Source organism: Coprococcus sp. AF19-8AC (assembly GCF_003603115.1).
Taxonomy (GTDB): Bacteria; Bacillota; Clostridia; order Lachnospirales; family Lachnospiraceae; genus Coprococcus; species Coprococcus aceti.
On sequence record NZ_QTMI01000001.1, the window covers coordinates 461,371 to 692,056 of the forward strand.

194 protein-coding genes, 3 tRNA genes, 1 other RNA gene and 1 pseudogene (2 of these 199 running past the window's edge) are annotated in these 230,686 nt (G+C 43.0%); 178 read left to right on the forward strand and 21 right to left on the reverse strand.

Going from position 1 to position 230,686, the window contains the following annotated elements:
• From DWX57_RS02105 to yihA, 18 genes are all read left to right on the forward strand, one after another.
• Positions 1 to 948, forward strand: the 3' portion of a protein-coding gene (locus tag DWX57_RS02105; RefSeq protein ID WP_117548808.1) for a Y-family DNA polymerase. The gene continues 588 nt to the left of window position 1, outside the view; 948 of the gene's 1,536 nt are visible here — the last part of the coding sequence; its start codon lies off the left edge, out of view; its stop codon occupies positions 946 to 948.
• 9 nt (positions 949 to 957) lie between these two features.
• On the forward strand, positions 958 to 1,386 hold the full coding sequence (locus DWX57_RS02110) for a hypothetical protein (RefSeq protein ID WP_117548809.1): 429 nt from the start codon (positions 958 to 960) through the stop codon (positions 1,384 to 1,386).
• Positions 1,379 to 2,071, forward strand: coding sequence for a glycerophosphodiester phosphodiesterase (locus DWX57_RS02115; RefSeq protein WP_117548810.1), 693 nt, complete (start codon positions 1,379 to 1,381; stop codon positions 2,069 to 2,071). The genes DWX57_RS02110 and DWX57_RS02115 overlap by 8 nt, the downstream gene beginning before the upstream one ends.
• Before the next feature lie 62 nt (positions 2,072 to 2,133).
• A complete protein-coding gene (locus DWX57_RS02120) occupies positions 2,134 to 4,062 on the forward strand; it encodes an EAL domain-containing protein (protein ID WP_120122950.1) in 1,929 nt (642 codons plus the stop codon).
• A gap of 15 nt (positions 4,063 to 4,077) precedes the next feature.
• On the forward strand, positions 4,078 to 5,004 hold the full coding sequence (locus DWX57_RS02125) for an AAA family ATPase (RefSeq protein WP_120122951.1): 927 nt from the start codon (positions 4,078 to 4,080) through the stop codon (positions 5,002 to 5,004).
• A gap of 41 nt (positions 5,005 to 5,045) precedes the next feature.
• Positions 5,046 to 6,107, forward strand: coding sequence for a DUF58 domain-containing protein (locus DWX57_RS02130; RefSeq protein ID WP_120122952.1), 1,062 nt, complete (start codon positions 5,046 to 5,048; stop codon positions 6,105 to 6,107).
• Complete coding sequence (locus DWX57_RS02135) at positions 6,100 to 8,460, forward strand: transglutaminase-like domain-containing protein (RefSeq protein WP_120122953.1); 2,361 nt, start codon at positions 6,100 to 6,102, stop codon at positions 8,458 to 8,460. The genes DWX57_RS02130 and DWX57_RS02135 overlap by 8 nt, the downstream gene beginning before the upstream one ends.
• A gap of 40 nt (positions 8,461 to 8,500) precedes the next feature.
• On the forward strand, positions 8,501 to 9,202 hold the full coding sequence (locus DWX57_RS02140) for a 5'-methylthioadenosine/adenosylhomocysteine nucleosidase (protein ID WP_022216034.1): 702 nt from the start codon (positions 8,501 to 8,503) through the stop codon (positions 9,200 to 9,202).
• 2 nt (positions 9,203 to 9,204) lie between these two features.
• A complete protein-coding gene (locus DWX57_RS02145; protein WP_015534167.1) occupies positions 9,205 to 9,687 on the forward strand; it encodes an S-ribosylhomocysteine lyase in 483 nt (160 codons plus the stop codon).
• A 235-nt stretch (positions 9,688 to 9,922) separates the two neighbouring features.
• Positions 9,923 to 13,162 carry a SpaA isopeptide-forming pilin-related protein gene (locus tag DWX57_RS02150; RefSeq protein ID WP_120122954.1) on the forward strand — a complete coding sequence of 1,080 codons (3,240 nt, stop codon included), beginning with the start codon at positions 9,923 to 9,925 and terminating at the stop codon, positions 13,160 to 13,162.
• A 103-nt stretch (positions 13,163 to 13,265) separates the two neighbouring features.
• Positions 13,266 to 14,186: a phosphate butyryltransferase gene (ptb, locus tag DWX57_RS02155; protein WP_022216032.1), complete on the forward strand. Its 921-nt coding sequence runs from the start codon at positions 13,266 to 13,268 to the stop codon at positions 14,184 to 14,186.
• 33 nt (positions 14,187 to 14,219) lie between these two features.
• Entirely contained in the window at positions 14,220 to 15,287 is a 1,068-nt protein-coding gene (gene buk / locus DWX57_RS02160; RefSeq protein WP_015534166.1) for a butyrate kinase, read from the forward strand.
• A gap of 132 nt (positions 15,288 to 15,419) precedes the next feature.
• Positions 15,420 to 15,626, forward strand: a complete 207-nt coding sequence (locus DWX57_RS02165; RefSeq protein ID WP_015534165.1) for an alpha/beta-type small acid-soluble spore protein — start codon at positions 15,420 to 15,422, stop codon at positions 15,624 to 15,626.
• A gap of 267 nt (positions 15,627 to 15,893) precedes the next feature.
• The gene (tig, locus tag DWX57_RS02170) at positions 15,894 to 17,180 is read left to right on the forward strand and encodes a trigger factor (RefSeq protein WP_015534164.1); all 1,287 of its coding nucleotides are present in this window, start codon (positions 15,894 to 15,896) and stop codon (positions 17,178 to 17,180) included.
• A gap of 46 nt (positions 17,181 to 17,226) precedes the next feature.
• Positions 17,227 to 17,808 (forward strand): ATP-dependent Clp endopeptidase proteolytic subunit ClpP, encoded by a 582-nt coding sequence (clpP, locus tag DWX57_RS02175; protein WP_015534163.1) that lies wholly within the window; start codon positions 17,227 to 17,229, stop codon positions 17,806 to 17,808.
• A 136-nt stretch (positions 17,809 to 17,944) separates the two neighbouring features.
• Positions 17,945 to 19,255 (forward strand): ATP-dependent Clp protease ATP-binding subunit ClpX, encoded by a 1,311-nt coding sequence (clpX, locus tag DWX57_RS02180; protein WP_022216030.1) that lies wholly within the window; start codon positions 17,945 to 17,947, stop codon positions 19,253 to 19,255.
• 118 nt (positions 19,256 to 19,373) lie between these two features.
• On the forward strand, positions 19,374 to 21,677 hold the full coding sequence (gene lon, locus DWX57_RS02185) for an endopeptidase La (protein ID WP_120122955.1): 2,304 nt from the start codon (positions 19,374 to 19,376) through the stop codon (positions 21,675 to 21,677).
• Positions 21,678 to 21,687: 10 nt separating this feature from the next.
• On the forward strand, positions 21,688 to 22,284 hold the full coding sequence (gene yihA / locus DWX57_RS02190; protein WP_015534161.1) for a ribosome biogenesis GTP-binding protein YihA/YsxC: 597 nt from the start codon (positions 21,688 to 21,690) through the stop codon (positions 22,282 to 22,284).
• A gap of 101 nt (positions 22,285 to 22,385) precedes the next feature.
• Here yihA and DWX57_RS02195 read toward each other — a convergent pair whose 3' ends face one another.
• Positions 22,386 to 22,919 (reverse strand): DUF4364 family protein, encoded by a 534-nt coding sequence (locus tag DWX57_RS02195; RefSeq protein ID WP_015534160.1) that lies wholly within the window; start codon positions 22,917 to 22,919, stop codon positions 22,386 to 22,388.
• A 277-nt stretch (positions 22,920 to 23,196) separates the two neighbouring features.
• Between DWX57_RS02195 and rho the strand changes: the two genes are divergently transcribed.
• From rho to DWX57_RS02260, 13 genes are all read left to right on the forward strand, one after another.
• Positions 23,197 to 24,771: a transcription termination factor Rho gene (gene rho / locus DWX57_RS02200; RefSeq protein WP_120122956.1), complete on the forward strand. Its 1,575-nt coding sequence runs from the start codon at positions 23,197 to 23,199 to the stop codon at positions 24,769 to 24,771.
• A 153-nt stretch (positions 24,772 to 24,924) separates the two neighbouring features.
• Positions 24,925 to 25,131, forward strand: a complete 207-nt coding sequence (gene rpmE / locus DWX57_RS02205; RefSeq protein WP_004853176.1) for a 50S ribosomal protein L31 — start codon at positions 24,925 to 24,927, stop codon at positions 25,129 to 25,131.
• 87 nt (positions 25,132 to 25,218) lie between these two features.
• Positions 25,219 to 26,175, forward strand: a complete 957-nt coding sequence (locus DWX57_RS02210) for a DUF1385 domain-containing protein (protein WP_207666504.1) — start codon at positions 25,219 to 25,221, stop codon at positions 26,173 to 26,175.
• Between the two features lie 15 nt (positions 26,176 to 26,190).
• Positions 26,191 to 27,054: a peptide chain release factor N(5)-glutamine methyltransferase gene (prmC, locus tag DWX57_RS02215; RefSeq protein ID WP_015534159.1), complete on the forward strand. Its 864-nt coding sequence runs from the start codon at positions 26,191 to 26,193 to the stop codon at positions 27,052 to 27,054.
• A gap of 52 nt (positions 27,055 to 27,106) precedes the next feature.
• The gene (prfA, locus tag DWX57_RS02220) at positions 27,107 to 28,183 is read left to right on the forward strand and encodes a peptide chain release factor 1 (protein WP_015534158.1); all 1,077 of its coding nucleotides are present in this window, start codon (positions 27,107 to 27,109) and stop codon (positions 28,181 to 28,183) included.
• Between the two features lies 1 nt (position 28,184).
• A complete protein-coding gene (gene hisC, locus DWX57_RS02225; RefSeq protein ID WP_015534157.1) occupies positions 28,185 to 29,240 on the forward strand; it encodes a histidinol-phosphate transaminase in 1,056 nt (351 codons plus the stop codon).
• Between the two features lie 213 nt (positions 29,241 to 29,453).
• A complete protein-coding gene (locus DWX57_RS02230) occupies positions 29,454 to 30,353 on the forward strand; it encodes a DUF5688 family protein (RefSeq protein WP_120122957.1) in 900 nt (299 codons plus the stop codon).
• An 83-nt stretch (positions 30,354 to 30,436) separates the two neighbouring features.
• A complete protein-coding gene (locus tag DWX57_RS02235) occupies positions 30,437 to 31,024 on the forward strand; it encodes a TetR/AcrR family transcriptional regulator (protein WP_117548821.1) in 588 nt (195 codons plus the stop codon).
• A gap of 18 nt (positions 31,025 to 31,042) precedes the next feature.
• Positions 31,043 to 31,438: a response regulator gene (locus tag DWX57_RS02240; RefSeq protein ID WP_015534155.1), complete on the forward strand. Its 396-nt coding sequence runs from the start codon at positions 31,043 to 31,045 to the stop codon at positions 31,436 to 31,438.
• Positions 31,439 to 31,534: 96 nt separating this feature from the next.
• On the forward strand, positions 31,535 to 32,851 hold the full coding sequence (locus DWX57_RS02245; protein WP_117874158.1) for a replication-associated recombination protein A: 1,317 nt from the start codon (positions 31,535 to 31,537) through the stop codon (positions 32,849 to 32,851).
• Position 32,852: 1 nt separating this feature from the next.
• The gene (locus tag DWX57_RS02250; RefSeq protein WP_015534154.1) at positions 32,853 to 33,065 is read left to right on the forward strand and encodes a hypothetical protein; all 213 of its coding nucleotides are present in this window, start codon (positions 32,853 to 32,855) and stop codon (positions 33,063 to 33,065) included.
• Positions 33,066 to 33,145: 80 nt separating this feature from the next.
• Entirely contained in the window at positions 33,146 to 33,649 is a 504-nt protein-coding gene (locus DWX57_RS02255) for an SEC-C metal-binding domain-containing protein (protein ID WP_055144187.1), read from the forward strand.
• A 96-nt stretch (positions 33,650 to 33,745) separates the two neighbouring features.
• On the forward strand, positions 33,746 to 35,743 hold the full coding sequence (locus DWX57_RS02260) for an ATP-dependent helicase (protein WP_120122958.1): 1,998 nt from the start codon (positions 33,746 to 33,748) through the stop codon (positions 35,741 to 35,743).
• 11 nt (positions 35,744 to 35,754) lie between these two features.
• Here DWX57_RS02260 and DWX57_RS02265 read toward each other — a convergent pair whose 3' ends face one another.
• Positions 35,755 to 36,057, reverse strand: a complete 303-nt coding sequence (locus DWX57_RS02265) for a DUF1292 domain-containing protein (protein WP_015534151.1) — start codon at positions 36,055 to 36,057, stop codon at positions 35,755 to 35,757.
• Positions 36,058 to 36,333: 276 nt separating this feature from the next.
• On the opposite strand from DWX57_RS02265, the gene cysS reads away from it, so the two are divergent.
• Genes cysS through DWX57_RS02285 form a run of 4 tightly spaced genes read left to right on the forward strand, consistent with a single transcriptional unit; the run spans position 36,334 to position 39,641 of the window.
• Positions 36,334 to 37,725: a cysteine--tRNA ligase gene (cysS, locus tag DWX57_RS02270; RefSeq protein WP_120122959.1), complete on the forward strand. Its 1,392-nt coding sequence runs from the start codon at positions 36,334 to 36,336 to the stop codon at positions 37,723 to 37,725.
• On the forward strand, positions 37,710 to 38,267 hold the full coding sequence (locus tag DWX57_RS02275) for a Mini-ribonuclease 3 (RefSeq protein WP_015534149.1): 558 nt from the start codon (positions 37,710 to 37,712) through the stop codon (positions 38,265 to 38,267). Before cysS ends, DWX57_RS02275 begins: the two co-directional genes overlap by 16 nt.
• Complete coding sequence (gene rlmB / locus DWX57_RS02280) at positions 38,257 to 39,039, forward strand: 23S rRNA (guanosine(2251)-2'-O)-methyltransferase RlmB (protein ID WP_015534148.1); 783 nt, start codon at positions 38,257 to 38,259, stop codon at positions 39,037 to 39,039. Before DWX57_RS02275 ends, rlmB begins: the two co-directional genes overlap by 11 nt.
• A gap of 11 nt (positions 39,040 to 39,050) precedes the next feature.
• Positions 39,051 to 39,641 (forward strand): sigma-70 family RNA polymerase sigma factor, encoded by a 591-nt coding sequence (locus DWX57_RS02285; RefSeq protein ID WP_117548824.1) that lies wholly within the window; start codon positions 39,051 to 39,053, stop codon positions 39,639 to 39,641.
• Between the two features lie 279 nt (positions 39,642 to 39,920).
• Here DWX57_RS02285 and DWX57_RS02290 read toward each other — a convergent pair.
• A tRNA-Thr gene (locus DWX57_RS02290) sits at positions 39,921 to 39,993 on the reverse strand.
• A 201-nt stretch (positions 39,994 to 40,194) separates the two neighbouring features.
• Here DWX57_RS02290 and DWX57_RS02295 point away from each other — a divergent pair.
• Positions 40,195 to 41,871 (forward strand): glutamine--tRNA ligase/YqeY domain fusion protein, encoded by a 1,677-nt coding sequence (locus DWX57_RS02295; RefSeq protein ID WP_055144198.1) that lies wholly within the window; start codon positions 40,195 to 40,197, stop codon positions 41,869 to 41,871.
• A 96-nt stretch (positions 41,872 to 41,967) separates the two neighbouring features.
• The gene (locus tag DWX57_RS02300) at positions 41,968 to 42,615 is read left to right on the forward strand and encodes a hypothetical protein (RefSeq protein ID WP_120122960.1); all 648 of its coding nucleotides are present in this window, start codon (positions 41,968 to 41,970) and stop codon (positions 42,613 to 42,615) included.
• Between the two features lie 54 nt (positions 42,616 to 42,669).
• Here the strand turns inward: DWX57_RS02300 and DWX57_RS02305 are convergent, their stop codons facing one another.
• Positions 42,670 to 43,389: a DUF6062 family protein gene (locus DWX57_RS02305; protein ID WP_117548826.1), complete on the reverse strand. Its 720-nt coding sequence runs from the start codon at positions 43,387 to 43,389 to the stop codon at positions 42,670 to 42,672.
• A gap of 147 nt (positions 43,390 to 43,536) precedes the next feature.
• Between DWX57_RS02305 and DWX57_RS02310 the strand changes: the two genes are divergently transcribed.
• From DWX57_RS02310 to recO, 8 genes are all read left to right on the forward strand, one after another.
• Positions 43,537 to 44,412, forward strand: a complete 876-nt coding sequence (locus DWX57_RS02310) for a DNA-3-methyladenine glycosylase family protein (RefSeq protein ID WP_118016620.1) — start codon at positions 43,537 to 43,539, stop codon at positions 44,410 to 44,412.
• A gap of 168 nt (positions 44,413 to 44,580) precedes the next feature.
• On the forward strand, positions 44,581 to 44,868 hold the full coding sequence (locus DWX57_RS02315; protein ID WP_015534141.1) for a co-chaperone GroES: 288 nt from the start codon (positions 44,581 to 44,583) through the stop codon (positions 44,866 to 44,868).
• An 89-nt stretch (positions 44,869 to 44,957) separates the two neighbouring features.
• On the forward strand, positions 44,958 to 46,589 hold the full coding sequence (groL, locus tag DWX57_RS02320) for a chaperonin GroEL (RefSeq protein ID WP_117548828.1): 1,632 nt from the start codon (positions 44,958 to 44,960) through the stop codon (positions 46,587 to 46,589).
• 164 nt (positions 46,590 to 46,753) lie between these two features.
• Entirely contained in the window at positions 46,754 to 47,431 is a 678-nt protein-coding gene (locus DWX57_RS14510; protein ID WP_270227137.1) for a DUF4190 domain-containing protein, read from the forward strand.
• 185 nt (positions 47,432 to 47,616) lie between these two features.
• Positions 47,617 to 48,120, forward strand: coding sequence for a cytidine deaminase (locus DWX57_RS02330; protein WP_118016618.1), 504 nt, complete (start codon positions 47,617 to 47,619; stop codon positions 48,118 to 48,120).
• 108 nt (positions 48,121 to 48,228) lie between these two features.
• On the forward strand, positions 48,229 to 51,138 hold the full coding sequence (locus tag DWX57_RS02335; protein WP_120122961.1) for an insulinase family protein: 2,910 nt from the start codon (positions 48,229 to 48,231) through the stop codon (positions 51,136 to 51,138).
• A gap of 140 nt (positions 51,139 to 51,278) precedes the next feature.
• Positions 51,279 to 52,178: a GTPase Era gene (gene era, locus DWX57_RS02340; RefSeq protein WP_015534137.1), complete on the forward strand. Its 900-nt coding sequence runs from the start codon at positions 51,279 to 51,281 to the stop codon at positions 52,176 to 52,178.
• Between the two features lie 97 nt (positions 52,179 to 52,275).
• Positions 52,276 to 53,019 carry a DNA repair protein RecO gene (gene recO, locus DWX57_RS02345; protein WP_117548832.1) on the forward strand — a complete coding sequence of 248 codons (744 nt, stop codon included), beginning with the start codon at positions 52,276 to 52,278 and terminating at the stop codon, positions 53,017 to 53,019.
• A 90-nt stretch (positions 53,020 to 53,109) separates the two neighbouring features.
• On the opposite strand, the gene pdxR is transcribed toward recO, so the two are convergent.
• Positions 53,110 to 54,516, reverse strand: a complete 1,407-nt coding sequence (pdxR, locus tag DWX57_RS02350; RefSeq protein WP_120122962.1) for a MocR-like pyridoxine biosynthesis transcription factor PdxR — start codon at positions 54,514 to 54,516, stop codon at positions 53,110 to 53,112.
• Positions 54,517 to 54,857: 341 nt separating this feature from the next.
• Here pdxR and DWX57_RS02355 point away from each other — a divergent pair, with 341 nt between their 5' ends.
• From DWX57_RS02355 to DWX57_RS02380, 6 genes are all read left to right on the forward strand, one after another.
• Entirely contained in the window at positions 54,858 to 56,255 is a 1,398-nt protein-coding gene (locus DWX57_RS02355; RefSeq protein WP_118016614.1) for a glycine--tRNA ligase, read from the forward strand.
• Positions 56,256 to 56,308: 53 nt separating this feature from the next.
• Positions 56,309 to 57,553, forward strand: coding sequence for an aspartate aminotransferase family protein (locus DWX57_RS02360; protein ID WP_117548834.1), 1,245 nt, complete (start codon positions 56,309 to 56,311; stop codon positions 57,551 to 57,553).
• 436 nt (positions 57,554 to 57,989) lie between these two features.
• Positions 57,990 to 60,626, forward strand: a complete 2,637-nt coding sequence (gene ppdK, locus DWX57_RS02365; protein ID WP_015534133.1) for a pyruvate, phosphate dikinase — start codon at positions 57,990 to 57,992, stop codon at positions 60,624 to 60,626.
• A gap of 199 nt (positions 60,627 to 60,825) precedes the next feature.
• Positions 60,826 to 61,773, forward strand: a complete 948-nt coding sequence (locus DWX57_RS02370) for a cation diffusion facilitator family transporter (RefSeq protein ID WP_119202640.1) — start codon at positions 60,826 to 60,828, stop codon at positions 61,771 to 61,773.
• A 48-nt stretch (positions 61,774 to 61,821) separates the two neighbouring features.
• Complete coding sequence (locus DWX57_RS02375; protein ID WP_120122963.1) at positions 61,822 to 62,589, forward strand: alpha/beta fold hydrolase; 768 nt, start codon at positions 61,822 to 61,824, stop codon at positions 62,587 to 62,589.
• Between the two features lie 75 nt (positions 62,590 to 62,664).
• Positions 62,665 to 63,222: an HD domain-containing protein gene (locus DWX57_RS02380; protein WP_120122964.1), complete on the forward strand. Its 558-nt coding sequence runs from the start codon at positions 62,665 to 62,667 to the stop codon at positions 63,220 to 63,222.
• 109 nt (positions 63,223 to 63,331) lie between these two features.
• Here DWX57_RS02380 and DWX57_RS14515 read toward each other — a convergent pair whose 3' ends face one another.
• The gene (locus DWX57_RS14515; RefSeq protein ID WP_279230020.1) at positions 63,332 to 63,457 is read right to left on the reverse strand and encodes a hypothetical protein; all 126 of its coding nucleotides are present in this window, start codon (positions 63,455 to 63,457) and stop codon (positions 63,332 to 63,334) included.
• 125 nt (positions 63,458 to 63,582) lie between these two features.
• Between DWX57_RS14515 and DWX57_RS02385 the strand changes: the two genes are divergently transcribed.
• The 5 genes from DWX57_RS02385 to ftsH all read left to right on the forward strand — a co-directional run bounded on the left by DWX57_RS02385 (position 63,583) and on the right by ftsH (position 68,761).
• On the forward strand, positions 63,583 to 64,437 hold the full coding sequence (locus DWX57_RS02385) for a hypothetical protein (RefSeq protein WP_120122965.1): 855 nt from the start codon (positions 63,583 to 63,585) through the stop codon (positions 64,435 to 64,437).
• A 21-nt stretch (positions 64,438 to 64,458) separates the two neighbouring features.
• Positions 64,459 to 64,680: a helix-turn-helix domain-containing protein gene (locus DWX57_RS02390; RefSeq protein ID WP_055222763.1), complete on the forward strand. Its 222-nt coding sequence runs from the start codon at positions 64,459 to 64,461 to the stop codon at positions 64,678 to 64,680.
• A gap of 16 nt (positions 64,681 to 64,696) precedes the next feature.
• Positions 64,697 to 65,653, forward strand: a complete 957-nt coding sequence (locus DWX57_RS02395) for a hypothetical protein (protein WP_120122966.1) — start codon at positions 64,697 to 64,699, stop codon at positions 65,651 to 65,653.
• A 167-nt stretch (positions 65,654 to 65,820) separates the two neighbouring features.
• Positions 65,821 to 66,666: a TIGR02452 family protein gene (locus DWX57_RS02400; RefSeq protein ID WP_117548840.1), complete on the forward strand. Its 846-nt coding sequence runs from the start codon at positions 65,821 to 65,823 to the stop codon at positions 66,664 to 66,666.
• A gap of 274 nt (positions 66,667 to 66,940) precedes the next feature.
• Complete coding sequence (gene ftsH / locus DWX57_RS02405; RefSeq protein ID WP_120122967.1) at positions 66,941 to 68,761, forward strand: ATP-dependent zinc metalloprotease FtsH; 1,821 nt, start codon at positions 66,941 to 66,943, stop codon at positions 68,759 to 68,761.
• A gap of 110 nt (positions 68,762 to 68,871) precedes the next feature.
• On the opposite strand, the gene DWX57_RS02410 is transcribed toward ftsH, so the two are convergent.
• A complete protein-coding gene (locus tag DWX57_RS02410) occupies positions 68,872 to 69,567 on the reverse strand; it encodes a Crp/Fnr family transcriptional regulator (RefSeq protein WP_055222757.1) in 696 nt (231 codons plus the stop codon).
• Positions 69,568 to 69,969: 402 nt separating this feature from the next.
• Here DWX57_RS02410 and pflB point away from each other — a divergent pair, with 402 nt between their 5' ends.
• The 27 genes and pseudogenes from pflB (at position 69,970) to DWX57_RS02525 (ending at position 94,369) form a co-directional block, all read left to right on the forward strand.
• Positions 69,970 to 72,246 carry a formate C-acetyltransferase gene (gene pflB / locus DWX57_RS02415; RefSeq protein ID WP_117548842.1) on the forward strand — a complete coding sequence of 759 codons (2,277 nt, stop codon included), beginning with the start codon at positions 69,970 to 69,972 and terminating at the stop codon, positions 72,244 to 72,246.
• 212 nt (positions 72,247 to 72,458) lie between these two features.
• Complete coding sequence (locus tag DWX57_RS02420) at positions 72,459 to 73,307, forward strand: radical SAM protein (protein ID WP_120122968.1); 849 nt, start codon at positions 72,459 to 72,461, stop codon at positions 73,305 to 73,307.
• A 353-nt stretch (positions 73,308 to 73,660) separates the two neighbouring features.
• Positions 73,661 to 74,803 (forward strand): helix-turn-helix domain-containing protein, encoded by a 1,143-nt coding sequence (locus tag DWX57_RS02425; protein ID WP_120122969.1) that lies wholly within the window; start codon positions 73,661 to 73,663, stop codon positions 74,801 to 74,803.
• Positions 74,804 to 74,805: 2 nt separating this feature from the next.
• Entirely contained in the window at positions 74,806 to 74,991 is a 186-nt protein-coding gene (locus DWX57_RS14670) for an ATP-binding cassette domain-containing protein (RefSeq protein WP_334295117.1), read from the forward strand.
• A complete protein-coding gene (locus tag DWX57_RS02435; protein WP_120122971.1) occupies positions 74,984 to 75,631 on the forward strand; it encodes a DUF6796 family protein in 648 nt (215 codons plus the stop codon). The genes DWX57_RS14670 and DWX57_RS02435 overlap by 8 nt, the downstream gene beginning before the upstream one ends.
• A gap of 419 nt (positions 75,632 to 76,050) precedes the next feature.
• Positions 76,051 to 76,749, forward strand: a complete 699-nt coding sequence (locus tag DWX57_RS02440; protein ID WP_118016604.1) for an ABC transporter ATP-binding protein — start codon at positions 76,051 to 76,053, stop codon at positions 76,747 to 76,749.
• Position 76,750: 1 nt separating this feature from the next.
• Positions 76,751 to 78,988 (forward strand): ABC transporter permease, encoded by a 2,238-nt coding sequence (locus DWX57_RS02445; protein ID WP_120122972.1) that lies wholly within the window; start codon positions 76,751 to 76,753, stop codon positions 78,986 to 78,988.
• Positions 78,989 to 79,011: 23 nt separating this feature from the next.
• Entirely contained in the window at positions 79,012 to 79,611 is a 600-nt protein-coding gene (locus DWX57_RS02450) for a TetR/AcrR family transcriptional regulator (protein ID WP_118016602.1), read from the forward strand.
• Between the two features lie 304 nt (positions 79,612 to 79,915).
• Positions 79,916 to 80,536 carry a DUF6796 family protein gene (locus DWX57_RS02455; protein ID WP_133300865.1) on the forward strand — a complete coding sequence of 207 codons (621 nt, stop codon included), beginning with the start codon at positions 79,916 to 79,918 and terminating at the stop codon, positions 80,534 to 80,536.
• A gap of 298 nt (positions 80,537 to 80,834) precedes the next feature.
• On the forward strand, positions 80,835 to 81,092 hold the full coding sequence (locus DWX57_RS14295) for a hypothetical protein (RefSeq protein ID WP_243106149.1): 258 nt from the start codon (positions 80,835 to 80,837) through the stop codon (positions 81,090 to 81,092).
• Positions 81,093 to 81,146: 54 nt separating this feature from the next.
• Positions 81,147 to 81,299, forward strand: a pseudogene (locus DWX57_RS14675) (hypothetical protein); the annotation flags it as partial.
• Positions 81,238 to 81,447, forward strand: a complete 210-nt coding sequence (locus tag DWX57_RS14305) for a hypothetical protein (protein ID WP_243106169.1) — start codon at positions 81,238 to 81,240, stop codon at positions 81,445 to 81,447. The pseudogene DWX57_RS14675 and the gene DWX57_RS14305, both read left to right, overlap by 62 nt.
• Positions 81,448 to 81,451: 4 nt before the next feature.
• Positions 81,452 to 81,847: a hypothetical protein gene (locus DWX57_RS02465; protein ID WP_118016600.1), complete on the forward strand. Its 396-nt coding sequence runs from the start codon at positions 81,452 to 81,454 to the stop codon at positions 81,845 to 81,847.
• Positions 81,848 to 81,910: 63 nt separating this feature from the next.
• The gene (locus DWX57_RS02470) at positions 81,911 to 82,363 is read left to right on the forward strand and encodes a GNAT family N-acetyltransferase (RefSeq protein ID WP_120122974.1); all 453 of its coding nucleotides are present in this window, start codon (positions 81,911 to 81,913) and stop codon (positions 82,361 to 82,363) included.
• Between the two features lie 184 nt (positions 82,364 to 82,547).
• Positions 82,548 to 83,459 (forward strand): hypothetical protein, encoded by a 912-nt coding sequence (locus tag DWX57_RS02475; protein ID WP_118016598.1) that lies wholly within the window; start codon positions 82,548 to 82,550, stop codon positions 83,457 to 83,459.
• Between the two features lie 141 nt (positions 83,460 to 83,600).
• Positions 83,601 to 84,818 (forward strand): 2-hydroxyacyl-CoA dehydratase, encoded by a 1,218-nt coding sequence (locus DWX57_RS02480; protein WP_118016597.1) that lies wholly within the window; start codon positions 83,601 to 83,603, stop codon positions 84,816 to 84,818.
• A 17-nt stretch (positions 84,819 to 84,835) separates the two neighbouring features.
• Entirely contained in the window at positions 84,836 to 85,498 is a 663-nt protein-coding gene (locus DWX57_RS02485) for a response regulator transcription factor (protein WP_120122975.1), read from the forward strand.
• A 58-nt stretch (positions 85,499 to 85,556) separates the two neighbouring features.
• Positions 85,557 to 86,573 (forward strand): sensor histidine kinase, encoded by a 1,017-nt coding sequence (locus tag DWX57_RS02490; protein ID WP_120122976.1) that lies wholly within the window; start codon positions 85,557 to 85,559, stop codon positions 86,571 to 86,573.
• A gap of 69 nt (positions 86,574 to 86,642) precedes the next feature.
• Complete coding sequence (locus DWX57_RS13965) at positions 86,643 to 86,843, forward strand: hypothetical protein (protein ID WP_133300866.1); 201 nt, start codon at positions 86,643 to 86,645, stop codon at positions 86,841 to 86,843.
• A complete protein-coding gene (locus DWX57_RS02495) occupies positions 86,821 to 87,588 on the forward strand; it encodes an ABC transporter ATP-binding protein (RefSeq protein WP_055144940.1) in 768 nt (255 codons plus the stop codon). Before DWX57_RS13965 ends, DWX57_RS02495 begins: the two co-directional genes overlap by 23 nt.
• Positions 87,575 to 89,665, forward strand: a complete 2,091-nt coding sequence (locus DWX57_RS02500) for an ABC transporter permease (RefSeq protein WP_120122977.1) — start codon at positions 87,575 to 87,577, stop codon at positions 89,663 to 89,665. The genes DWX57_RS02495 and DWX57_RS02500 overlap by 14 nt, the downstream gene beginning before the upstream one ends.
• Before the next feature lie 260 nt (positions 89,666 to 89,925).
• A complete protein-coding gene (locus DWX57_RS02505; RefSeq protein ID WP_118757699.1) occupies positions 89,926 to 90,327 on the forward strand; it encodes a C-GCAxxG-C-C family protein in 402 nt (133 codons plus the stop codon).
• A gap of 23 nt (positions 90,328 to 90,350) precedes the next feature.
• Complete coding sequence (locus tag DWX57_RS02510; RefSeq protein ID WP_118016592.1) at positions 90,351 to 90,767, forward strand: arsenate reductase ArsC; 417 nt, start codon at positions 90,351 to 90,353, stop codon at positions 90,765 to 90,767.
• A 44-nt stretch (positions 90,768 to 90,811) separates the two neighbouring features.
• Complete coding sequence (locus DWX57_RS02515; protein WP_004851287.1) at positions 90,812 to 91,369, forward strand: DUF5714 domain-containing protein; 558 nt, start codon at positions 90,812 to 90,814, stop codon at positions 91,367 to 91,369.
• Positions 91,370 to 91,412: 43 nt separating this feature from the next.
• On the forward strand, positions 91,413 to 91,625 hold the full coding sequence (locus tag DWX57_RS02520; RefSeq protein WP_207666505.1) for a hypothetical protein: 213 nt from the start codon (positions 91,413 to 91,415) through the stop codon (positions 91,623 to 91,625).
• A 236-nt stretch (positions 91,626 to 91,861) separates the two neighbouring features.
• Positions 91,862 to 92,038 carry a C-GCAxxG-C-C family protein gene (locus tag DWX57_RS14035; RefSeq protein WP_158579416.1) on the forward strand — a complete coding sequence of 59 codons (177 nt, stop codon included), beginning with the start codon at positions 91,862 to 91,864 and terminating at the stop codon, positions 92,036 to 92,038.
• Between the two features lie 141 nt (positions 92,039 to 92,179).
• Positions 92,180 to 94,369 carry a DUF6070 family protein gene (locus tag DWX57_RS02525; RefSeq protein WP_133300867.1) on the forward strand — a complete coding sequence of 730 codons (2,190 nt, stop codon included), beginning with the start codon at positions 92,180 to 92,182 and terminating at the stop codon, positions 94,367 to 94,369.
• Here the strand turns inward: DWX57_RS02525 and DWX57_RS02530 are convergent.
• The gene (locus DWX57_RS02530) at positions 94,357 to 96,195 is read right to left on the reverse strand and encodes a BlaR1 family beta-lactam sensor/signal transducer (RefSeq protein ID WP_120122979.1); all 1,839 of its coding nucleotides are present in this window, start codon (positions 96,193 to 96,195) and stop codon (positions 94,357 to 94,359) included. The genes DWX57_RS02525 and DWX57_RS02530 overlap by 13 nt on opposite strands.
• A 3-nt stretch (positions 96,196 to 96,198) precedes the next feature.
• The gene (locus DWX57_RS02535; protein WP_120122980.1) at positions 96,199 to 96,582 is read right to left on the reverse strand and encodes a BlaI/MecI/CopY family transcriptional regulator; all 384 of its coding nucleotides are present in this window, start codon (positions 96,580 to 96,582) and stop codon (positions 96,199 to 96,201) included.
• Positions 96,583 to 96,755: 173 nt separating this feature from the next.
• Here DWX57_RS02535 and DWX57_RS02540 point away from each other — a divergent pair, with 173 nt between their 5' ends.
• From DWX57_RS02540 to DWX57_RS02570, 8 genes are all read left to right on the forward strand, one after another.
• Positions 96,756 to 97,190, forward strand: a complete 435-nt coding sequence (locus tag DWX57_RS02540; protein ID WP_120122981.1) for a hypothetical protein — start codon at positions 96,756 to 96,758, stop codon at positions 97,188 to 97,190.
• Positions 97,191 to 97,328: 138 nt separating this feature from the next.
• On the forward strand, positions 97,329 to 98,999 hold the full coding sequence (locus DWX57_RS02545; RefSeq protein ID WP_120122982.1) for a family 43 glycosylhydrolase: 1,671 nt from the start codon (positions 97,329 to 97,331) through the stop codon (positions 98,997 to 98,999).
• A 24-nt stretch (positions 99,000 to 99,023) separates the two neighbouring features.
• Entirely contained in the window at positions 99,024 to 100,352 is a 1,329-nt protein-coding gene (locus DWX57_RS02550) for a Na+/H+ antiporter NhaC family protein (protein ID WP_117548858.1), read from the forward strand.
• A gap of 166 nt (positions 100,353 to 100,518) precedes the next feature.
• A complete protein-coding gene (locus DWX57_RS02555) occupies positions 100,519 to 101,934 on the forward strand; it encodes an alanine/glycine:cation symporter family protein (RefSeq protein ID WP_120122983.1) in 1,416 nt (471 codons plus the stop codon).
• Positions 101,935 to 102,122: 188 nt separating this feature from the next.
• On the forward strand, positions 102,123 to 102,392 hold the full coding sequence (locus DWX57_RS02560; protein ID WP_117548860.1) for a hypothetical protein: 270 nt from the start codon (positions 102,123 to 102,125) through the stop codon (positions 102,390 to 102,392).
• 448 nt (positions 102,393 to 102,840) lie between these two features.
• Complete coding sequence (locus DWX57_RS14040; RefSeq protein WP_165852746.1) at positions 102,841 to 102,990, forward strand: hypothetical protein; 150 nt, start codon at positions 102,841 to 102,843, stop codon at positions 102,988 to 102,990.
• Positions 102,987 to 103,916, forward strand: a complete 930-nt coding sequence (locus DWX57_RS02565; protein ID WP_330514318.1) for an acyl-CoA thioester hydrolase/BAAT C-terminal domain-containing protein — start codon at positions 102,987 to 102,989, stop codon at positions 103,914 to 103,916. The genes DWX57_RS14040 and DWX57_RS02565 overlap by 4 nt, the downstream gene beginning before the upstream one ends.
• 118 nt (positions 103,917 to 104,034) lie before the next feature.
• Positions 104,035 to 104,907, forward strand: coding sequence for an acyl-CoA thioester hydrolase/BAAT C-terminal domain-containing protein (locus DWX57_RS02570; RefSeq protein ID WP_120122985.1), 873 nt, complete (start codon positions 104,035 to 104,037; stop codon positions 104,905 to 104,907).
• A gap of 294 nt (positions 104,908 to 105,201) precedes the next feature.
• Here the strand turns inward: DWX57_RS02570 and carB (DWX57_RS02580) are convergent, their stop codons facing one another.
• The 4 genes from carB (DWX57_RS02580) to DWX57_RS02595 form a co-directional block, all read right to left on the reverse strand.
• A complete protein-coding gene (carB, locus tag DWX57_RS02580; RefSeq protein ID WP_120122987.1) occupies positions 105,202 to 108,429 on the reverse strand; it encodes a carbamoyl-phosphate synthase large subunit in 3,228 nt (1,075 codons plus the stop codon).
• 377 nt (positions 108,430 to 108,806) lie between these two features.
• Positions 108,807 to 109,631 carry an amino acid ABC transporter ATP-binding protein gene (locus tag DWX57_RS02585; RefSeq protein ID WP_120122988.1) on the reverse strand — a complete coding sequence of 275 codons (825 nt, stop codon included), beginning with the start codon at positions 109,629 to 109,631 and terminating at the stop codon, positions 108,807 to 108,809.
• Positions 109,615 to 110,325, reverse strand: coding sequence for an amino acid ABC transporter permease (locus DWX57_RS02590; RefSeq protein ID WP_004853031.1), 711 nt, complete (start codon positions 110,323 to 110,325; stop codon positions 109,615 to 109,617). The genes DWX57_RS02585 and DWX57_RS02590 overlap by 17 nt, the downstream gene beginning before the upstream one ends.
• 60 nt (positions 110,326 to 110,385) lie before the next feature.
• Positions 110,386 to 111,273: a transporter substrate-binding domain-containing protein gene (locus tag DWX57_RS02595; protein ID WP_120122989.1), complete on the reverse strand. Its 888-nt coding sequence runs from the start codon at positions 111,271 to 111,273 to the stop codon at positions 110,386 to 110,388.
• 247 nt (positions 111,274 to 111,520) lie between these two features.
• Between DWX57_RS02595 and DWX57_RS02600 the strand changes: the two genes are divergently transcribed.
• From DWX57_RS02600 to sigG, 18 genes are all read left to right on the forward strand, one after another.
• Entirely contained in the window at positions 111,521 to 112,198 is a 678-nt protein-coding gene (locus tag DWX57_RS02600) for a TIGR00266 family protein (protein WP_120122990.1), read from the forward strand.
• A 312-nt stretch (positions 112,199 to 112,510) separates the two neighbouring features.
• Positions 112,511 to 113,794, forward strand: a complete 1,284-nt coding sequence (locus DWX57_RS02605) for an aminotransferase class I/II-fold pyridoxal phosphate-dependent enzyme (RefSeq protein ID WP_117548867.1) — start codon at positions 112,511 to 112,513, stop codon at positions 113,792 to 113,794.
• 366 nt (positions 113,795 to 114,160) lie between these two features.
• Positions 114,161 to 114,622 carry a 6-carboxytetrahydropterin synthase gene (locus DWX57_RS02610; protein ID WP_117548868.1) on the forward strand — a complete coding sequence of 154 codons (462 nt, stop codon included), beginning with the start codon at positions 114,161 to 114,163 and terminating at the stop codon, positions 114,620 to 114,622.
• Positions 114,623 to 114,650: 28 nt separating this feature from the next.
• Entirely contained in the window at positions 114,651 to 115,982 is a 1,332-nt protein-coding gene (locus tag DWX57_RS02615; RefSeq protein ID WP_120122991.1) for a Firmicu-CTERM sorting domain-containing protein, read from the forward strand.
• A gap of 53 nt (positions 115,983 to 116,035) precedes the next feature.
• Entirely contained in the window at positions 116,036 to 116,644 is a 609-nt protein-coding gene (gene xrtG, locus DWX57_RS02620) for an exosortase family protein XrtG (RefSeq protein ID WP_120122992.1), read from the forward strand.
• Complete coding sequence (locus DWX57_RS02625) at positions 116,616 to 118,001, forward strand: TIGR03111 family XrtG-associated glycosyltransferase (protein ID WP_117548871.1); 1,386 nt, start codon at positions 116,616 to 116,618, stop codon at positions 117,999 to 118,001. Before xrtG ends, DWX57_RS02625 begins: the two co-directional genes overlap by 29 nt.
• The gene (locus DWX57_RS02630) at positions 117,985 to 119,055 is read left to right on the forward strand and encodes a hypothetical protein (RefSeq protein WP_120122993.1); all 1,071 of its coding nucleotides are present in this window, start codon (positions 117,985 to 117,987) and stop codon (positions 119,053 to 119,055) included. Before DWX57_RS02625 ends, DWX57_RS02630 begins: the two co-directional genes overlap by 17 nt.
• Positions 119,052 to 119,534, forward strand: coding sequence for a 6-carboxytetrahydropterin synthase (locus tag DWX57_RS02635; protein WP_120122994.1), 483 nt, complete (start codon positions 119,052 to 119,054; stop codon positions 119,532 to 119,534). The genes DWX57_RS02630 and DWX57_RS02635 overlap by 4 nt, the downstream gene beginning before the upstream one ends.
• 97 nt (positions 119,535 to 119,631) lie before the next feature.
• Positions 119,632 to 120,273 carry a TetR/AcrR family transcriptional regulator gene (locus DWX57_RS02640; RefSeq protein WP_165852747.1) on the forward strand — a complete coding sequence of 214 codons (642 nt, stop codon included), beginning with the start codon at positions 119,632 to 119,634 and terminating at the stop codon, positions 120,271 to 120,273.
• 245 nt (positions 120,274 to 120,518) lie between these two features.
• Positions 120,519 to 121,220 (forward strand): ABC transporter ATP-binding protein, encoded by a 702-nt coding sequence (locus DWX57_RS02645; RefSeq protein ID WP_120122996.1) that lies wholly within the window; start codon positions 120,519 to 120,521, stop codon positions 121,218 to 121,220.
• 1 nt (position 121,221) lies between these two features.
• On the forward strand, positions 121,222 to 123,945 hold the full coding sequence (locus DWX57_RS02650) for an ABC transporter permease (protein ID WP_120122997.1): 2,724 nt from the start codon (positions 121,222 to 121,224) through the stop codon (positions 123,943 to 123,945).
• Between the two features lie 235 nt (positions 123,946 to 124,180).
• On the forward strand, positions 124,181 to 125,611 hold the full coding sequence (locus DWX57_RS02655; protein WP_117548885.1) for an alanine/glycine:cation symporter family protein: 1,431 nt from the start codon (positions 124,181 to 124,183) through the stop codon (positions 125,609 to 125,611).
• A gap of 20 nt (positions 125,612 to 125,631) precedes the next feature.
• Entirely contained in the window at positions 125,632 to 126,594 is a 963-nt protein-coding gene (locus DWX57_RS02660; RefSeq protein WP_022216373.1) for an NYN domain-containing protein, read from the forward strand.
• Between the two features lie 171 nt (positions 126,595 to 126,765).
• Positions 126,766 to 129,336 carry a tubulin-like doman-containing protein gene (locus DWX57_RS02665; protein ID WP_118016571.1) on the forward strand — a complete coding sequence of 857 codons (2,571 nt, stop codon included), beginning with the start codon at positions 126,766 to 126,768 and terminating at the stop codon, positions 129,334 to 129,336.
• 93 nt (positions 129,337 to 129,429) lie between these two features.
• Positions 129,430 to 130,176, forward strand: a complete 747-nt coding sequence (locus tag DWX57_RS02670) for a 4'-phosphopantetheinyl transferase family protein (RefSeq protein WP_165852748.1) — start codon at positions 129,430 to 129,432, stop codon at positions 130,174 to 130,176.
• A 37-nt stretch (positions 130,177 to 130,213) separates the two neighbouring features.
• Positions 130,214 to 130,714 carry a helix-turn-helix transcriptional regulator gene (locus DWX57_RS02675; protein WP_015535018.1) on the forward strand — a complete coding sequence of 167 codons (501 nt, stop codon included), beginning with the start codon at positions 130,214 to 130,216 and terminating at the stop codon, positions 130,712 to 130,714.
• A 21-nt stretch (positions 130,715 to 130,735) separates the two neighbouring features.
• Positions 130,736 to 132,331, forward strand: coding sequence for a peptide chain release factor 3 (locus tag DWX57_RS02680; protein ID WP_120122999.1), 1,596 nt, complete (start codon positions 130,736 to 130,738; stop codon positions 132,329 to 132,331).
• A 168-nt stretch (positions 132,332 to 132,499) separates the two neighbouring features.
• Positions 132,500 to 133,282: an RNA polymerase sporulation sigma factor SigG gene (gene sigG, locus DWX57_RS02685; protein ID WP_022216377.1), complete on the forward strand. Its 783-nt coding sequence runs from the start codon at positions 132,500 to 132,502 to the stop codon at positions 133,280 to 133,282.
• Between the two features lie 91 nt (positions 133,283 to 133,373).
• Here sigG and DWX57_RS02690 read toward each other — a convergent pair whose 3' ends face one another.
• Both DWX57_RS02690 and argH read right to left on the reverse strand, forming a co-directional pair.
• On the reverse strand, positions 133,374 to 133,571 hold the full coding sequence (locus DWX57_RS02690; protein ID WP_022216378.1) for a hypothetical protein: 198 nt from the start codon (positions 133,569 to 133,571) through the stop codon (positions 133,374 to 133,376).
• A gap of 5 nt (positions 133,572 to 133,576) precedes the next feature.
• On the reverse strand, positions 133,577 to 134,986 hold the full coding sequence (argH, locus tag DWX57_RS02695) for an argininosuccinate lyase (RefSeq protein WP_118016569.1): 1,410 nt from the start codon (positions 134,984 to 134,986) through the stop codon (positions 133,577 to 133,579).
• A 233-nt stretch (positions 134,987 to 135,219) separates the two neighbouring features.
• On the opposite strand from argH, the gene DWX57_RS02700 reads away from it, so the two are divergent.
• The 7 genes from DWX57_RS02700 (at position 135,220) to DWX57_RS02730 (ending at position 138,783) form a co-directional block, all read left to right on the forward strand.
• Positions 135,220 to 136,287: a transglutaminase domain-containing protein gene (locus DWX57_RS02700; RefSeq protein ID WP_242859624.1), complete on the forward strand. Its 1,068-nt coding sequence runs from the start codon at positions 135,220 to 135,222 to the stop codon at positions 136,285 to 136,287.
• A gap of 37 nt (positions 136,288 to 136,324) precedes the next feature.
• Positions 136,325 to 136,858 carry a DUF1700 domain-containing protein gene (locus DWX57_RS02705; protein ID WP_118016568.1) on the forward strand — a complete coding sequence of 178 codons (534 nt, stop codon included), beginning with the start codon at positions 136,325 to 136,327 and terminating at the stop codon, positions 136,856 to 136,858.
• Between the two features lie 91 nt (positions 136,859 to 136,949).
• Positions 136,950 to 137,022: transfer RNA gene (locus DWX57_RS02710), tRNA-Val, on the forward strand.
• 12 nt (positions 137,023 to 137,034) lie between these two features.
• A tRNA-Met gene (locus DWX57_RS02715) sits at positions 137,035 to 137,108 on the forward strand.
• 59 nt (positions 137,109 to 137,167) lie between these two features.
• Positions 137,168 to 137,722 (forward strand): 2-C-methyl-D-erythritol 2,4-cyclodiphosphate synthase, encoded by a 555-nt coding sequence (ispF, locus tag DWX57_RS02720; protein ID WP_022216382.1) that lies wholly within the window; start codon positions 137,168 to 137,170, stop codon positions 137,720 to 137,722.
• 67 nt (positions 137,723 to 137,789) lie between these two features.
• Positions 137,790 to 138,311 carry a DUF6106 family protein gene (locus DWX57_RS02725; RefSeq protein ID WP_022216383.1) on the forward strand — a complete coding sequence of 174 codons (522 nt, stop codon included), beginning with the start codon at positions 137,790 to 137,792 and terminating at the stop codon, positions 138,309 to 138,311.
• 55 nt (positions 138,312 to 138,366) lie between these two features.
• Entirely contained in the window at positions 138,367 to 138,783 is a 417-nt protein-coding gene (locus tag DWX57_RS02730) for a putative ABC transporter permease (RefSeq protein WP_022216384.1), read from the forward strand.
• A gap of 98 nt (positions 138,784 to 138,881) precedes the next feature.
• Here the strand turns inward: DWX57_RS02730 and DWX57_RS02735 are convergent, their stop codons facing one another.
• On the reverse strand, positions 138,882 to 139,112 hold the full coding sequence (locus DWX57_RS02735) for a hypothetical protein (protein ID WP_022216385.1): 231 nt from the start codon (positions 139,110 to 139,112) through the stop codon (positions 138,882 to 138,884).
• A gap of 163 nt (positions 139,113 to 139,275) precedes the next feature.
• On the opposite strand from DWX57_RS02735, the gene DWX57_RS02740 reads away from it, so the two are divergent.
• The 5 genes from DWX57_RS02740 to DWX57_RS02760 all read left to right on the forward strand — a co-directional run bounded on the left by DWX57_RS02740 (position 139,276) and on the right by DWX57_RS02760 (position 147,130).
• A complete protein-coding gene (locus tag DWX57_RS02740) occupies positions 139,276 to 139,935 on the forward strand; it encodes an epoxyqueuosine reductase QueH (RefSeq protein WP_082418038.1) in 660 nt (219 codons plus the stop codon).
• A 192-nt stretch (positions 139,936 to 140,127) separates the two neighbouring features.
• Positions 140,128 to 141,201 carry a carbamoyl phosphate synthase small subunit gene (locus tag DWX57_RS02745; RefSeq protein WP_120123000.1) on the forward strand — a complete coding sequence of 358 codons (1,074 nt, stop codon included), beginning with the start codon at positions 140,128 to 140,130 and terminating at the stop codon, positions 141,199 to 141,201.
• Entirely contained in the window at positions 141,201 to 144,407 is a 3,207-nt protein-coding gene (gene carB / locus DWX57_RS02750; RefSeq protein WP_117548893.1) for a carbamoyl-phosphate synthase large subunit, read from the forward strand. The genes DWX57_RS02745 and carB (DWX57_RS02750) overlap by 1 nt, the downstream gene beginning before the upstream one ends.
• 170 nt (positions 144,408 to 144,577) lie before the next feature.
• Positions 144,578 to 146,224 carry a putative manganese-dependent inorganic diphosphatase gene (locus tag DWX57_RS02755; RefSeq protein WP_120123001.1) on the forward strand — a complete coding sequence of 549 codons (1,647 nt, stop codon included), beginning with the start codon at positions 144,578 to 144,580 and terminating at the stop codon, positions 146,222 to 146,224.
• Positions 146,225 to 146,251: 27 nt separating this feature from the next.
• Positions 146,252 to 147,130 carry a TIGR01212 family radical SAM protein gene (locus tag DWX57_RS02760; RefSeq protein ID WP_120123002.1) on the forward strand — a complete coding sequence of 293 codons (879 nt, stop codon included), beginning with the start codon at positions 146,252 to 146,254 and terminating at the stop codon, positions 147,128 to 147,130.
• Positions 147,131 to 147,135: 5 nt separating this feature from the next.
• Here DWX57_RS02760 and DWX57_RS02765 read toward each other — a convergent pair whose 3' ends face one another.
• Complete coding sequence (locus DWX57_RS02765) at positions 147,136 to 147,579, reverse strand: helix-turn-helix domain-containing protein (RefSeq protein WP_117548896.1); 444 nt, start codon at positions 147,577 to 147,579, stop codon at positions 147,136 to 147,138.
• 60 nt (positions 147,580 to 147,639) lie between these two features.
• Positions 147,640 to 148,041, reverse strand: a complete 402-nt coding sequence (locus DWX57_RS02770; RefSeq protein WP_117548897.1) for a helix-turn-helix domain-containing protein — start codon at positions 148,039 to 148,041, stop codon at positions 147,640 to 147,642.
• 156 nt (positions 148,042 to 148,197) lie between these two features.
• On the opposite strand from DWX57_RS02770, the gene thyA reads away from it, so the two are divergent.
• The 18 genes from thyA to DWX57_RS02860 all read left to right on the forward strand — a co-directional run bounded on the left by thyA (position 148,198) and on the right by DWX57_RS02860 (position 171,884).
• Entirely contained in the window at positions 148,198 to 149,028 is an 831-nt protein-coding gene (thyA, locus tag DWX57_RS02775) for a thymidylate synthase (RefSeq protein WP_118016565.1), read from the forward strand.
• A gap of 42 nt (positions 149,029 to 149,070) precedes the next feature.
• Positions 149,071 to 149,571, forward strand: coding sequence for a dihydrofolate reductase (locus tag DWX57_RS02780; protein ID WP_117548899.1), 501 nt, complete (start codon positions 149,071 to 149,073; stop codon positions 149,569 to 149,571).
• A 121-nt stretch (positions 149,572 to 149,692) separates the two neighbouring features.
• Positions 149,693 to 150,802, forward strand: coding sequence for a heavy metal-binding domain-containing protein (locus tag DWX57_RS02785; RefSeq protein ID WP_117548900.1), 1,110 nt, complete (start codon positions 149,693 to 149,695; stop codon positions 150,800 to 150,802).
• Between the two features lie 15 nt (positions 150,803 to 150,817).
• Positions 150,818 to 151,819, forward strand: coding sequence for a rhomboid family intramembrane serine protease (locus tag DWX57_RS02790; protein ID WP_120123003.1), 1,002 nt, complete (start codon positions 150,818 to 150,820; stop codon positions 151,817 to 151,819).
• A gap of 37 nt (positions 151,820 to 151,856) precedes the next feature.
• Positions 151,857 to 154,193, forward strand: a complete 2,337-nt coding sequence (locus DWX57_RS02795; RefSeq protein ID WP_120123004.1) for a tetratricopeptide repeat protein — start codon at positions 151,857 to 151,859, stop codon at positions 154,191 to 154,193.
• 80 nt (positions 154,194 to 154,273) lie between these two features.
• Entirely contained in the window at positions 154,274 to 157,813 is a 3,540-nt protein-coding gene (locus DWX57_RS02800) for a hypothetical protein (protein WP_243106151.1), read from the forward strand.
• A gap of 112 nt (positions 157,814 to 157,925) precedes the next feature.
• Positions 157,926 to 158,918, forward strand: a complete 993-nt coding sequence (locus DWX57_RS02805; RefSeq protein WP_117548903.1) for a rod shape-determining protein — start codon at positions 157,926 to 157,928, stop codon at positions 158,916 to 158,918.
• 4 nt (positions 158,919 to 158,922) lie between these two features.
• The gene (locus tag DWX57_RS02810) at positions 158,923 to 160,902 is read left to right on the forward strand and encodes a YgiQ family radical SAM protein (protein WP_117548904.1); all 1,980 of its coding nucleotides are present in this window, start codon (positions 158,923 to 158,925) and stop codon (positions 160,900 to 160,902) included.
• Between the two features lie 140 nt (positions 160,903 to 161,042).
• Positions 161,043 to 162,227 (forward strand): acetyl-CoA C-acetyltransferase, encoded by a 1,185-nt coding sequence (locus DWX57_RS02815; RefSeq protein WP_055279930.1) that lies wholly within the window; start codon positions 161,043 to 161,045, stop codon positions 162,225 to 162,227.
• Between the two features lie 25 nt (positions 162,228 to 162,252).
• The gene (locus DWX57_RS02820) at positions 162,253 to 163,044 is read left to right on the forward strand and encodes an enoyl-CoA hydratase-related protein (RefSeq protein WP_004852940.1); all 792 of its coding nucleotides are present in this window, start codon (positions 162,253 to 162,255) and stop codon (positions 163,042 to 163,044) included.
• 240 nt (positions 163,045 to 163,284) lie between these two features.
• The gene (locus DWX57_RS02825; RefSeq protein ID WP_055279931.1) at positions 163,285 to 164,157 is read left to right on the forward strand and encodes a 3-hydroxyacyl-CoA dehydrogenase family protein; all 873 of its coding nucleotides are present in this window, start codon (positions 163,285 to 163,287) and stop codon (positions 164,155 to 164,157) included.
• A 42-nt stretch (positions 164,158 to 164,199) separates the two neighbouring features.
• Positions 164,200 to 165,366 carry an acyl-CoA dehydrogenase gene (locus tag DWX57_RS02830; protein WP_004852934.1) on the forward strand — a complete coding sequence of 389 codons (1,167 nt, stop codon included), beginning with the start codon at positions 164,200 to 164,202 and terminating at the stop codon, positions 165,364 to 165,366.
• A 17-nt stretch (positions 165,367 to 165,383) separates the two neighbouring features.
• Positions 165,384 to 166,169 carry an electron transfer flavoprotein subunit beta/FixA family protein gene (locus tag DWX57_RS02835; protein ID WP_022058361.1) on the forward strand — a complete coding sequence of 262 codons (786 nt, stop codon included), beginning with the start codon at positions 165,384 to 165,386 and terminating at the stop codon, positions 166,167 to 166,169.
• 27 nt (positions 166,170 to 166,196) lie between these two features.
• Positions 166,197 to 167,258 carry an electron transfer flavoprotein subunit alpha/FixB family protein gene (locus DWX57_RS02840; RefSeq protein WP_015535002.1) on the forward strand — a complete coding sequence of 354 codons (1,062 nt, stop codon included), beginning with the start codon at positions 166,197 to 166,199 and terminating at the stop codon, positions 167,256 to 167,258.
• A 443-nt stretch (positions 167,259 to 167,701) separates the two neighbouring features.
• Complete coding sequence (locus DWX57_RS02845; protein WP_120123005.1) at positions 167,702 to 169,189, forward strand: MATE family efflux transporter; 1,488 nt, start codon at positions 167,702 to 167,704, stop codon at positions 169,187 to 169,189.
• A gap of 164 nt (positions 169,190 to 169,353) precedes the next feature.
• A complete protein-coding gene (gene nifS / locus DWX57_RS02850; RefSeq protein ID WP_118757723.1) occupies positions 169,354 to 170,535 on the forward strand; it encodes a cysteine desulfurase NifS in 1,182 nt (393 codons plus the stop codon).
• Between the two features lie 18 nt (positions 170,536 to 170,553).
• On the forward strand, positions 170,554 to 171,660 hold the full coding sequence (mnmA, locus tag DWX57_RS02855; RefSeq protein WP_120123006.1) for a tRNA 2-thiouridine(34) synthase MnmA: 1,107 nt from the start codon (positions 170,554 to 170,556) through the stop codon (positions 171,658 to 171,660).
• 44 nt (positions 171,661 to 171,704) lie between these two features.
• Complete coding sequence (locus DWX57_RS02860; protein WP_119999557.1) at positions 171,705 to 171,884, forward strand: hypothetical protein; 180 nt, start codon at positions 171,705 to 171,707, stop codon at positions 171,882 to 171,884.
• A gap of 313 nt (positions 171,885 to 172,197) precedes the next feature.
• On the opposite strand, the gene DWX57_RS02865 is transcribed toward DWX57_RS02860, so the two are convergent.
• Positions 172,198 to 173,019 (reverse strand): histidinol-phosphatase HisJ family protein, encoded by an 822-nt coding sequence (locus DWX57_RS02865; protein ID WP_243106153.1) that lies wholly within the window; start codon positions 173,017 to 173,019, stop codon positions 172,198 to 172,200.
• Positions 173,020 to 173,353: 334 nt separating this feature from the next.
• On the opposite strand from DWX57_RS02865, the gene gap reads away from it, so the two are divergent.
• The 3 genes from gap to tpiA all read left to right on the forward strand — a co-directional run bounded on the left by gap (position 173,354) and on the right by tpiA (position 176,665).
• Positions 173,354 to 174,391: a type I glyceraldehyde-3-phosphate dehydrogenase gene (gap, locus tag DWX57_RS02870; RefSeq protein WP_004852921.1), complete on the forward strand. Its 1,038-nt coding sequence runs from the start codon at positions 173,354 to 173,356 to the stop codon at positions 174,389 to 174,391.
• A 214-nt stretch (positions 174,392 to 174,605) separates the two neighbouring features.
• Positions 174,606 to 175,820, forward strand: a complete 1,215-nt coding sequence (locus DWX57_RS02875) for a phosphoglycerate kinase (RefSeq protein ID WP_022216404.1) — start codon at positions 174,606 to 174,608, stop codon at positions 175,818 to 175,820.
• Between the two features lie 92 nt (positions 175,821 to 175,912).
• Positions 175,913 to 176,665, forward strand: a complete 753-nt coding sequence (tpiA, locus tag DWX57_RS02880; RefSeq protein WP_004852916.1) for a triose-phosphate isomerase — start codon at positions 175,913 to 175,915, stop codon at positions 176,663 to 176,665.
• A gap of 133 nt (positions 176,666 to 176,798) precedes the next feature.
• On the opposite strand, the gene DWX57_RS02885 is transcribed toward tpiA, so the two are convergent.
• The gene (locus DWX57_RS02885) at positions 176,799 to 177,557 is read right to left on the reverse strand and encodes a helix-turn-helix domain-containing protein (protein WP_022216405.1); all 759 of its coding nucleotides are present in this window, start codon (positions 177,555 to 177,557) and stop codon (positions 176,799 to 176,801) included.
• 224 nt (positions 177,558 to 177,781) lie between these two features.
• On the opposite strand from DWX57_RS02885, the gene DWX57_RS02890 reads away from it, so the two are divergent.
• The 36 genes from DWX57_RS02890 to DWX57_RS03065 all read left to right on the forward strand — a co-directional run bounded on the left by DWX57_RS02890 (position 177,782) and on the right by DWX57_RS03065 (position 229,379).
• A complete protein-coding gene (locus DWX57_RS02890) occupies positions 177,782 to 181,417 on the forward strand; it encodes a carbohydrate binding domain-containing protein (RefSeq protein WP_165852749.1) in 3,636 nt (1,211 codons plus the stop codon).
• Positions 181,418 to 181,609: 192 nt separating this feature from the next.
• The gene (locus tag DWX57_RS02895; RefSeq protein WP_120123145.1) at positions 181,610 to 182,368 is read left to right on the forward strand and encodes an exodeoxyribonuclease III; all 759 of its coding nucleotides are present in this window, start codon (positions 181,610 to 181,612) and stop codon (positions 182,366 to 182,368) included.
• Between the two features lie 109 nt (positions 182,369 to 182,477).
• Positions 182,478 to 184,022, forward strand: a complete 1,545-nt coding sequence (gene gpmI / locus DWX57_RS02900) for a 2,3-bisphosphoglycerate-independent phosphoglycerate mutase (protein ID WP_015534994.1) — start codon at positions 182,478 to 182,480, stop codon at positions 184,020 to 184,022.
• 145 nt (positions 184,023 to 184,167) lie between these two features.
• Positions 184,168 to 184,587 (forward strand): large conductance mechanosensitive channel protein MscL, encoded by a 420-nt coding sequence (mscL, locus tag DWX57_RS02905; RefSeq protein WP_015534993.1) that lies wholly within the window; start codon positions 184,168 to 184,170, stop codon positions 184,585 to 184,587.
• Between the two features lie 140 nt (positions 184,588 to 184,727).
• Positions 184,728 to 185,549 (forward strand): hydroxyethylthiazole kinase, encoded by an 822-nt coding sequence (gene thiM / locus DWX57_RS02910; protein WP_120123009.1) that lies wholly within the window; start codon positions 184,728 to 184,730, stop codon positions 185,547 to 185,549.
• Positions 185,550 to 185,620: 71 nt separating this feature from the next.
• Positions 185,621 to 186,265, forward strand: a complete 645-nt coding sequence (thiE, locus tag DWX57_RS02915) for a thiamine phosphate synthase (protein WP_330514338.1) — start codon at positions 185,621 to 185,623, stop codon at positions 186,263 to 186,265.
• A gap of 25 nt (positions 186,266 to 186,290) precedes the next feature.
• On the forward strand, positions 186,291 to 187,772 hold the full coding sequence (gene thiD / locus DWX57_RS14570) for a bifunctional hydroxymethylpyrimidine kinase/phosphomethylpyrimidine kinase (protein WP_117874200.1): 1,482 nt from the start codon (positions 186,291 to 186,293) through the stop codon (positions 187,770 to 187,772).
• 116 nt (positions 187,773 to 187,888) lie between these two features.
• The gene (locus DWX57_RS02925; RefSeq protein WP_120123010.1) at positions 187,889 to 190,549 is read left to right on the forward strand and encodes a YfhO family protein; all 2,661 of its coding nucleotides are present in this window, start codon (positions 187,889 to 187,891) and stop codon (positions 190,547 to 190,549) included.
• Between the two features lie 91 nt (positions 190,550 to 190,640).
• Complete coding sequence (gene secG / locus DWX57_RS02930; protein WP_015534991.1) at positions 190,641 to 190,892, forward strand: preprotein translocase subunit SecG; 252 nt, start codon at positions 190,641 to 190,643, stop codon at positions 190,890 to 190,892.
• A gap of 116 nt (positions 190,893 to 191,008) precedes the next feature.
• On the forward strand, positions 191,009 to 193,192 hold the full coding sequence (rnr, locus tag DWX57_RS02935; protein ID WP_120123011.1) for a ribonuclease R: 2,184 nt from the start codon (positions 191,009 to 191,011) through the stop codon (positions 193,190 to 193,192).
• Positions 193,155 to 193,628, forward strand: a complete 474-nt coding sequence (gene smpB / locus DWX57_RS02940; protein WP_022216414.1) for an SsrA-binding protein SmpB — start codon at positions 193,155 to 193,157, stop codon at positions 193,626 to 193,628. Before rnr ends, smpB begins: the two co-directional genes overlap by 38 nt.
• A gap of 154 nt (positions 193,629 to 193,782) precedes the next feature.
• Complete coding sequence (locus DWX57_RS02945; RefSeq protein WP_117548918.1) at positions 193,783 to 194,130, forward strand: hypothetical protein; 348 nt, start codon at positions 193,783 to 193,785, stop codon at positions 194,128 to 194,130.
• 94 nt (positions 194,131 to 194,224) lie between these two features.
• Positions 194,225 to 194,566: a transfer-messenger RNA gene (gene ssrA, locus DWX57_RS02950) on the forward strand.
• 220 nt (positions 194,567 to 194,786) lie between these two features.
• Positions 194,787 to 195,134 (forward strand): 50S ribosomal protein L19, encoded by a 348-nt coding sequence (gene rplS / locus DWX57_RS02955; RefSeq protein ID WP_055272925.1) that lies wholly within the window; start codon positions 194,787 to 194,789, stop codon positions 195,132 to 195,134.
• 110 nt (positions 195,135 to 195,244) lie between these two features.
• Positions 195,245 to 195,817, forward strand: a complete 573-nt coding sequence (gene lepB / locus DWX57_RS02960) for a signal peptidase I (protein ID WP_117548919.1) — start codon at positions 195,245 to 195,247, stop codon at positions 195,815 to 195,817.
• A 10-nt stretch (positions 195,818 to 195,827) separates the two neighbouring features.
• A complete protein-coding gene (ylqF, locus tag DWX57_RS02965) occupies positions 195,828 to 196,676 on the forward strand; it encodes a ribosome biogenesis GTPase YlqF (protein ID WP_015534986.1) in 849 nt (282 codons plus the stop codon).
• Positions 196,677 to 197,702 carry a signal peptidase I gene (lepB, locus tag DWX57_RS14575; RefSeq protein ID WP_120123012.1) on the forward strand — a complete coding sequence of 342 codons (1,026 nt, stop codon included), beginning with the start codon at positions 196,677 to 196,679 and terminating at the stop codon, positions 197,700 to 197,702. It begins immediately after the preceding gene.
• Positions 197,703 to 197,766: 64 nt separating this feature from the next.
• Positions 197,767 to 198,522, forward strand: a complete 756-nt coding sequence (locus DWX57_RS02975; protein ID WP_015534984.1) for a ribonuclease HII — start codon at positions 197,767 to 197,769, stop codon at positions 198,520 to 198,522.
• Positions 198,523 to 198,562: 40 nt separating this feature from the next.
• On the forward strand, positions 198,563 to 198,922 hold the full coding sequence (locus tag DWX57_RS02980; RefSeq protein WP_015534983.1) for a YraN family protein: 360 nt from the start codon (positions 198,563 to 198,565) through the stop codon (positions 198,920 to 198,922).
• Positions 198,923 to 198,935: 13 nt separating this feature from the next.
• Positions 198,936 to 199,781 carry a peptidoglycan editing factor PgeF gene (gene pgeF, locus DWX57_RS02985; RefSeq protein ID WP_165852750.1) on the forward strand — a complete coding sequence of 282 codons (846 nt, stop codon included), beginning with the start codon at positions 198,936 to 198,938 and terminating at the stop codon, positions 199,779 to 199,781.
• Between the two features lie 62 nt (positions 199,782 to 199,843).
• Positions 199,844 to 201,154 (forward strand): DUF512 domain-containing protein, encoded by a 1,311-nt coding sequence (locus DWX57_RS02990; RefSeq protein ID WP_117548924.1) that lies wholly within the window; start codon positions 199,844 to 199,846, stop codon positions 201,152 to 201,154.
• A 25-nt stretch (positions 201,155 to 201,179) separates the two neighbouring features.
• Entirely contained in the window at positions 201,180 to 202,502 is a 1,323-nt protein-coding gene (gene der, locus DWX57_RS02995) for a ribosome biogenesis GTPase Der (RefSeq protein WP_119999576.1), read from the forward strand.
• A 2-nt stretch (positions 202,503 to 202,504) separates the two neighbouring features.
• Positions 202,505 to 203,164: a glycerol-3-phosphate 1-O-acyltransferase PlsY gene (gene plsY, locus DWX57_RS03000; RefSeq protein WP_118757734.1), complete on the forward strand. Its 660-nt coding sequence runs from the start codon at positions 202,505 to 202,507 to the stop codon at positions 203,162 to 203,164.
• Between the two features lie 375 nt (positions 203,165 to 203,539).
• Positions 203,540 to 204,529 carry an NAD(P)H-dependent glycerol-3-phosphate dehydrogenase gene (locus tag DWX57_RS03005; protein ID WP_117548926.1) on the forward strand — a complete coding sequence of 330 codons (990 nt, stop codon included), beginning with the start codon at positions 203,540 to 203,542 and terminating at the stop codon, positions 204,527 to 204,529.
• Positions 204,530 to 204,746: 217 nt separating this feature from the next.
• Positions 204,747 to 215,429 (forward strand): Cna B-type domain-containing protein, encoded by a 10,683-nt coding sequence (locus DWX57_RS14520; RefSeq protein ID WP_120123014.1) that lies wholly within the window; start codon positions 204,747 to 204,749, stop codon positions 215,427 to 215,429.
• Between the two features lie 174 nt (positions 215,430 to 215,603).
• Entirely contained in the window at positions 215,604 to 217,070 is a 1,467-nt protein-coding gene (gene spoIVA, locus DWX57_RS03015) for a stage IV sporulation protein A (protein WP_120123015.1), read from the forward strand.
• 122 nt (positions 217,071 to 217,192) lie between these two features.
• Positions 217,193 to 217,951 carry a segregation and condensation protein A gene (locus DWX57_RS03020; RefSeq protein WP_022216424.1) on the forward strand — a complete coding sequence of 253 codons (759 nt, stop codon included), beginning with the start codon at positions 217,193 to 217,195 and terminating at the stop codon, positions 217,949 to 217,951.
• A 13-nt stretch (positions 217,952 to 217,964) separates the two neighbouring features.
• Positions 217,965 to 218,639: an SMC-Scp complex subunit ScpB gene (gene scpB / locus DWX57_RS03025; protein WP_015534975.1), complete on the forward strand. Its 675-nt coding sequence runs from the start codon at positions 217,965 to 217,967 to the stop codon at positions 218,637 to 218,639.
• 101 nt (positions 218,640 to 218,740) lie between these two features.
• A complete protein-coding gene (locus tag DWX57_RS03030) occupies positions 218,741 to 219,928 on the forward strand; it encodes a D-alanyl-D-alanine carboxypeptidase family protein (protein ID WP_055144391.1) in 1,188 nt (395 codons plus the stop codon).
• Between the two features lie 66 nt (positions 219,929 to 219,994).
• A complete protein-coding gene (locus DWX57_RS03035; protein ID WP_165852751.1) occupies positions 219,995 to 220,906 on the forward strand; it encodes a dipicolinate synthase subunit DpsA in 912 nt (303 codons plus the stop codon).
• Positions 220,907 to 220,953: 47 nt separating this feature from the next.
• On the forward strand, positions 220,954 to 221,535 hold the full coding sequence (locus tag DWX57_RS03040) for a dipicolinate synthase subunit B (RefSeq protein ID WP_118757737.1): 582 nt from the start codon (positions 220,954 to 220,956) through the stop codon (positions 221,533 to 221,535).
• A gap of 200 nt (positions 221,536 to 221,735) precedes the next feature.
• Positions 221,736 to 221,936 carry a type II toxin-antitoxin system Y4mF family antitoxin gene (locus DWX57_RS03045; protein ID WP_015534972.1) on the forward strand — a complete coding sequence of 67 codons (201 nt, stop codon included), beginning with the start codon at positions 221,736 to 221,738 and terminating at the stop codon, positions 221,934 to 221,936.
• Positions 221,936 to 222,271, forward strand: a complete 336-nt coding sequence (locus tag DWX57_RS03050) for a HipA N-terminal domain-containing protein (RefSeq protein WP_082418041.1) — start codon at positions 221,936 to 221,938, stop codon at positions 222,269 to 222,271. Before DWX57_RS03045 ends, DWX57_RS03050 begins: the two co-directional genes overlap by 1 nt.
• Complete coding sequence (locus DWX57_RS03055) at positions 222,268 to 223,218, forward strand: HipA domain-containing protein (protein ID WP_118016545.1); 951 nt, start codon at positions 222,268 to 222,270, stop codon at positions 223,216 to 223,218. The genes DWX57_RS03050 and DWX57_RS03055 overlap by 4 nt, the downstream gene beginning before the upstream one ends.
• A 163-nt stretch (positions 223,219 to 223,381) precedes the next feature.
• Positions 223,382 to 224,035, forward strand: a complete 654-nt coding sequence (locus tag DWX57_RS03060) for a TetR/AcrR family transcriptional regulator (protein WP_120123016.1) — start codon at positions 223,382 to 223,384, stop codon at positions 224,033 to 224,035.
• A gap of 28 nt (positions 224,036 to 224,063) precedes the next feature.
• Positions 224,064 to 229,379: a GLUG motif-containing protein gene (locus DWX57_RS03065; RefSeq protein ID WP_120123017.1), complete on the forward strand. Its 5,316-nt coding sequence runs from the start codon at positions 224,064 to 224,066 to the stop codon at positions 229,377 to 229,379.
• Between the two features lie 106 nt (positions 229,380 to 229,485).
• Here DWX57_RS03065 and asnB read toward each other — a convergent pair whose 3' ends face one another.
• Positions 229,486 to 230,686, reverse strand: the 3' portion of a protein-coding gene (gene asnB / locus DWX57_RS03070) for an asparagine synthase (glutamine-hydrolyzing) (protein ID WP_120123018.1). The gene runs 656 nt beyond the window's last position; the window shows 1,201 of its 1,857 coding nt (coding positions 657–1,857); the start codon falls outside the window, past its right edge; its stop codon occupies positions 229,486 to 229,488.

Consider the following 230,686-nt stretch of genomic DNA (forward strand, 5'->3'; position numbering starts at 1 on the left):
ATGGATGTTGAGGCAAAGCATATAGCCCCGGATAAGGATGGAGTCAGGATAGCAAGTCTTGATGAAATGTCGTACAGACAGAAGCTGTGGAATCACAGACCGCTCACAGATTTCTGGAGAGTGGGAAAAGGATATGCGAGAAAACTTGAGAGTCATGGACTTTATACAATGGGAGATATCGCCAGATGCTCACTGGGACATGACGATGAGTATTACAACGAAGATCTGCTGTACAGATTATTTGGTATAAATGCAGAGCTGCTCATAGATCATGCATGGGGCTGGGAGCCTTGTACCATTGCTGATATCAAGGCTTACAAGCCGGAGAGGAACAGCATAGGTTCAGGACAGGTGTTGTCATGCCCATACGAATATGAAAAAGCCAGACTTATTATCCGTGAGATGACGGATCTGCTCGTGCTGGATCTTGTGGATAAAAATGTCAAGACAGATCAGATGGTCATAACAGTGGGGTATGATATAGATAATCTCAAAAAGAACGCCGCGGGAGCAAAATTTTCCGGAGAGATACAGACAGATATGTATGGGAGGAAGATACCGAAAAGTGCCCATGGAACGGTGAATCTTGGAGAGTATACATCATCTACACAGGTCATCATGGATGCGGTGACCGGATTGTTTGAAGAGATCGTAGATCCTTTATTGTATGTCAGAAGGATATATGTCACGGCGAACAATATCATATCGAATACTGCGGCACATGAGAAACAGTCATCAAGGCAGCTCAGTCTGTTTGATGATTTTGGAGACGGGGCAGCAGAGACGGAGAAAAAGCAGCAGGATATGAAGCGGGAGCAGAGCATGCAGAAAGCGATGATAGAGCTCAAGAAGAAATTTGGCAAAAATGCAGTCCTTAAGGGAATGAATCTTGAGGAGGGCGGTACGACGATAGAGAGGAACGGACAGATAGGCGGTCACAAGGCTTAGGAGGGGCTTATGGAAGATAATTACGATGACATAATACAGCTTCCACATCACGTGTCCTCTGTTCATCCGCACATGTCTATCCATGACAGAGCAGCACAGTTTGCCCCATTTGCCGCACTCACAGGACATGGAGCAGCCATAGCGGAGACTGCAAGGCTCACCGATGAGAAGTTGGAGCTGGATGAGAGTCAGAAAATGGTTCTTGATCAGAAACTGTTGAATATAATGCATAATGCAGACAAAAAATGTGTGAGTATAGAGTATTTTGTAAAGGATGACAGAAAAGCCGGTGGAAGATACGAACATGTGTCGGGATATATACGCAATGTTGACGTATATGGGAAAAAGATAGTTATGGAAGACAGAACCGAGATACCGATAGATGATATATATGATTTAGATATTGATCAGAATGGAGATGTATATTTGCATGAATAGAGAGACTATGGTGATAGCACACAGAGGAGCGAGTGCCCTTGCGCCTCATGAGAATACACTTGAAGCGTTTCAGATAGCTATAGATCTGAAGGCGGATATGGCGGAGTTCGATGTGAGGAAAACCAGTGATAATATACTCATAGTATTTCATGATGGAACTATAGACGGCAGAAAGATAGGAGATATGACATACAACAGAATCAATGATATTGCATCAAAAGAAGGCTACAGAGTGCCTACGCTTGACGAAGTCCTGGAACTCTGCAGCGGAAAGATATGTCTTGATATAGAATTAAAGGAGAGCGGATACGAGAGGCGTGTCATAGATCTTGTCAAGGGGAGATTTGGATACGGTGAGTTCTCGATAAAATCCTTCAAGGACAAAGTGTCGTACAATGTGAAGGCCATAGACCCGAGGATAAAGACCGGACTGCTTGTCGGTAAGAAAAAGGCTAAGCTCGGTGTCAGATTGAATGAGTATTTTCCTGAGAGAAGAATGAGACGGTGTAAAGCGGATTTTATATCGCCGAATTATCTTCTATGCACGAAGGAATTTGTGAAGAGAATGAAGCGCAAGCACATACCGGTATATGTGTGGACTGTGAATGATCCACACTGGATGAGACGTATGTGCAGACTGGGCGTAGATGCAGTGATAACAGACCGCCCGGATATAATGCGTTGAAAGACCTAGAAATATTTGTTATATTATTCTATAGGTGGAGGAGTTGTACATAGGAGGATAATATGAGCAAAGTACTATACTTTGATTACGCGGCATTCTGCGTGTTTACTCTTATCATGGTCTCAGTCATCATGAAGAAGATGACCAGAGGCAAATTAAACAGGCAGTTTCAATTTGTTCTGACCATTGCAATGGTTGCCACAGCGTTTGATATAGGCGCCATCGCATTTGACAATATGGGTGAAAGGCATGTAGTCACCCAATACATATTCCATACGGGATATCTCTTTTTCCATGTCGTTTCATCGGCTATGTATGCCACTTATGTGATGAACATAGTGGATGCCATACACATATTCAGAGGTAAAGTGAAGAGTTTCATACTGGTACTTCCAACGTTGCTGTGCATAATCATGCTCGGAGTTAATTTTTTCACCCCGTGTGTATTCAGTATAGGCGGACAGGGAGAGTACAGAAGAGAGTTTTTCATGACATTTCTGTATGTTGCCGGAATATTTTATATGATTCTGGGCTTCATGGTTGTTACGAGATACCACAGGAGACTTACAAGAGGAAGATTTGTATCAACCATAGCGATATTCCCATTGGTTGTTGTTGCGGCCGTATTTCAGATGTTTAACCCGGATATTCCGATTGAGATGTTTGCAAATGCGATTGGGTTACTGTTCGTTGCGTTGCTGATACAGAGTCCGGAGCAGTTTATAAGCAGTGCCACGGGCCTGAACAAGATCACAAGATACATGGACGACGTGAGAAATTCTCTGGATAATGGCCTTGATATAACGGTAGTTATGATAACTATGGAGAATGACAAGACTCTTCGCGGGATTCTGGGAGTTGAGGAATATCATAAGCTGCTCAGGGAGATCTCTGAAGACTTTTTAGAGTGGAGCAGACCATACGGATATGATGTTGAGTGGTATTATCTGGGAAACGGAATGTTCAGATGTGTCATGAACCAGCGTATCAAGGATCAGGCTGAGGATTTTGCGGAGTGGATAAATGAGAAGCTGAAGAAGGGATATAAGTATAATGATATGTTTATAAATCTATTGCCGATAATATGTATCACCAGATGTCCTCAGGATATAGAGGATGTTGACAGTGTGATGCGGTTTGGCGATGAGCTTGCTGAGCACGAGTATACAGGCCGTGTTCTCTATGCCAGAGATATCTATAACAAGGAAAGATATGATCTGATGCGGGACATGGACATGATACTTGAGAAGGCATTTGCCGAGAACAGGTTTGAGGTTTACTATCAGCCTATATACAGCATAGATTCTGGAAAATATAACAGTGCTGAGGCACTTCTGAGATTAAATGATGATATGTATGGATACATTTCGCCGGAGATATTTATCCCTGCTGCGGAGGAGAATGGAATGATCCATAAGATAGGTAAGTTCGTTCTTGAAGAGGTGTGCCGTTTCATAGCTGGAGAGAAATTCAAGAATCTCGGACTGGAATATGTTGAGGTGAATCTGTCGGTCATCCAGTGCATGAGCAGTGAGTTATCAGAAGACGTGCGGGCAGTGATGGAGCGTTACGGAGTCAGCAATGAGCAGATAAATCTTGAGATTACTGAGACTGCGGCTGCCTATGCTCAGACGACAATGATGGACAATATCAACAGTCTCACAGATGATGGTATTGCATTCTCACTTGACGATTTTGGAACGGGTTATTCCAATATGAAGAGGATAGCATCCATGCCGTTTTCGATAGTTAAGCTGGACAAGACATTTGCGGATATAGACACAGATGACAAGATGATTAAGGTTGTCAAGAACACCATAAGCATGGTTAAGGATATGAATATGAAGATCGTAGTGGAAGGCGTGGAGACGGAGGAATCCCTCAGGAAGTTCAGCAATCTTGGAGTGGATTACATTCAGGGCTATTATTTCTCAAGACCATTGCCACAGGATAAGTTCATATCAGAGGTGAAGAGAGTTAACCAAGGCTAAGAGAAAGGACGGCGTATGACAGATATAGAGAACCGGGTCGTTGATGAGGTAGAGAAGGCCGTAAAGGGAAAAAGAGATATAATAATCAAGGTCTATGCTGCCATACTTGCGGGTGGACATATACTGCTTGAGGATATCCCGGGTGTGGGCAAGACCACTCTTGCAACGGCATTTGCCAGAACTCTGGATATGAAATATAACAGAGTCCAGTTTACACCGGATGTTATGCCGAGTGACATAATGGGATTTTCCATGTACAATGCAAAAAGTGGTGAGTTTGAGTACAGAGAGGGTTCAGCGTTCTGTAATCTGTTCCTTGCGGATGAGATAAACCGAACATCGCCTAAGACTCAGTCGGCACTCCTTGAGATCATGGAGGAAAAACATGTGACAGTCGATGCTGTTACAAGGGAACTTCCACAGCCTTTCACGGTCATGGCAACCCAGAATCCGGTTGGTTCGTCGGGAACGCAGATGCTTCCGGAGTCCCAGCTTGACAGATTCATGGTGAGACTTTCCATGGGATACCCATCCCACGAGGCTGCGGTGCAGATACTTAAAGGTCAGGAATTTGTACCTATGGACAGTGTAGAGAGAATAGTGACGAGAGATGAACTGATAGGTCTTCAGGATAAGGCGAGAACTTTGAGTGTGCATGATTCAATATTTGATTACATAGTGACTCTGGTTGAGGCTACCAGGGAGAGTGAGCTCTTCTCGATGGGAGCAAGTCCGCGAGGCGCAAATGCACTTCTGCGGATGAGCAGAGCAATGGCGGTGCTCTATGGAAGAGAATATGTTGTGCCGGGAGATATAGCAGAGGTGTTCAACGACGTGCTTGGGCACAGGGTAAAGCTTGCAGCCCGTGCCAGAGCTAATGGAATGACTGTCGCAGAGGCTCTGGATGAAGTGAGAAGTCAGGTTAAGGTTCCAAGGACTTAGAACGGAGAACATAAGAGATATAAGTAAAGGAGGATCAGCGGGTGAAGTACGCATGGCATGTATTCAAATACATTCTCGTGTTTGTTATAAATCTGTTGATCCTTCTTTTTGTGCATTCATATTTTAATTTCATAGTTACGATACTGATGATAGTTCTGCCGGTCGTGTCAATAGTATGCGCCTTTGTGCTTTCAAGGCATTTGACTGTAAAGTTTGGCGGCGGGGAGCAGAACCTTACGGTGGACTCGCCATTTCTCGTATCGGTTGTGCTCGACAACAGCAGCATTATTCCGAATATGAACACAGAGATAGAGATAAGCATGGAGAATGATCTTTTCCATACAAATGGCAGGCATACGCTGTGCATACCTGCATATTCGCGCAGTGCGAATGTGGTGGACTACCAGATAGCCCAGTCGTATGTAGGTGCACTGGAGGTGAAAGCGGACAGAATATGTGTTACTGACTGGCTTGGATTTGTGAGGATAAAGAGCAAATGCAACTCGGTAAAAGAGTACAAGGTTTTCCCTTCCGGAAAGGTTGATGTGGAGGCGGACATGACCGCGGTTTCACAGGGGATGAACGAGGCTGAGGAGAGCCGGAAAAAAGGTCATGATTTCTCCGAGGTTGTGGATGTGAGAGAATACCAGCCGGGGGATAAGCTTCAGAATATACATTGGAAGCTGTCAGCAAAAAAAGACGTGCTGATGGTAAAGGACAGAGAGAGCATGTCGTCAAGCCAGCTCATGATATTGGTAGAGCTTGCCGATGATGAGACACATATATTGAATGATGTACTGAAATCCGCCTACGGCATGGCTGTAAGTCTGTTGGATGAACAACTGCCGTTTACATTCTATTACTGGAGCGGCGCGCAGGGCGATATAGTCAGGACTTCGATAGACAGCAGGGATGATCTCGCTGAATGGATGGAGAAGATCTTTTATGAGCAGGCGTATGCAGATTTTGGCTATGGGTTATCGATGCTTGAGAAGAATCTGGATTCTGACAGAAGGATCATAGTTGTTTCCGGCGATATGAGAGCGGATGGCAATGTAGTGTTTACATATGGAGATCGTGTGAAAGGATACATAATTGGGTAGAATCTTTGGTAGAAAAAAGAAAACTGAAGACAGGAAAACGGTAGAATTCTGTGAAGGTGTAAGGCTGCTCAACGATCCGGAGATCACAGATGGAGGCAGAGAAGGCGCGGATTACAGAAAAAGAAAGCTGCGCAGAAGAAAATCGGACAGCAGAGGTATTGCTGCAAAATGCCTGCTGGAGATATTTATCATAGGCGGTTCAATGTGCGGCTTTTTGTCGTGTATAGATATGGCGTACGGTGTTCCCGTTATATTTCTGGCGTATGCGCTGCTGGCCATGTACTTCTGTGGTCTGTTCAAATCAGGCAAGGTGTGGGTGAGAGATGTTGGATATATCATATTTCTTGTCGCTTTTGTCCTGTTCATCATGCTCCTCAGACGTTATATAAACAGTGGATTTTATGCTATCGTAAATGAGTTTCTGGATCATGTGACTGATTATTATGGAGCCCAGGAGGTTAAGGTATTCTCCGAGACTTTGTCCAACAGGACGCTCACTGTTCCTGTGGCAGCCATCGCTATAGGCTGTGTAGAGATAATAATCCTCAACATTTTCCTTAATACGAATATGAGTGTGTTCTGGGCAGTGTGGTTTTCACTTCCTGTGTTTATATTACCATTGTTTTTCAGGCTTGAGCCGGATGTTATTTACATGTTCATGGTATCCACAGGACTTTTGGGAGTTATCTGCCTTAAGGGAAATGGTCACTTCCGTATAACTGACAAGGACAGTACGTTTGAATATGATGAGAAGAAGCGAAGATTCAGTTACAGGCATAGTGACAGGGCGTCTCTGCAGCTTGCGGCCGGTGTGGCGGCTGTATGTATATTGGTGGGAAGTGCGGTTATCCTTGTCAAGCCGCAGCAGACTTATCTGTACAGGTATCGTGATAGCTCGGCGAAGAACAAGATCGAAGGCCCGCTTGGAAACCTCATCATGTATGGATTTGAATCCCTAAGGAATTCGGCGAATACCGGAGGACTGGCAAATGGAAAGCTTGGAGGCGTGTCGGATGTCACACTTGATGGACAGACGGATCTGGTAATCACATTTGCACCATATAGCACAAACAGGATCTATCTGAAAGCGTTCGTTGGTGATGAGTATAGATGGGATCATTGGGACAGAGATAAGGATGGCGACTATCCGTCACCGGTCAATTCTGAAGGACATGCCAGAGGACGAATGGATATACAGATCATAGATGGCGCCGGAGATCTAAAATATTACCCTTACTACACTGATATAGAAGCCATGAATACTTACAAAGAGGGCGATTCATTGTACAGTGTGGAGTACAGTCCATCCGCTCTGGCTGAGCCGGTTATGTCGTCGGTGGATGACAAGTATCTTGAGATTCCAGAGGAGAATATGGATTCAATACGAAGATTCTGTGAGAGCGCAGGAATCACGGAAAAAGACAGTGTGGATAATGTGCTGCAGAAGGTGTATATATACTTCCTGGAGAATTATCCGTACACACTGCATCCGGGAGCCACGCCGAGGGATGAGGATTATGTCAATTATTTCCTTGATACTACGAAGAAGGGCCTGTGTGCCAATTATGCCACTGCGGGGGCGCTGATCCTGAGATACATGGGGATACCCACAAGATATGTGGAGGGGTATGCCGTGGATTACATCGAGATCCTTGACGGAACAATGCTCGATGAAGAACAGTTCAGTTACGATGATTATTATTCAGGCTCATCAGAGCTTGGAAGAACGGCTGTTGTTCAGGTGGATGTGGACGATGGCGGAGCTCATGCGTGGATAGAGGCGTTCATACGTGGCAGATGGCAGGTCGTGGAGCTGACACCTCCGTCGAGTGAAGATGAGGATGAGACCCAGGATGATTTCTGGTCCAGATTTGGAAGATGGCTAGTAGGTGATGACAGCGGAGATACCGGAACAGATACGACCGGCACAGCATTTTCACTTGGAAATGCCGTGTGGATAATATATGTTCTGGCGGGATGTATAGCATTTGCAGTGCTCTTGTTTGTGGGGCGTACAGCAGTCAGGAAGATAGTTCGTTTTGTGGGTTATCACAGGAGAGATAAGACTGGAAATGTGATAGCTTACTATAGGTATATGTGTGATTATGCAAGACTTGCGTCGGATGATTTTTCGAGGGCGGGAAATCACAGGCAGCAGCTTGAATATTTCTGTAAGGGCGCAGATCCGGCGGAGACTGAGGACCTTGCGGCATATATGGAAGGCATAAGCTATGGCGGCGAGGTGTCCGGGGACGAATATGTACAGCGTATGGGAGAACTTCGGGTGCTGTTCAGGAGCTTTAGGAGACAGGTTCCTTTTATGAAGAGGATATACATATTCCGAATGTTGTAGTATAGTTGACAGGTAGCAATGGATAATGGAGGTATAAGAGATGCTTGGAATCATAGGTGCGATGGACGAGGAAGTCGCAAGACTGAAAGAGATGATAGATGGGCTCCAGGTCACAGACAAGTGTGGCATGAGCTTCTACAAAGGACAGATAGAAGGAACGGATGTCGTGGTCGTAAAGTGCGGTGTCGGCAAGGTCAATGCGGCCATGTGTACCCAGTCGCTGATCGACATGTATGGAGTGTCAGCTATCATCAACACCGGAATAGCCGGATCACTGGATGCTGACATAGATATAGGAGACATCGTTCTGGCTACGGATACCGTGGAGCACGATATGGATGTATCCGCCCTTGGATATGAGCCGGGTGTGATCCCTGATACAGAGCTGAGCGTGTTCAAGACCAGCGATGAGCTGCTTAAGATAGCACAGGACTCAGTGGATGCAGCAAATATAGGAGTCAAGGTGTTCACTGGAAGAGTGGTGAGCGGCGATCAGTTTATCTGGAGCAAGGACAAGAAGAAATGGCTTGTGGAGACATTTGGTGGAAGATGTGCAGAGATGGAGGGCGCGGCCATAGGACATGTTGCAGTGCTGAATAAGGTTCCGTACCTTGTTGTCCGGGCCATATCGGACAAGGCTGATGACAGTGCAGAGATGGATTATCCTACATTTGCGGCAAAGGCTATAGAGAACAGTGTAAACATGATGACAGAGATAATAAAGAGATATGAGGTGAAGTAGACATGGATAAGATAGCAAGTTTTCAGATAAATCATCTTCTCCTGAATCCGGGCATTTATGTGTCGAGAAAGGATAAGGCTGGGGATCAGATCCTCACAACATTTGACATAAGGATGACAAAGCCGAATTATGAGCCGGTTATGAACACTGCGGAGGTTCATACTATAGAGCATCTCGGTGCGACATTCTTGAGAAATAATGAAGAGTATAAGGATAGGGTCATATACTTTGGACCTATGGGCTGCAGGACGGGATTTTATCTCATACTCGCAGGTGATTATGAGTCGAAGGATATAGTGGAGCTTATGATATCAATGTTCGAATTCATAAGACATTATCACGATCCGATCCCTGGAGCAAATCCAAGAGAGTGCGGCAATTACCTGGATATGAATCTCGGTATGGCGAACTATCTTGCAGAGAAATTCCTGTCACAGGTTCTGTATGATATAGATGACAGCAGACTTAATTATCCAGAGGGTTAAATTCCAATTTACAAATGGGATCAAAATATACAGACCATGTAAAAAACGGGTGATTTTCAGTGGAAATTCGCTTTGTTGAGGAATGTTTGCCATTCTATTGACAATGAAGCTTGCGTGCTTTTTAATGCACGTAAGCTTTTTTTGTGCACATAAAACAGCTAAACAGATTCATGAAGACGGCTCTTACCGGATACGGTTATGAATGGGCTGAAACTCAAACAGAAAGGAAGAGATTATGAAAAGATTGTATGTATATAAGATTCTGCTGGCTGTTCTTCTGGCCGTATGTGTGGCCGGTGTGGTTTTTTATCATAGGTTCAGTACAAGGTCAAGTGCTGACGAACTGTATGCCGGGGAGAAAAGCAGGCATACTGATGTTATGGCCACCTCAACGGATGGAATTGCGGATATGGCCGGATATGAGATAAGTTATGAAGATGTGGACTGCATCCTAAGCGGCGATGTGGTGTTTTACAATGGGATGCCATACACGAGGCATTACACGGTGCATAAGGACGGTGTAGAGTACAGGGCATACTGCGGCGATCATAAGAAAAATGAAGTTAAGAGCACGGACAAGGTGGCATTTTCCGTGACAAATGACAGACTGCTTCAGAAAGCGTTTCTGTATGGACCGGGAAGTGAATATGCGTGGTCTGGTTTTAAGGGGGTGTCCGCAGATCACAGACAGCTCATCATGACACTGACTTTGAATTATATAAGACATGGACAGTATTTTGACGTTATAGACGAATTCTATAAATACATATCGGAGACAAAGCGAGATGAGATCATCCTTCAGGGAGATCAGGCAGATATAGAGATAATAGATGATGGAAGCAAAGAGAATTACGGTAATTATGTAAGTCTTAAGGATTATACCGGTTATGTGGACAAGAAGACTGGTGAGAAGAGAAGAAGAACCAGGATAATGAGGTGTAAGGCAGATGCTGAGAATGAAGTGAGGATCTCGGTACCGGCGGATACATGGCTCCATATCAGGAAAAGCGGAGAAAAGGAGTTCACCATCCACAAGACAGGTAAGGTAACTATAATGGGAGGCGACAGATTCTTTTTCAGTGCTGAGAAGGCTCATAAGGGAACGGGCACAGTAAAGTCTGGTAAAGGGATCCCCGGAGTTACAGTGTATACTGTAGATTCCACTCAGGTAGATGATGACCAGCAGTTGTTATTTGGAACGGTAGCTTCAAGCAGTATTTCTATGGATATTGAATGGACGGGAGAGAAGCCTGTTCTTGGAAAGTTCAGTCTGCACAAGACCGACAGAGATTCCGGCGCCGGTGTGGGAGAAGCTCTGTACAATATTGAGATGGAAGTGAAAAACGGCACACAGAGTCTGCGCACTCTGGTGGCTCAGATAGAGACTGATGAGAATGGACATGGTATAGTTGTGATGTCAGAATATGGCGGACTTGGAACCTATGAGATCACAGATATGCCGTTCGGAACATACAGGATATATGAGGAAAGGGCTCCGTACAACTATGAGAGAAACAGTGCTGTGGCACAGCTCGTTATAAACGAAGAAGGAGAATTTCTGTCCGTGGATGGCAAGGAGGTCAGTACATCCACGGAGCTTGAAATAAGCTGGGAGACTTGGGACAAGGTGATCTCAGGCAAGATTGATCTGAGCATATACAAACAGGATGCGGAGACGGGAGATAAATCTCAGGGAGATGCTGTCTTGTCAGGGGCTGAGTTTACAGTCAATTATTACAGGAATTTTTATAATTCCGTGGACGAGCTTCCAGAGAAGCCGGATCAGAGCTGGACGCTTAAGACGGATGACAGCGGTAAGTGCGGCCTTGAGGATGTGGTTTTGCAGACGGGAACAATCACGGTTCAGGAGACAAAAGCCCCAGAAGGGTACACGCTTGTGAATTCAATATTTAAAAGCGCAAAGGATGGCAATATTATAAAGGATAGTTCAGATGGAATATATCTGGACAGAATAGAACAGGATGGCGACACTGTTCGTCTGGTAAATGGCTACGAGCTTGTGGTCGGGAACCATGTCGTAAGAGGTGACTTCAAATTCAAAAAAGTGGATGCCGAGGATGGGACAGCGATCGCAAATGTGAGATTCATCGTCGAGAACTCCGATGGCACCCAGTCTGCGGAGATAACAACTGATGCCAATGGCGAATACTCCAGTTCTGCGGATGATATCTGGTTTGGGGATGGAAAGCCGGACAAGACCAAAGGGTCACTGCCGTACGGAGAGTACACATTGACAGAGCTTCGTTGTGATGCAAATAAGGGAAAGTATAAGAGCATTGCTCCGATAAAATTCAAAATAGATTCAGATGAGTGCGTGTTTGATCTTGGGGACATAGTTGATGAGAGGATGCCGGAGATAGAATCTGTGGCGAAGAACAGTGAAGACGGATCGAAGTTCATTGATCCGGATGCGGAAACTGCAGATATCACGGACACGGTGAGTATGAAAGGGCTGGATATCGGTCACAGATACAAACTGAGCGGAAGCGTTGTCTCACAGGAGTCGGGCAGACCGCTTGGGGCAGATGGATCAACGTCAGAGAAATGTTTTACCGCAGATGCAGAGGAGATGACTGTGGATGTGAATTTCAGGTTTTCGACTGACAGCATAAGTGGTTCGGCTCTTGTCTGCTATGAGGTGCTTACGGATGAGGATTATGAGGGAGAGGTCGTAGCTTCACATGAGGATGTGAACCTTGCTTCACAGACAGTTTATACAAAAGAAAAAGAGAAGATCAGAGGGAGCATAAGTGTCCACAAGACGGATGATATTCTGGAGACACCTCTTGCGGATGCGGAGTTCACATTGTACAGGGCATCTGATCATGAAAAGCTCATGACAAAAAAGACTGACAAAGCCGGCAGTGTAGAATTCACCGGACTCGAGCCGGGAGAGTATTATATAAAGGAGACCAGAACTCCCAAGGGTTATATTGCCGACCCGGGGGTAAATTCCATACCGGTGAGCGTGCCGGAGAGTGCAGATGAGCCACCGGTGATAAATGTCAAAAATCACTATGGCATGGTGCATATACTCAAGACGGATCAGGAGGATGGCAGTCCGCTTGCCGGGGCTGTGTTTGGCATATATGATGACCGGGGTGCTCTGATCGCAAAAGCTGAATCGGAAGAAAATGGACAGGCTGTATTTTACGGACTTGCCAGAGGCACGTATAGCATAGAGGAGTTAGCTGCCCCGGAGGGTTACGAAAAAGCAGACAAAAAAATTCAGATAGACACATCAAAAAATGAATATACCATGGATGATCCGGTGATCATAACAAATCAGAAAATAAAAGAACATCCATCACCCGACACGCCAAACACTCCTGATACGCCGGACACCGGAGATCGGGATCCTGTTTCGAAGGTCATACTGCTTATGTGCTTTGCCGTAGTTTCGGTTGCGGGAATCGTATTTTACAGGAAAAAATTTACCGGAGAATCAAAATGACAGTAATAATAACATGGGACAATGTGGTTGACCTTTAGATTTATAAGTGATAACATACAAAATGGACTTGTATAAATAATAAATATCACGTGAGGTGCGAAAGATGAGTAAAAGTTTTGATGATTTATTGGCAAAGGTTTCACAGTGCAGCAGAAAGACAGTTTCAGTTGCAGTAGCACAGGATGCGCCTATTCTTGAGGCTGTAAAGGCAGCAAAGGAGAAGGGAATCGCAGATGCTATACTTGTGGGTGACGAGGCAAAGATCAGAGAGGTCGCAGATCAGATCGGTATGGATCTTACAGGTTATGAGATTGTAAATGAGCCAGATGATATAGAGGCTTCACTTAAGGCAGTGAAACTTGTTCATGATCATAAGGCTGACATGTATATGAAGGGACTTCTCTCAACAAAGGATTTCCTGAAGAGTGTCCTCAACAAAGAGGTTGGTCTCAGAAATGGTAAGCCACTTTCACATGTATGTGTATTTGAGATCCCTGGTATTGACAGACTCCTGTACCTTACAGATGTTGCGTTCATGACTTATCCTTCACTTGAGGAGAAGAAGTCGATCATAGAGAACTCTGTAGAGGTTGCTCATGCGTGCGGAATACCTTGTCCAAAGGTTGCTCCACTTGCAGCAGTAGAGGTTGTAAATCCTAAGATGCCTGTAACAGTAGAGGCTGCTGAGCTCACAAAGATGAACGAGAACGGTGAGATCACAGGCTGTATCGTTGACGGACCTCTTTCAATGGATCTTGCGATCGAGCCAGAGGCAGCTATCCATAAGGGAGCTACAGACAGAAAGATCGTTGGAGATGCCGATATCCTTCTGTTCCCAGACATACATGCAGGTAACCTTGTATACAAGACACTTGTTCATACAACAAAGTGTAAGAACGGATGTATCATAACAGGTACAGATGCTCCTGTAATCCTTACATCAAGATCAGATACATTTGAGGTTAAGCTCAACTCAATAGCACTTGCAGCAGTTGTTGCAGAGTCACTTAAGGCAAACAAATAAGCCATACATAAAAAACATTTGGAGGTTTAAAAAATGTCATATAAGATTCTTATAATAAACCCAGGTTCAACATCGACAAAGATCGGTGTGTTCGAGGACGAGACACTTCTGTTTGAGGAGACACTCAGACATACAACAGAGGAGCTTGCAGGCTTCAATATGATAGTAGATCAGAAGGACTTCAGAAAGAAGGTTATTCTTGATGTCCTTGCTGAGAAGAACTTTGACATCAAGACACTTGATGTATGTGTAGGACGTGGCGGAATGCTCAAGCCAATCCCAGGCGGTACATACGCAGTAAGCGATGACCTTCTTGAGGATCTTAAGATCGGTAAGCAGGGCCAGCATGCATCAAACCTTGGTGGTATCCTCGCAAGAGAGATCGGTGATGAGCTCGGAGTTCCTTCATACATCGTAGATCCAGTCGTTGTTGATGAGCTTATGCCATCATCAAGACTTTCAGGAGTACCTGAGCTTCCAAGAATAAGCGTGTTCCATGCACTCAACCAGAAGGCAGTAGCCAAGAGATATGCAAAGGAAGTTGGCAAGAAGTACACAGACCTGAACCTCATCGTAGTACATATGGGTGGCGGTGTATCAGTTGGTGCCCATGATCACGGTAAGGTAGTAGATGTATACAACGCACTTGACGGTGACGGTGCATTCTCACCAGAGAGAGCAGGTGGCGTTCCTTCAGGAGCACTTGTAAAGATGTGCTTCTCAGGCGAGTATACACAGGCTGAGGTTATGAAGAAGCTCGTTGGAAAGGGCGGCTTCAACGCTTACATCGGAAGCAACGATGCAAGAGATCTTGAGAAGCTTGTCAATGAGGGCGATGAGCATGCAAAGCTTGTTCAGGATGCATTCTATCAGCAGGTTGCCAAGGATATAGGTGGTATGGCAACAGTTCTCAGAGGAAAGGTTGATCAGATCATCCTCACAGGTGGAATCGCATATTCAAAGCACACATGCGAAGAGCTTGAGAAGAGAGCAGGATTTATCGCTCCATTTACAGTATATGCAGGAGAGGATGAGCTTCTTGCACTTGCTCAGGGCGCACTCAGAGTCATGAATGGCGAAGAGGAGCCAATGAAGTATTAAGAGAAAAGTGATTTTCAGATAAAAAGTTCATGGCATATAACAGAAATTGCCATTATAACATAAGCCGTATTGTTAATAATACTAACAAGACGAAAGTCTTAAATAATTATTTCAATATGGAGGTACAGGGTTATGGCAAGTTCAAACTCTAACAAGACAAGTGTTCCAGAGGCAAAGAGTGCTATGAACAAGTTCAAGATGGAGGTAGCCAAGGAGATCGGTGTTGATCTTAAGGATGGCTACAATGGAGATTTAACATCAGCTCAGTCAGGTTCAATCGGTGGCGAGATGGTTCGTCAGATGATCAAGAGACAGGAAGAGCAGATGTCAGGAAGATAAGCCTGGCTTATAATCTCCGTTAGATCTACGAACAAAAAGAAGACCTGGTGTATGATCCATACATCAGGTCTTTTGTGTCGTGAAAACTTTGTATTATAATAATAGTATAATGGACTGGACAATCATTTGCACATTATGATATAATCGATGATTGATGTGGACTTTGTCCACACATATAAACAAGAAAAAGATAAATGGATGCTATCTGAGTGCCTTAATTGTAGGGCTTAAGGCACCATTTGCACATTTCAAGGAGGAAATAAAAAGATGAGTTTCACAGTAGAAAAGCTTGAGCACAGCATGGCAAAGCTTACAATCACAGTACCTGCAGCAGATTTTGACAAGGCAATGACAGCAGCTTACAACAAGACAAAGAACAGATTCAATGTTCCAGGCTTCCGTAAGGGCAAGGTGCCAATGGCATTCATCGAGAAGATGTATGGCCCGGAAGTATTCTATGAGGATGCTGCAAATGCAATGATCAACGAGTATTATCCAAAAGAGGCTGTAGCTTCAGAGCTTGAGATCGCATCACAGCCAGTTATTGACGTAATAGAGATGGGCAAGGGCAAGGATTTCGTATTCACAGCAGAGGTTGCTGTAAAGCCTGAGGTTACACTTGGCGATTACAAGGGAATCGAAGTTGAGAAGATCGACGTTGAAGTAACAGATGACGAGGTTCTTGAGGACATCAAGAAGGAGCAGCTTCAGAACGCAAGAAAGGTACTCGTAGAGGGAAGAGCAGCACAGCTTGACGACGAGGTTACTCTTGACTTCGAGGGATTTGTTGATGGTGTTCCATTTGATGGTGGAAAGGGTGAGAACTACAAGCTCGTTCTTGGCTCACATTCATTCATCGATACATTTGAGGATCAGCTTGTTGGTAAGAACATCGGAGAGGATGTTGAGGTTAACGTAACATTCCCAGAGGATTACCAGGCTGAGGAGCTTGCAGGAAAGCCGGCAGTATTCAAGTGCAAGATCAACTCTATCACAGAGTCACAGCTTCCAGAGCTCAATGATGAGTTCGCAAGCGAGGTAGGCGGATGCGATACACTTGACCAGTACAAGGAAGAGGTAAAGCAGAAGATACTTGCAAAGAAGAACAGAGACGCTGCAAACGAGAAGGAAGCAAAGGTTCTTGACAAGGTTATCGAGAACGCAACTATGGATATTGCAGATGCACAGGTTGAGGATATGCAGAAGAGAATGAAGGATGAGTTCGCTCAGACACTTCAGTATCAGGGAATCAGCCTTGAGCAGTATATGCAGATCGTAAACGTTACAGAGGAGTCTCTCATGGAGAGAATCAAGCCGGACGCACTCAAGAGAATCCAGCAGAGAGCAGTTCTTGAGGCTGTAGTAAAGGCTGAGAACATTGAGGCTACTGACGAGGAAGTTGACGAGGAGCTTTCAAAGATGGCAGCTCAGTACCAGATGAAGCTTGAGGATATCAAGGGATTCATGGGCGACGCAGAGAAGGACAGCATCAAGAAGGATGTAGCAGTTAAGAAGGCTGCAAAGCTTCTTGTAGATGAGTCAAAGGAAGTTTAATATTTTAACAGACAGATTGGCTTGATATGTATTGGAGGTAGATAACATGGCATTGGTACCATACGTTGTAGAACAGACTAGCCGCGGAGAGCGAACATACGATATTTATTCTAGATTGCTGAAAGACAGAATCATCTTTCTTGGAGATGAGGTCAATGATGCAACTGCAAGCCTTGTTATAGCACAGTTGTTATTCCTTGAGTCAGAGGATCCTTCAAAGGATATCTCATTATATATCAACAGCCCGGGTGGATCAGTTACAGCCGGAATGGGAATATATGACACAATGAGATATATCAAGTGTGATGTTTCAACAATATGCTGTGGAATGGCAGCGAGCATGGGAGCATTCCTTCTTGCAGGAGGAACAAAGGGCAAGAGATATGCGCTTCCAAACTCGGAGATCATGATACATCAGCCACTTGGTGGAACCCAGGGACAGGCAACAGAGATAGAGATCGCAGCCAGACATATATTAAAGACAAAAGAGAAACTCAACAAAATGCTGAGTGAGAATACAGGAAAACCACTTGATGTTATAGCGGCAGATACAGATCGTGATAACTGGATGACTGCTGAGGAGGCTTGTGCATACGGCCTTATCGACAGCGTTATAACAAACAGATAATACAGATAGAGATATCTGATATGTAGAAGATGTATCAGTTGGTTGGAGCCAGCCTGCAGAACCGGCGGTGTATTCGCAGATTCTGGAAAAGACTGGCTCCAGACAATTATAAATAGTGAATAATCGAGGTATTGTAATGGCAGATCGTAGTGACGAGAGAAAACAGCTCAGATGTTCTTTCTGTAATAAGACACAGGATCAGGTTAGAAAACTCATAGCCGGACCTGGGGCTTACATATGTGATGAATGCGTAGAGATATGCTCAGAGATAATAGAAGAAGAACTGGTTGACGCAGGACTTGATTCAGATGGTGATATCAATCTGTTAAAGCCAAAGGAAATAAAAGAATTTCTTGATGAGTATGTAATAGGTCAGGAAGAGGCAAAAAAGGTACTGGCGGTTGCCGTGTACAACCATTATAAGAGAATACTTGCGCAGAAGGATTTTGAGGTTGAATTACAGAAGAGTAATATCCTCATGGTTGGCCCAACGGGATCAGGTAAGACATATCTTGCCCAGACCCTTGCAAAATTGTTAAACGTTCCTTTTGCAATAGCAGATGCTACAACTCTCACAGAGGCTGGATATGTAGGAGAGGATGTTGAGAACATTCTCCTGAAGCTTATACAGGCCGCTGATTATGACATAGAGAGAGCTGAGCATGGAATAATCTATATTGATGAGATAGACAAGATCACAAAGAAGAGCGAGAACGTATCCATAACCAGAGACGTGTCGGGTGAGGGCGTTCAGCAGGCTTTGTTAAAGATAATAGAGGGCACTGTGGCTTCAGTTCCACCTCAGGGTGGAAGAAAGCATCCGCATCAGGAGCTTATCCAGATCGATACGACCAACATATTATTCATATGTGGTGGTGCGTTCGAGGGACTGGAGAAGATTATAGAGAACAGAGTTGGCCAGAAGTCAATTGGCTTTAATGCAGAGGTTATAGAGCAGTCAGAGCAGGACGTTGGACAGCTCCTCAAGCAGGTTATGCCACATGACTTTGTAAAGTATGGACTTATCCCTGAATTTGTGGGAAGAGTTCCTGTTGCAGTGACTCTGGATCTTCTGGATGAGGATGCACTTGTGAGAATACTGACAGAGCCAAAGAGTGCAATATGCAAGCAGTATAAGAAGCTTTTTGAGCTTGATGGAGTTCAGCTTGAGATAGAGGATGATGCGCTCAGAGAGATAGCAAAGGAAGCTATGGAGCGTAAGACCGGAGCTAGAGGACTTCGAGCTATCATGGAGAATGCTACACTTAATCTTATGTACGAGATCCCTTCAGATCCAACTATAGAGAAGTGTGTTATTACCAAGGGTGTCATAACAGGCGATGAAGAACCTGTACTGACTTACAGAGATCCATCAGAGGATACAGACCTTCCTAAGAAAAAGGTAAGGAAGAAAAAGGCAAATACAGATAACGGCGAGAGTGCATAGTCATTATTGCCGAAATGAGACGTTATAACGCTGACATACATTTGCGCCCTTATAAGCCTTTAAATGTGCAGTGTTGATAACGTCTTATTTTTTAATGATATATACGGAGATAACAGGTATGAATGAGAAAATGTTAGAGATGACAATGATTAGTCTTGACGATGGCGTGGTTATGCCGGAATTGTCCTTCTATCTTGATGCGACAACGCGTGAAGCCTGCGAGGCGGTGGGACATGCAGTCAAGAATGAGGAATGTATATTTCTGGCAAATCCTGTTCATAAGAACGGCGATAGGACAGTTTCGTTTTATGAGATAGGTGTCATAGCCAGGATAAAGCAGTTTGTCAGACTTCAGAACAAAGGCATGAGGGTTCTCATACAGACTGAGAAGAGAGCGCGCCTTGTGGATTACAGCAAGGATAAATATTATGTGTGCCACGTGACAGATGTGGAGGAGACTAACGACATCAGCGAGGATGAGGAGAAGGCTATACAGAGCATACTCAAGGAAAAGCTTAAGGAAGCATTTGACGAGGGTATAGTGAAGAACAACGTTTTGTACAGGGAGATACGTTCATTCAAGTCTGTCAGAAAGCTGGTTGACAGCATGGCCGACTATGTGAATATATCTGATGACAACAGGCAGGAGCTTCTGGAGATGCTAGATGTCAGAAGCCGCGCTATGAGGTTGATACAGATAATGGAGGAAGTTCTCGGAATCGGCAAGATCAAGAAAGAGATCATGGAAAAGGTCAATCAGGAGACCGCTGAGAATCAGAGAAAGTATGTGCTCAGAGAGCAGATGTCCGTTATCCGTAAGGAGCTTGGTGACGACGGCGTAGATGCAAATGTCAGAGAATTCCAGAAGAGACTCGATGAGGCGGGCTGCAGCCAGGAAGTATACGATAAGATAGAAAAAGAGATAAATTACTATAAGGGCATACCTCAGAATGCAGTGGAGAGCAGTGTGTCGGCAAACTATATCGATGTGATGCTCAGCTATCCGTGGAATGTGTCAACGGAAGATAATAATGATCTGCAGTCAGCCATAGACATACTTGACAAAGATCACTATGGCCTTGAGGAGGTCAAAGAGAGGATCGTTGATTATCTTGCTGTTCATATATTGAGCAATAAGGGGGACCTTCCGATCATTTGTCTTGTGGGACCTCCGGGAACAGGAAAGACATCCATAGCAAGGTCGATAGCCCGTGCAACATCGAGGAAATATGTCCGCTTATCACTGGGCGGAATCCACGATGAGGCGGAGATCCGAGGTCACAGGAAAACATATGTGGGAGCTATGCCTGGAAAGATTGTACAATCCATGATAAAGGCAAAGACGAACAACCCGCTCATGCTTCTCGATGAGATAGACAAGGTGAGCAGTGATTACAAGGGAGACGTGTCATCGGCACTTCTCGAGGTGCTTGATGGTGAGCAGAATAAAGAGTTCAATGATCACTATTTTGGAGTGCCGGTGGATCTGAGCAATGTGCTGTTCATAGCAACGGCGAATGACCTCTCCGGTATACCTGGGCCGCTCCTCGACAGAATGGAAGTCATAAATATATCGGGATACACGGAGAATGAGAAGTATCATATAGCAAAGCTGTACCTTGTGGAGAAGACCCGTGAGAAGAACGGACTGACAAAATCTCAGTTCAAGATAGATGCCGGTGCCATAAGGGAGATCATAAGCCACTACACAAGAGAGGCGGGAGTCAGAAGTCTTGAGAGAAATATAGACAAGGTGTGTCGGAAGGCCTGCCGCAAGATACTCACCGGTGAGATGGATGTGGTCAAAGTCACAAAGAAGAATATCCAGGATTTCCTTGGCCCATACAAATATAAAGATGAGAATGGAAATCTGAAGAATAAAATTGGCGCTGTCAGAGGCCTTGCTTGGACGGCGGTTGGCGGTGTCACTCTGGAGATAGAGGTCAATGTGCTTCCGGGGACAGGAACTCTTCAGCTCACAGGTAAGATGGGCGATGTTATGAAGGAATCCGCTTATGCGGGAATGAGTTATATCAGATCCCTCAAGGAATCACTGGCGCTTGGAGACGATTACTTTGCAAAGCACGATTTCCATATCCATATACCGGAGGGGGCAGTTCCAAAGGATGGTCCGTCTGCCGGAATAACCATGGCGACAGCGTTGTATTCAGCCATATTTAACGTGCCGGTTAATGGCAGAATAGCTATGACAGGAGAGATAACTCTCAGAGGAGAGGTGCTTCCTATTGGAGGCCTGAAGGAGAAGCTCCTTGCAGCCAAGATGATCGGTGTTAAAGATATACTGATACCGGCGAAAAATGAGAGCGATTATCTGGAGCTGGATGAAGAGATAACATCTGGAGTCAATATTCATTTAGTGGAAGACATGAGGCAGGTGCTTGACCTTGCCCTTGTCAGATAAGGAGAAGTATATGATAGTAAAGAGCGCTGAGCTTGAGACTGTGTGTGGAATTACAAGTAAATTACCTGATAACGATCTCCCAGAGATCGCATTTGCCGGCAAGTCAAATGTAGGAAAATCATCTCTGATAAATGGATTGCTTAACAGGAAGTCGCTTGCCAGAACATCCGCGCAGCCAGGTAAGACACAGACGATCAATTTCTATAATGTAAATAAAAATCTGTACTTTGTGGATCTGCCGGGATATGGATATGCAAAAGTATCGGTGGAGATAAGAGCAAAATGGGGCAAGATGATCGAGAGATACCTTCACGGTTCCCCGCAGCTCAAAAAGGTATTCCTGCTGATAGACATAAGACATGTGCCATCGGAGAATGACTGCATGATGTATGACTGGATCGTGGACAATGGCTATGAGCCGGTGATCATTTGCACAAAACTGGACAAGATCAAGAGAAGCCAGGTTCAGAAGAACTTGAAGCTCATACGTGAGAAACTGGATCTTGTTCCTGGAACAACGATGATACCGTTCTCCGCACAGACAAAGCAGGGAAGAGATGAGATCTGGAATCTCATAGAGGAGACACTGGCACAGGAGCAGCAGTAAAGTAACATGAACATATAGTCAGATAAATAGACAAAAAAATGACTGAGAATATCGAAGAGTATAATTCTTTTCGGTATGCTCAGTCATTTTTTATGCTGATATTAGCTGGATGTGTTGGATGCCCATAACTGTTTTACGAGTATATCATATATCTCAGTGCTTTTCTGACGCCAGTTGTCACATATGGCAACAGCCACGGCCTGGGTAGGCACGCTGAACTTTATATCCAGCAGCGGCTCGTTCCTGTCGTTGATGACGCAGGAGACGGTATATTCATTGGAATCGTTGAGGTAGTAGTCAGACTGTATCTCAGTTTCCTTTTTGAGGTTGATCTGCTGTTTCTCAAAGAAATCCAGTATATCCTGTTTGATGGCATATGGGATCCTGTTCTCGAACATGCTCAGGGCTTCCTCACCTTTGTAGGTTATCTTATAATGGGATGCGCCTCTTATGCTTGATACATATACAAATTCGCTTTCTATAAGTCCGTTTATGGCTTCCTGAAGAGTGAAATAATTGGTGTAGCCCTTCTCCAGAACAAAGTCTGAAATCTGTGAATTGGTCAGAGTGAAGTTAACTCTGTCAAGCATATAGAGCACTATGAGTTTATATAATACAATAGATTCGGTTCCCATATCGTGTATCCTTTGTTAAAATGTTTGTCCGTGCTGATGAACGGACAACATTCATATGATAACATTAGTAAAATTTAAAATCAATATATTTACAATTGTTCTATTTATGTTATAATGAGCGAGAATAATATGCGTGCTTAGCGCATTTTTATTTTTTTACCGTAATTGAATTTGATGTATCATTGAGAGACACTACTTATTTCTTAGAGTGTTTATATTCCCATAATACTTAATTTATTTGTTGATCATTGGTTTCAGTGAAAGGAGACAATTATATATGGATTTTAGTAAAGCTTCTCTTGCAGAGCTGCGTCAGTTTACCAAGGATAATGGTATAAAAGGCTGCTCGGGAATGAAGAAGGCGGAGCTTGCGCAGTTCCTCATAAAATATGTGGAGGAGCATGTGACAGCGGTTTCAGTGGAAAATAAGAAAAATGTGTCAGAGCATAAGACCGAGCATGTGGTCAGAGAGACAGCTGGAGACACAGAATACAGAAAAAACAGGATAGTACATCACTCTGAGGGCTCAAGAGATGATGATTCCAGGGAGAACAACGGACAGAGACGTATGAGAAGAATGGCTACATATCAGGATCGCAGCCAGAATCAGGAGAGATACCAGGATAGAGGTCAGAATCAGGACAGAAACCAGGAAAGGTATCAGGACAGAGTCCAGTCAAATCAGGCGGCACAGAACGTGAACGAGTATCTGCCGGAGCTCGACAGTGGAAGACAGGCTCACGGAATACTTGAGGTCATGCCTGAGGGATATGGCTTCATAAGAAGTGCAAACTATCTTCCGGGAGATCAGGATATATATGTGTCACCGGCACAGATCAGAAGATTTGGTCTCAAGACAGGAGATATAGTCACAGGTAATATAAGAAACAAGACACAGGGAGAAAAGTTCAGTGCCCTTTTATATGTGGCAAGCGTGAACGATGAGGATCCCGCGGTCATAGCGGCCCGCAAGAGCTTTGAGGAGATGACCCCTATCTTCCCTAATGAGAGGATAGAGCTTGACGGAGACGGTGCTCCTATCCCTATCAGGATGATCAATCTTCTTGCCCCTATAGGTAAGGGACAGAGAGGCATGATCGTTTCACCACCTAAGACAGGAAAGACGACTCTTCTCAAGCAGATCGCAAAGCAGATCAGCAGAAGATATGAGGATATGCACCTGCTCGTCCTTCTCATAGATGAGAGACCTGAGGAGGTAACAGACATAAGAGAGTCCATAGAGGGCCCTAATGTGGAGGTTATCTATTCAACATTTGATGAGCTTCCAGAGCATCATAAGAGAGTGTCAGAGATGGTCATTGAGAGAGCAAAGAGACTTGTGGAGTCCAAGAAGGATGTTGTGATCCTGCTCGACAGTATCACACGTCTGGCAAGAGCGTATAACCTCACGGTCGCTCCTAGCGGAAGAACTCTGTCAGGTGGTCTTGATCCTGCAGCGCTTCACATGCCAAAGAGATTCTTTGGTGCCGCCAGAAATATGCGTGAGGGAGGAAGCCTTACGATCCTTGCCACAGCGCTGGTCGACACGGGCAGCAAGATGGATGACGTTGTATTTGAGGAGTTCAAGGGAACCGGTAACATGGAGCTTGTGCTTGACAGAAAGCTCTCAGAGAAGAGGATATTCCCTGCCATAGATATAGCAAAATCCGGCACCAGAAGAGATGATCTTCTTCTCAACAAGGAAGAGCAGGAGGTTGTCACAGCCATTCACAAGGAGCTCATGGGAAGTAAATCAGAGGATATTCTTGAGGATGTCAGAAAGCTGTTTGTTCGTACCAGAAACAACAAAGAATTTATCCACTATGTAAAGCAGTCACTTCTCAGAAAATAACAGCAGGATTGCTGAGATGATTTTGTCAAAAAAATCAAAAAACTGCTTGCATTGTACTGGTCACTATGTTAGAATACAGAAGTTGTGTTATGAAGAACCCTGGCTTTATGCCTGTTCTCATATATAAATATATATGTAAAGAGGTGAAAAAGAATGCGTAAAGGAATACATCCAGATTACTATCAGGCAAAGGTTGTATGTAACTGTGGTAACGAGTTCGTTACAGGATCAACAAAGGAAGAGATTCACGTAGAAATTTGCTCAAAGTGTCATTCATTCTACACAGGTCAGCAGAAGGCAATCAAAGCACGTGGTAGAATTGATATGTTTAATAAGAAGTATGGCGTTCAGGCCAACTAATAAAAACGTTGATAGCTTGAGGTTATTTTACAATAATCTCAAGCTGTTTTTTTATTATCCAGTTAAATATACCGATAGGAGATTGGCGTGAAGAGAGTAAGAATAGGCGGTCAGGCTGTCATGGAAGGTGTCATGATGAAAAATGGCGACAGATATGCGGTGGCAGTCAGAAAACCGGATAAAGATATAGAAGTGAAAGTTGTGGATTATGTGTCCATGGCATCGAGAAGTGTATTTTTCAGAGTTCCTATAATCAGGGGAGTTGTCAATTTCGTGGAATCCCTCGTGATAGGAGTGAAGACCCTCACATACTCAGCATCGTTTTACGATGACGAGGAGCCTGAGAAGGCGGAGAAAGAGAAAAAAGAAAAGAAAAAAGAGAGGACACCTGATCAGCAGAAAAGAGCGGACGATGCGGCGATGATAGGTACAGTGTTATTTTCACTTGTATTTGCCATCGCGTTATTCATGATGCTTCCTGCATTTATCGGGGAACTCATAGACAAGGTTATAGATAACAGGATTATCATGTCTGCCATAGAGGGAGTTATAAGACTTGGAATATTTCTGGGATATGTGGCACTCATATCGCTTATGAAGGATATACAGAGAGTGTTCATGTACCATGGGGCAGAGCACAAGACGATCAACTGTTTTGAGGCTGGGGTGCCACTGACTCCGGAGAACGTGAAGAAGTATTCAAGATATCATAAGAGATGCGGAACAAGCTTTCTGTTCATCGTAATGATAATAAGCATAATTGTTTTCATGTTTATAAGCGCAGATACGGCATGGCTCAGACTTGTCATAAGACTGCTGCTGGTTCCGGTAATCGCCGGTATATCATACGAATTTATAATGTTTGCTGGCAAGAGTGATTCAAAGCTTGCAAATGCGCTGTCAGTTCCGGGAATGTGGGTTCAGAGACTCACCACAAGGGAGCCGGATCTTGACATGATAGCAGTTGCGATAAAGTCCGTGGAGGCAGTTATAGACTGGGAGGCATACCAGGACGCCATGCACAAGGGCGAGATAGAAGATTAAAGGATTTCGATAGAGATGAAGCTGTGTGAACTTTTGAGAATGGGACGGGACAGGCTGGAGAAAAGTGATGTTCCTGATGCGGATATAGACGCTGATATATTGTGGCAGTACCTGTCGGGTATGAACCGTATGGATATGATCATGGCCAGAGAAGATGACGTGGATGATGATAAATCGGAAGCCTACATGAAGCTCATAGAAAAGAGGAGCACAAGGATTCCGCTTCAGTATATCACAGGTGAGCAGAATTTCATGGGATATGATTTTGATACCGCAGAAGATGTGCTCATTCCAAGGATGGACACAGAGACTCTTGTTGAGACGGCATTGAAGCTTGTAAAGGACGCTGACCATAACGTTGATGTTCTGGACATGTGCTGCGGTTCGGGCTGCATAGGAGTATCGTTTGGACTCTGGAATAAGAACAGCAGGATCGTACTTGCCGATGTATCTGAGGCAGCGATCGGTCTTGCAAGGAGAAATGTAGCGAAACTGTGTGCAGGGGATGATAGATTTGAAGTGGTCAGGACGGATCTCTTTGAGCAGATATCCGGAAAATATGACCTCATACTGTCGAATCCTCCATATATAAGAAGTGATGTCATAGAGACACTCATGCCGGAGGTCAGGGAGCATGAACCACATCTGGCACTTGACGGAACGGCGGATGGATTGTATTTTTATAGAATAATAGCCGATAAGGCGAGAGAATATATAAAGGATGAAGGATATGTTGTATTCGAGATTGGCAATGATCAGGCAGAAGATGTACAGTACCTCCTTGTAGATTCAGGTTATGACGATATACATGTTGTACAGGATCTGAGTGGTAATGACCGGGTGGTGTACGGCAGATATGACAGAGAAGATAACCGGTAGATTTAACGCTGCAGGAGACAGCGTGACAGAATGAATATAGAGAGGTATAGATATGTTTGACAGATTAGAAGAACTTGTAGATAAGCTTGATACGATAAATAATCAGCTCACCGATCCTGATGTTGTGTCAGATCAGAACAAATTCAGAAAACTCATGAAGGAGCAGAGCGATCTCTCACCTATAGTTGAGAAGTACCATGAGTACAAGGATGCAAAGACTACCATAGAGGACAGTCTTGAGATTCTTGAGGAGGAGAGCGACGAGGAGCTCCGCGAGATGGCAAAGGAAGAGATGAATGAGGCAAAGGCGAATCTCGAGACCATAGAGCAGGAACTCAAGATTCTTCTGCTTCCAAAGGACCCTAACGATTCCAAGAACGTAATCGTGGAGATCCGTGCCGGTGCAGGCGGAGATGAGGCTGCTCTGTTCGCATATGAGGTGTACAGAATGTACCAGAAATATGTTGACCAGTTCAAGTGGAAGGTTGAACTTATGAGTGTCAACGAGAACGGTATCGGAGGATTCAAGGAGGCTGTGTTTATGATCACCGGAGACGGTGCGTACTCCAAGATGAAGTACGAGAGTGGTGTACACAGAGTACAGCGTATACCTAAGACAGAGTCAGGCGGAAGAATCCATACATCGACCATAACAGTTGCGGTTATGCCTGAGGCTGAGGAAGTTGATGTAGAGATAAATGAGAATGATATAAGGATAGATGTAATGCGAGCATCAGGAAACGGTGGACAGTGTGTCAATACAACCGATTCGGCAGTACGTCTTACACATATACCTACAGGAATAGTGATCTACAGCCAGACAGAGAAATCACAGCTCCAGAACAAGGCAAAGGCATTTGCCCTTCTGAGATCAAAGCTGTACGACATGGAGCTCCAGAAGCAGCATGACGCAGAGGCTGCGGACAGAAGAAGTCAGATAGGAACAGGAGACAGATCAGAGAAGATCAGAACATACAATTTCCCTGAGGGAAGAGTTACAGATCACAGGATCAAGCTCACATTATACAAGCTTGACCAGATCATGAACGGAGATCTGAATGAACTTATAGACAGTCTTATAGCGGCTGACCAGACAGCAAAGCTGGCACAGGTGAATGAGGAGGAATAATATGGCAGCGTGGAGTGACAATATAAGAAAAGTAGAACCTTATGTTCCGGGTGAACAGCCTAAGGATACAGATGTGATAAAGCTCAATACAAATGAGAATCCGTACGGCCCGTCACAGAGAGTGAAGAATGTAATGATGGATATCGATACACTCAGATTATATCCGGATCCAACAGCATCGGCACTTGTCGATGTGCTTGCAGAGTATCACGGAGTTGATCCTTCACAGGTATTTGTGGGAGTGGGTTCGGATGATGTGCTTGCCATGTCGTTTCTTACATTTTTCAACTCTGACAAACCAATATTGTTCCCTGACATTACATATTCCTTCTATGATGTGTGGGCAGAGCTTTTCAGTATCCCTTACGAGAGACCGGCACTTGACGAAAACTTCAGGCTGGTGAAGGAGAATTACTACAGAGAGAACGGGGGAATCGTATTCCCTAATCCAAATGCCCCTACAGGAATATACGAGGACATAAAGAATGTTGAGGATATAGTCAGCCACAACAAAGATTCGATAGTCATAGTAGACGAGGCGTATATAGATTTCGGCGGCGAGTCGGCACTTGGCCTTATAGACAAATATGACAATCTTGTGGTTGTAAGAACGTTCTCAAAGTCGAGATCCATGGCGGGACTCAGGATAGGATATGCAATAAGCAACCCAGTTCTGATAAAGGCCCTCAATGACGTAAAGTATTCATACAACTCATATACAATGAACAGACCATCACTGATAATGGGAACAGAGTCAGTTAAGGACGATGAGTATTTTAAGGAGACTGTTTCAAAGGTGGTCGCCACGAGAGAGAGATTCGTGGAAGCTATAAAGCCACTTGATTTTACATGTCTTCCTTCGTCTGCAAACTTTGTATTTGCAACGCATAAGGATATTCCGGCAAAGGAGATATTCCAGGCTGCGAAGGATGCCCATATATATGTCAGATATTTTGACAAACCACGTATAGACAATTATCTGAGGATATCCATTGGTACGGATGAAGAGATGGATAAATTCACAGAGTTCCTTACAAATTATATACAGGAGAGATAATAAATAGACCGCTGTGCCAAAGGCATGGCGGTTTTTTCTTGATATGGCGGCAACAACTGTGCCAGGATTCCACTATAAAGCGCAGGATTCCACTATAAAGCGCGCCAAAACTATTGAATTTGGCAGAGTTTTTCTATAGAATTCACCCATGAAATATTTCAGGAAAAAATATCGGGACGTTTCGTTTGATTTTGTTTGTAAAAGGAGAATTGAATGAATTTTGATGAATTTATAGCCAGAGTAGTGGATGAAATGAGAAGCAGACTTCTCAGACAGGGAGATGGATCAGACATCCGGGTCAATAAGGTTTTGAAGAATAATGGGGTGGAGCTCACTGCGATGAATGTGTGCAAGAGCTCTGAAGAGGTGTGTCCTACGATATATCTTGATCCGTTTTACAGGGATTATGAGCAGGGGATGGATTTTGATGTTGTTATGGAAGATATATGCAGGCTCAGAGAGGCGAACTGCAGGTGCAGGAAGCTTGATATACGCGATGTGGTGGATGAGACGAAGGTTATGGACAACATAATAGTGCGGCTTGTCAACAGGGAGCGAAATAGCCGGCTGCTTGAGAGTGCACCATTTATAGAGTTTAATGATCTTGCGATAACTTTCAGAAGGGTGCTGAGTCTGGATAACGACGGCCTGGCAACCACGATAGTCAACAATAATGATGTGAAGAGGTGGAGAGTCAGTCTGGATACATTGTATAAGAATGCACTTAAGAACACCCAGAGAATGTTTCCGTGTGTAAGGCAGAACCTTTTTGATGCGCTGAAGGGCAGATATGAAGGGATAGATTTCGATGACGACTGTGACAATGTGGACGAACTGTACATGTTGTCAAACACGCACGGTATCAATGGGGCCACGGCCGTACTGTATGATGGAATGCTTGAGGAGTGTGCGAATATGGTGGATGATGACATATATATCCTGCCATCCAGTGTGCATGAGCTGCTGTTTATCAGGGCAAGTGCGGATTACACAGAGGATTATTACAAGGATCTCATAAGAGAGGCGAACAAGGTAACAGTGCCTGCCATGGATTATCTGTCTGACAGTCTGTATATGTACAGCAGGGAAAAAGGAAAACTCTTGATAGTCTAAAATGTTGACAAAATATATCCCATGACATAGAATAAAACCAGTGTTCTAAGGGCAAAAATTATGTTTAATGGGAGGAACAGACATTGGAGGATAGTTATATTTCGTGCAGAGATAAAATTGTCGCTTCAGCTATCGAACTAATTGGAGATTTGGGATTACATGCTCTTACACCGAAGAACCTTGCACGAAAGCAGAATATATCTGATACGCTGATATATAAGTATTTTGGGGGTATAGATGAGGTACTTATAGCGGTTGTGAACGAATATGCGGCATTTGATGTCAATATCCAGAGGACTGTTGAGAGACTTGACGGGACATACCTGGATAAGATCAAGTATTATGCAGATACATATGCAACATATTATGATAACTATATTGGTATGGGTGCGATAATGTTGCATTATGAAGAATTGCTTCACATGTCAGAGACGAGAGAGATCATCTCTGAGTGTATGTTGAAGCGTAATGATTTTGTGTGCACATTATTTCAGAGTGCGATTGACAGCAAGGAGATACGAGCGGTTTTCTCACCGAAGGAACTTACGCTCATGTTCAACGGAATTTTTACAGAGGGATTGCTTGAACGGAGAAACCAATACTCAAGGAAGAGTTTCAGGGTTGAGATCAAGGAGATGCTCAGTCATCTTGAGAAAGTACTTAGGTTGTAAAATTAGGGAGGAATTGTCATGAAGATATTAATAGCTGAGGATGATGTTGCAAATGCAAAATTTTTATCCAAGTATTTGAGTAAGTTTGGTGATGTGGTCATAACACCTGATGGAATCGCAGCGGTTGATGAATTTGTAAATGCTCTTGAGAAGGGCGAACTGTTCGAGCTGGTGTGTCTTGATATCATGATGCCAAAGATAGATGGGTATAAAGTTCTGGCATCCATAAGAAGTGCAGAGAGAAAGCACGGAGTGTCAAGGATGCTCAGATCGAAGGTCATAATGACCAGCGCACTTGACGAGGCAAGCTTTGACAGCAATCTCGCCAGCGACGATTATGATGATTACATATGTAAGCCGATTGATATCATGAAGTTTAATGACATGCTGAAGAAACTGGACATTATCAAGTAGATGATATGATATTGATACATGCGAAGCCCGTTATTGCAAGATATCGGGCTTCGAAGTGTCTTATGACACTGAATATTAGATGGCAGGGACATAAAGATGGATTTATTTGAGTATATGAGGGAGAATTTCTCGGAGGATGATTCTCCTCTGGCAAAAAGAATGAGACCGACCAGCCTTGATGACGTGGTTGGACAGGAACATATTATAGGCAAGGACAAGCTTTTGTACAGGGCGATAAAAGCGGATAAGATAAGTTCGCTTATATTTTATGGCCCTCCGGGGACCGGCAAGACTACGCTTGCCATGGTCATAGCCAATACAACCAAAGCGGAGTTCAGACAGCTCAACGCCACAACGGCGGGCAAGAAGGACATGGAAAAGGTTGTGGAAGAGGCGAAGAATACCAAGGCTATGTATGGCAGACGGACTATACTGTTCATCGATGAGATCCACAGATTCAACAAGTCACAGCAGGATTATCTCCTGCCATTTGTTGAGGATGGAACGGTGGTGCTCATAGGAGCGACCACGGAGAATCCTTATTTTGAGGTTAACGGAGCTCTCATATCCAGATCTCATATATTTCAGCTCAATCCATTGTCCAGAGAGGACATCAAGAAGCTCATCCACAAGGCAGTGTACTCAGAAAATGGCATGGGTGCATTTGATGCAGACATTGATGAGGATGCCGAGGACTTCCTTGCAGACATGGCGTCGGGAGATGCGAGAAGTGCGTTAAATGCCATAGAACTCGGAGTCCTGTCGACGGAGAGAAGCAAGGACGGCAGGATACATATAACGCTTGAAGTGGCTGAGGAATGTATCCAGAAGAGAGCTATAAGATATGACAAGGACGGAGATAATCATTATGATATAATATCCGCATTTATAAAGAGCATGCGTGGATCAGATCCTGATGCGGCGATATTCTACCTTGCAAAGATGCTTTACGGAGGTGAGGATATAAAGTTTATTGCCAGAAGGATCATGATATGTGCCAGTGAGGATGTGGGCAATGCTGATCCGAATGCTATCGTGGTGGCGTCGGCATGCGCACAGGCTGTGGAGAGAGTCGGAATGCCTGAGGCACAGATAATACTTGCCCATGCGGCTTCCTACGTTGCGTGTGCACCGAAGAGCAATTCTGTGGTGAATGCGATATTTGCGGCTATGGATGCGGTAAAGCATGAGGACACGGGCCAGGTTCCGGTGTATCTCAGAGATGCACATTACGGCGGTGCAGCAAAGCTTGGACACTCAGGATACAAATACGCTCATGATTATCCGAATAATTACGTTGACCAGCAGTATCTTCCTGATAAGATTGCAGGCAGGGTATTCTATGAGCCGTCGGACAATGGTTATGAGAGAGATATCAAGGCGTATTTTGATAAGATAAAGAAGAGAGACTGATATGGATATATTGAAGAGAATTGGAGCTATAGTGCTTGTACTTGTGCTCATCGGAATGTATGTTGCGACATTTATAATGGGAATAACCGGAAGTGATAATCTGATGGGTATGATATTCCTTGATGTGGTCATTCCTGTTGTGTGCTGGGGAATATGGCTCATCGCCAGGGTGCTCAGACGCAAGGGCGAAGATATGAGAGATCAGAACAAGTAGAACAGTACAAATATGTTGAAAAAAATTACATAATTTGATATACTCTTTAAAGTTCAAAAAATACTTAAGAGGTAGATGAAATGAGTTTATTAAAAGAATGGCGTGATTACGCATACGGATTAGATGACAGAACACCTGAGGGAAAGGAATTCTGGGTTAGTTATTTCCAGGCAGAGAAGGGCGTATATGAGCAGCTTCTTGCTAATCCTCTTGCGGACCCTGTACATGGAACTGTAAAAGAGCTTGCTGAGAAGTACGGACTCACTATTCAGTATATGATCGGATTCCTCGACGGAATAGATGACAGTCTTGCAGAATCAAACAATCTTGATGATGTGACAGAGGACTCAGAGGTTAAGCTTCCTATAGATTATGAGAAGCTTTATATGAACATGGTTGAGTGCAATGCAGAGTGGCTTTACACTCTTCCTCAGTGGGATGGAATATTCTCCAAGGCAAAGAGAGACGAGCTCTACAAGATACAGAAGTCATCTAAGACTATCATCAAGGCACCAAAGGTTGGAAGAAACGATCCATGTCCATGTGGAAGCGGACTTAAGTACAAGAAGTGCTGCGGTAAGTAATGATATATATCATGCTGATATAACTGGCAGATATGAGAAGGCGGTTAAAGGGTAAACTTTTGACCGCCTTTTATATTTGCGTGAAAGGATATACAGATGGAATTTAATGAATCCCAGAAGAGAGCGGTGAGACACTGCGATGGGCCGATGCTGTTGCTAGCGGGGCCTGGTTCAGGTAAGACTACGGTCATCACCCACAGGATAAAATACATTACAGAAGAACATGGTGTGAGACCTGACAATATTCTGGTCATAACCTTCACGAAGGCTGCGGCAAATGAGATGAAGGGGCGGTTTCAGGAACTGTGTCCGGGCGTCCGCGGGGTAACCTTTGGCACGTTTCACTCTGTATTTTTCTGGATGCTCAGAAATGCATATAATTACACAGCGGCGAATATCGTTACGGATTCAGAAAAGTATGGAGTCATAAGGGACAGCATAGACAGGCACGGCTTTAGGTATGACAGTCAGGAGGATTTTGCCAAGAATGTTGTCGGGGAGATAGGCAATGTCAAGAGCGGGAGAGTGAGTCTTGAGAACTATGAGAGCACAACGATGAAGCCTGAGGATTTCCAAGTTGTGTACGATGAGTATGAGAATTTCCTGAGAAGATGCGGGAAGATAGATTTTGACGATATGCTGGTGTTCACATATGAGCTATTGTCGGAGAGACCAGACATACTTAAGATGTGGCAGAACAAGTTTCGGTACATACTCATAGATGAGTTCCAGGATATAAATATGATCCAGTATGACATTGTGAAGCTGCTGGCCGGAGAGAGCCAGAACGTATTTTCCGTGGGTGACGATGATCAGTCGGTGTATGGCTTCAGGGGGGCTGCTCCGGCTATAATGAAAAAGTTCCCGGAGGATTTCCATGGTACGGTCATAGAATACCTGAATGTCAATTACCGCTGCAGCTACGATATAGTTGAGTGCTCGAAGCGGATAATACAGAACAACCGGGACAGATATGAGAAGCAGCTCAGGTCGGCATTTGCCGCGGGACAGAGCGACAGAGTCCATATAGTTAAGACGGACAGCATGACGGAGCAGAATAAGAAGATCATAGACAGGATAACAGAGCTTAACCGGGCTGGTATTCCATACCGTGAAATGGCGATCATATTCAGGACGAATACCGAGCCGAGGGCGCTGGCTTCAAAGCTCATGGAAAATGGCATACCATTTTTGATGAAGGATAACATACCAAATATCTTCACGCACTTCCTAGCTGAGAACATATTTGACTATATAAGGCTTGCAAGGGGCAGCAGGGACAGGAGAACGGTCCTCAGGATCATCAATAAGCCGAACAGGTATATAAGCAGGGATGCATTTGATTCGCCGGTGGTGAACTTTGAGGAGCTGAGGCAGAATTATAAGGATAAGTATAGGATAGTCAACAACATAAATGTCCTTGAGAACGATCTGGAGAGGATAAGCAGACTTGCACCGTACGCGGCTGTGAATTATATAAGGAAAGCGGTTGGACTGGATGCGTATGTGAGGGAATATGCTGAGTACAGGGGCGTGAGTGAGGATGATTATATTGATATCCTGGAGGAGATACAGGACAGTGCAAAAGACTTCCTGAGCTTCGACGGCTGGATGGAGTATATAGACGAATACACAAAACAGCTCAGAGAGCAGAGCAGGCAGGGCAGTGTGGCGGGTGATACAGTCACACTTTCGACTATGCACTGTTCAAAGGGACTTGAGTATTCATATGTATTCATAATGGATGCTGTTGAGGACATAACGCCTCATAAGAAATCGGTTGGAGATGGAAATATAGAGGAGGAACGCAGGCTGTTCTATGTGGCAGTCACGAGGGCTAAGTATGGACTGTATGTGTATGTTCCCCAGAAAATGTATGGAAGAAAAGCGGTGACCTCGAGATTTGTCCAGGAAATGCTTGTGGACAGGTCTCTGATAAAAACAGGAAACACCATAATCCACAAGCGGTATGGACGTGGAGTCATCACATATGTAGATGACAGAAAGCTGTGTGTCCACTTCGATGATATACATGAAACAAAGACGCTCAGCCTTGAATACACGATAAATAACGAGCTTATAGAAAACGCATAGATGTACGGATATTATTCCTCGTCATCTGAATTGAATTCCAGATCGTCCAGGATCTCGTCGAGGGCGTCAGCGACATCGTTGAACTCAGCCTCGTCGGTGATCTCGTCGAGGGTGACATCGTCTCCTTGCTCGCTGTATCTGTACACGATGATATCGGCATCCTCGTCATCTGCAGGAAGCAGAGCGGCATAAGAGATGTCATTTACCTCGAATTTGGCAATGATCTCACATGTGCAGGATGTTCCATCCTCGTATGTTATATCGATCATCTCGATATCCATTTCGTCGGTTTCGTTATTGTTTATATCTGACATATAGGTATCCTCCTGATTGTTTTATTCAGTTTATTCTAGTAAATAATTGGTGCTATGTCCAGTACAATTATAAAATGAAATTATTGACAAAGCCTGCACCCGCACATATACTAGACACAAAAGGCGAAGAACAGGAATTGTAGTATTTAATACAATCAGAGTGGAACCGCGGAGATAATACTTCGTCTCTATATGCATATCATATGTATATTGGGACGAAGTTTTTTGTTTGCTTACAGATATATTATCGACCAATATAGAAAGGACATTATATTTATGAAGATTTTAAACACGCTCACAAGAAGAAAAGAAGAGTTTGTGCCTATCAACGAGGGTAAGGTGGGAATATATGTATGTGGTCCTACTGTATATGATTATATCCATATAGGAAATGCCAGACCAATGATAGTATTTGATACGCTCAGAAGATATCTGGAGTACAAGGGCTATGATGTCAATTATGTATCGAATTTTACTGATGTCGATGACAAGATCATAAAGCGTGCAAATGAGGAGGGGGTGGATGCCAGCGTTATATCAGAGAGATATATCGCAGAGGTCAAGAAGGATATGGCGGCTCTCAATGTGCGTGAGGCGACAACACATCCAAAGGCAACAGAAGAGATACCGGATATGATTGAGATGGTAAAGACTCTTATAGAGAAGGGATACGCTTACGAGGTGAATGGAACCGTATACTTCAGAACCAGAAAGTTCAAGGACTACGGCAAGCTGTCCAAGAAAAATATCGATGACCTCCGTTCAGGTAACAGAGACCTTCTTGTATCAGGTGTTGATGAGAAAGAGGATCCGCTTGATTTCGTTCTCTGGAAGCCAAAGAAGGAGGGTGAGCCATCATGGCCATCACCATGGGGCGATGGAAGACCAGGCTGGCATCTTGAGTGCTCGGTTATGTCCAAGAAATATATCGGAGATGTAATAGATATACATGCGGGTGGAGAGGATCTTATATTCCCACACCATGAGAACGAGATAGCACAGAGTGAGGCTGCAAATGGCACAGAGTTCGCAAGATACTGGATGCACAACGGCTTCCTCAAGATCAACAATGAGAAGATGTCCAAGTCACTTGGCAACTTCTTCACAGTCAGAGAGATAGCAGAGAAGTACCCTCTTCAGGTCATCAGATTCTTCATGCTGTCAGCCCATTATAGAAGTCCGCTCAACTTCTCAGCAGACCTTGTTGAGGCTTCAAAGAACGGCCTTGAGAGAATCCTTACAGCAGTTGACAGACTGAAGTCTATAAGCGGAACAGAAGGAGAAGTAGATAAGGCAGTTGCAGACGAGATGGATGCATTTGTGAAGAAATACGAGGCAGCCATGGATGACGACCTCAACACTGCAGATGCGATCTCAGTTATATTTGAGCTCGTAAAATATGCAAATGTAAATGTGACAGAGGATTCAACAAAGTCTACTGTGGAGCTTGTGCTCAATACAGTGACAAAGCTCTGCGACATACTTGGAATCATCACAGAGAAGAAGGAAGAGATACTTGATTCAGATATAGAGGCTCTTATTGAGGAGAGACAGGCTGCAAGAAGGGCAAAGAACTTTGCTAGGGCAGATGAGATCCGTGACCAGCTCAGTGATATGGGAATTATCCTTGAGGATACCAGAGAGGGCGTAAAATGGAAAAGAGCATAGACAGTTACTTTACTGAGATACTCGGGGTGACATACACTAATCCAAGGGAGTATTCACCGCTTTCACTTGCATATATAGGTGACAGCGTGTTTGATCTTCTCATAAAGACCCTTGCTGTCACAAAGGATAACAAGCAGGCATACAAATACCACAAAGAGGTGAGCCAGCTTGTGAAGGCGGAGGCTCAGGCGGGATATATAATGTATCTTCTGGACAACGGACTGCTCACCGAGGAGGAAGAATGGATATACAAGAGAGGCAGGAACACCAAGACTCATTCAACAGCCAAGAATGCGACTGTGGGACAGTACCGAATGGCAACGGGCTTTGAGTGCCTTATAGGCTTTCTGTATCTTGATAAGCAGTATGACAGGATGTTTGAGATCACGAGGATCATACTGAACCATGATCCAGTTGAAACGGACAGGGCAGAACAGCAGCACAAGGATCCGGGCAAAGCAGCACAGGAAGATACAATAGAGGATACCTCAACACTTGAAAAGAGTACAGAGAGTACAGATGGAGAAAAAGATGCAGAATAGAGAATTTGAGAATAACATTAAGACAGAGAGCGATGAGGAAGCATTTGTCATAGAGGGAAGAAATGCAGTCCTCGAGGCTTTCAGATCAGGCAAGACCATAGATAAGCTGTATGTCCTTGACGGATGCAGGGATGGAATCGTGAACAGCATAGTCAGGGAGGCGAAGAAGCAGGATACAGTGATAAACTACCTCTCAAAGGAAAAGTTAAACCAGATGTCACAGGCTGGCAAGCATCAGGGAGTGATTGCACATGCAGCGGCATATAAGTACGCAGAGATAGAGGATATGTTTGCACTGGCTGAGAGCAGAGGAGAGGATCCATTTTTCTTCATACTTGATGAGATAGAGGATCCACACAATCTTGGTGCGATCATCAGAACAGCGAATCTCTGTGGTGCCCACGGTGTGATCATACCTAAGAGGCGTGCAGTCGGAATCACAGCTACAGTTGTAAAGGCATCAGCGGGAGCTATCAATTATACACCTGTTGCAAAGGTGACAAATATCAGCAAGACCATAGAGGAGCTGAAAGATAGAGGCATGTGGTTCGCCTGTGCGGATATGGACGGAGAACTCATGTACAAGTGTAACCTCACAGGTTCCCTTGGACTTGTCATAGGTAATGAGGGAAGCGGCGTCAGCAGACTGGTCAAGGAGAAGTGTGATTATGTCGTATCTGTTCCTATGAAGGGAGACATAGACTCACTCAACGCGTCAGTTGCTGCCGGAGTTCTGGCTTATGAGGTCGTAAGACAGAGGATGAACAAGTAAAGGTAGAGTATATGTATTCGGAATTATCAGATAATGAACTGCTGGAGCTTATAAATGAACAAAAGGATAACGATGCTATGGAGACACTTATCAAGCGCTATGGCCCAATGATAACGGGACAGAGCAGAAGCCTTTATATCATAGGTGCTGATGAGGAGGATCTTATACAGGAGGGCATGATCGGACTGGTCAAGGCTGTGAATAATTACAGACCTGACAAGGGCGCGACATTCAAGACCTTTGCGTTCATGTGCGTGAGAAGGCAGCTCATTACCGCGGTGAACAATTCAAACAACAAGAAAAACGGACCGTTGAACTACTATATATCGATCTATGGCGATGGCGGGGGAGATTACTCCAGCCCGCTTGATGAGATAGATTCGGGTGTCATAACTAATCCTGAGGATATCATGATGGCGAAGCTGCGTGAGTCAGATCTTATAAAGCTCATCGACAGTAAGCTTTCTAAGTTTGAGAAGCATGTTCTTGACGAATATCTAACAGGCGCTTCTTATGAAGTGATAGGGGAGAGACTCTGCAAACCGGCAAAATCCATAGACAATGCGGTTCAGAGGATCAGAGCTAAGCTCAGGGATGTGTAATTAGAATAATAAAATTTTAAGTTGTTTAATCAAAGACAGGAAGCGGCATAGTGCCGCTTCCTTTTTTGCAAAAAATTAGCTAATCATCAGATTAAGGAGTGGTGACATGAGAGCGGAGAGCAAAGCTAAAAAAGGTAACGATGTCATGAGTGAGTGGAATAAGAAGTGGGCTGATGGAATATATGAAGCTGAGACTGCGGGCGGAAAGTAAGTGATCCGGTCTGCGGTGGATAAAAATAAAGCCGCTCAGGGCGGCGTAAATACGGACAAAAAAATAAAAGCTACTAACGGGAGTCGGACCCGTGACCTCAACATTACCAATGTTGCGCTCTACCACCTGAGCTATAGTAGCTTGCTTTTCAAAAGCAATAATAACTATAACAAAATGGACATCAAAAATCAAGTAAAATATTTACATTTGTGCGAAAAATAATGACAAATCAAAAGATAATTGTGGTACAAGCAGTAAAAGTATGGTAAACTAACTGTAATCGTGTGCAAATTCGGTTGCAGACATTTAGAATTATCAAAAAAAGCGGGAGGCAGTTTGGAAATGGCTGAAGAGATGACAGGTAAGAATTTCATTGAACAGATAATTGAGAAAGATATCGCAGAGGGTAAGGTGCCGAAGATCGTTACCAGATTCCCACCAGAGCCAAATGGATATTTACATATAGGACATGCCAAGTCAATACTTTTGAATTACGGACTGGCACAGCAGTATGGCGGACAGTTTAATCTCAGATTTGACGATACCAACCCTACAAAGGAGAAGACAGAGTTCGTAGAGTCAATACTTGCAGATGTCAAGTGGCTGGGAGCAGACTTTGGAGACAGAGTGTTCTTTGCATCAAATTACTTTGACCAGATGTACGAGGCTGCCATAAAGCTCATCAAGAAGGGCAAGGCATATGTGTGTGACCTCACAGCAGATGAAATCAGAGAGTACAGAGGAACTCTCACTGAGCCGGGCAAGAACAGCCCATACAGAGACAGAAGCATAGAGGAGAATCTTGATCTGTTCGAGAGAATGAAGAACGGTGAGTTCCCTGACGGAAGTAAGGTACTCCGTGCAAAGATAGATATGGCAAGCCCTAACATCAACATGAGAGATCCTATTATCTACAGAATAGCGAGAATGAACCACCACAACACAGGTGACAAGTGGTGCATTTACCCTATGTATGACTTTGCACATCCTATCGAGGATGCCATCGAGGGTGTTACACATTCTATATGTACACTTGAGTTTGAGGATCACAGACCTCTGTATGACTGGGTGGTTATGGAGCTCGGTTACAAGGATTCACCTGAGGGCACACCAAAGCAGATAGAGTTCGCAAAGCTTTACCTGACAAATGTCATAACAGGTAAGAGATACATCAAGAAGCTTGTCGAGGACGGAATAGTAGACGGATGGGATGACCCACGTCTTGTAAGTATTGCAGCCCTCAGAAGAAGAGGCTTCACACCATCAGCTATTAAGAAGTTCATGGAGCTGGTTGGAATATCCAAGAGCCAGTCGTCTGTTGATTACGCTATGCTTGAGTATTGCGTGAGAGACGACCTGAAGCTCACAGCCAAGAGATACATGGCAGTTGTTGATCCTGTAAAGCTTGTCATCGACAACTATCCTGAGGATCAGGTTGAGTACCTCGATGTCGAGAACAATCAGGAGAACGAGGAGCTCGGAAGCAGAAAGGTAGCATTCAGCAAGTATCTGTATATAGAGAGAGAGGACTTCATGGAGGAGCCTCCTAAGAAGTATTTCAGACTGTTCCCTGGCAACGAGGTTCGTCTTAAGAATGCATATTTCGTAAAGTGCGTGGGATTTGAGAAGGACGAGGACGGCAATGTCACAACAGTACATTGTACATATGACCCAGAGACAAGAAGCGGTTCAGGCTTTGAGGGACGCAAGGTCAAGGGAACCATTCACTGGGTATCGGCAGAGAGCGCAATAGATGCAGAGGTTCGTCTGTATGAGAATATCATCGATGAGGAGAAGGGGAAGCTCAACGACGATGGTACATTGAATCTCAATCCAAACTCACTTGTTATCAAACAGGGATGTAAGCTTGAGAAGGCATTTGAGGAGGCTCAGCCGGGAGAGGCATTCCAGTTCCTGAGAAATGGTTTCTTCTGTGTTGACTCAAAGGATTCTACAGCGGAGCATCCTGTATACAACAGGATCGTGTCACTCAAGAGTTCTTACAAGCCGGGCAAGTAATTACCGGGGATGCGTTTATAATTTATGATGTAGGGATTGGCGCTTATCCTGTGGGGGGATATGCGTACATCAAAATAGGTGATTGGAAACAAAAATATGAAAGATGAGAGTAAGAAGGTATACATACTTTTGTCAAAGACAAAAACAGTTCCTTCAAATCTCATAAAGCTTATGACCAGAGAGCCGTATTGTCACACATCTCTGGCACTGGACATAAGTCTTGATGAGATGTACAGTTTTGCAAGGAAAGGTGTATACAATCCATTTAACAGTGGATTTATCAGTGAGAACATAGAAAAGGGAATATTTGGAAAGCACAAGGGAACCAGATGCGCTGTGTATGAGCTGAAGGTCACGAGTAAGCAGTATGACAGGATACAGCAGGAGCTCGCCAGATTCAAGAAGCATCCGGACAGATACGGATATAACTTCATGGGTGTATTCAGCGTATTTTTCCATCTTGCGTATGAGAGGGAATACAATTTCTTCTGTTCACAGTTCGTGGCATCGGTGTTGAAAAATGCCGGTGTGGATATATTCCACAAGAAACCGGGACTTGTCAAGCCGGGGGATTTCAGAAGGTGCCCTGAGCTCAGACCGATATTTACCGGGCTTCTCACAGAATACAGAGCATATCTCCATGAGAGAATGAGACAGGCTCATGGCATAGAGAACACAGGCAGCAGGCCTGGCATGATAAAGCCGGCGCTTCCGGATGGTCTCATTGCATGGAGAGTCAGTTAAAATAAGCCGCTTTACAGATATGTAAGGCGGCTTTTATTTATTGTCATGTGTTTATTATTCTACAAATGTGTGGCCAATCTTGATGATCCCTCTCGGGAGGGCGTCCTTGGAATTCTTCCATGGCTCGTTCTTGTATCTGTAGTCAAACTTGTCTATGAACCAGCTCAGGTCACCATTGACACGTTCCATATTGTCAAAGTATACCTTGTTGAGGATTTCGATGAACTGCGCATACTGTTCCTTGCTCAGTTTGTTCTGGCCTGTCTTGTACAGTATTCCGTAGTGGTATGTACAGAAGCCTTTGCTCGTAGCAAATTTGTCCCTGAACTTGGAATCTCTTTTCCACATATGGAAGATAGTGTCTACATAACGTACGAACATGTCATCCATACGTCCACAAATGAAGCAGCTTTTCTCCATATTCTCTATATAATCGACAACAGGTGCATTTGGCGTGTTCTTGCCGAACAGACCGGCTTTGGCGGCGGGACCTTTGGCAGCCAGCGCCCTCATATCTTGTATAGTCTTATTCATATGGGTGTTCATCATGAGTGCCAGACCCAGACGATTCTTTTCCTGATAGAGCATTCTCAGATGATGACTGCAAAAACCAAGCTTGTCAGTCATGGCACGGTTGTCGTCCTCCATGTAGCTTGGCCCCATCGTATATTCAATTGCATTTCGTTCAAGATCCTTCTGCATCTGGCACATAGGGCATTCGCAGCCGCTGTCAAATGCATCGTTTACTGGTATAGTGTATATCTGTTCAGCCATAGATCCTCCTGTTTGTGATAGTGTCAGTTTTTGCCACACTGCTTATGTGACATTGAAAATAATATACAGGTATTATACAATAGCCTGGAGAAATTTATAAGACAAAAAGCACAATTATACAAATATGAAATGGCAGGTGTACGGAAGATGAATGTAAGTTGTGATGGCAATATAGTTACGGTAGACGGAGTGAAGGATTTCAGACTTTCTCAGATACTTGAGTGTGGTCAGTGCTTTCATTTTGACAAGCTTGATGATGAAGTGTATGAGGTCATAGCATTTGGCAGGGCTGTGAAGATGGAACAGTCAGGCGGCGTGCTCAGGATATATGGTTCATCCATGGAAGATTATGAAGGAATATGGCGTCCTTATCTGGATATGGACAACGATTACGGGCTCATCAAGGAGAGTGTCATAAAGGCGGACAGCGCACTTCAGACGGCTGTGAATGAGAAGGATGGAATACGTATACTCAATCAGGACTTCTTTGAGACGCTTATATCATTTATCATATCCCAGAACAAGAATATCCCTCAGATAAAACAGTGTGTGAAAAATATATCGCATAGATTTGGTGATGAGGTCATAGGATATAATGGCGAGGCATTTTATGTGTTTCCTGATGTAGACAGACTTCATGAGGTCACAGAGGATGAGCTCAGGGAGTGCAAGGTCGGATTCCGTGCTCCATACATAATGAATGCGACGGAGGCGGTGTACTCGGGAAATGTCACAAAGGAGAAGCTTGATGCACTTGACATAGAACATGCAAGGGAACTTCTCATGACGATCAAGGGAGTAGGGGAGAAGGTTGCAAACTGTGTCCTGCTCTTTGGACTTGGAAGACGTGAGGCTTTCCCTGTGGATGTGTGGATGAAGAGGATCATGGAGAGCATGTACTTTGATGGCAAGGACACAAAAAAGCCGGAGATAGAGGCATTTGCCGTGAAAAAGTTCGGAAATCTCGGGGGATATGCGCAGCAGTATCTGTTTGACTATGCAAGAACGAATCTTTTTAAGTGATATGTATTACGGTAGATGACAGACATATTTTTATATATTTTTTAGAAAATAAGGGTTGATTTTTTTATAGAAATGGATAGAATATAAAACAGTGTTAGCACTCACATAAATTGAGTGCTAAAAACAAGAATCAGAAATATAATAAAAATAAATCAGGAGGTATATATCATGAAGTTAAGACCACTTGGAGACAGAGTAGTATTAAAGCAGTCAGTAGCAGAGGAGACAACAAAGTCAGGAATCGTTTTACCAGGCCAGGCAAAGGAGAAGCCACAGTATGCAGAGGTTATAGAGGTTGGCCCTGGAGCAGTTGTTGATGGCAAGCTGGTTCCTATGGACGTTAAGGTTGGAGATACAGTTATATATCAGAAGTTCGCTGGTTCAGAGGTTAAGCTTGACGACGAAGAGTACATAGTTATCAAGCAGGACAGCATCCTTGCAATTGTTGAGAAGTAAAAGCATATATCCAGACAGCGTGAGCTGCGTGAGACATATGCGGATGATATATGGATAATATATGTAATATAACATGGAGGTAGATAGAAATGGCAAAGGAAATTAAGTACGGTGCTGAGGCTAGAAAGGCACTTGAGGCAGGAGTTAATCAGTTAGCAGATACAGTAAGAGTTACACTTGGACCTAAAGGAAGAAACGTTGTACTTGCAAAGTCATACGGTTCACCACTCATCACAAATGATGGTGTTACAATAGCAAAGGACATAGAGCTTGAGGATGCATTTGAGAACATGGGTGCTCAGATCGTCAAGGAAGTTGCAACAAAGACAAACGATGTTGCAGGTGATGGTACTACAACAGCTACAGTTCTTGCACAGGCTATGATCAATGAAGGAATGAAGAATCTGGCAGCAGGTGCTAATCCTATCGTTCTCAGAAAGGGAATGAAGAAGGCTTGCGACAAGGCAGTTGAGGCTATTCTTGATATGAGTGAGACTATCAGTGGAAAGGATCAGATCGCAAGAGTTGCATCTATCTCAGCTGGTGACGATGAGGTTGGACAGATGGTTGCCGACGCTATGGAGAAAGTGTCAAAGGATGGAGTCATCACAATCGAAGAGTCAAAGTCAATGAAGACAGAGCTTGACCTTGTAGAAGGTATGCAGTTCGACAGAGGTTATATTTCAGCTTACATGGCAACAGATATGGAGAAGATGGTTGCAGAGCTTGATAACCCATATATACTTATTACAGATAAGAAGATCTCAAATATTCAGGAGATCCTTCCACTTCTTGAGCAGATCGTTCAGAGCGGTTCAAAGCTACTGATCATCGCTGAGGATATCGAGGGCGAGGCTCTCACAACACTTATCGTCAACAAGCTGCGTGGTACATTCCAGGTAGTAGCTGTAAAGGCTCCTGGTTATGGCGACAGAAGAAAAGAGATGCTTCAGGATATCGCTATTCTTACAGGCGGTAAGGTTATATCTGAGGAGCTTGGATACGAGCTCAAGGATGCTACTCTTGATGACCTTGGCCGTGCAAAGAGCGCTAAGATCACAAAGGAGAACACAGTTATCGTTGACGGCATGGGCGCTAAGGAAGATATCGCAGGCCGTGTAAATGTCATCAAGGCTCAGCTTGAGGAGACAACATCAGAGTTCGACAAGGAGAAGCTTCAGGAGAGACTTGCAAAGCTTGCCGGTGGTGTTGCAGTTATCAGAGTTGGTGCAGCTACAGAGACAGAGATGAAGGAAGCTAAGCTCCGTATGGAGGATGCCCTCAATGCCACAAGAGCAGCAGTTGAAGAGGGAATCATCTCAGGTGGTGGTTCAGCATACATCCACGCTGCAAAGAAGGTTGCAGAGCTTGTAAAGAATCTTGAGGGTGACGAGAAGACAGGTGCTAAGGTGGTTCTCAAGGCTATGGAGGCTCCACTGTTCCACATCGCAGCAAATGCAGGACTTGAGGGATCAGTCATCATCAACAAGATCAAAGAGTCTGAGGTTGGTGTCGGATTTGATGCGTACAATGAGACATATGTCAACATGATCGAGGCAGGAATCATCGATCCTGTTAAGGTTACAAGAAGTGCACTTCAGAATGCTACATCAGTTGCTTCAACAATGCTTACAACAGAGTCAGTTGTAGCTGATATCAAGGAAGATACTCCAGCAATGCCGGCAGGCGGAGCAGGAATGGGCGGCGGAATGGGCTTCTAAGGAATAGAGTCTGACACGATTTCGCAGTAAAATGCAATGACTAAAATAAAAAAAGATCACATCATCCGTAACCGGGTGGTGTGTTTCTTTTTTATACAGGTTAATTGACACTAATCGGCATGTGTGAGATAATCAAAACAGATATTTTTCGACTAAGGGAAAGTATGGGTTATAAAAAAGTTATAAAAGAAAGGCAGGAAGAGATGGGAGAAGATAACAACAGCTTTGGTGGCTATCAGCCAACAGAAGACAACGGACAGGTGGGACAGCAGAATCCATATGAAGGTGCGCCTCAGTATGGACAGAACGATCAGAACTATGGTCAGCCAGGTGGCCAGTATGGACAGAATTATGGTCAGCCGGGTGGACAGTATGATCAGAATTATGGACAGCCGAATGGACAGTACGATCAGAACTATGGGCAGTACGGCCAGCCAAATGGACAGTATGGACAGGGCTATGGACAGCCGGGAGATCCATACGGACAGAATTATGCGAATCAGAATCTGAACATGGGTGGGGGCCCTGCATATCCACAGAACAACATGCCACAGGAGAGCAAGGGTGTATCCATAGCATCTATGGTGCTTGGTATTTTCTCACTTACATTTGGATGTTGTATCACATATGTGGGAATTGCCACAGCCATTGCGGGACTGATAACAGGTATCATAAGTCTTAAGGATAAGAAGCCTGGCAAGGGAATGGCTATCGCAGGAATTATAATGAGCGCAATAGCACTTGTGTTCCTGGTGTTCTGTATTATCCTGGTTCTTACATCGGACACATATCAGGATATGGTGGATGAAATACTCAGACAGATACAGTCAGGAAGCTATTAAGAAAAGTCGTACATCTGAATACAGATAAGGACTGGAGAGGTCGCCGGATTTCAGGCGGCCTCTTGTCATGTGTGTCAAGCTGATAATATTTGAACGTTTAATACTGTGTGGGTGATTGAATCTAAAGGCCTGTTAGTGTTATTATTATGAGAGTGCGAAGATATCAGTATGGAGGATATGTAATTATGGAGAATGATTATATTATTGGAGATACAGACATCAAGCGTCTTATCGTGAAGGCGTTGGAGGCAAGAGAGAGGGCATATGCCAGGTATTCACAGTTTAAGGTCGGAGCAGCACTCCTGGCAGGTCGTGAGAATTATTCGGATGAAGCGGAATGTGTTGGCGGAGAATCGGACAACAACGATAAAAACGCGAACGGATACAGGGTATTTACAGGCTGTAATATAGAGAACTCCTCATACGGTGCAACCATATGCGCAGAGCGCGCGGCGGTGTGCAATGCAGTGAGCAGTGGCTATAAAGATTTCAAAGCGATTGCTATTGTCGGTGGCCTGAATAGTACAGGGATAAACGGAATAACATATCCATGTGGGATATGCAGACAGGTGCTCTCAGAATTTTCTGCGGATATGTATGTTATCGCAGCACGATCAGAGGATGATTACGACATGAGAAGATTGTCAGAGTTTCTACCAGCTTCATTTGGTGCCGGACAGATGGAATAATGAAGTACGCTGATGTGTGCATGTCATCACGCAAATTCATGGCGATATAAAAGCGTATATCGAAAAAATATATAATGATATAAAAAAGATATAGAAGGAGAATATGAATTGGGAAATATCAAGGATGTAAAGGCTTACAGAATAGTTGAGGAGAAGGATCTCCCGGAGGTACATGGCAAGGGCTATGTGCTGGAGCATATAAAGACAAAGGCAAGGGTTCTCATCATTGAGAATGACGATGTGAACAAGGTGTTCAATATAGGCTTTAGAACACCTCCATATGACGATTCAGGAATACCTCACATAATCGAGCATTCAGTGCTCTGTGGTTCAAAGAAGTATCCGGTCAAGGATCCATTTGTCGAGCTGGCAAAGGGCTCACTGAATACCTTCCTGAATGCCATGACATATTCGGACAAGACGGTATACCCTATAGCGAGCTTCAATCAGAAGGATTTCGAGAATATCATGAGTGTGTATCTGGATGCTGTGTTCTATCCGGATATTTATATACATGATGAGATCATGAAGCAGGAGGGCTGGCATTATGAGCTTGACTCTGTGGATGGAGATCTGAAGTATAACGGAGTTGTGTACAATGAGATGAAGGGCGTGTATTCAAGTCCTGAGTCTATTATGTACAGGGGTATAGAGTCATCGCTCATGCCGGACACTCCATACGGCAATGATTCAGGCGGTAATCCAGAGTTTATACCTACACTTACCCTTGAGAGATTCAGGGACTTCCACAGGACGTATTATCATCCATCGAACAGTTATATCTATCTGTACGGCGACTGTGATATGGCAAAGGAGCTGGAGTTTATAGATGAGGAGTATCTGTCACATTACGATTACAAGGAGATTGATTCAGCGATACCTCTTCAGAAGCCATTTGATGAGATGAAGGACATCACCATGGATTACTCCATAGCTGACACTGATCCTGAGGAGAACAATTCCATACTCACATACAGCAAGATAACAGGACTCAGCACCGAGAAGAAGAAGGTTACAGCCCTTGAAATACTTGAGTACGTACTCATGGATGCGCCGGGTGCGGTTTTGAAGAAAGCACTGACTGATGCGGGAATAGGTGAGGAGGTCTACAGCTCATTTGACAATGGCTGTCAGCAGACCACATTCTCCATCATAGCAAGAGGCGCTGATAAGAATGACAAGGACAGATTTATAAAGGTTATAGATGACACATTTGAAGAGCTCAGCCATGGTGTAGATAAAGCAGCTATTGAGGCAGCAATCAACAAGTTTGAGTTCAAGCACAAGGAGGCCAACTTTGGAAGGTTTCCTAAGGGACTCATGTACGGACTGGATGCGTTCAACAGTTGGCTGTATGACGACACCAAAGCACTCATGTTCTTCGAGATGAATGATGTGTACAAGGAGCTGAGAGAGGATCTTCAGAACGGATACTTTGAGCAGCTTATAAAGGAATGTTTTATAGATAATACATTTGGTCTGTATCTCACTATGAATCCAAAGAAAGGCCTTGATCAGGAGAATGAGAAGAAGATCGCTGATGAGCTTGCTGCATACAAGGCTACGCTCAGCCGTGAGGAGCTTGAGAAGATCGTGGAGGATACAAAGGCGCTCAAGGAGTATCAGGCGACTCCTTCATCCGCAGAGGATCTTGCCAAGGTTCCGCTTCTGGCGATAGATGACATTGACAAAGAGGCTGAGAAGCTCAAGAATGTTGAGTCTGAGATCGGCGGACTTCCGGTTGTAAGCCACGATATATTTACAAATGGTATAGGATATCTGAGATTCTATTTCAACATCAACGATATAGATAATGACCTTGTGCCATACCTTGCTACACTGACATGTTTGTTCAAATATATTGATACAGAGAAGCACACCTATGGACAGCTCTCAAATGAGATAGACAGCAATATCGGCGGAATAGAGTTTGACATGGTTGGATATGCCAGCGACACTGATATCAAGAAGTTTTTCTATGTATCAATGAAGGCGCTCTATGAGAAGCTTCCGTATGCTGTAGAGCTCATGAAGGAGATACTGTTCTCGTCTAAGATTGATGACAGGAAGAGACTGAAGGAGCTCCTGACGGAGGAGAAGTCGAGCATGAAGAATGGCATGGCTGCTTCCGGCCATGTGACCGCATACACAAGAGCCATGTCATATATAGATGAGGGGGCAAGATTCACGGATGAGACATGTGGAATTGCTTATTATGAATTCCTGTGCGACATAGTGGATCACTTCGACGAGAAGTATGACGACTTCATTGAGAAGCTTCAGTATGCTCTTGCAGAGGTCCTCAGAAAGGGTGCGCTTACGGTTTCATATACAGGAGATGAGGATGTGACAGATCTGCTTGAGGAATCATTTGCCGACTTTGGCATGGCACTCTCCACAAGACCTGCACATAAGGATGTGAAAGTATTTGAGAAGGAGCTTAAGAATGAGGGCTTCAAGACTGCAAGCCAGGTTCAGTATGTTGCTATAGCGGGTAATTTTGAGGATGCCGGTTACAAGTACGACAGCTCACTGAGCGTTCTCAAGATCATATTCTCATATGGTTATCTGTGGGAGAATGTCCGTGTGAAGGGCGGCGCATATGGTGCCATGTGCTCATTCCTAAGGAATGGAACATGTTATATGAGTTCATACAGGGATCCAAACCTCATGGAGACATATGACATATTCAAGAATGCGTATAAGTTCGTGGAGAACTTTGAGTGCTCAGACAGGGATATGACAAAGTATATCATTGGAACCATGGCTCAGATAGATGCACCTACAACACCTGTAGCAGAGGGCATAAGCCACATGGCGAGATACTTTATGGGTGTTACAGATGAGCAGATTCAGAGCGAGCGAGACAAGATCCTCTCCACAGACAGAGATGCCATCAGAGCTCTTGCTCCACTCGTAAAGGCTGTTACAGATTCAGGAATCATCTGTGCCATCGGCGGTGAGAGCAGGATAGAGGAGAATAAGGACAACTTCAAGGATGTACTTGCAATTTTCTAGGTATAGCCGACAGTCGATATAATGAGCGCAAGTGAGTGGGCGTGCTTGCATGACTTGCGAGCGGCGAATTAGGGTCATGACATAGTAAAGCTAGATGCGTATGCGTAGGTTAGCTTTCGCATGCAGGATGAAGGAGATATATGAATAAAGAATACAAATCAGGCTTCGTGTCCATCATAGGCAGACCAAACGTTGGAAAGTCGACACTTATGAACAGACTGATAGGACAGAAGATAGCGATAACAAGCAACAAGGCACAGACAACAAGAAACAGGATACAGACTGTGTACACAAGTGATAAGGGACAGATCATTTTCCTGGATACACCGGGAATCAACAGGGCGAAGAACAAGCTTGGAGAGTACATGCTCAAGGTTGCCGAGAGTACACTGGATGAGGTCGATGTGGTTCTCTGGATAGTTGAGGCCACAACATTTATCGGTGCGGGAGAGCGTTACATTATAGAGCAGCTCCAGCATGTGAAGACTCCGATCATTGTGGTTGTGAACAAGATAGATAATGTGGAGGAGAGCAAGGTATTTGAGGCGATAAATACCTACAAGGATGCCTGTGATTTTGCGGAGATAGTTCCTGTGTCAGCCCTCAAGGGCAAGAATACGGATGAGCTTATAGATACCATCATGAAGTATCTTCCGTACGGACCGCAGTATTACGATGAGGATACGATCACTGACCAGCCGGAGAGACAGATCGTTGCCGAACTTATCAGAGAGCAGGCACTTCGTCAGCTTGACAAGGAGGTTCCTCACGGAATTGCGGTGGTCATTGACTCCATGAAGGAGAGACCAGATGGCGGACTGATCGATATTGATGCCACTATCATATGTGAGAGGGATTCTCACAAGGGAATCATCATAGGAAAGCAGGGCGTCATGCTGAAGAAGATCGGTACTCATGCGAGATATGGAATAGAGAGACTTCTCGACACCAAGGTCAATCTGAAGCTTTGGGTAAAGGTCAAGAAGGACTGGAGAGATACAGATACATTGCTAAGGAACTTTGGGTTTAGAGACGAGTAGTGTGTGCAAACAGGATCGGTGAATGTGCAGTCGCTGCGGGCAGTGCACAGTTTGCCGATCTTGTCATGTTAAATTTGTTATGGAGGTGGATATACAATTGAGAGAAGAAGTAACATTGCATGGAATTGTACTGTCCAGCAGCCTCCAGAGCGAATATGACAGGAGAATGGTGGTCCTCACCAAAGAACGGGGCAGGATCACAGTATTTGCAACAGGTGTGAGGAGAGGAACGAATCCGCTCCAGTCCAAGACACAGATGTTTGTCATGGGAAGTTTTACATTGATCCCGGGGCGGGATTCATACAGGCTTGTGAATATAGATGTTGACGAATATTTTCACAAGCTCACCATGGACATAGACGCGTATTGCTATGCATCGTACTTCTGTGAGGTCATGGGATTCATGACCCATGAGGGTGACAGGGCAGCAGATTATCTCAATCTGTTATACGTTAGCTTGAAAGCTCTTGAGAAAGGGCAGATGCCGGCAAAGCTCATCAGGTGCGTGTACGAGATAAAGCTTATGGATGTGTTCGGACAGGGGATACAGAGCTTCCACTGTCCGGTATGTGGCAAGGCTGAGGTGTCAAATGTATTCGATGCAGCATCGGGTGGACTTCTCTGCGATGGATGCAGAGGCAGGGCAAAGCATCCACTTCATCTGTCAGACGATGCAGTATACACGATACAGTACATAAATGGTGCGCCACTTGGCAAGATGTACAACTTCAATGTGTCTGATCCTGTACTGGCGGAGATACAGCTTGTGTCAAAGCAGTTTATGGATATGTATGTGGACAGAAAGTTCAAGTCGGTGGAGATCATAGACTCATTGCCGTGACATAATGTAATTATAGGAAAAGAAGAGAATCACATCACAATAAGTAAGATTCTCTTCTTTTTGTTAATAGCCGGCCTGAAGATGTCAATATTAAAGAGTGTGTATTATTTTGGAAAATGTATCCATAGCACCGGGAAGCTTTTCGTACGGTATAGCACTGAAACCAAACAGGAGCTGGTTCTCCGGACAGAGATTTTTCCTTATCCAGAATGGTTCGGTGGAGAAGATTCGTATGCCTTTCTGCTCAAAAGTTGATATGAGCTCTGTCTGTGTAAGCTTTGAGTTCTTAACCTCTGCCACAAAGTGGAGACCGGCTCCGGCACCATACATGATCACATCATCTTCAAGATTCTGTTTCACATAATTCAATATATAATCATGCTTCTTTTTATAGTGATTCTTCATGGCGCCTATGTGGCGTTGATAATTACCACTCTGTATAAATTCAATAAGTGCAAGCTGCAGAACCGTTGGAACTGTGCAGTTGGTGTGTGAATATCTGGATTCATATGCCTTCATCAGATCTGCAGGAAGCACCATATATGATATTCGAAGATCCGGTGACATGGATTTGGAAAATGTACCGAGATATATAGTGTGATCACTGTTATCGATGGACTGCAGGGATGGGATCGGTCTGCTCTGGTATCTGAGTTCGCTGTCGTAATCATCCTCGATGATATAACTTCCAGATTGAGCCGCCCACTCTATGAGCTCCAGTCTCTTACTTATCGGTAGTATGCTTCCCATCGGAAACTGGTGGGATGGCGTTACATACAGCAGAGTGTCCCTGAGACGCTGGATGTGTTCTATGGACACACCGTCGTCCTCAAGCGGTATTGGAATGATCCTGAAAGGACTCTGGCTGACGATCTCCCATGTTCCGTTGTAGCCAGGGTCCTCTATGGCAAATGAATAGTCTGACGGACTGAATATATGGGTGATTATGTCTATGGATCTCTGGTGTCCGCTTGTGAGGATGATCTGCTCAGGAGTGCAGTTGACACCCCTGGACATGTACAGATATTCGGTGATAAGACTGCGGAGGGTGTAGCTTCCTTGCGACATCTGGTAGGAGGCGGTATCGGCCATGGATATCATGTCCCAGGCGTTCATAAGGCATTTGCGCCAGGCCCTGGAGTGATAGCAGTTATAGTCCAGATTGCCGTAGCTTAATGTGTAGTCAAATGTCTTTCCAGCCTGCCTGCAAGAATGTTGTATATTGTGGCTTTGTCTTGTTTTTCTGTCCGGGGTAAATGCAGTGATGTTCTCAACGTAGTAGCCGGAGCCTGTCACGGAGCGTATATATCCTTCAAGTTCAAGCTGGTTGTAAGCAGATACTACTGTGTTGCGGCTCAGCTTATGTTCGGCGGCGAGCTGCCTTGTTGCAGGGAGCTTTTCACCTGCAGCATAGTGCTCATTAAGTATCTCGGATTTCATTTGTTCATATAATTGTTCATATAGAGACTTACTGGAGGCCTTATTTATTGATATCATTTTGTCTTCCTTTCCCGCCTATTATCAGTGCTAAAAAATGCATCGTATCATTGGATATCTGCTTATGACTTGATTTGTTCGTTTATTGTGAATTGGTACTATAAAAATACTTAAAATTGGAACTTTTGAAAGAGCCAATCTGATGCTATTATACAAGAGTCATAACGAGTAAGCAATAAGAAGAAGTCATCAGGGGATGTCTGGCGGCACAAATTATAGTAGCTTTCTATAAATAATATTACAAAATATGCCGTGAACCTTGCAAAAATATTTGAATGAGTATAAAATAAGGCGGATAGAGCGAAAAAAATGCAAATTCGAATATGATTTGGAGGATTACGATGGAAAAGACATTAGACAAGATCGTTGCATTGGCAAAGAGCAGAGGATTTGTTTATCCAGGTTCAGAGATTTACGGTGGTCTCGCAAATACATGGGACTATGGTAATCTCGGAGTTGAACTCAAGAACAACGTAAAGAAAGCATGGTGGAAGAAATTCATCCAGGAGAACCCTTACAATGTAGGAGTTGACTGTGCTATCCTTATGAACCCACAGACATGGGTTGCTTCAGGCCACCTTGGAGGATTTGCTGATCCTCTTATGGATTGCAAAGAGTGTCATGAGAGATTCCGTGCAGATAAACTTATAGAGGACTTTATGGCTGAAAACGGAGTTGTTCCAGAGGGCGCGGTAGACGGATGGAGCAACGAGCAGATGGAAGAGTACGTTGAGAAGAACAATATCTGCTGTCCAACATGTGGTAAGCATAACTTCACAGGCATCAGACAGTTCAACCTTATGTTCAAGACATTCCAGGGTGTAACTGAGGATGCCAAGAACACTGTATACCTGAGACCGGAGACTGCACAGGGTATATTTGTCAACTTCAAGAATGTACAGAGAACTTCAAGAAAGAAGGTTCCATTTGGAATTGGCCAGATAGGAAAGTCATTTAGAAATGAGATAACACCTGGTAACTTCACATTCAGAACAAGAGAGTTCGAGCAGATGGAGCTTGAGTTCTTCTGTAAGCCGGGTACAGATATGGAGTGGTTTGAGTACTGGAGAAGCTTTTGTATCAACTGGCTCAAGGATCTCGGAATCAAGGATGATGAGATGAGAGCCCGTGACCATTCACCTGAGGAGCTGTGTTTCTACTCCAAGGGAACAACAGATATCGAGTATTTATTCCCATTTGGATGGGGTGAGCTCTGGGGAATCGCTGACAGAACAGATTACGATCTGACACAGCACCAGAATACATCAGGAGAGTCCATGGAGTACTTCGATGACGAGACAAAGGAGAAGTACATTCCATATGTAATCGAGCCATCACTTGGTGCTGACCGTGTTACACTGGCATTCCTGTGTGCTGCATATGACGAGGAGAACATCGGAACAGAGGAGAAGCCAGACATCCGTACAGTCCTTCATTTCCACCCACAGCTTGCACCGGTTAAGATCGGTGTGCTTCCACTTTCCAAGAAGCTCAACGAGGGTGCAGAGAAGATTTATGCAGAGCTTTCAAAGTACTATAACTGTGAGTTCGATGACAGAGGCAACATAGGTAAGAGATATAGAAGACAGGATGAGATAGGAACACCGTTCTGTGTAACATATGATTTCGATTCTGTTGAGGATGGAGCAGTCACAGTTCGTGACAGAGATACCATGGAGCAGGAGAGAGTCAAGATTGAAGATCTGAAGGCTTACTTTGAGAAGAAATTTGAATATTAATTGATGGTGTGACCGGAGATAATACGGGACACTGAATTACAGGAGGCATTAAGATGCATAGTAAAGAGTTATTTTCAGAATACGAGGCAAATGTAAGATCGTACAGCAGAAGTTTCCCAGAGATATTTACAAAGGCCAAGGGAGCCAAGATGTATGACGAGAATGGTAAGGAGTATATAGACTTCTTTGCAGGAGCAGGCGCATTGAACTATGGTCATAACAATGATTATATAAAGGAGAAGGTTATCGATTACATCCAGAGCGATGGAATCATGCATTCTCTTGACATGATGACAGCACCAAAAGCTGAATTCATCGAATTCTTCGAAAAGAAGGTTCTTGAGCCGAGAGGACTTGATTATAAGATCATGTTTGCAGGTCCTACAGGAACAAATGCCGTTGAGTCACTCTTAAAGCTTGCGCGTAAGGTTAAGAAGAGAGAGATGATCTGGGCATACATGGGATGCTTCCATGGTATGACACTCGGCTCAATCTCACTTACAAGTGATGCGGCAAGCCGTGCTGGAGCAGGCGTTGGTCTTGACAACGTATATCACATTCCAGCTCCATACATGTTCCCAGAGCTTGATACGATCAAGTTTATGCAGACACTTCTTGATGACGATCACTCAGGTGTTGAGAAGCCTGCAGCAATCTTTATCGAGACAGTACAGGCAGATGGTGGTGTAAATGTATTCTCAGTAGAGTACCTCAAGGCACTCCGAGAGTTCTGTGATAAGAACGACATCCTTATGGTTGTTGATGACGTACAGGTTGGTTGTGCAAGAACAGGTACATTCTTCTCATTTGAGAGAGCAGGAATCAAGCCTGATATGTTCTCACTTTCAAAGTCAATCGGCGGATACCCATTCCCAATGGGACTTGCAATGTTCAAGCCGGAGTATGATCTCTGGAAGCCGGGTGAGCATTCGGGTACATTCCGTGGAATACAGCTCTCAATGGTAGCTGCAAAGGCAGGACTTGAGTTCATGCTTGACAACAACATCGAGGCAGAGACAAGACGTAAGGGCGAGATAGTTAGAGAGTATCTTGAGAAGAATATAGACGGCGATCCAAATGTAATTGCAACACGTGGTATCGGACTCCTCTGGGGCGTAGAGGTTAAGGACGATGCAACAGCAGGTGCCATCACAGCAAGAGCTTTCAAGAAGGGTCTTGTAATAGAGAGAGCTGGCCGTGACAACGCGGTCATCAAGATCATGCCACCACTTATCATCTCAGATGAGGATCTTATTGCTGGTCTTGATATTCTTAAGGAAGCTATTGACGGCGAGTAAGTTGTAATAAAATGTGCATTGTGACAGCCGCACTTGTGCAGGACTGGTATAATGTGAATATCCACATGGAGCCTGCAGGCGACATGATATAAAGTAAAGCATAGGCTGCGGAGATTTCCGCAGCCTATGTTTTTTACGGGATGAATAGGGCTGTGCGGGCAGTTTGCCAATTTGGAAATTTTTGAATACTGGTCAGCGAAGATCAGTTGCCAGTCTGTTTCAGGTCGGCACACAAATGTTGCTGTAATTAAGCGTAATATAATGGAATATACATATAATTCAACTATATGTAAAAATGGACTGGTTTATACACAAAATATAGAAAAAAGAGTTTGCTAATGTTGACATATATGTTATAATCAGTCTAGCGCGTGTGGAGACTTCACGGGGACTTCACACCATGAAATATAAAGTTTACGTAGGAGGTAACAAACAAATGGCAAACAAGTGGGTTTATATGTTTAGCGAAGGCGACATGACCATGCGTAATCTTCTCGGTGGTAAGGGTGCAAACCTTGCAGAGATGACAGCAATTGGTCTTCCAGTTCCACAGGGTTTCACAATTACAACAGAGGCTTGTACTCAGTACTATGAGGATGGCCGTAAGATCAATGACGAGATCATGGCTCAGGCTATGGATGGCGTTAAGAAGATGGAGGAGATCAACGGCAAGAAGTTCGGAGATCTTGAGAATCCATTACTTGTATCAGTTCGTTCAGGTGCAAGAGCATCTATGCCAGGTATGATGGATACAATCCTTAACCTTGGTCTTAACGATGACGTTGTTGCTGCTATGATAGCACACAACCCAGATCCAGCATTCGAGCGTTTCGTATACGATTCATACAGACGTTTCATCCAGATGTTCTCAGACGTTGTTATGGAAGTTGGTAAGAAGTACTTCGAGCAGCTCATCGACAAGATGAAGGAAGAGAAGGGTGTTAAGTTCGATGTAGAGCTTACAGCACAGGATCTCAAGACACTTGCTGAGCAGTTCAAGGCAGAGTACAAGAACCAGTTAGGAACAGATTTCCCTTCAGACCCAGTTGAGCAGTTAAAGTTAGCTATCGAGGCTGTATTCCGTTCATGGGATAACCCACGTGCGAACGTATACAGAAGAGACAACGATATCCCTTATTCATGGGGTACAGCAGTTAACGTAATGCCTATGGTATTCGGTAACCTGAACAATGAGTCTGGTACAGGTGTTGCATTTACTCGTGACCCTGCAACAGGTGAGAAGAAGCTTATGGGTGAGTTCCTTATCAATGCACAGGGCGAGGACGTTGTTGCCGGTGTTCGTACACCAATGCCAATCGCTCAGATGGAGCAGGAGTTCCCAGATGCTTATGCAGAGTTCATCAAGGTTTGTGAGACTCTTGAGAATCACTACCATGATATGCAGGATATGGAGTTCACAGTTGAGAACAAGAAGCTTTACATGCTTCAGTGTAGAAATGGTAAGAGAACAGCTCAGGCAGCTCTTCAGATCGCTTGTGACCTTGTTGATGAGGGACATAAGACAGAGGAAGAGGCAGTTGCAATGATCGATCCTCGTAACCTTGATACACTTCTTCATCCACAGTTTGATGCAGCAGCTCTTAAGGCAGCTACACCAATGGGCAAGGGACTTGGCGCTTCACCAGGTGCTGCTTGTGGTAAGATCGTATTCACAGCTGACGATGCTGAGGCATGGGCAGCTAGAGGCGAGAAGGTAGTTCTTGTACGTCTTGAGACATCACCAGAGGATATCACAGGTATGAAGTCAGCACAGGGTATTCTTACAGTTCGTGGTGGTATGACATCACACGCTGCAGTTGTTGCCCGTGGTATGGGTACATGCTGTGTATCAGGTTGTGGCGATATCGTTATGGACGAGGAGAACAAGAAGTTCACACTCGCTGGCAAGGAATTCCATGAGGGAGATTACATCTCAATCGATGGTACAACAGGTAACATTTACGATGGAGTTATCAAGACAGTTGATGCTCAGATCGCAGGAACATTCGGCCGTGTTATGGCATGGGCTGATAAGTATAGAACACTTAAGGTTAGAACAAATGCAGATACACCAGCAGATGCTAAGAAGGCACGTGAGCTTGGTGCAGAGGGTATCGGTCTTTGCCGTACAGAGCATATGTTCTTTGATCCAGAGAGAATCGCAGCATTCCGTGAGATGATCTGCTCTGATACAGTAGAAGAGAGAGAGGAAGCTCTTAATAAGATCCTTCCATATCAGCAGGGAGACTTCAAGGCTCTTTATGAGGCACTTGAGGGTAACCCAGTTACTATCAGATTCCTGGATCCACCTCTTCATGAGTTCGTTCCAACAGAGGAGGCTGACATTGAGAAGCTTGCTGCTGCTAAGAACAAGAGCGTTGAGGAGATTAAGGCACTTTGCAACTCACTCCATGAGTTCAACCCTATGATGGGTCACAGAGGATGCCGTCTTGCTGTAACATACCCAGAGATCGCTAAGATGCAGACAAAGGCTGTTATCCGTGCAGCAATCGAGGTTCAGAAGGAGCATCCAGATTGGACAGTTGAGCCAGAGATCATGATCCCACTTGTATGTGAGGTTAAGGAGCTTAAGTACGTTAAGAAGGTAGTTGTTGAGACAGCTGACGCTGAGATCGCTGCTGCTGGCGTAGATCTTAAGTATGAGGTTGGTACAATGATCGAGATCCCAAGAGCAGCTCTTACAGCTGATGAGATCGCTAAGGAAGCTGACTTCTTCTGCTTCGGTACAAACGACCTTACACAGATGACATTCGGATTCTCAAGAGATGATGCTGGTAAGTTCTTAAATGCTTACTATGATGCTAAGATCTTCGAGAACGATCCATTTGCTAAGCTTGATCAGACAGGTGTTGGTAAGCTCATGGATATGGCAGTTAAGCTTGGTAAGCCAGTTAATCCAAAGCTTCACATCGGTATCTGTGGTGAGCACGGTGGAGATCCTTCATCAGTTGAGTTCTGCCACAAGATTGGTCTTGATTATGTATCATGTTCACCATTCAGAGTACCTATCGCTAGACTTGCTGCTGCTCAGGCTGCAATCGCTAACAAGTAGGATTCGGACGAACAGAACTTGTAAGTAATTAGCTTAATAAAGACAATATGAGTCCCTGTAATTGCCATGAGGTGGTTACAGGGACTTTTTTGTAAAAAAATATGCATATCAAAAAGGAGAAATCAATAGCCGATACTTGATTATATTATGTACTGATGATATTGTGGTCTATGGAAATTAAACATAGGAAGAATATATAATGAATGAAAGAGATGTAGAAATTAGTAAAAGAGAAGCTAAGAAGAAGGAACGTAGGTCGAGAAAGGACAAGCTTGCCATAGAGAAGAGAATACTTCGTCTGTCTTTTATGGGAAGTGTCTTCTTCATACTTGCGGAGGGCGTGATGGCATGGTATACCCATTCACATTCGCTTTGGACGGACTGCCTGTTCGACTCCGCAGATCTGGTCATGATAGGACCATTTATGGTGCTTGTTCCGCTTCTGTATAAACCGGTGACAGAGAAACATCCATATGGCTATGCCCAGGTGGAATCGCTTTTTCTCCTTGTAAAGTACAGTGTATTACTTGCACTCACATGTAATCTCATGGTTGAGAATATAAAGCTGTTGTTTCATGGGGGACATGATGTAGATGCGGGGAGCATAGCGGTATTTGAATTTCTTGTATGTGTATGCTGTGCGGTTATGTATGCGATACTTGGCCATTACAGTAAGAAATATGAGTCTACAACTATCAAAGCGGAGCTGTATATGTGGAAGCTTGACGTAATAAGCAGTATGGGAGTTGCTATAGCATTTGCGGTACAGACTGCTCTTTTGCATACAAGTCTGCGTTTTATGACCCCTTATATTGATCCGGCTGTAGCGGTGGTTATGGCACTTCTTCTAATAAAAGAGCCGGTGTGCGAGATATTTCAGAGTATCAAGAATCTTATTCTTTTTGCTCCGGAGGAAGAGACGCTTAGTCAGATACGAGCCATAGTGGACCAGCATATGAAGGATTACCCATATGAGGTCACTTTTCTGGATGTCATCCAGACCGGGCGGAAGCTTTGGGTTGAGGTATATATAGGAAATCAGACGGATGTGATACATATAAGTATCATTCATAAGGTGAGAGACGAGATAAAACAGGAGCTTAGGGATAAGTATGATCAGGTGTATATAGAGGTCATACCAGATTGATAGTAAAGCTGTAATACAAAATATAAATGATCAAGGGGATGCAGGGATATGTTACATTATGAAGTTTTTGAAAGCTCATGTGATACCGATAGATATATAGTTCTGCTTCATGGATTTGGAGGGAACAACAGGGTATGGAAGAATCAGATTTCCTTGCTTCAGAAGAAGTTTAATGTTCTGGCGATAACTCTGCCAAGTCATGGAGACAGTGAACTGAAATTGTCCAAGATGGGAAGTACGCTGGATGTTGTCGTGGGTGAGATAACGCAGGTGCTTGATGAGCGGGGAATACAGCGAGCTGTTTTTATGGGCGTATCACTTGGAACTATATTTATCAAATATATGGAGATGAGATGCGGAAGTTACATAGATAAAGCAATACTTGTGGGTGCGCTTGGCACGGTTGGAAAACCACTCAGGCGTGCTGTCAATGTCTTTGCTAAGATAGGTGACAAACTTCCATTTCCTGTCGTCTACAGAATAATGGCAAAGTTATTTATGCCATGGAAAGTCAGCAAGACAAGCAGGAAGGTGTTCTGCAAATGTGCCAAGGCATTAAACAGTCAGGAATTTAAGGCGTATATGAATATTTTTATTGAGCATTTTTCACTTTGTGACGAGTTCGTGAGCAGATTACACGAGGAGAATGTATATATTTCCGGGCGTGGTGATCTGTGTTTTATAAATGGAATCGTGGAGGAAGCTGATCTGACAGATGCGGAGCTGATAATAATAGAGCATTGCGGTCACGTGTGCAACATAGATCAGAGCAGACAATTCAATGATATTATTTCTGAATTGCTTGACATTGAATGAATTAAAAGTGGAATATGATACGACAAGGATATACTATCTTAAAATGCTGATAAATAAGGATAAGGAGACTGTGATATGGCAACGATGGACACGTATACGGGGAACAAAATAGATCCGATGAATATGACAGCTTCAGACATATCAATACAGGATATTGCGCATGCGTTAAGCCTCACGTGCCGCGGCGGAGGGCATGTGTCGTATTTCTTTTCTGTGGCACAGCACTCCATCAACTGTATGAATGAGGCGAAGTCAAGGGGATGGTCAGAGCGGCTACAGCTTGCCTGTCTGTTGCACGATGCCAGCGAGGCGTATATATCAGACATAATCAGACCGGTAAAAGCACATTTGTCCAATTATCTTGAGATTGAGAGTTCGATCATGAACGTTATATTTGCGCGATTTGGACTTGCTGATCTGAGCGAAGAAGAGAATGCTATGTGGAAACAGATAGATGATGAGATGATGAATTTCGAACTTAAGAATCTGATGAAAGGCGAGGAGTACAGGAATACGGACAACCTTAGTTCAGTCCCTGCTGTGGCCGAAAGACCATGGCGAGAAGTGGAAGGTGAATTTGAGGCTGAATGTAAGAAACTTGCAGAGAAAATGCCAGATCAGACCGGCAAGTAGTTGATAGTGAATAGTTATTTTTAATTACAAAAATGTATGATAATACCTCCCAGGCGGATGATGGAAATATAACAATCTGCCCGGGAGGTATTTGTTTTGACAATTATGATCAGATGTTGTCAAAGTATCCGACATAGTCGACCTTGTATGTCCCATTTGGGAAAAGGTATTCATACAGATCTATGAAATAGTCATCGGTCATGCTGGCGATGAAGTCGAATATACGGAGACACATTTTGTATCAACTGAAATTAATTATCGAAAAACGATAATAATTATTGACAAATGATAATCATGTGGTACTATACAAGTAAGATAATTATCGAAAAACAATAATTTACTTGGCGATTGGAGGCTTTTATGGTTAATGGTGTTTTAAATGCATTCGCATACATAGCAAAGTGGCTCAGGGAGATGTCTCTTGCGGGCGGAGCACAGAATGTCCTTGCAATATGTATGTTCTGTCTGATAGGCTGTGTGCCGCTTGCTGGATTCATCGTGCTCTGTATAAGAAATAGAAAAAATGATGCTGACTACCTGTTGCTGGGACTTTCAGCAGTGCTTTTCATAGGAATATATATGATGATAAATCCAGGGTATGTCATAGATGGAAATGCTCTGGTAACTTCAGATATGCTGAATCTTGCAATAAGCTCAGTGATATGGTCGGTGCTGGCATGCTATGCTGTGCTCAGGATCGTGGAGAGTATAGACAAGGCGGATAGCACTCAGATAGTAGAAATCATCAAGAAGATAATATGTGTGATAGTGGTGTTCACAGCTTTTGTGATTGTCTGTGTGTCACTGCCGGAGCTTGTCAGAACAAATCGGACAAATGCCGGTGCTATGCCTGGTGATGCCGGATGGGCAGTGATCCTGTTTATTTTCCAGCTTGTAAATGCTGCTCTTGTCATATGGGTTCTGATCAGGGGATACAGGCTTTGCAACAGCATAATAGAAAATGAGTATTCGGATGAAACAATCCATATGGCAGAGAGACTTTCAAAGACGAGCAAGAGTGCGATATCAGTCATGGTGATTCTTGAACTCTCGAAGAATGTGCTTCAGCTTTTTATCATGACGACTCTTTCAAATGCCGATTTTAAGATATCACTTCCATTATATGAGCTGATAATACTCATCGTTGTGTATATGGGTGTCAGAAACCTTGCTAAGACAAAAGCGATAAAAGAAGAAAATGATTCATATATATAGAATTTGAGGTGACGTGCAGGTATGGCGATCAAAGTAACGCTGGACAGAGTTTTAAAAGAAAATAATATGACGTCGAAGGAGCTTTGCAAGCTTGTGGGGATTACAGAGGCAAATTTGTCGGTACTTAGAAGTGGAAAGGCAAAGGGTGTGCGGTTTACCACGATCAATAAGATATGTTATTACCTGCACTGCGACGTTGGAGACATATTGACATTCGATGGTGAACTTATAGAAGAAGACTAAGGAGGCGGGAGCTGTGATGAAAGTTATCAGGGGTAAGAAAACAGACAGGAAATCAGATGAGACACATAGAGTGATACGAAAGAGCAATCTGGCTGCTGTGGGTATTATTGGAATGCTTGGAATATGTATGCTCTCAGGCTGCTCGCTTGCGGATAAGGAAATGACTGAAACTGATGAAAATGATTTACTGGTTGGAGTGTTTGTAACAACAGAAAGGCTTGGGACAGTTACCGATGTTCCGTGCGAAATCGATATTGATGCAGGTACACTTAAGATAACAGATGAAGACATTGATGTTGACGGATGTTATATGATCTATGCCAGATCAGGCGAGGGGGAAGATATGTACGAGACTCTGGTATCTGATGGTATAAGTGTTGGAACAAACAATGTTGGGTATAATGAGAATGCAGATGGAAGTGTCACCAGAAGCCGGACAGTGAACGGATGTGTGTACTATGATCTGGACAATAAGGATAGCTATGCAGACTCAGATGGTGATGTGGGAATAATCCTCAATAAGGTATATGAGAAAACAGATGGAACATATTATATAACGAGTGGCAGCTCAATGGGGTGTGCGGCCACGGATCAGACTGCAGAGAACGGCTCAGGTGCAATGGATATAAAAGAGTCATATAAGACGACTTCGTTCTCGGGTAGTGAAAGTTCATCAGGCGATGAAAATGAGATGACTATACACGTGGAATGGAAGTTTGAACGTGCGGGAGAAAAGTATACATTTACAGCCATGTCTGAGGATAATAAAGAGCTGGATGCCAAAACCTATGATGTTGGGGATATACCAGATACAATAAAGTTTGACTGTGACTGGCAGTATGTGATCGTGTCCTATGCGGATGTGACTGGTAAGATGCACAGTTCATTCGTGGATAAAGAAGATTCAGTGTATGAATATAGTGTGAGCACAGGCAAATTCTTCCTGGATACAGGCGTAGTTGAGATAGAATAACAGGTGAATATTAATTTAAGATTAAACCACAGGGATATGGTAAATTGGTTCCCTGTGGTTTAAAATTATGACTAGAGAAAATGAATGAAATTGAAAAACGAGAACATTTAGCGTGGGCATATTATCATAATTTCATGTATGACAGTGAGAATTAAGGAGGATTACAGATGGATCGCAAAGAGATGAACAAAATTATATTTCAGAATACAGAGTATATGTGCAAGACGGATGCTGCATTGTCAGATGCTACAAAGAAATCGGTGTCAGGGCAGCGATTTATTGCAGAAAGTGAGAAGATTCCGGGACTTAATCTTAATATTTATAAGAAACAGACCAGGATTGTGGTATCCAGAAAGAGAACATATGAGGCAGCAGCATATTATAAGGGACAGCATGTTGCTGTGCATAACTTTGCATCGGCGGTAAATCCGGGTGGCGGAGTTGTATATGGAGCGAGTGCACAGGAGGAATGTCTCTGCAGATGTTCTAATCTGTATTTCTGTTTGAACACTCCTGATATGTGGGGAATGTTCTATACTCCTCACAGAGCGGCAAAAGATCCTATACACAATGATGACATTATATATACACCTGGTATAGTGGTGTTTAAGACGGATACAGATCTGCCGGAACTCATGGAGCGAAAGGATTGGTATAAAGTGGATGTGATCACATGTGCTGCGCCGAATCTACGGGAAATTCCAGGAAATATATATAACTGCGAGAATGGTGCAAGCGCAGCGGGAGTAAGCAATTATGACCTTCAGATTATTCATGAGAAAAGACTCAGAAGGATACTTGACAGCGCCGTTATGAACCATGCGGACACAGTGATACTCGGGGCATTTGGCTGTGGTGCATTCCGCAACGATCCTCATGCGGTGGCATCAGCTGCTGCAAATGTTCTAAGTGATTATATATACGCATTTGAGAATATCGAGTTTGCTGTATACTGCAGACCAAATGATGATTTCAATTACAGGGTGTTTAACAGCGTATTAAGTTCATTGTAAATGAAATTTGTGCCTATGGTGAATACCATCATGCTATGAGGGCGGCGATGTAGATATAAGAAGATGAGCAGGAAATGACAAGAGTCTTGATTACAGGATTAGTGTCAATGAGAAAATAGTGAAAGATTATTAAAAGAATTATACAAATTTTAGAAATAATTAATTGAATAAATCCTCCTTGTGATATAAGGTTAGAATAATATATATGATAATGGCGTTTTTGTATTGTGTCAGACATATATATCCTAAAAAATATCACAAGGAGGATTTTTATATGAAAGAAGTAAAACAGCCAAAGAAGCTGCTGATATTTTATTATCTGATAGTGCTTATCATAATAATGGTTCTCAATTTCATATTTGTCCCATGGTTTACCGAGAGAAGTATAGAGGAGGTGGACTATGGTACGTTCATATCCATGACAGATGACAAGAAGATCGATGAGGTAGACATTGAGGCACAGTCAAATGTCATCTATTTTACAGGTAAAGATGACAAGAAGGTGTATAAGACTGCTATGGTGAGTGATGAGAACTTAACCGAGAGACTTTACAAGTCGGGAGCCAAGTTCTCAGGTCAGGAGATCAAGCAGACATCACCGATACTCAGGTTTATACTCAGTTTGATCGTGCCTATACTTATATTCACATTACTTGGAAGAATGCTTGCCAATCAGATGATGAAGCACGCCGGAGGCGGCAAGAATTCCATGATGTTTGGAATGGGCAAGAGTAATGCGAAGATATATGTTAATTCAACAGAGGGAATAAAGTTTACAGATGTCGCCGGAGAGGATGAGGCAAAGGAGAATTTGGCTGAGATAGTTGAGTATCTTCACAATCCTGGAAAGTACAAGGAGATCGGCGCTTCCATGCCAAAGGGTATTCTTCTTGTGGGTCCTCCGGGAACAGGTAAGACCATGCTTGCCAAGGCTGTAGCCGGAGAGGCGAATGTACCTTTCTTCTCAATGTCCGGTTCAGAGTTCGTTGAGATGTTCGTAGGTATGGGTGCTTCAAAGGTAAGGGATTTGTTCCAGCAGGCAAAGGAAAAGGCTCCATGTATAGTGTTCATCGATGAGATAGATGCCATAGGTAAGAAGAGAGACGGACAGATAGGAGGCAATGACGAGCGTGAGCAGACACTTAACCAGCTTCTCACCGAGATGGATGGATTCGAGGGCAACAATGGAGTCATCATCCTTGCTGCAACCAACAGACCGGATTCACTTGATCCGGCACTGCTCAGACCGGGAAGATTTGACAGACGAGTACCTGTGGAACTGCCAGACCTCAAGGGACGTGAGGATATACTCAAGGTTCATGCAAAGAAGGTCAAGATAGGAGATAATGTAGACTTCAATAAGATAGCCAGAATGGCATCAGGTGCATCCGGCGCTGAGCTTGCCAATATTGTAAATGAGGCTGCGCTCAGGGCTGTCAGGGCAGGCAGAGGCTTCGTGACACAGGCCGATATGGAAGAGAGTATAGAGGTCGTAATAGCAGGTTATCAGAGAAAGAATGCGATACTTACAGACAAGGAGAAGCTTGTCGTGTCATACCATGAGATCGGACATGCACTTGTGGCTGCAAAGCAGACTGATTCAGCACCTGTTCAGAAGATAACCATAGTTCCTAGAACTTCAGGAGCACTTGGTTACACCATGCAGGTGGATGAGGGCAACCATTACCTTATGACCAAGGAAGAGATTGAGAATAAGATCGCCACACTTACAGGTGGAAGAGCTGCGGAGGAGATAGTATTTGGATCTGTTACAACCGGAGCATCCAATGATATAGAACAGGCGACAAAGCTTGCAAGAGCTATGATCACCAAATACGGAATGAGCAAAGATTTTGATATGGTAGCCATGGAGGTAGAGACTAACAAATACCTTGGCGGCGATTCATCACTTTCGTGCTCGGCAGAGACGCAGACACTTATAGACAAGAAGGTTGTGGAGCTTATAAGAAAGCAGCATGAGAAGGCGGCAACCATTATCCTCGAGAACAGAGCGAAGCTTGATGAGCTTTCAAACTATCTGTACCAGAAGGAGACTATTACTGGCGAGGAATTTATGGAGATACTTAATTCGTGACATACGATACGTTGTGTTTGGATAAAAACAAAATTATATAAAAACGAAAAAGGATGTTACACACTAGAGAGTGCAGCATCCTTTTTTCTTATGGTTCATATGATATTTTATTACGTCAGTTCCTCGTGGTCGAGTTCCAGCAGTTTAAAATGATTCTTTTTAAACTCGATAAGACCCTCGCTCTGCATGTTGGACAGCTCCTTTGACAGTGCGGTTCTGTCGACATTCAGGTAGTCGGCAAACTGTTCCCTGTTAAATGGGATATCGAACTCAGTTGTTCCAAGAGAGCTGGCAAGTCCTGAGAGATAATAGCTGACACGCTCACGTATCTTCTTTGGCTTTATATAGAAGATATGAAGAGAGAGTGTGAGACTTCTTCTCGATGATAGGAGAAGAAGATTCTTCAGCATTTGCAGATGCCACGGATAACTGTTGTATTTGCCGGACATGATATCCTGTGCGTTGAGCAGGAATACGATAGTAGGCTCTGTTGCTCTTGCGTCGATCATGAGTTTGTGTCCGGACAGGGCGTATGTTTCACCGAACACCTTTCCCGGAAGAGCTGAACTCAGGATACTTTTGGAGCCCCAGTAGTCAACATTCTCAACAATCACCCGGCCTTTGATGACTATTCCAAGCTCCTCGGTTATCTCGCCGGCTTTGAATATAGTGGAGTTGTATCTGTAATAGTGTTCGCGCAGGATCCCGAGATCCATCATGGTTTTGATATCGGCTTCCGAGATTCCTTTGAATGCCATCATGTTGAGTACTTCAGACAATTGATATTGAGGAATTTTAAGTTTCATACATAACCTCCATCTTATTATTTATTTCTATGCAGAGCAGCAGTCTGCAGCGTAGTATATTATAGTGACAAGGTGTCATGATGCGGGGGTGCAATCAGGCTTTCAGCTATAGAATGTATATTTTTTCAAAACACAGTATATTGTATATGTGTAATAAATTATCCCTTGTCCATACACAATATATATTATTCATATATTTTCTCAAATTTTTTCAAAAAAAGTTGTTTAAATCTTTATTACGTGGTTATAACAACCGAATTTATGAGTAAAGTATAATATACTTACAAATGAAAAGCAAGGAATGTGATAAGCATTATTGAATTATAGAAGATTATTCTGTATAATAAGTAAATAGTGTGTCACATTTTCACATATTAAAACACTGAAAGGAGAAATTTTATCATGTTACAGAACCAGGAATGGGAATCATTCACAGGTAGACTCTGGAAGGAAGAGTGTAATGTAAGAGACTTCATCCAGAACAACTACACACAGTACGATGGAGACGAGAGTTTCCTTGCAGCCCCAACAGATGCTACTAACAAGCTTTGGGATAAGCTTCAGGCACTTCAGAAGGCTGAGAGAGATAACGGTGGAGTTTTAAAGGAGGATGCTGATGTTGTATCAAGCATCACATCTTATGGCCCAGGCTACATTGATCCAGAGACAAAGGATCTTGAGCAGATTGTAGGTCTTCAGACAGATGAGCCACTTAAGAGAGCATTTATGCCTTATGGTGGTATCAAAATGGCTGAGGAAGCTCTTCAGATGTATGGATATACTCCAAACGAGAACTTCCACAAGATCTTCACTGAGTATCACAAGACACACAACCAGGCAGTATTTGATGCTTACACACCAGAGATGATGGCAGCTCGTCATACACATATCGTAACAGGACTTCCTGACACATATGGTCGTGGACGTATCGTAGGTGACTACAGAAGAGTTGCTCTTTACGGTATTGATCAGCTTATCGCTTGGAAGGAAGAGGATAAGGCTAACTGTGGCGATGGCAACATGTTTGATGATGTCATCCGTCAGAGAGAAGAGCTTTCAGAGCAGATCAAGCGTCTCAAAGAGATGAAGGTTATGGCTCAGTCATACGGATATGATATTTCAAAGCCAGCTTCAAACGCTAAAGAGGCTGTTCAGTGGTTATACTTCGGATACCTTGCAGCTATCAAGACTCAGAACGGTGCAGCTATGTCAGTTGGACGTGTATCTACATTCCTTGATATCTATATTGAGAGAGATATTAAGGCTGGTAAGCTTACAGAGGCTGAGGCTCAGGAGCTTATCGATCATTTCACAATGAAGCTTCGTATGGTTAAGTTCGCAAGAATTAAGTCATACAACGAGCTGTTCTCAGGAGATCCTGTATGGGCTACTCTTGAGGTTGGTGGTATCGGTGTTGACGGACGTTCAATGGTTACAAAGAACGATTACAGATTCCTTCATACACTTGAGAACATGGGACCAGCTCCAGAGCCAAACCTTACAGTTCTTTACTCATCAGCTCTTCAGGATACATTCAAGAAGTATGCTGCTAAGATCTCTGTAAGAACAAGCTCAATCCAGTATGAGAACGATGATGTAATGAAGCCAATCTGGGGCGATGATTACTCAATCTGCTGCTGTGTATCAGCTACACAGACTGGTAAGGAGATGCAGTTCTTCGGAGCTCGTGCAAACCTTGCTAAGTGTCTTCTTTACGCTATCAATGGTGGTAAGGATGAGAAGTTCCTTGACAAGAAGACTGGTAAGCCAATGCAGGTAGGTCCAGAGTACTCACCTATCACATCAGAGTACCTTGACTATGATGAAGTACTTGCTAAGTACAAGAAGATGCTTGACTGGTTAGCAGGACTTTATGTAAATATTCTTAACCTCATCCAGTACATGCATGACAAGTACTACTATGAGTCAGCTGAGATGGCACTTATCGATACAGATGTACGTCGTACATTTGCAACAGGTATCGCTGGATTCTCACACGTAATCGACTCACTGTCAGCAATCAAGTACGCTAAGGTTAAGGTTATCCGTAACGCAGAGACAGGACTTGCTGAGGACTTCGAGATCGAAGGCGAGTTCCCTAAGTATGGTAACGATGACGACAGAGCTGATAACATCGGTGTATGGCTTCTTCATGAGTTCCTTACAGACATCAAGAAGAGACACACATATCGTAATTCAGAGCCTACAACATCTATCCTTACAATCACATCTAACGTAGTTTATGGTAAGTACACAGGTAACCTTCCAGATGGAAGACGTGCTTGGACACCATTTGCACCAGGTGCTAACCCAAGCTACGGCGCTGAGACATCAGGACTTCTTGCATCACTTAACTCTGTTGCAAAGATTCCTTATGAGTGGTCACTGGATGGTATCTCAAATACACAGACAATGAACCCATCAGCACTTGGACATGATGAGGAAGAGAGAGCTACAAAGCTTGTAAGCGCAATGGATGGATACTTCGATCAGGGCGCTCATCATCTGAACGTAAACGTATTTGGTAAGGATAAGCTCCTTGATGCTATGGAGAATCCAGATAAGCCAGAGTACGCTAACTTCACAATCCGTGTATCAGGATATGCTGTTAAGTTCATATCACTTACACGTGAGCAGCAGCTCGATGTTATCAACAGAACATTCCATGACTCACTTTAATTCTTAGCTGACGCTGGATTTTCAGTGAAGTTATAGATGCTTTGTCAGATATAACAGTAAAACCATGGTCCCGGGGATAACCTCTCCGGGACTTTTTTTAAGAATATGTATTTATATCTTTTTTATAAGAGATAATAGACATGTAGTTTTGTTTGTAATTACTTTCATTAATTGAGAGTTGTATTTGAATAGGAAGAACTTAGAGGTGAAATATGTCTGAAAAGAAACAGGTTTTAGGATATGTCCATTCGACAGAGAGCTTTGGAGCAGTAGATGGTCCAGGCATAAGATTTGTAGTTTTTTTACAGGGCTGCAAGATGAGATGTAAATATTGTCACAACCCAGAGACATGGAATCTTGTGACAGACTATAGTAAGCTTTACTCAGATGAAACAAGCGATGCTGAGAGAGAAGAACTTGAGAAGAAGATAGAAGAGAATACAAAGCTGCTGAAGGATAAGGGCGTCAAGATCGAGGCGAGGACCCCTGAGGATCTGTTAAAGCAGGCACTCCGCTATAAGCCATATTGGAAAAACGGCGGTGGTATAACAGTGAGCGGTGGTGAGGCGCTGCTTCAGATGGATTTCCTCATCGAGTTTTTCAAGCTTGCAAAGGCTGAGGGTATTCATACAACAATAGATACAGCCGGCAATCCATTTACAAGGGAGGAGCCATTCTTCTCCAAGTTCAATGAGCTGATGAACCTCACAGATCTGTTCCTGCTCGATATCAAGCAGATCAATGATGACAAGCATAGAGATCTCACGGGATTCTCCAACAGAAATATACTTGATCTTGCACAGTATCTGTCAGATCAGGGTAAGCATATGTGGATCAGACACGTACTGGTACCAACCATCACAACTGATGAGGATGATCTGAAGAAGACAAAGGAGTTCATAGATACTCTCAAGACTGTCGATAAAGTTGAGGTACTTCCATATCACAAGCTTGGAATCACTGAGTGGGAGAGACTTGGAATACCATATAAGCTTGAAGGAATTGATCCGCCTACTGATGAGGAGCAGAAGCTTGCAAAGAATATTTTGGAGACTATGTAAAGTTATCTATGAAACTTCTATATGTAGACAGGGATACATTTGTTTGTTTGCATTATTGTATAGTTAGGTTGATATAAAAATATAATACTAAAGTTAATATTACTAAAAACAGGTGATATACATTGGACAGAAACGGATATACCGGCTGGTCTTTTGTATATCACCTGTTTTGTTTTGAAAATGGAACAAAAATGTGTATTTGGAATAGATTTTTTATTTTATATGTTATAACATGGTTAGCAGAGACGAACAGAGATTAGCGTTTTATAACAAAATATTATTGAAAGTGATGTGTCTGGTTTTCTATGAAAACATGACATACAGCTCCGGACATTTGCCGAGGAGATGCCCATGTGGCGAAGCCACATCTTAAAATGGCATCGACGACCTATCGCATTGCGAAGCGATGCGATCATACAACGGAGGCAAATCTGTATAGCTGGAGTTCAATGGTAAAGAAGGGAGTGTGTATGGATGTCAGGGTACAGAAATTGATGGAGAAAAGTTCTTATATAAGGAATGTTGTTGGGAGAATTCCGACGGAGATGCTGTCATATTTCCTTGATAAAATTCAGTTTAGCGTGTCAGACCTGGAAGGTGAAGTTGTCCGTTTGAAAATGGGAGAAAATGGGCAGTATATGAGTTTTTTAAGTCCTATGCAGGGGATTGAAATAATGGAATATTACATGGGCGGATTGGATGACATCCCGGGACATTCCGAGGCAAAAGCACTGGACAATACGATGGTTATTCATTATTGCAACATGGGTAGTGCGGAGATAAATATTGACAGTGGCAGGTACGCCTATATGCGTCCGGGTACTCTTTGTATAGAGTGGCGGCAGGAGACTGGTAAGAAATTTAATTTCTATGATGAGTTATACGGTGGAATTGAGATATCCATCAGCATGGACAGCATCAGTTCGGAGGATGAGAGATTTCTTAGAAGAGCCGGGATTGATATGGATACACTGAGAAAAGCCTATGAGAGAAATGATCAGTATTATATTGGACAGTGTCATGAAAGGCTTAGACATGCATTTGACGATCTTCGGGATATCATAAGTTCGGCGGATAAGGACAGATATTCGTATCTGGTAAATATGCTGAATGTGCTTGACCTTATAAGAACAGATGACATAGATATATTTGACAAACAATTTTACCTGACGAAGGGGCAGAGGCGTATAGCGCAGGAGATTCACGATATGGTAAGGCAGGACCACATCCGTGAGATAACTATGAATGAGCTGGAGAAAATGTATGATCTGAGCTCTGTATCAATCAACAAATATTTTGAGATCATGTATGGAGATACGGTGAAAAGATACATACAGAACCAAAGAATGCAGAAGGCGGCAAAGCTGCTAAAAAACAGCGATACTTCGATTGCTGATATAGCGCTGGCTGTCGGTTATGAGAGTCAGAGCAAATTTGGTGTGATATTTAAAAGATATTGCGGTTGTACACCGCTTGAATATAGAAGACGCGGCTAGAGCTGGATGAAGTTATGAAGGCTGTGGATATTGAAAAGTATAAGGACAGATTTCCAAATGAATTGTCGGGCTGTCAGCAGCAGAGAGTTGCAATCGCTAGAGCGGTTATTAAACATGTAGCGCCAGCCATTTGCCTAAGGCAAATTGTGTATGGCTTGAGTTTAGGTAAGGAGGAAAATTATGAATAGTTATGTAGCGTGGGGAATCTTTGGAATAATAAGCGGATTTTTGGCTGCTTTTGCGGATGTACCGCTTGTCATGCCGAAACAAGGTGAAAATATTAAGCTTGCTGGTGTATGTCCGTGGTGGGCAGATGCGACCTCAAAGAGATTTAGGGTGTCGTTCTGGCTTTCGTTTCTGGGACAGCCTGGAGGATATATAGTTATGTGGCTCCTTGCTGATTTGATCTCAAAAGAGAATACATCACTTGCATGTATTCTCAAGGTAGTAACATTGATTGGGTGTTATACAGGTCTTATGTGTCATGTTGTGTTCTGTCTGAAACCGCTCCTGTACCAGAAACTCTGCAGGAAAATGCCTGACGATGAAAGCAATGAGGTTATCAAAGTCATAGATCCGATTTTTAATCCGCCAATGTACCTGGCAGGCGTAATGCTCTGGTTCGGCATTGCGGTTATAGTGATAGCAGCAATCCTTACCGGGGCACTTCCTGTTCCCAAGTGGTGTGTTGTCCTGAATCCTATAGGTTCACTGGTAGTTCTCATGCCACTCAAGAAGTGTGGTGTCAGAATCATCGGAGCACTCGGATTTGGATTTGTGCTGCTTTCGGTACTGCTTATTATTGCAGCCAATGCTGTTGTTTTTTGAAAGTCAATCCGCTATACTATAATCACGTATAGGTATAGCAATTGAATTGAAATATGCAGATGATGGCGACATGGGCACTGCGTGTGTCAAGACGCTCCGCCAGATAGAAGAAAAAGATTATATGGCAAGGTTAAAGCAGGTTTACTCGACGTAAGCCTGTTTTTTTTTGCGAAGTGCGAGTTGTAATCGGTGGCTGTACAAGACTTGGCGATTGACACGATAAATTGACACGATAACCTGAGAATTTTGAAGAGAGGTATTATCATAATCTGATATTTTTAACGTAGTGAAGATTATATGAGAATAAAATATTAAAAATATTCGCAAATCCTATTGACATTCTGGTTAGCATTGACTAACATATATGCGAATGAAATATAAAAAATATTCGCATAAAGTATGAGTATGGAGGATGCAGAATGTATATTGAAGGAAAGAATCTTGTAAAGAAATATGGAAAGGGTGAGGCGACAGTGTATGCCCTGGACCATACGGATTTCAGTATGGAAAAAGGAGAGATAGTAGTAATCCTGGGACCGAGTGGAAGTGGTAAGAGTACACTTTTAAATATTCTTGGTGGACTTGATAAAGCCACGGAAGGAGCACTTATGGTGGATGGGGTGGATCTGGAAAAGATGTCTGCCAAAGAACTTGAGCTTTACAGGAGAGACAGACTTGGATTTATATTCCAGTCATATAACCTCACACCTGACCTTACAGCCAGAGAGAATATCGAGATGACGGCTGAGCTTGTAAAAGAGCCATTACCAGTAGATGAACTCATGGAGGAATTGGGACTTGTAAAATATGAAAAGCATTTTCCAAAGGAGCTTTCCGGTGGACAGCAGCAGAGGGTGGCTATCGCAAGGGCGATGGTGAAGAAACCGGATCTTCTTCTGTGTGATGAGCTCACGGGTGCGCTGGATTCAAAGTCATCAAGAGATGTGCTGCGAAGAATTCAGGCTATGAACGATACATACGGAACCACCATTGTGATAATTACGCACAATGAGAATATTGCAAGCATGGCGGATCGTGTTATAAGGATCAAGGACGGCAAGGCAGTGGCAAATGTAAGAAATGAAAATAAACAAAGTGTAGAGGAGATGGAGCTGTAATATGACGATCAACAAAAGAGCTGTGCGCAGCGTAAAGAAAAATATATCCTTCTATATAATAAGCACCATTCTTACTGTGCTCATATCGATACTTATTATTGCGCCGTTATCGACAGGTCACAACATGAAGAAGGTTATAAATGATTTTGTGGAGAAGTATAAGACTGAGGATGCTGAATTTGTCACTTATAATCCTATATCTGAGGACGACATGAAGACTCTTGAAAGTGATTATGATGTGGTCATGGAATATAGCAGATATAAGGATCTGAAGTTTAGTGGCGGAGACGTGGACGGACTCACGGTTAGGGTATTTGATATGCCGGAAAAACTCAATCTGTGCAATGTCCGGGACGGCAGCATGCCTGAAAATGGTGAGGCTCTCATAACCCAGAATTTTGCAGATCTCCATGGAATTAAAGTTGGCGATGAGGTAAGCCTTGGCGATTATTCATATAAGGTATCAGCATTTGCGACAAAGGCAGATTACATATATATGCTTGAAAAGCAGTCGGGGTACGTTGAAAAATCAAAATTTGCGGTCATGGTTGTGACACATGATGATTATGAGAAGATATCAGCTGATGAGACTGGATATTATTCGATAAAATACAACAGGGATAATGAGAAGGAAGTCAGGGAAAAGCTGAATGACGAGTATGTCATAGCAAGTTATCTGGCGGCAACCACGAATACGAGAATATCAATGCCTGTAAATGAGGGTGACGAGGTATCAAAAATTGCTACTATGTATGCGCCAGTTATGTTCATAATAGTACTGGCACTTATCGTGATGGTGCTAGGGAGAAATATCAGAAATGAACAGTATCTTCTTGGCACATTCATTTCCCTCGGATTTTCCAGAAAGCAGATCATAGGACATTATATGCGATTCGGTCTGATTCCGGGAATTGTGGGAAGTGTACTTGGAACGATAGCATCCATCCCGGTCACAAAGGCTATAACATATTTCTATATAGCATACGATTTTGAGACGATTGATTATACAGTGCGGTATGATACAGCGTCCATACTGGCTGCGCTTATTCTGCCATCTTTTGCATATTGCCTGGCGATAGTCCTGCAGGCTGCAAAGCTGCTCAGGAAGTCTGCGGTTGACCTTCTCAGAAATACAGGCAGGGACAGCAGGGCAATCCGTATAATGAGAAACAGTCATGCAAAAACGCAGCTTAAGATGAGAGTGAGAAGTGTCATAGGGCACCCGGGCAGAAGTGTAGTTACGATCATCGGTGTATGTGTGGCAGCCTTTTGTATTCTTGCCGGATTTATCATGAGAGACAGTCTCGACATTCTTATGCATGACGGGCTCACAAGCTCGGTTAAATATGAATATCTTTACAGATTAAAAACTCTTGGAAATGGATCTCCGGATAAAGGCGAGGCTCTGTTCCAGAATTATTATGAAATTGAGGAAAATACTGTTCAGCTGTCTGCACAGGGGATAGATGAAAGATCTAAGTATTTCCCAGATAAGACGGATACAGGCGAGAAACTGGATCTGGACAAATGTTATCTCACAAGTGCGGCTGCTGAAACTTATGGGGTAAATGCCGGGGATGAGTTGACATTTTACAATATTGCCGACCTCAAGGAGCACAGGGTTAAGATAAGCGGCGTGGTGACGGATAATACCCATTGCTATCTGTATACATCCAGAGATAATGCAACGAAACTTGCAGGTGTTGATCCTGGAACTTATAACTGTATCATAAGTGATAAAAAGCTGGAGCTCGACAAGAATCTGGTGGTCAGCGAGACGAGTATGAAAGTATCTGCGGATACAATGGAAAACCTGATGGGTCCGATGAAAGCTATCATTATAGGAATAGAGATACTTGGAATAGTGCTTGGAGTATTTATTCTGTATCTGGTCATAAATATGATCGTGTCCGAGACCGGGACCAATATATCAGTCATGAAGATTCTTGGATTTAGCAGAAAAGAGATAGTAAACAGAGTGCTCAATGTTAATCATATTCTTGTATGCGTAGGTTCCCTGATAGGAATTCCGGCAGCTTATGCATTTGTAAAGGTTGGATATTCAGACACCATAGAAAATTATGGAATGCTCCTGGCTCCTGTCCTGACTATAAAAGCTATTGTCCTTGGATTTGTACTTACATGGATCACTTATGAGCTTTCACTGTTTCTTCAGAAAAGAAAAATATCAAGGATTGACATGGTGGAGGCTTTGAAGGAAAATAATAGGAATGAGTAGAATTTTACCTTAAGGGGGTCCACATGGCAAAGCGTGTATTTACAGAGGAAGAGCGGACAGAGTACAGAGAAAAAATGCTGGATGCGGGATTTGATCTGCTGAAGGAATATGGGATGACACATATGTCGGTTGCCAAAATTACTGAGGCTGCCGGAATCGGTGTAAGTACATTTTACAATTTCTTTGAGTCAAAGGAGCAGTATGTGTATGAAGTGATGGCATACAGGCGGAGAAAGATTCCGGAATATTTGCAGCTTGCACTTAATGGAAAAGAAAAGGCTGGACCTGCTGAGGCGAGGACGTATCTGAAGATGATGATAGATGACAGATACAGTGTATTCCCAAGTCTGACACCGGAGGATGAACAGAGACTACTTGAGATGCTTCCGGAGCAGGCAAGACCTGATCTTAATAAAGAGACAGGTATCGGAAAGCGTTTTTTTCAGATTATGGAGGGCGTCCGCCCAGATGTGAACATTCCACTTGTGGCAAATCTTATCAAGATATATGTGCTTGCTGCGGAGGGAAGAGATATCCTTCACCAGGCTGTCTATGAAGAGACGATGGAACGTATGAGAGATCTGATATTGTATGAGATTTTCGGAAAAATTGACAGTAGGTGAATAAGCTAGCACAGCATTATCCAAAGGAAAAAAGGATAATGTGAATCGAACGTATGTTTGGTAATCAATATTAATCTGAGAAGTAGATAATATCTGACAGGTGGCTGAAAATTCAGTCATCTGTTTTTTTTATGAACAGTTATTTATCTGCAATTATTTACTTTGGAAAAAAAATATGGTAATCTGGTTAGGAAAAACTAACATTCAGGGCAGTCATATCTTAGAGAGGAAAATCCTAGTGAATGATTGATTGATTGAAAAATTATGGGATATAAAAAAATAGATAACAAGGGGGATAATAACAATGTTACAATGGAAAATATTTATGATCATGGCACTGGTTGGTCATGTGTTCTGTGGAATCTCGGATTGTTTACTGACATATGCACCAAATGGTAAAGTGGATCTTGCCAGTTTTAAGGATTATAAAAAAACAAGTACTGCATTTAAGGGGATGCCGCTTAAAAATCTGTCGTTTGCCATGGCGCTCGGCGTAGTTGCCATGACACTTGAGATTTTCGGATATCTGGCTCTGTGTGACTGGATGCGCCAGTTTTCTGAAACGTATTATATGATAATGTTTGTTGCAACTCTTGTTATGTTTATCAATCTGGCACTGCATCATCTGTTCTGCTGTCTGGTGGAATGGTTCTTTGTAAAATTAAATCTGACAGAAGAAGCACTGCACGCCGTTTGGGATTTCTTTAGGACAACATGCTATACTATGTATCTGGGATATGCGGGAATGCTGGTATTTGCTGTCAGTTTTCTGATAGCAGTTGTGACTGGAACAACATCACTTCCAGCCTGGGCATGTATTTTCAATCTGCTGCCACTGGCAATTGTCATTATGCCAACGAAACTGCCGGCAAAAGCAAATGTTATAGGAGTTGTTATGTTTGCAGGCTTATTGTTCCTGATATGAACTGATAGCTCGGCAAATGCAATTGACAATGCAGGAGGCAGACAAAGAACTATGGGGCGTCTGTCTATGCCTGATAGGCTCGCATGTACCTAACACCTGCATTTCCGGGATTGAAGATGTGTGGAAATGAGAATATTAGAAAAGAACGAATCCGTCAGCAACTACTACAGGGCTGGCGGGTTCATTTTATATTATGAGGTTATAGCTTAAATGGATTTGTTAAGATATAATGAGAAATAGTATATAGTGAAAATATGTGGGTGACAGTGAGTGTGGTTTTGAAATGAGATGGTTATGAATGGAGAATGAGATTGTATTATTTGAAACGGAAGATAAAGAAATAAGACTTAATGTGCCTATTGAAGAAAATGAAACAGTGTGGCTCACGCAGGCTCAGATGACGGAGCTTTTTAATGTGGACAGATCTGTTATAACCAGGCATGTAAATAATGTCTTTAAAGATAATGAACTTAAAAGAGAAAGCAATGTGCAAAAAATGCACATTGCAAATTCCGATAAGCCAGTTCAGTTTTATAGTTTAGAGGTTATTATATAGGTCAGATATAGAGTCAAATCAAAAAGAGGAGTAGAATTTAGACAGTGGGCTAACAAGATTCTGAAACAGTATATTTTTCAGGGATACGCAATCAATGAAAAGCGTCTTGCGGCTCTGCAGAAAACCGTTGATATCCAGACAAAAAATGCTGGCATGCACATTGGATGTCGAGGAGGCAGATGTGCTCAGAGCTGTAAATCTGTATAAGGATGGGGAAAAACGAATCAGTGATGGTGCGCTTGTAGCAATCACGCTCATGATCGCAGAGTCAAATCCGGAAGAAAAAGGTATAATGGTCAAGCTGGTTATGAATTTGCTGACATTATATATAAATGTGATATTAGGGGGCTGGTGAGCTGATGAAACGACAGGAAAGATATAAGATTTTAAATTACGCAAAAGATCAATATAGCAAGACGTTCGATGTAGACTATCAGTTCAAGCGTTTTTCCAGAAAGAAACTGTACAGTCTGCTAAAGCAGCATTGTAATTCCTGTATGTGTGAATGGGATTATTGTTGTTATGGGTTATATCGGAACTGCTGGCAGGAACTGTATGAAAAAGGTAACTGGGGGATGACTCAAAAGATGGTTGATGCTAAAATTGCTGGCGCTATAGATAAGTATGCAAAGTATTACAGGAAAGATAGTCGTATTTTGTATTGTGATTTGGGAAGTAGCATTGATATAATTCTTGTAATGAGAGATATCTGCAAATCTGATTTCCTGATTACATTTATGGATGAAAAGGAATAAATGAAAAACATGTATTTCAAAAAGGGTTAAAGACAAATATTAAAATTATAAAGGAGATATGGGATGGGGATAAAATATAGAAAATTGAAAGAAAAAGATCTGGATATATTCATCGAAATGAGAATAAATCAGCTGCGGGAAGAAGGCGCCAAGGAGGATATTGATCTAAGACCGGCACTTCGTGATTATTATATGCGTCACATGAAGGATGGCACATTTGTATCATGGATTGCTGAAGATGAAGGGAAAATCATAGGTACAAGTGGAATGTCATTTGTAGAAAAACCGCCATACTTTGGATGCCCAAGCGGAAAGATGGGACTCCTGTCCAGCATGTTTACAAATCCAGCTTACAGGCGTAAGGGTATTGCAAAAGAACTACTGCACAGAGTTGTCGAAGAGGCAAAGAATTATGGCTGTGGTACGGTTCAGATCACGGCATCTGATATGGGAGTGAAATTATATACAGCTTATGGATTTACTCATAATGGCAACTTTATGCAATATAAGCTGTGACGTATAGATTTATAATGTATAATAAGACGGAGATCACACGTACCTGACACTTGCACATCCAAGAGAGCTTTCAAATACAAGTTTTTGTACCACGAAGATTTGAGTAGCATTTCGAATGGGCGATGAATCACTGCTTTAAGGAACAGAATAAAGATGTATGAGGAATTAGGGGAGATCAATAGATATGAAAGATAATCAGCGTAAAGTTCCGGAAATGACACCATTAACATTGATGATATATATATTGGTTATTGTTGCGATAGGACTTTTCTTCTTTTTTGTACGAGGAGACATGCCTGGAAAAATATGTGCATGTACGGCATGTCCGGCAATGATAGCATATTTTATATATGCTTATCACAAAGAAAAAAGTGCAGATAGAAGTTCTGTAGATAAAAATGAAGATATAATCAGTGGGAATTATTTCAAAACTGCTGAGTGGCAACATAACTATATTACATATAAAAACAAATATCCATTTGAGAAAGCTATGTATCCAGATATGAAAAAAGATCTATTATCAAGATTTCGAAGAAGAGAGTATGTTATCTGGATGCTTTTTATGGCGTTTCTTATGTTTGGATCGGTCTGTTTGATGATGCAGAAACTTTTCCTCGGAATTACAGGAATATTATTATTTGGTATACTGTTTTATTTTAATTTTTCCTTGTATATTGGTGCACCAGTCAGAAAATGGTTAAAGAGAGATATTGACTATGATGCATTAGAAAAGTCATATGTTAATGCCAGATTCGTTGTTTATAAAAAGAATGGACTCGCGTTTGGAACGACACATATACATGCATATACAGAAAAGAAGGTGTATGCTATAGATTATCGGCTGGTGGAGGGAATATCAAGGAAAGTAGTTCGTTTAAAAAAGTATGAAGATGGCATATATTCTTCAGAAGAATATAGACATTATGCTGTCATACATGTGTGCCTTCCTCAAAGCGGACGGATTCATAATGTAGAAATTGAATTAAATGAGTTTCAGGTTCAAATGGCAATTGATTACCTGCCAGTATTCAGGCTTGGAGAGAATTTGAAAGAGAATATAAGCATGGAGCTGGTAAAAGATAATGAGGTAGTGTAAAAAGAATACAGAGAAGATAGGCACCAATGCCCACAAAGCATTGGTGCTTTTTATAGTTCAAGAATTAATAAGATTGTTTCGGGAATCTTTGTGTTATACTGCTCTATATTGAGGAGTTCAATACTGAGCAGAGGAAATTATATGTATAAGATCAACGAAGATTCATGGAACGAAAAGTATATATTGCTGATACCCGCCATGCTGGATGCGCATTTTCCGCTTATCAAGTATGCGTTTTATTCAAAGGATTATCATCCGGTCATACTGGAAAATGAGGATGGTATCACAGATGTGGGGTTAAAGTATGTGAACAATGACATGTGTTATCCGATAGTGTTAAATGCAGGACAGATGATAGATGCATTACAGTCCGGAAAATACGATGTAGGTAGGGTCAGGCTGCTCATGCCGACGGCGGGGGATGCCTGCAGAGGAGCAAATTATCTTCATGTGCTAAGACAGGCCGTGATAAATGCCGGATTTAACCAGACAAAGATACTTTCGTTAAATGTCAAGGGGCTTGAGAAGGACTGTCAGATGAAGCTGCATCCGTATATGGTATGGCGGGCACTGTTTGGTCTTTTCTATGGGGACATTCTCATGCTGCTGCTCAACCAGACCAGGCCAAATGAGGTGAAATGTGGGCAGGCACAGCGACTGTGGGAGAAATGGGTCAGGACACTATCTGAGGATCTAAAGCAGGGCAGACACTTAACGATAGGACATATGAAAAGAAACTTTGAGAGGATTGCTAAAAGCTTTGCAAAGATAAAGCTTAGTGACAAGAGAAAGCAGCGTGTGGGAATCGTTGGAGAATTATATATAAAGTATTGTCATCTTGGAAACTGGGATATGATAAAGTTCCTTGAGGAGAACGGATGTGAGAGCCATACTAACGGTCTTTCATGGTATGCCATGTATTATATGGATTCACACCTCACAGAAGATATGACATTTGAATCACTGCTGTATAAGGCAGGACTTAAGTTCTTTGGAAGTATCCAGAAATCCATGATAGATGCGCTTAGAAAATACGGTTTCTACACAATGGAGGATTTTTTCACGATGAAACGTGAGGCGGAAGGATATGTGAGCTGGGGGTATAAGACCGGTGACGGCTGGCTCATCGGCGCAGAGATAACAGGACATATTCTCCACGACTGCCGGAAGGTTCTGGCTGTCCAGCCATTTGGCTGCATGCCGAATCACACCTGCGGAAGAGGACTTTATCCTTCACTTCAGAAGAAGCTGCCGCAGGGCATGATAGTGAGCTGTGATGTGGATTCCAGTGGTTCAAAGTTAAATGTCTACAACAGGGCGAGGATGCTGGTGGACATGCCACTTAAAATCGGAAAATAGAAAATGGAGAAATAAAGATGAAAAAGATATTTGTTGTTGAAGATGACGAGAGCATCTGTCAGGAGCTTGTGCAGATACTTGAGGGGGAAGGCTATGAGGCACTGAGTCTCACAAGCTTTGAACACACAAAAGACGATATACTTAAGGCTGCGCCGAATCTGGTGCTCATGGACATCAATATTCCGGGGATAAACGGCAGAAACCTTGTGAAGGAGATACGAAAGGAATCTGATGTGCCGATCATCATGGTTACAAGCAGGACTTCCGAGATGGATGAGGTCATATCCATGAGCTATGGTGCGGATGACTATATCACCAAGCCGTACAATCCAACGATACTTCTGCTTAGGATAGCGGCGGTGCTCAAGCGCATGGAGGGCAGCCAGAATACGGCATCATACAGAGATGCGGAGGTCAACTTCAGCAAGGGGACAATCAGCAAAGGTGATCTGGAGATGGTTCTCACCAAGAATGAGATGATCATATTCCAGCTGCTGCTTGCCAACAGGGAAAAGATAGTGTCGAGGGATGAGATCATGACAGACCTATGGGACAATGACGAGTTTGTAAATGACAATGCACTTACGGTGAACATCAGCAGGCTCAGAGGAAAACTGGCAGATCTTGGATATGATGATGCCATAGAGACCAGGAAGAAGCAGGGATACCGACTTGTATGACGGGTAAGTGGGGTTATATATCATTTACAGCGACAAAAGATTGGAGTAATTTTGTAAAATGAAATTTGGCTTGTATATAAAGGATAAACTTGGAATAATTGCGGGATATGCGGGATTTGTGATATTCACATATCTGCTCATGATGGCATTTCACTCACAGTTACAGATGAGGATTATGTTCGTTATCGTGGCTGTGATATTTGTCGTCTCGGTTATCGCTTTCGATTATCTGAGAAAATATAAGTTCTACAATAGTCTGATTGGACATCTGGATGAACTGGATCAGAAGTATCTTATACTTAACACTTTGGACGAGCCTGACTTCTACGAGGGCAAGCTGGTGTATTCAGCTATGTACGACATCAACAAGTCCATGACTGAGAATGTGAGAAAGTACAGGGACAGCGTGGAGGATTTCAAGGACTTTATAGAGATCTGGGTTCACGAGATCAAGCTTCCGATAGCCAGTCTGGTGCTCATGTGCCACAACAACAGGGATGTGATCCCGAGAAAATACGAGGAACAGGTTGCAAGGCTCGATGCGTATGCGGATCAGGTACTCTACTATGTGAGGGCGGAGCATGCTGCGGCGGATTACAGATTTGCTGAGACAAATCTTAAGAGCGTCATCGGAAGAGTGGCGTTGAAGAACAAGGATATGCTGCTTGATGGTGACATATCGCTGAATGTTCATGATGTGGATGAATGTGTTGTGACGGATTCAAAGTGGCTTGAGTTTATGGTAAATCAGATCGTGAGCAACAGCATCAAGTATATAGACCGGGGACAGGAAAAGACTATAGAGATCTGGGCTGAAGCAGTGGGTGACGGCAAGGCTCTGCACATAAAGGATAATGGAATAGGTATACCACAGTCTGATATTCCACTTGTGTGCAAGAAATCATTTACCGGGGAAAATGGGCGTAAACATGCGAAATCCACAGGTATGGGCCTTTATATAATAGACAATCTGTGCAGGCAGCTGGGACATAAGCTGAATATAGCGTCAAAGGTGGATGAATACACAGATGTGAGTATAGTATTTGGACATAATGATATATACAAGATTGGATGATATAAAAATTGCGTTTTTCGATAGTGGGATACCAGATCGGGTGAGCGTCCCCAAGGTTACAGAATTGTAATGTTAGGTAATAATGGAAAAAGGACAATTGCTTTCAAAATGTGTAAACTGCAAATATGTTCAATGGTGAGAGCAGTAATAAACAAACATTTGAGGAGGCATTTCAATGGAAAATCCAACAAAAAATTCAACGAAAAATTCAATGAAAAATTCTATGGAAAATCCAGTGGGAAATTCAATGGAAACAATATTAAAGATTGACAACATTGAGAAATATTATGGAAACAAATCCAATATGACAAAGGCTATAGATGGAATATCATTTGATGTGGAGGCAGGAGAGTTCGTTGCTATCATGGGTGCATCGGGAAGCGGTAAGACAACACTGCTTAACTGCGTTTCAACTATAGATAAGGTTAGCAGCGGACACATCTATGTGGGCGGCAAGGATATCACAACACTCAAGGGCAACAAGCTTAACGAGTTCAGAAGAGAGGAGCTTGGATTTATATTCCAGGATTTCAATCTTCTTGACACACTCACAGCGTATGAGAATGTCGCACTGGCACTTTCCATACAGAATGTTCCTGCAAAGCAGATAGATGCGAAGGTCAGAGCTGTTGCAAAGGAGCTTGAGATCGAGAGTGTTCTGAAGAAGTATCCGTACCAGATGTCGGGCGGTCAGAAGCAGAGAGTCGCATCTGCAAGAGCCATCATCACTGACCCAAAGCTTGTGCTTGCAGATGAGCCTACGGGAGCACTTGATTCCAAGTCGGCAAAGCTGTTGCTTGAGAGACTTAAGCATCTAAATGAGGATCTCATGACAACGATACTCATGGTAACACATGATTCATTTACAGCCAGCTATGCAGGCAGGATACTTTTTATCAAGGATGGAAAGGTGTTCCACGAGCTCAGAAGAGGAGGAGATACTAGAAAAGAATTTTTCAATAAGATCATAGATGTCGTGACACTGCTTGGAGGTGATCTGAATGACGCTCTTTAAGCTTTCCGTATCAAATATGAAGAAGAGTATAAAGGACTATGCCATATATTTCTTCACTCTGGTACTCGGTGTTGCAATCTTCTATGTGTTCAACGCCATAGAGACGCAGACCGCCATGCTCCGGATATCGGCTGACACAAGACAGGTCGTGCAGCTCATGAGCAAGATGATTGCGGGTGTCAGTGTGTTCATCGCATTTGTGCTCGGATTCCTCATCATATATGCAAGCCGTTTCCTGATGAAGAGGCGTAACAAAGAATTTGGTCTGTACCTCATCCTTGGAATGGGAAAACGCAAGGTGTCCACAATGCTTTTCATCGAGACACTAATCATCGGACTTGCATCACTTGTGGTAGGACTTCTTGCCGGAATAGGGATCTCACAGCTCACAAGTGTACTCGTTGCAAACATGTTCGATGCAGATATGTCATCATATAGCTTTGTGTTCTCGGGCAGCGCATTTGCCAAGACCTGTCTGTATTTTGCAATCATATATGTGGTGGTTATAATCTTCAACACATTTATCATCAGCAAATGTAAGCTCATCGACCTTTTCCAGAATGGAAGAAAGTCTGAGAATGTCAAGATCAAGAATCCATGGGTATCAGTTATCGTGTTCCTGATATCAGCTGGATCACTTGGATATGCTTATCATGCGGTAATTAGCGATATAAATGACATGTACATGAATGATCTCTACAAGTGGATCGTGGTCGGATGCGTTGCAACGGTGCTTTTCTTCTGGTCAGTGTCCGGAATGCTCTTCAGGATCGTGTCGTCCATGAAGAATGTGTACTATAAGGGACTCAATTCATTTGTCGTCAGACAGATGAGCAGCCGTGTCAACACAAATGTACTTTCAATATCAGTCATCTGTCTGATGCTTTTTGTGACAATATGTGTGCTTTCATCAGCACTTGCAGTAAAGAATTCATTAAATGAGGGCATTGCGAAATATGCAAGAGCGGATGTGTGTATATCAAAGACCCAGAGCGGTGATTCAATCTATTATGATGAAGACGAGATGGGTAATGACAGCGAGACAAATGATCTTTTGAAGAAACTTGAAGTTACTGATGGAAAGAGCATAGAGGACGTATATAGTGAAAATAATATAGATCTCGGAACATACTTTTCAGATTATGTTGACGTACACACGTATACATGTCCTACACTTACTATCAGAAACTATCTGGGAGATGAGGCACTGATTGATTCTCTTGGAATAGATGTAAACGCTTGGTCTGGATTTGATGGAACGGAGGAGATCATATCACAGTCCGACTACAACAAGATTGCAAAGCTTTATGACAATGCTGAGCTCCAGCTTGACGATGACGAATATGCCATCCTGGCAAATTATAGAATATTCGTGAAGATTCGTGACGAGAGACTTCAGGAGGGCAAAGAGATAGAGGTATATGGCAACAAGCTTAAGCCGGTTATCTCATACTGTATAGACGGAGATATAGAGCTTGCCACACAGCCGGTCAATACAGGCGTGTTTATCGTGCCGGATTCAGCCGTTGAAGGTGCACAGTTTGCAAAGGAATATTTCATCGGAAAGTATGCCGATCAGGACAGGGATGTCATACAGGATAGTGATACGATCATAAGGAATGTATCAAAGAAGGATGAACTCGGCGGACTTATCACAGTAAATACTAAGGACAGCGTGAAAGCAGCCAGCGTGGGAGTAGGAGCGATAGCATCATTTATAGGTATGTATATCGGACTCATATTCCTCATATCCGGTGCAGCCATCCTTGCACTCAAAGAGCTCTCGGAGAGCACAGACAACATAGAGAGATACAAGATGCTCAGAAAGCTTGGCGTGGATCAGCGCATGATCAACAAGGCTCTTTTCTCACAGATGGGACTATTCTTCGTATTCCCACTTGCTCTCGCCATAGTCCATTCGATATTTGGAATGATGGTCAGCATGAAGATTCTTGACACTATGGGAGCGTATGATATAGCAGGTGCTATCGGAATCACAGCTGCTATCGTGATGATCATATATGGTGGATATTTCCTTATAACATATCTGTGCAGCAGGAAGATTATCAGTGAGTGAGGATATAACTATTATTGAAAATAATTGCACTTTTTATTGAATGAATAACATAATTATGTTATCATCAACATACGATATAAATGTGACATGTCACATTGTCTGGGCTGGTCGTAAGACCCAGGTCCAACCTAATTAGGCGGGGAGACTCCCCGCCATTTTTTATATAGAGTTGTAATGGGGAAATTCCTCAAAGGGATACATAAAAAGGAATTTTGATGGTTAACAAATGATTATTTGTATATGGATTGGAGGAAGTCATAATGAACAAACACGTAGAAAAAGCTATGGAGATAAGAAACGAGACACCGATGGTCAATAACTGTGCGCAGACCATCCTGCGGGCTTACGCGGACGAGCTCGGAATAACAGGAGATATGGCGGCAAAGCTCAGTGCTAATTTCGGTGGTGGCATGAAGTGCGGCTTGACATGCGGTGCGATCACAGGAGGACTTATGGTACTTGGCGCTCTGGGCGTTGAAAATCCATACGTGATAAATCAGTTCAGGCGCAGGATAGCAGATAACCACAATGGCATGACCGATTGTGTCGATCTGTTAAAGGCAAATGCACAAAAGGGTGGAATCAAGAAAGTGCACTGTGATGGCATGATCAGGGAGGCTATAGAGCTGATAGATGAACTGGTAGAAAGTAATGAAGGTTGAACGTAGAGTTGGAGGAAGCTTTTATGAGAAAAAAGAGGGTTGCATTTATCTGTGTTCACAATTCTTGTAGGAGTCAGATTGCCGAGGCTCTCGGGAAATATCTGGCATATGATGTATTTGAAAGCTATTCGGCGGGAACGGAGACGAAGCCACAGATCAATCAGGATGGAGTTCGGATCATGAAGGAATTATATGGGATAGATATGGAAGAAAACAGACAGTATAGCAAGCTGATCAGCGATATACCTGAACCGGATATTGTGATCTCTATGGGATGTAATGTCGGATGTCCGTTTATCGGAAGACCATTTGATGACAACTGGGGACTGGAAGATCCGACTGGCTGTGATGATGAGGCATTTAAGAAAGTGATAAAAGAAATCGAAAATAATATATTGAAGTTGAAGAAACAAATTGGAGGAGACGCGCCATTGGAATAAAGATAAGATATTTTAATGGAGAACTTTCAGTTGAGGTGAAATATATGATGACAATAAGAGAAAAAGCTGAATACATCATAAGGGATATAAAACGGGAACAGGGAACAAATCCTGTCACTATATTTAGAAATATTGCTGCCAAAGACTATGTGAGTATGCATGGCCCGGAGCACCATATACTTGACGGTGCAAGTCTGCTGGTGGCATATAAAAATGCAGGTGGAAACATAGACATTGATGTTGCTCTGGATAAACTCATGTCCGAGGGGTTGCGCATGCCGGGGGCGATGTGTGGCTTATGGGGAATTTGCGGTGCTATAACATCCATAGGTGCGGCACTTGCCATAATTGACGGCACTGGACCACTATCCGCTGATGGCACATGGGGAGATCACATGCAGTATACATCAGCGGCCATTGGTGAACTTGGAACTATAAATGGTCCGAGATGCTGCAAACGGGATGCGATGATAGCATTCAAGAATGGAATAGAGTATGTGAACAGCCATTATGGTATGGCGTTACAGTATGAGCATAGGCAATGTGAGTATAGTGATATGAATGCGCAGTGCATTGGGGAGAGATGCCCATTCTTTATTTAGGCTCAGAAGGTAAAAAAACAGTGAAAAATGGAGGAGAGAATACATGACATTGCAGATGAGAGACAGAGAAAATATAGAACTTGGTGAAATGAAAAACCAAGTATTTCTGATTCGAAAAATATCCAGAGACAAAATCGAATCTACAAGTGATTTCCTTGGGGTTTCAGAATCATTCGTTATCAAAGTAATGGATTTAATTGAAGAAAATCCAGATCTTGATGATGAGGAAATTGCAGAAATGCTGGTTGATTTTTAAGAGTGAGAATATAGTAAAAAACATAGAGAACAGAAACCTTGCAGAATATAGTGCAGGGCTTTTGTTCTCTATAATTTTATGGGGAAGGCTTTGATTATGTCAATTTTTGTATCTTATTATATCACCGGGATTGCATTTTAAAAACAAAGCATATTGTTAATAGCTCTGGCGAGTGCATTTCTTGTGATGTTTTCTTTATCCATATATTCTTTGCAGCAAAATGTATTGATTTTGCAATGAAATGTGGTTTGACATGCGGTGCGATCACAGGAGGACTTATGGTGCTTGGCGATCTTGTCGTTGAGAATCCTTATGTCATAAATCAGTTCAGGCGCAGGATAGCAGATAACCACAACGGCATGACCGATTGTGCCGCCAGGAGTTACTTAATCGCAGGGCGAAGTTATAAGTAATTAGTATTGACACAGCAATAAACTCCTTTATAATAAATATTACAAACGTAATATTTATTATAAAGGAGTTTTAATATGATGAGCTTATATTTTTTTATCTCGAAATACTACATATGTAATATATGCAAGAAGTTATATTGTATGCTGCTTTTGGTTGGCATAGCCATATTGTTATGCAGTTGTTCCAATAAAAAAGCAGTGACGGACGCAGAGCGGACAGTTATTGATTTTAGTATATCTGATGAAAATCAGTTTATTGCAGATTTGGATGATATATATTCATCCTGTCAGGATATGAAACGCAAGACCGAGGAAGAAAAACTGAATCAGACTAGGACCGTAATAGAATCGATGGGAAGTAAGGGGTACATAGCTGTGGATGTGGAGAATCAGATCAATATGGCAAATGCAGAGAATGCGGAGATGTTTTTATCAGAGGTGGCTGAAAACAGAGATGCAGGATGTACAATACTGCAGGTCATGTATGATAAGTCCTTTGTAAGGTTTGATTTTAAATCAGGCGGTAACAATGTTATGATAACCAGGCGATTCTATGTGTGGGAGAATAACTGTTTTGTTGAGAAAAATGAAGAAAACTATAAGGCCTATACATGGAAATACACAGACGGATATCTATTTTTTGAGAGGTACAGTATGGGAGGATATGACGGAGATTCTGCGTATACGGCATTACGAGTTGAGCCTCTGGATGAGAAGTTAAGGGTACTTAACAGAAAGTATATCAAGACGATTGGATATGATTCGAATAATTTATTTACCACAAACTGGGATGAATCAGATATGAACAAAATAAATTATTATGATATCTATGAAGCACTTTACAAAATGAAATATGGTATGTCCAGTCCCTATTCGGACGAGGGGGTTACATATATGATAGAAGGGAAGTTATACGAGAAGGTGTTTCAGGAGTATTTGCCTGTGTCTACAGACGTACTTCAGCATGTCAATGTGTATGATGTGTCCAGACAGATGTATCAGTACAGAACGAGGGGGATGTTTGATCACAGTGTGACACCATTGGTTCCATTTCCAGAGGTAGTGGATGCTGAGTATAATGCTGACGGAACAATAACCCTCATAGTAAATGCTGTTTCGGAGAAGGATGAGAGTGGAAGATTATTTACACATAAAGTTACGATAAAGGAGAAAGAAAATGATGGATTTGAGTATGTGTCAAATGATGTTCTGACGATGGGCAAAGAGGGGATATATTGGTACAGAGACAGGCTTTCTGATAAAGAGTGGCAGGAGCACTACGGAGATAAGACCATCACAATAAATCAGAATGGAAATGTTATTGATGATAGTCTGTTATCCGATGACGAAATGGAGAATGTTAAAGTAGATATAATAGGAATATTGCAGTCAGATGCCATAAGAAAGTTGTATGAGGATGAAGATATTTCGGATAATAGTGATTTAATATATGGTGCAGTAGATATCTTAGGAAGCAGTGGACTGATATGTTTTGCTGATGATACCAATATGTATAATTATCAGTTATTTCAGTCTTTTTATAGAAATTATACAGATGGTGGAGGGCGTGATTACATTTGCGTATATAGGGTAAACAGGGATGCAAGCGTGACGGAGATGACATTTGTGTATGATGACAGCCGGATACAGATGATTTTCAACACAGCAAAATTCGAGAATCATGACTGGAAGTTTATAGCGACTGGCATACGGGATTTAAGAGATATGAAACTCACAAAAAAAGGCTACTTTATATATACATACTCAAATATAATAGCTCATGGTGGACTGAAGGAGTATTTCAGAGTCAGTCCGTTGACGGATGAATGCAGGGAACTGACAAGAAAATATGTGTATGGGCTTAGTTATGTGAATTACAATATGCTTGTTATCGATTGGGATGAGTCAAATGCATCAGATATACTTGTGCCATGTATGTTTGATGATATATACAGACTGTACACTGGTGAAAATCTAAAACCTGATGGTGGATGGATAGATGCAGACAAATATGAGTCTGTTATGTTGTCAATGTTCCCTGTCACTGTGACGGAGTTGAGGGATAATTGTGATTACAATTCAGAAAAAGATTCGTACAGATATCATGTCATCCTTGGAAAACAGTATCCACCATTTGGAGAGGTTGTGGACTATTCCTACAACGATGATGGAACGGTTACACTTATTGTTGATGCGGTGTGGGCTGACAAGGGATCTGACATTGCATTTAGAAATACACTTACAGTAAAACCGGAAGATGATGGTACTTTCAAATATATGTCAAATCATATAGAGAAGATGGAATGTGACATACCAGTTTATTCTGACTGATATCCATATGCATATATTCCGAGATCACGCAGTATTGACAGAGAGATCTTCGATGCGGAAAGTCCGTCCGCTGATAAAAACTGATTGTCATTTTCTGAAAGTGATATATTCGTGGCGAAAAAGTAATCATTATCATTAGATGTAATGAATCCGACGAACCAGCCGTTTATATTTACATCATTAACTCTGCCGGTACCTGTCTTGCCATACAGACTTTTTCCATCTGAGTTTGCAATAAACATGGACTCTATGACTGTATCCACATTTGTCTTAGACAGCTTCCAATCATTATTTTTCAGGTGACATAGCAGTTCTACCTGCTCTACCGGGGATATAGTCAGAGAGGATTCCAGCCAGTAACAGTTCTGAACTGAATTGATATTCTGATTTCCATATTCAATAAGACTGAGAAAATTTTTCACATCTGTGTGGTCCATAGCTGCATCCAGATTGTCAAAATACCAGTTTACAGATCCGGTCATGGCAGATCGAAGTGTCTGATCTGTGTTCCAGGCATCAAAAGGGTAAGTGCTCCCATCCCAGCGCATAAATGAGTTGTCGGAAGTTATGATGCCATGTTCAAGAGCCATCACTGCGTCATATATTTTATATGTAGAATCCGGTGAAGTGCGGCATAGGGCTCTGTCCTGGTTATAGATAAACCATTTATCATTTCCTTTGTCGTACAGCACAAAACAGCCGTTGTAGCCCCAAAAGTAGCTGGATAGATCCAAGGATTCCAGATTCACTGGGGCAAAATCCTTGTATTGTGTATCATCCAGAGCATATACAGATAATGGCGCACATACAGTCATCAGAAATATGATAATGAAAAATGCATATATACATTTTCGTTTTTCTCTCTTGGTGACAGGTTTGAAATTAACAATAAGCTGAAGTCTTGTTTTAAGTAATTTTTTCCTGCTTTTGCTCTTGAATGATAGCGATGATGAACTACTGAATCTGCTTGCAGCCGCACGGAGGATGGTCTGCCCATACTTCGCGGCATAGTTTTGACCGAGGCTCTGCAATACATTATTGTCACATGCTTTTTCTCTGTCATGTCTTGCTGTATGTAATGTGTATATAACAACAGGATTGAACCAATACAGTATGTAGAATATACAGATAAACATATTCACGGCATTGTCTCTGCGTTTAAAATGTTGTAGTTCATGTAACAAAATATGTCTCAGGTCGGTTATTGTGTAATCGGATATGCAGTCGTTGATTTGCCGTGGAATATATATAACAGGGCGGAATACACCTACAATGACCGCTCCAGATAAAGCAGAGGAGGAATATAATTTCGGTTTGTATCTGCGCACATTGCAGAGCTCAAGGCATTCCGAATATATATTCAATATGACAGTATCGTCGGTGACTGGAACAGCAGATTTTTTCAGCTTGTATAGTGATATGCCTGACACTATTAAACGGATGGAAAATATGCAAACTCCGGCAAGCCAGATAATAAAAAGGAGCTTTGGATATATTGTAGATGTACTGTTTACAGATATAGCAAAGTCGTTCATCCAGTTCCCATTTGATGAAGGGCTGGTATTGATAGGCACAGGAGTAACTGTATTTGCGGCAGAAGTACCCCTGTGAAATAATGATCGTATGAAACCTATGGCTTGGAATATAAATGAATTATTTACAGGGATAAATGGAAATACGAGAAGAACCAGCACAATATATATGGTGTTGTATCTGCCGTTACATGTTAGCTGTTTTCTGAATATAAATCGAACAAATATCAGTAGCAGCAGAGATAAACTTATGGATATATTGCTTATAAAAAAATGTGTGAAAAATTCAGTCAAGCCTTATTCCCTCCCGGTGCCTTTTCCATTTAATATGTCTTGAAGTTCCTTTATATCATCAGCACTAAGCTCATCACTAGCCACAAACGCAGAAACCATGTCGGATATGTGTCCATTGAAAAACTTCTTTAGAAAAGATGAGCTTTCATGTTTTCGATATTCCTCCTGACTGATGACAGGGGAGTAGACGAACATGCGGCCCTTTTTCTCATAGGAGATGGCAGACTTATCAGAAAGTCTTTTGATGAGAGTCTGGATAGTCCTGGGATTCCATGAAGTGGTCTGCAATAGTTTGTCAGTAATGTCATTTGTGCTTATAGGGGCATATTTCCATATAACCTTCATAACTTCATATTCAGCTTCGGAAATCTGGGGAATGTGTTTCATAGATTATACTCCTTTAATACTACGTTTGTAATAACAGTATAAAGATTATGGGGTGGGGTGTCAACCTTTGTCTATACATATGAAGAAACTCTCCCAAAAGGCTTGTTTAGCAGAGTATATAATTTTCAAACACAGGGTAATATACTCATATACAGGCTAAGGAGGTATATGAGATGATATCACCAGACACAATAAAGCTGCTCAGGGAATGTGATGCCGGGATCAAGATGGGTGTTTCGTCTATTGATGAGGTGCTTGGGTATGTGCACGCGGCGAAGATAAAGAAGATACTTATAGAATGTAAAGAGGAACACGATGCAATAAAACAGGAGATACAGAAGCTGCTGGATGAGTACCACGACGATGGCAAGGATCCAAATCCAATAGCCAAGAGCATGTCCTGGATCAAGACAAATGTGAAACTCATAGTGGATGAGTCGGACAATACCATAGCGGAGCTTATGACGGATGGCTGCAATATGGGTGTGAAGTCGCTGAACAAATATCTGAACGAATACAATGCAGCAGATGACAGGGCGAAGGATAAGACGAAGAGACTCATAGAGCTTGAGAAGAAACTCTGCGAGCAGATGCAGCCTTTTTTATAAGTGCTGGTTGACTAAAAAAGTTTTATTAAATATACTTGTAAATATGAAAACCCAACATGTCTGTAGATGACGCGGATCATGTTGGGTATTTATTGTTTTAGTGAAACAGAAAAAATTGATACAAGAAGGAGAAGATATATGAACAGGCAGGTTTACAACCCTTTTTTGCCGTTGAATGAGTACATACCGGACGGCGAGCCGCATGTATGGGGCGACAGGGTTTATCATTATGGATCTCACGATAAGGAGGGCGGTTACACGTTCTGTATGCAGGATTATGTGGTGTACTCCGCGCCGGTAAAAGATCTGACAAGCTGGCGATGCGAGGGTATTACATACAGGGCGAGCCAGGATCCGGCATACCCGGAGCTGAAGTATATGTACGCGCCAGATGTCGTGAGGGGAAATGACGGCAGATATTATCTGTATTACTGTATGGGCGGTGACTACGGTTACGGCGGATATACAGGTCCGATCAGTGTAGCTGTGTGTGATACACCGGCGGGCAAATACGAATATCTTGGTCATGTGCAGTACAAGGACGGTACTGTTATGAAGAAGTACATTTGCTTTGATCCGGCAGCCATGAATGATGACGGAACCATCAGGATATTCTACGGCACCCAGTACGGATACGAGGAGGAGCCTGATTTCCTGACAAATGGCAGGCTGTGCGATGAGGTATCCATGTTCGGAAGAACAAAGGATGATATACTTGGCTACAAGGACAGCATCATGGGACCGATCATGGTGGTGCTTGAGGACGATATGCTGACGGTTAAGGAAGAACCGAGGCACATCATACCTTACGCCGTGAAGGGAACATCATTTGAGGAGCATCCATTTTTCGAGGGTTCATCCATGAGAAAGGTGGGAGACAAATACTACTTTGTTTATTCGTCATGGCAGAACCATGAGCTGTGCTATGCTGTGAGCGATTATCCGGATCACGGATTTACATTTGGCGGAACAATAGTGTCAAATGGCGATGTGGGATATAAGGGAAGAAGTTTAGAGAACAAGCTGAATATGACCGGGACCACGCACGGAAGCATAGAGTGCATAGATGGTCAGTGGTACGTGTTCTATCACAGGCTCACACATAAGTCGGACTACAGCAGACAGGCCTGTGCCGAGAAGATCTATATAGCTGCGGATGGACATATAGACCAGGTGGAGGTTACGAGCTGCGGTCTGAACGATGGCCCGCTTGTGGCAAAAGGCACGTATCCGGCAGTGATAGCATGCAACTTGACAAATGGACATATGCCACACGGCTCCAACAGTATATATACGACAGAATTTCCAAATGTGACGAACAAGGGTGAGGATAGATTTATTGCGGAGATAGAGGATGGAACACTCATGGGGTATAAGTATTTTGCGCTTGAGGGCAGCAGTACATTTGGCGTGAATGTCAGATATGAGACGGATGCCAACAAGGTGGTGTATGAGGGACCTGTCAGGGTAGACGAGAGATGCGAGAATCAGGAGCAGCTCAAGGATGAAAACAACCTGGCAGGAAATAAATCAACAAGCATGGATGGATCCTGTGATATCAATGCGGATGGAGTGAATGATAAGAGGTGTTCTTCGTCAGATGTGCAAAATCATGGATACTTTGACATATGCGTGACAGAATATGGTGAGAGTATCGGAAGAATAGATATACCTGTATCTGAAGATATCTCAGAGACAGAGTGGAGATGGTGCGAGAACAGAGTGGATTTCCCGGAGGGAGTCCACGCGTTGTATCTTGTATACCGTGGCAGAAGAAAGGTTCAATTAAAAGATATCCGATTTAGGTAAAATATTGAAAGAAGAGGGAGAATTATGAAGAAGTCAAATGGTGCGGCACTGATACCTATATACGTCTTTCTTGTCCTGTATCTGGGACTTGGAATACTGTTTGAGTACGTGCTGAAGATCCCGATGGGATTTTACAATATTCCAATAGTGGTCGCCTTTATGGTGGCGATATTTGTGGCATGTCTGCAGAACAGAAAGGTAAGCTTTGATGAGAAGCTTCAGATCATGGCAAATGGACTTACAGACAAAAATATTATAACCATGCTGCTCATATTCCTGACGGCGGGAATATTTGTGGGAGTCGTGGGGCGGAGCAGTGCCGAGAGTGTGGCATACTTTATGCTGAGTATCATTCCGGCGAGATTCTCCGTGGCGGTTCTGTTCGTTGTAGCATGCTTTGTATCAACAGCTATGGGAACGTCTGTTGGAACAATAACACTTCTGACGCCTATAGGAGTTGCGGTTGCCGATGCGTCAGGATTTAATCTGCCGCTCTGCGTGGCGTCCATCATGGGCGGTGCGATGTTCGGAGATAACCTGTCGTTCATATCGGATACGACCATAGCAGCATGTAATGGTCAGGGGTGTGCCATGAAAGATAAGTTCAGGGCAAACTTCTGGATAGCATTTCCTGCGGCGATTGTGACGCTCATAGTAATCTTGGTTAAGTCATTCAATACTGAGATAGGCGGAGTAGTGCACCATGATTACAATATGATACAGATCATTCCTTATGTTCTGGTACTCATAGGAGGAATAGTGGGATTTAATGTGTTTGTAGTCCTGATAGTTGGAATCGTGTCAGGCTCCATCATCATGCTTGCCACAGGGCAGACGGCAGCAGTGGATCTCCTGACGAATATGGGAAGCGGTGCAGCGGGAATGTTCGAGACGAGTATGGTAGCTGTACTTGTGGCTGCCATGTGTTCACTCATCAGAGAGTATGGCGGATTTGAGGCGCTGCTTTCGGCTATAAAGAAGGTGTTCAAGGGTGACAAGGGAGGTCAGCTCGGAATCGGACTTCTGGTTGGAGCCATGGACATAGCCACAGCCAACAATACGGTCGCGATAGTCATGGCAAATCCGATAGCAAAGGAGATGGCAGAGGATTATGGTATATCCCCGAAGAGATCAGCGTCGCTGCTTGATACATTTTCATGCATATTCCAGGGAATCATTCCTTACGGTGCCCAGATGCTGGTTGCAATATCAGCGGTGTCGGAGCTGGGACATGAGATATCAGCATTCCAGATAATTCCAAATCTGTTTTATCCAATACTTCTTCTTGTCAGTTCGCTTGTGTGGATGCTTATAAGAAGTAATGACAAAACACATCTGGCAAAGAGACGGTAAAGAATATAAATTGACGAGATTTCGCAATATAATAAATAAATATTCGAAAAAACACGCAAAAAAGCAAGAAAAATCTTGAAAATGCGTGTTTTTTCGTTTTTATTTAAGAATTTTTATGCTATAATTTACACTTGTGAATTATAAATAAAAAAACAGGAGGAGAAACATGGACGCATTCACAAACTTTTTAGGCAAAGTTGATGATATTGTCTGGGGCTTGCCACTCATAATACTCATCATCGTCTGCGGAATCTATCTGACGATCAGACTTAAGTTCCTTCAGATAGTTCATCTGCCAAAGGCACTGAGATTCATGATTAAGAATGAGGAAGACGGTACAGGAGAGGTGACGAGCTTTGGCGCGTTATGTACAGCACTTTCAGCAACTATCGGTACAGGTAATATCGTAGGAGTAGCAACAGCTATAGGTATCCTTGCCGGTGGTCCCGGAGCACTTTTCTGGATGTGGATCGCAGCGCTTTTTGGAATGGCAACAAAGTATTCAGAGGGACTGCTTGCTGTAAAGTACAGAAAGATTGACGAGGATGGACACGTTCTCGGAGGACCTTTCTACTACATTGAGAATGGTATGGGTCACAAGTGGAGGTGGCTTGCAAAGATATTTGCATTCTTCGGAGCATGCGTAGGTCTTATGGGTATCGGTACATTTACACAGGTAAATGGTATTGCTTCTGCAGTTCAGGCTTTCTTTGATCCTGACAAGGCCAATACAGTATCAATCCTTGGAAATGACTACTCAATAGCCATCGTCATCACAGCATTTATACTTGCAATCCTTGTAGGACTTGTCGTAATCGGTGGAATCCAGAGAATATCAAAGGTTTCTCAGGTTATAGTGCCATTCATGGCAGTTCTCTACATTGTGGTGTGTCTGGTTCTTATCATAGTTAATATAAATAAAGTTCCAGCTGCATTTGCAACAATAGTCAAGTGCGCATTTAAGCCTATGTCATTTGCAGGTGGTGTTACAGCAAGTCTTGCAATTGCCATGCAGAAGGGTGTTGCACGTGGTATCTTCTCGAATGAGGCTGGTCTTGGTTCTGCACCTATCGCAGCAGCAGCCGCTCAGACAAAGGAGCCTGTTCGTCAGGGACTTGTAACAATGACAGGTACATTTATTGATACTATCATCGTATGTACAATGACAGGTCTTTCAATCGTTATGATGGGAAGCTGGCAGGATGGCAGCCTTGAGGGAATCGCAGTCACAACTGATGCATTCCAAAAGGGACTTTTCTTTATGCCAGGTCAGGTTGCAGCATTCATCCTGATGATCTGCCTTGTATTCTTCGCATTTACAACTATCCTTGGTTGGGACTATTATGGTGAGAGATGTCTTGAGTACCTCACAAATGGCAGCAAGGTTTCAGTTCAGATCTATCGTTGGTTATACATACTTTGCGTATTTATCGGACCATACATGACAGTTAAGGCTGTATGGACTATCGCTGATATATTTAACGGACTTATGGCGATTCCGAATATCATAGCACTGCTTGCACTCAGCAGTGTGGTTGTGGCAGAGACAAAGGATTACTTTGCACGCCACAAGGAACTGTAGGGGTCAATAGAAGTAAATATTTATATGTAATAATTGGGGAAGCACCTATCAGCAGTCAGGCAAAATTTTGTCTGGCTGCTTTTTTGCTTACAGTAGAATTGACCAATATGGAGCTGGTCCTAGAAAGTAAGTTTTGCGATAGATGATAGGGAAACTCTGTATTGTAATATTTAATGGAGGAGTTTATTATGGGAAATACAATAACATTTTTACTTATAGTATTGGGAATTATGTTCTTGAGTGGCATTGCTATGGCAATACTTGCGCTATATTTCAATATCAAGAGGAAACATCCAATATTTTCAATCATATTTTCGATTATACTAATACCGCTGATTTGTATTCCGATACAGTTCACTGTTGGTTTTATGATTTCACGATTTATGTTGATAATTGTATTGATATATAGTGTGGCAATGATTGCAATGGCGGTAAAAAATTTCAAAACAAATGAATGAAATTGGATATATCAATTAAGTATTGAATATTATTGTTTGCTATAAGGTGTCTTCCCATCGATATATGTTTGGCATGAGTGAGGCTTGATGCTAATATAATATCAAAAGGTGCTACCGATAGACGGTCAATATCTTGGCTATCCCGTATATGATGATGGCTATGTTGTGCTGCTGGTAGTGAATTTTTCAGAAAGCATGATACATATTCTTCGATTTTTGCATCAGCAAGAGAAAACGCAGGAAGTGGCAAGGCTGTCTTTTATATAGAAGAATAATACGATGCAAATGGCATCCGCAAACACATCATCAGGTCTTAGAAGATGTGTTTGCGGGTGCTTTTTTATTTGCGGGAGTTTTTTTGATTTATAAAGCAATAACAGTTGACAATAAAGTTAGTAACGACTAACATTGTGGTTGTTAAGAGAATTGGATCAGGGGGATGTAACAAATGATAGGTTCTGAGACTATAAAAGAAACACTGCACAAGACGGATTGTGTCTTATATCCGGTTGGTGACAGAAGAGATAAAGTTGTCATTGTGTTATCAGGCAGCGAGGGCGGTCTGGAGCATACAGGAAAATGGAGGGAAAAGTTGTGAAAAAACAGTTTTTTGAGATCGAGAAGGACGGATTCTATGGAACATATTACGAGAATCCAAATGGGGCTGACTGTGCATTCATAGGACTGTTTGGAGACGATCCGAATGATTTTATGGCGAAGTGCGGAGCAAAGTGGCTGCACAAAAATGGTGTGAACGCACTCTGCATATCTCCCGGAAAGAAGAATTACAGCCATGTAAATAACCCGCTTGAGAGAATAGAGACGGCTATTGCATGGCTGAAAAGTCATGGAAACCGGAAAATAGGAATCATGGGAATGAGTACGGCTGGCATGGATTCCCTGGTTGCGGCGTCGTATTTTCCTGATATCACATTGACATTTGGACTTACGGCAAGTGACTTTGTATGGCAGGGATTTGAACAGGGTAACAAAGACGGATGTAAGGAATGGCCGATACCGGATGCATCGACTCTTTCGTGGAGAGGAGAGCCTCTTGCTTACATGCCATTTGTGTATGAGCATCCTGTGTACTGGCAGAAAATCGAGGAGGAGACAAAGGGCTCCGGCGACATTGAGCGCAGTACCTGCCTGTTTATTGATTCGGAAAAAGTCAGGGAACACACAGAAGAGGAAATGATCAAGGTTGAGAATATAAAGGGAAAGCTGTTTCTTATTGGCGCAGATGACGACTCATTCTGGGAGGCGGGCAAATACATCCGCAGAATGGATCAGCGACTGAAGGAACGTCCGCATACATGTGAGTATGTGCCGCTTGTGTATGAGCACGGAACCCATTTTGTGCTGCCGGAATCGATGCTTCGTATGGCACTTCCGGTTGGACTGAAATTCGTCATGAAGTTTATATTCAAGGCTGCAAAGGATTATCCAAATGAGTGCGAGGCGACGAGAAAGGATATAGACAGAAGACTCTCAGCCGCACTTAAGGAATGGATACAGGAATGAAGGAGGCCAGCTTCATCGTACCAAGACTCTTGGACAGGGGGATGAGTGCTGTAATTTCCATGTCACACGGATACAAGGACGTTAAAATGGACTATAGTCCAATAGGAGAAGGGGCTTTATGAAGAAATCAAAATATACATATCTGAAGGATGGATTTGAGGGGATCTTATATGACACAGAAAGTGAGGATGACAGGCTTCTGATCGTCATCCAGGGACTAAAAGGACTGGAACTGCCTGAGAAGTATGCCGGGCTATTTGCAAAGAAGGGATACTCTGTTCTTGCCATGACATATTATGGTGCACCGGGACTTCCGGATACCATGAGGGCGATCCCTCTGGAGATGTTCCAGACTGCTATTGACCGCATGAAGAAGTACGGATCAGGAAAATACAGAAGGTTCGGTATATATGGCAATTCCAAGGGCGCGGGAATGGCGCTGCTTGCTGCTTCGGTCGTGCCGGATATAAGTCTGGTTATAGCGGCATCGACATTTGGACATATCATGCAGGGTAGCGGCAAGGCTGATCTTGATCCTTGCAAGGCGATGGTTTCCTATCGTGGAAAAGACTTTCCGTATGTGTCAAATGCACATATGTTTTCCAATTTCCTGAAAAGATGCATAAAGGAACATCATATGCGCGTGCTGTACTTCTTTGAAGAGTGGGAGAAAAATGGAACGATAGAGAATGAGATCCCGGTTGAAAAGATATGCGGTGACATTCTTTTCCTCACATCGACCCACGATGAATCTGTGCCGTCAAAGCATGACTCGGAGCTGCTTATGGAGAGACTTAAGCGTGAGAACTTTACGCACGGTTACAGGCATATAAATTCGGAGACAGGCAGTCACAATCTGGGATATTTCCCGGTGAACAATGGCGCACTGCCTAGAGAGAAGAAATTCCCGCAGGAATGTCAGAAGGCGAGGGAAGATACGCTGGAAATCATATTGAAGACTCTCAGTTCGTGGAGTGTAGCAGATTTATAGTTTAAAACTAATCGAGAAGTGCAGTTTGACGAGAAAGACAATCAATAAAAAGCGCATAATATTTTCGCAAATCAAAAGAAAACCAGGAAAAAGATACAAAATTATTAGAAATTGTATCTTTTTCCCGGTTTTTATTATTCTAGCGAAAAATTTATGCACTTTTGAATGCTGAGCAAGCTTGCTAATCCACGAACCGGCAAACAGCAAGCTAAATAAACAGCCATGCCGCCAAGAAGCAGCATCTGCCATCAATCAGCAGGGCCACCTGAGCGGCAAAGCCGCCCGCGCCCGATATTACTCAGCGTCCTTTATCTCACTGTGAAGCTCCTGCAGTGACTTCACATCGCTGTCGCCATGTGCCTGAACGTACAGGATACCCTTTGCGGTTGCTCTTGCGCCTGCAATTGTAGTCACATAAGGAATCTTTGCCTTGATGGCAGCCTTTCTGAGGTAACTGTCATCGTGGGCACTTTCCTTACCGCTTGGAGAATTGATTATCAGGTCTATAGAGCCATTTGTTATAAGGTCATTGATATTTGGTCTGCCCTCCTGGAGTTTTTTGACTTTCTCAGCTTTAACTCCGGCAGCCGTAATTATGGCATATGTTCCGCTTGTAGCAAGGATCTTGAAACCTGCTTTTTCGAAAAGCTGAGCGATTTCGATAACCTCATCCTTGTCCTTTCTGTTTACAGAGATCAGGACAGTTCCGCTTGTAGGAAGGAGAGTCTGTGTAGCCTCCTGAGCCTTGTAGAATGCCTCTCCGTAGTAGGTTGAAAGTCCGAGAACCTCACCTGTAGATCTCATCTCAGGTCCTAAGATCGGGTCAACCTCTGGGAACATGTTGAATGGGAATACAGCCTCCTTAACTCCGTAATATGGTATGTGCTGCTCCTTGAGAGCTGGAACAGGAGATGGTCTTCCTGTGAGCTCTGATGTGATGATATCAGTAGCGATAGGAACCATGCGCACGTTACATACCTTTGATACGAGGGGTACTGTACGGGATGCTCTAGGATTTGCCTCGAGAACATATACCTTGCCTTTCTCAATAGCGTACTGCATGTTCATAAGACCTACGACATGCATTTCCTCAGCGATCTTCTTTGTATATTCCTTGATAGTAGCAACATTCTCAGCAGTGATGTGTACTGAAGGAATGATGCAGGCTGAATCACCTGAGTGAATTCCGGCAAGCTCGATGTGCTCCATAACGGCAGGAACAAATGCGTGAGTTCCGTCGCTTATGGCATCTGCCTCACACTCAAGGGCGTGATTCAGGAATCTGTCTATAAGTATAGGCCTGTCAGGTGTGACACCAACGGCAGCTCTCATATATCCGTCAAGGCTCTCGTCATCGTATACGACCTCCATACCACGTCCACCGAGAACGTATGATGGACGGACCATGACTGGATAGCCAATCTTGTGAGCAATCTTAAGTGCCTCGTCAACAGTAGTAGCCATACCAGATTCTGGCATAGGTATCTCAAGCTTATCCATCATCTCACGGAAGAGATCTCTGTCCTCTGCAAGATCGATGACAGCAGGAGATGTACCGAGGATCTTTACGCCGTTCTTCTCAAGGTCAGAAGCAAGGTTAAGAGGTGTCTGACCGCCGAACTGTGCGATGACGCCCACTGGCTTTTCCTTGTTGTAAATGCTGAGAACATCCTCAAGTGTAAGTGGCTCAAAGTAGAGCTTATCTGATGTATCATAGTCAGTTGAAACAGTTTCTGGATTACAGTTTACTATGATAGTCTCAAATCCGAGCTTCTTAAGTGCCAGTGATGCATGTACGCAGCAGTAGTCAAACTCGATACCCTGACCGATTCTGTTAGGACCTCCGCCGAGGATCATAACCTTTGGCTTGTCCTCATTTATCGGATTGCTGTCAGGTGCATTGTATGTGGAGTAGTAGTAAGCGCTGTCCTTTGTTCCACTTACGTGTACGCCTTCCCATGCCTCAGTAACTCCGAGCTCGATTCTCTTATTTCTGATGTCCTCCTCAGGAATCTCAAGAATCTGGCTGAGGTATCTGTCTGAGAAACCGTCTTTCTTTGCAGTGGTGAGTGCCTCGTCAGATGGGAGAGTGCCCTTATGTGCTGCGAGTGCTTCCTCTTCCTCAACGAGTTCCTTCATCTGCTCAACGAAGTAGTGCTTAACCTTTGTTATATCGAAAATCTCATCTACTGTAGCACCCTTTCTGAGCGCCTCGTACATGATGAAATGTCTGTCGCTTGATGGATGTGCAAGCATGCGCAATAGTTCATCCTTGCTCTTTGTATTGTAGTCCTTGGCGTAGCCGAGACCGTATCTTCCTGTCTCAAGGCTTCGGATAGCCTTCTGGAATGCCTCCTTGTAGGTCTTACCGATACTCATAACCTCACCTACGGCACGCATCTGGGTTCCGAGCTTGTCCTCAACACCCTTGAACTTCTCGAATGCCCAACGTGCGAACTTGATAACCACATAGTCACCGTCCGGAACGTATTTATCCAGTGTGCCGTACTTACCGCACTCGATATCCTTGAGGGTAAGTCCTGTTGCCAGCATGGCTGACACAAGGGCAATAGGGAATCCTGTAGCCTTTGATGCCAGAGCAGAAGAACGGGATGTTCTAGGGTTGATCTCGATTACGATGATTCTGTCAGATACAGGGTCATGTGCGAACTGTACATTTGTTCCACCGATGACCTCAACAGAGTCAACGATCTTGTATGCCTGCTCCTGAAGTCTCTTCTGAACGTCCTCAGAGATTGTAAGCATAGGAGCGGAGCAGAATGAATCACCTGTGTGTACGCCGAGAGGATCGATGTTCTCGATGAAACATACAGTGATCATATTGCCTTCGCAGTCACGTACAACTTCAAGCTCAAGCTCCTCCCATCCGAGGATTGACTCCTCAACGAGAACCTGACCTACAAGGCTGGCCTGGAGACCTCTTGCACAGACAGTCTTGAGCTCCTCCTTGTTGTATACGAGTCCGCCGCCGGCACCGCCCATGGTGTATGCAGGACGAAGAACAACAGGGTATCCGAGCTGATCTGCGATGGCGAGAGCCTCATCTACAGAGTAGGCAACCTCGCTTCTTGCCATTTCTATTCCGATTGCGTTCATGGATTTCTTGAATTCGATTCTGTCCTCACCGCGCTCAATGGCATCTACCTGAACACCGATGACCTTGACATTGTATTTGTCTAAGATGCCTTCTTTTGCAAGTTCAGCACAAAGGTTAAGTCCTGACTGTCCTCCGAGATTTGGAAGAAGAGCGTCAGGTCTCTCTTTTGCAATTATCTGCTCAAGTCTCTTGACATTGAGCGGCTCAATGTATGTGACATCAGCTGTCTCAGGATCTGTCATGATGGTAGCAGGGTTGGAATTGACCAATACGATCTCGTAACCAAGCTTCTTAAGGGCCTTGCACGCCTGAGTACCTGAGTAGTCGAACTCACATGCCTGACCGATGATGATTGGACCAGATCCTATTATCAGAACTTTGTTAATGTCTTCTCTTTTTGGCATATCTTTCTCCTTATTGTAAAATGATTCTTGTTCAGAGCGAGAGCACTGAAAACTACATGAAATCACACAAAATAAAGAAGTATTTTAATGTGATTTTAAACATTGCCGGACATCGTTTATTTTCTTTTATAAAAATGCCCAAATTATTGTTATTATAAAGTATAAGAGCCCAAAAGTACATAGCTAATAAGGAAATAAATTGAAAAAATGAACTGAAATATGAAATGGATCAAGAATTAAATTAAAAAGAATTATATTAAAAAGAAACAGGGAACAGCAGATAACGGTCTAAAAAAAAACCGGCAAGTATGAAATGCCATACATGCCGGATAAACTGCGATATTACAATCTGTCTTAAAAAACACAGATAAAATGTCTTATAACACCTTTGAAAGAAAATCCTTAAGTCTAGGATTCTTAGGGTTGCCGAAGAATTCCTCCGGTGTACCGGATTCAAGAATCTGTCCGTCGTCAATAAATACGACCTTATTGGCAACCTCCCTGGCAAATCCCATCTCATGGGTAACAATAATCATTGTCATGCCTTCATCTGCAAGAGCCTTCATGAGATCAAGAACCTCACCGACCATCTCAGGGTCAAGAGCGGAGGTTGGCTCATCAAACAGAATGACATCAGGATTCATGGCAAGAGCACGGACGATGGCAACACGCTGCTTCTGACCGCCTGAGAGAGTAGATGGATATACATCCGCCTTGTCCTCCAGACCGATCCTCTTCAGGAGTTCCTCAGCCTTTGCATGTGCCTCGTCAATTATCTCTGATTTTGTTGTTGTGATTTCCTGCTTTGTCTGCTTTTCCTTGCGGAAGAGATTGGTGACAGGAAGCAGAAGATTATGCCGCTTTGCCTTTTTCAGATCCTGACATCTGACATAGACAGGTGCAAGCATGATATTCTGTATAACAGTCTTGTTGTTATACAGGTTGAAATGCTGGAAAACCATACCCATATGACGGCGGTGTATGTTGATATCAACCTTAGGGTCTGCTATATCAACACCGTTGAATATAATCTGGCCGCCGGTAGGATCTTCCATACAGTTCAAACAGCGAAGAAATGTACTTTTACCAGAACCTGAAGGGCCGATAACAACCATTATATCGCCTTTGTCTATGGTGATATTGATGCCGTTTAAGACCTTGTTATCACCGAAGCTTTTTTCAAGATTAATGACGTCTATCACTCTTTCTCAGGCTCCTTTCCATTAATTTGATTCCCAGGCTGATGAGAAGCACCATCACGATGTAGATAAGTGCCATGACCAGATAAGGGACCATGAATTCGTAGCTGTTACTTCCGATGTAGTTGAATGCAACGTAGAGATCAGTTGCTCCGACAAAACTTACAACTGAAGTCTCCTTTATTAAAGAAATAAATTCATTTCCAAGGGTTGGCAGAATATTCTTGACTGCCTGAGGTATAACGATTTTGAGCATGGTAGTTGAAAAACTGAGTCCCATGGCACGTCCACCTTCCATCTGACCTGGATCAACGGAGAGTATACCACCACGCATGATCTCTGAGATGTAGGCACCGCTGTTGAGTCCGAATACAAGCATAGCCACCTGAACTCCTGTCATGTGTCCTCCCACTATAGGAAGAAGAACATAGTAGAAGAGAAGAAGCTGTACAACCATAGGTGTTCCACGGAAGAAACCTACATATACACTGCAGATTGCATCCAGAACTCTAGGCAGACGCTTGTACTTTGGAATTACCCTGACGGTAGCTATGAGGGTACCGATTATTATACCGATGATAAGACCGGCAATGGCTATTATCACAGTATTCTTCAGACCCTCGACTACCTTAACATACCCGTTGTTGTCGATGAATATTTCTATGAACTTTTGTATTTTTGTAGAAATGTCTCCCATGAAATATCCTTTCAAACATAATTGGCGTTAATACTAAAATTACTAAATCCGAATTAAAATTTACTGCATTGCGTTAAGAGCAGCAGTGATGCTGGCTGCAGGAGCAGCATCGATGATAACATAGTTGAGGTTACCATTTAAAAGATCCTGAACTGCAAGAGAACCGTTCTTGTAGCCTGTTGAAGTCATAGCAAGCTTTGTGAATCCCCAGTCTGCGTCACCCTCGCAGTAGAACTGTCCGGTAGTACCTGTCTGGAAACCAATCTTCATGTCTGAACCCTTAGCCTGAAGGATCTTGTTGACATCATCAGCTGTCTTGCACTCATCAAACTCTGTATTGTCTGATGTAACGATAAGCTTCTGAGAAGCCTTGTAGTATGAATCTGAGAAGCTTACATACTCCTCACGGTCTGGCTTTATAGTAAGACCTGCCATAGCGATATCACACTTGTGCTGACCAACTGAGAGACATACAGCATCGAAATCCATGTTCTGGATAACGAGCTCCTTGCCAAGCTTGTCTGCGAGAGCCTTAGCTATCTCCATATCGACACCATAGTAGTTCTCACCCTTTGTATACTCAAATGGCTCGAATGCAGCATTGGTTGCAACTACAAGCTGATCCTTGTTTGCATCGAGTGTTGCTGACTCAACTGCAACAGGCTCGCCATCGCCGAAGTAGTGATTGCAGATCTCTTCAAATGTTCCGTCTTCGTTCATTGACTTGATGAAATCGTTAACCTGTGTTAAGAGCTCAGGCTGTTCCTTGTCAACACCGAAAGCATACTGCTCGTCTGTAAGGTCAATCTCGATGACCTTTGCAGTCTTCTTTGATGAAGCACTCCCTGAACCTGCCTCCGAAGAATCATCCTTGCTTCCACATGCAGTAAGAGCTGTCATAGCCAGAACTGCTGACATTGAAATTGCTAATAATTTTTTGAGTTTCATTTTTACATCTTCCTTTCATATTTTATCTGAATAAATATACCATTGTGTTTCAAAAAAAGCAATTAATATATGAAAAAACTCGTTCCAAAAGCAGGAAAAAGTGAGATACCTAATAAAAACAGGCTTTTATTCACGATTTATAAATAAACATTGTTATATGAATAGTATTTACTATATAATACATTTGTACCAATTAAAAAAATGAAACTCATATTTAAATATGAAGAATACAGGGAGGTAAGATTATATGAGATACGAGATCAAAGGAGGCATGATGCCTGTGGTTGAGATTGTGCTGGAGGCAGGAGAGTCAGTGAATTGCGAAAAGGGTGCAATGGTATGGATGTCTCCGAATATGCAGATGCAGACATCAGGTGGCGGAGTAGGCAAGATGTTCACCAGGGCCATATCCGGTGAATCGATGTTCCGAAATACATATACGGCTCAGGGGGGGCCTGGACTGATAGCATTCGGTTCAAGCTTTGTGGGGAATATAATGGCGGTTGAGATAGGACCTGGCAAGGAGATAGTTTGTCAGAAGTCAGCATACCTTGCATCGACACCGGGGGTGAATCTGGAGATAGCTTTCCAAAAAAAAGTTGCAGGCGGTTTTTTTGGAGGTGAAGGATTTATCATGCAGAGGATTACAGGTCAGGGAATAGTGTTCCTTGAAATCGACGGTTCTGTTGTGGATTACATGCTTGCACCGGGACAGCAGATGGTTATTGACACAGGTTATCTTGCAATGATGGATGCAACATGTTCCTTGAACGCAGAGACAGTAAAGGGTGGTGCCATGAATATGTTATTTGGAGGAGAGGGATTCTTCAATACAGTGGTAACAGGCCCTGGCAGAATAACACTTCAGACCATGCCAAAATCGCAGCTTGCCGCTGAGATAGCATCCATGATACCATCCAAATAACCGCCAGAGTCATATAGTTAAGTCCACTACCAAAAGAACACTGCAGCATCTTTCAATGTCGGTCAACTTGAAAATAAAAAGTTAAATATATAATTTTGACGAAAATATAGTCGGATTTAGTGTTTGAACTTAGATTTTTCAACCAAAATTTGCGAAATACTACAAACTTATGCGATTAAGGTCTAGACAACCGGAGAAATAAATTATATGATACAAGGGTTGAACGTTAGAATCGTCTATTTAATATAGAACGTTTTGACGTGCAACCCGGACATATAACTATAACATTGTTAGGTAGCAAGGGAGACTTTTATGAAAGCGTACAGTGAATTATCAAAAGAAGAGTTAATGGAACTTAGAGAGCAGCTGCTTGCGGCATATGAGGAGAAGAAGGCTCTTGGCCTGAACCTTGATATGTCAAGAGGAAAGCCATCACCAACCCAGCTTGGAGTATCTGTTGGTCTTATGGATGTTATCAACAGTGATTCTGATATGAAGTCAGAGTGTGGCATAGACTGCAGAAACTATGGGTGCCTTGATGGAATTCCAGAGGTCAAGAGACTTATGGCTGAGATGATGGGAACCACTGAGGATCATATCTTCATCGGTGGTAACGCAAGTCTTACTCTTATGTTTGACACTGTATCAAGAGCATATACACATGGAATAATGGGAGAGACACCTTGGTGCAAGCTTGACAAGGTGAAGTTCCTCTGCCCTGTTCCAGGATATGATAGACATTTTGCTATCACAGAGCATTTTGGAATAGAGATGATCAACATACCTATGTCAGAGACAGGTCCAGATATGGATATGGTTGAAGAACTTGTAAATTCAGATCCAACAGTAAAGGGTATATGGTGCGTGCCAAAGTACTCAAACCCACAGGGAATCTGCTACAGCGATGAGACAGTAAGAAGATTTGCAAATCTCAAGCCTGCGGCTAAGGACTTCAGGATCTTCTGGGACAATGCCTATGTCATCCATCATCTGTACGAGGACAATCAGGTAGAGATACTTGATATCATCGGGGAGTGTGAGAAGGCAGGCAATCCTGATATGGTATTTGAGTTTGCTTCAACATCAAAGGTAAGCTTCCCTGGTTCAGGAGTTTCAGCTATGGCTACATCACATGCAAATCTTGAGGATGCCAAGAAGCATTACACAATACAGACCATAGGAAACGATAAGGTAAATCAGCTCAGACATGCAAGATACTTCAAGAACCTTGACGGACTCAAGGAACATATGAAGAAGCATGCAGATTTCATGAGACCAAAGTTTGAGGCAACTCTCAAAGTCCTTGAGGAGGAGCTTGACGGACTTGGAATCGGTTCATGGATCAAGCCTCTCGGCGGATACTTCATATCATTTGATGCTATGGAGGGCTGTGCAAAGGAGATAGTTGCAAAGTGCAAGGAGGCTGGAGTTATTCTCACAGGTGCAGGAGCAACATTCCCATACCACAACGATCCAAAGGACAGCAACATCAGGATCGCACCTTCATTCCCTACACCGGAGGAGATGCAGCAGGCAACAGAGATATTTGTTCTCTGTGTAAAGCTTGTAAGTGTTCAGAAACTGCTTGAGGTGTAAAGGCGACTTCTGTGCAACGACTCCGCGGGCTATATCAATTAAAGAAATACAATTAAAAAAAGTAATAATGGTCAAAAAAGATCTCATTCATATGGATGAGATCTTTTTTTGACCATTCATATCATGACTGTTTGACTGATTTTACGACTATTCAATCAGCAACGACCAAATGGATAATAAAATATGAATGGCGCAATCGGTTGAAATGTTCTTATTATACATAAAGTCACAATATGTTCATAAATTAGCCATAATTTTGGCGATTTTTCATCATTGATATATCACAATTAGGTATCTATAATCTAGAGGTGATAAGAATAGGTTTATTGTGTCGTAATCTGACATAGAGAGCAGGGAGGTGGCTGGTTGTTTAATTATTATATATACAGATCCTACTTCAATGCCAGGCACAGCTTCAACGGTGACAGGGAGAAGATGCACGGGCATTCATTTACGATCGTCACATATATAGGAATGAAGGACCAGAGTGAGGATATACCTTTCTTCAAGCTGGAGGCGATAGTTTCGGCGTTCATAGATCAGTACAGAGGCAAGTATCTGAATGAGCTTCCTGAGTTTCAGGGGTGCGAGAATACGCTCGAGACGATTGGCGATTATTTCTATGAAGAACTCAGACAAAGACTTGAGAAGAATGGAATGGAGCTTTATCAGCTTGATATATCCGAGAATCCGCTCTGCGTGTATCAGGTGTCAGACAGACTGTTGCTGCCTACTATGAATATGGATACGAGTAACAGGAATTATCAGAAGATATTTGACGACATACTGAGACTTGAGAGTATGACAGGAGCAAACAACTTACAATAGATTTTACTACAAGAGAAGGCGTGATTATATGAAGAACAGAAGAACTAAAATGAAGAGACTTACAGGAATTATAACTGCGATATGCATGGTGATCATCTTTTCGGGTGTTTCCATATTCGGGAGTCAGGCACAGACATTCTCCGATGGAAATGGCGGCAGCATGGAAGTGACAACGGATGGCGAGTACATCTATCTGGAATACAGTGGTTCGTGGACTAATTACATTCAGCAAATATTTGATATATCTGTGAATGGACAGACAGCTCCGGGGGCATTATCCAAGTTGGTTATTAACACAGGCAACAATGGCGATGGTTCATCGTTTAACGTGTTAAATGCATGGTATCAGGCAATCGACGGCGCTACTGGTTATACGACAAATACCGGCGCATCGTCATCTGGCTGGGGATATGCGGATATGTCCTGGAGTGCAAAGGTGCCAGTTAGCACATATGGAACGGATGTACGGAATATAACAATAGGCTGGAATGGCAATACGGCTGAGCTTGATATAGCAGGTGACAGTTCATCATCTGAGACGACTACAGAGGCTGGAAGTGAGGCAACCACGGAGTCTGCGGATAACAGTACAGAGGAGACTACTACCAAGGAAGTTACAGAGGATACCACGGAGGCCACAGAACAGGTAACAGAGAGCACTACAGAACAGACAACCACTGAGGTCAGCACATCAGAGAAGGCAACGGAGAATGCCACAACAGAAACTGGAACTACAGAAGAGATAACAGGGCCTGTCACATCAGGACTTGTGATCGATGGATATTATGGTGAGTGGAGTCAGTATCCGTCAGCGGATATAACATACAACAGTAACAATGGTTACTCGACCCACAAGGGACAACTTGCAGTGGAGAATGGAAGACTGTATGTACACTTCTCCATGAACGATCTGTATACATCCCAGATGCAGTTCCAGTTGTGGAATATCACAGTGGATGGAAAATCATGTGTACTTAATATACTCCCTGTAAATTCCAACGGATCCATAAACTGGGGTGGACAGACCAACGGCTTTGGAGCCGGAATATACAGGAATTTCGGAGTATTTGCAGGCTATTACAATGATGTGGATGGCGATGTGGCATTTACGGTATATGATCCTGTACATACTGAGACAGGCAAGGGTGATGAGATAGAGTTCTCCATCTCACTTGACAAGTTAGCCGATTACCTTGGCATAAAGCTGGATCAGGGTGCAACCATCACTGTGTCCAACCCGAATATAGGTGCAGAGGGAGTTACCATAACCGGAACACCTACAGGCCCTTGGGTCGGCGCTGCCATAGCCCTGCTCATGGCCGTAGGTGGAGTAATAATATATAGAAGAAAGAGAATCTAACCGGCTGAATGTTATAGCAGGATGTGAATATAAATGAGAGGAGGTGCACACCGATGATGAATATAGTTTTTGTTATAGTATTGGCACTTTGGATATATATATTGACCGTGCTGAAACGTGGAAAACTGGATTTCTGGTATTTTATAACCGGAAGCATAGGACTTTTTGTGTTCATGCTCATCAAGGTGGAGCCTGTCGTTCTTGTACCTCTTCAGAAGAGCGTGTCCGCTGTTGCTGGCATGTTCGGAGACATGACCGGTATATATGAGGGATACTTCAACAAGAATATAGTGTTCATAGCGACCGGTGACGCCAACCTGTCCATGTATATAGACTACGAGTGTTCAGGAATAGTGGAGATGCTGGCATTCCTTTCACTTCTGTGGTTCTTCCCCATGTACCATACATACGAGAAGGTGGTGCTCAGTATAGTTGGACCGGCTCTGATATTTGCGGCAAATGTACTCAGGATATTCACCATATGTCTCATTGTCCATGTGTTCGGCGGAGGTTCGTACTTCGTTGCCCACAGCATAATAGGACGTCTGGTGTTCTATGCATGTACTGTGCTTTTGTATTTCTTTGTATTTACAAAGGCTCAGATCATCAGACAGAAGGTAGGAGGTTTCAGATATGACACTGATAACACAGATCTTTCATAGCTCCATACTTTTCTGGGCGGCATGGGTCATCATACCGATCGTCATGGAGATTATACCTACTATTGGCAATTTTTTCATACTGATAAAGAAGAAACTGGTGTCGAGGAAGGAGAAGGCGATCAACTTTTCACCGGAGATAACACTTATCATACCTGTGTATAATCAGGAACATAGCCTTCACAGATGTATAAGCTCCATAGATGCGTCAAGTTATCCTAACAGCAAGATATATATACTTGTTGTAAATAATATGAGTACGGACCGGAGCTTTGATGTATTCTGCAAATGTCAGGAGGAATTCCCAGATCTGACAATGAACTGGGTAAATTCAAAACAGGGCAAGTCTAAGGCTCTCAACCTGGGGCTTTTCAACAGCTACGGCAAATACATCATACACATAGACAGTGACGGTGTGCTCCAGAGGGATGCCATCAGGAACATGGTGACCAAATTCGAGAGGAATCCTGACATCGACTGCATGACCGGAACGATCATGACCAACCCCGAAATGGTCGATGATACCGACAGATTTGGACTCAGACTGCTTAGAAAGCTGGAGTTCTTTGAATACTGTCAGGCGTTCCTTGCTGGCAGGAATTTCCAGTCGGAGTTCAATAATATATTTACTTTATCAGGTGCTTTCTCAGCATTCAGACGATCAACCATCATGAAAACCAATATGTACAATACGGATACTGTGTGCGAGGACACCCATGTAACGTTTCAGATAAGGGATGTGCTCGGAGATAAGGTAGCTCTGTGCAGTGAAGCTATATTTTATGTTGATCCAATAGAAGATATGAACAGACTATATATACAGAGACAGAGATGGCAGAGGGGCGAGATAGAGGTTGTCCACATGTTCATGAAGAACAGGATGAACGCTGTGCGAGGATTTTTCTCTGACTTCATTGTGAGACTGGTTATGTTTGATCACACATTTGCATTCCCGCGTATGATATGGTACTTTGCGCTGATATGCCTTGGAATATTCCAGGATTATCCGTTTGCGCTCATCATAGATTCAGTCATAATCATGTATCTTTTGTATGTGTTTACCACAACACTGCTATATATATGTATAAGTCTTTTTCTGAGTCCGTTTAAACAGCTCAGAAGATATTACATGAGAAAATGGTATCTTGTATTCCTGCTTCCTCTGTACAACTTTGTCGTGTTCTGGTTCAGATTTGCAGGAATAATCAACTCCATGAAGTCTAAGGGAAGCTGGAAAATGCAAAATTTCAGCGAGGAGAGACAGACGGCGTGGAGCATCATAAAGCATGACTTCCGCTGGCTTGGAAGATTGGTGTACAAGGTGACAGGAAGGAGAAAATGTCATGAGCAGGAAAGCTGAAAAGAATAAGACATATAGAGGACGAGTAGTGGCAGCTTTTGCTGTTGTTCTGTTCATGATAGCTCTGGAAACCATATACTATGGTTATCACATGAAAACCAATAGAGACAACATCCTTTCAGCGTATAAGGACGACCAGCTGCAGACGGTATCTATTCTGGCTGAGAGACTGGAAGGTTTGAGTGAGAAAGATATGGAGTCAGTCATAAATGAAGTAGTTGATGTATCCGGTTCGGAATGGGCGTTCCTTATAGAAGAGGATGATATCATGTTTATCAAGGATACGGCAACCACGGCGGAACTGTCTAACATGACTGCATCAGGTCTGGATGAATATATGAGCGAACAAAGGGGAATAGTCAGTACGGCTGCTATTGCCGGATCTGGTTACGTTGTCGGGATATATGCTGACAGGTCATATGTTCTTTCGTCATACGGAGTGAATGATTTTGAATTCTATATCGTAATAGCTGTGATAGCAGCCTTCCTTGTCCTTGGCGGCATGGTTATAGAGTATGCCGGCAGGATAGGACATATGGGCAGAAAGGTTCAAAGATTAGAAGATGAACTTACAGCGAGAAATGAGAAATTCGATGAATATGAGAGACTTACAGAAAGCTATGGGGAAGAGTTAAGGCAGAAGGATATTGAGCCTGCAGATAAAAAATCAGGTAGATATTACGATATGGAGGTTGTGGACTCTCTGCTCTCAAAATCGACAGATTCGGAGCTTTATCCGATCACTTTCTTGTTCATAAGTGTTCAGATGGGAGATCGTTATTTTTCAAGAGATGAGATATTCGGGATAATGGATTTCATAAAGGGCTGCATGGGATCTAATCATGTGACCGCAGAAATGTCAAAGGGCAATTTTGTTGTGCTTATGTATATGACAGATATGTCAACGGCTGAACAGATACGTGATAAGATGCTTGAAAGCTGGAAAAGAACCTCAGCAAATGAAGCGGGGGTCGAGATTAGAACAGAACTCAGAGCTGTCACAGACGGCGATGATCCGAGAAAAGTATTCTACGGGGAGGAGATGAACAGATGAGATTCAGACAATACAAATTCAAATTCTACCTCAATGCCAGACATGGAATATATAAAAATGGAGTACTTGGGGAGGTACATCCTCACACATGGGAGATTGTCATAGATGTTGTCAAGGGACGAGATGAGACTGTAAAGTTCCATCATCTGGAGCACAGAGTTGAAGAATTTCTGAGCAGATATCAGGACAAGACTTTGAATGAGATTGCACCATTTGACATGATAAATCCCACACTTGAGAATATGTGTGAGTATTTCAAAGATGAGCTGACCGAAATACTCAACAGAAACGGCTGGATATTCCTGATGATGGAGATGAGTGAGTCACCGTCCATGTCATATGTGGTTAGTCTCATTGATGACAGTTACACCGAAGAGATGCAGACCATCAATTCTCTGGCGGACAGGATATTGAAAGAAATAAAGCAGAGCCGTGATGAGACTATAGACAGGATTTATAGCGATATGTATAATAAATAAAATAGTTGACAAAATGATCGGTATGTTTTAACATAACGGTGTTATTAAACGTAACGCTGTTATGTTATTTTATATTATAATTAAATGGGTGAGGATTATGGCAAAGAAAATACAACATGACAGCGAGACGAGGAAAGAACTTCTAAAGTGTGCCAAGGAAGAGTTCATGGATAAGGGATTTATGGGTGCGTCACTTAGAAATATATGTCAGAAGGCAGGAGTTACAACCGGAGCTTTATATTTCTTTTTTAAGGATAAGGACGATCTGTTCTGCAATGTTGTGGGACACATGATGGACAGACTCAATGCTGTGTTAACCGAGCATTTTTCCGTTGAGGTGGACGAGATGAACAATGGCATGGCATCAGACCACAATGAGGGCAGTGATTTTGAGTCGGCCAGGAACATAGTGCATGAGATTTATATGCATAGAGAAGAAGTGCTTCTTGTTCTTACGAAGTCACAGGGATCCAGCATGGAGAGCATGCCAGACAATATAGTGGATCAGATGGATGCACACAATGCATTTATATGTGAGGCGATGTGCAGGGCTTATGGAACACCGATGGTTGACAGGAATGTGGTACATTGGATGTCTCATTCACAGATTGATATGTTTATATTCATGGTGACACATATTGACAATGAGAAGGATGCCTTGAAGTTCGTTGAGACAGGTATGAAATATCTGATCTCAGGCTGGTATGGCCTGGTTAAGCCGTGGCAGGATTCAGAATAAGATTTGACCGGAATAGAAAATTGAAAACAGTAAAATGAAAAATGTGGTACAGGGGAATCAAATTCCCATTATGTCTTATTACAGGTCTTCCGAATTACTGGGAAGACCTAAAAAAAGGCTTAAACCATAACAGCGTTATGTATGCAAATGAACATTTGAATAGCTGCTAAAGTGTAATGGATTGCTATAAAAAATAAAGTAAATGAAAATTAGAACAACGAGGATATCATAAAGGAGGAAAAATTATGTATTTGGAAGTGTCAGGAGTAAAGAAGAGCTATGGAGAGGGTGGAAGTTATGTTCAGGTACTCAAGGGTATAAACACGGGTGTTGAAAAAGGACAGATGTGTGTTATACAGGGAACGTCAGGTTCAGGCAAGTCAACACTTCTGAACTGTATAGGTGGTCTTGACACCATGGATTCAGGTTCGATAAAGGTTGACGGAACAGAGATATTTGGTATGACCAACGACCAGCTTTCGGACTACAGACGTGATAATCTGGGATTTATATTTCAGTTTTATAACCTTGTTCCAAACCTCACTGTGAGGGAGAACATACAGGTGTGTGAGTATCTGACAGATAATCCGCTTCCTATGGATGACTTGATCGAGACACTGGGACTTACGGAGCATCAGAACAAGTTCCCTTCACAGCTCTCAGGTGGACAGCAGCAGAGATGCGCCATAGCGAGAGCACTTGTGAAGAATCCAAAGCTTCTCCTCTGTGATGAACCTACGGGTGCACTTGATTCAAAAACATCCAGAGATATACTTGTTCTTCTCGAAGAGATAAATGTGAAGTATGGGACAACCATGCTGATAGTAACCCACAACAATTCCATCAAGAACATGGTGCACAAGGTCATATTCATAAAGGATGGTCTTATAAGCAAAGAGTATGAGAACAAAGTGAGAGTTCCAGCGGCAGAATTGGAGGACTTGTAATATGCAGAAGGTTTTGAGAAAAAGGGTTCTGAGGGATCTGAAGGAGAATGTGTTCAGATACATAGCACTTGCATTTCTTATAATTATGGGAATGTATGTAATAATTTCTCTCATCGGTGCGGGCTTCACGATTATCGATGGCGGTGCTGAACATGACAATGCAAATAAGATAGAGGCTGGGCAGTTTTCCGTATTCGTTCCACTGAGCGATGAAGAGATATCCCGGCTTGAGGATGCGGGTGCTGATGTTGAGCGGATGTTTTACGAGGATTACGATGTCATGGATGGCAAGACTATCAGGGTATTTGCCAACAGGGAGAACATAGATCTTGTGGAATGTGATGAGGGAAGTCTTGCGGAGGCTGATGATGAGATAGTTGTTGAGAAGAGATTCAGTCAGGTAAATGATATTTCTGTCGGAGATACAATACAGATAGCAGGAAATGAATTTAAGGTGACAGGAATAGGAACATCACCTGATTACAATGCTCTTTTCAAAGAAATGTCAGATACAGTTGTAGACAGCAAGGCGTTTGGAACAGTATTCGTTACAGAGGGGGCATATGATAAACTTCATGCAACAGGCAAGAGTGTCAAGACAGAGACATATCTTTATGCGTTCAGACTCAAGGGTAAGACCACCTGTGATGACGTGAAGGATGCCCTTGAGGACATCAAGGTAGACACAGACAGTATCGATGATGAGTATTTTCAGGAGTATTGGGACAGAACGGGCGCAGCTATAAATGACTTCAAGGATGGCGTAAAGGAGCTTAAGTCAGGTGCAAATGAGCTTGCAGATGGACTTGGAGAACTCACTGACAACAACATAAGGCTGAATAATGCGGCACAGGAGCTGTTTGATGCATATATTGATCAGGCATCGTCATCACTTAAAGCTTACGGATTAGATACTGAGCTTACAGAGGATAATTACAGTGATGAGATGAAGAAAATAGCCGACAGTCAGGGCGGAGTCGTGGCGATGAGCATTGAAAGTGCCTTGAATGACATTGACAGCATCAAGGTGTTCAAGGACGGTATAAAGGAATACACAGATGGAGCTATGGATGCAAAGGATGGCTCTGATGAGCTTGCAGATGGAATGGCAGAACTCAAGAAGGAGACGGATTCATTTCTGAAGGATTATGATACGGATCTTGCCAACATCACATCATTTGTGACAAGTGATGATAATCCGAGAACAGGCGGAGCCGCTGATGACCAGCAGATCAATGTACAGGCGGGATATTTCTTCGGTGTGCTGCTCATGCTTCTGTTCACATATGTCATATCGGTATTCGTTGTACATGGAATAGAGAAGGAGAGCAGCGTCATAGGTGCACTCTATGCCCTGGGGGTCAAGAGAAGAGATCTCATGATGCATTATCTGACACTTCCGGTCATAGTCACAACAGTTGCAGGCATAATCGGTTTCTTGATCGGAATAAGCAATGTTGGAATCCCTGTTCAGATGGCAGATGCATATGCGTATTATTCAATTCCTGCTATGGATGTGAAGATCCCGCCGATTCTTATAGTGTATGGTATCGTGATGCCGCCACTGGCAGCGATAGTTGTTAACTACTTCGTTATCAGAAATAAGCTCTCACAGACAGCTCTTTCACTTATAAAGAATGAGATCAAGCAGCCGAAGGGCAGCAATGTCGATCTCGGAGACATGGGATTTGTCGGAAGATTCAGAGTCAGACAGATGCTCAGAGAGATGAGAACAGGGTTGACCGTTGTGATTGGAATGTTTATAGCCCTCATATGCCTGATGTTAAGTCTTAACACTGCAACTTTCTGTTCAAAGGTCAAGAAGCAGAATGTGGAGGATACCCACTATGAATATATGTATACATATAAGTATCCTACAGAGAATCCCCCTGAGGGCGGTGAGGCAGCGTATGCTAAGACTTTGAAGAAAGAGGTATATGGTTACAACTGGGATGTGACAGTTCTTGGACTTTCAAAGAATACTAAGTATTTTGATGTTGACCTTAAGAATGGCAAGAACAGGGTTGCCATATCATCATCATTTGCTGAGAAATATGGTTATGGTGTGGGTGACGAAATCGTGCTCCACGACGAGGAGAATGATATAGATTATGGTTTTACAGTGGACAGTGTGACACAGTATACTCCGGCATTTTATGTTTTCATGACTATAGATGATGCAAGGGAGCTGTTCGGAGCTGGAAGTGATGAGTACAATGTAGTATTTTCAGACAAGGACCTGGGGGGTGAGCCTGCAAGACTTTATGCAACCACAACAAAGACCGATATAGAGTCGGCTGCCGGAATATTTGCAGATCAGATGAGAAGTATGGTTGTTATGATAGTTGTTTTCTCGACACTTATATTCGTAGTGGTCATGTATCTGATGATGAAGGTCATGATAGACAGATCAGCATTCTCGATTTCCTTGATAAAGGTGTTTGGTTTCAGGACGAAGGAGATCAGGAAGCTTTATCTGGATGGCAACTTTTTCATAATCGCAATAGGTGCAGCAATATGCCTGCCACTTGCCAAGGTAATCATGGATGCTGTGTACCCTTCACTGGTGTCAAATGTAAACTGCGGCGTCAAGCTGACATTTGCCCCATGGCTCTGGGCTGTGCTTTACGGCGGAATACTTGTCCTGTATTTCATAATCAACAGAGTTCTGGTTGGCAGGCTGAACAAGATAGTGCCGGCTGAGGTGCTGAAGAACAGAGAGTAAAGATAGTGGCAGTATGAAATAAAAGTACCTTAAAATAATATATGATTGCGGAGGCGGTATAAATAATCGTCTCCGTTATTTTGTGTGCAAAATTTGTCTGAAAAGCGGATAGGTATTGTGATTGTTGGCGGGAGTATACGGGATATATACGCGTTTTTTCTTGCACAATGTGCAGTTTATATTGTAAAATCATATATGATATGCAAAAAAGTAATAGGAAAAGAGAAGTACAGATATGGAGAAATTACTTAAGATCATTGCCGATGTGAATTCATCGGTGAACAATTTTATATGGGGAGTACCATCCATGATATGTATCGTGGGCGTGGGACTGTGGCTCCTCATAAGAAACAGGGGGGTTCAGTTTACAAAGTTTGGATACGCGTTCAAGCATACGTTTGGAAGGATATTCAACAAGAAGGAGACTTCAGATGGTGCCATCAGTCCTTTTCAGGCCATGTGTACGGCGCTGGCGGGAACGGTTGGAACGGGAAATATAGCCGGTGTTGCTGGAGCCATCGCCATAGGCGGTCCTGGTGCGGTATTCTGGATGTGGATCTCAGCACTTCTCGGAATGGGAACAAAGTTTGCAGAGGTCGTACTTGCAGTGTTCTACCGTGAGAAGGATGCGAATGGTGACTGGGTCGGCGGACCAATGTATTACATCAAGAATGGCCTTGGCAAGAATGCTTACTTCCTGGCTATAGCATATTCAGTCCTCGGTATACTCACAGTGTTCGGAACAGGAAATGCAACACAGGTCAATACCATCACAACAGCTATAGATTCAGCACTTTTTAATTATAATCTGGCTGACAAGAGCAATACATTTACAATCAATCTTGTGATAGGAATCATAATAGCTATTCTTGTTGGTCTCATACTTATAGGAGGAATCAAGAGAATAGGAAGCGTGACAGAGAAGCTGGTGCCATTCATGGCTGCTATGTATATCATCATGGCCATAATTCTTGTAATAATCAATATCAAGAGTGTGCCGGGAGTGTTCGCTTCTATATTTGAAGGTGCATTCAATCCGAAGTCCGTGACCGGTGGAATAGTTGGAAGTCTGTTCCTCAGCATGAGAAAGGGTGTATCGAGAGGTATTTTCTCCAATGAGGCAGGTCTTGGTACAGGATCCATAGCCCATGCATGTTCTGATGTAAAGCATCCGGTGCAGCAGGGACTCTGGGGAATATTCGAGGTATTTATCGATACTATAGTTATATGTACGCTTACGGCACTTGTAATACTGTGCAGTGGAACTGAGGTAGCCTACGGACAGGCTGCAGGAGCCGATCTCACGATCAACGGCTTTGTTGCAACCTACGGCAACTGGATATCGATATTCACAGCGGTGGCTTTGTGCTGTTTCGCGTTCTCAACCATACTCGGATGGGGGCTTTACGGTTCAAGATGTGTCGGATTCCTGTTTGGAAGTAAGCTTATCAAGCCGTTCATGGTTGTGTATGCATTTGTCGCAATCATCGGTGCGACCATGGATCTCGGACTTCTCTGGGATATAGCGGACACCTTCAACGGACTTATGATCATACCTAACCTGATCGCAGTATTCATGCTGTCAGGTACAGTTGTGAAGCTTACCCGTGAGTATTTTCAGGATGGACCGGGCAAGTTTGGGGTTGAGACCGGCAAAGAGAACTGATAAATGAAAGGGACTTTTATATGGAAGAAATATCAAGTGAGATTTCTAACAAGTATGCGATACTTATCGATTCAGAGAATGTATCGGCAAAATATATTGAGAGTATATTTGATGAGCTGTCAAGGCTCGGCTCAATAACGGTGCGGAAGATATATGGGGATTGGTCAAAAAATAACAATGGCTGGGACAAGGATTGTCTGCTGTCATATTCTATACAGCCTGTACAGCAGTTTTCATACACGGCGGGAAAGAATTCAACGGATTCGGCCATGATAATAGATGCGATGGATCTTCTCTATACGAGCAATATAGATGGATTCTGTCTGGTGACAAGCGACAGCGATTTCACTAGGCTTGCATCAAGACTCAGGGAGGCTGGCAAGCAGGTCATCGGAATGGGAGAACGCAAGACTCCGAAAGCGTTCGTGAGTGCGTGTACAAGCTTCAAGATCCTTGATTCACTGGTGACAGAGGATCTCAACAAGCCGGCATCGAAGAATGCCATGCTTGAGGCTGCGGCTGTGGACGAGTCATATATCACAAGCATAAGGGACATAAAGAAGACGGTCTACAATATAATAGATGAGAACGATGACAAGGATAAGAAGACTCATATGGGTGAGATCGGAAGCCGCCTTGTGAACAAATATCCTGACTTTGACGTGAGAAATTATGGGTATTCCAAGCTGTCAACATTCCTCAGTGAGGAGTTTGACGATCTGGATATAGACAGCGGCAGGCAGAAATTTGTGTCCATCAAGAACCATATCGATCCTAAGAGTGCTGTCAAGCTGCGCATAGTGAGACTTCTCACGGAGAATTCTGACACTATGTACAATATGGGACTGCTGAATACAGAACTTAAGAATATTATACCCGGCTTCAGCATAAAGAAATATGGATACAGTAAGTTTTCAAGCTTTCTCAAAAGCTTCGGTTGTTTTGAGATCGTGGGAGACAGGGTAAAATTGACAGATAAGTAGAAAGTGTTTAATGCTTAAATATGTCAAAATTTAGAAAAAATGCCAAATAAATTAACGCTTTTTGTTGAAAATCAATAAGAATAGTGATAAATTGAAAATGTGAGTTTTCAGGTACAGAAAATTCACTATGGGGGAAGAAGTGTACGTGCATATTAAGGAGAGGCATAATCTATGATACTTATTGATACTCAAAAAGAGGAGTTTAGCAAATTAAAAGACATACGTGTTTTTGGACGTATAAGTCATGAGAACAGATTCAACAAGAATCTGCTCGTAATAGGTCTTGGGGGACTTGGAGGCAGGACCGTTTGCGCGCTTAAGGGTATGCTGATGGATAACATCACACCCGAGGATAACATTAATTTCCTCATGATAGATTCAGATATAGCAGAGATGGAGGCTACCATAGATGATAGCAAGGAGGGTGTCGGTTTCAATGCCCTTGAGGTTATCAGTATATACAGACCGGATATTGAGAATGTTCTGGAGAATGGAATCCAGAAGAATCCGATCCATGAGAATCTTGCAAACTGGATGGATCCTGAATTCCCGGCTATCACGATAGGAAGAGACGGAGCAAAGGGGAACAGACAGATTGGACGTCTGATGTTCTCGAATGCATATACGGATGTCAGAATGCTCCTTTTTGACAAGCTTCAGGATGTATACGACAAGACGACGGAGGGAACAGTCGATGTTCTGATCGTATCCGGAATCGCCGGAGGAACCGGAAGTGGAATCCTTTCAGATGTCGCATATAACATACGTGCGTATGGCAAGGCGAAGAAGTGGAACAATCTGAGGATTGGCGGTTGCCTGCTCACACCGGATGTACTGTTCGGCCATAAGGCTGTATATGAAGATACAGAGCTTGTGGCGAGACTCAATGCAAATGGATGTGCGACCCTCAAGGAAGTTGATTATTATATGAAGCTCTCCGAGAAGGATGACAACTATACATTTATCAGTAAGAAAAACAAGATGGTCATCAGGGAGAATCTCTTTGATGCCTGCATGCTTGTATCAGGTAGAAAGGACGAACAGGGCTACATACCTGAGGGATACATCACAAGGGATACAGCAAGCTTCCTCTACAGGCTAGCCAGCAACAAGTTCATTGGCAACAATGACGTGGAGAACGACAGGAAGCTTCTCAGGGATGTATTTTTTGAGAATGAGGGATATTCCATCACGAACTGGAAGATGGAGCACAGTGATGAGAATATCAAGAAGTCAAACTGCTATTACAAGGTAGTAAGCGAGGCTGACTACCATATTCCTATCAAAGAGATAGAGAATATGTGTGAGAATGATCTGTTTTCCCAGGCATATAAGGGATTGTTCAGATCTCCGTTCAAGGAGGGCAATGCCGAGGAGGATATCAAGAATGTACTCGCAGAGCTCACTGTATTCTTGCAGGAGGAGCAGGGTGAGGATATCAAACTTGCCGTGAACGGTCTCATACAGTACGGCCAGATCACCAAGCCTACATATAAGATGATAAAGAAGAATACGGACGGTCTTCGAGAGGGCTTTGCCAGGAAGATGGAGAACTTTGAGAAGGAACTTCCGGTTATCATAAAGTCGATGAAGAACAAGCTTTGGAGTTCACTTGATGATGTGATATCCAAATATATGAATGAGTTTGGCCCATATGGCGCAATAGATGTCATAGGTGCACCGAGTGCCGGTGTAACAGATTCCACAAAGGGTATGATGGCTGAAGTCAGAAAGCTTGAGAAGATGATGAAGGATTATACACCGTCGGGTGAATATACCAGAATCATTGATTCCATCAAGACCATTGTTGCGAAGAGATTCTTCACTTTCCCTTCAGCGAAGAGGGAGACTGAGAATGGTTATTTCGATGCATGCATCAAGGAAGCACTTGCTGCGGAGAGAACAAAGCTTATAGATGAACTCGATGCACAGGATCTGTTTGGAGATACACTTAGATGGCTTCAGCAGAGGGCAGAGAGACTTGACGAGATATATTCACAGTTTGGAGAGGATCTGAAGAATTCCATCGAGGATCTTGCGAATAACGGTGATAAGGCTGTTGGCAATATACTCAAGAAAGCCAAGAGACATGAATTCCTTCCGACTGATTATGTCACATCCAGAAGGATAAAAGAGATGGAGACAGGGATCATCAAGCTCATGCTGGACAACGAGTCCAATATAGACAGTGGAAGAGTTGTTCCTGTCAAGGATGAGATGGAGAAGATATATAGAGAGCTGTTTTCCGGTGTCGGAGCATATGGTCCTGAGAAGATGTTCACAGTGGCATTTGCTGATAAGAAGCTAACGGAGCAGGATCTCAACGTTATGTATGGATCTCCGATCAACGACAGGAGAACATCAATCATGGAGGAGGCTGCCAGGGCGTTTGTGGATGATATATCAGAGGAACAGCCTCTGTGTGTTCTTGCTGACGGATATAAGGAGAAGCTTCTTGCAAAGAAATATATATCGGTTCCAAATGTGATGCCGTATTTCAGCAAGGCAGTCAAAGCTATACTGATGGCTCCACCTTACAATGAGAAGGAGGATTCAATAACGCTCAATCCGGGTGAGATAGAGATCTCGATCGATGATATATTTGTCGGTGTTCCGGTATCCATGATGCAGTGTGCGATGGAGATGCAGATGGCTTACAATGCAGTATATGATTACAAGGGACTTCATATTGATGAGGTGAACAAGGATATGAAGAGCTTCCCTGATTTTGTCACAATATAGGTTAGTTTATACAGCCCTTTAATATGCGAGTATTAAGGGGCTGTATTGTTGTTATGACCATGGCGTATTTTGTAGAAAGAGATGGAATTGGATTTGAATAAATCTTTTAACGGATACAGAGCATATATAATGGATACGGGGGCATTTGCTGACGATGGGATATATGGCAGATGTCTGGATGCGGTATCGGAATACAGAAGGTGTAAGGTGGAACGTCTCAGGAGGCGGGATGACAGGAATGCCAGTCTTGCAGCGGGAATCCTGCTTGCACATGCTCTCAGGGAATGTGCCGGAATTGATGAACGGCTGGTCACGTATGAGAAGAATAAGGCGGGAAAGCCGTTTATAAAGGACATTCAGTTTTCGATAAGCCATACCGAGGGTTGTGTGGCGGCTGCGATAGGCAGTGAGCCTTGTGGTATAGACGTTGAGAGAGTCAGAAGGATACCGGACAGCATAGTTAACCGCCTGTATTCGGATGAGGATAAAAAATGTGTGATGTCGTGTGCACACCCGGAAATATACAGCACATGTGTGTGGACAAGGCGCGAGGCGTACAGCAAGATGGCCGGAACGGGCATACTTATGAAGGATGAGGAACAGCAAATGGTCATGGACAATGCACATATGGAGAAGAAGAATATCTGGCTGGGCAATTATGCCGTATGCAGGGCTGAGTGTGACGGCCGTATGCATATGGATGAAATAGCGGATCCTGCGCATGCAGAGGGAGATATGAATATAGACTTTATAGCTGCATTTTGCGCAGCTTCTGATGGAACTTTTTCACCGGGTATTAAGATGATTGATTCGGCTGATATTGTGTGTTATTATGTTTAATTAGGTGTATTAGGAAGAACTACATAAGGAGAAAAAAATGAGTAAAAAAGCTACAAAGGCGCTTAACAATAAATATTATGTCGCAAGATATAATGCGTCTAAGGTGAACGATAACCTTACAAGCAGGGAGAAGAGTGCAGAGGTGCTAAATATAGACAGGACAAGGCTTTCAAGGATAGAGCTTGGCACAGTAGTTCCGTATCCTGAGGAGGTACTTTCCATGTCAAAGGCATATGACATCCCTGAACTCTGTAACAGCTATTGTTCAGGCGACTGCCCTATAGGAAAAGAGACTGTGAAGCCGATAAATGCGGACAGCCTTGACAGGCTTATACTTCAGTTCCTCGGATCTTCCAAGAAGATGGAAGATATATCTGAGCAGCTTATAGAGATCACCGCAGATGGAATAGTCGATGAGACCGAGGTTGCAGCTTTTGACGCTGTCCTTGAGGAGCTTGAGAAGATGTCTGTGAATATACAGTCGCTTATGCTCTGGGCTCAGAAGAACAGGGACATTTTGAAGAATAAGAATCAATAAATTGTATATGAGGAAAAGATAATGGATGACAAGTTAAGAGAAGAGATCAACAGAAGAAGGACATTTGCCATAATTTCACATCCTGATGCAGGTAAGACTACACTCACAGAGAAGTTTCTGCTCTTTGGCGGCGCAATAAACACAGCGGGATCTGTAAAGGGAAAGGCAAATTCCAAATATGCAGTGTCGGACTGGATGGATATAGAGAAGGAGAGAGGTATCTCGGTAACCTCGTCTGTTCTGCAGTTCAATTATGACGGATATTGCATAAACATACTTGACACACCTGGACATCAGGATTTCTCGGAGGATACCTACCGTACACTTATGGCTGCGGATTCTGCGGTCATGGTGATCGATGCATCCAAGGGTGTTGAGGCTCAGACCATAAAGCTCTTTAAGGTATGTGTCATGAGACATATACCTATATTCACATTTATAAATAAGATGGACAGAGATGCAAGGGATACATTTGAGCTTCTCGATGATATAGAGACTGTTCTCGGTATCAAGACATGCCCTGTCAACTGGCCTATAGGTTCAGGAAAAGAGTTCAAGGGTGTATATGACAGAAAGACCAAGATAGTGTCCACGTTCCAGGCTATATCGACAGGTGGAGCCAAGAAGGCGGAGGAAACAGATTATCATATAGACGATGAGGCTCTCAAGAAGCTTGTCGGCCCATACCTCTTTGACCAGTTCAATGAGGAGATAGAGCTTATAGATGGTGCCACAGAGGAGATGGATATAGAGAAGGTCAGAGCCGGAGAGCTCTCCCCTGTATTTTTCGGTTCTGCGCTGAATACATTTGGTATCGAGCAGTTCCTGAACTATTTCCTTAAGATGACGACACCTCCTATCGGACGTAATTCATCAGAGGGAATCATAGATCCTGTAACAGAGCCGTTCTCAGCTTTTGTGTTCAAGATTCAGGCAAATATGAACAAGGCTCACAGAGACAGAATCGCATTTATGAGAATCTGCTCTGGTAAGTTTGAGGCAGGCATGGAGGTATATCATGCTGCCAGCAAGAGAAAGATCAAGCTTTCCCAGCCACAGCAGCTTATGGCTCAGGACAGAAAGATCGTCGATGAGGCTTATGCCGGTGACGTTATAGGTGTATTTGATCCTGATCTGTTCTCCATCGGAGATACGCTCACAACAGGCGGAAAGAAGTTTGAGTATGAGGGTATCCCTACATTTGCACCGGAGCACTTCTGCAGGGTTGTTCAGCTCAACAGCATGAAGCGTAAGCAGTTTGTCAAGGGTGTAACTCAGATTGCCCAGGAGGGTGCTATACAGATATTCCAGGAGTACACTGCGGGACTTTCGGAGATCATAGTCGGAGTTGTAGGTGTGCTTCAGTTTGATGTACTTAAGTACAGACTTGAGAACGAGTACGGCTGTGAGATAAGACTTGAGCCGATACCATATAACTATATCAGATGGGTGAAGGATCCTACCATAGACGTGACAAAGCTCAAGCGTGTGAGCGATGTCAAGAAGGTTAAGGACATGAAGGGTAATCCGCTTCTCCTGTTTGCAAATGAGTGGGTCATCGATCAGGTTCTCCAGCACAATGAGGGACTTGAACTTGAGGAGTTCAGAAAGAACTAGATATACGAAGATAAGAGACCATGAAGATGATGAGTGACTTAGGGCACAAATTGGTTTTCATGGTCTTTTTGCGTGCATATATATCAGTAAAAGTGGTGCAAATATGAATAAATTGGCATGTATCTGACAATCCTAGTGTTAGACAGATAACACGTGGAGGGACATGATATGGCGCTGAACAGAGTGGTTATATGTGGTGTAAATACATCGAAATTACCATATCTTACAGAGGATGAGAAGAACATGCTGTTTGACAGGATGGAGCAGGGAGACAGCTCTGCCCGGGAGGAGTTTATAGAGGGGAATCTCCGCCTTGTGCTCAGCGTGATCCAGAGATTTGGCAGTTCAAATGAGAATCCGGATGATCTGTTCCAGGTTGGCTGTATAGGGCTTATCAAGGCGTTGGATAATTTTGACAGAAGTCTCAATGTCAAATTCAGTACGTACGCTGTGCCTATGATCATAGGTGAGTGCAGAAGGTATCTCAGAGATAACAATGCTATAAGAGTATCAAGGTCATTGCGTGATATAGCCTACAAGGCGATATATGCCAAGGAAAATCTCCAGAAGACAAAGGATAAGGAGCCGACGATAGAGGAGATAGCGGAGGAGATAAGTATACCGAAGGAAGATATAGTCATGTCGCTTGATGCCATATCGGCACCGCTGTCCCTGTATGAGCCGGTGTATCAGGAGGGTGGAGACACCTTGTACATTATGGATCAGATAAGAGACAGAAAGAATAAGGAGGAGATGTGGGTTGAAAACCTTGATCTCAGAGAGGCTATGGACAGGCTGTGCGATAGGGAGAAGAATATAGTGAGGCTGAGATTTTTTGAGGGAAAGACCCAGACGGAGGTGGCGGAGGAGATATGCATATCCCAGGCGCAGGTCAGCCGCCTCGAGAAGAATGCGATAAAAAGTCTTAGAAGGTATCTTGAGGACAAGTAATAGTGATACACAATATAAATATCCCCGCTGTTATTGTAAAAACAGCGGGGATATTTATTGTGCAATACATGCATATAGTGATAGAAGATGATCAGATGAGATAACTTGTACCGAGATCAACATCCTTTACATCGTGTCTGGTTACAAGGCCATCTTTTTCTATGTCGTGCTGTATCTTTTTCAGTGTTTCCATTGGAAGTTCGGTCATAAGAGCAACCTCCTCAAGAGAGATATCGACCTTGAGCATCTTTTCTGCCATATCGTATTTGGCTTTTGTTGTATTGTTCATAAAAATCACTCCTTGGTGTGCTTGGTTAAATCCTGCTCAGCCCATGCTAAGAACTTGTCGTTTGCATCGATCACCTTCTGCATTGCAGCGTGTCCCGGAGCACCGATTGTGTTACGCTTCTGAACACATTCTTCCATGCTGATGGCTGTATATATGTCATCTTCAAATACAGGACAGATGGCCTTGTACTCGTCGAGACTAAGCTGGTCGAGGGAGATGTTCTCCTCTATGCACTTCAGAACGAGCTGGCCGACGATGCCGTGTGCATCACGGAAAGGTACACCGTGATTTACAAGGTAATCTGCGGCATCTGTTGCGTTGGTGAATCCGTTCTTGGCTGATGCTTCCATTCTAGGCTTGTTGACTGTCATGGTGGCTATCATGCCTGTGAACAGTGCGAGACATCCCTTTACAGTGTCTATCGCGTCAAATGTGAGCTCCTTATCCTCCTGCATGTCCTTGTTGTATGCGAGAGGGATTCCCTTCATGGTTGTGAGAAGGGAGGTGAGAGCACCGTAAACCCTGCCTGTCTTACCTCTTACGAGCTCGGCTATATCCGGGTTCTTCTTCTGTGGCATGATAGAGCTTCCTGTGCTGTATGAATCATCGAGCTCAACAAACTGATATTCATTTGAGTTCCAGATGATGATCTCCTCGGAGAAACGTGAGAGATGCATCATGATGGTAGACATGGCGGATAAAAGCTCTATGCAGTAATCCCTGTCGGCAACTGAATCCATGCTGTTGAGAGTCGGACCGTAGAAGTCCAGCAGAGAAGCGGTGAGCTCTCTGTCGAGCGGATATGTGGTTCCTGCGAGGGCACCTGATCCGAGAGGACAGTAGTTCATTCTGTCATATATATCGTTCATTCTGTCGTAGTCACGCTTGAACATCTCCATGTATGCTCCAAAGTGATGTGCCAGAGTTATTGGCTGTGCCTTCTGGAGGTGAGTAAATCCAGGCATGTATGTGTCGATGTGCTCATTCATAAGTCTGTGAAGAGTAGTCAGAAACTTGTAAATAAGCTCCTTGAGCTCGATGATCTCGTCTCTTACATAGAGCTTCATGTCCAATGCAACCTGGTCGTTCCTGCTTCGTCCGGTGTGGAGCTTTTTGCCCACATCGCCGATCCTGTCTATGAGATTTGCCTCGACAAAGCTGTGTATATCTTCGTATTCTGAAGTGATCTGCAGAGAACCGTTCTCCACATCGTTCAGTATGCCCTTAAGTCCCGCTATGATCTGATCTCTTTCCTCGTCAGTGAGAATACCGGATGAAGCGAGCATGGTTACATGCGCGATACTTCCGCGGATATCCTGTCTGTAGAATTTCTGATCAAATGAAATAGATGCGTTAAAGTTATATACTAATTTGTCTGTTTCTTTTGTGAAGCGTCCGCCCCAGAGCTGAGCCATATTAAATCCTCTTTTCTGTTATTTTTTTGTTTTAGGTTGAAAAATGAGTAAATTATAAGGTAGTTTTCAAACAAAGTACATTTTACAACATAAAAGTGCGCATATCAACACAAATAAGGTTTATTTATAACCACAGGAAATGCGTGGTTGGTGCTTGCGGCGCAAAAGTACAGATGATAAAATATACAGGCGGATCACCGCAGCAAAGCAGGGATGGAGGATTGACAGGAAGTTTGGGTACAAAAAAGAAGATTCTTGGAGTTATAAGTATTGTAGTTGTTCTCTCGCTGATGATGGTGGGAGTGCGGTGGTTGTTCTTCAATGTGATCAAGAGCAGCCAGATGCTTGATGGCCTGGTGGAGTTCCGGGCGGCCGTTGTCCAGGATATGGAGGACGGAGACGAGTCGGGCATGTATTATGTAAGTAATGTGGCGAAAAGTGATGTGCACAACATCAACAAATATATAGATTCGGCATACGGCTCAGTGGATACGTACAGGATAATAATCGAGACGGGAAGATATCTGGCAATACAGCTCAACTATGAACTGTCGGATAATTATTATGCTGTCAGAAAATATATAGAAGGAACGGATATCCCGGAGGACAACATAAGGGCGAAGCAGATATATGAGGTGATCGACAGCTTTATAAATGACAACATTTCAGATGGCATGAGCGACCTTGACAAGGAGATCGCCGTGCACGATTATATAGTGGAAAACTGTGTCTATGGATATCCCGACAATAATGATGATGCATATACGGCATATGGAGCGCTGGTGCTTCACCAGAGCGTGTGCGACGGCTACGCTGAGGCGTTCTTCATAATCATGTCCTGTCTGGGCGTCAAATGTGACATAGTAGTCGGAAGCACGGAGGAAGGACTTCATGCATGGAATCAGATAGAGCTCGGCGGAGAATGGTATAATGTGGATCTGACATGGGATGATTCGCTGCCGGATATGGGCAGCTATCTGAAGCACACCTATGTGAATGTCGATGACAGCACACTGGAACTGACTCACTCATGGGAAAAGCAATTCTATAGAGAGTGTGCCGACACAGCGTATAATTTCTATAAAAAGAGGTTTTATACCTATGATTCGTTCGATGAGTATAAAAAAGGCATAAGGATACAGATGGGCGGCAGTAATGTGCTGGAAGCTGCTATATATACAGATGACGAAACATTTGACTTGTCATTTCTGTACAATTATGGCAATATAAGGTCTATAAATTATGTGGTGGAAGATATGGGCGGCTACAAAGTTGTCGTCGTATATCTGAATATGAAGTGATAAAAATAGAATTGACATAATGGCGCGGAGGTGCGATATGCGAAAAAGAGAGTTTATGGATGAGCTGAAGAAAGCTCTTGATGGAAATGTCTCAACGCAGACATATTATGACACGATAAATTATTATGAGGATTATTTTAAGAAGCAGAAAGAAGCAGGCAAGTCAGAGGAGGAGATATGTTCATCTCTGGGATCTGCAAGACTGATCGCCAAGACGATCATTGACACAGAGGGACAGGGCGCAAGCGGAAGATATTATGATACAGAATCATCTTCGTATGATGACAGCTACAACACCCGCAAAGCCAGCGGAGGCAGTCAGAAGGGCTGGCATGTAAATGTGGACGACGAGGGCAATACAAGCTTTGCTTATGGCAAGCTTGATTTCAGTTCACCGATAGGCAAGGTGCTGACAGCGATAATACTCATTCTTGTGGCTGCACTTGTTATAGGTATAGTGCTTGGAGTTATCTGGCTGGGATTTAAGATAGTGTGGTATATCGTGATACCTGTTGTCATCATTCTGTTCATAGTGAATCTCATTATTTACTTGTTTGGTGGAGACCGATAAAAAATAAAATAAAAAAGTGAAAAAAGTTGTTGACAAAACATGGTCACTTGAGTATACTAACAAAGGTGTCAGCGATGACACGAAGTAATATGGGATCTTAGCTCAGCTGGGAGAGCATCTGCCTTACAAGCAGAGGGTCATAGGTTCGAGCCCTATAGGTCCCATTTACAAGACATGGCGAGATAGCTCAGTTGGCTAGAGCATGCGGTTCATACCCGCAGTGTCGAGGGTTCGAATCCCCCTCTCGCTACTATTTAATGAGACGGAAGACATTCCGTCTTTTTTTTATTCATATAAGGAGGATATCACATGAGAGTTGGAATGGGATACGATGTCCACAGACTAGTTGAGGGACGAAAACTTATAATCGGAGGAGTTGAGATTCCATATGAGAAAGGACTCCTTGGACACAGCGATGCGGATGTACTTCTTCATGCGATAATGGATGCGCTTCTAGGTGCTGCGGCGTTGGGGGATATTGGAAAGCATTTCCCTGATACTGATGAGAGGTATAAGGGAGCGGACAGCATGAAGCTCCTGTCAGAAGTGAAGAGACTTCTCGAGGAGAAGCTCTACATCATCGAGAACATAGATGCGACCGTAATTGCCCAGAGCCCTAAGATGGCGCCGTACATTGATCAGATGAGGGAGAATATCTGTAATTGCCTGTGTATAGACAAGGATCAGGTCAATATCAAGGCGACAACGGAGGAGAAGCTTGGGTTTACCGGAGGGGGACTTGGAATAAGCTCCCAGGCGGTGTGCCTCATAGAGTCGGCATTTAATTACGCCGGAGATGATGCCGGAGCTGTCAGAACGGCAGGCTGTGGCGGATGCGGTGGATGTCCAGCGGGAATAAGATGACAAAACAGCCCATGTATGCTAGAATATAAGGGCTTAGAATTTTAAAGAACTTAAGGAGAAAAAAGGTATGTTAAATGATGGTTATGCAGAACATATAGTTAAGGCGAAGACACCTGCGAGTGTTACCTGCGGTATGGCTGCCGGAATCGTGCTGATGATCGCCGGACTTGGCGCAGCGATGTTCGTTCAGGGCTTTGGCAGTATTGGATTCTTAGTTGCGATTGCAGGTGCTGTTGTATTTGGTATTTTTGTTTCCAGAAGAGAGACGGAGTATGAATATATAATGGTGAATGAGGATATAGACATCGCAAGGATCATTGCAAAGAAGAGCAGAAAAAAGATCATGAGCTTCAGCAACGCCGATGTAAAGTTCATTGCGAAAGAGGGATGCATTTACCTCGACAATGAGCTTCAGCAGGACAGCTCAATAAAGACCAGGGATTTCACATCCGGCAATAAGCAGAATCAGGATGGTGTGTATGTGTTCGTCCTCAACAAAAACGGCAAGGCTGAATTCGTGAAGCTTGAGCTCTCAGACAGAACTATTGATCATGTAAATAACTTTTTCAGAGGAAAGTATAAAGAATAAATAATATTGACCCTCACGGTTGATACTAAACTGTATATATACAGGAGGTGTCGCTGTGAGGGTCTTTGTGTGTAAGTGCTTTACTATATTTATGACGGGTGGGATGATATATTATTTCCTGGAGATATCAGCCAGGCATTATTCCCATTATTCCATGATAATTTGTGGAGGTCTTGCTACGCTTTTGTGCGGCGGACTGAACCAGATGTTTCCGAAGATGGGGATACTTGCGCAGATGCTGGTTTCCTCTGTGATAATATCTGAGCTGGAGTTCCTGACCGGGTATGTTGTGAATATAAGACTAGGACTTAACGTGTGGGATTACTCTGATATGCCGTTAAATCTTGCGGGGCAGATATGTGTGCCTTATTCTATCCTGTGGATGTTCCTGTCGCTGATCATAATATATGTGGATGATGAGATACGGTGTCATATGTATAATGAAGAAAGGCCTGAGTACAGATTAATATAAAATATGGGAAAAAGCTCTTGATTCCATAGGGGAGTGGAGTAACAGCTTTTTCCCATATTCCATGTGTGTGCATATTTAATAAATTCCGTGTGAAAATATTATGATTCAAGGGGAGTAATCTTTAAACCCTTATAAAGCTTAGTATAAAGATTGCGCTCATCAGAGTACAACATTATACCACGTGAATCGCGTACGATATACGCATATTTGTTCTTCTGCACATTCATGTAAAGAACTTCATCAACGTTGAGCTCCTTGGCTTTGACCTTGGCAACGCTGACGCTGAGCGGCTCTAACTTGTACTTTTTAATTGCCTGCTGAACTGTCATAATCTACACCTCCATTGATAAATGATCATAACGTGCTTTAGTAACTATCTACAGTATATTGTAAAGATATAACAAAGTCAACTAGTAAACATGCACAAATGTGCAAAAGGTCATCGAATGTTGTAAAATGTGGTGTGAAATATCAACAAAAAAGGAGAAAACAATGATGCAAAATGCAAATTATTATCAAATGATGGAGAGACAGATAGCTGAATTTGATAGTGAAAATACACAATGCGGCAGAAAAAAACTGTTGCTGCACTGCTGTTGTGCGCCATGTTCCAGCCATTGTCTGTCGGTCCTTGCGGAGCATTTTGACATAACAGCTTATTTTTACAATCCAAATATAACGGATTACGATGAGTACATAAAAAGATTCCGTGAGCTTGACAGATTTGTACATGAAGTATATGTGGAAGGAGTGGATGTCGAACTGGCGGAGCATGAGCCGCAGGTGTTTCTGGATATGGCTAAGGGCAGGGAGGATCTTCCTGAGAGAGGACTCAGGTGCTATGACTGCTATAAGCTGAGACTTGAGAAGAGCGCGATCCATGCGAAGAAAAATGAATATGACGTATTTACGACCACATTGTCGATAAGCCCCCACAAGAATGCGGACTGGCTGAACGAGATAGGTGCAGAGATGAGCAGGAAATACGACATAGATTATCTGTTCAGTGATTTCAAGAAGAAAAATGGATATAAGCACTCGATAGAGCTGTCAAAGGAATATGGATTATACAGACAGAATTTCTGTGGATGTGAATTCAGCAGACGGGCTGCTGAGCTCAGAGATGAAAAAATTAATAAAAATATTGAATAAAAAACAATATTTTTGTCGTGAACACAAAAATAAAAAATATATCGAAAAAAATATTGTACCGCCTTGTCAAATGTGGTAGTATTTATTAAATTAAGAAAAAAAGAGGCCAATAAATGTGGGTTATCTCAAGCGTTTCCCCGTTTTCACTCTTTTTTTTTGAGCAAAAATAGAAAAAACGAAAGGAATACGATTATGAAAGCTTTTTTGATACTTGAAGACGGACACGTGTTTGAAGGTAAAAGTATTGGCTCTACTGACGAGATAATCAGTGAGATAGTATTCAATACTTCGATGACCGGCTATCTGGAAATTCTTACAGATCCATCATATGCAGGGCAGTCAGTATGTATGACATATCCGCTTATAGGCAACTACGGTGTATGCAGAGAGGATATGGAGGCTGGCATACCTTGGCAGTCAGGATTCATTGTTAGAGAGCTCTGCAAGACTCCTAGTAATTTCAGAAGCGAGATGACCATAAACGAATTTCTTGTTGAGAATAATATAACTGGTATAGAAGGAATAGATACCAGAACACTTACCAAGATCCTCAGGAAAGATGGTACCATGAGAGGTATGATCACAACTGATGAGAATTATGATTTTGATGAGTGCATGAAGCGTATTAAGGCATGGAAGATGGGACATGTTGTTCTCGATGTTACATGTAAGGAGAAAATGTTCTATCCTGGCGATGGATATAAGGTTGCAGTCATCGATCTCGGTGTTAAAAAGAACATCGTCAAGTCCCTCCTTGCAAGAGGTTGTCAGGTTACTGTATATCCTGCAGAGACACCTGCTGAGGAGATCATCGCAGACGCTCCGGACGGAATCATGCTTACAAATGGTCCTGGAGATCCAAAGGAGTGTAAGGTCACAATAGCTCAGGTAAAGAAGCTTTTCGATACAGATATTCCAATTTTTGCTATATGTCTTGGACATCAGCTCATGGCGCTTGCCAACGGCGGTGATACAGAGAAGATGAAGTACGGACACAGAGGTGCAAACCATCCTGTAAGAGATATGAAGACCGGCAAGGTATATATTTCAACACAGAATCACGGATATATGGTCAAGGAAGACAGCCTCGACAGAAAGATCGCAGAGGTCAGCTTCGTCAATGTAAATGACGGAACAGTAGAGGGAGTTCACTATCTTGGAAAGAATGCACAGACAGTTCAGTTCCATCCGGAGGCATGTGCAGGTCCGCTGGATACAGATTCGCTGTTTGATACATTTATGAATATGATGGAGGTGTCAAAGTAATGCCAAAGAATCCTAATATAAAAAAGGTTGTAGTTATCGGATCAGGTCCTATAGTCATCGGTCAGGCTGCTGAGTTTGATTACGCCGGAACACAGGCGTGCCGTTCTCTTAAGGAAGAGGGACTGTGCGTTGTCCTCATCAACTCAAACCCTGCAACCATCATGACGGACAAGGATATAGCAGATAAGGTATATATTGAGCCTCTTACGGTTGATGTTGTAAAGGCTATCATTGAGAAGGAGAAGCCGGACAGCCTTCTGCCGACACTCGGCGGTCAGGCAGCCCTCAACATCGCCATGGAGCTTGATGAGTCAGGTTTCCTCAGAGAGCATGACGTGCTTCTCATAGGAACATCATCAACGACCATCAAGAAGGCCGAGGACAGACTTGAGTTCAAGAAGACTATGGAGAAGATCCATGAGCCTGTAGCACCTTCAGAGGTCGTTACAACTGTTCAGGGCGGTCTTAACTTTGTCAAGAAGATAGGATACCCTGTCGTTCTTCGTCCTGCATATACACTTGGAGGTTCAGGTGGTGGTATAGCCAACAATGAGGAAGAGTTCAAGGAGATCCTCATGAACGGTCTCAGACTTTCACGTGTTGGGCAGGTCCTCGTTGAGAGATGTATAGCAGGGTGGAAGGAGATCGAGTACGAGGTTATGCGTGATGCAAATGGTACATGTATAACTGTATGTAACATGGAGAACCTTGATCCTGTCGGAGTTCACACAGGAGATTCTATAGTTGTAGCTCCGTCGCAGACACTTGGAGACAAGGAATACCAGATGCTCAGAAGTTCAGCACTGAACATTATCTCAGAGCTCAACATCAAGGGTGGATGTAACGTTCAGTTTGCTCTGAATCCTAATTCATTTGAGTATTGTGTTATCGAGGTAAACCCAAGAGTTTCAAGATCATCGGCACTTGCATCAAAGGCAACCGGATATCCTATTGCAAAGGTATCTGCCAAGATAGCCCTTGGATACAACCTGGATGAGATCAAGAACGCTATTACAAAGAAGACATATGCCAGCTTTGAGCCGGCACTTGATTACGTGGTTGTCAAGATCCCTAGACTTCCATTTGATAAATTCATCGCCGCTGACCATGATCTGACAACACAGATGAAGGCAACCGGTGAGGTTATGAGTATCTGTACAAACTTTGAGGGTGCACTTATGAAGGCTCTCCGTTCACTGGAGCAGCATGTAGACAGTCTCTGGTCAAGCAGATACAAGGATATGACAGACGAAGAGGTTATAAAGCTTCTCGGACATGTTGATGACAGACGTATCTATGTCATAGCTGAGGCTATCAGACGTGGAATATCATACGATCAGATCTATGACATCACCAAGATTGACAGATGGTTCATAGACAAGATCCACAACCTTGTTAAGGCTGAGAGAAAGATAATCGAGTCCAAGGGAGATATCTCCAAGGAGCTAATGAAGGAGATCAAGAGAGTTGAGTTCCCTGACAAGGTTATCGCGAGACTCACAGGCAAGACAGAGAAAGAGATCAGACAGATGCGTTACGACTACGGTGTAACAGCACACTTCAAGATGGTTGATACATGTGCAGCAGAGTTTGATGCCATGACTCCATATTACTATTCATGCTTTGATTCTCTGGAGAACGAGGTCGCTGAGGACAATTCAAAGAAGAAAGTAATGGTACTTGGTTCAGGCCCGATCAGAATCGGACAGGGTATCGAGTTCGATTACTGTTCAGTTCACAGCACATGGGCATTTGAGAGAAAGGGTTACGAGACAATCATCGTCAACAACAACCCTGAGACAGTCAGTACAGACTTTGATATAGCAAACAAGCTTTACTTTGAGCCTCTTACAGCGGAGGATGTTGAGGCTATAGTAAATCTGGAGCATCCGGATGGAGCTGTTGTACAGTTCGGTGGACAGACCGCTATCAAGCTCACAGAGGCACTCATGGAGATGGGGGTACCAATCCTTGGAACAAGTGCAGAGAATGTAGATGCAGCAGAGGACAGAGAGCTCTTCGATGAGATCCTTGAGAAGTGCTGTATACCAAGACCTGCTGGTAAGACGGTATTTACAAGAGAGCAGGCGCTTGAGGCTGCAAATGAGTTGGGTTATCCGGTACTTGTAAGACCTTCATACGTTCTCGGTGGACAGGGAATGCAGATCGCGATCTCTGATAAGGATATCATAGAGTTCATGGATATCATCAACAGACATACCCAGGAGCACCCAATACTTGTAGATAAGTACATCATGGGTAAAGAGGTCGAAGTCGATGCTGTATGTGACGGAGATGACATACTTATCCCTGGTATCATGGAGCATGTTGAGAGGGCCGGAATACATTCAGGAGACAGTATCTCAGTATATCCTGCACAGACACTCTCACCAAAGACAAAGAGAGTCATCGCTGATTACACCAAGAAGCTTGCAAACAGCCTGCACGTAATCGGACTTATAAATATACAGTTTATTGCATACAATGATGAGGTATATGTAATAGAGGTAAATCCTCGTTCAAGCCGTACAGTTCCATATATAAGCAAGGTAACAGGAATACCTATCGTAGATCTTGCAACACGTGTTATCACAGGTGAGAAGATCAAGGATATGGGTTACACACCTGGTCTTCAGCCGGAGTCAGAGTATTTCGCGATCAAGAAGCCTGTATTCTCATTTGAGAAGATCAGAGGCGCTGAGATAAGCCTTGGACCTGAGATGAAGTCAACAGGAGAGTGCCTTGGTATATCCAAGAACTACAATGAGGCTCTGTACAAGGCATTCCTTGGAGCCGGAATCAATCTTCCAAAGACCAAGAAGATGATCCTCACAGTCAAGGACTCAGATAAGATGGATGCTATAAATATTGGTAAGAGATTTGCTGCTCTTGGATATGAGATATATTCAACAAGAAGCACATGCAGAGTTCTCAATGAGAATGGTGTTCCTGCAAAGCTCATCAACAAGGTTGAGGAGCCATCACCAAATCTGCTTGACCTGATACTGAGCCATGAGATCGATCTGATCATCGACACTCCATCACAGGGTGTTGAGAGAAGCAAGGATGGATTTATCATCAGACGTCACGCAGTTGAGACAGGTGTTACATGTCTTACAAGCCTTGATACAGCCGATGCGCTGCTCACAAGCCTTGAGACCGCTGATACCACAAAGCTTTCACTCGTGGATATAAGCGAGATATAAGTTCTGATTAAACAGATAAAAAATGGGGCAAAATGATAAACAACGTTAAAAGGGGTTGTCATTTTGCCTCATTCAATTTATGCTTGTTAGCATGTGGGATGTCACAAGGCATCTTCCCTGCGTGGCATAGAAATGAATACATTATAATTGATAGAAATAAGAGGTGAAATATGCATAATGTTCCTACAGATGAGGTGTTTGTCATAGGACATAAGAATCCGGATACGGATTCTATATGTTCAGCGATTGCGTACGCCCATCTGAAAAATCAGCATGAGAACAAATACATTCCAAAGAGAGCTGGAAATATAAATAAAGAGACACAGTTTGCCCTTGATTATTTTGGTGTGCAGGAGCCGGCACTTGTGAGCAATGTAAATGTACAGGTGAAGGATATAGCATACAGAATAGTTGATGGTGTGTCGGGAGACATCACCATGAAGAGAGCATTTGAGATAATGCAGGATAACGACGCCACGACACTTCCGGTCGTCAATAACGGCAAGATAAAAGGAATCATAACTGTTGGAGATATAGCCGAGGCATATATGCTTGAGAAGGATGATAATTCCCTGTTCATAGCTGGTACAAAGTTCTCACACATAATAGATACTATAAATGGCGAGCTTGTATACGGTGACGCCGACGGATATGTTAAGGATGGAAGAGTGATCGTGGGAGCTGCCCAGGTTGACATCCTTGAGAGACATGTCAAGGAAAATGACATAGTCATAGTGAGTGACAGGGTTGAGGCTCAGCTTGCGGCCATAAACTGCGGTGCGAGCATGCTCATAGTCTGTCTTGTGAACAGCATATCTGATGTTGTCCTGGAATTTGCTAAGAACAAGGGATGTGCGGTTGTCGTAACACCGACTGACACCTATGCTGTTGCCAGACTTATCGGACAGAGCATGCCTATCGGATTCTTCATGATAAGAGACCGTATAATGACATTCTATGAAGATGACGATATAGATACACTTAAGACGACCATGGCAAAGACCAGAGTGAGATACTTTCCGGTTACGGACGGCTATGGCAACTACAAGGGACTTGTATCAAGGCGTAACTACATCAATGCGAGAAAGAAACAGCTCATACTTGTTGATCACAATGAGAGAACCCAGTCTGTTGACGGCGTGGAGAATGCCGAGATACTCGAGATAATCGACCACCACAGGATCGCGAATATAGAGACCATGAATCCTGTGTATTTCAGAAATCAGCCACTTGGATGTACTGCTACGATCATCTATCAGATGTACAAAGAGCAGAATGTCAAGATAGATAAGCCGATAGCCGGACTGCTCTGCGCAGCGATACTTTCCGATACACTGGCATTTAAGTCTCCGACGTGTACATTTATAGACGAGGCTGCTGCAAAGGAGCTTGCAAGGCTTGCAGAGATAGACATATATGAATTTGCCATGGAGATGTTCGACGCGGGAAGCAACCTCAAGGACAAGACCATGGATGAGATACTTCATCAGGATTTCAAGAAATTCGACATTGGAGATATGGTTGTTGCTGTTGGACAGATCAATTCCGTCAATGAGAAAGAGATAGACAGAATAAGAAACGGTATGCGTGAATTCCTCGGTGGATATATGGAGCCTGGCTGTGATGTGGTCCTGTTTGCAATGACCAATATTCTCCAGGAGGGCTCAGGTATCATATGCGTGGGAGAGAATGCACAGGAACTGTGCAGCAAAGCATTTGATGTGCAGCTTGAGGATAGCTATGCATATCTTTCCGGTGTTGTATCAAGAAAGAAACAGATAGTTCCTGCTCTTGTAAAGGCGACACATCAGATATAGACAGGATCGTATATAGAAGGTAACAGTATGGATATATATACAACAAATGCGTATATAAGAGATACATTTGGAGAGAAATTATATAAGATATCATTGAATGCAGGAACCACCTGTCCCAACCGTGATGGTAAAGTCGGGACAGGTGGCTGTATTTTTTGCAGTGCCAGCGGCTCGGGAGATTTCTCTGAGGATGCAGTCATGAGCATAGATGAACAGATAGAACTGGCAAAAAAGAGAATATCAGGCAAATGCAAATGCGACAGATATATAGCTTATTTCCAGTCATATACAAATACATACGGTGATGTCGATGCTTTGTGCGAAAAGTTTCTGGCGGCTGCAAGAAGGGATGACATTGCGGCTGTATCGATAGCCTCCAGACCGGACTGCTTTGGCCCGGAGGTCATAGATATGATAAAAGATATAATAGCTGTTAAACCTGTGTGGATAGAACTTGGCCTCCAGACAGCAAATGACAGGACAGCACAGCTCATCAACAGGTGTTATGACATAAGTGTGTATGATGAGACGATGAACAGACTCAGAGAACTGGGAGTTCACATTATAGTTCATATGATAATAGGCCTGCCCGGTGAGACGAAGAAGGATATGATTGATACGGTAAGGTACATAGTGCGAAGCGGCGCAAATGGTATAAAGCTCCAACTGCTTCATGTCCTCAGGGGAACTGTTCTTGAAAAAATGTATGAGGAAGGAGTGTTCCGTGCACTGACATTTGCTGAATACGCAGATATTTTGTGTGATTGTCTTAAAGAGCTTCCTCCTGATATGGTTGTTCACAGGTTCACCGGGGATGGGCCTAAGAATATTCTTGTTGCGCCTTTGTGGAGTGCTGATAAGAAGAGAGTTATAAACGATCTGAACCGTATTATTTCGAAATTGTGAGTCTGCTAGCAGCTCAGTGCAGACTTTAAAAACAGCCTGAGATTTTCCCTGCCGTTGTCGTCAAGCTGATCACAGTCGGACAGTATTCCTGTCGCTTCCGGTGGAAGAGTCCTGCCGTGACTGTAGGCGAGGAACACTTCGCTGATGTCCATTTTATTTTTCTTTGCTATATCGATGCAGGTGAGCAGCACCAGGTGACTCATATTAATACTGTATAAATTGGATATCCTGATAAGATTTATGAGATCCGGGATTCGCTCTCCGCATTCATAGTGCGAGTAGGCGGAGACGGACACCTTCAAGATGGCGGCTATTTCCTGCTGCCTTTTTCCGTGGCTGCGCCTCAGAGACTTCAGTGCGCCGCCTATCACTGCACAGTTAAAATCCTGATCGGATGAATCGTCTTCGTACACCGACGGATCAATGTTGCGTTCTTTTCTTTTTTTCATATTTTCCTGTTTTCTCCTTGAAAATAATATTTACTGTAATTGGTGGGTATAATACTGAATCTACAGTCTGGAATTTTTAGATGCTAGATTTGCCACAAATGTGTCTATCAGTTGGCGGTCGCTGTCGTTTAGAGATCTGTAATTGCCCAGCATGTCTGCTGTGCTCTGGTTGGATTCTATGGCGGTCATGTATGAATTGTCCTCCATGACGATCTGCAATGGCTTTGGATGCCCCTGCATGTATCTTGATGACAGGGTGTATGCGTATAGAAAATCGTGGTCGAGAAGCTCTGACAGTTTTATGGCCTGTTCTATATTTGGTATGTTTCTCCCTTCCTCGTAGTTGGCATATCCGGATCTGGAAATAGAGAGCGCGGCTGCGACATCCTGCTGTGTGAGTCCTGCCTTCTGTCTGAAGTATCTGAGAAGGGCAGGTAGTGGATTGGATGAATGTGGTTTCATGTTTCACCTCCTTTGAATGTTTTTTTGCATTGTACACAAAAATAGTCCGTTGTAAATCAAAATGTAATAAAAAGTGTTATTTGATGTAATAATTAATCACATGTGGGATGGAGAGTATGATATAATTATCTGAAAAAACAATCGGAGGTTACCCAAATGAGTCTTGCAGATGATCTCTTTATAAACATGTGTAAAGATATAATCGATAATGGATATAGTACGGAGGGGGAGAAGGTCAGACCAAAGTGGGAAGATGGAACATATGCCTACACCATAAAGCGCTTTGGTGTTGTCAACAGGTATGATCTGTCAAAGGAATTCCCTGCGATAACACTTAGAAAGACGTATGTGAAGTCGGCTATTGATGAGCTGCTCTGGATCTGGCAGAAAAAGTCAAATAATGTTCATGATCTCAAGAGCCATATATGGGACAGTTGGGCGGATGACGACGGTTCCATAGGAAAAGCATATGGATATCAGCTTGGTGTAAAGCATAAATACAAAGAGGGTATGATGGATCAGGTGGACAGACTGATATATGACCTTAAGAATAACCCATATAGCAGAAGAATGCTCACTAACATATATGTTCACCAGGACTTGAGTGAGATGAACCTGTATCCGTGTGCGTACAGCATGACATTCAATGTAACTGGGGACAGACTCAACGCTATATTGAATCAGAGATCCCAGGATGTTCTTGCGGCCAACAACTGGAATGTTGTCCAGTATGCGGTTCTGGTACATATGCTTGCCCAGGTCACGGGATTTAAGCCGGGAGAACTGGTACATGTGATCGCGGATGCTCACATATATGACAGACATATACCGATAGTCAAGGAGCTGATAACAAGACCTACATATCCTGCTCCAAAGTTCTACATGAATCCTGATGTTAAGGATTTCTATGACTTTACTCTGGATGATTTCAGAATAGAAGACTATGAGACGGGACCACAGATTAAGGATATTCCTATTGCGATATAAGACTATGAAGCATGGGACGGGAAGTATACAGATGGAGGACATATGAAGTTTATTGCAGCAGTAGATAAGAATTGGGCTATTGGAAATAAAGGCAGATTACTGATAAGGATATCGGAGGATCAGAGGAATTTCAGACAGACCACGATGGGGCATGTCGTTGTTCTAGGGAGGAAGACTCTGGAGGAGTTTCCGGGTGGAAGACCGCTCAAGGGAAGGTCAAATATAATTCTCAGCAGAAATCCCGAATATACAGTTGAGGATGCGGTGGTTGTCCACTCGATGGACGAACTGTTTGCAGAGCTGGCAAAGTATAACACGGATGACATTTTTGTCATAGGCGGACAGACTATCTACGATGAGCTCATACCATATTGTGATGAGGCGGTTATCACCAAAATAGACAGAGAATTTGAGGCTGATGCATTTATTTCGGATCTCGACAAAATGGACAACTGGAATGTGACGGATGAGAGACCGGGTGAGGATGTGTCAGAGGTGAATTTTACATTTGTCACATATAAAAATAGTGATGTGAAGAAATAAATTATAATAATTTTTATAATATTCACAAAAAAGCACCTTTTTTTGATTGAAAATTCACAAAAAACATTTGTTAAATGAAGATTATTGTGATACAATTTTTTTATATTTGGGAGGTGCGCTAATGAAGGAAGTATTAATTACATCGGGAACAAGCTTTGAGGGATATGATATCGTTGACTATGGAACATACAAGTTCACACAGACGATACTTAATTCCAACTTTTTGAAGGATTTCGGAACATCTATTGCGGATATTGCCACGGATAGAAGAGATATCTATCAGGAGAAGATCGATGAGATCCTCAATGAAACAATCAATAATTTCACAGATATGGTTCGTGAGACGAAGTATAATGCTGTAGTTGGATTCAGAACGGGTGTTGAGGAATACACCAACAACGTGACTGCTGTTGTTGCCAGTGGAACTCTGGTAAACATAAAGGAGCAGTACAAGTCAGAATTTGACAAGAGCAGCTTCATCAGAAATGAGATTTATGTAAGAAACTATTACGACCTGCTCGTGCCAAGGGCATCAAAGGTTGTACTTGCATCAGAGGGCAAGGGAACAAAGATTTCCGTGTGGTTCAACAACTACAATAACGACGATATAAAGGCGCTTAAGGCAGAGCTTCAGTTCACCAATATCTATGGTGACAATATAACACTGCCGGATGTTGATTTTACATTTGATAAGACCAACCTCAAGCTCCTCAAGTCGGATTATGTGGAGTGTAAGCTTCCGGATAAGTATATAAAGATGATATCCTCCGTCAAGGTATACATCAAGAAGTATGTCAAGGCCAGCGGAGTATACGAGATAGATGCAGATTCTATCGAAATTGAGATGTCTGACGTTAAGTTTAAGGCACTCAAGCTTAAAAAGGGAATTGATGCAGTAGCAAACTACAAGTCAGATGGACTTGTGTGGACATGTAACTGTGGACACGTAAACGAAGGCGGCGCAGAGGAATGTGTGATCTGTGGAAGAAAGCAGGATGAGATGAAGAACTCTATCACATTCAACTACGAGCCTATGCTTGAAGAGATGAAGACAAAAGAGTATGTAATAGAGATCAAGGATGTACTCATGAAGTACATCAAGGACATTGATACAGGAATGAGAATGCAGCTTCTTGAGATCATGGAGTCCGGTCTTAATTACGAGAAGAGCAGAGGATCCATGAAGGACTCTGTTATTGAGAAAGTTGAGAATCTCTTCCTTGGATTATAAGGATTATAAGACGATATGCAACAGTACATGGTACAGATAATAAAAAATCTTAAGGAGAAGGGTTACAGACAACTCAATCCGGAAAGTAACAACGTATACGGCAGAGCAGACAGCGATGCCGTATATATTGTTGTTATAGGCAGTAATCATAATCTTGATTCTGAGACTCTGAAAAAGTTCAATAATAAAATATTGCTTGACGTTTCTTCGGATTCGCATAGAAAAGTCAATCTTCTCAATATACTCATCACTCCAAACGGAATGTTTGATGATATGACAAAAAAGATAGTTGAAGAACTGGACAATGTCTGGCTGTTCACGGAGGATTACGGAAAGCTGTATATATTTGAGAATCAGCCCACTGACTTTGACTCACTCTATGATGTGATCGATAAAAAAACGGTGGTGGATAACCGCAGATCCCAGCACAATCTGATAAGAATGTTCGGTGTTGTAACACCGATATTACTGTTGTTAAATATTCTGGTGTACGTTGCATGTATCTTTGTTTATCAACCTACGGAACTGGCTGTGGAAGTGCTTGCGATATCAGAAAAAGGACAATATTACAGATTCCTGACATCAATGTTTACACATTTTGGAATAGCACATCTGGTTGGAAATATGGTAATTTTGATCGCACTCGGTGCGAGGGTTGAGAATATAATAGGCAGATTCAATTATGTCATAGTTTATATTGCCACGGGTCTTACTGCGTCATTTGCATCATACATAGATTGTTTTTATAATAATACATATGCTTACTCGGCTGGTGCATCCGGAGCGATATTTGGTCTTCTGGGAGTGCTGGTTGTCATAGCATTTTACAATAAGGGCCGGGTGAAGGATCTGTCACTTATTAATATGCTTATATTATTTATTCTGACACTGGTTAACGGAAAGATGTCAGAAGGTATTGATAATGTTGCCCATGTGGCGGGATTTGCGGCTGGGATAGTGGCCGGGATAGTCCTTTTGCTGACCAATCAAAAGGTTGTAAAGAATAGCCGTTTATGATAAAATAATACGATGATAAAAAGTGGGAGGCTGGGTTATGAGTACTGGAATCAGTATGTCAAGTGTAAACAAAATAAAGGAACTTGCAGACAATGGCGATTACAGTCTCGCTCTCGATATACTTGAACATCAGGATCTGTCGAAGTCACTTAGTCCACAGTTTATTAGAATATGCGGCGAGGTGTATTACGAGAACAAAAGATATCCTGAGGCCAGAGCGGCGCTTGTCAAGGCACATGCCATGGCTCCGGCTGGTAACAAGATAATATATTCTTTGATAAAACTGTATTTATCCATGGGATTTACACAGCTTGCAGAGCATTATTTTGAGATATATACATTTAATCAGGCCAATAAGGATGCAGGTACATACAGACTTGAATATATGATAGCCAAGGCACACAGGAAGCCCGTGAATGAACTTTACAGCATACTGGTGTCGGCGAATGATGTTGAGACGGATGAAGAGTGGGATTTTGAGATGCTTCTGCTTCATGCGTACATAAGAAACAGGGAGAAGTTTGACAGCGCCTGTGTTGAATTCAGAGCGCATTACAAGAACTCTTCACATTTGTATATGCTGGACAAGCTCATGGGCGGCGATGTGGATCTTGAATCCATGATCTATTGTTATCCTGACACGGAGATGCCGGATGATGATCCTGAGCAGGCAGATACAAGAGCAAATGAAAATAAGATACTGGAAGAAGACGATCTGAGAATGCATCCAAAGGATGCTAAGATCATGATCATGGTCGAGGATGACGCACCTGTGACGAGTTCCATGAAATTCAAGCAGATGTGGATTAGATCGAAGGATAAAAAAGAGCAGAAAAAGGAAGCTCGTCAGGAAGAAGAGAATTCTGAGCCGAAGAAGAAATCCAGAGGTTTATTTGGATTGATGTCAAGGAAAGAGGAAGAGCTTGTCGAGCAGGAGATGGAATCTCTGAAGAACGAGAATCTTGACAAGGAACAACTGCTCGAGGAAGTTATTTCCGATACCGCTGATGATGCCGGGAATAAGGCAAAACCTGAGCTCAAGGCGATGAGCAGTGACAGTGAGAAAGCTCCTGAGGGAAAGTCACAGGATATGACCGAGATAAGCGGAGAGCTGACTCCTGAGGATGCAGCGGTGTATAACAAAGATAACGACAATGAGTATGAGGATTCCGAACCGGTGGAGGAAGATAATTATGTTATCGAAGAAGAGCCGGAGGAAGTAGTCATGGTTGAGGTTGATGGTGACGATTTTGATGACGTATCTGACAGTGCGTCAGATTGCGATTCTGAAGACGATACTGTTGTGGAGACCTTTGATTCTGAGTTCGAGGGAGACTTTGAGGATGGATTTGAGGCGGATGCAGAGCCGGAGACTTTGCCTGATGAACCGGTTGAATCAGAAACGTTTGATTTTGATAAAGCCTTTGAATCTCTTGAGGAGTTCGAGGTTGACGATGAGAATCTCGAGGATCTGATGGAAGATGCGGAGTCTCAGAATGATGTGGAAGAAACTGCTGTTGAGCTGGGTGTAGAGCAGAATGAACCGGAAGTTGATGAAGTCTCAGTTGAGATCGAACCGGAGATCGAAGAAGAATTCGAGGTAGATTCAGATTCTGAGCCTGAATTCGAAAAAGAACTTGAGGTTGGCGCAGAATTCACGATCGAGGCAGAGCCAGAGGCTGAGGAAGAATTCACAGTCGAGGCAGAGCCGGAGGTTGAGGAAGAATTCACGATCGATGCCGAAGCGGAGATTGAAGATGAATTTGAGACTGAAGCTGAGCCAGAGTTAGAAGAATTTACAATCGATGCGGAATCTGAGGAATCTGAGATGGAAGAAGTTCCAGTGGAAGTCGAACCAGAGGTGGAAGAATTTGAAGCTGAGGCTGAACTGGAGATCGAAGAAACTGAGGCTGAAGCTGAATCAGAGGTCGAAGAGGAATTCATAATGGAAGCAGAGGATAAGTCAGAAGAGAAAATTGCGATGGAGACAGAACCGGAAAAGCCAAAGAATAATGGCTTCCCGGTGTTTAAGAGCAGTCTGTTCCCTGACTACAACACAGAGAATGCAGCACTGTATGATCTGTCGGCAGAGAAAGATATAAATGCAGAGATAGAGGCTGATGAAGCCAAGATATCGGAAAGTCTTAAGAAAGAGGAGGATCTTATCGGTGAAACAGACAGACTCCTTGCAAGACTTGGAATTAAATTCAACACGGAGTTCAATTCTATATTGAATTTTGATGATGAAGATAAAGAGGAGGCTGTGGCAGCTCCCGACGAGGAGAAGACGGATGAGCAGGCATCCTCACAGCAGGAAATGGTTGACGCTGAACCAGAGCAACCGAAGAAAAAGCCGTTCAGATTGAAGGGCTGATCAAAGAAGAAATAAAGTAGCATGATCATACATATAGTGTATTGCTTTTTTATTTGAACAAACGGAAGGAGGCGAGGGAATTGGCTGTAGATCAGACAGAAGCAATGATTGCGGCGATCAAGGCACAGCTTGAAAAGGAAAGAGCTGCAGAAGCTGCCAAGAAAAAGAGAGAAGAAGAGGAAGAACTTCTCAAGAGTGGCAGCAAGAAGAAAGATGCTGAGACTGCTAAAAGCCAACACAAAACTTTGTCCAAGGAGGAGTTAGAACGAATCGAGGCTAAGAAACGCCGTAAGAGAGAAGAGGCTCTTGGAATTGTTCATGAGGATGAACCGGAAACTTCAACTGAGGATGAAAAACAGGAAGACGTTCCAAAAGAGGGAGAGGGACTGAAGCCTGAAGATAAAAAAGAAGATAAAAAACCAGAGGGAGCTGCACCTAAGCTCAGTCTTAACCTTGGAGGTATCGCTGATGATATGTCGGGCGGTGGTCTCGGAGGCGGCCTTGGCGGCGGATTAGGTGAAGGCGGTCTTGGCGGACTCGGAGGCGGCCTTGGCGGCGGACTCGGAAGTACACCTAAGACAGAAGGAGGCCTTGGATCAGGCGGTCTTGGCGGCGGTCTTGGTAAAACACCTAAAACAGAAGGCGGTCTTGGTAAAACACCTAAAACAGAAGGCGGTCTTGGCGGCGGATTTAAGTTCGGTGCCGGAACTGAAGGCACAGTTAAGTCAACAGGTGGAAGCAATATTGTTCTCACTGATGATGATGAAAATGCTGAGGATGAAGAGACACTTGAGTGGGTAACTGATAAGAATGCAAAGGTGAATAAAGTTAAGTCACCTAAGGGAGGCAGTGATGCGAACGGAGATCTGTTCAGCATTCTCCCAGATAGAAACAAGCAGGCTGCGGCTGGAGAGTCATTGTATGATTTTGACGATGATGACGACGATGATGACGATTTCCTTGGAGCAGGAATAAAGAACCTGTCCAATATAGACGAGGAGAGCCCTGAGGAGATAGCCAAGAAGAAGGCTGAAGAGGAGGCCAAGAAGAAAGCTGAGGAGGAAGCCAAGAAGAAGGCTGAGGAAGAAGCTAAGAAGAAGGCCGAGGAAGAGGCTAAGCGTAAGGCTGAAGAGGAGAAGAAGCGCAAAGAGGCAGAAGAGGCAAGAAAGAAGGCTGCCGCTGAAAAGGCTAAGGCTGAGGCTGAGGCAAAGAAGCAGCAGGCAATCGACGATGCCAGAAAGAACGCTGAAGAGGCAAAGAAGCATGCTGAGACCTCGAAGAAGACCATCGAGGAATGCGAGAAGACAGAGAAGGATCTCGAAAAGCAGCTTGAAGAATTTGCTGCCAAGAAACAGAACTATGATGCAAAGATGGCACAGGAGGCTGAGGCAAAGAAGAAGAACGACGCTGAGCTGCTTGAGCGCGAGGAGAAAGAGCTTGATGCAAATATTGCAAAGCTCAAGAAAGAGATAGCAGATACAAATGAATCTGCTAAGAAAGAGTCAGACAGAATCCTCAAGGAGAGCGATCCTGATACATATAAGAACAATATGATCAATGAGGCTCAGGCTGCTGCTGACAAGGCTATAAAGGCACTTGCCGACACTAAGAAGACCAATGTGGATAAGGGTGTCGCTGAGTACAACAAGGCTGTGGATGCAGATAAGAAGAAGCTGGCAGACATAGATGCAGACAAGAAGAAGTCTATAGAGTCAGCCAAGAAGAAGCGCACAGATGAGGAAGCAAGAGCATCCAAGATCATGAAGACTGCCGAGGCAGACAAGACAAAGGCTGGTGCAATATTCAGCGAGTCTAAGAAGGCTGAGGAAGAGGCTGATGCTAATCTTAAGAATACCACTGAGATGGAGAGTCAGTCACAGAAGACTCTTGATGAGCTCCAGAAGAAGCTTGAGGAGTCAGAGAAGGCTGTTAAGAATGCAAAGAACAGCAGAAATGATGCAAACACAAAGCTTGCAATACAGAAGGAAGAACTGAAGAAGGCAGAGAAGGCTGAGGAGGAGGCTGCAAAGGCTCTTGAGGCAGCAAAGAAGGCCAAGGAAGAGGTTCAGAAGAAGATTTCAGACAGCGAGGAGTTCATAAAGAAGGCTGCTGATCAGATTACATCTGCTGAGAACGACAACAAGAAGATCAGTGAGGATGTTGCCGCTGCAAAGAAGGAGAATGACTCATTCAAGGCTGCGAAGGCAGAGGCTAAGGAAGCTCTCGATTCAGCTAAGAAGTCTCTTGTTGAGGCTGAGGATCTTCTGGCAAAGGCAGAGGCTGCTGCCGAGGAAGCAGAGCAGGTAGTCGAAGAGGCTAAGATCGCAGAAGAGGTTGAGATCCAGAATGCGGAAGCTGCTGCCAAGGAAAAGACAGATAAGCTTACGGCAGAAGGAAAAGATAGAGAGACCAAGCATGAGGCGTTCCTTGCTGCTGAGGAAGAGAAGTATGCTACGGCAGAGGCAAGTGAGCTCGAGAAGGTTCAGACTACAGCTATGAAGGCTGAGAAGGAAGCCTCAGATATGAAGACAAAGGCTGAAGCTGATGCTAAGAAGCTTCTCGATGATGCAAAGAAGAAAGAAGAAGAGTTAAAGAACAAGATCGCTGAGCTCAAGACAAAACAGGCTGAGCGCATTGTTGCAAGAAAAGAGGCTGCTGATCAGGCAAAGGCCGAGGCTGAGGAGAAGAAGAAGAAAGATCTCTCAGCAATAGACAAGGTCGAGGCTGATGTCAAGAAACAGCTCGAGGATATAAGAAGCAAGGCTACTGCTGCTGCAAAGGTACTTGAAAAGGCTATAAAGCGTGAGGAAGAGTACAAGAAGCAGGAAGAGCTTCTGAAGGAAGGCAAGGTTGAGGAAGCTGCACAGGTTATCACACAAGATGAAGAAGCAACTATGGCTGCTTCAGTAAGTGAGGCTGTTGCTGCGAGACGTAAATCACTGCCTAAGGAGGCAAAGTACCTCTACAAGTATCTCGGAGTCGAGCCTGCTGGTGCACAGATCGTTAACGTTCTCCAGACTCTCAAGGTAGATCCTAAGAGATCTAAGAATGTTGTTATTCTTGGACAGCACGGATTTGGACTTACCATGGTCGGTGAGGATTTTGCAAAGTTCTATTATGATATGGGAATCTGCAAGTCTGAGGCAAAGGCAAAGGTTAAGGCAAAGGTTATAAACAGCGGTAAGCTTGCAGGAGCAGTTGGCAAGCTCAAGGGCGGATGTCTTATCATTGAGAGCGCAGGACTTATAACACCTGAGAGATTCAAAGAGATGGTTGATATGTGTTCACCTGAGAAGAATGATATTAAGATCATCCTCACAGGAGAGAAGACAGCTCTCAGCAATATGCTTGCAGCAAATATGACTCAGGCAAGATCGTTCAACAACAGAGTATACTTTGACCAGATCAATGAGAGCGGAATGATCAATGTGGCAGAGTGCTACGCTGATGAGAAGGGTTTCAAGCTTGAGAGTGGAGCAGATACAGCTATAAAGAATGCTTTGATGGCGATGGAGTCAGGAAATATCGACAGACTTCTCGGTGCTATGGATGATGCCATGAAGGCTGCTGAGACCAGAGATCCTATCGACAAGAAGATTCTTAAAAAAGAGATAAAATAAGTTTTGTGACGGATATACCGTTGTAGAATTTTGTTGAAAAAAACAATACCAGTGCTTATAATATCTGTGTTATAGCACTGGTATTATTTTGTTGTGATAAAGGAGAATTTATATGCTTTCAACTGATATTGGAGTAGATTTAGGAACGTCAAATGTATTGATCAGCGTAAGAGGTAAGGGAATTGTTGTAAACCAGCCGTCTGTTGTCGCATATGAAGTATCTACAAAAAAAGTAATAGCAATAGGAACAAAAGCCAAGAAAATGATAGGAAAGACTCCGGAGAATATAGAGGTCGTCAGACCTCTCAATAAGGGAGTTATATCTGATTATACAATAGCGGAGATAATGCTCAAGGCATTTATCAGAAGCGCAATGGAGAAACGTTCGGGAGTTGGAAGACCAAGGATATGCGTGTGTGTTCCAAGCGGTGTTACCGAGGTGCAGAGAAGAGCTGTTGAGGAAGCAGTGTACAAGACCGGTGCCAAGAATGTGTATGTCATGGAGGAACCTTTGGCTGCTGCTGTAGGAGCAAATGTAGATATCTATGAGGCAAAGGGTAATATGGTGGTTGACATAGGCGGTGGAACCACGGATATTGCGGTCGTATCCCTTGGTGGTGCAGTGGAGAGCAGCTCCATAAAATACGCCGGAGATGACTATAATAATGCACTCATCAAGTATGCCAGAAGAAAATACAACCTGCTTATAGGTTATCAGACAGCGGAGAATGCGAAGATCGCTGTTGGCTCAGTCGTAAAGCGTGATGAAGATATTGAGTATGTGATCAAGGGCCGTGATCTTATCAAGGGACTTCCAAAGGCTGTAACAATAACTGCGAATGAAACAGTGGATGCATTTGAGGAGACTACAGAGCATATTCTTGGAGCAATACACAATGTTCTTGAGACTGCACCGCCGGAGCTGGTGGCTGACATTGCGGTATCGGGCATTGTGCTTACCGGAGGAGGAAGTCTTATATACGGAATGGACAGAATAATCAAAGAGCGCACAGGGATAGAGGCATATGTATCGGAAAAAGCACTTGAGGCAGTGGCTCTCGGCGCTGGTATGTCTGTCAACCTCAGCGATAAGAAAGAAGATTAAATGTATGGAAAGAGATTATTTGCCGATCTGCATGGAGGACATGAAGAAGAGAGGGTGGACACAGGCAGACTTTGTGTTTGTCATAGGTGATGCCTATGTTGACCATCCCTCATTTGGTCCTGCCATCATAAGCAGATTGCTTGAAAGATATGGATATAAGGTGTGTATGATTGCCCAGCCTGATTGGAAGAATGACAAGAGCATTGATGTTTTTGGCAGACCAAGACTGGGCTTTTTGGTGTGCGGAGGCAATATGGATTCCATGGTGAACCATTATTCCGTATCTAAGAAGAGAAGACAGAAGGATGCGTACTCTCCAGGTGGAGAGATGGGACTCAGACCTGATTATGCCACCACGGTTTACTGCAATCTGATAAGGAGAACATACAAGGATGTTCCAATCATAATCGGAGGTATAGAGGCCAGCCTCAGACGTATGGCTCACTATGATTATTGGTCTGATAAATTGAAACATTCCATTCTGGTGGATTCATCCGCCGATATACTTTCGTATGGCATGGGCGAGCACAGCATGATAGAGATAGCGGAGGCGCTCGACAGCGGAATAGATGTGAAAGATATCACATTTGTCAGGGGTACATGCTACAGGACAAAGGATATATCCGGTGCGCCCGAGGATTCCATTATACTGCCGGATTATGACAGTCTTTCAAAGGATAGACTGGAATATGCAAGAAGCTTTTATACACAGTATATAAATACAGATCCATACTCGGCTAAAACGCTGGTTGAGGGATACGGAAACAGAGGATATGTTGTTCAGAATCCTCCGGCTTATCCGCTCACCCAGATGGAGATGGACGATGTGTATGATCTGCCATATATGAATAACTACCATCCGATATATGAGGAGGCGGGCGGTATCCCGGCTATATCAGAGATAAAATTCAGCCTGACGAGCAACCGGGGCTGCTTCGGAGGATGCAGCTTCTGCGCACTGACATTTCACCAGGGCAGGATCATACAGACAAGAAGCCACGAGTCACTGATAAAGGAAGCGGAGCGCATGACGCATGATCCTGATTTCAAAGGCTATATACATGATGTCGGAGGGCCGACTGCGAATTTCAGGCATAAATCATGCGCAAAGCAGGATAAATATGGCGTATGCACCAACAAGCAGTGTCTGTTCCCGGAACCGTGCAGGAATCTGAAGGTTGACCACAAGGATTATGTTGAGCTTCTGCGGAAGCTGGAAGCGGTTCCAGGTGTGAAAAAAGTATTTATCAGATCGGGAATACGATTCGATTATGTGATGGCGGACAGCAACGATGAATTCCTGAAAGAGCTTTGCGAGAAGCACATAAGCGGACAGCTCAGAGTTGCGCCGGAGCATGTATCGGATAATGTTCTCAGGATGATGGGCAAGCCACAGAACAGTGTATATGAGAAATTCATTGATAGATACAAAAGGGTAAATGCAAAGACTGGAAAGCAGCAGTATGTTGTTCCGTACCTGATGTCATCACATCCCGGATCCACGCTGAAGGAGGCGGTGGAGCTTGCCGAATATGTAAGGGATATAGGCTATATGCCTGAACAGGTGCAAGATTTCTATCCTACGCCGTCCACGATATCCACATGTATGTACTATACCGGAGTCGATCCTAGAACCATGAAACCGGTATATGTACCTCATAATCCACATGAAAAGGCAATGCAGAAGGCTCTTATGATGTATAGAAAACCGGAGAATTATGATCTGGTCAAAGAGGCGCTCATAAAGGCCGGCAGACAGGATCTTATCGGTTTTGATAAAAAATGTCTGATAGCGCCGAGAAAGATGGACAGGAAAGGTGAACACCAGGGACAACGTTCGTATGGCAAAAATGATAAAAGTAAGAACAATTCAATCAATAATGGTAAAAACAGCAAAAATAATAAAGTTGTTCCACAGAAAAACACAAAATCATCCGGGCAGAAGAATGCTAAAAATGGCAAAAACAGGAATAAAAGGAAATAGCTCCTTCGCGGAGTCGTTCATTTTTGGTTGCGTGGCACATGCTTTTGTGCTAGAATTATGGCAGATTGTGTGAACCTTTAAGGTTTTTTTATATGTAGTCTTATGTCACACTAATATTTTTTAAAATGGAGGATTTGAAAATGGCAAAGAAGATTGTTTTAGCAGGCGCATGTCGTACAGCTATCGGAACAATGGGTGGATCACTCAGCACAACACCAGCAGCAGAGCTTGGTTCAATCGTTATCAAGGAGGCTATCAACAGAGCAGGAGTTCCTGCAGATCAGGTAGACCACGTATACATGGGATGTGTTATCCAGGCTGGTCAGGGACAGAACGTTGCACGTCAGGCTTCAATCAAGGCAGGACTTCCAATCGAGACAACTGCTGTTACAGTTAACGTTGTCTGTGGTTCAGGTCTTAACTGTGTCAACATGGCTGCTCAGATGATCGAGGCAGGAGACGCTGATATCGTAGTTGCAGGTGGTATGGAGAACATGTCTATGGCTCCTTACGCTATGATGAAGGGTCGTTTCGGTTACAGAATGAACAATGGTGTACTCGTAGATACAATGGTAAACGATGCTCTGTGGGATGCATTCAATGACTATCACATGATCAAGACAGCTGACAATATCTGTGAGCAGTGGGGTCTTACACGTGAGGAGCTTGATGAGTTTGCAGCTAAGAGCCAGCAGAAGGCAGTTGCAGCTCAGGAGTCAGGCGCATTTGACGCTGAGATCGTACCAGTTATGGTAAAGAAGAAGAAAGAGATGGTTGAGTTCAAGAAGGATGAGGGACCAAGACCTGGTACTACAGTTGAGACTCTTTCAAGACTCAGAACAATCAATCCTAACGGATTTGTTACAGCTGGTAACGCTTCAGGTATCAATGATGGTGCTGCAGCTATCGTTGTTATGAGCGAGGAGAAGGCTAAGGAGCTTGGTGTTAAGCCTATGGCTACATGGGTAGCTGGAGCACTTGGCGGAGTTGATCCTTCAATCATGGGTATCGGACCTGTAGCTTCAACCAAGAAGGTTATGGCTAAGACTGGTCTCAAGATCGAGGACTTCGATGTTATCGAGGCAAACGAGGCATTCGCTGCACAGTCAGTAGCAGTTGCTAAGGATCTTGGATTTGACGTTGACAAGCAGGTTAACCCTAACGGTGGAGCAATCGCTCTTGGACATCCAGTAGGAGCTTCAGGATGCCGTATTCTTGTTACACTGCTTCATGAGATGCAGGCAAAGGGTGCTAAGACAGGTCTTGCTACTCTCTGTATCGGTGGTGGAATGGGCTGCTCAACAGTCGTTAAGATCGAGGACTAATTTTAGATAATAAAGGAGATACATCATGGAGTTTGTTACATACGAACAGGATGGATATGTAGGAATTATCACAATCAACCGTCCAAAGGCTCTGAACGCACTCAACAGTGCAGTTCTTGAAGAGCTTGATGCAACATTCAAGGCAGTTGATCTTGATACAACAAGATGTCTTATTCTTACAGGTGCCGGTGAGAAGTCATTTGTTGCCGGAGCTGATATAGGTGAGATGTCAACACTCACAAAGGCAGAGGGAGAGGCCTTCGGTAAGAAGGGTAACGATGTGTTCAGAGCCATTGAGACATTCCCTATCCCAGTCATCGCAGCAGTGAATGGATTCGCTCTTGGCGGCGGATGCGAGATCTCAATGAGCTGTGATATCAGAATCTGCTCAGAGAATGCAATATTCGGTCAGCCAGAGGCTGGTCTTGGTATCACACCTGGTTTTGGTGGAACACAGAGACTTGCGCGTCTTGTAGGCGCAGGCATGGCTAAGCAGCTTATCTATACAGCAAGAAACATCAAGGCTGACGAGGCTTACAGAATCGGTCTTGTGAATGCTGTTTATCCACTTGAGGAGCTCCTTCCAGCAGCTAAGAAGATGGCAGCCGGAATCGCAGCGAACGCTCCTATTGCAGTGAGAAACTGCAAGAAGGCTATCAACGATGGATTACAGGTAGATATGGATCAGGCAATTGTTATTGAGGAGAAGCTTTTTGGTGACTGTTTCGAGACAGAGGATCAGAAGGCAGGAATGGGCAACTTCCTTGAGAAAGACAAGGAAAAGAAGCTTAAGGTTGTTCCTTTCCAGAACAAGTAATAATTAACAGTTCTGATATTAACATTTAGAATATGTGTCAGTTTTTCTGTGAAAAACTGACATGTAGCACCAGCCATTTGCCGTAGGCAAATTTTGCATGGCTGGTGTTCAACAGGGTGGGGGATCTGATAAAGGTAAACCATCCTAAATGTGTGATATAAGTATTATGGTAGCATGTTAAACGAAACGTATATGAATTTCTCATGTTTACCGGGAAAAAAGATTTAGGAGGACATAAAAATGAAGGTTGGCGTAATTGGTGCAGGAACCATGGGTCAGGGCATTGCTAAGGCATTTGCTCAGGTTGACGGATACGAGGTTGCACTCTGTGATATCAAGCAGGAGTGGGCTGAAGGCGGTAAGGACAAGATCGCTAAGGGTTATGCAAGACTCGTAGAAAAAGGAAAGATGACACAGGAGAAGGTTGATGGTATTCTTGCCAGCATCACTCCAGGTCTTAAGGAAGACTTATGTGCAGACTGCGACCTTATAGTTGAGGCTGCTTTCGAGAACATGGAAGTAAAGAAGACAACATTTGCTGAGCTTGACAAGATCTGCAAGCCAGAGTGTGTATTCGCTTCAAACACATCATCACTTTCTATCACAGAGATTGGAAATGGTCTTACACGTCCTATGATCGGTATGCATTTCTTCAATCCAGCTGACAGAATGAAGCTTATCGAGGTTATCGCAGGTGTTAATACACCAGCTGAGACTGTAGAGAAGATCGTTAAGATCTCAGAGGAGATCGGTAAGACTCCAGTACAGGTTAACGAGGCTGCTGGATTCGTAGTAAACAGAATCCTCATCCCAATGATCAACGAAGCTGCATTCATCAAGATGGAAGGTGTATCAGACATAGCTGGTATTGACGCTGCTATGAAGCTTGGTGCTAACCATCCAATGGGACCACTTGAGTTAGGTGATTTCGTAGGCCTTGATATCTGTCTTGCAATCATGGACGTTCTGTACAATGAGACAGGTGACAGCAAGTATCGTGCATGTCCATTACTTCGTAAGATGGTACGTGGCGGCAACCTTGGTGTTAAGAGCGGCAGAGGATTCTATGTATACAATGCTGATCGTACAAAGACACCAGTTGATGCTCAGTAATAGTGCTAAGTAATATAATATATTCATGGAGGAATAATTAGAATGGATTTCGCTTTAGACAAGAAGTATGAAATGGCGCAGAATTTATTCAGAGAGTTCGCGCAGAATGAAGTAAAGCCTCTTGCTCAGGAAATTGACGAACAGCACAGATTTCCTAGAGAGACTGTAGAGAAGATGGCAAAGTATGGTTTCTTAGGAATCCCTGTTTCTAAGGAGTTAGGCGGACAGGGCTGTGATATTCTCACATATGCTATGTGCGTTGAGGAACTTTCAAAGGTTTGTGGTACTACAGGTGTTATCGTATCAGCACACACATCACTCTGTGTTGATCCTATCGTAACATTTGGTACACCAGCTCAGAAGGAGAAGTATGTTCCTGATCTTGCTTCAGGCAGAAAGCTTGGTGCTTTCGGTCTTACTGAGCCAGGTGCTGGTACAGATGCTCAGGGACAGCAGACAAAGGCTGTACTTGACGGAGACGAGTGGGTACTTAACGGATCAAAGTGCTTCATCACAAACGGTAAAGAGGCTGACGTATATATCGTTATCGCAGTTACTGGTATCGTTGAGAAGCGTGGCAGAAAGATGAAGGAGATCTCAGCATTCATCGTAGAGAAGGGTACACCTGGATTTACATTCGGTACAAAGGAGAACAAGATGGGTATCTGTGGTTCTTCAACATACGAGCTTATCTTCACAGACTGCCGTATTCCAAAGGACGCTCTTCTTGGACAGAAGGGTAAGGGATTCAATATCGCTATGCACACACTTGACGGTGGACGTATCGGTATCGCTGCTCAGGCTCTTGGTATTGCAGAGGGCGCTCTCGAGACAACAGTAAACTATGTTAAAGAGAGAAAGCAGTTCGGCAGATCAATCGCTCAGTTCCAGAATACACAGTTCGTTCTTGCAGATCTTGCAACAAAGATCGAGGCAGCTAAGCTTCTCGTATACAAGGCAGCAAGAAAGAAGGATGAGTACCAGAGCGGTGCTAAGGTTTCTTACTCAGTAGAGGCAGCTATGGCTAAGCTTTACGCAGCCGAGGTTGCTATGGAAGTTACTACAAAGTGTGTTCAGTTACACGGTGGTTACGGTTACATCAAGGAGTACGATGTTGAGCGTATGATGCGTGATGCTAAGATTACAGAGATCTACGAGGGAACTTCAGAGGTTCAGCGTATGGTTATTTCTGCAAACTTATTAAAGTAATATAGGAGGTACTTAACGTGAAGGTTATAGTTTGTATAAAGCAGGTACCTGATACAAAGGGTGGAGTACAGTTCAACCCAGACGGTACATTAAACAGAGCAGCAATGCTTACAATCATGAACCCTGATGATAAGGCAGGACTTGAGGCTGCACTTAGATTAAAGGATCAGTATGGTGCAGAGGTAACAGTTCTTACAATGGGTCTTCCAAAGGCTGCTGACGTTCTTCAGGAAGCAATCGCTATGGGAGCTGACAAGGGTGTTCTTGTAACAGACCGTGTTCTTGGTGGAGCTGATACATGGGCTACATCAACAACAATCGCTGGAGCTCTCAGAAAGCTTGATTATGATCTGATCATAACAGGTCGTCAGGCTATCGATGGAGATACAGCTCAGGTTGGACCACAGATCGCTGAGCATCTTGGAATTCCTGTAATTTCATATGCACAGGAGATCAAGGTTGACGGAGACGCAGTTATCGTTAAGCGTCAGTATGATGACGGATATCATATGTTAAAGGCTAAGATGCCTTGCCTTGTAACAGCACTTTCTGAGTTAAATGAGCCAAGATACATGACTCCAGGTGGAATCTTCGATGCAGTTAATGCAGAGATCACAACACTTGGCAGAGCAGACCTCGTTGATGTTGATGATTCTAACATCGGTCTTAAGGGCTCACCTACAAAGATCGCTAAGGCTTCAGATAAGGTAAGAAAGGGTGCAGGCGAGAAGGTTGTTCCTGATTCTCCAGATGAGGCAGTTAGCTATATTGTTGGCAAGTTAAAGGATAAGCATGTAATCTAATATAGTAAAGGAAAAGTGGTGAATAAAATGGGCGCAATGAACGCAGAAGAAATGAAGAACTACAAAGGCGTATTTGTCTTTGCACAGCAGGTAGATAATAAGTTAAGTGGTATTTCTTTCGAGCTTATCGGCGAAGGAAAGAGACTGGCAGAGAAGCTTGATGAGCAGGTAACTGCAGTCCTTATCGGTTCAGACGTTAAGGGTCTTGTAGATGAGCTTGCAGAGTACGGCGCAGATAGAGTTATCGTTGTTGACGATCCAGAGCTCAAGGAGTACAGAACTGAGCCATATGCACACGCACTTGCATCAGTTATCAATGAGTACAAGCCAGAGATCGTTTTAGTTGGTGCTACAGCAATCGGTAGAGATCTTGGTCCAACAGTTTCAGCAAGAGTTGCTACAGGTCTTACAGCAGACTGTACATTACTTGAGATCGGTGATTTCCCTCTTGTTGCACTTCCAAATCAGGAGCAGAAGCACAATCAGCTTCTTATGACACGTCCTGCATTCGGTGGTAACACAATCGCTACAATCGCATGTCCTGACAACCGTCCACAGATGGCTACAGTTCGTCCAGGTGTTATGCAGAAGCTTGACAAGGTAGCTGGTAAGAAGGCAGAAGTTATCGAGTACAATCCAGGATTCGTACCTAACAACAAGTATGTTGAGATTCTTGAGATCTCAAAGGCTATCTCAGATATCAAGGATATCATGGATGCTAAAATCCTTGTTTCAGGTGGTCGTGGAGTTGGTTCAGCAGAGAACTTCAAGCTCCTTGATGATCTTGCAGAGGTACTTGGTGGACAGGTATCATGCTCACGTGCAGTTGTAGATTCAGGCTGGAAGCCAAAGGAGCTTCAGGTTGGTCAGACTGGTAAGACAGTTCGTCCACAGGTATACTTCGCAATCGGTATTTCAGGTGCTATCCAGCACGTAGCTGGTATGGAAGAGTCAGACATCATCGTTGCTATCAACAAGGATGAGGATGCTCCTATCTTTGATGTAGCTGACTATGGTGTAGTTGGAGATCTCAACAAGATCGTTCCAGCTCTTACAGAGGCTATCAAGGCAGAGCTTGCTAATAAGTAATTAACAGCTTGTTTGTCATATAGATAATTTTAGATTATCAATTATAAGTCCCCCTCTTGGATTTGATGTTCAAGAGGGGGATTTTTTGAGCTGTATGGTGGTCTGAATTGTAGAATCGTTTGAATAGCATTATTAGTGAGCTATAAATGAATTGATGATTGTAAATGTGAATATATGGGTCCAATATACGAGTCGGTGAATTGAGTCGATGAGAAATCGATAAATCGAAAATTAGAAATCAGAAAATAGAGATCGAAAATCGAAATACAAGTGTATTGTAAATAATACAAAAATAATGTAGTATTAATTAGTTTGAGTATAGTAGATAAAGAGAGTACGCATGTGAGGATAAGTGCAAGTGAAGATAAGTGTGTGTGAGGATAAGCACAAATGGCAGGTATAGTACATTATGCACAGCAGGAGCATGCAGAGGAGAGGTACACATGAAAGAGAAAGACATCGTCGAAAATAATGAAAAATCACCTGATAACAGGAAAAAATCTGGTGAGAAAATAATATCTGATAATAAAACAATATCTGCTAATGGAAAGGCGTTCGCAGGTGAGAGCAGAGAAAATAAGATGGGAGTGATGTCTGAGGGAAAGCTTCTGATGTCAATGTCACTTCCTATGATAATTTCCATGCTGTTCCAGGCTATGTACAATGTTGTGGACAGTGTGTTTGTGTCAAGATTCAGCATGGACGGACTTACGGCTGTGTCCACGGCATTTCCGATACAGAATCTGATGATCGGAGTTTTCTCTGGACTTGGAGTAGGTTTTAATGCGTTTATATCCAAGGCGCTGGGAGAGAAGAAGTTTGACAGGGCAAATGAGGTGGCGAGACAGGGAATATTTCTTGAAGCGATAGGATATGTGATATTCCTGATAATAGGTTTATTCTTTGCAAGGACATTCATGGAAAGTCAGACGAGAGATGCACAGGTAATCCAATATGGAACAGAATATCTCGAGGTGTGTTGCTGTTGTGCTTTCGGTATAGCTTTCCAGATGACATTTGAGAGATTGCTGCAGTCCACGGGACGTACAATGTACAGTATGATAACCCAGATACTCGGTGCTGTCATCAATCTTATACTTGATCCTATAATGATATTTGGACTTCTTGGATGTCCTCGAATGGGAGTAAAGGGTGCGGCCATCGCAACTGTATGTGGACAGTGTATAGCTGGAACTCTGGCTATGGTATTCAATATCAAGAAGAATCCGGATCTCCATATAACACTCAGAAGATTCAGGCCACATGGTGAGATAATAGGTAAGATTCTCAGCGTAGGTGTGCCGTCGGTTATCATGGTTGCAATAGGTTCTGTGATGAATTATTTCCTGAATCTGATACTGTACTCATTCTCGAAATTGGCCGTTGCAGTGTTCGGAGCGTATTTCAAGGTGCAGAGTATGGCATTTATGCCTGTATTCGGATTGAACAACGGAATGATACCTATAATTTCATACAACTACGGAGCACAGAAACCTGATAGAATGAAACGCACCATGAAGCTTGGTGTGATGGTCGGTTGTTCCATTATGGTATTCTGTCTTGCTATCATGCAGGTATTTCCGGGACAGATACTTAAAATATTTGATGCCACAGATGAGATGCTGTTGATGGGTATACCAGCGGTCAGGATCATGAGCACAGCATTTATATTTGCGGGATTTTCTGTCACATGTTCGGGAATGTTTCAGGCTGTAGGAAAGGGCGTGTACAGTATGATAGTGTCTATGGCGAGACAGCTTTTTGTCATACTTCCTGTGGCATATTTTCTGTCAAAAGCAATGAACAGTGTGAATGGTGTGTGGGCAGCGTTCCCTATAGCAGAGGTTTTCAGCGTGATCATATCGACGATTCTTCTTCTCAGGGTCTATAAGAAAATAGTAAAGCCTATGGAAAGTGTTCAAAGAGATTAAAAGACGAAGATAATGAGATATGATGAGAGCAGAATAATATATACATGGCACGTGGCATTTGTATTGTGGTAGAATACTATATAGTAATATAGTTTCGTGTGATGAATGCAGTTTTGCATTTGTCATTGACAGGTGACAGAAAAGGTAATGGAAAGAGAGCGGAAATGGGAAAGTTGATATATATGGATCATGCAGCGACGACGGCGGTGAGACCTGAAGTGCTCAACGCCATGCTGCCTTATTTTACAGAAAAGTTTGGAAATCCTTCAGGCGTATACACGTTTGCATCGAGAAATAAGGATGTGACAAATGTGGCGAGGGATATAATTGCTGATTCGCTTGGTGCAAAGCCTGAGGAGATCTATTTCACGGGCGGTGGTTCGGAATCGGATAACTGGGCTTTAAAGGCTGTAGCGGAAGCCTTTCAGGATAAGGGAAAACATATAATTACGACCAGGATAGAGCACCATGCCATTCTTAACACATGTCAGTACCTGGAGAAGAGGGGCTTTGACGTGACATATCTGGATGTGGATGAGAAGGGGATGGTTGATCCTGATAGGCTGGAGTCGGCGATAAGACCGGATACGATCCTCATCTCGGTTATGGCTGCAAATAATGAGATAGGAACCATAGAGCCGATAAGCAGGATAGGAGCTGTTGCGCATGAACATGGCATTCTATTCCACACGGATGCGGTTCAGGCGTATGGACAGATACCACTGGATGTAAATGCCATGAACATAGATATGCTCAGCAGCAGCGGACATAAGCTTAATGGCCCGAAGGGAATCGGGTTTCTGTATATACGGAGTGGAATAAAGCTTGGAAGCTTTATCCACGGAGGTCAGCAGGAGAGAGGAAGACGTGCCGGAACAGAGAATGTACCGGGGATTGTAGGAATGGGCAAAGCTGCGGAGCTTGCGATGCTCTCAATGGAAGATCGGATGAAGCAGGAGACAGATATCAGAGATCATATGATACACAGAATTTTATCGGAGATTCCTTATTCCAGACTGAACGGACATGACAAAGACAGACTTCCGAACAATGTAAATGTCAGCTTCCAGTTCGTTGAGGGCGAGACGATCCTCATCATGCTCGATATGGCGGGCATATGTGCTTCTGCCGGTTCCGCATGTACATCGGGTTCTGTTGATCCCTCCCATGTGCTGACAGCTATAGGGCTTCCGAAGGAGATATCCCATGGTGCGGTCAGACTGACTCTGGGATATGAGAACACCATGGATGAGGCGGATGCGGTGGTAGATAATCTCAAGAGAATCGTGGAAAATCTCAGAAAAATGTCACCTGCGTATCAGGATTTTGCCAGGAGAAACATGTAAATTACACAAGATATAACTATGTATAAAGAGGGAAAAAATTTGGTCGATACAGATAAGAAGACAGTGTGTGTTGGAATGTCAGGCGGAGTCGACTCGTCGGTTGCCGCACTTTTGCTCAAGGAGCAGGGCTACAATGTAATAGGAGTTACCATGCAGATATGGCAGGATGAGGACAGGGACGTGGTGAGTGCCCATGCCGGATGCTGCGGACTTTCTGCTGTGGATGATGCCAGGCGTGTGGCATCGCAGCTCGATATTCCGTATTACGTTATGAATTTCAAGGAAGAATTCAAGAAGTACGTAATAGACTATTTTGTGGACGAATACAAATGCGGAAGAACTCCGAATCCATGTATTGCATGCAACAGATATGTAAAATGGGAGTCTCTGCTTACGAGATGCATGGCCATCGGGGGCGATTATATTGCTACGGGACACTATGCAAGGATCATACAGCTTCCAAATGGCAGATATACTCTCCAGGAGGCCAGGGGAATAGAGAAGGATCAGACATATGCTCTCTACAATCTCACCCAGGAGCAGCTCGCCAGGACACTCATGCCGGTTGGAGAGTACAGCAAGCCTGAGATAAGAAAAATTGCAGAGGACCACGGACTTATGGTGGCTCACAAGCCGGATAGCCAGGATATATGCTTTGTGCCAGATGGAGATTACGCAGGTTATCTTGAGAATGAGGCAGGACTTAAGGCGGTTCCGGGAGATTTTGTAGACATACATGGCAATGCGATCGGAAGACATAAGGGAATCATACACTACACCATAGGACAGAGAAAAGGACTTGGACTTGCGATGGGGCATCCGGTATTTGTGGTGGACATCATACCTGAGACAAATCAGATTGTTATAGGAGAGAACGGAGATGTATTTTCAGAAAGGCTGATATGCAACAGACTGAACTTTATGTCCATAGAGGAGCTCACGGAGCCAATGCATGTCAAGGCGAAGATCAGATACAATCATAAGGGAAGTATGTGTACCATCAGAAAGATAGATGAAGATCTGGTAGAAGCAGTATTTGACGAGCCGGTAAGAGCTGTGACAAAGGGACAGGCTGTAGTGTTCTATGAAGATGATCATGTGCTTGGCGGAGGAAGCATCTGTTGACAGGGTTTTACAAAGAGTGATGGTCTGACATAAGGAGATTTCGTATGGGTGATACAGGCAGAGAAGTTTTGCGCAAAGACGTCAAAGTGCGTGGATGGATATTGTTTGGCATCTTTTCAGTGATTTTTGTTTTTATGATAATCACTATATGCTCCATGATACATAATGGAGAGTTTGAATTGAATAGTTTCACAGGACCATTGATTTTTCTGACTGTAATGTGACCGAAAAGAGAAAAAAGAAAGTCCTTGACATGCTCCTCAGTTATTGCCCAAATGCGATATATGGTGATCTGGATGGCGCCGGAGGCGATTATCTTGAAAAAATGAGAAAAACAGACATTCATGATATACCACATAGTCCGTACTATACAGGAAACAATGCATAATGAGATATGAAACAAATAGAGCAGTCAGGTGACTGCCGGAATTGAATTTACGGTATAAAAAAGATGGAACATATAAGCCATTGAACTGGCGTATGTGTTCCATCTTTTTATATTTATAAGTATATAAATTGATATTTTGCAATTTTATTTTACAGCGGATTGAATTCTGGCTTTCTGTTCTTGAATGTACAGTAGTATCTGTAGCCGAGTGATGTGAGGGCATCCCTTGCATATGTCTCAAAATCATAGCACAGATATTCGGGCTTATGTGCATCAGACCCCACTGTGATGATCTCACCGCCCATATCCTTGTAGAGTTTCAGGATATCCATGTGAGGATGTGCGTAACTCATATTCTTGTACAGGCTTCCGGTATTGATCTCTATACCTTTCCCTTTTGGGATGATTATTTTGAAAATCTGTTCAAGCACATCAGTATAATCTGCCATCCTAAAGATATTCTCGCCTGATGGGCAGTATCTTACTACGTAGTCAAGATGACCATATACGTCAAAGTCGTCTATCAGAGTCACGTTCTCAAGGATGGACTCAAAGTAATCGCGGATGCCTTCTATCTCTGTACGTCCCTCATAGTAAGCTGGATAGTATGGGTCGAGACCTTTTACAAGATGCGATGATCCTATGATGAAGTCCAGTTCGTTTTTGTATTTGCCTGCAATATCCCTTGCCTTATCAGCAACGGTATTCATGAGACCGAGCTCCACGCCGCTTCTCACGTCTATGTTATCTCTGTATCTGTCCCGGATTTCATCCAGCGCAGCAAAATATGAATCGAAATCAAGCTGGAAGTCGAAACCGTCCTCCGGATTGATAGGAAAGTCTATATCGTGGTGATCTGTCAGACAGATCTTTGGAATTCCAAGTTGTATTGCCTTCTGGATTATACTGTCCAATGGGGCGGAAGAGTCGCTTGAGAACTCCGAATGTATATGCGAATCACAGATGATCATTTTCTGTATACCTCCGTTTTTAATCATTGCGTTTCATATTATAACATAAAACACTGAAAAAAATATATAAAGTAAAGCTGTTGAGTAATCTTATTATTATCAAATTGTAGTAGTAACATTTTTTCTATAGTCTCAGCCCATTAGTATAATTTGTTAAAACAAGTTTGTCTATTTTGGATAGATGATAACTAAAAAAATGAGATTAAGGCTTGAAATTTATACCTAAAGAATGTATGATTAGCTTGTGTATTTAACACGATTTATTTGCTACGTTCCCGCGTAGCAGATTGATAAATACTTTTATTATATTTCAAAAACCTAGGAGGAATAAAAAATGGCAGTAAAAGTAGCAATTAACGGTTTTGGACGTATTGGTCGTCTTGCATTCAGACAGATGTTCGGTGCAGAGGGTTATGAAGTTGTTGCAATCAACGATTTAACAAAGCCTTCAATGCTTGCAGATCTTCTCAAGTACGATACAGCACAGGGTGGATACTGTGGCAAGATCGGTGAGAACCTTCACACAGTTTCAGCTGATGATGAGGCTAACACAATCACAGTTGATGGTAAGACTCTTACAATCTACAAGGAGGCAGATGCAAACAACCTTCCTTGGGGTAAGATCGGTGTTGATGTAGTTCTTGAGTGTACTGGTTTCTACTGCTCAAAGGAGAAGTCAATGGCTCATATCAACGCAGGTGCTAAGAAGGTTGTTATCTCAGCTCCAGCTGGTAATGATCTTAAGACTATCGTATTCTCAGTTAACCAGGATACATTAACAGCTGATGATCAGATCATCTCAGCAGCTTCATGTACAACTAACTGTCTTGCACCAATGGCTAAGGCTCTTAATGACTATGCTCCAATCCAGTCTGGTATCATGTCAACAATCCACGCTTACACAGGCGATCAGATGATACTTGACGGACCACACAGAAAGGGCGATTTAAGAAGAGCTAGAGCAGGTGCTGCTAATATCGTTCCTAACTCAACAGGTGCTGCTAAGGCTATCGGTCTTGTTATCCCAGAGTTAAATGGCAAGCTTATCGGATCAGCTCAGAGAGTTCCAGTTCCAACAGGTTCAACAACAATCCTTACAGCAGTTGTTAAGGGTGCTGATGTAACAGTTGATGGAATCAACGCTGCAATGAAGGCTGCTGCTTCAGAGTCATTCGGTTACAACACAGATCCAATCGTTTCATCAGATGTTATCGGTATGAGATATGGTTCATTATTTGATTCAACTCAGACAATGGTATCAAAGATCGCTGATGATTTATATGAGGTTCAGGTTGTTTCATGGTATGACAATGAGAACTCATACACAAGCCAGATGGTTAGAACAATCAAGTACTTCGCAGAGTTAGCATAAGTTATTTCAAGCTATAATTAGCTTTTATAATGTAAGCTCATTTAAAAGTATTTATTAGACCTAATAGAGGGTCCGGTCTCCAAGGACCGGGCCCTTTTTTCTTCGTAGGAAGCAATTATGCGTTTCTATGTTCCCGCATAAGAGCGGGTAGGTAGCTGGGCAGAGGACAACTTATAGTTTTCTGTTCTATAACATTATTTAGGAGGAATTAGAAATGTCATTAAACAAGAAATCAGTAGATGATATCAATGTTAAGGGCAAGCGCGTGCTTTGCAGATGCGACTTCAATGTACCATTAAAGAACGGAGAGATTACAGACGAGAACAGACTTGTTGCAGCTCTTCCAACAATCAAGAAGCTTATCGCTGACGGTGGAAAGGTTATCCTTTGCTCACACCTTGGAAAGGTTAAGACTGAGGAAGACAAGCAGACTAAGACCCTTGCACCAGTTGCTAAGAGACTTACAGAGCTCCTTGGACAGGAGGTTAAGTTCGTACCAAGCCTTGAGGTTGTTGACGATACAGTTAAGGCTGCAGTTGACGCTATGAAGGATGGGGATGTAATCCTTCTTGAGAATACTCGTTTCAGAGCTGAGGAGACAAAGAATGGAGAGGCTTTCTCTAAGGATCTTGCAAGCATCTGTGATGTATTTGTAAATGATGCATTCGGAACAGCTCACAGAGCTCACTGCTCAAACGTTGGTGTTGCTGGACTTGTTGACACAGCAGTAGTTGGTTACTTAATGCAGAAGGAGATTGACTTCCTTGGCAATGCAGTAGAGAACCCAGTTAGACCATTTGTAGCTATCCTCGGTGGTGCTAAGGTTGCTGACAAGCTGAACGTTATTTCAAACCTTCTTGAGAAGTGCGATACACTTATCATCGGTGGTGGTATGGCTTACACATTCCTTAAGGCTAAGGGATATGAGATCGGTAAGTCACTTGTAGACGATTCTAAGATCGATTACTGCAAGGAGATGATGGCAAAGGCAGAGAGCCTTGGCAAGAAGCTTCTTCTTCCAGTTGATACAGTTATGATCGAGGATTTCCCTAACCCTATCGACGATCCAAGTATCAAGACAGAGGTATTTGACGCTGACAAGATGCCTGCAGACAAGGAAGGCTGCGATATCGGACCTAAGACTATCGAGCTTTACTCAGACGCAGTTAAGACAGCTAAGACAGTTGTTTGGAATGGACCTATGGGTGTATTCGAGAACCCTGTACTTGCAGCTGGTACAAAGGCAGTTGCAGCAGCACTTGCTGATACAGACGCTACAACAATCATCGGTGGTGGAGATTCAGCAGCAGCTGTTAACCAGCTTGGTTATGGTTCAAAGATGAGTCACATCTCAACAGGTGGTGGAGCTTCACTTGAGTTCCTTGAGGGTAAGGAGCTTCCGGGCGTAGCAGCAGCTAACGACAAGTAATTTGTATATCACTGAGATATAAAGATTATACTGGTGGGTGCCGGTTCAGGCCGGTACTCATCAAAAAATACAAATATAAGAGGTAGATTACAATGGCAAGAAAGAAGATTATTGCAGGTAACTGGAAGATGAACAAGACTCCTAGCGAGGCTGTTGAGCTTGTTAACCTGTTAAAGGACTTAGTAAAGAATGATGACGTAGATGTAGTATACTGTGTACCAGCTATCGATATCGTACCAGTTGTTGAGGCAACAAAGGGAACAAACGTAGCTGTAGGTGCAGAGAACATGTACTTCGAGGAGAGCGGAGCTTACACAGGCGAGATCTCAGCAGCAATGCTTGTTGATGCTGGTGTTAAGTACGTTATCATCGGACATTCAGAGCGTCGTGATTACTTTAAGGAGGATGATGTTCTTCTCAACAAGAAGGTTAAGAAGGCATTTGAGGCTGGTATCACACCTATTCTTTGCTGTGGTGAGTCACTTGAGCAGAGAGAGCTCGGTGTTACTATGGACTGGATCCGTCTTCAGATCAAGTCAGATCTCGCTGGCGTAACAGCAGATCAGGTTAAGTCAATGGTTATCGCTTACGAGCCAATCTGGGCTATCGGAACAGGTAAGACAGCTACATCAGATCAGGCACAGGAAGTATGTAAGGGAATCCGTGATCTCATCGCTGAGATCTACGATACAGATACAGCTGAGGCGGTAAGAATTCAGTACGGCGGTTCTATGAACGCTGGCAACGCTGCTGAGCTCCTTGCAAAGCCAGACATCGACGGTGGTCTTATCGGCGGTGCTTCACTCAAGGCTGATTTCGGTCAGGTTGTAAATGCCGGAAAGTAATTTTAAACAGGCCAAAATATATTAGTTTTAGATTAAATCTGATATAGAATATTGAAAGGGATTATCAAGTGCTTTATCACAAGGTAATCCCTTTTGTTTACGCTTAGAAAAACAAGGTGGTATATTTCAGGAACTAAGTATTGTTTTTATGAAATGGGGTTTGCCTTAAATTTATATTTCTATAGTTCGCAGGTGTTAGACCAGTATGTAATCTGAACTGTTCGGTAAAATAACTCTGACTTGGAAATGCGAGAGTCTGTGCTATCTGGGCAGGGCTATAATCAGAGTATATGAGCATGTTTCTTGCAGTATCAAGTTTTAGCATTTTTATATAATGTCCGATATTATCTCCGGTCTCTTTTTTGAACAGCCTTGACAGGTATGACGGGGTGAGATTGACACGTTTTGCCAGAAGTTCAACAGTGATCCTAGTATGCAGATGATCGTATATGTAGTCTATGCACTCTGCGACCGGTTTGGAGCATATGGAATTTTTCTTAAGGTTTCGCATTTTTTTTGCATAGTCGATGCACATGAACGCATGTAATTCAGATATATCCTCCACAGACTTCATTGTATCTGACTTTTTTATATAAAAATCACTGAGATTGTAAGCAGTTGCCACATCGAGACCACCTTCAATACAGTATCTTGCAACAAGGGCTGTTGTTATGACAAAATGATATCTTATGTTGTTGACCGGCTTTTCAGATAGTAAGCCGAGTCCTTTTTTATCCTTAAGTGGTGAGGCTTTACACAATTCTTTAACCTGTTCTATATCTCCATTTTGTATTATTGAGTAAAATTCAAGTTCAGGGTTATAGGGCGCTCTATTGGTTGAATCTTCGCGTCTTATAAATTCCTGGTAGAATATTTCCTTTGAGTATTTCATATGTGTATAAATCCTTTCCAGTAAATTGTGTCAGGGTAAAAATTTATATGTTATCAAAAGTTTATAAAAGTCTTACTTTACAACTCCTCTATAATATATCATGTAAACTATATAAAAAGCAATAAAACGATATATGGCAAATGTATAAGATGTTATTATCAAAATACTTTATAAAGATGCGACGTCGTAAATATTATTATTTTATTTTTGGAGAGGAGTATTTTATGAGAAGGTTAAAACAGCTTGTGGCTATGATACTTGTAGTTTGTATGCTGATCACTCTGTGTCCATCAGACGTTAGTGCTAGAACATCAAAAGCTGCGGTAAAGTCTGTAACTGTGACAAATCTTGTCACAAATAAACTTGTACTAAAAAAGGGTACAAAGTTTCGGGTGAAACCTAGAGTTGTAGTTACAGGTAAGATCAGCAAAAAAGTAACATATGTATCATCAAATAAGAAGATAGTTACAGTAGATAACAAGGGTGTTGTCAAAGCGGTAAAATCAGGAAAAGCGGTTGTAGCAGTGAAGAGTGCTGCAAACCCAAAGGTAATGTATAGGTTTAATGTTTATGTTGGGGTTCCTACGAAGACTGTTAAATTGTCTGCAAAGGCTGTGAACATGTTTAAAGGAACCAGCAGGACGTTAAAAGCTTCAATTGCTCCAAAGAATGCCACATATAAGAGAATTCAGTGGTCATCATCAGATAAAAGAATAGCAACAGTTTCCTCGAAAGGTGTTGTAAAAGCAGTTAAGGTTGGAAGAGTATATATAACTGCGAAGGCTATGGATGGAAGTGGCAAATATGCAAGATGTAAGATTACAGTAAAACAGCCAGTTACTTCTATCAAGCTTTCAGCGGCAACACTCACTATCACAGAGGGAAGCAGTAAAACGCTTACAGCTACTGTCGCTCCTGCATCGGCAACCAACAAGACGTTAAGTTGGACATCGAGCAATAAAAAGATTGCAACGGTTTCAGCAAAAGGCGTTGTGAAGGCTATAGCACCAGGTACAGCTACAATCACAGCAAAAGCTGCTGACGGTTCAGGAAAGAAAGCAACATGTAAAGTGACTGTAAATAAGAAGGTGACTGTAGAAAATAAATACGAGTCGCAGGGGTATAAACTTTTATGGCATGATGAATTTGACGGAACAGAGCTCAACCGTGATATTTGGAATGTTGAACTCCATGAGCCTGGCTGGGTCAATAATGAGCTTCAGTCATATGTTGATTCTGAAGATAATATAAAAGTCAAGAATGGCACACTTGTTATAAGCTCAAAGAAAAAAGTGAATGAGGATGGTTCTATATCATATACATCGGGAAGAGTAAACACACAGAATAAGCAGGATTTCAAGTATGGCAGAGTACAGTTCAGAGCAAAGGTTCCTACAGGTAAGGGTTATCTTCCAGCAGCATGGATGATGCCTACAAACGAGAGCCTGTATGGACAGTGGCCTAGATGTGGTGAGATAGATGTGATGGAGGTTCTTGGAGACAATACATATACAACCTATGGAACGATTCACTATGGCAATCCGCATTCAGAGTCACAGGGAAAATATACACTTTCAAATGGAAAGTCATTTGCGGACAGCTATCATGTATTTACATGTGACTGGGAGCCTGGAAAAATTACGTGGTATGTAGATGGAGTTAAGATGCATGAGGAAAATGACTGGTATTCTACAACTGCCGGAAAAGGTACAGTTACTTATCCGGCACCGTTTGATCAGCCATTCTATGTAATACTCAATCTTGCAGTTGGCGGTAATTGGCCAGGAAATCCGGATGCAGATGCAGCTTATATTAACAGTGAGAGCTTATATGTTGATTATGTGAGAGTATACCAGAAGGAGTCTTATGACGAAAATGTGACAAAGCCAGAGCGTGAAGTTATAATTCGTGATCCGGATGAAAATGGCAATTATGTAATAAATGGTGATTTTAGTGAGACCGAGGATCTGGGAGATGCAGAAAACTGGATTTTTATGGCGCAGAATGGCGGCGAAGGAACAGCGGTCATCGAGAACAATACAATCAACATAAATACAATTGATGCAGGAACGGTTGATTACAGCATACAGTTGGTACAGCCTGATATTCCTGTAGAAAAAGGTGCCACATACAAGCTTTCATTTGATGCGTGGGCGGATGAGGCGAGAACAGGCATAATTGATGTCTCAGCGCCAACCAGATCATGGGGAAGATATCTTAAGGATACAAAATTTGATATGACAACAGAGAAACAGACATTTGAGTATGAGTATACGATGACTGATTCATCTGATGACAAGGGAAGAATAGAATTCAACTTCGGCAATCAGGGAAGCGTGGCTGGTGTACATATTGCAAATGTAAAGCTGGTAAAGACAAATCAGACTGAGATAGTTGACAAGAAGACGATCCTCGCTGATGGAAACCTAGTTTACAATGGAGAATTTCAGGAAGGAACAGGAAGACTTGGATATTGGACAGTCAGCAACAATTGCGGTGCTGAGTATAAGGTGACAGGTCTGTCTGACGGAAGAAGATTTTCATACAAGTCATTGGATGAGAGTATAGATGGCAACTTCGTATTATCACAGGATGAGCTTGCGTATGCCCCAAATACAAAGTATGTACTTAAATTTGATGCTGAGACTGCAACTGAGGGAAAGAATATAATTATCACTACAGGAGATTCAAAGTTTGCTGTAACTCTGGATAAAGGAATTAAGAATTATGTTTACAAGTTTGAGACCGGAGAAGAAGTGACTGACAGTTCAATCAGCATTGATTTTGGTAACAGCGGAGAAGTTCTGTTAGACAATGTGAAGATAATGCAGGATTCACTTCTTCTCAATGGGAACTTTTCAGCAGATTTTGCTGGATATGATGTGTATATAGACAGCAGTGCGGATGCAGAGTCTGTTGTGGACAGCCAGAAGGAGGACAATGCTGCTGACTTCACAATAAAGAATTCAGGTGACCAGAACTGGAAGATACAGCTCAAGCAGAATAATATCAAGCTTGAGAAAGGACAGTGGTACAAGCTTTCATTTGATATAAAGAGTTCTGTGTCGAGAACTGTTCAGTATGCGATACAGAGGGATGGAAGTACACATAAGGATAGTACAGGTGCAGAGGACTGGACACCGTATGTTCAGGAGACAGTAAAGCTTGATGCATACGATCAGGCTGATCAGAAATATGTGACTGTTTCAAACACATTCCAGATGGCCTGTGACACAGACGAAGAGAGTATTTTCAATATTGCACTTGGCGCAGGCGGAGAAAATGGTTCGGCAATTACAGATCAGCATAGAATATGTATTGATAACATTATCCTTGAAAAGACTTCGGCTCCAGAGATAGATGTGCCTGTAGGTAAGAATCTTCTCACAAACCCAGAATTTGAGATGAGTGAGGATGGTAGCCTTGCCGGTTGGGAAAATGCAGTGACTGCTCCTGGAGATGCCACAATTGAAACTGGAGATGGAAAGATCACATACAGTGTTGCAAACGTGGGTGAGGCAGACTGGAACATCCAGCTTAAGCAGATGGGATTGTCTCTTGAGCAGGGCGAGTCATATACGCTTAAATGTACATTGTTTTCTGATGTTGATAGAGTTGTGAAGGTTGCTGTTATGACTCCTTCAGCCGGATATGCATGGCATGGCGGTGAAGATGTAGTTCTTACAGCTGGTGAGGCTAAAGATATAACACTCACAATTACACCTAAGGAAGAAGTTTTCACAGATGGTATCACTGTTGATACAGGTGCCGGATTATTCTTCTCAATGGGATATGTTGAAGGATACACACTTGGGGCACATACAGTTTCTATATCAAATGTATCATTTGTAAAAAATTAAATTTGACCCCTAAAAAACAATAATATATACCCTTAGGCAGCGGCGAATCGTCGCTGCCTTTTTCATTGTGGCCATAGCAGGATTTTGGTGAATTTTTTTAATGATTTGACAGTCAGAATGGGTGTTTGTATGATAAAATAAAACATGATTTTCCCAAAATAATAATGAAAGGATAAAATGGTATATAAATTTATGAAAAAACTTATCTCATGGAACGTAAATGGAATAAGGGCATGCGCCGGTAAAGGCTTCATGGACTTTTTTAACAGCATAGATGCAGACATATTCTGTATACAGGAGTCCAAGATGCAGAAGGGACAGCTCACACTTGATATGCCAGGATATTATCAGTATTGGAACTATGCGGATAAGAAGGGATATTCAGGTACGGCTATTTTCACAAAAGAGAAACCTTTGAGTGAAACAAAAGGTATAGGCATAGATGAACACGACCATGAGGGGCGTGTCATAACACTTGAATATGAGAACTTCTACATGGTGACTGTATATACACCAAATTCACAGAACGAGCTTGCAAGGCTTGATTACCGGATGAAGTGGGAGGATGATTTCAGAGCATATCTGAAAAAGCTTGAGGAGAATAAGCCTGTTATAGTGTGCGGCGATATGAACGTGGCTCACAATGAGATAGATCTGAAAAATCCAAAGACAAACAGGAAGAATGCGGGATTTACTGATGAGGAAAGAGAGAAGATGACGGTGCTTCTAGATGATGGCTTCATCGACACATTCAGATATTTTTATCCGGATCAGGAAAATATCTACTCATGGTGGTCGTACAGATTCAAGGCAAGGGAGAAGAATGCAGGTTGGCGTATCGACTATTTTCTCACATCTGAGAGTTTGAAGGACAAGCTTGTCGATGCCAAGATACACACTGATATCATGGGATCTGATCACTGCCCGGTTGAACTGGATATCGACCTGTGATTTGAGTTGGATTTGAACTTGAAAAATAGGCATTATATAAGTATAATCTCAAATGAGTGAATTATGATTAAGAGGCATTTAGCCGGAATAAATAAAAAGGAGAAAAATTATGAGTAAGAAACCAGTAGTTTTAATGGTCCTTGACGGATATGGTCTCAGTGACAAGACAGAGGGCAATGCAGTAGCACTTGCAAAGACACCTGTTATGGACAAACTTATGGCTACAGCACCATTTGTGCAGGGCGCAGCTTCAGGACTTCCTGTAGGACTTCCAGACGGTCAGATGGGCAATTCAGAGGTAGGTCATATGAATATCGGCGCAGGCCGTATCATATATCAGGAGCTTACAAGAATCACAAAGGCAATCGCTGATGGAGATTTTTTTGAGAACGAGGAGATGCTTGCTGCAATAGAAAACTGCAAGAAGAACAATTCAGATCTTCATCTCTGGGGGCTTCTCTCAGATGGTGGTGTCCACAGCCACAATACACACCTTTATGCGATCCTTGAGCTCTGCAAGAAGCAGAACTTTGAGAACGTATACGTTCATCCATTCTTCGATGGAAGAGATACACCGCCTGCATCAGGTAAGGGATACCTTGAGGAGCTTATCGCAAAGATGAAGGAGATTGGTGTAGGTAAGGTTGCATCTATGTCAGGCCGTTACTACGCAATGGACAGAGATAACAGATGGGACAGAGTAGAGCTTGCATACAAGTCACTTGTAACAGGTGAGGGCGTTCAGGCTGAGGACCCGGTTGCAGCTATGCAGGAGTCATATGACAAGGAAGTATATGATGAGTTCGTTCTTCCTACAGTAATCACAGAGAATGGTAAGCCTGTATCACTTGTTAAGCCAAATGATTCAGTTATATTCTTTAACTTCAGACCAGACAGAGCCCGCGAGATCACCAGAGCATTCTGCTGTGATGATTTTGATGGATTTGAGAGAGCAAATGGCCGCATGCCACTCACATATGTATGTTTCAAGGACTACGACGAGTCAATACCTAACAAGCTTGTAGCATTCAAGAAGGAAGAGATCGACAACACATTCGGTGAGTACCTTGCAGCTAAGGGTCTCAAGCAGCTCAGACTTGCTGAGACAGAGAAGTATGCTCATGTAACCTTCTTCTTTAACGGCGGTGTTGAGGAGCCTAACAAGAATGAGGACAGAATCCTTGTAAAGTCACCTGCTGTAGCAACATATGATCTTCAGCCTGAGATGAGTGCCCCAGAGGTAAGCGAGAAGCTCAATGCAGCTATCCTTGGTGGCGAGTATGATGTGATCATCATCAACTTTGCAAACCCTGATATGGTTGGTCATACAGGTATTATCCCAGCAGCTATCCAGGCTGTAGAGACAGTTGACAAGTGCGTTGGCGCTGCTGTAGAGGCAATTGATAAGGTTGATGGTGTTCTCTTTATCTGTGCTGATCATGGTAACGCAGAGCAGATGATCAACTATGAGACCGGTGCTCCACATACAGCTCATACAACTAACCCTGTACCATTTATCCTTTACAACTATGGTGAAGATGTAGAGCTTCGTGAGGGCGGATGTCTTGCAGATATCGCACCTACACTTCTTGAGGTTATGGGACTTCCTCAGCCTAAGGAGATGACAGGCAAGTCACTTATTGTAAGAAAGTAAAAAAAGATGATGTGCGATTAGCGATGACAGCAAATGTAGATATATGTCATATCAATCGCGCGGGAAACAACAAATAAAAGATACGGCACCGAATTATAATATAAGATTGTTATGATCGGTGCTGTATTCAGTTGGAAGGATACATATGAAGAAGTTTTTGGAAGAGTTTAAGGAGTTTGCCCTTAAGGGAAATGTGATGAGTCTTGCAATCGGTGTTATCATTGGTGGAGCGTTCCAGTCATTGGTTACATCTTTTACAGACTGTTTCATCACACCAATAATCAACAGTATCGGTGGAGCAGAGATTGGTGGACATTTTCAGATATTCCATACAGGACAGTATATCGAGTATGGAGCGTTTATTTCAGCAGTTATCAACTTCATAATCATGGCATTTGTTATATTTGTCATCATGAAGGGAATCAATGCGATCATGGATCTTGGTAAGAAGAAAGAGGAGGCAGCTCCTCTCACAAGAAAGTGCCCATACTGTATGGGTGAGATAGATATCAAAGCAACAAAGTGTATGCATTGTACATCTGATGTACCTCCTGCCCAGGAGTAGATCAGGTCTGACCTGGATCAGCGCCAGCGTAGGGATACATACAGCATAAGAAAAGCGGCTGTGCCTTATGGTATGGCCGCTTTTCGTCAAAAAAGATTAGCAGATAAACAACAGAGTATATATAAAGGAGACAGAAAAACATGATAAAAGAGTGCCTTGAAAATGTAAGAAAGAATGTACCTCTGGTACACAATATAACAAACTATGTAACTGTAAATGATGTGGCAAATGTCATTCTGGCGTGCGGTGGAAGTCCTATCATGTCGGATGATGAGGGTGACGTGGAGGATATCACAAGCATATGTGGTGGTCTGAATATCAACATAGGAACACTTAACAAGAACACTATTCCATCAATGTACCTGGCAGGGAAGAAGGCAAATGAACTTGGACATGTTGTACTTCTCGATCCTGTTGGAGCAGGAGCAAGTAAGCTCAGAACTGATACGGCTGTTGAACTTATGAAGGAGATTAGATTTGATGTTATAAGAGGAAATATCTCTGAGATCAAAACTCTGGCATATGGTTCCGGCAGCACAAAGGGTGTTGATGCCGATGTGGCAGATGCGGTTACGGAGGATACGCTTGATAATGCAGTGACATTTGTCAAGAAGCTATCTGCTGAAACGGGATCTATCATAGCTGTAACAGGCGCAATAGACCTTGTTGCGGACGGCGAGAAATGTTATGTAATCAGAAACGGCCGTCCTGAGATGGGTAAGATCACTGGAACAGGCTGCCAGCTCTCAGGAATGATGACAGCATATGTTGTGGCAAATCAGGACAACAAGCTTGAGGCTGCTGCAGCGGCTGTCATGGTCATGGGACTTGCTGGGGAGATCGGTTATTCCCATCTGCAGGCATTTGAGGGTAATTCAACATACAGGAACAGGATAATCGATGCCATATACAATATGGACGGGGATACACTTGAACAGGGAGCAAAGTTTGAAATCAGATAATTGACGGAAGTCTAATAATTGCCTGGATCTGAATCAGATTGGGATCGAAACATATAGGAAGGACGGATAGTATGATAAATTGCAGTGAGAAAGAGCTCTTGCTCTACGCAGTAACTGACAGACACTGGCTTGGTGAAGAGACTCTGTATGATCAGGTAAAGAAGGCACTTGACGGCGGTGCAACATTTGTACAGCTCAGGGAGAAGAATCTCGACAGAGAAGACTTCCTCGCTGAGGCGAAGGAGATACAGAAGCTTTGTAAGGAATATGGAGTTCCATTTGTCATCAATGACGAGGTCAGCATAGCAAAAGATATAGATGCTGACGGTGTACACGTGGGACAGAGTGATATGGAGGCCATGGACGTCAGAAAGATACTCGGCCCTGACAAGATACTTGGAGTGTCTGCACAGACTGTCGAACAGGCGATTATAGCGGAAAAGCACGGCGCAGATTATCTTGGTGTAGGAGCAGTGTTTACAACAGGTTCAAAGGATGACGCAGACGATGTGAGCCATGAAACTCTCAAGGCCATTTGTGAGGCGGTGTCCATACCGGTCATTGCCATAGGCGGCATAACAAAGGATAATGTGGCCGAGCTTGCGGGCTCCGGAATATGCGGTGTGGCAGTTATAAGTGCCATATTCGGACAAAAGGACATACAGAAGGCCACAGAGGAGCTCAAGGTTTCTGTAGAGAATATGCTTGATGCCTGACTAAATATATGATATAGAGGTGTACATGAAAAAAATAGTTATCAGTGATATAAAAGGTGCGATATTTGATATGGATGGGGTTCTGCTTGACTCTATGCCTATGTGGGATCATGCCGGAGAGATGTATCTGGCGGGACAGGGGATACAGGCAGAACCTGATCTTGAGAAGGTGCTTTTCACCATGACCATGATGAAGGGCGCAGAATATATGCAGAAACACTATGGACTTGAACTCAGCGCGAAGGAGATTATAGACGGTATCAATGAGACTGTGCGCGATTTCTATGCAAATAAAGTTGAGCCGAAGTCAGGTGTGCCTGAACTGCTGAGGTTCTTAAAGAGATATGATATCCCGGTCACTGTTGCAACATCCACAGACAGATGCCATGTTGAGGCAGCACTTGTGCGGACGGGACTTATGAAGTATGTTGACAGGATATTTACATGTTCTGAGGTGGGCGTGGGCAAGGCAGCCTCACCTAAGATATATGAGATGGCGGCTGAGTTTATGGGAACTCCGGCTTCGGATACATTTGTATTCGAGGACGCATATCATGCGGCGGAGACAGCACAGAACGGAGGATTTGTTGTGGTCGGTCTCTATGACGAATCCAGCAGGGACAGACAGGGAGATCTTATAGCACATTGTGATCATTATTTTAAGAGTATGGATGACATGCTGTGCAGTATAAATTCTGACAGAAGCCGTCTTGTGCCTGTCCTCACCATAGCCGGAAGCGATTCCTCAGGTGGCGCAGGTGTGCAGGCGGATCTCAAGACCATGCAGGCAAATGGCGTATTTGGTATGAGTGCGATCACAGCCCTCACGGCTCAGAATACCACAGGAGTGACTGCTATCATGAACGTTATCCCTGATGTACTTGGCGCCCAGATAGATGCGGTGTTTACCGATATACGGCCGAAAGCGGTCAAGATAGGAATGGTATCTGTTCCTGAACTTATTGATGTGATAGCTGACAGACTTGCCAGATACAATGCGGAGAATGTCGTGCTTGACCCTGTGATGGTGGCGACCAGTGGTGCTAAGCTTATAAGCGATGATGCGGTGGAGGTCATGACCGGTAAACTGTTCCCACTTGCAAAGCTCATAACGCCAAACATACCTGAGACTGAGGCGCTCACTGGTATATCGGTGAAGAGCGTAGCTGATATGGAGAATGCCGCCAGATGTATATACGGAAAGTATGGCTGCGCTGTCCTTGTAAAGGGTGGACACAGCATAAATGATGCAAATGATATGCTTTTTGACGGAGAGAATATCACCTGGTTTTCGGGTGAGCGTATTGATAATCCGAATACACATGGCACAGGATGTACGCTTTCAAGTGCGATCGCTTCAAATCTCGCAAAGGAATATGATGTAAGTGATTCAGTCAGAATGGCCAAACAATATATATCCGGTGCCCTGGCGGCCATGCTGGATCTGGGATCGGGCAGTGGACCGCTGAATCATGGTTTCGATATACGAAGTAGATATATGTTATAAATCAGTATGTAAAAGTTAGAAATTCTTTCATTAAAAATTTTTAATCTATATCTATATAGTATTTTCACAGATTGTGTAGTATTATATTAAAACTAAATAATCTGGAGAAGAATACGATGGAGAAAGAACAGAGAAAACAGCTCGTTATTCAGATGCTTACAGCGGGCATTATCACATTCTGCCTGCTGTGGCTTCTGTTTTATATAAAAAAGTATGTGCCGTTCGGAGTACACTCACTCGCATCCAAGGATGCTGATTTTCAGTATCTTGATTTTCTGGCATATCTGAAGGATGTATTTGACGGCAAAAATAATATAGATTATTCTTTCAGCAAATCTATAGGAGGGGCCTGCATAGGAGTATTCAGTTATTATCTTTCCAGCCCGTTCAATTTATTGCTGTTGTTATTCGACAAATCCCAGCTTGTATTGTTCGTACATGTGATCATAACGTTAAAGCTTGCCTGTGCGGCGGCGACATTTGCATTTTATCTCAACAGGAGATTTGAAGAGTGGAATGATGGTTCTGTGAAAAAGCAGGCACTTATCATTTTTCTGGCGGTGAGCTATGCAGTGAGTCAGTATGGAATCGCCCAGGCATGTAATATAATGTGGCTTGACGGCTTCTATATGTTACCGCTCATAATGCTGGGCGTGTACAGAGTGGTTAACGGTGGCAGGCCTGTTATGCTTTCCGTATCAGTTGCATTGGCAGTTCTGTTCAACTGGTATATGGGCGGAATCAACTGTGTATTTGCCTGTTTCTGGTTTTTGTTTGAATTTGCATATTCAAGATTGTACAGTGGGGATACTAAGGCTGAGAAGACTGTCATAAAGGATTTTGCCGGAAAACTTGGACGGTTTATATATTCAATGCTGGCGGGAGTTCTTATCAGTGGGGTGTTGTTCCTTCCGACGATAGGTGCGATGCGTTACAGTGTAAGAGGAAGTCTTGATTTCGGCTCTCTGCTCGACATGTCATTTATCGGTGATGTTTCATCTGTGATAGACGGATATTCGCTTGGCGCACAGAGTCAGAAGGGAAGCGTGTCTCTGTACTGCGGATGTCTGGCGCTGATAGGATTTATTGGAATCTTCATCGGTAAGAAACACAATGTAAAGCAGAAGATATTAGCATTTGTCACGCTTGTGGTAATGCTGCTCATGTTTTACTGGAATCCATTGTGCATGGCATTTTCTCTGTTCAAAGAGGTTGGATCATATTGGTACAGATATTCACATGTTGGAATATTCTGCATATTATTCTTTGCCGCTGAATTTTTCCTCTCGGAGGATCTGAATGCTGTAAAATGGCGGGTTATCATTGCAAGTGCGATATTTAGTGCGGCTATGCTTGGTGTAAACTATCTGCATGGAGTCCAGGATAACAAACTTGTATGGCTGACCGCTGCGCTAATTGTAGGGGTAGCCGTTTTGATAGCACTCGTAAGCAGGCTTTCGAAAAACGTAGGAGCCGGAAGAGTGTTCGGAATTATATTTACGGTCATTCTGTGTGCAGTGCTGACTGTTGAGACAGGATACAGCGTGATGTTGCAAATGGACAATATCCATATCGACAACGGTGAGAGTTTTGTTGAGTATGAGACGGCTATGGAAGGCCTTATAAATGATCTGAAAGAATATGATTCCGATACATACAGGATCAGCCAGACCAGATCAAGGGCGACAAGATCACTCGAAAAAAAGAAAAACAATAATGGCAAAGATACGGATGATAATTTTAAATATAAGAACAATGTCAGAGCAAATTATGACGAGTCGTTTGGTTATGGGTATTGGGCGATAGGATCGTATGTGTCGACCGCTGACAGCACAGTGTTGAACTTCCTTGTGGACACGGGATACAGGAGCGAAGGCGATAACCTAAGTGTTGTCAACATGCCGGTGCTTGGAACTGATTCACTGCTGGGAGTCAGATACATCGTATCTGATTATGCTCTGGAGGGCATGAATAAAGTAGAGGATATTGCAGACAATGCAAATGGAGCCGATGTATACGAGAACCCATACAGCCTGCCTATGGCATTTGTATATGATTCAGGCAAATATACAGCGGCAAAATATAACGGCAATCCGTTTGAATATCAAAATGAGCTCTACAGCGAGCTGCTCGGCAGAAAGGTTGAGATCTATAAGCCTTTAAAGTACGAGACGGTTGTAAGTAAAGCGAAGAAGCGTGTATACAAGATGGAGATCCCGGAAGGCAATTACATCGCTTATGGCAATATCCCATGGAACAGTCTGTTTAACGCAAAGCTGAATGTCAATGGAATATACAGGACCAGATATGCCAGATGGCTTTCGCCGTCAGTGTTCAATATTCCTGTAAATGAGGATCGTGATTACTACAAGGTTGTGCTTCACTCAAAGATGAAGCTAGATCTGGATGATGGAGCAGAGCAGTTTTATGTTCTTGATCTGGATTTGCTGAAAAGCATAGCAGAGGAGCTTGAGAAACATACCCCTGATGTGATGGATATAGAAAATGGCAGCGCAGAATTTGTTGTAAATGCCAAGGAAGGACAGAGTTTATTCACATCTATTCCTTACTGTGATGGTTGGACAGTCAAAGTTAACGGCCAGAAGGTACAGCCGGATAAGGTGGTAGACAGCCTGTATTCTATAAGTCTTGTTGAGGGTGAGAATGTTGTTGAGATGAAATTCCATGTGAAATATGCAGGCGTAGGTATTGCCTGTTCGATAATAGGTATCGCAATGCTGGTATTTGCGGAGTTTTACAGAAAACGAAGAAAATAGTTATTGAATATATTATCTTGTTGTGTTATTATGTTTCAAGTTGGTGTTAAAATTATACACACACCATTTTTTCGGAAACGGAGGTGTTAAGATGCTGAAGACAATATTAATGGTAATTTATGTTATAGTATGTATAGTATTAGCAATAGTGGTTCTTTCACAGGAAGGAAAGGATGCGAGCCTTACAAGTTCCATATCAGGAGCAGGCGGCGGATTTGACAATTCCTACTGGAGCAAGAATAAGGGAAGCTCAAAGCAGGAGATACTTAAGAAGATAACAGCAGTTCTCACAGTTCTCTTCTTTGTACTTGCATTACTGCTTGACTCAAAGCTTTTCAACTAATAATGATTTCTGATGCTTACATATATTAACTGATATATGTAAGCATTTTTTTGCTCATTATGCAATGTATTTGTGCGGTAGGGATGCGGGCATAATGTATATAGAAAGGGTTTGTTATGGATAATAAGGATTTGGAGTTATACAACAGAAGAAAACAGACGGTATATGAATTTATATGCGATGATGATTATCCGCCAATGAAGTTCAAGGAGATGTGTACATTCCTTCAGGTCCCGGGAGATGAGAGACAGACATTTCTCGATATACTGAATGACCTCACAGAGGAGGGACTGATCATCAGATCGGCAAAAGGACGATATCAGAAGGTCGGAGAAGGGACATACAAGGGAACATTTATCGGCAATCAGAGAGGTTTTGGATTTGTCCGCGTTGAGGGCATGAAGGAGGATTTCTTTGTCCCTGAGAAGAATACCATGGGAGCGTTCCACGGTGATACAGTCCTCATACGTGCGGAGGACAGACCGAAGGGAATGAAGCAGGAAGCATCGGTTATAAAGGTACTTGAGCGTGGACTAAAGAAGGTTGTCGGAGTCTATCAGAAGAATAAGAACTTTGGATTTGTCATACCTGACAATCTGAAAATAGAAGGAGACATATTTATATCCAAGGCAAATTCCATGGGCGCCATGGCTGGACATAAGGTTGTGGCGGAGATCATCAGTTATGGAGACAAAGTGAAGTCTCCGGAGGGAAAGATTATAGAGATACTTGGACATATAAATGATCCGGAGAGTGACGTGCTGTCTGTGGTCAGAGCTCTGGACATTCCAGTCGATTTTCCTGACGAGGTTATGGACAGCCTCTCACAGATCCCTGATTTTGTCAGCGCATCGGAGATGGCAGGCAGAACGGATCTCCGACATCTTCAGACAGTGACGATAGATGGCGAGGATGCAAAAGACCTGGACGATGCCATAACACTCTATGAGGCGGACGGAATGTACAAGCTTGGTGTGCACATAGCTGACGTGACCCACTATGTAAAGGAGAATTCCCCTCTGGATAAAGAGGCACTTAACAGAGGTACAAGCTGTTATCTCGTGGACAGGGTAATACCTATGCTTCCACACAAGCTGTCAAATGGTATCTGCTCGCTGAATGAAGGACAGGACAGACTTGCACTTAGCTGCCTTATGGACATAGATCAGAAGGGCCACATAGTAGGACATAAGATATGTGAGACCGTGATCAATGTGGACCGTAGAATGTCATATACAAGTGTGTCTGCAATTGTCGAGGATCACGATCCAGGGGAGACCAGAAAATATGAGGAGCTTGTGCCCATGTTCGAGATGATGCTTCATGTGTCGGATCTTCTCAGAGCGAACAGAAGAAAACGAGGCTCAATAGATTTTGATTTTGACGAATCGAAGATCAAGATAGACTCCGACGGCAAAGTTGTATCAATAGGTGTATATGAGAGACGCAGATCCAATGAGATCATTGAAGATTTTATGCTTGCTGCAAATGAGACGATTGCTGAGGATTATTTCTGGCAGGATATACCATTTGAGTATCGAGTGCATGAGACACCTGATGCAGACAGGGTTGAGCAGCTGGCGCTCCTTATAAGTAATTTTGGAATGTACTTTAAGGCATCAAAGGAGAATATACATCCGAAAGAATTCCAGAAGCTGCTTGACAGGATAAAGGGTGAGCCTTATGAGAATCTTGTGAGTAGGATGGCGCTGAGGACCATGAAACAGGCGAAGTATTCAACAGAGTGCACAGGACATTTTGGACTTTCGTGTAAGTATTACTGTCATTTTACTTCTCCTATAAGGAGATATCCAGATCTGCAGATACATCGTATAATAAAGGAGAACATACATGGCAAACTTGACTCGAGGAGAATAGAACATTACAGCATGATACTTGACAGGGTGGCTGATGACAATTCGCGCAAGGAGAGAAGAGCTGAGGAAGCTGAGCGTGATGTGGAGAAGCTCAAGAAGGTAGAATATATGTCGGCTCACATTGGCGAGGTCTACGACGGTTTTGTCTCCGGTGTTACAAACAGGGGAATGTTTGTGGAACTGCCGAATACGGTGGAAGGCTTTGTGAATGTGGCAGATATGCGCGACGATTATTACTATTTTTCTCAGGAAGATTATGCTATGATAGGTGAGGATACGGGCAAACAATATGCCATCGGTGATCCTATACAGATAAAGGTGAAGAATACAGACAAGATGACGAAGTCGATAGATTTCAGTATTGTATATAAAGGAGAGGATACATTTGTCAAAGGAAAGAGGAAACACTCTCATCGCAAATAACAAAAAGGCATATCACGAGTATTTTATAGAAGAGAAGTTTGAGGCCGGAATAGAGCTTGTGGGAACCGAGGTAAAGTCCATAAGACAGGGACACTGCAGTATCAAGGAAGCATTTGTCGGAATAGACCACGGCGAGGTGTATGTGTACAGAATGAATATCAACCCATATGAGAGGGGGAATATATTCAATAAAGATCCGCTCAGGACGAGAAAGTTGCTGCTCCACAGGTACGAGATCAACAAGCTCATCGGACAGCAGAAGGTGAAGGGTTATACCATTATGCCGCTCAAGGTATATATCAGAGATGGACTTGTCAAGATGGAGATAGGCCTGGCAAGAGGTAAGAAGCTCTACGACAAACGTGAGGATATCGCCAAGAAGGATATGAAGCGCGAGATGGAGAGAGATCTCAAGAGTAGGAGCAAGGACTTCTGATCGTGAGCGTTTGTGGAATTTCTGTGAAATCAAACTTATTATTGGAAATATGATACAGCATGTGTTATACTAGCAGGGTGTTGAAGAAGATAAGCTGGTTCAGATATAATGTGTGTATCGGAATCAAATAAACGATAGTCTGGAGAAGGGCGTTATGAGTCAGAGTAAAGTAGATAAGAAGAAATATGAGAAAAAGCACCGCAAGGAGATTCTCAGGAAGCAGAAGATCAAGAAGATAACAGCTATAACAGTTACGATTGTTGTTATCGCTGCTATAGTTGGAAGTGTTGCGGGTGTGAAGATATATAAGGCGATACCTAAGTACGTTGATGCTTCAAGCTTATCAGAATATGTTGATAAGACTTGGAAGGACAGCGGTTATGACACTCTGTTTTCTGCCACAGCCTCAGATGCTGAGGACACAGCAGATACAACTGAAGCTGCAGAAGATACAGCAGAGGCGACAGATGCAGCGGAAGATACAACTGCTGACGCTGAGTAACAGCATCTGATAAATTAAGATATATAGGCGCAGGTATCATTGTGATATTTGCTGCATATATTATATATGATCGGTTATCACTGATCTATGATCAGGGGTTGACTGGTTTCGACAGGGGTTTTGAAGCTATGGAAGCCATCCGTGGACCAGAGCCACGCTAAAAGCTGGAAAAAAAATAAACGCTAACGATAATTTAGCATACGCTGCCTAAGGGCAGTCGTCATCCTTTAGGAACGCCGAGCCTTTAGGAATGGCGTCGATTTTCGGCAAACTCCTGCATCTAAGCTTTGCGATGTAGGAAAATCCATGAAGCTACTAAGGTCTATAGCATGTTAGTGGGCGATAGGCTGAGGAAATGTTAAAGCACTGACTGTGATGGAAGAAACTGTAGTGAATGAGCTTTTGGACGCGGGTTCGACTCCCGCCAGCTCCACTTGACTGAATTAAGTCGAACAAGATATTTAATGCAACAGGGCATATAGAAATCAATCTATATGCCCTGTTTGCTAAAAAACGGATAAAATCCGAAAATTCTTCTTGCATCTACAATTTCAGTATGTTATATTAAATGAGTTGTGAAAAGAGTGATGGTCCTCTGTGCCCATATATCCGGTGGATATGGTAGTAAGAACATCAGAATATTAAGGAGGAACACAATGAACGATTACATTAAGAATCTTGAAGCTTCACAGATGAAGGAGAGCGTTGATGAGTTCAACGTAGGAGACACTGTTAAGGTACACAACAGAATCAAAGAGGGTAACAAGGAGAGAATCCAGATCTTCGAGGGTACTGTAGTAAAGAGACAGGGCGGAAGCAACAGAGAGACATTCACAGTTAGAAAGATCTCTAGCGGATGCGGTGTTGAGAAGACATGGCCTGTACACTCACCTTTCGTTGAGAAGATTGAAGTTGTAAGAAAAGGTAAAGTTAGAAGAGCTAAGATTTACTACTTACGTTCAAGAATTGGTAAGGCAGCAAAGGTTAAGGAGCTTGTTAAATAATAAAGCTTGTAACATGAAAGTAAAAGTGGCTGGAGTATTTCTACTCCAGCCATTTTTAGAATGGATGAAATGAACGGAACAAATATATTGATGATTGAAGGATAGAATTCATGAGTGAGAGATATGACAGACTCCGAAGGATAAGGAGAGAAAAAAGGCGTCAGAGAAGACAACAGAGATCATTGAAAAAGACTATGAAGAGCGCACTTGGCTGGTTCATATCGATACTGACAGCGGCTATACTTGGTTATGGTTTTGTTGCATTTGGATTCCAGACGGTATATATGGTAGGACCATCCATGGAGCCGACACTGACGGATGGAGAATCGTATCTGGTCAATAAGGCTGTTTATCTGGTGACATCCCCGGAAAGATACGATGTGGTAGCGTATCGTATAGTTGAGAATCAGGACAAATACTATTCCATCAAGAGAGTAGTAGGCCTGCCGGGTGAGACTGTGCTTATCCAGAATGGTCAGGTATATATAAATGGCAATCCGCTTGCAGATTATCCCGTCGACTGTGAGATAAAAACAGCCGGAATAGCGGAATCTGCGATCACACTTGGAGAGAATGAATACTTCCTGCTCGGAGACAATCCGGACAACAGCCAGGATTCAAGATTTCAGGCGGCTGGCAATGTGCAAAAGAGCGAGATGCTGGGCAGAGTAAAGATAAAATAGAGGTAGAGATATGAATATACAGTGGTATCCCGGACATATGACAAAAGCAAGACGGATGATGCAGGAGGATATAAAACTTATAGATATCGTCATAGAGCTGGTGGATTCAAGAATCCCATTCAGTAGTAAGAATCCTGATATAGACGAGCTTGCAAAGAACAAATACAGACTCATACTCCTCAACAAATCAGATCTTGCGGATGATGCAGTCACAACAAAGTGGGAAAACTATTATAAGAATAAAGACTTTGCCGTTGCAAAGATAAATGCCCGTGACGGTATGGGGATGAAGAGTATCAACAATATCGTGCAGGAGGCCTGCAAAGAGAAGATAGAGAGGGATAGAAAAAGGGGAATCATAAACCGTCCGATAAGGGCGATGATAGTCGGTATCCCGAATGTCGGCAAATCCACGTTTATCAATTCCTATGCGAGAAAGGCCTGCACCAAGGTTGGAAATAAGCCTGGTGTCACAAAAGGCAAGCAGTGGATAAGACTTGGAAAGAATATTGAGCTTCTGGACACTCCCGGTATTTTATGGCCGAAATTCGATGATGAGGCCGTTGGTCTCAGACTTGCGTTCATTGGTTCGATCAATGATGAGATACTCAGCATAACGGATATAGCGGTTGAATTAATTAAATTTTTACAGGCAAACTATTGTAATACCCTTGTTCAAAGGTATAATATTGAAAGTGTTGATGATCCTGTACAGATGCTGACAGGTATCGCAGAGAAGAGACAATGCATTAAGAAGGGCGGGGAGCTCGATTATGACAAGGCTGCGGCTCTGCTGATCGATGATTTCAGATCGGGAAAGCTGGGGCGTATTACATTGGAGACCCCGAAGGAAGACTAGATGAGTGAAGAAAACAAGAATGTTGCTGATGCGTTAAACGATATATTTGAGGATGACCCTGCGAAGAAGGAAAGGGACAAAGAGATCGCCAAATATGAGAAGAAGCGTCAGAAAGCGATAGATAAAGAACAGAAGAAGGCTGCAAAAAAGGCTGCGAAGGAAGCAAAGGAAGCTGAAAAGAAAAATGCCGACGATGAGCAGGAAAATAAGGAGAAGTCCTCCTGGTCCTGGGACAAAGCAGTCGCTGAGAGTTCGGCTGATGCAAAGGCGGAGACAGCAGATAAATCGGAAGAAGCATCTCAGAAGAAGACATCGGAAGAAGCTGCAGGAGTAGCTAAATCTGAGAGCTCAGATAAAACTGCAGAAGTGGTTAATACAGACTCTTCTGAAGAAGTGTACAATGAGGATGGAGAACTCGACGAGAAGGCTTTAAAGAAGCAACTCAGGAAAGAGAAGAAAGAGGCAAAAAAGAAAGAAAAGGCCGAAAAGGAAGTCAATATTGTCAAGGATCTCATATTTCTGTGTATTTATATAATAATAGTAATTGGCATATGCTGGGCTGTGCTCACATTTGTCGGACAGCGAACAGAGGTCAGTGGAGAGTCCATGAGCAATACTCTTCACAGCGGAGATACATTATGGATTGACAAGCTTGAGTATGAATTTGGCTCGCCGAAGAGATTTGATGTGGTTGTATTCCCGTATGGAGACGATGATGAGACCTTCTTCATCAAGCGTATAATCGGACTTCCGGGTGAGACAGTGTATATAGACGAAGATGGTGTTATCTATATAAATGACGAGCCTCTGGAGGGCGATGTGTATGGCAGAGAGGCTATAGCCAGCGACAAGCGCGGAGTTGCAGCCGAGGAGATCACACTGGGTGATGACGAGTACTTTGTTCTGGGAGATAACAGAAACAACAGCCGTGACAGCCGTGTGGAGGATGTTGGCAATATACACAAGAAAGATATCATTGGCAGGGCTGTATTCAGATTTACAGGCGGTTTTGGCAAGATAGAATAGGATAAGATATCAGGGGCTGTTGCCTAAAAAGTGGCAATGGTCCTTGTTTTTAGGTGGAGGACATATGGAAAGTATAGCGGAGATAAAAAAAGTATTTGCTGATGCTGATATAAGTGAATATTCGGGGCTTATCGAGAAGTATGGCGACGATGAGAGAGATGGGGTAAAGAAGATCATAGCGTCCGCTCAGAAAAAGATCAATGCTCTTGAAAAGGAAAAAGCCCGCAGCTATAAAATGTTTGAATTTGAGAGAAAATACGCTGATAAGGGATATATATGTGGTATAGATGAGGTCGGAAGAGGCCCGCTTGCAGGTCCTGTAGTGGCTGCTGCAGTCATTCTTCCAAAGGACTGTGATATTTTATACCTCAACGACTCCAAGCAGCTCACACCGAAGAAGAGGGAGGCTCTATACGATGAGATCATGGCGAAGGCTGTAGCTGTAGGCGTGGGTATGGCAAACGAGAAAGTAATTGACGAGATAAATGTTCTCAATGCAGATTACGAGGCGATGAAGCAGGCTATATCGAAGCTTCAGGTTAAACCACAGCTCCTGTTAAACGATGCGGTTAATATTCCGGGTGTTGATATCGAGCAGGTAGGCATAATAAAAGGTGATACGCTGTCTGCGTCGATTGCGGCAGCAAGTATAATTGCAAAGGTTACAAGGGACAGGCTTATGGTTGAGTATGACAGTCTGTATCCGGGGTATGGATTTGCAAAAAACATGGGATATGGTACGGCAGAGCACATTGATGCGCTCAAGAAGATCGGTCCGTGCGCAATACACAGAAGGACGTTTATCAAGAACTTTGTATAACAATTGTTCATCACACATATATTCATGGAAAGGTGAAATGATGTATAACAGCAGAGCAACCGGTAATGAAAAGGAAGCTTTAGCTGCTGATCATCTGGCTGGCAGGGGCTATGAGATCCTGTGCAGGAATTTCAGGGTGGCCAGCGGTGAGATAGATATAGTGGCAAAACACGATGGATATATAGTGTTTATCGAGGTGAAGTATAGGTCCGGAGTACATAAGGGCTTGCCGGAGGAGGCTGTCGATGTGCGCAAGCAGAGACAGATATGTAGGACTGCATTATTCTTCCTGAACAAATATGGATATGGAATGGACACCCCGGTTAGATTTGATGTGATAACCATACTTGGTGAGGATATACATCATATAGAAAATGCATTTGAGTATTCGGGATATTGATAGGATGGCGGATATGGATATAAAGTATATTAGGAAAGACAATTCAACACATGTCCACACGGTGGATGGCGTGGATTATATATCATTTGACAAATTGGACAGAGCCGGAGTTGTAAATGCATTCTCCACCAGGATCGGCGGGGGGAGTGAGGGATATCTGGGTTCCATGAACCTGAGCTTCCACAGAGGCGATGATGCGGATCTGGTAATGGAGAATCACCGCAGATTTGCCACTGCAGTGGGGTATGATCACGAAAAGCTTGTGTTCTCAGATCAGGTGCATAAGACAGACATATATAAAGTTACAGAGAAGGATGCCGGAAAGGGAATAATCAGAGAGTCGGATATTCTGGAGATCGATGGACTTATGACGGATGTTCCGGGAATACCACTTATGACATTTTATGCGGACTGTGTCCCTGTATTGTTCTATGATCCGGTGAAAAAGGTTGTTGCGGCGAATCACTCCGGGTGGAAGGGAACCGTCAGCAAGATAAGCGGACATATGATAAACAGATTGAAGTCTGAATATGGAACATCTCCAGAGAATCTCATTTGCGCCATAGGACCTTCTATATGCAAGAATTGCTATGAGGTGAGTGAAGATGTAGCTGAACGCTTTATGGCGGCATATACGGAAGCAGAGGCGGCTCAGATCGTATTTAGCAAGGGTAATGGCAAATATCTGCTTGATCTCCACAAGGCCAACTATTACAATCTTGTTGATTCAGGTGTAAAACCTGAGAATATTGACGTGACAAATATATGTACATGCTGTAACAGCGAATGGCTTTTTTCACACAGGGCGAGCAAAGGCCTGCGGGGTAATCTTGCGGCGGTAATCATGCTCCCTGAATGATAGGGCGTTATTCATTTGCTGCAGCTTTTGATCCGTAGATAATTAATATAAAAGAGGAAATTATGGAACATATTGTAAAGGAAATACTTGAGGGAAGTATAGCCCAGGAGATGGAGATCGAACCGGGAGATAATATTCTGGCGGTCAATGACCATCCTATAGAGGATATATTTGACTATCAGTATCTCATAAATGACGAATATATAGAACTTCTCGTGAGGAAGTCTGACGGCGAGGAGTGGCTTCTGGAGATAGATAAGGATTATGACGAGGATCTAGGGATTGTTTTTGAAAATTCCCTGATGGATAATTACAAGTCTTGCTATAACAAGTGCATATTCTGCTTTATCGATCAGAACCCGAAAGGTATGAGAGACACTATATATTTCAAGGACGATGATTCCAGACTGTCATTTCTTCAGGGAAATTATATTACCCTTACTAATATGAAGGAAAAGGATATTGACAGAATAATCAATTATCACCTTGCTCCGATAAATATATCGGTGCACACTACCAATCCCAAGCTGCGCTGCAGTATGCTGAACAACAGATTTGCTGGTGCCATACTTGACTATATAAGGAAATTTTATGAAGCTGGTATTCCTATGAATGGACAGATAGTTCTGTGCAAGGGGATAAATGATGGGGAGGAATTGTGGCGTACGATCTCTGATCTTATGGAGTTTGTTCCTGTTATGGAGAGCTTGTCCGTGGTTCCTGTCGGTTTGTCAGATTACAGAGATGGCTTGTTCCATCTTGAACCGTTCAACAGAGAGGACGCCTGCGAGGTTATTGATATAATAGAACATTTTCAGAAAAAGGCATTTGAAAAGCATGGCACACATTTTGTCCAGGCAAGTGATGAATGGTATATAAATGCTGGCAGGGATTTCCCTGAGGCTGACAGGTATGATGGCTTTATCCAGCTTGAAAATGGTGTGGGCATGGTGAGACTGCTCATGGATGAGTTTGATGAAGAGTGGAGCTGCGTAGAGGGCGATGACAGAGAGTATGAGGTGTCCATGGTTACTGGAGTGCTCGTATATGATTCCATAAAGCTCCTTGCTAACAGGATCCCTGAGAAGTTTCCTAATGTGAAGGTGCATCTGTATAAGATCATTAATGATTTTTTTGGACACAGAATAACCGTGACAGGATTGCTTACGGGTGGAGATATAAGAAAGCAGCTCACAGGAAAACCTCTTGGGCAGCGTCTTATACTGCCTTCCAATACTCTTATGGCGGATGAGCCAAAATTCCTTGATGATGTGACGCTTGCAGAGCTCACAGATGCTTTACAAGTCGATGTTTGTATTGTAGAATCAAGTGGTGCTGATTTTATTCATGCAGTAATTGGCGATGATATGTAATTAATTATATATGGAGGAAGATAGAATGAGTAAACCTATAGTTGCCATAGTGGGCAGACCCAATGTAGGTAAATCAACTCTGTTCAATGTGCTTGCCGGAGAAAAGATATCCATAGTTCAGGATACACCGGGAGTTACGCGAGACAGAATTTATGCTGATATCAACTGGCTGGATTACAATTTCACTCTGATAGACACAGGAGGAATTGAGCCGGAGTCAGACAATATTATACTTAAGAGCATGAGAGAACAGGCAGAGATAGCCATAGAGACAGCGGACGTCATCCTGTTCATGACGGATGTCAGACAGGGAATGGTTGATGATGATGTCAAGGTTGCCGATATGCTCAGAAGATCCAAGAAACCTATAGTTCTCGTTGTCAACAAGGTAGACAGCTTTGAAAAGTTCATGCCGGATGTGTATGAGTTCTATAATCTTGGACTTGGAGATCCACATCCTATATCAGGTTCATCCAGACTTGGAATAGGAGATATGCTCGATGAGGTGGTATCACACTTCAATGAGTCTGCAAAGGATGACACGGAGGATGAGAGACCTAGAATCGCCATCATAGGAAAGCCAAACGTAGGAAAATCTTCTATAATTAATAAGCTTCTCGGTGAGGACAGGGTTATTGTATCAGATATAGCCGGAACCACAAGAGATGCCGTGGATACAGAGATCGTCAGAAATGGCAGAGAATATGTATTCATAGACACAGCGGGACTCAGACGAAAGAGCAAGATTAAAGAGGATATAGAGAGATACAGTATCATAAGAACAGTATCAGCGGTTGAGAGATGTAATGTTGCAGTCCTCGTAATAGACGCAACGGAGGGAATAACCGATCAGGATGCCAAGATCGCGGGAATCGCACATGATCGTGGCAAGGGAATGATAATAGCTGTGAACAAATGGGATGCCATCGAGAAGAATGACAAGACCATATATAAGTTTACAGAGGAGATCAGAAACAAGCTTTCATACATGCCGTATGCGGAACTGCTCTTCATATCAGCCCAGACCGGACAGAGACTTCCAAAGCTGTTCGAGACCATAGATGCTGTTATAGAGAATCATTCACTCCGCATAGCTACTGGTGTTCTGAATGAGATTATGAGTGAGGCGGTTGCTATGCAGCAGCCACCATCAGATAAGGGTAAGAGACTTAAGCTCTATTATATTACCCAGGTGTCAGTAAAACCTCCTACATTTGTCATATTTGTAAATGACAAGGAGCTTATGCATTTCTCATATACACGTTATATAGAGAACAGGATAAGAGAATCCTTTGGATTCAGAGGTACACCTCTAAAATTCATAATCAGGGAGAGGAAAGAGAAGTAGTCATGGAGATGTTGATTAGAGCTATATGTCTGGTTGGGGGCTATGGAGTAGGACTCATTCAGACAGCGTATATTTACGGCAGGATAAAAGGTGTTGATATAAGAAAGTATGGAAGTGGAAATGCGGGAACGACAAATGCACTGAGAGTTCTTGGAAAGAAAGCTGGACTGATAGTTTTCCTGGGGGATTTCCTCAAAGGAATAATCGCCTGCTCACTGACACATATCATACTTGGCCAGTTAGGTATAGGTGATGCATACATGTTCGTACTGTATACAGGACTTGGAGTTGTGCTTGGTCATAACTTCCCATTCTATATGCAGTTCAAGGGCGGCAAGGGAATTGCTGCCAGCGGCGGAATGATAGTAGGTCTGTGGGACTGGAGATTGGTAGTGATACTCCTTGCAGCGTTCGTTATAAGTGTTGTGATAACAAGATATGTATCGGTTGGATCACTTACGATCATGATCGGATTCTTCATATTATACACAGTATTTGCAATTCATGGAGATTATAATTTCACATCGAATGCCAAAATGATCGAAGGAATAATCATGGCGGGAATCATAGCCGGAATGGCCGTGATAAGACATTGGCAGAATATCAAGAGACTGATAGCGGGAACGGAGAATAAGTTGTCGTTTGGTTCTAAGAAGGCTTGATGGAAAGCGGAAGCGAATAGAGAGTTATTGAATCCCCTACTTACTGGATAAACCAGGAAGGAGGGGGTTTTTTTGTAGTGAGCAACGTTTTATAGATGTCTGGATAAAATAAAATCAGATAACATAATGAGTATACATAAAACTGAGATTATGGTTATGTGATATTTATACGCAGTGAAAAGTGTATTAAAAACCGTTGAATAGAATAATGTGAGTTTACATAACTGGACAAAAATCTAAAAATACAGTAAAAAATTGCAAAAACATCCATGTATTGTCACTATGGACTGGATTAAATGATGAAAAAAAGTTAAAATAGAAAAAGTGATTCAAGGATTGAAAAAAGAAATATAAATATTTTGGAGGTATTTTACGATGAAAATAGGTGTTCTCGGAGCAGGTGGATGGGGTTCTGCACTTGCTAATCTGCTGGCAGGAAATGGACACGAGGTTATAGTGTGGTCTATAGATGAGAGAGAGGTTGCCATGCTCAAGGAATTTCATGAGCAGAGAGACAGACTTCCGGGCGTTATACTTAACAACAGTATTGAATATACAACAGATGCGTCAAAGGCTGTTATCGGTCAGAAGATGATAGTGTGCGCAGTGCCTTCTCCGTTTGTCAGAAGCACAGCAAAGAGCATCGCTGACAAGGTGAGCGACGGACAGCTTATCGTGAATGTCAGCAAGGGAATAGAAGAGTCCACACTCAAGGCTCTCGTGGAGATCATTGAGGAAGAAATTCCACAGGCTAAGGTGGCTGTCCTTTCGGGTCCGTCACATGCAGAGGAAGTAGGCCGCGAAATACCTACAACGGTAGTTGCCGGTGCCCGTGATATAGAGATTGCAAAGACGATCCAGAACGCATTTATGAACGATTATTTCAGGGTATATACAAGCACTGATGTGACTGGTATTGAGCTGGGTGGTTCAGTGAAAAATGTAATAGCTCTGGCAGCCGGAATATCAGATGGACTTGGACTTGGCGACAACACGAAGGCTGCTCTTATGACCAGAGGAATGGCGGAGATCATGAGACTTGGACTTGCCATGGGCGCAGATGTCAAGACGCTGTCAGGACTTTCAGGAATGGGAGATCTTATAGTTACATGTACATCCAAGCACAGCCGTAACAGGAATGCCGGTTATCTCATCGGTCAGGGGAAGACCTATGAGGAGGCTATGGCGGAGGTCAAGATGGTTGTTGAGGGTGTTTATTCTGCCAAGGCAACACTGGCACTTGCCAGGGAGCATGGGGTTGAGATGCCTATCGTTGAAGCAGTCAATAACGTATTATTTAATGGCATGACGGCAAAAGAGGCTCTCACAGAGCTTCTCAACAGAGACAGAAAGAGTGAATTGTAATCGATTATATTTTATATGTTTGATATATTTCGATAGATTATGCTGCCGAAGAATAGTAGTACAAAATCACCTAATAATTAAACGATAAAGTAAATGTGAACAAAAAAGCAACAGAAAACTGTTCTTTTTGTTCACAAACTGTTTACAATTACCATGTGTTATGATAAATTTAAAGCAAGTTTGTAATTCGAAAAATAATTAGAAAAGAGGTATTACAATGGCAAAAACTACGAAAAAGCTTATAGCACTGCTGCTGGCGGTAGTTATGATAACTACGTTGATTTCGCCTTCTAATTATAGTTGGTCAAATGCGGCCGAGACGAGAGGAGGAGACGCATACGCCACGGCTACTGATTCGATAGCAATGCTGTCGAGTGCAGCAGTAACCGGAAATCTTGAAGATTATATTACTGGAGCTACGATTGCTGATAAAGCAGGTAATATATATGGTAGCAGTTCCAGACCGTCCACAACGCCGCTTCCTGTAGATCCAAATGATCCTACAAAAGCCGGTGTAGATATCCAGATGTCTATGGATATAGTGTTCCCGGAAGATGTTGTTAATAGCATATTGGAGTCTGGTGAAGATGCAACATTTACTTATACGATGCCGGATACCATAAAGTTTAATTCCGATATTCTGAATAAGGATATAACTGATGGAAGTGGTAACAAGATCGGTTCGTATTCAGTTGTGAACGGAGTCCTTACTGCGACTATCGATCATACAGCACTCAAGGGGGGAGCCCAGCTCAAGGCTTTCTTCAAGGCGTGGATCGATATGGATCTCACAAAGTACAATGAGAAAAACCAGGTCGAGAACAAATTCACAAGCACTGTGATTGTGACTGTGGATGTGGATTTCAAGCCTGATGTGGATGTGAAGAAGACCGCATCCGAGGGTAGAGTTACAGATCCTAAGGATGGATATGTATACTTTGACTATACCGTAGAAGTTTCATCCAATCATGGAAGTGCCAGTGAGGATCTGAACTTTAGTGATGTTATAGCCAACGACATAGCAGGTGTCACACCTGAAGTTACAGATATAAAGGTGATCAAGTCTGACAACACAGACTGCAGCTCGTCACTCACATATAACAGTAGTACCTCTACTATAGAAGGAACTCTTCCTGCACTCGGTGCAAAGGAGTCATATAAGATAACCTATACAGTAAAGAGTAAAGTCGATGATCTTTCTCAGGACGTGATCAATCTGAACCAGAGCAATATCGCGGAGGCTAAGAATTCAAAGGTTGATGATAAGGATCAGACCAACAAGGGCTACAAATATGTGAAGGACGGTGCCACAGATCTCAAGGTTACAAAATCCTCAGATGGTGTGAGCAATTATCCTGACGATCACAAGATAGTTTACAAGTACAAGGTTATAGTAAGTTCTGAGTATGGAAGCGATGGTGATATTACACTCGATGATATTCTTGCAAATGAACTTGACTCAAAACTTGGATCTGATGCCAAGAGAACAGTACAGAATGTTACATGCAAGCTCAAGGACAGCAATGGTCAGTACACAGATGTCACATCAAATGGATATGTGACTCCTGCGACAGGAACCATAGGAAACGGTGACACAGTTATAAAGGGAAATCTTCCGAAGCTTGACGCTAATTCACAGTATGAGATCACATACGAAGTTGTTGTCTCAGATATTGCCGATGACATCGGAATCATAAATGTACACAATAAGAATGGTGTAGACGTGTCAGATGATTCACATGACGAGCATACTGATAACGACAGCAGTACATGGTACAATGCCGGCAAGTCTACAGCATCCATAAGTAAGACCGGTTCACTGTCAGGTGACAAGTCAACCATAACATGGACAGTAACCGTGAATGCGGATAAGAAGAAGAATCTGACAGGAATGTCAGTATCGGATATACTCACAAAGAACGGAGCAGAGCTCACAGACGAAAAGACGTGCAGTGTATCCATAAATGACACAGCTGTGTCAACCACTATCAATCTTCCTGCAAGCTTTGTGGAAGAGAATGGTAAACTTTATTTGACGGATGGAACTTCAAGGGTTGAGGTGACAGAGAACAAATCCAAGATCGTGTTCATCTACACAACAGATTCATCCAAGCTTGATAAGCTGACTGATGTTTATAAGAATGTAGCGACAATAGAGAAGAACGGAGTTACGGACAGCGCCAAGGCGACTGTAGAGGTGGCCGGTGATTCAATAAAGAAGGAATTCGTATCAGAGACGGAGAACGATGATACATATACCCTTGCATGGAAGTCTACAATATCTGGCGTTGACAAGCTCAATGCGAATGATACATATACTGACTCTGTAACATATGATAATGGAGCACTTCCAAAGCATTACTTTACGGCAGATCAGATAAACGGACTTACAATAGCTGGCCTCACAGAGGAAGTTGACTACAAGGTAAAGGTAACATACGCTGACTTCTCAAATGTATGGGGGCCAAAGTTTGCAACTGTTGACAGCGTTGCAGATGTTCCAGCATCATCTGACAACTACATAATGGGATATACAATAGAATTCCTCAGAGATATAACAGGTACAGAGGAGAACCCGATAGATTATGTTATCACATATAATACGACAGTAAAGTCTGACAGCAAGTATACGGCAGTCAATAAGGGTACTCTTACTATTGATGGTTCATCCAAGACATCACAGGATTCACATCCTGTATCTGGAATACCCCAGGGTTCTATAGTAGAGAAGTACAGCTATACCAATGGCGCTGACGAGAAGGAGAGTATTGTCGGATATGACAAGGCCAACAATGTGTTCGTATATAAGGTAGTTCTCAACGGTGACTTTGCGTATGGAGATGGAGACAGACTTTCCTTTACAGATACATTACCTGAAGGGACGGTTCTTGACACTACGTATTTAAATAGCAGTATGCTGCCAGGTGGAAAAGGTGAAACGGCAGGTAATATACAGGGTATTTATTTTGTGACATATTATGGCTATGAGAACAGCAAGAACAATCCTGACATAGGTGCGTCTAATTTTATTAAGAATTATACAGTCTCGAATAACCATATCAGCTTTGATATTAGCTCACTTAAATTTTATAGCATTAATGCCAAGGTCGTTATGTACTATGCAGTCAAGGTCACAAAGGATATATCATCCGTTGTTGGTGGCAGTGACGTGGAATTCACCAACAATTGTTCGGCAACAGTTGTCAGAACCGACGGTTCAACTAAGACCAAGGATGACAGCGCAAAGGTTACTGTGACTGGACCGAATATTACCAAAACTGCAGGAAACTATGATAATGACACCAACAGTATTGAATATACTGTGTATATCAATGAGAAGGGTGAGGCTCTTGGCAATACAGGATCCATAACTGTAGTTGACAAGTATGACTACAGCAATGCGGATGCAGTAAAGAGAGTATTTATCAAGGATGGTTCGCTTAAGCTTCTGTACGCAGATACAGGCGCTGAAGTTCCGGCGGACAAATACAGCTATACATATGCAGATGATACGGCAGCTAAGATGTCTACACTGACACTCACCATGCCGGATGAGACAAAGTTTATCCTGAAGTATACATATACTCTTGTATATACAGGTAAGCTTACAGCGGATGTTAAGAACAGCGTTGGTATTCTTGGATCTACAAGTTCGGCAGATTCGTCATCGACGGACACGAACATCAATGATCAGGATTCATCAATGGGAACTGATACAGAGCAGTTTAATCTTTCGATAATAAAAACTGACTCTATAATGACAGGAATCAAGCTTGCTGGTGCGAAGTTTGAGCTTTACAGATATGGTGATCCAAACAACAGTGCAGACACTAACTGGAATCTCATGGTACCTGGAAGCGATGAGGAAAGAGTAACTAACGAACAGGGAAGACTTACATTATCAAGTTTGTATTATAATTACTATTACAAGCTTATAGAGGTGGAAGCACCTGAGGGTTATGAGAAGCTCACAGATCCTATATACATATATGAGAACAATATCTCATCCAGCCTGACAGGACCGAAACCTGCTGAGGTGACAACTGATTCTATCTCAGACATAGTCCTTGACAGCAAAGGTTCACAGGATTATACACTGCCAGTAGATAACACTCCTGAGAACAGAAAGATAACTGTTAAAAAGGTATGGAAGGATGCCGCAGGTGGAACACTGAAGGATATTCCGGTTGACAGTATAACAGTTAAGATCTATGCATCAACTAATCCATCAAGTTACGACAAGAATACAGATCCTGTTGTAAAGACAATTACCTTAAATAGTGCAAATAAGTGGACAAGCGATGAGATAGAGCTTAAAGTAGCTGATGCAAATGGCAAATACCTCTACTACTTTGCAGAAGAGGATTTTGATAATGCTGATTACCAGGTCACAATAAGTAATAATGGAACAGCAACCGGAACGATCACCATCACGAACACCAACACAAAGGTGACAAATGAGACGATCGATATTCCTGTAACCAAGAAGTGGGATGACAGCGACAACATTCTGTCAGCAAGACCAAAGAACATCAAAGTTACACTTGCCACAGAGGATGCGGCGGGCAATATAACAAAGATCGTTGACAAGACACTTACACTCAATGATTCAAATAACTGGAGTGGAACATTTACAGATCTTGATAAGAAGGATGCCGCTGGCAATCTGATTAACTACACAGTTGTCGAGAATGATGTGAATGGCTATACAGGAAAGCTTGAACTCACAAAAGATGAGAATGGAGTGGTTACGGCTGCAGAGCTTACCAACACACTGAAAGTTGGAAAGATACAGATCGCCAAGCTGTTTAGTGGGGACCTTGATGATACAAAGCTCACAGATGCACAGAAGAGACAGATCACATTCACAATCGCAGGTCCAGATGGATATAATGGACCAACATCAGTTACATATGATCAGTTCACCGCTGGAAGCTACGTTGTAAAGAATGCTCCATACGGAACATATACAATAACAGAGACGAATGCTGCATTTGACGGATATAAGAACACAGTTACATATGCTGTAGGTGCTTCAAAAAATGATACAGATGCCACTGTAGAGATATCTTCAGATGCTACATCACTTGTGACCATTACCAATACCTATACTGCATACGTCAATATAAGCGGAACCAAGGTATGGGATGACAATGACAATCAGGATGGTCTGAGACCGAATAACATAACTGTTATTGTTAAGAATGGTGATACGGAAGTTGACAGGAAAACGGTTACACCTGATGCAGCAGGAAATTGGGCATACAGCTTTGAGAATCTTCCTAAGTATGATGCGGCAGGCAAAGCGATCGCATACACTGTATCAGAGGCAAAGGTAACTGGCTATAATACTCAGATAACCGGCAGTATAGAGAGCGGTTTTACCATCAAAAACACTCATACACCTGAGACAATTGACATTGAGGGAACCAAGACCTGGGATGACAATGATAATCAGGATGGTAAGAGAAAAGATGCTATCACAGTCAGACTCTATGCTGATGGCAGTGAGATTAACTCAGAGAGTGTAACTGCAGCAAAGGGCTGGAAGTACAAATTTGCAGATCTTCCAAAGTACAGAGGTGGTAATGAGATAAAGTACACCATCACTGAGGATACGGTTGAGAATTACAATACTGATATCAATGGATATGATATTACCAACAGTTATACACCTGGAAAGACAAGCATCTCAGTACTCAAGGAGTGGAATGATGCTGATAACCAGGATGGCAAGAGAGCTACAAGCGTAAAGGTTAAGCTTGTGGCAAACGGTATCGATGTCACGAACTCTGAGGTTACACTGAGTGCTGACAATCAGTGGAAACATACATGGAATGACCTTCCACAGAAGTCCGGCGGAAAGAACATAACATACACTGTTAAAGAGACTAGCATTATCGATGGATATAGCGCCAAAGTCACAGGCGATGCCAAGACAGGTTTTGTAGTGACTAATAGTCATAAACCTGAGACTATTGATATCGAGGGAACCAAGACCTGGGATGATAATAATAACCAGGATGGCAAGAGACCTGATAAAATCACAGTCAGACTTCTTGCAAATGGAACTGAGACCGCAACAAAAACAGTGACAAAGTTAGAAAATTGGAAGTACAGTTTTACAGATCTTCCAAAGTACAGCGATGGACAGGAGATAAAGTATACCATCACAGAAGACAGCGTAGAGGGGTATACGGCAGTTCCAAATGGATATGATATTACAAACACACATGTTCTAGAGGTTACAGATGTTAAGGTTACAAAGATCTGGAACGATGCTGGAAATCAGGATGGTAAGAGAGCAACAGAAATCAAGGTTAAACTGTATGCTGATGAATCAGAGGTCGCTGGCTCAGAGGTAACTCTTAAAGCAGATAACAACTGGACGTATACATGGAAAGATCTTGCAGTTTATAAGAACGGTACGGCTATAGCTTATACAGTAGATGAGACCACCACAGTGACCGGATATACGAAGAAGGTCACGGGTGATGCCAAGACAGGATTTGTCATAACAAACAGCTACACACCAGAGACCATTGATATAGCTGGTGCAAAGACATGGGATGATGCTAACAATCAGGATAGAAAGAGACCTGAGAGCATCACTGTAAATCTTCTTGCGGATGGTCAGTTATACAAGACAAAGACTGTTACAGCAGAGGAAGACTGGAAGTATAGTTTCAAAGATCTTCCAAAGTATAGCGGTGGCAACAAGATCATTTATACAATCACAGAGGATGCGGTCGGTGATTATGCAACCGTAATAGACGGATATAACATTACAAACACATATACACCGGCAAAGACAAGTGTATCAGTCACAAAGAGCTGGGATGATGCAAACAACCAGGACAGAAAGAGACCTACGAGTGTAACGGTTCAGCTGCTTGCGAACGGAATAGCAGTAGATGGCTCAGAGACTATATTAAAAGCAGATAACAACTGGACATATACATGGACAGATCTTGATGTGAACAAGGATGGAGCTCCGATAGCTTACACTGTAGAAGAAACAGATATTACTGAAGGATATACTCCAGTGATAACCGGAGATATGACAACAGGATACACAGTTACGAACAGCTACACACCAGAGACGACATCGGTAAAGGGTGTTAAGATCTGGGACGATGGCGAGAATCAGGATGGTATCAGACCTCCAAGTATCACAGTCAACCTGATTGCAAACGGAACAAAGATCAAGAGTCTTGAAGTCACAGCAGCAAATGACTGGAAGTTTAGTTTCACAGACCTTCCTAAATATGCAGATGGATCAGAGATAACATACGAAGTAACTGAGGATGCTGTTTCCGAATACACTACAGCTGTAACAGGAGACGCAGAAAACGGATATACATTTACCAATAGTCATACGCCTGAAACGATCAATATAGAAGTAACAAAGACCTGGAACGATGCAAACGATCAGGATGGCAAGAGACCAGGAAAGATTACGGTAAATCTTCTTGCAGATGGAGACATATATGCTACGAAGGAAGTAACTGAGGCAGATGGTTGGAAGTACAATTTTACGGATCTTCCAAAGTACAAAAATGGCAATAAAATCACGTACACCATCACAGAGGATGCTGTTGATGATTATCAGACACTTGTCAATGGATATGATATCACGAACAGTTATACACCTGGAAAGACCAGTGTATCAGTTACAAAGGCCTGGGATGATGCTGATAACCAGGATGGCAAGAGAGCTAGAAATATAAAAGTAAGACTTCTTGCCGACGGAAACGTAGTTGCAGATTCTGAGGTGGATCTCAGTGATGCCAACAACTGGAGTCATACATGGAGTGATCTTGATATCAACAAGAATGGATCACCTATTGAATATACTGTTGAAGAGATTACATCGGTTGAAGGATATGCAACAGTTATCACAGGATCTGCGAAGACCGGTTATATCATCAAGAACAGCTACACACCAGAGACAACTTCAATAAGTGGTAAGAAGATATGGAATGATGCAAATGATCAGGATGGTAAGAGACCAGGAAAGATCACAGTAAATCTTCTTGCAAACGGAGTGAAGGTGGATGATAAGGAAGTTACAGCTGCGAACGGCTGGAAGTACAGCTTTACAGATCTTCCAAAGTACGCAGGTGGCAACGAGATCACATATAGTATCACAGAAAATGCTGTTGAGGATTATCAGACACTTGTAAATGGATATGATATCACGAACAGTTACACACCAGGAAAGACAAGTGTATCAGTTACAAAGGCTTGGGATGATGCCGACAATCAGGACGGCAAGAGAGAGAGTTCAGTAAAGGTTGAACTTCTTGCTGATGGAACTCCTGTCGTTGGATCAGAAACAACTCTCAGTGCTGACAACAACTGGACATATACATGGGCAGGACTTGATGTCAAGAAGAGTGGTGTGAATATCGTCTACAGTGTAAGAGAGATAACCGCAATTGATGGATATACAACCACAGTCACAGGCGATGCTGAGACAGGATTCACAATAAAGAACAGCTATACACCAGAGACGACATCAGTGAGCGGCAGCAAGACATGGGATGATGCGGACAATCAGGACGGCAAGAGACCTGGAAATATCAAGGTAAACCTTCTTGCAGATGGCAGTGTATATGCTACAAAGACGGTAACCGAGGCAGAAAACTGGGAGTATAGTTTTACAAATCTTCCAAAGTATAGAGATGGTGGAATTCAGATCAAGTATTCTGTATCTGAGGTTGATGTACCAGAATATACAGGTGTGGTTACAGGTTATAATATCACGAACAGTTACACACCGGGAAAGACAAGTGTATCAGTTACAAAGAAGTGGAGTGATAACGATAACCAGGACGGCAAGAGAACACCTAGCGTAATGGTTCGTCTTCTGGCTGATGGACAGGTTGTAGCTGGCTCTGGGGTAACACTCAGCGAGGCAAATAACTGGACACATACATGGAACGCTCTTGACGAGAAGAAAAATGGACAGACCATCGACTACACAGTTGAGGAGACTACAACTATAGATGGTTACACAACAGTCATAACAGGAAATGCAGCTGATGGATATGTGGTTGACAATCAGCACACACCTGAGACAATCAATGTATCAGGCACTAAGACGTGGGTTGATGACGATGATCACGATGGTCAGAGACCAGATTCGATAACAGTTAAGCTTCTTGCAGATGGTATTGGTATAAAGAGCCTCGTGGTTACAGCAGATACTGACTGGAATTACAGCTTTACGGATTTACCAAAGTACAGAGATAATGGAACCATGGTCAAGTATTCTGTATCAGAGAATGCTGTTTCGGGATACAAGGCATCTGTTACTGGATATGACATAACAAACACATACAAGCCAAATGTTATAAAACTTACCAAGACCATAAATGGAGATATTACAGCAGATGATGCAGCGGCAAATGTAACGTTCAATGTTACAAACAATGCAGGCTATAGTAAGCTCATAAAGCTTACAGACCCTGAGGTGGCAAAGCTCGGAAATGGCAAGTATGAGATAACTCTTGTAAATGTGCCGGATGGTACATATACAGTTGAGGAAACATCATATGCATATGATGGAGCAGCGGTAACAGTCAGCTATACTGTGGATGGAATAGACGGTGAAGGAACAGAGGCATCCGGAATAACACTTATTGGTGGAAATACAGCCGATGTAGAGTTCGTTGATACCTACAAGCTTGGCACTGTCAAGTTCACTAAGGCTGGACTTTATAAGGAGTCATGTGCTGAAGACCCTGATGATGTAAAAATGCTTGATGGTGTAGAGTTTGCGCTCTATGAGGGTACAGATACAGAGTGTGAGAATTCTGTAATGACAGCAACAAGTGTAAATGGTGTTGTGACATTCAAGAATCTTAAGATTGGTACGTATCTTGTAAAAGAGAGTAAGACTATCGGAGATTATATTATCGATAACACAGTCTACACAGCAGAGGTAACAGAGGCAAACATTGACACTTATGCAGTGTTAAATGGTGTTCAGGATAACACACTGATAAATGATCTTCCTAGAACAGATCTCAAGATAGAGAAGGTTGCAGAGGAGAACAATGGCATTAAGCTTCCAAATTCAGTATACGGACTCTACAAGGAGAACGAGAATGGTGAGGAAGAGCTTGTCGCTAAGGCTACAACAGACAGCAACGGAGTTCTCAAGTTTGACGGTATTTTGATCGGCACAGAGTATACGATCAGAGAGATACAGGCGCCGGATGGATACTATGTATCTGAACAGCCAATATCAATCAAGTTCAAGAAAGATGAGAACGGAAAGATCACAGTTGATTCATTTGACGGTGGTTTCAATACTGACACTGGTAAAGTTACAGCCCGAGTTGATGATAATGGAAATATCACATGGCTTGAGCCTTCAGTAAAATACAGCTTTGAGAAGGTGGATGAGGACGGTAACCCTGTGAAGGGTGCAACACTCAGAATTGAAGATGCTAATGGAAAAATGATTGATGAGTGGGTAACAGATGGCAGTGTACATGAGGTAAACAAGGTACTTGTGATCGGTAAGACTTACACACTCATAGAGGTCAAGGCTCCATCTGGCTATGACCTTGCAAAGGATATTGAATTTACAGTATCTGATGATAAGGTTGCAGCCGGTGAGGATATTGTAGTGACTATCACAATGGTTGATAAGAAGACAACAACGACCGAGACTACGGAAACCACAGAGACAACCGAAACCACAGAGACAACCGAGACAACACAGACAACTGAGACTACTGAAATAACAACAGAGGACAAGAACAAGCCGGATACTGGTGACAGAGCTCCTGTTGTACCAATAGCAGTTGTGCTCTTAATAAGTCTTGCCGGATGCGGTGTTATTGTGGCATCTAAAAAGAGAAAAGATAATCAGAGCAGCAAGTAATACAAAGCTGTGACATGTCCCCCGGGAATATCACCTTATATGGTGGTATTCTGGGGGATTTTTTTGTTCATAAAACAGCAGTTACATTCATATGCTATATATAGAAAATGACCGTAGATCTATTGTGTTTACAGTAATATAATTATGTAAATAAATAGCATGTCAGGAGGATGTATGGAGGAGTATCAGGTATATCAGGATATCAAGGCGAGAACAAACGGAGAAATATACATCGGCGTAGTCGGTCCGGTGAGAACAGGAAAATCAACATTCATAAAAAGATTTATGAACCAGATGGTTATTCCTAACATTTCAGGGGAAAATGACAGGCAGCTTGCACAGGATGAACTGCCGCAGTCGGCATCAGGAAAGACCATAATGACGACTGAGCCGAAATTTATACCAAAGGAAGCTGTATCAATCAATGTTGCTGACAATCTGGATATGAAGGTAAAGATGATCGATTGCGTGGGATATGTCGTCAAGGATGCCGAGGGTCAGTTTGAGGATGGCAAGGAGAGAATGGTGAGAACGCCGTGGTTTGACTATGACATTCCGTTTTCCAAGGCGGCGGAGATAGGCACAAACAAGGTTATAAATAACCATTCAACTGTTGGGATTGTTGTGACCACGGATGGCAGCTTTGGTGAGCTTCCGAGGGAGAGCTATCTTGAAGCTGAGCAGAAGACTGTTGATGAGCTGAAGACCATTGGGAAGCCATTTGTCATTCTTCTCAACACCGACAAACCATCCAGCAGTCAGACGGCCGCGCTCTCGGCAGAAATGAGCGATACATATGGTGCAAGTGTTATTCCAGTAAACGTGGAGCAGCTCAGAGAATCGGATATTACATATATTTTTACAGAACTTCTTATGAGCTTCCCTGTCACATCTATATATTTTGAGATACCGAAATGGCTTGAGGTTGTCGATGATGACAATGAGATCAAGAGCAGCGTTATATGTGATGCAGCCCAGATAATGGCGGCTGCAGACAGCCTGAGGGATATCGATCATATGGACTACCCTGAGAACGAATATGTCAAGAGGTATAAGTGTTCCAGCATAAATATGGCGGATGGATGTGTGAATATAGACGTCGATATCTACGATAATTATTATTACGCAATGCTGTCAGATATGATGGGCGCAGATATAACAAACGAGTACGATTTTATCACTGAGCTCAAATCCATGGCAGATAATCGTAAGTATTGTGTGAGTGTCATGGGAGCGCTTGAGCAGGTGAACAATGGAGGTTATGGCCTCGTTATGCCGGATAAGTCGAATGTCCAGCTCGGAAGTCCTGAGGTTATAAAGACCGGAGGAAAATTTGGAGTGAAGATATCGGCAAGCGCGCCATCGGTACATATGATCAAGGCGAATATCACCACCGAGATCATGCCTCTTGTGGGAAGCAAGGAGCAGGCGGATGATCTTGTCACATACATATCTGACAACAGCAATAATGGAGATATGTGGGGAGTTAATATATTTGGCAAGACCATAGAACAACTCGTTGACGATGGACTTAACAACAAGGTCAGCAAGATAGGTGCGGAGAGTCAGCAGAAGCTTCAGAATACCATGGAGAAGATCGTAAATGACGGAAATGGCGGAATGGTGTGCATAATAATATAAGATTGCATATTTATGGCAGGCTATGTTAAAATGTCTAAGGTGTTCTGGTGGATGCCTTAGACATTTGATTGTCCGGGCATGGAACATTATGGTGGTTATCAATTCAGGATGGAGACGTACATATGTCTGCGATAGATGTAAAGCTTAATGTATTTGAGGGCCCACTGGATCTTCTTTTGCATTTGATAGAGAAAAACAAAGTCAATATATACGATATTCCGATCGTCACTATCACAGAGCAGTATCTGGAATATGTGAACAACATGGAGGAAGAAGATCTTGACGTCATGAGCGAATTTCTGGTCATGGCGGCGACTCTGATCAAGATCAAGTCCAAGATGCTCCTGCCGAAGGATGAGGAGGATCCTGAGGATGAAGAGGATCCTAGAGAAGAGCTCGTCAGACGACTGCTTGAGTACAAGATGTACAAGTATGCTGCCGGTGAACTGAAGGATCTGGAGATTGAGGGAAACAAGGCATTTTTCAAGAAGGCGACCATACCGGCTGAGGTGAAGAATGTCAAGCAGGAGGTCGATCCTTATGAGTTGATCTCCAAGGCTGATGTGGATCTCCAGAAGCTCAATGAGATATTCAAATCGGTTATGCGTAAGCAGGTCGACAAGGTAGATCCGATACGAAGCAAATTCAAAGAGATCGAGAGGGAGGAGATTTCCCTTGAGGAGAAGATGGCGGAGGTAAGAGAAGAAGTCAGAGGACTGGAGGGCATAAACTTCAGGACACTGCTTGAGATGCAGGCATCAAAGATGAATATCATAGTCACATTCCTTGCCATACTTGAGCTTATGAAGATAGGCGCAATAGCGATCAGACAGGAAGATATATTCGGAGAGATAATCATTGATTCTCTGGATACTATATAGAGATGAGGTAACGATGAATAACGAAGATTTACAGAATGAGGAAATAGATGAAGTAAATACCCCTTCAGAAGAGAATGAGGAGGCCAGGACGGACAAGGAGTACAGTGACGATTATCTCACATCCGCCATCGAGGCTATACTTTTCTCAGTGGGTGAGTCTGTATCGATCGACAGACTTGCCTCAGCTCTTGAGATGGACAAGAGGAAGCTTACAAAGCAGCTTGAGGGTATCATATATAATTACAACAACAGCGACAGGGGTATCAGGATCATAGATCTTGACGGTTCGCTTCAGCTCTGTACGCGCAACGAATACTATGGAATTCTCGCCAAGGTTGTCAATACACCGAAGAAGCTTTCCCTCACGGACGTTGTTCTTGAGACTTTGTCTATAATTGCATACAAACAGCCGATAACAAGGCCCGAGATCGAGGCTATAAGAGGAGTTTCATGTGTACATGCCATAAACAAGCTCATAGAGTACAATCTCGTGCAAGAGGTTGGAAGACTTGATGCTCCTGGACGACCTATCATGTTTGGAACAACAGAGGAATTCCTCAGATGCTTTGGAGTGTCATCGACAAATGATCTTCCGATGATAAGCCCTGATAAGATAGAGGACTTCAAGAAAGAAGCGCTGGAGGAAGCAGATTTCACGCTCAGTGTAGATACGACATCCGAAGAATAACAGACATGTTCCTGTAATATAATATCATGACCAATATTATGAGGATATGACGGTATATGCATATGTTTTCTACAGGAAAAAGATCACGCATAAGGCGGTTTATGTTGCTTGTTGCAGCCTGGACTGCAGCAAGTCTGGTAATACAGTTTCTCGTTGGTAACAATATATTTATAAAAGCGTATGCTGAGGAAGACAATACAGCGGATGTACAGCTATTTGCCAGAAATGCGATTCTGCTGGATGGGGAGACTGGAGATATACTATATGACAAATGTAGTGATGAGCACAGACCCAACGCCAGCACGACCAAGATACTTACATGTATACTTGCAATCGAGTGCGGGAATCTGGCGGATGATGTGACAGCTTCATCCTATGCATCCAAGATGCCTGAGGTCAGACTTGGGGTTCGTGACGGCGAGAAGTACACACTTGAAGACATGTTGTACGCCATGATGCTCGAGAGCTACAACGACGCCGCTGTAGTCATAGCGGAACATATCGGTGGCAGTGTACAGCACTTTGCGGAGATGATGAACGCAAAGGCTGAGGAGATAGGCTGCCATTCTACATATTTTATCACGCCAAATGGTCTGGATGCCCAGGACGAAAATGGCGTCCATGGCACCTCTGCGGAGGATCTTGTCAGGATCATGAGGTATTGTATTCTTATTTCACCCCAAAAGGATGAATTTCTGAAGATTACCCGAACAAAATCATACACATTCACTGATAATACCGGAAATAGAACATTTGCATGCATTAATCACAATGCATTTCTCGATATGATGCCATGCGCATTGTCAGGAAAGACCGGCTTTACCTGCGATGCTGGATATTGCTATATAGGAGCTGCGGAGGTTGAGGGACATACATATATATGGGCTCTCCTTGGCTGCGGATGGCCGAATAATAAGACTTATAAATGGAAAGATTCCAGGGCACTTGTGGCATTTGCGCAGGAACACACCATATACACGGAGCTTAAGGCGCCTGCTTCGCCTGACATCAGGATAACATATTCATCGGGCTCGTCGGCAGATGGAAGCACAGCGACAAAATGCAGGCTGAACAGGACTGTGACAGCATCTGAAGGTAGTATACAGTATGTATACAAAGTCGCGGATACATTAAAGGCACCTGTGCATAAAGGCGCTGTGGCCGGTTCGCTTGAAGTGTACCTGGACGATGAACTTATAGATGTTGAGAATGTTATTGTGTCCGAGGAGATAGCAGATGTGACATTTAAGGATGAGATAATAAAAGTTTTATATCGTGCTGCAATGTAACATTTGCCTGGCACAGGCATATCCTAAATTATCAATAATATAAGGGCGGTGCACTGAGGTATGGATATGGATTGTGTATACTACGTGGTAGGCGGTGACAGGAGAAGCTGCTATATGTCTCTCAGTCTGGCGGAGAAAGGCAGTAATGTGTTTCATTTCGATCCATATGATGCCGATCTGCTGAGACATTCGCCGGTCACCATTATTTCGGGGGCTTCAGGAGTGGGCTTTCGCAGACTGATAGAGGGCGAATGTGCGTCTCCATCTGTAGAAATGCTGAAAGCTATCATTCTTCCTGTGCCTGTTACGAGGGATGGTGAATTTGTCAACGGCAGAACCCTTCTCACCGTGAACAGCATTCTGGAATGCAGCAAGGAATTTGACATTGTGTTTGGAGGCGGGATAGGCAAATATATGTCTGATACAAACGAAAATAGTCCTTATGTATTTGATTTTCTTGCAGATGATGTTGTGGCCGAGAGAAATGCAGTTGCAACCGCGGAGGGGGCAGTCTGCGATGCGGAGGAGCTGTCTGATATTAATATAGACGGAAGCGTATGTCTGGTGACGGGATTTGGCAAATGTGCCAGGGTTCTTGCCGAAAGGCTTGCATCCTGGGGAGCAGATGTAATAGTTATGGCAAGACGTCCAAAGCAGAGGAGTGATGCGGCGCTCATAGGCTACAAGGTTATGTCATTTGAGGATATTCCGATATATAGGCATATACTGTCAGAAGTGGATTTTTGCTTCAATACAGTACCTGCGAGAGTTGTATGTGAAGATATCCTGTCTCTGCTCAGCAGACATGCGGTTGTAATAGATATAGCATCTATGCCGGGAGGGGTGGATTTTGATTATTGCAAGGAACATGATATTCCTTATAAACACAGCCTGGGAATCCCGGGTAAGCTGTCTCCAAAGACCTCGGGGATGATTCTTGCCGATGCAGTGGTAGAGGCAGTGTCGGCTCACCGCTGAAATGGATTTGTATGAACTGACGCTTAATAAATAGGAGTGTATATAACATGGATTTATCAAAGTGCAATGTAGGTATGGCTATAACCGGTTCATTTTGTACCTTTGATAAGATTAAGATAGAAATAAAGAAAATGGTTGAGATGGGAATAAATGTGTATCCGATATTCTCGCCTCACTCCGCAGAGTACGACACAAGATTTGGAAAAGCTGACAAATTCGTAAATGACGTTGAGACGATAGCAGGGCGAAAGGGTATTTACACTATACAGGAGGCTGAGCCTATAGGTCCCAAGGCCTATCTTGATGCGCTGGTCATAGCACCTTGTACCGGAAACACCATCGCCAAGCTGACAAATGGCATAACTGACACCGCGGTTCTCATGGCTGCAAAGGCACATCTGAGGAACAATAAGCCACTCATCATATCTGTTTCGACAAATGATGCCATGGGTATGAACTTCAAGAACATCGGCCAGCTCATGAATATGAAAAATATTTATTTTGTTCCATTTGAACAGGATAACTGTGTGAAAAAACCCAATTCACTCATAAGCAGACTTGATCTCATCCCAGCCACCATAGAGGAGGCTCTTGAGGGAAGGCAGATACAGCCGGTTCTCATAAAGTAGTTTTACTGCACCCGATAGGGTATAAGTTTGTTGCTTATTGCGGCTATTATACCCCATCGGGTGTAGTTTTGCTTTGTATAATATTTTTTATACCCGTTATGGTATAAAAAATATTATATTTGATTGAAATTATACCTTATCGGGTGTAATATATAAGGAGAATAGCGTATAAGAAGAATCACGTATAAGAGGTAATAACGATGAATAAGATAGCTGAATTTATAAAGACTAACAGAAAAGAAGCGGGTCTTACACAGGAAGAATTTGCAATAAGATCAGGCCTTGGACTCAGATTTGTCCGTGAACTTGAACAGGGGAAAGAAACTGTGCGTATGGACAAGGTCAATGAAGCTCTTGCAATGTTCGGCATGGAGGCGGTTCCAGGGAGAAAGGATGATTGATGGTGGATAATACTTTTAGAACGGCTTATGTATATATAAGAAATGAATTTGCGGGAATTTTATGTGAGACCGACGAGGGATATACATTTTCTTACGATGAAGAATATCTTGAGAGAGAAAATGCCAGTGCTGTATCACTTACCATGCCATTGTCGAAGGACATGTATCGATCCAAGACTTTATTTTCTTTTTTTGATGGACTAATCCCCGAGGGCTGGCTGCTTGATGTTGTCAGCAGAAACTGGAAAATAGATGTAAGGGACAGGTTTGGATTGCTGCTTGTTGCATGCCGCGATGCGATAGGCAATGTAAGTGTCATGGAGGATCGCGTATGAATTGTTTGTGCTGTGGAAAAACTTTGAAAAATGACGACGGAACAGGTTGGCATAAAGCTTGTGTGAAGAGATTTTTTACGACGACTAAGCTGCCAGATATAGATATAGATGATCAGAAACTAAAAGTTCTTGCAGAGGAAAGTATAAACAAGGGTTATACGGTCCCGGGTGTGCAGAAGAAACTGTCGTTACACCTGCTTTCTGAACCAGGTAATCCAAGACTTACATTGGTAAACTACCCAACAGGATATATACTTAAACCTCAGGTTGATCAGTTTAAAGCGATGCCTGAAGCGGAGCAACTTGTGATGTCTATGGCTGATATGATAGGAATTTCAACGGTGCCGCATGCGTTGATCAAAGGAAATGGGCAGATGGCATATATTACTAAAAGAGTGGATAGGATATTCGAGAAAACAACTGTTGAAATGCTTGCAATGGAAGATTTCTGTCAGTTGGACTATCGTCTTACACAGGACAAATATAAAGGTTCATACGAGCGATGCGCAAAGATCATAGAAAAATATTCAAGTCGTGTAGGTCTGGATATGGCAGAATTCTATATGAGAATTGTATTTTCTTTCGTGACTGGCAATTCCGATATGCATTTGAAGAATTTTTCGCTTATTGAAACAGAGGTGGGAAGCGGAGATTATGTTCTCTCACCAGCCTATGATCTGCTGCCGGTAAATGTTATCATGCCTGAGGATACAGAGCAATTGGCGATACCGATGAATGGGAAAAAGAGAAATGTGAGAAGAAAAGATTTCCTTATATTTGCTGATGTATGTGGTTTAAGTCGGATATCAGCGGAGAAGATGATAAGTTTGGTAGTTAAAAATAAGGACAAAATGAAAAAGATTTGTGACGAATCTTATATACCTGAAAAAATGAAATCAGACTTCAATCATTTGATTGAGGAAAGAATGCTGATTTTGTCAGATTGATAAAAATTTAATATAATACGAAGTCCCAGTAGTTACTTACTATCGAAATGTGATTCGAAATGTGACTTCTGGGATTTTTGTTGACTGACATAAGATAGTCCTGTAGAATATTTATTGTGAGACATGGAGTATCACAATATAACTTTGGAGTGTAAAGTAATATATGAGAGATCCGGAAAAACTAAAAGAGGAAATGGATGAGCGCAATAGAAAGATCCTTGACGTTGCATTTGAGCTGTTCGTAGACAAGAAGATAGAGGCGGTGAGCATGGGAGATATCGCAAGGGCTGCCGACGTGGGAAGGGCTACATTGTTCAGGTACTATCCAAGTAAGCTTGAGCTGGTCATAGCAGTATGTGCTGATCAGTGGAAGAGATATCTGGATGGTCTGGACGCGAGAAGACCTATATCGTCTGTACATGACATACCAGCCATAGACAGACTGAGATTTACCATGGACAGTTACATAGACATGTATCAGAACCACAAGGCGTTGCTGAAGTACAACGATAACTTCAACTACTATGTAACCCATGAGGGCAAGAACAATGATCAGCTTGTAGATTTTCACAGTTCACTGTATTCGGTGGATACAAGACTTCACATGATGTACGAGAAAGCGAGGGTGGACAAAACTATCCGGACAGACATACCGGAAGCAGAATTCATGCGTGTCACCGTCCACTCCATGATGACGGCCTGCGCTCATTATGCGGAGGGCTTCATATGGGGATCGGACGACAACAAGGACTACACGGACGAGCTTATAATGATCAAGGAAATGATACTTGATTATGCAACAAAAGGGATAAAGTAACAGGGTTAAATAGAAGCGGAGGAATGATATGAGAAAGGGATTAATATTTAAGAAGGGAATTATAATTGCGCTTGCTGCCGCGGTGTTTACGTCGCCTGCGCCGGTGATGGGTGTAAGTGACTGGGGAGTGATGACTGCTAAGGCAGAGGAGACTACAACGGAAAAAATACCCGAATATTTATTGATGGGCTCAACACGTCTTATTGATAATGGGGAATTTCAAGATGATGAAGTTTCTGGTAATGATGACACGATATATCAGGGAACTAATTGGTACTATGACATCACGAGGAATCAGCTTGTACTGGAAAATGCGTCTATTTCTGGAAACATTACGATTCAGAACGGTGATCTTTCGATTATGTTATCCGGAACAAATACTATGAGATCAGATATGGTGATTCAAAGTATTTTAACAGAAAGCGGAATTGTGCCTACATTAGAAATAAATGGTAACAATCAGAATGAAAGTCTAAGTTGTGGAAAAATCAGTGCAGATGACTTAGGCTCAAATAATAATAATATAAAAATTATAGGAGCAACGCTGGAGACTTCCCAAATTGAATGTAGCGGCAGCTTAACGATTGAAAATAGCCATGTGGTAGCAAATGAGGAGGATCATTCAAACGTAATTAGTGGTGATAAAATTAATATAGTAGACAGTTATGTTGAAGCGAAAGCAACAACAGAACGATACGAAGGTGAGGTAATTAGATCAAATCAACAAATTAATGTATCAGGAAGCCAGATCGTGGTTAGCCGTGCTTTAGCCTGTCAAGAACCTGTATTAAGTGATTGTGACTTCAGCAACTCTGTCATCACAAAGCAATGGAACGACATTGATACCGGTGATGATGTAACGAAAACATATGTATATGGTAAAGCCGCTTTAAAAGAAGATTTAACGATTGCAAGTGGAGAAAGCATAGAATTTGAGAGTAGTGCAAGTATCGCCAATCTGGACAAGCTTATTGTTAAAGATGGAGCCACAATTCTGATAGATGGAGCTGAACACAAACATAATACAAACGGTAATATTACATATATTTGGCAAGATGACAAAGAACATACAAAAGGAGTAGCATGCAAAGACTGTCCGATCGGATATGTGACTAAAGAAACGAAATCACACAATTATAATTCGCAGGGATTTTGTACAGATTGCGACGCGTACCAGCCGGCGGTGCTCACAACAGACAAGTATGATACTAATGAGGACGGGACAAAGGATGCGGTTTACGAGATCAGTAATGCGGGTCAGCTTTACTGGTTTGCCGGGCTTGTAAATGGTACACTTTTAGGTGTAGAGCAGAATGTATCAGCGAATGCAGTCCTGACCGCGGACATTGTTGTGAATAAAAATGTTCTGAAGTCGGATGGAACCTTGAACGAGGGAACATTTAAGGAATGGACACCTATTACAGGTTCTTCCAATAGTACATATAGCGGTATATTTGACGGACAAAACCACACCATCAGTGGATTGTATTTCAATCAAGAGGATAGTTATGATGTAGGATTGTTCGGTCGTAACAATGGTAAGATTGCCAATGCAGGTATTTTGGATTCTTATTTCTATGGTACCAGCAAGGTAGGAGGCGTGTGTGGAAATAATTATACCGGAACTATCTCAAACTGTTATAATACCGGCAGCGTTAGTGGTATAGGAACAGCAGGAGGCGTGAGTGGATATAATTATACCGGAAGCATCACAAACTGTTATAATACCGGAAACGTCAGTGGTAGTAGCGGTTTTGTAGGAGGCGTGAGCGGATATAATAGTAAAGGAACTATCATAAACAGTTATAATGCCGGCAGCGTCAGTGGCTTAGAATATGTAGGAGGCGTGAGCGGAATTAATTATACCGGAAGCATCACAGACTGCTATAATATCGGTAGCGTCAGTGGTAGCGAAGGTAATGTGGGAGGTGTGAACGGATATAATGACGGAGGAACCATCACAAATAGTTATAATGCCGGTAGCGTCAGTGGTACAGAACGTTATGTAGGAGGCGTGAGCGGATATAATGACGGAGGAACTATCACAAACTGCTATAATGTCGGTAGTGTTGGTGGTAGTGGATATGTAGGAGGCGTGAACGGATGGAATAAAGGAATTATCACAAACTGTTATAATACCGGTAGTGTCAGTGGTACAGGGGTTAATGTAGGAGGTGTGATCGGACGTAATGAATCCAATGCAAGCATTACAAACTGTTATTACGACAGCACTATTTATACTGGAAATGCGATAGGCGCGAATGACGGAACCACTGAAAAGGTTGAAGGTAAAACGACAGAGCAATTCAAAACAGGTGAAGTTACATATCTCCTGCAGAACGGTCAGTCAGAAGAAATCTGGGGACAGACCATCGGAACAGACACCTATCCTGTATTACATGGTCCGAAGGTATATAAGAGCATAACTTATATGGGCTGTAACGATTCATCTGACGTTGCCTCGGTGTCATACAGCAATGAGAAAAAGGATGTATTTGGCAAACATAACTTCGAGGGTGGCATATGCAGATACTGCGGTGAGAAACTTGCAGCGACAGTCACAAAAGGTGATGAGACTATATCCTGTGTTTCACTGCCAGAAGCAATAAGTTATGCCGAAAACATGCCGGACAGTGTTGTCACCGTTATGGAAGATACAAATACAGCTCTTGATATAAACAATCCCGATTCTGATTTTACTATAGACATAAATGGACATAAGACAGATGATATTGATGTAAAAAACGGAAAAATAACGATAATTGATTCTAAGACGGGAGGAGACGTAAAAGGTCATTTAGATATAAAAAAAGATTCAACAGTAACAATTGGTAATGTAAAAATTTCGGGAACGATACATACTATGGGTCAATTGATACTAAATGGTGGAGATATAAACAAGATAATTCTAGCTGATGAAACAATAAAATTATACTTTAACAACAGTGATATAAAAATCAATGACGGAATATATTTGTATGGAATATACGGAGAAAAAATAATTATAAATGCAGAGCCTCATAATGTTATTCCGATTGTTCTGGATGGAATAGGTGTACAACAAGGTGCTGCATATGCTGTAGCAGGTGATGGCATTGCGTTAAAGTCAGATTGGTTCAACGCATCATCAGATGATTCTATAATTGATCTGTCAACAAGTATAGAAGATAATAAGCTTAGAATTGGAGCATTGCTGAACGATAAAGTATATGCAGAGTTAGATGAAAATAAAAACATCATCTACTCCGGAAGTGAGTTAAAACCATCTGTAAAGGTATATTATAATTGGGACAATATGTTTTCTGTACAGCTAAAAGAAGGCTCAGATTATAATGTAACGTATTCCGACAATATCAACGCCGGCACAGCGACTGCGATTGTAACAGGAATCGGTGCTTACTCAGGAACAAAGAACGTGACATTTACCATCGAGCCAAAGAAGATCAGCAGTCCAACATTTGACGGACTTAAGCCTGAGTACACATACACAGGACAGAAGGTAGAGCCTGAGTTTGCTCTTATGGACGGTGATACAGTCATTCCTTCAAGCGAATATGAAGTATCTTACAGTGACAACACAGAAGTTGGAACAGCAACAATAACCATCACGGACGCCACGGACGGAAATTACGATATAAACTGCAAGGCTGAATTCGATATAGTTAAAGCTGATCCGGTTATAAGTGAACTTCCGGTGGCAGATCCGATAAGCTACGATCCACACAAAACCTTAAATGAAGCAAGCGTTTCGGGCGGAGCCGTAATCGGGGTTTCAGGAGAAAGTATAACCGGAACATGGAGCTGGGCTGACGATTCTGCAGTTCCTGCGGTTGATGTAACAGACTATGATGTAGTATTTACCCCGGATGACCAGAAACACTACAATTCGATCAGGGGAACTATTCAGGTAAATGTCTTAAAGGCCAATGTAAACATAGCTGATCTGCCGACAGCAAGTGCAATAACATACGGCGACAGCCTTGCAAAGTCTGTTTTATACGGAGGAACAGCATATTTTGACGGTATTAACAAGGTTGAGATATTTGGAACATTTGCATGGAAGGATGATTCTCTAAAGCCGTTTGTATCTGACAGTGACAAGACGCTGTATACCGTTGTATTTACGCCGGCTGACAGTGTGAATTACAACACAGCAGAAATTGAGATCACGGTAAATGTGAGCAAGGCTGCAATGCCGAATCTGCTGTTAAGTGTAGATAATACACATAAGACAGTCGGAAGTATAGCACTTCCGGGGGGCTGGACATGGCTTGATGCGGATACATCGACTGCGATAAAGGCAGGCGGATCAGTGGAGGCAACCGCTGTATACGTTGGCGATGACAAGGAAAATTATGACAGCACAGAGCTGAAGATAACCATCTACAGAGCGGCATGTTCAGAGGGGAAGACAGTAAAGTATACACTAAAAGGAGAGAAGGCTCCGACCTGTACAAAGTCTGGTACTGGACATACAGAGTGTTCAATCTGCGGTGATGTCATGAGCACAGGTGTGTATGTAAAGGAACTTGGACATAAGTGGAATTCCGGCAGGGTGACAAGGAAACCTACATACACGGCGACAGGTGTGAAGACATTCACATGTACCGTGTGCAAAGCAACTAAAATTGGAAGTATTGCCAAACTTGCAACAACTGATATAAGTAAAAAGACAAGCAAGATCACTGTTTCCGGAATAGAGAACAAGATCTATAATGGAAAGGTACATACCCAGAAGTCTCTTGTTGTCAAGGCTGGTGCAAAGACACTTAGACTGAACAAGGATTACACTGTAACCTACAGCAAGAACAAAGCGGTTGGCAAGGCAAGCGTGACTATATGTGGTAAGAATGCATATTCAGGAAAGATAACAAAGACATTTGCCATAGTAAAGGCTGCTAAGGGAAAGACATATACAGTTGGAAAGTTCAGGTACACAATAACCGGAGCAAAGGCAGACGGCACAGGAACAGTTGCAATTGCCGGAACAACGTACTCAAGGTCAGATAAAAGATTTGCATCACTGACCATCGCAGACACTGTAGTTATAGGTGATGTAAGGTTTAAGATAACATCTGTAAGCGCAAATGCATTCAGCAGATACACTGCTCTTAAGAATGTCACTATCGGCAACAATGTGACAAGCATAGGGGCAAACGCATTTTTATCATGCAAAAACCTTAAGAAGATGACGATAAAGTCAGCTAAGCTCAAGAGCGTTGGCGCAAAAGCCTTCAGTGGAACATACAGCAAAATTACATTTGCAGTACCTAGGAATAAGGCCACAGCATACAAGAAACTGATAAAGAAGGGCAGTCCTTCTGCGAAAGCAATCTATAAATAACAAATATATAAATTGCCTGTAAAAACAAGACTTTCAGAACTCTTGTACATGCAGCGTATTCGCCATTTTCGATACGCCGCATGTATACAGAAGTCTGGAAGTCTTTTTATATGTCAAGGACAATAGCATATTTTCTCAGCCAGTGATCAATCTGAAGAAGATATGCCATCATCTGAGGTCCTGCCATGAGCTGACCGAACCACGGCCTGCCGTAATCCTTTGGCGCGTTTATGAAGTTTTTCACATATTCTCTGTCGATGAGAGGCAGAAGAGGACTTTCCGGATCATTTAGCACGCAGAGAAGCCTCTTTGCAAGCTCCTGCTCATAATGAGGGTCATATGACTTTGGATAAGGGCTTTTCTTTCTGTACATGATCTCGTGCGGAACATAATCCTTCATGGCCTCTCTGAGAAGCTTTTTCTCACAGCCTTCGGAATATTTGTACTCCCATGGAACATTGAACACATAATCAAGTATTCGTGGATCTGCAAATGGAACTCTCGCCTCAAGTCCGCTTGCCATGCTTGTTCTGTCCATTCGGTCAAGCAATGTCTGCATGAACATCCTGATATTCAGATAAGATATCTGCCTGCGCCGCTTTTCTGTATCGGATTCCCCCGGAAGAAGATTGATCTCGGATAAGAGATAATTGTACAGAGATGACACATATCCCGGTATATCAAGACTATCTCTGATGTCCGGCGACAGTACTGAGAGCCTTGGCGACAGATCCTTCATCCATGGGAATGTATCAGATGAAAGCAGTTCTTCTCTGTAGAACCATGGGTATCCTCCAAATATCTCATCCGCGCATTCTCCGGTCAATACTACTTTGTATTCATTTGCCACAAGTGAGCAGAAGTAGAGAAGGGAAGAATCCACATCCGCCATGGTCGGCATATCCCTTGATTCCACGGAAGTATACAGATAGTCTGCAAGATCACTGTAATTGCAGGTGAGATATGTGTGGTCTGAATCTATATGCGAGACCATCATGTCGACATATGGACGATCCTGCTCCGGCTGGAATGCATTTGACTTGAAATATTTGGAATTATCTTTGAAATCAAATGAAAAAGTGTGCAGCTTTTTTCCCTGCTCCCTGAGTTTTGCAGCGCATACGCTGCTGACTATTGACGAGTCGATCCCGCCTGAGAGAAAAGTACAAATAGGTACATCTGATACGATCTGTTTTTCTATACTGTCCTTAACAAGATATCGAACTTTTTCCACCGTGTCTTCGTAGCTGTCCGTGTGTGGTGTGCTTGTGATACGGTAATATGTGAAATCTGTCATGCCGTATGCT

Bases quoted from the DNA above. Each gene is read 5' to 3' on its own strand.
- DWX57_RS02110 (WP_117548809.1), top strand. From the start codon at position 958: ATGGAAGATAATTACGATGACATAATACAGCTTCCACATCACGTGTCC.
- DWX57_RS02115 (WP_117548810.1), top strand. From the start codon at position 1,379: ATGAATAGAGAGACTATGGTGATAGCACACAGAGGAGCGAGTGCCCTT.
- DWX57_RS02120 (WP_120122950.1), top strand. From the start codon at position 2,134: ATGAGCAAAGTACTATACTTTGATTACGCGGCATTCTGCGTGTTTACT.
- DWX57_RS02125 (WP_120122951.1), top strand. From the start codon at position 4,078: ATGACAGATATAGAGAACCGGGTCGTTGATGAGGTAGAGAAGGCCGTA.
- DWX57_RS02140 (WP_022216034.1), top strand. From the start codon at position 8,501: ATGCTTGGAATCATAGGTGCGATGGACGAGGAAGTCGCAAGACTGAAA.
- DWX57_RS02145 (WP_015534167.1), top strand. From the start codon at position 9,205: ATGGATAAGATAGCAAGTTTTCAGATAAATCATCTTCTCCTGAATCCG.
- DWX57_RS02150 (WP_120122954.1), top strand. From the start codon at position 9,923: ATGAAAAGATTGTATGTATATAAGATTCTGCTGGCTGTTCTTCTGGCC.
- ptb (WP_022216032.1), top strand. From the start codon at position 13,266: ATGAGTAAAAGTTTTGATGATTTATTGGCAAAGGTTTCACAGTGCAGC.
- buk (WP_015534166.1), top strand. From the start codon at position 14,220: ATGTCATATAAGATTCTTATAATAAACCCAGGTTCAACATCGACAAAG.
- DWX57_RS02165 (WP_015534165.1), top strand. From the start codon at position 15,420: ATGGCAAGTTCAAACTCTAACAAGACAAGTGTTCCAGAGGCAAAGAGT.
- tig (WP_015534164.1), top strand. From the start codon at position 15,894: ATGAGTTTCACAGTAGAAAAGCTTGAGCACAGCATGGCAAAGCTTACA.
- clpP (WP_015534163.1), top strand. From the start codon at position 17,227: ATGGCATTGGTACCATACGTTGTAGAACAGACTAGCCGCGGAGAGCGA.
- clpX (WP_022216030.1), top strand. From the start codon at position 17,945: ATGGCAGATCGTAGTGACGAGAGAAAACAGCTCAGATGTTCTTTCTGT.
- lon (WP_120122955.1), top strand. From the start codon at position 19,374: ATGAATGAGAAAATGTTAGAGATGACAATGATTAGTCTTGACGATGGC.
- yihA (WP_015534161.1), top strand. From the start codon at position 21,688: ATGATAGTAAAGAGCGCTGAGCTTGAGACTGTGTGTGGAATTACAAGT.
- DWX57_RS02195 (WP_015534160.1), bottom strand. From the start codon at position 22,919: ATGGGAACCGAATCTATTGTATTATATAAACTCATAGTGCTCTATATG.
- rho (WP_120122956.1), top strand. From the start codon at position 23,197: ATGGATTTTAGTAAAGCTTCTCTTGCAGAGCTGCGTCAGTTTACCAAG.
- rpmE (WP_004853176.1), top strand. From the start codon at position 24,925: ATGCGTAAAGGAATACATCCAGATTACTATCAGGCAAAGGTTGTATGT.
- prmC (WP_015534159.1), top strand. From the start codon at position 26,191: ATGAAGCTGTGTGAACTTTTGAGAATGGGACGGGACAGGCTGGAGAAA.
- prfA (WP_015534158.1), top strand. From the start codon at position 27,107: ATGTTTGACAGATTAGAAGAACTTGTAGATAAGCTTGATACGATAAAT.
- hisC (WP_015534157.1), top strand. From the start codon at position 28,185: ATGGCAGCGTGGAGTGACAATATAAGAAAAGTAGAACCTTATGTTCCG.
- DWX57_RS02230 (WP_120122957.1), top strand. From the start codon at position 29,454: ATGAATTTTGATGAATTTATAGCCAGAGTAGTGGATGAAATGAGAAGC.
- DWX57_RS02240 (WP_015534155.1), top strand. From the start codon at position 31,043: ATGAAGATATTAATAGCTGAGGATGATGTTGCAAATGCAAAATTTTTA.
- DWX57_RS02245 (WP_117874158.1), top strand. From the start codon at position 31,535: ATGGATTTATTTGAGTATATGAGGGAGAATTTCTCGGAGGATGATTCT.
- DWX57_RS02250 (WP_015534154.1), top strand. From the start codon at position 32,853: ATGGATATATTGAAGAGAATTGGAGCTATAGTGCTTGTACTTGTGCTC.
- DWX57_RS02255 (WP_055144187.1), top strand. From the start codon at position 33,146: ATGAGTTTATTAAAAGAATGGCGTGATTACGCATACGGATTAGATGAC.
- DWX57_RS02260 (WP_120122958.1), top strand. From the start codon at position 33,746: ATGGAATTTAATGAATCCCAGAAGAGAGCGGTGAGACACTGCGATGGG.
- DWX57_RS02265 (WP_015534151.1), bottom strand. From the start codon at position 36,057: ATGTCAGATATAAACAATAACGAAACCGACGAAATGGATATCGAGATG.
- cysS (WP_120122959.1), top strand. From the start codon at position 36,334: ATGAAGATTTTAAACACGCTCACAAGAAGAAAAGAAGAGTTTGTGCCT.
- DWX57_RS02275 (WP_015534149.1), top strand. From the start codon at position 37,710: ATGGAAAAGAGCATAGACAGTTACTTTACTGAGATACTCGGGGTGACA.
- rlmB (WP_015534148.1), top strand. From the start codon at position 38,257: ATGCAGAATAGAGAATTTGAGAATAACATTAAGACAGAGAGCGATGAG.
- DWX57_RS02285 (WP_117548824.1), top strand. From the start codon at position 39,051: ATGTATTCGGAATTATCAGATAATGAACTGCTGGAGCTTATAAATGAA.
- DWX57_RS02295 (WP_055144198.1), top strand. From the start codon at position 40,195: ATGGCTGAAGAGATGACAGGTAAGAATTTCATTGAACAGATAATTGAG.
- DWX57_RS02300 (WP_120122960.1), top strand. From the start codon at position 41,968: ATGAAAGATGAGAGTAAGAAGGTATACATACTTTTGTCAAAGACAAAA.
- DWX57_RS02305 (WP_117548826.1), bottom strand. From the start codon at position 43,389: ATGGCTGAACAGATATACACTATACCAGTAAACGATGCATTTGACAGC.
- DWX57_RS02310 (WP_118016620.1), top strand. From the start codon at position 43,537: ATGAATGTAAGTTGTGATGGCAATATAGTTACGGTAGACGGAGTGAAG.
- DWX57_RS02315 (WP_015534141.1), top strand. From the start codon at position 44,581: ATGAAGTTAAGACCACTTGGAGACAGAGTAGTATTAAAGCAGTCAGTA.
- groL (WP_117548828.1), top strand. From the start codon at position 44,958: ATGGCAAAGGAAATTAAGTACGGTGCTGAGGCTAGAAAGGCACTTGAG.
- DWX57_RS14510 (WP_270227137.1), top strand. From the start codon at position 46,754: ATGGGTTATAAAAAAGTTATAAAAGAAAGGCAGGAAGAGATGGGAGAA.
- DWX57_RS02330 (WP_118016618.1), top strand. From the start codon at position 47,617: ATGGAGAATGATTATATTATTGGAGATACAGACATCAAGCGTCTTATC.
- era (WP_015534137.1), top strand. From the start codon at position 51,279: ATGAATAAAGAATACAAATCAGGCTTCGTGTCCATCATAGGCAGACCA.
- pdxR (WP_120122962.1), bottom strand. From the start codon at position 54,516: ATGATATCAATAAATAAGGCCTCCAGTAAGTCTCTATATGAACAATTA.
- DWX57_RS02355 (WP_118016614.1), top strand. From the start codon at position 54,858: ATGGAAAAGACATTAGACAAGATCGTTGCATTGGCAAAGAGCAGAGGA.
- DWX57_RS02360 (WP_117548834.1), top strand. From the start codon at position 56,309: ATGCATAGTAAAGAGTTATTTTCAGAATACGAGGCAAATGTAAGATCG.
- ppdK (WP_015534133.1), top strand. From the start codon at position 57,990: ATGGCAAACAAGTGGGTTTATATGTTTAGCGAAGGCGACATGACCATG.
- DWX57_RS02370 (WP_119202640.1), top strand. From the start codon at position 60,826: ATGAATGAAAGAGATGTAGAAATTAGTAAAAGAGAAGCTAAGAAGAAG.
- DWX57_RS02375 (WP_120122963.1), top strand. From the start codon at position 61,822: ATGTTACATTATGAAGTTTTTGAAAGCTCATGTGATACCGATAGATAT.
- DWX57_RS02380 (WP_120122964.1), top strand. From the start codon at position 62,665: ATGGCAACGATGGACACGTATACGGGGAACAAAATAGATCCGATGAAT.
- DWX57_RS14515 (WP_279230020.1), bottom strand. From the start codon at position 63,457: ATGTGTCTCCGTATATTCGACTTCATCGCCAGCATGACCGATGACTAT.
- DWX57_RS02385 (WP_120122965.1), top strand. From the start codon at position 63,583: ATGGTTAATGGTGTTTTAAATGCATTCGCATACATAGCAAAGTGGCTC.
- DWX57_RS02390 (WP_055222763.1), top strand. From the start codon at position 64,459: ATGGCGATCAAAGTAACGCTGGACAGAGTTTTAAAAGAAAATAATATG.
- DWX57_RS02395 (WP_120122966.1), top strand. From the start codon at position 64,697: ATGAAAGTTATCAGGGGTAAGAAAACAGACAGGAAATCAGATGAGACA.
- DWX57_RS02400 (WP_117548840.1), top strand. From the start codon at position 65,821: ATGGATCGCAAAGAGATGAACAAAATTATATTTCAGAATACAGAGTAT.
- ftsH (WP_120122967.1), top strand. From the start codon at position 66,941: ATGAAAGAAGTAAAACAGCCAAAGAAGCTGCTGATATTTTATTATCTG.
- DWX57_RS02410 (WP_055222757.1), bottom strand. From the start codon at position 69,567: ATGAAACTTAAAATTCCTCAATATCAATTGTCTGAAGTACTCAACATG.
- pflB (WP_117548842.1), top strand. From the start codon at position 69,970: ATGTTACAGAACCAGGAATGGGAATCATTCACAGGTAGACTCTGGAAG.
- DWX57_RS02420 (WP_120122968.1), top strand. From the start codon at position 72,459: ATGTCTGAAAAGAAACAGGTTTTAGGATATGTCCATTCGACAGAGAGC.
- DWX57_RS02435 (WP_120122971.1), top strand. From the start codon at position 74,984: ATGAATAGTTATGTAGCGTGGGGAATCTTTGGAATAATAAGCGGATTT.
- DWX57_RS02440 (WP_118016604.1), top strand. From the start codon at position 76,051: ATGTATATTGAAGGAAAGAATCTTGTAAAGAAATATGGAAAGGGTGAG.
- DWX57_RS02445 (WP_120122972.1), top strand. From the start codon at position 76,751: ATGACGATCAACAAAAGAGCTGTGCGCAGCGTAAAGAAAAATATATCC.
- DWX57_RS02450 (WP_118016602.1), top strand. From the start codon at position 79,012: ATGGCAAAGCGTGTATTTACAGAGGAAGAGCGGACAGAGTACAGAGAA.
- DWX57_RS02455 (WP_133300865.1), top strand. From the start codon at position 79,916: ATGTTACAATGGAAAATATTTATGATCATGGCACTGGTTGGTCATGTG.
- DWX57_RS14295 (WP_243106149.1), top strand. From the start codon at position 80,835: ATGGAGAATGAGATTGTATTATTTGAAACGGAAGATAAAGAAATAAGA.
- DWX57_RS14305 (WP_243106169.1), top strand. From the start codon at position 81,238: ATGCTGGCATGCACATTGGATGTCGAGGAGGCAGATGTGCTCAGAGCT.
- DWX57_RS02465 (WP_118016600.1), top strand. From the start codon at position 81,452: ATGAAACGACAGGAAAGATATAAGATTTTAAATTACGCAAAAGATCAA.
- DWX57_RS02470 (WP_120122974.1), top strand. From the start codon at position 81,911: ATGGGGATAAAATATAGAAAATTGAAAGAAAAAGATCTGGATATATTC.
- DWX57_RS02475 (WP_118016598.1), top strand. From the start codon at position 82,548: ATGAAAGATAATCAGCGTAAAGTTCCGGAAATGACACCATTAACATTG.
- DWX57_RS02480 (WP_118016597.1), top strand. From the start codon at position 83,601: ATGTATAAGATCAACGAAGATTCATGGAACGAAAAGTATATATTGCTG.
- DWX57_RS02485 (WP_120122975.1), top strand. From the start codon at position 84,836: ATGAAAAAGATATTTGTTGTTGAAGATGACGAGAGCATCTGTCAGGAG.
- DWX57_RS02490 (WP_120122976.1), top strand. From the start codon at position 85,557: ATGAAATTTGGCTTGTATATAAAGGATAAACTTGGAATAATTGCGGGA.
- DWX57_RS13965 (WP_133300866.1), top strand. From the start codon at position 86,643: ATGTTAGGTAATAATGGAAAAAGGACAATTGCTTTCAAAATGTGTAAA.
- DWX57_RS02495 (WP_055144940.1), top strand. From the start codon at position 86,821: ATGGAAACAATATTAAAGATTGACAACATTGAGAAATATTATGGAAAC.
- DWX57_RS02500 (WP_120122977.1), top strand. From the start codon at position 87,575: ATGACGCTCTTTAAGCTTTCCGTATCAAATATGAAGAAGAGTATAAAG.
- DWX57_RS02505 (WP_118757699.1), top strand. From the start codon at position 89,926: ATGAACAAACACGTAGAAAAAGCTATGGAGATAAGAAACGAGACACCG.
- DWX57_RS02510 (WP_118016592.1), top strand. From the start codon at position 90,351: ATGAGAAAAAAGAGGGTTGCATTTATCTGTGTTCACAATTCTTGTAGG.
- DWX57_RS02515 (WP_004851287.1), top strand. From the start codon at position 90,812: ATGATGACAATAAGAGAAAAAGCTGAATACATCATAAGGGATATAAAA.
- DWX57_RS02520 (WP_207666505.1), top strand. From the start codon at position 91,413: ATGACATTGCAGATGAGAGACAGAGAAAATATAGAACTTGGTGAAATG.
- DWX57_RS14035 (WP_158579416.1), top strand. From the start codon at position 91,862: ATGAAATGTGGTTTGACATGCGGTGCGATCACAGGAGGACTTATGGTG.
- DWX57_RS02525 (WP_133300867.1), top strand. From the start codon at position 92,180: ATGCTGCTTTTGGTTGGCATAGCCATATTGTTATGCAGTTGTTCCAAT.
- DWX57_RS02535 (WP_120122980.1), bottom strand. From the start codon at position 96,582: ATGAAACACATTCCCCAGATTTCCGAAGCTGAATATGAAGTTATGAAG.
- DWX57_RS02540 (WP_120122981.1), top strand. From the start codon at position 96,756: ATGATATCACCAGACACAATAAAGCTGCTCAGGGAATGTGATGCCGGG.
- DWX57_RS02545 (WP_120122982.1), top strand. From the start codon at position 97,329: ATGAACAGGCAGGTTTACAACCCTTTTTTGCCGTTGAATGAGTACATA.
- DWX57_RS02550 (WP_117548858.1), top strand. From the start codon at position 99,024: ATGAAGAAGTCAAATGGTGCGGCACTGATACCTATATACGTCTTTCTT.
- DWX57_RS02555 (WP_120122983.1), top strand. From the start codon at position 100,519: ATGGACGCATTCACAAACTTTTTAGGCAAAGTTGATGATATTGTCTGG.
- DWX57_RS02560 (WP_117548860.1), top strand. From the start codon at position 102,123: ATGGGAAATACAATAACATTTTTACTTATAGTATTGGGAATTATGTTC.
- DWX57_RS14040 (WP_165852746.1), top strand. From the start codon at position 102,841: ATGATAGGTTCTGAGACTATAAAAGAAACACTGCACAAGACGGATTGT.
- DWX57_RS02570 (WP_120122985.1), top strand. From the start codon at position 104,035: ATGAAGAAATCAAAATATACATATCTGAAGGATGGATTTGAGGGGATC.
- carB (WP_120122987.1), bottom strand. From the start codon at position 108,429: ATGCCAAAAAGAGAAGACATTAACAAAGTTCTGATAATAGGATCTGGT.
- DWX57_RS02590 (WP_004853031.1), bottom strand. From the start codon at position 110,325: ATGGGAGACATTTCTACAAAAATACAAAAGTTCATAGAAATATTCATC.
- DWX57_RS02595 (WP_120122989.1), bottom strand. From the start codon at position 111,273: ATGAAACTCAAAAAATTATTAGCAATTTCAATGTCAGCAGTTCTGGCT.
- DWX57_RS02600 (WP_120122990.1), top strand. From the start codon at position 111,521: ATGAGATACGAGATCAAAGGAGGCATGATGCCTGTGGTTGAGATTGTG.
- DWX57_RS02605 (WP_117548867.1), top strand. From the start codon at position 112,511: ATGAAAGCGTACAGTGAATTATCAAAAGAAGAGTTAATGGAACTTAGA.
- DWX57_RS02615 (WP_120122991.1), top strand. From the start codon at position 114,651: ATGAAGAACAGAAGAACTAAAATGAAGAGACTTACAGGAATTATAACT.
- xrtG (WP_120122992.1), top strand. From the start codon at position 116,036: ATGATGAATATAGTTTTTGTTATAGTATTGGCACTTTGGATATATATA.
- DWX57_RS02625 (WP_117548871.1), top strand. From the start codon at position 116,616: ATGACACTGATAACACAGATCTTTCATAGCTCCATACTTTTCTGGGCG.
- DWX57_RS02630 (WP_120122993.1), top strand. From the start codon at position 117,985: ATGAGCAGGAAAGCTGAAAAGAATAAGACATATAGAGGACGAGTAGTG.
- DWX57_RS02635 (WP_120122994.1), top strand. From the start codon at position 119,052: ATGAGATTCAGACAATACAAATTCAAATTCTACCTCAATGCCAGACAT.
- DWX57_RS02640 (WP_165852747.1), top strand. From the start codon at position 119,632: ATGGCAAAGAAAATACAACATGACAGCGAGACGAGGAAAGAACTTCTA.
- DWX57_RS02645 (WP_120122996.1), top strand. From the start codon at position 120,519: ATGTATTTGGAAGTGTCAGGAGTAAAGAAGAGCTATGGAGAGGGTGGA.
- DWX57_RS02650 (WP_120122997.1), top strand. From the start codon at position 121,222: ATGCAGAAGGTTTTGAGAAAAAGGGTTCTGAGGGATCTGAAGGAGAAT.
- DWX57_RS02655 (WP_117548885.1), top strand. From the start codon at position 124,181: ATGGAGAAATTACTTAAGATCATTGCCGATGTGAATTCATCGGTGAAC.
- DWX57_RS02660 (WP_022216373.1), top strand. From the start codon at position 125,632: ATGGAAGAAATATCAAGTGAGATTTCTAACAAGTATGCGATACTTATC.
- DWX57_RS02665 (WP_118016571.1), top strand. From the start codon at position 126,766: ATGATACTTATTGATACTCAAAAAGAGGAGTTTAGCAAATTAAAAGAC.
- DWX57_RS02675 (WP_015535018.1), top strand. From the start codon at position 130,214: ATGAGTAAAAAAGCTACAAAGGCGCTTAACAATAAATATTATGTCGCA.
- DWX57_RS02680 (WP_120122999.1), top strand. From the start codon at position 130,736: ATGGATGACAAGTTAAGAGAAGAGATCAACAGAAGAAGGACATTTGCC.
- sigG (WP_022216377.1), top strand. From the start codon at position 132,500: ATGGCGCTGAACAGAGTGGTTATATGTGGTGTAAATACATCGAAATTA.
- DWX57_RS02690 (WP_022216378.1), bottom strand. From the start codon at position 133,571: ATGAACAATACAACAAAAGCCAAATACGATATGGCAGAAAAGATGCTC.
- argH (WP_118016569.1), bottom strand. From the start codon at position 134,986: ATGGCTCAGCTCTGGGGCGGACGCTTCACAAAAGAAACAGACAAATTA.
- DWX57_RS02705 (WP_118016568.1), top strand. From the start codon at position 136,325: ATGCGAAAAAGAGAGTTTATGGATGAGCTGAAGAAAGCTCTTGATGGA.
- ispF (WP_022216382.1), top strand. From the start codon at position 137,168: ATGAGAGTTGGAATGGGATACGATGTCCACAGACTAGTTGAGGGACGA.
- DWX57_RS02725 (WP_022216383.1), top strand. From the start codon at position 137,790: ATGTTAAATGATGGTTATGCAGAACATATAGTTAAGGCGAAGACACCT.
- DWX57_RS02735 (WP_022216385.1), bottom strand. From the start codon at position 139,112: ATGACAGTTCAGCAGGCAATTAAAAAGTACAAGTTAGAGCCGCTCAGC.
- DWX57_RS02740 (WP_082418038.1), top strand. From the start codon at position 139,276: ATGATGCAAAATGCAAATTATTATCAAATGATGGAGAGACAGATAGCT.
- DWX57_RS02745 (WP_120123000.1), top strand. From the start codon at position 140,128: ATGAAAGCTTTTTTGATACTTGAAGACGGACACGTGTTTGAAGGTAAA.
- carB (WP_117548893.1), top strand. From the start codon at position 141,201: ATGCCAAAGAATCCTAATATAAAAAAGGTTGTAGTTATCGGATCAGGT.
- DWX57_RS02755 (WP_120123001.1), top strand. From the start codon at position 144,578: ATGCATAATGTTCCTACAGATGAGGTGTTTGTCATAGGACATAAGAAT.
- DWX57_RS02760 (WP_120123002.1), top strand. From the start codon at position 146,252: ATGGATATATATACAACAAATGCGTATATAAGAGATACATTTGGAGAG.
- DWX57_RS02765 (WP_117548896.1), bottom strand. From the start codon at position 147,579: ATGAAAAAAAGAAAAGAACGCAACATTGATCCGTCGGTGTACGAAGAC.
- DWX57_RS02770 (WP_117548897.1), bottom strand. From the start codon at position 148,041: ATGAAACCACATTCATCCAATCCACTACCTGCCCTTCTCAGATACTTC.
- thyA (WP_118016565.1), top strand. From the start codon at position 148,198: ATGAGTCTTGCAGATGATCTCTTTATAAACATGTGTAAAGATATAATC.
- DWX57_RS02780 (WP_117548899.1), top strand. From the start codon at position 149,071: ATGAAGTTTATTGCAGCAGTAGATAAGAATTGGGCTATTGGAAATAAA.
- DWX57_RS02785 (WP_117548900.1), top strand. From the start codon at position 149,693: ATGAAGGAAGTATTAATTACATCGGGAACAAGCTTTGAGGGATATGAT.
- DWX57_RS02790 (WP_120123003.1), top strand. From the start codon at position 150,818: ATGCAACAGTACATGGTACAGATAATAAAAAATCTTAAGGAGAAGGGT.
- DWX57_RS02795 (WP_120123004.1), top strand. From the start codon at position 151,857: ATGAGTACTGGAATCAGTATGTCAAGTGTAAACAAAATAAAGGAACTT.
- DWX57_RS02805 (WP_117548903.1), top strand. From the start codon at position 157,926: ATGCTTTCAACTGATATTGGAGTAGATTTAGGAACGTCAAATGTATTG.
- DWX57_RS02810 (WP_117548904.1), top strand. From the start codon at position 158,923: ATGGAAAGAGATTATTTGCCGATCTGCATGGAGGACATGAAGAAGAGA.
- DWX57_RS02815 (WP_055279930.1), top strand. From the start codon at position 161,043: ATGGCAAAGAAGATTGTTTTAGCAGGCGCATGTCGTACAGCTATCGGA.
- DWX57_RS02820 (WP_004852940.1), top strand. From the start codon at position 162,253: ATGGAGTTTGTTACATACGAACAGGATGGATATGTAGGAATTATCACA.
- DWX57_RS02825 (WP_055279931.1), top strand. From the start codon at position 163,285: ATGAAGGTTGGCGTAATTGGTGCAGGAACCATGGGTCAGGGCATTGCT.
- DWX57_RS02830 (WP_004852934.1), top strand. From the start codon at position 164,200: ATGGATTTCGCTTTAGACAAGAAGTATGAAATGGCGCAGAATTTATTC.
- DWX57_RS02840 (WP_015535002.1), top strand. From the start codon at position 166,197: ATGGGCGCAATGAACGCAGAAGAAATGAAGAACTACAAAGGCGTATTT.
- DWX57_RS02845 (WP_120123005.1), top strand. From the start codon at position 167,702: ATGAAAGAGAAAGACATCGTCGAAAATAATGAAAAATCACCTGATAAC.
- nifS (WP_118757723.1), top strand. From the start codon at position 169,354: ATGGGAAAGTTGATATATATGGATCATGCAGCGACGACGGCGGTGAGA.
- mnmA (WP_120123006.1), top strand. From the start codon at position 170,554: ATGTATAAAGAGGGAAAAAATTTGGTCGATACAGATAAGAAGACAGTG.
- DWX57_RS02860 (WP_119999557.1), top strand. From the start codon at position 171,705: ATGGGTGATACAGGCAGAGAAGTTTTGCGCAAAGACGTCAAAGTGCGT.
- DWX57_RS02865 (WP_243106153.1), bottom strand. From the start codon at position 173,019: ATGATCATCTGTGATTCGCATATACATTCGGAGTTCTCAAGCGACTCT.
- gap (WP_004852921.1), top strand. From the start codon at position 173,354: ATGGCAGTAAAAGTAGCAATTAACGGTTTTGGACGTATTGGTCGTCTT.
- DWX57_RS02875 (WP_022216404.1), top strand. From the start codon at position 174,606: ATGTCATTAAACAAGAAATCAGTAGATGATATCAATGTTAAGGGCAAG.
- tpiA (WP_004852916.1), top strand. From the start codon at position 175,913: ATGGCAAGAAAGAAGATTATTGCAGGTAACTGGAAGATGAACAAGACT.
- DWX57_RS02885 (WP_022216405.1), bottom strand. From the start codon at position 177,557: ATGAAATACTCAAAGGAAATATTCTACCAGGAATTTATAAGACGCGAA.
- DWX57_RS02890 (WP_165852749.1), top strand. From the start codon at position 177,782: ATGAGAAGGTTAAAACAGCTTGTGGCTATGATACTTGTAGTTTGTATG.
- DWX57_RS02895 (WP_120123145.1), top strand. From the start codon at position 181,610: ATGAAAAAACTTATCTCATGGAACGTAAATGGAATAAGGGCATGCGCC.
- gpmI (WP_015534994.1), top strand. From the start codon at position 182,478: ATGAGTAAGAAACCAGTAGTTTTAATGGTCCTTGACGGATATGGTCTC.
- mscL (WP_015534993.1), top strand. From the start codon at position 184,168: ATGAAGAAGTTTTTGGAAGAGTTTAAGGAGTTTGCCCTTAAGGGAAAT.
- thiM (WP_120123009.1), top strand. From the start codon at position 184,728: ATGATAAAAGAGTGCCTTGAAAATGTAAGAAAGAATGTACCTCTGGTA.
- thiE (WP_330514338.1), top strand. From the start codon at position 185,621: ATGATAAATTGCAGTGAGAAAGAGCTCTTGCTCTACGCAGTAACTGAC.
- thiD (WP_117874200.1), top strand. From the start codon at position 186,291: ATGAAAAAAATAGTTATCAGTGATATAAAAGGTGCGATATTTGATATG.
- DWX57_RS02925 (WP_120123010.1), top strand. From the start codon at position 187,889: ATGGAGAAAGAACAGAGAAAACAGCTCGTTATTCAGATGCTTACAGCG.
- secG (WP_015534991.1), top strand. From the start codon at position 190,641: ATGCTGAAGACAATATTAATGGTAATTTATGTTATAGTATGTATAGTA.
- rnr (WP_120123011.1), top strand. From the start codon at position 191,009: ATGGATAATAAGGATTTGGAGTTATACAACAGAAGAAAACAGACGGTA.
- DWX57_RS02945 (WP_117548918.1), top strand. From the start codon at position 193,783: ATGAGTCAGAGTAAAGTAGATAAGAAGAAATATGAGAAAAAGCACCGC.
- rplS (WP_055272925.1), top strand. From the start codon at position 194,787: ATGAACGATTACATTAAGAATCTTGAAGCTTCACAGATGAAGGAGAGC.
- lepB (WP_117548919.1), top strand. From the start codon at position 195,245: ATGAGTGAGAGATATGACAGACTCCGAAGGATAAGGAGAGAAAAAAGG.
- ylqF (WP_015534986.1), top strand. From the start codon at position 195,828: ATGAATATACAGTGGTATCCCGGACATATGACAAAAGCAAGACGGATG.
- lepB (WP_120123012.1), top strand. From the start codon at position 196,677: ATGAGTGAAGAAAACAAGAATGTTGCTGATGCGTTAAACGATATATTT.
- DWX57_RS02975 (WP_015534984.1), top strand. From the start codon at position 197,767: ATGGAAAGTATAGCGGAGATAAAAAAAGTATTTGCTGATGCTGATATA.
- DWX57_RS02980 (WP_015534983.1), top strand. From the start codon at position 198,563: ATGTATAACAGCAGAGCAACCGGTAATGAAAAGGAAGCTTTAGCTGCT.
- pgeF (WP_165852750.1), top strand. From the start codon at position 198,936: ATGGATATAAAGTATATTAGGAAAGACAATTCAACACATGTCCACACG.
- DWX57_RS02990 (WP_117548924.1), top strand. From the start codon at position 199,844: ATGGAACATATTGTAAAGGAAATACTTGAGGGAAGTATAGCCCAGGAG.
- der (WP_119999576.1), top strand. From the start codon at position 201,180: ATGAGTAAACCTATAGTTGCCATAGTGGGCAGACCCAATGTAGGTAAA.
- plsY (WP_118757734.1), top strand. From the start codon at position 202,505: ATGGAGATGTTGATTAGAGCTATATGTCTGGTTGGGGGCTATGGAGTA.
- DWX57_RS03005 (WP_117548926.1), top strand. From the start codon at position 203,540: ATGAAAATAGGTGTTCTCGGAGCAGGTGGATGGGGTTCTGCACTTGCT.
- DWX57_RS14520 (WP_120123014.1), top strand. From the start codon at position 204,747: ATGGCAAAAACTACGAAAAAGCTTATAGCACTGCTGCTGGCGGTAGTT.
- spoIVA (WP_120123015.1), top strand. From the start codon at position 215,604: ATGGAGGAGTATCAGGTATATCAGGATATCAAGGCGAGAACAAACGGA.
- DWX57_RS03020 (WP_022216424.1), top strand. From the start codon at position 217,193: ATGTCTGCGATAGATGTAAAGCTTAATGTATTTGAGGGCCCACTGGAT.
- scpB (WP_015534975.1), top strand. From the start codon at position 217,965: ATGAATAACGAAGATTTACAGAATGAGGAAATAGATGAAGTAAATACC.
- DWX57_RS03030 (WP_055144391.1), top strand. From the start codon at position 218,741: ATGTTGCTTGTTGCAGCCTGGACTGCAGCAAGTCTGGTAATACAGTTT.
- DWX57_RS03035 (WP_165852751.1), top strand. From the start codon at position 219,995: ATGGATTGTGTATACTACGTGGTAGGCGGTGACAGGAGAAGCTGCTAT.
- DWX57_RS03040 (WP_118757737.1), top strand. From the start codon at position 220,954: ATGGATTTATCAAAGTGCAATGTAGGTATGGCTATAACCGGTTCATTT.
- DWX57_RS03045 (WP_015534972.1), top strand. From the start codon at position 221,736: ATGAATAAGATAGCTGAATTTATAAAGACTAACAGAAAAGAAGCGGGT.
- DWX57_RS03050 (WP_082418041.1), top strand. From the start codon at position 221,936: ATGGTGGATAATACTTTTAGAACGGCTTATGTATATATAAGAAATGAA.
- DWX57_RS03055 (WP_118016545.1), top strand. From the start codon at position 222,268: ATGAATTGTTTGTGCTGTGGAAAAACTTTGAAAAATGACGACGGAACA.
- DWX57_RS03060 (WP_120123016.1), top strand. From the start codon at position 223,382: ATGAGAGATCCGGAAAAACTAAAAGAGGAAATGGATGAGCGCAATAGA.
- DWX57_RS03065 (WP_120123017.1), top strand. From the start codon at position 224,064: ATGAGAAAGGGATTAATATTTAAGAAGGGAATTATAATTGCGCTTGCT.